The sequence below is a fragment of the Streptomonospora wellingtoniae genome, from assembly GCF_031845375.1.
GTDB classification, from domain to species: domain Bacteria; phylum Actinomycetota; class Actinomycetes; order Streptosporangiales; family Streptosporangiaceae; genus Streptomonospora; species Streptomonospora wellingtoniae.
The window spans coordinates 1-179,691 of sequence record NZ_JAVREK010000011.1 but is presented as its reverse complement, the minus strand read 5'-3'; the positions used below and the strand labels follow the sequence as shown (position 1 = coordinate 179,691).

General features: G+C 72.6%; 204 protein-coding genes, 1 other RNA gene and 1 pseudogene. 139 read left to right on the top strand and 67 right to left on the bottom strand.

Features of this window, described 5'->3' with window-relative positions; translation table 11 throughout:
- From RM446_RS12960 to RM446_RS12950, 3 genes and pseudogenes are all read left to right on the top strand, one after another.
- A pseudogene (locus RM446_RS12960) lies at positions 1-533 on the top strand (Crp/Fnr family transcriptional regulator); the annotation flags it as partial.
- 36 nt (positions 534-569) lie between these two features.
- On the top strand, positions 570-1,610 hold the full coding sequence (locus tag RM446_RS12955; protein WP_311545505.1) for a polyprenyl synthetase family protein: 1,041 nt from the start codon (positions 570-572) through the stop codon (positions 1,608-1,610).
- A 27-nt stretch (positions 1,611-1,637) separates the two neighbouring features.
- Positions 1,638-2,972 carry a 4-hydroxy-3-methylbut-2-enyl diphosphate reductase gene (locus RM446_RS12950; RefSeq protein ID WP_311545504.1) on the top strand — a complete coding sequence of 445 codons (1,335 nt, stop codon included), beginning with the start codon at positions 1,638-1,640 and terminating at the stop codon, positions 2,970-2,972.
- Positions 2,973-3,107: 135 nt separating this feature from the next.
- On the opposite strand, the gene RM446_RS12945 is transcribed toward RM446_RS12950, so the two are convergent.
- On the bottom strand, positions 3,108-3,479 hold the full coding sequence (locus RM446_RS12945; RefSeq protein WP_311545503.1) for a nuclear transport factor 2 family protein: 372 nt from the start codon (positions 3,477-3,479) through the stop codon (positions 3,108-3,110).
- Between the two features lie 248 nt (positions 3,480-3,727).
- On the opposite strand from RM446_RS12945, the gene RM446_RS12940 reads away from it, so the two are divergent.
- The 7 genes from RM446_RS12940 to RM446_RS12910 all read left to right on the top strand — a co-directional run bounded on the left by RM446_RS12940 (position 3,728) and on the right by RM446_RS12910 (position 12,186).
- Entirely contained in the window at positions 3,728-4,558 is an 831-nt protein-coding gene (locus RM446_RS12940; protein ID WP_311545516.1) for a helix-turn-helix domain-containing protein, read from the top strand.
- A gap of 262 nt (positions 4,559-4,820) precedes the next feature.
- Entirely contained in the window at positions 4,821-5,606 is a 786-nt protein-coding gene (locus tag RM446_RS12935) for a DeoR/GlpR family DNA-binding transcription regulator (RefSeq protein ID WP_311545502.1), read from the top strand.
- A 19-nt stretch (positions 5,607-5,625) separates the two neighbouring features.
- On the top strand, positions 5,626-7,035 hold the full coding sequence (locus RM446_RS12930; protein ID WP_311545501.1) for a GntP family permease: 1,410 nt from the start codon (positions 5,626-5,628) through the stop codon (positions 7,033-7,035).
- 11 nt (positions 7,036-7,046) lie between these two features.
- Positions 7,047-8,435, top strand: a complete 1,389-nt coding sequence (locus tag RM446_RS12925; RefSeq protein WP_311545500.1) for a four-carbon acid sugar kinase family protein — start codon at positions 7,047-7,049, stop codon at positions 8,433-8,435.
- A gap of 93 nt (positions 8,436-8,528) precedes the next feature.
- The gene (gene pdxA / locus RM446_RS12920) at positions 8,529-9,572 is read left to right on the top strand and encodes a 4-hydroxythreonine-4-phosphate dehydrogenase PdxA (RefSeq protein WP_311545499.1); all 1,044 of its coding nucleotides are present in this window, start codon (positions 8,529-8,531) and stop codon (positions 9,570-9,572) included.
- Positions 9,573-9,867: 295 nt separating this feature from the next.
- Positions 9,868-10,959, top strand: a complete 1,092-nt coding sequence (locus RM446_RS12915; RefSeq protein WP_398695090.1) for a fatty acid desaturase family protein — start codon at positions 9,868-9,870, stop codon at positions 10,957-10,959.
- A 156-nt stretch (positions 10,960-11,115) separates the two neighbouring features.
- Complete coding sequence (locus RM446_RS12910; RefSeq protein WP_311545498.1) at positions 11,116-12,186, top strand: DUF2157 domain-containing protein; 1,071 nt, start codon at positions 11,116-11,118, stop codon at positions 12,184-12,186.
- 83 nt (positions 12,187-12,269) lie between these two features.
- Here RM446_RS12910 and RM446_RS12905 read toward each other — a convergent pair whose 3' ends face one another.
- On the bottom strand, positions 12,270-14,654 hold the full coding sequence (locus tag RM446_RS12905) for a Tex family protein (RefSeq protein WP_311545497.1): 2,385 nt from the start codon (positions 14,652-14,654) through the stop codon (positions 12,270-12,272).
- A gap of 228 nt (positions 14,655-14,882) precedes the next feature.
- On the opposite strand from RM446_RS12905, the gene RM446_RS12900 reads away from it, so the two are divergent.
- The 3 genes from RM446_RS12900 to RM446_RS12890 all read left to right on the top strand — a co-directional run bounded on the left by RM446_RS12900 (position 14,883) and on the right by RM446_RS12890 (position 17,879).
- Positions 14,883-15,857 carry a pirin family protein gene (locus RM446_RS12900; protein ID WP_311545496.1) on the top strand — a complete coding sequence of 325 codons (975 nt, stop codon included), beginning with the start codon at positions 14,883-14,885 and terminating at the stop codon, positions 15,855-15,857.
- A 175-nt stretch (positions 15,858-16,032) separates the two neighbouring features.
- Positions 16,033-17,223 (top strand): VLRF1 family aeRF1-type release factor, encoded by a 1,191-nt coding sequence (locus RM446_RS12895; RefSeq protein ID WP_311545495.1) that lies wholly within the window; start codon positions 16,033-16,035, stop codon positions 17,221-17,223.
- Positions 17,224-17,285: 62 nt separating this feature from the next.
- A complete protein-coding gene (locus tag RM446_RS12890) occupies positions 17,286-17,879 on the top strand; it encodes a hypothetical protein (RefSeq protein WP_311545514.1) in 594 nt (197 codons plus the stop codon).
- Between the two features lie 266 nt (positions 17,880-18,145).
- Here the strand turns inward: RM446_RS12890 and RM446_RS12885 are convergent, their stop codons facing one another.
- Both RM446_RS12885 and RM446_RS12880 read right to left on the bottom strand, forming a co-directional pair.
- Positions 18,146-18,691: an AAA family ATPase gene (locus tag RM446_RS12885; RefSeq protein ID WP_311545494.1), complete on the bottom strand. Its 546-nt coding sequence runs from the start codon at positions 18,689-18,691 to the stop codon at positions 18,146-18,148.
- Between the two features lie 29 nt (positions 18,692-18,720).
- Entirely contained in the window at positions 18,721-19,056 is a 336-nt protein-coding gene (locus tag RM446_RS12880) for a hypothetical protein (protein WP_311545513.1), read from the bottom strand.
- A 340-nt stretch (positions 19,057-19,396) separates the two neighbouring features.
- On the opposite strand from RM446_RS12880, the gene RM446_RS12875 reads away from it, so the two are divergent.
- Entirely contained in the window at positions 19,397-19,987 is a 591-nt protein-coding gene (locus RM446_RS12875; protein WP_311545493.1) for a DUF7144 family membrane protein, read from the top strand.
- Positions 19,988-20,253: 266 nt separating this feature from the next.
- Here the strand turns inward: RM446_RS12875 and RM446_RS12870 are convergent, their stop codons facing one another.
- Positions 20,254-21,117: a deoxyribonuclease IV gene (locus RM446_RS12870; protein ID WP_311545492.1), complete on the bottom strand. Its 864-nt coding sequence runs from the start codon at positions 21,115-21,117 to the stop codon at positions 20,254-20,256.
- Between the two features lie 48 nt (positions 21,118-21,165).
- On the opposite strand from RM446_RS12870, the gene RM446_RS12865 reads away from it, so the two are divergent.
- Positions 21,166-21,585, top strand: a complete 420-nt coding sequence (locus tag RM446_RS12865; RefSeq protein WP_311545491.1) for a hypothetical protein — start codon at positions 21,166-21,168, stop codon at positions 21,583-21,585.
- Positions 21,586-21,617: 32 nt separating this feature from the next.
- Here the strand turns inward: RM446_RS12865 and RM446_RS12860 are convergent, their stop codons facing one another.
- A complete protein-coding gene (locus RM446_RS12860) occupies positions 21,618-22,589 on the bottom strand; it encodes a 2-dehydropantoate 2-reductase (RefSeq protein WP_311545490.1) in 972 nt (323 codons plus the stop codon).
- Between the two features lie 180 nt (positions 22,590-22,769).
- Here RM446_RS12860 and RM446_RS12855 point away from each other — a divergent pair, with 180 nt between their 5' ends.
- The 5 genes from RM446_RS12855 (at position 22,770) to RM446_RS12835 (ending at position 26,550) form a co-directional block, all read left to right on the top strand.
- Positions 22,770-23,609 carry a Nif3-like dinuclear metal center hexameric protein gene (locus tag RM446_RS12855; RefSeq protein ID WP_311545489.1) on the top strand — a complete coding sequence of 280 codons (840 nt, stop codon included), beginning with the start codon at positions 22,770-22,772 and terminating at the stop codon, positions 23,607-23,609.
- A gap of 82 nt (positions 23,610-23,691) precedes the next feature.
- Complete coding sequence (locus RM446_RS12850) at positions 23,692-24,435, top strand: zinc ribbon domain-containing protein (protein WP_311545488.1); 744 nt, start codon at positions 23,692-23,694, stop codon at positions 24,433-24,435.
- A gap of 77 nt (positions 24,436-24,512) precedes the next feature.
- On the top strand, positions 24,513-25,691 hold the full coding sequence (locus RM446_RS12845) for a bifunctional RNase H/acid phosphatase (RefSeq protein ID WP_311545487.1): 1,179 nt from the start codon (positions 24,513-24,515) through the stop codon (positions 25,689-25,691).
- Positions 25,692-25,748: 57 nt separating this feature from the next.
- Positions 25,749-26,132: RNase P RNA component class A (gene rnpB, locus RM446_RS12840), an RNA gene on the top strand.
- Positions 26,133-26,406: 274 nt separating this feature from the next.
- Positions 26,407-26,550, top strand: coding sequence for a hypothetical protein (locus RM446_RS12835; RefSeq protein ID WP_311545486.1), 144 nt, complete (start codon positions 26,407-26,409; stop codon positions 26,548-26,550).
- A 139-nt stretch (positions 26,551-26,689) separates the two neighbouring features.
- Here the strand turns inward: RM446_RS12835 and RM446_RS12830 are convergent, their stop codons facing one another.
- The 3 genes from RM446_RS12830 to RM446_RS12820 form a co-directional block, all read right to left on the bottom strand.
- Positions 26,690-29,059, bottom strand: coding sequence for a SulP family inorganic anion transporter (locus RM446_RS12830; protein WP_311545485.1), 2,370 nt, complete (start codon positions 29,057-29,059; stop codon positions 26,690-26,692).
- A gap of 242 nt (positions 29,060-29,301) precedes the next feature.
- Positions 29,302-31,596, bottom strand: a complete 2,295-nt coding sequence (locus RM446_RS12825) for a hypothetical protein (RefSeq protein WP_311545484.1) — start codon at positions 31,594-31,596, stop codon at positions 29,302-29,304.
- Between the two features lie 453 nt (positions 31,597-32,049).
- Positions 32,050-32,625, bottom strand: coding sequence for a YbhB/YbcL family Raf kinase inhibitor-like protein (locus tag RM446_RS12820; RefSeq protein WP_311545483.1), 576 nt, complete (start codon positions 32,623-32,625; stop codon positions 32,050-32,052).
- 248 nt (positions 32,626-32,873) lie between these two features.
- Here RM446_RS12820 and RM446_RS12815 point away from each other — a divergent pair, with 248 nt between their 5' ends.
- Positions 32,874-36,197, top strand: coding sequence for a BTAD domain-containing putative transcriptional regulator (locus tag RM446_RS12815; RefSeq protein ID WP_311545482.1), 3,324 nt, complete (start codon positions 32,874-32,876; stop codon positions 36,195-36,197).
- Positions 36,198-36,305: 108 nt separating this feature from the next.
- On the opposite strand, the gene RM446_RS12810 is transcribed toward RM446_RS12815, so the two are convergent.
- The 3 genes from RM446_RS12810 to RM446_RS12800 form a co-directional block, all read right to left on the bottom strand.
- Positions 36,306-37,097, bottom strand: a complete 792-nt coding sequence (locus RM446_RS12810) for a sporulation protein (protein ID WP_311545481.1) — start codon at positions 37,095-37,097, stop codon at positions 36,306-36,308.
- A gap of 237 nt (positions 37,098-37,334) precedes the next feature.
- Positions 37,335-38,165 carry an ABC transporter permease gene (locus tag RM446_RS12805; RefSeq protein ID WP_311545480.1) on the bottom strand — a complete coding sequence of 277 codons (831 nt, stop codon included), beginning with the start codon at positions 38,163-38,165 and terminating at the stop codon, positions 37,335-37,337.
- The gene (locus tag RM446_RS12800) at positions 38,162-39,151 is read right to left on the bottom strand and encodes an ATP-binding cassette domain-containing protein (protein WP_311545479.1); all 990 of its coding nucleotides are present in this window, start codon (positions 39,149-39,151) and stop codon (positions 38,162-38,164) included. Before RM446_RS12800 ends, RM446_RS12805 begins: the two co-directional genes overlap by 4 nt.
- A gap of 232 nt (positions 39,152-39,383) precedes the next feature.
- Here RM446_RS12800 and RM446_RS12795 point away from each other — a divergent pair, with 232 nt between their 5' ends.
- Both RM446_RS12795 and RM446_RS12790 read left to right on the top strand, forming a co-directional pair.
- The gene (locus RM446_RS12795) at positions 39,384-39,905 is read left to right on the top strand and encodes a PH domain-containing protein (RefSeq protein WP_398695077.1); all 522 of its coding nucleotides are present in this window, start codon (positions 39,384-39,386) and stop codon (positions 39,903-39,905) included.
- A gap of 64 nt (positions 39,906-39,969) precedes the next feature.
- Complete coding sequence (locus RM446_RS12790; protein ID WP_311545478.1) at positions 39,970-41,760, top strand: PH domain-containing protein; 1,791 nt, start codon at positions 39,970-39,972, stop codon at positions 41,758-41,760.
- Between the two features lie 71 nt (positions 41,761-41,831).
- On the opposite strand, the gene sepH is transcribed toward RM446_RS12790, so the two are convergent.
- Together sepH and RM446_RS12780 are read right to left on the bottom strand one after the other, a co-directional pair.
- Complete coding sequence (gene sepH / locus RM446_RS12785) at positions 41,832-43,100, bottom strand: septation protein SepH (protein WP_311545477.1); 1,269 nt, start codon at positions 43,098-43,100, stop codon at positions 41,832-41,834.
- 421 nt (positions 43,101-43,521) lie between these two features.
- Complete coding sequence (locus RM446_RS12780; protein WP_311545476.1) at positions 43,522-44,820, bottom strand: D-arabinono-1,4-lactone oxidase; 1,299 nt, start codon at positions 44,818-44,820, stop codon at positions 43,522-43,524.
- A 127-nt stretch (positions 44,821-44,947) separates the two neighbouring features.
- Here RM446_RS12780 and RM446_RS12775 point away from each other — a divergent pair, with 127 nt between their 5' ends.
- From RM446_RS12775 to RM446_RS12765, 3 genes are all read left to right on the top strand, one after another.
- Complete coding sequence (locus tag RM446_RS12775) at positions 44,948-45,985, top strand: ferrochelatase (protein WP_311545475.1); 1,038 nt, start codon at positions 44,948-44,950, stop codon at positions 45,983-45,985.
- Positions 45,986-46,174: 189 nt separating this feature from the next.
- Positions 46,175-48,208 carry a S9 family peptidase gene (locus tag RM446_RS12770; RefSeq protein WP_311545474.1) on the top strand — a complete coding sequence of 678 codons (2,034 nt, stop codon included), beginning with the start codon at positions 46,175-46,177 and terminating at the stop codon, positions 48,206-48,208.
- 74 nt (positions 48,209-48,282) lie between these two features.
- Positions 48,283-49,104, top strand: coding sequence for an inositol monophosphatase family protein (locus RM446_RS12765; protein ID WP_311545473.1), 822 nt, complete (start codon positions 48,283-48,285; stop codon positions 49,102-49,104).
- A gap of 205 nt (positions 49,105-49,309) precedes the next feature.
- On the opposite strand, the gene RM446_RS12760 is transcribed toward RM446_RS12765, so the two are convergent.
- On the bottom strand, positions 49,310-49,477 hold the full coding sequence (locus tag RM446_RS12760) for a hypothetical protein (RefSeq protein ID WP_311545472.1): 168 nt from the start codon (positions 49,475-49,477) through the stop codon (positions 49,310-49,312).
- 701 nt (positions 49,478-50,178) lie between these two features.
- Between RM446_RS12760 and RM446_RS12755 the strand changes: the two genes are divergently transcribed.
- The 4 genes from RM446_RS12755 to RM446_RS12740 all read left to right on the top strand — a co-directional run bounded on the left by RM446_RS12755 (position 50,179) and on the right by RM446_RS12740 (position 54,043).
- Positions 50,179-50,832 (top strand): response regulator transcription factor, encoded by a 654-nt coding sequence (locus tag RM446_RS12755; RefSeq protein WP_311545471.1) that lies wholly within the window; start codon positions 50,179-50,181, stop codon positions 50,830-50,832.
- The gene (locus RM446_RS12750) at positions 50,829-52,121 is read left to right on the top strand and encodes a sensor histidine kinase (RefSeq protein WP_311545470.1); all 1,293 of its coding nucleotides are present in this window, start codon (positions 50,829-50,831) and stop codon (positions 52,119-52,121) included. The genes RM446_RS12755 and RM446_RS12750 overlap by 4 nt, the downstream gene beginning before the upstream one ends.
- 479 nt (positions 52,122-52,600) lie before the next feature.
- Entirely contained in the window at positions 52,601-52,900 is a 300-nt protein-coding gene (locus RM446_RS12745; RefSeq protein ID WP_040270202.1) for a DUF4193 domain-containing protein, read from the top strand.
- 234 nt (positions 52,901-53,134) lie between these two features.
- Positions 53,135-54,043 (top strand): hypothetical protein, encoded by a 909-nt coding sequence (locus tag RM446_RS12740; protein ID WP_311545469.1) that lies wholly within the window; start codon positions 53,135-53,137, stop codon positions 54,041-54,043.
- A 60-nt stretch (positions 54,044-54,103) separates the two neighbouring features.
- Here the strand turns inward: RM446_RS12740 and RM446_RS12735 are convergent, their stop codons facing one another.
- Positions 54,104-54,397 (bottom strand): DUF4235 domain-containing protein, encoded by a 294-nt coding sequence (locus RM446_RS12735; RefSeq protein WP_311545468.1) that lies wholly within the window; start codon positions 54,395-54,397, stop codon positions 54,104-54,106.
- Positions 54,398-54,700: 303 nt separating this feature from the next.
- Here RM446_RS12735 and valS point away from each other — a divergent pair, with 303 nt between their 5' ends.
- From valS to RM446_RS12715, 4 genes are all read left to right on the top strand, one after another.
- Entirely contained in the window at positions 54,701-57,271 is a 2,571-nt protein-coding gene (gene valS / locus RM446_RS12730; RefSeq protein WP_311545467.1) for a valine--tRNA ligase, read from the top strand.
- Positions 57,272-57,388: 117 nt separating this feature from the next.
- Positions 57,389-57,862: a dUTP diphosphatase gene (gene dut / locus RM446_RS12725; RefSeq protein ID WP_311545466.1), complete on the top strand. Its 474-nt coding sequence runs from the start codon at positions 57,389-57,391 to the stop codon at positions 57,860-57,862.
- Positions 57,863-57,924: 62 nt separating this feature from the next.
- Complete coding sequence (locus RM446_RS12720) at positions 57,925-58,713, top strand: DUF3710 domain-containing protein (protein WP_311545465.1); 789 nt, start codon at positions 57,925-57,927, stop codon at positions 58,711-58,713.
- 205 nt (positions 58,714-58,918) lie between these two features.
- On the top strand, positions 58,919-59,491 hold the full coding sequence (locus RM446_RS12715) for a GNAT family N-acetyltransferase (protein ID WP_311545464.1): 573 nt from the start codon (positions 58,919-58,921) through the stop codon (positions 59,489-59,491).
- Positions 59,492-59,510: 19 nt separating this feature from the next.
- Here RM446_RS12715 and RM446_RS12710 read toward each other — a convergent pair whose 3' ends face one another.
- Positions 59,511-60,605, bottom strand: a complete 1,095-nt coding sequence (locus tag RM446_RS12710; protein WP_311545463.1) for a serpin family protein — start codon at positions 60,603-60,605, stop codon at positions 59,511-59,513.
- 262 nt (positions 60,606-60,867) lie between these two features.
- Between RM446_RS12710 and RM446_RS12705 the strand changes: the two genes are divergently transcribed.
- From RM446_RS12705 to RM446_RS12685, 5 genes are all read left to right on the top strand, one after another.
- Positions 60,868-62,133, top strand: a complete 1,266-nt coding sequence (locus tag RM446_RS12705) for an ABC transporter substrate-binding protein (RefSeq protein WP_311545462.1) — start codon at positions 60,868-60,870, stop codon at positions 62,131-62,133.
- A gap of 22 nt (positions 62,134-62,155) precedes the next feature.
- Positions 62,156-63,142: a carbohydrate ABC transporter permease gene (locus RM446_RS12700; RefSeq protein ID WP_311545461.1), complete on the top strand. Its 987-nt coding sequence runs from the start codon at positions 62,156-62,158 to the stop codon at positions 63,140-63,142.
- Positions 63,139-63,993 carry a carbohydrate ABC transporter permease gene (locus RM446_RS12695; RefSeq protein WP_311545460.1) on the top strand — a complete coding sequence of 285 codons (855 nt, stop codon included), beginning with the start codon at positions 63,139-63,141 and terminating at the stop codon, positions 63,991-63,993. The genes RM446_RS12700 and RM446_RS12695 overlap by 4 nt, the downstream gene beginning before the upstream one ends.
- A 5-nt stretch (positions 63,994-63,998) precedes the next feature.
- Positions 63,999-64,586, top strand: a complete 588-nt coding sequence (locus RM446_RS12690) for a hypothetical protein (protein WP_311545459.1) — start codon at positions 63,999-64,001, stop codon at positions 64,584-64,586.
- A gap of 171 nt (positions 64,587-64,757) precedes the next feature.
- On the top strand, positions 64,758-65,696 hold the full coding sequence (locus RM446_RS12685) for a DUF3159 domain-containing protein (RefSeq protein WP_311545458.1): 939 nt from the start codon (positions 64,758-64,760) through the stop codon (positions 65,694-65,696).
- A gap of 118 nt (positions 65,697-65,814) precedes the next feature.
- Here RM446_RS12685 and RM446_RS12680 read toward each other — a convergent pair whose 3' ends face one another.
- On the bottom strand, positions 65,815-66,492 hold the full coding sequence (locus tag RM446_RS12680; RefSeq protein ID WP_311545457.1) for a potassium channel family protein: 678 nt from the start codon (positions 66,490-66,492) through the stop codon (positions 65,815-65,817).
- A gap of 1 nt (position 66,493) precedes the next feature.
- Positions 66,494-67,177: a potassium channel family protein gene (locus tag RM446_RS12675; RefSeq protein ID WP_311545456.1), complete on the bottom strand. Its 684-nt coding sequence runs from the start codon at positions 67,175-67,177 to the stop codon at positions 66,494-66,496.
- A 273-nt stretch (positions 67,178-67,450) separates the two neighbouring features.
- Here RM446_RS12675 and RM446_RS12670 point away from each other — a divergent pair, with 273 nt between their 5' ends.
- Entirely contained in the window at positions 67,451-68,725 is a 1,275-nt protein-coding gene (locus tag RM446_RS12670) for a class I SAM-dependent RNA methyltransferase (RefSeq protein WP_311545455.1), read from the top strand.
- Between the two features lie 14 nt (positions 68,726-68,739).
- On the opposite strand, the gene RM446_RS12665 is transcribed toward RM446_RS12670, so the two are convergent.
- The 3 genes from RM446_RS12665 to RM446_RS12655 all read right to left on the bottom strand — a co-directional run bounded on the left by RM446_RS12665 (position 68,740) and on the right by RM446_RS12655 (position 71,152).
- Complete coding sequence (locus tag RM446_RS12665; protein ID WP_311545454.1) at positions 68,740-69,879, bottom strand: tyrosine-type recombinase/integrase; 1,140 nt, start codon at positions 69,877-69,879, stop codon at positions 68,740-68,742.
- A gap of 115 nt (positions 69,880-69,994) precedes the next feature.
- Positions 69,995-70,339 carry a hypothetical protein gene (locus tag RM446_RS12660; protein ID WP_311545453.1) on the bottom strand — a complete coding sequence of 115 codons (345 nt, stop codon included), beginning with the start codon at positions 70,337-70,339 and terminating at the stop codon, positions 69,995-69,997.
- A gap of 252 nt (positions 70,340-70,591) precedes the next feature.
- Positions 70,592-71,152, bottom strand: a complete 561-nt coding sequence (locus tag RM446_RS12655) for a hypothetical protein (protein ID WP_311545452.1) — start codon at positions 71,150-71,152, stop codon at positions 70,592-70,594.
- A 230-nt stretch (positions 71,153-71,382) separates the two neighbouring features.
- Between RM446_RS12655 and RM446_RS12650 the strand changes: the two genes are divergently transcribed.
- From RM446_RS12650 to RM446_RS12565, 18 genes are all read left to right on the top strand, one after another.
- The gene (locus RM446_RS12650; protein WP_311545451.1) at positions 71,383-71,643 is read left to right on the top strand and encodes a helix-turn-helix domain-containing protein; all 261 of its coding nucleotides are present in this window, start codon (positions 71,383-71,385) and stop codon (positions 71,641-71,643) included.
- On the top strand, positions 71,640-71,855 hold the full coding sequence (locus RM446_RS12645; protein ID WP_311545450.1) for a helix-turn-helix domain-containing protein: 216 nt from the start codon (positions 71,640-71,642) through the stop codon (positions 71,853-71,855). Before RM446_RS12650 ends, RM446_RS12645 begins: the two co-directional genes overlap by 4 nt.
- Before the next feature lie 87 nt (positions 71,856-71,942).
- On the top strand, positions 71,943-72,218 hold the full coding sequence (locus tag RM446_RS12640; protein ID WP_311545449.1) for a hypothetical protein: 276 nt from the start codon (positions 71,943-71,945) through the stop codon (positions 72,216-72,218).
- Positions 72,218-72,646 carry a hypothetical protein gene (locus RM446_RS12635; protein WP_311545448.1) on the top strand — a complete coding sequence of 143 codons (429 nt, stop codon included), beginning with the start codon at positions 72,218-72,220 and terminating at the stop codon, positions 72,644-72,646. The genes RM446_RS12640 and RM446_RS12635 overlap by 1 nt, the downstream gene beginning before the upstream one ends.
- Before the next feature lie 144 nt (positions 72,647-72,790).
- Entirely contained in the window at positions 72,791-73,033 is a 243-nt protein-coding gene (locus tag RM446_RS12630; RefSeq protein ID WP_311545447.1) for a hypothetical protein, read from the top strand.
- A complete protein-coding gene (locus RM446_RS12625) occupies positions 73,030-73,362 on the top strand; it encodes a hypothetical protein (protein ID WP_311545446.1) in 333 nt (110 codons plus the stop codon). The genes RM446_RS12630 and RM446_RS12625 overlap by 4 nt, the downstream gene beginning before the upstream one ends.
- The gene (locus RM446_RS12620; protein ID WP_311545445.1) at positions 73,359-73,634 is read left to right on the top strand and encodes a hypothetical protein; all 276 of its coding nucleotides are present in this window, start codon (positions 73,359-73,361) and stop codon (positions 73,632-73,634) included. Before RM446_RS12625 ends, RM446_RS12620 begins: the two co-directional genes overlap by 4 nt.
- Entirely contained in the window at positions 73,631-74,494 is an 864-nt protein-coding gene (locus RM446_RS12615) for a hypothetical protein (protein ID WP_311545444.1), read from the top strand. Before RM446_RS12620 ends, RM446_RS12615 begins: the two co-directional genes overlap by 4 nt.
- Positions 74,494-75,726, top strand: a complete 1,233-nt coding sequence (locus tag RM446_RS12610; protein ID WP_311545442.1) for a recombination directionality factor — start codon at positions 74,494-74,496, stop codon at positions 75,724-75,726. The genes RM446_RS12615 and RM446_RS12610 overlap by 1 nt, the downstream gene beginning before the upstream one ends.
- Positions 75,723-76,007 carry a hypothetical protein gene (locus RM446_RS12605; protein ID WP_311545441.1) on the top strand — a complete coding sequence of 95 codons (285 nt, stop codon included), beginning with the start codon at positions 75,723-75,725 and terminating at the stop codon, positions 76,005-76,007. The genes RM446_RS12610 and RM446_RS12605 overlap by 4 nt, the downstream gene beginning before the upstream one ends.
- Complete coding sequence (locus RM446_RS12600; RefSeq protein WP_311545440.1) at positions 76,004-76,255, top strand: hypothetical protein; 252 nt, start codon at positions 76,004-76,006, stop codon at positions 76,253-76,255. Before RM446_RS12605 ends, RM446_RS12600 begins: the two co-directional genes overlap by 4 nt.
- Positions 76,255-76,656 (top strand): DUF6248 family natural product biosynthesis protein, encoded by a 402-nt coding sequence (locus RM446_RS12595; RefSeq protein ID WP_311545439.1) that lies wholly within the window; start codon positions 76,255-76,257, stop codon positions 76,654-76,656. The genes RM446_RS12600 and RM446_RS12595 overlap by 1 nt, the downstream gene beginning before the upstream one ends.
- A gap of 87 nt (positions 76,657-76,743) precedes the next feature.
- Positions 76,744-77,088 (top strand): hypothetical protein, encoded by a 345-nt coding sequence (locus tag RM446_RS12590; RefSeq protein WP_311545438.1) that lies wholly within the window; start codon positions 76,744-76,746, stop codon positions 77,086-77,088.
- Entirely contained in the window at positions 77,085-77,465 is a 381-nt protein-coding gene (locus tag RM446_RS12585; protein ID WP_311545437.1) for a hypothetical protein, read from the top strand. The genes RM446_RS12590 and RM446_RS12585 overlap by 4 nt, the downstream gene beginning before the upstream one ends.
- Positions 77,465-77,749 (top strand): hypothetical protein, encoded by a 285-nt coding sequence (locus RM446_RS12580; protein ID WP_311545436.1) that lies wholly within the window; start codon positions 77,465-77,467, stop codon positions 77,747-77,749. Before RM446_RS12585 ends, RM446_RS12580 begins: the two co-directional genes overlap by 1 nt.
- Positions 77,746-78,195, top strand: coding sequence for a WhiB family transcriptional regulator (locus RM446_RS12575; protein WP_311545435.1), 450 nt, complete (start codon positions 77,746-77,748; stop codon positions 78,193-78,195). The genes RM446_RS12580 and RM446_RS12575 overlap by 4 nt, the downstream gene beginning before the upstream one ends.
- Complete coding sequence (locus RM446_RS12570; protein WP_311545434.1) at positions 78,192-78,977, top strand: hypothetical protein; 786 nt, start codon at positions 78,192-78,194, stop codon at positions 78,975-78,977. Before RM446_RS12575 ends, RM446_RS12570 begins: the two co-directional genes overlap by 4 nt.
- A gap of 59 nt (positions 78,978-79,036) precedes the next feature.
- Positions 79,037-79,342: a hypothetical protein gene (locus RM446_RS12565; protein WP_311545433.1), complete on the top strand. Its 306-nt coding sequence runs from the start codon at positions 79,037-79,039 to the stop codon at positions 79,340-79,342.
- A gap of 100 nt (positions 79,343-79,442) precedes the next feature.
- Here RM446_RS12565 and RM446_RS12560 read toward each other — a convergent pair whose 3' ends face one another.
- Entirely contained in the window at positions 79,443-79,655 is a 213-nt protein-coding gene (locus RM446_RS12560) for a hypothetical protein (RefSeq protein ID WP_311545432.1), read from the bottom strand.
- A 106-nt stretch (positions 79,656-79,761) separates the two neighbouring features.
- Here RM446_RS12560 and RM446_RS12555 point away from each other — a divergent pair, with 106 nt between their 5' ends.
- From RM446_RS12555 to RM446_RS12515, 9 genes are all read left to right on the top strand, one after another.
- Entirely contained in the window at positions 79,762-80,124 is a 363-nt protein-coding gene (locus RM446_RS12555) for a hypothetical protein (RefSeq protein WP_311545431.1), read from the top strand.
- Between the two features lie 9 nt (positions 80,125-80,133).
- A complete protein-coding gene (locus tag RM446_RS12550; protein ID WP_311545430.1) occupies positions 80,134-80,373 on the top strand; it encodes a hypothetical protein in 240 nt (79 codons plus the stop codon).
- Positions 80,374-80,437: 64 nt separating this feature from the next.
- Entirely contained in the window at positions 80,438-80,572 is a 135-nt protein-coding gene (locus tag RM446_RS12545; RefSeq protein WP_311545429.1) for a hypothetical protein, read from the top strand.
- Complete coding sequence (locus tag RM446_RS12540; protein WP_311545428.1) at positions 80,569-81,135, top strand: hypothetical protein; 567 nt, start codon at positions 80,569-80,571, stop codon at positions 81,133-81,135. The genes RM446_RS12545 and RM446_RS12540 overlap by 4 nt, the downstream gene beginning before the upstream one ends.
- Positions 81,135-81,431, top strand: coding sequence for a hypothetical protein (locus tag RM446_RS12535; protein WP_311545427.1), 297 nt, complete (start codon positions 81,135-81,137; stop codon positions 81,429-81,431). The genes RM446_RS12540 and RM446_RS12535 overlap by 1 nt, the downstream gene beginning before the upstream one ends.
- 82 nt (positions 81,432-81,513) lie before the next feature.
- Positions 81,514-81,909, top strand: a complete 396-nt coding sequence (locus RM446_RS12530; protein WP_311545426.1) for a hypothetical protein — start codon at positions 81,514-81,516, stop codon at positions 81,907-81,909.
- Between the two features lie 59 nt (positions 81,910-81,968).
- Positions 81,969-82,457, top strand: coding sequence for a hypothetical protein (locus RM446_RS12525; protein WP_311545425.1), 489 nt, complete (start codon positions 81,969-81,971; stop codon positions 82,455-82,457).
- Positions 82,454-82,600, top strand: a complete 147-nt coding sequence (locus RM446_RS12520; RefSeq protein WP_311545424.1) for a hypothetical protein — start codon at positions 82,454-82,456, stop codon at positions 82,598-82,600. Before RM446_RS12525 ends, RM446_RS12520 begins: the two co-directional genes overlap by 4 nt.
- A complete protein-coding gene (locus RM446_RS12515) occupies positions 82,597-82,914 on the top strand; it encodes a hypothetical protein (protein ID WP_311545422.1) in 318 nt (105 codons plus the stop codon). The genes RM446_RS12520 and RM446_RS12515 overlap by 4 nt, the downstream gene beginning before the upstream one ends.
- Before the next feature lie 99 nt (positions 82,915-83,013).
- Here the strand turns inward: RM446_RS12515 and RM446_RS12510 are convergent, their stop codons facing one another.
- The gene (locus RM446_RS12510) at positions 83,014-83,223 is read right to left on the bottom strand and encodes a hypothetical protein (protein ID WP_311545421.1); all 210 of its coding nucleotides are present in this window, start codon (positions 83,221-83,223) and stop codon (positions 83,014-83,016) included.
- A gap of 111 nt (positions 83,224-83,334) precedes the next feature.
- On the opposite strand from RM446_RS12510, the gene RM446_RS12505 reads away from it, so the two are divergent.
- The 19 genes from RM446_RS12505 (at position 83,335) to RM446_RS12415 (ending at position 92,933) form a co-directional block, all read left to right on the top strand.
- Complete coding sequence (locus tag RM446_RS12505; RefSeq protein ID WP_311545420.1) at positions 83,335-84,210, top strand: GIY-YIG nuclease family protein; 876 nt, start codon at positions 83,335-83,337, stop codon at positions 84,208-84,210.
- Between the two features lie 24 nt (positions 84,211-84,234).
- Entirely contained in the window at positions 84,235-85,185 is a 951-nt protein-coding gene (locus RM446_RS12500) for a hypothetical protein (RefSeq protein WP_311545419.1), read from the top strand.
- Between the two features lie 2 nt (positions 85,186-85,187).
- Positions 85,188-85,832: an ATP-binding protein gene (locus tag RM446_RS12495; protein WP_311545418.1), complete on the top strand. Its 645-nt coding sequence runs from the start codon at positions 85,188-85,190 to the stop codon at positions 85,830-85,832.
- Positions 85,829-86,152: a hypothetical protein gene (locus RM446_RS12490; protein ID WP_311545417.1), complete on the top strand. Its 324-nt coding sequence runs from the start codon at positions 85,829-85,831 to the stop codon at positions 86,150-86,152. Before RM446_RS12495 ends, RM446_RS12490 begins: the two co-directional genes overlap by 4 nt.
- The gene (locus RM446_RS12485) at positions 86,149-86,307 is read left to right on the top strand and encodes a hypothetical protein (protein ID WP_311545416.1); all 159 of its coding nucleotides are present in this window, start codon (positions 86,149-86,151) and stop codon (positions 86,305-86,307) included. The genes RM446_RS12490 and RM446_RS12485 overlap by 4 nt, the downstream gene beginning before the upstream one ends.
- A 178-nt stretch (positions 86,308-86,485) precedes the next feature.
- A complete protein-coding gene (locus RM446_RS12480; RefSeq protein WP_311545415.1) occupies positions 86,486-87,292 on the top strand; it encodes a hypothetical protein in 807 nt (268 codons plus the stop codon).
- Entirely contained in the window at positions 87,289-87,633 is a 345-nt protein-coding gene (locus tag RM446_RS12475) for a hypothetical protein (RefSeq protein WP_311545414.1), read from the top strand. The genes RM446_RS12480 and RM446_RS12475 overlap by 4 nt, the downstream gene beginning before the upstream one ends.
- A gap of 23 nt (positions 87,634-87,656) precedes the next feature.
- Positions 87,657-88,070: a MazG nucleotide pyrophosphohydrolase domain-containing protein gene (locus RM446_RS12470; protein WP_311545413.1), complete on the top strand. Its 414-nt coding sequence runs from the start codon at positions 87,657-87,659 to the stop codon at positions 88,068-88,070.
- Positions 88,067-88,300: a hypothetical protein gene (locus RM446_RS12465; RefSeq protein ID WP_311545412.1), complete on the top strand. Its 234-nt coding sequence runs from the start codon at positions 88,067-88,069 to the stop codon at positions 88,298-88,300. Before RM446_RS12470 ends, RM446_RS12465 begins: the two co-directional genes overlap by 4 nt.
- Before the next feature lie 63 nt (positions 88,301-88,363).
- Complete coding sequence (locus RM446_RS12460; protein ID WP_311545411.1) at positions 88,364-88,600, top strand: hypothetical protein; 237 nt, start codon at positions 88,364-88,366, stop codon at positions 88,598-88,600.
- On the top strand, positions 88,593-88,796 hold the full coding sequence (locus RM446_RS12455; protein WP_311545410.1) for a hypothetical protein: 204 nt from the start codon (positions 88,593-88,595) through the stop codon (positions 88,794-88,796). Before RM446_RS12460 ends, RM446_RS12455 begins: the two co-directional genes overlap by 8 nt.
- Positions 88,789-89,040, top strand: a complete 252-nt coding sequence (locus RM446_RS12450) for a hypothetical protein (RefSeq protein ID WP_311545409.1) — start codon at positions 88,789-88,791, stop codon at positions 89,038-89,040. The genes RM446_RS12455 and RM446_RS12450 overlap by 8 nt, the downstream gene beginning before the upstream one ends.
- Positions 89,037-89,423: a hypothetical protein gene (locus RM446_RS12445; RefSeq protein ID WP_311545408.1), complete on the top strand. Its 387-nt coding sequence runs from the start codon at positions 89,037-89,039 to the stop codon at positions 89,421-89,423. The genes RM446_RS12450 and RM446_RS12445 overlap by 4 nt, the downstream gene beginning before the upstream one ends.
- Positions 89,416-90,084, top strand: coding sequence for a DUF433 domain-containing protein (locus RM446_RS12440; protein ID WP_311545407.1), 669 nt, complete (start codon positions 89,416-89,418; stop codon positions 90,082-90,084). The genes RM446_RS12445 and RM446_RS12440 overlap by 8 nt, the downstream gene beginning before the upstream one ends.
- A gap of 213 nt (positions 90,085-90,297) precedes the next feature.
- Positions 90,298-90,543 carry a hypothetical protein gene (locus RM446_RS12435; protein WP_311545406.1) on the top strand — a complete coding sequence of 82 codons (246 nt, stop codon included), beginning with the start codon at positions 90,298-90,300 and terminating at the stop codon, positions 90,541-90,543.
- A complete protein-coding gene (locus RM446_RS12430; protein ID WP_311545405.1) occupies positions 90,540-90,785 on the top strand; it encodes a hypothetical protein in 246 nt (81 codons plus the stop codon). The genes RM446_RS12435 and RM446_RS12430 overlap by 4 nt, the downstream gene beginning before the upstream one ends.
- Positions 90,782-91,123, top strand: a complete 342-nt coding sequence (locus RM446_RS12425) for a hypothetical protein (RefSeq protein WP_311545404.1) — start codon at positions 90,782-90,784, stop codon at positions 91,121-91,123. Before RM446_RS12430 ends, RM446_RS12425 begins: the two co-directional genes overlap by 4 nt.
- A 223-nt stretch (positions 91,124-91,346) precedes the next feature.
- Positions 91,347-92,096, top strand: a complete 750-nt coding sequence (locus RM446_RS12420) for a hypothetical protein (RefSeq protein WP_311545403.1) — start codon at positions 91,347-91,349, stop codon at positions 92,094-92,096.
- A 204-nt stretch (positions 92,097-92,300) separates the two neighbouring features.
- Entirely contained in the window at positions 92,301-92,933 is a 633-nt protein-coding gene (locus RM446_RS12415; RefSeq protein ID WP_311545402.1) for a GIY-YIG nuclease family protein, read from the top strand.
- A gap of 61 nt (positions 92,934-92,994) precedes the next feature.
- On the opposite strand, the gene RM446_RS12410 is transcribed toward RM446_RS12415, so the two are convergent.
- Both RM446_RS12410 and RM446_RS12405 read right to left on the bottom strand, forming a co-directional pair.
- Complete coding sequence (locus tag RM446_RS12410) at positions 92,995-93,237, bottom strand: hypothetical protein (RefSeq protein ID WP_311545401.1); 243 nt, start codon at positions 93,235-93,237, stop codon at positions 92,995-92,997.
- A complete protein-coding gene (locus tag RM446_RS12405; protein WP_311545400.1) occupies positions 93,234-93,479 on the bottom strand; it encodes a DUF4177 domain-containing protein in 246 nt (81 codons plus the stop codon). The genes RM446_RS12410 and RM446_RS12405 overlap by 4 nt, the downstream gene beginning before the upstream one ends.
- 65 nt (positions 93,480-93,544) lie before the next feature.
- Between RM446_RS12405 and RM446_RS12400 the strand changes: the two genes are divergently transcribed.
- The 30 genes from RM446_RS12400 (at position 93,545) to RM446_RS12260 (ending at position 116,531) form a co-directional block, all read left to right on the top strand.
- Complete coding sequence (locus RM446_RS12400; RefSeq protein WP_311545399.1) at positions 93,545-93,745, top strand: hypothetical protein; 201 nt, start codon at positions 93,545-93,547, stop codon at positions 93,743-93,745.
- On the top strand, positions 93,745-94,038 hold the full coding sequence (locus tag RM446_RS12395) for an HNH endonuclease (protein WP_311545398.1): 294 nt from the start codon (positions 93,745-93,747) through the stop codon (positions 94,036-94,038). The genes RM446_RS12400 and RM446_RS12395 overlap by 1 nt, the downstream gene beginning before the upstream one ends.
- Positions 94,039-94,387: 349 nt before the next feature.
- Positions 94,388-94,882 carry a bifunctional DNA primase/polymerase gene (locus tag RM446_RS12390; protein WP_311545397.1) on the top strand — a complete coding sequence of 165 codons (495 nt, stop codon included), beginning with the start codon at positions 94,388-94,390 and terminating at the stop codon, positions 94,880-94,882.
- A gap of 45 nt (positions 94,883-94,927) precedes the next feature.
- On the top strand, positions 94,928-95,383 hold the full coding sequence (locus RM446_RS12385) for a phage terminase small subunit (protein ID WP_311545396.1): 456 nt from the start codon (positions 94,928-94,930) through the stop codon (positions 95,381-95,383).
- Positions 95,384-95,385: 2 nt separating this feature from the next.
- Complete coding sequence (locus tag RM446_RS12380; protein WP_311545395.1) at positions 95,386-97,107, top strand: hypothetical protein; 1,722 nt, start codon at positions 95,386-95,388, stop codon at positions 97,105-97,107.
- Between the two features lie 15 nt (positions 97,108-97,122).
- On the top strand, positions 97,123-98,565 hold the full coding sequence (locus RM446_RS12375) for a phage portal protein (RefSeq protein ID WP_311545394.1): 1,443 nt from the start codon (positions 97,123-97,125) through the stop codon (positions 98,563-98,565).
- Complete coding sequence (locus tag RM446_RS12370) at positions 98,562-99,365, top strand: VG15 protein (protein WP_311545393.1); 804 nt, start codon at positions 98,562-98,564, stop codon at positions 99,363-99,365. Before RM446_RS12375 ends, RM446_RS12370 begins: the two co-directional genes overlap by 4 nt.
- 49 nt (positions 99,366-99,414) lie before the next feature.
- Complete coding sequence (locus RM446_RS12365) at positions 99,415-99,996, top strand: hypothetical protein (RefSeq protein ID WP_311545392.1); 582 nt, start codon at positions 99,415-99,417, stop codon at positions 99,994-99,996.
- A gap of 56 nt (positions 99,997-100,052) precedes the next feature.
- Positions 100,053-101,009, top strand: coding sequence for a phage major capsid protein (locus RM446_RS12360; RefSeq protein ID WP_311545391.1), 957 nt, complete (start codon positions 100,053-100,055; stop codon positions 101,007-101,009).
- Between the two features lie 14 nt (positions 101,010-101,023).
- Positions 101,024-101,431: a hypothetical protein gene (locus RM446_RS12355; protein WP_311545390.1), complete on the top strand. Its 408-nt coding sequence runs from the start codon at positions 101,024-101,026 to the stop codon at positions 101,429-101,431.
- A 9-nt stretch (positions 101,432-101,440) separates the two neighbouring features.
- Complete coding sequence (locus tag RM446_RS12350) at positions 101,441-101,629, top strand: hypothetical protein (protein WP_311545389.1); 189 nt, start codon at positions 101,441-101,443, stop codon at positions 101,627-101,629.
- A 13-nt stretch (positions 101,630-101,642) separates the two neighbouring features.
- Complete coding sequence (locus RM446_RS12345; RefSeq protein ID WP_311545388.1) at positions 101,643-102,071, top strand: Gp19/Gp15/Gp42 family protein; 429 nt, start codon at positions 101,643-101,645, stop codon at positions 102,069-102,071.
- On the top strand, positions 102,068-102,403 hold the full coding sequence (locus RM446_RS12340; RefSeq protein ID WP_311545387.1) for a hypothetical protein: 336 nt from the start codon (positions 102,068-102,070) through the stop codon (positions 102,401-102,403). Before RM446_RS12345 ends, RM446_RS12340 begins: the two co-directional genes overlap by 4 nt.
- Entirely contained in the window at positions 102,403-102,699 is a 297-nt protein-coding gene (locus tag RM446_RS12335; RefSeq protein ID WP_311545386.1) for a hypothetical protein, read from the top strand. Before RM446_RS12340 ends, RM446_RS12335 begins: the two co-directional genes overlap by 1 nt.
- Positions 102,692-103,069, top strand: a complete 378-nt coding sequence (locus tag RM446_RS12330) for a hypothetical protein (protein ID WP_311545385.1) — start codon at positions 102,692-102,694, stop codon at positions 103,067-103,069. The genes RM446_RS12335 and RM446_RS12330 overlap by 8 nt, the downstream gene beginning before the upstream one ends.
- A gap of 63 nt (positions 103,070-103,132) precedes the next feature.
- Positions 103,133-103,804: a phage tail tube protein gene (locus RM446_RS12325; RefSeq protein WP_311545384.1), complete on the top strand. Its 672-nt coding sequence runs from the start codon at positions 103,133-103,135 to the stop codon at positions 103,802-103,804.
- A gap of 11 nt (positions 103,805-103,815) precedes the next feature.
- On the top strand, positions 103,816-103,989 hold the full coding sequence (locus RM446_RS12320; RefSeq protein ID WP_311545382.1) for a hypothetical protein: 174 nt from the start codon (positions 103,816-103,818) through the stop codon (positions 103,987-103,989).
- The gene (locus RM446_RS12315; protein ID WP_311545381.1) at positions 103,986-104,279 is read left to right on the top strand and encodes a hypothetical protein; all 294 of its coding nucleotides are present in this window, start codon (positions 103,986-103,988) and stop codon (positions 104,277-104,279) included. The genes RM446_RS12320 and RM446_RS12315 overlap by 4 nt, the downstream gene beginning before the upstream one ends.
- A gap of 77 nt (positions 104,280-104,356) precedes the next feature.
- Positions 104,357-104,746: a hypothetical protein gene (locus RM446_RS12310; RefSeq protein ID WP_311545380.1), complete on the top strand. Its 390-nt coding sequence runs from the start codon at positions 104,357-104,359 to the stop codon at positions 104,744-104,746.
- Between the two features lie 6 nt (positions 104,747-104,752).
- The gene (locus tag RM446_RS12305; protein WP_311545379.1) at positions 104,753-108,577 is read left to right on the top strand and encodes a phage tail protein; all 3,825 of its coding nucleotides are present in this window, start codon (positions 104,753-104,755) and stop codon (positions 108,575-108,577) included.
- A gap of 2 nt (positions 108,578-108,579) precedes the next feature.
- Positions 108,580-109,461, top strand: a complete 882-nt coding sequence (locus RM446_RS12300) for a phage tail family protein (RefSeq protein ID WP_311545378.1) — start codon at positions 108,580-108,582, stop codon at positions 109,459-109,461.
- 9 nt (positions 109,462-109,470) lie between these two features.
- A complete protein-coding gene (locus tag RM446_RS12295; protein ID WP_311545377.1) occupies positions 109,471-110,460 on the top strand; it encodes a hypothetical protein in 990 nt (329 codons plus the stop codon).
- The gene (locus tag RM446_RS12290; protein WP_311545376.1) at positions 110,460-112,343 is read left to right on the top strand and encodes a hypothetical protein; all 1,884 of its coding nucleotides are present in this window, start codon (positions 110,460-110,462) and stop codon (positions 112,341-112,343) included. Before RM446_RS12295 ends, RM446_RS12290 begins: the two co-directional genes overlap by 1 nt.
- Positions 112,344-114,272 carry a hypothetical protein gene (locus RM446_RS12285; protein ID WP_311545375.1) on the top strand — a complete coding sequence of 643 codons (1,929 nt, stop codon included), beginning with the start codon at positions 112,344-112,346 and terminating at the stop codon, positions 114,270-114,272.
- 101 nt (positions 114,273-114,373) lie between these two features.
- On the top strand, positions 114,374-114,508 hold the full coding sequence (locus tag RM446_RS12280) for a hypothetical protein (RefSeq protein ID WP_311545374.1): 135 nt from the start codon (positions 114,374-114,376) through the stop codon (positions 114,506-114,508).
- Positions 114,505-114,810 carry a hypothetical protein gene (locus RM446_RS12275; protein ID WP_311545373.1) on the top strand — a complete coding sequence of 102 codons (306 nt, stop codon included), beginning with the start codon at positions 114,505-114,507 and terminating at the stop codon, positions 114,808-114,810. The genes RM446_RS12280 and RM446_RS12275 overlap by 4 nt, the downstream gene beginning before the upstream one ends.
- Entirely contained in the window at positions 114,807-115,025 is a 219-nt protein-coding gene (locus tag RM446_RS24910; RefSeq protein ID WP_449657178.1) for a DUF7620 family protein, read from the top strand. Before RM446_RS12275 ends, RM446_RS24910 begins: the two co-directional genes overlap by 4 nt.
- Positions 115,018-115,332: a putative phage holin gene (locus RM446_RS12270; RefSeq protein WP_311545372.1), complete on the top strand. Its 315-nt coding sequence runs from the start codon at positions 115,018-115,020 to the stop codon at positions 115,330-115,332. The genes RM446_RS24910 and RM446_RS12270 overlap by 8 nt, the downstream gene beginning before the upstream one ends.
- Before the next feature lie 58 nt (positions 115,333-115,390).
- On the top strand, positions 115,391-115,717 hold the full coding sequence (locus RM446_RS12265) for a hypothetical protein (RefSeq protein ID WP_311545371.1): 327 nt from the start codon (positions 115,391-115,393) through the stop codon (positions 115,715-115,717).
- 1 nt (position 115,718) lies between these two features.
- Positions 115,719-116,531, top strand: coding sequence for a peptidoglycan recognition protein family protein (locus RM446_RS12260; RefSeq protein ID WP_311545370.1), 813 nt, complete (start codon positions 115,719-115,721; stop codon positions 116,529-116,531).
- Between the two features lie 69 nt (positions 116,532-116,600).
- Here the strand turns inward: RM446_RS12260 and RM446_RS12255 are convergent, their stop codons facing one another.
- From RM446_RS12255 to RM446_RS12245, 3 genes are read right to left on the bottom strand one after another with little or no spacing between them, the layout of a single operon-like run.
- Entirely contained in the window at positions 116,601-116,885 is a 285-nt protein-coding gene (locus RM446_RS12255; RefSeq protein WP_311545369.1) for a hypothetical protein, read from the bottom strand.
- A complete protein-coding gene (locus RM446_RS12250; protein ID WP_311545511.1) occupies positions 116,882-117,823 on the bottom strand; it encodes an ATP-dependent DNA ligase in 942 nt (313 codons plus the stop codon). Before RM446_RS12250 ends, RM446_RS12255 begins: the two co-directional genes overlap by 4 nt.
- A 58-nt stretch (positions 117,824-117,881) precedes the next feature.
- The gene (locus RM446_RS12245) at positions 117,882-118,025 is read right to left on the bottom strand and encodes a hypothetical protein (RefSeq protein WP_311545368.1); all 144 of its coding nucleotides are present in this window, start codon (positions 118,023-118,025) and stop codon (positions 117,882-117,884) included.
- 72 nt (positions 118,026-118,097) lie between these two features.
- On the opposite strand from RM446_RS12245, the gene RM446_RS12240 reads away from it, so the two are divergent.
- Complete coding sequence (locus tag RM446_RS12240) at positions 118,098-118,322, top strand: hypothetical protein (RefSeq protein ID WP_311545367.1); 225 nt, start codon at positions 118,098-118,100, stop codon at positions 118,320-118,322.
- 3 nt (positions 118,323-118,325) lie between these two features.
- Here the strand turns inward: RM446_RS12240 and hemC are convergent, their stop codons facing one another.
- The 4 genes from hemC to RM446_RS12220 all read right to left on the bottom strand — a co-directional run bounded on the left by hemC (position 118,326) and on the right by RM446_RS12220 (position 121,277).
- The gene (hemC, locus tag RM446_RS12235; RefSeq protein WP_311545366.1) at positions 118,326-119,273 is read right to left on the bottom strand and encodes a hydroxymethylbilane synthase; all 948 of its coding nucleotides are present in this window, start codon (positions 119,271-119,273) and stop codon (positions 118,326-118,328) included.
- Between the two features lie 293 nt (positions 119,274-119,566).
- The gene (locus RM446_RS12230; RefSeq protein ID WP_311545365.1) at positions 119,567-119,851 is read right to left on the bottom strand and encodes a hypothetical protein; all 285 of its coding nucleotides are present in this window, start codon (positions 119,849-119,851) and stop codon (positions 119,567-119,569) included.
- On the bottom strand, positions 119,848-120,075 hold the full coding sequence (locus tag RM446_RS12225) for a hypothetical protein (RefSeq protein WP_311545364.1): 228 nt from the start codon (positions 120,073-120,075) through the stop codon (positions 119,848-119,850). Before RM446_RS12225 ends, RM446_RS12230 begins: the two co-directional genes overlap by 4 nt.
- Positions 120,076-120,134: 59 nt before the next feature.
- On the bottom strand, positions 120,135-121,277 hold the full coding sequence (locus RM446_RS12220) for a helix-turn-helix domain-containing protein (RefSeq protein WP_311545363.1): 1,143 nt from the start codon (positions 121,275-121,277) through the stop codon (positions 120,135-120,137).
- A 279-nt stretch (positions 121,278-121,556) separates the two neighbouring features.
- Between RM446_RS12220 and RM446_RS12215 the strand changes: the two genes are divergently transcribed.
- Together RM446_RS12215 and RM446_RS12210 are read left to right on the top strand one after the other, a co-directional pair.
- Entirely contained in the window at positions 121,557-122,426 is an 870-nt protein-coding gene (locus RM446_RS12215; RefSeq protein WP_311545362.1) for a hypothetical protein, read from the top strand.
- A 31-nt stretch (positions 122,427-122,457) separates the two neighbouring features.
- On the top strand, positions 122,458-122,754 hold the full coding sequence (locus RM446_RS12210; protein WP_311545361.1) for a hypothetical protein: 297 nt from the start codon (positions 122,458-122,460) through the stop codon (positions 122,752-122,754).
- Between the two features lie 166 nt (positions 122,755-122,920).
- Here the strand turns inward: RM446_RS12210 and RM446_RS12205 are convergent, their stop codons facing one another.
- Genes RM446_RS12205 through RM446_RS12175 form a run of 7 tightly spaced genes read right to left on the bottom strand, consistent with a single transcriptional unit; the run spans position 122,921 to position 125,097 of the window.
- Positions 122,921-123,172: a DUF6221 family protein gene (locus RM446_RS12205; RefSeq protein WP_311545360.1), complete on the bottom strand. Its 252-nt coding sequence runs from the start codon at positions 123,170-123,172 to the stop codon at positions 122,921-122,923.
- Positions 123,169-123,606: a DUF6221 family protein gene (locus RM446_RS12200; RefSeq protein WP_311545359.1), complete on the bottom strand. Its 438-nt coding sequence runs from the start codon at positions 123,604-123,606 to the stop codon at positions 123,169-123,171. Before RM446_RS12200 ends, RM446_RS12205 begins: the two co-directional genes overlap by 4 nt.
- Positions 123,599-123,760: a hypothetical protein gene (locus RM446_RS12195; RefSeq protein WP_311545358.1), complete on the bottom strand. Its 162-nt coding sequence runs from the start codon at positions 123,758-123,760 to the stop codon at positions 123,599-123,601. The genes RM446_RS12200 and RM446_RS12195 overlap by 8 nt, the downstream gene beginning before the upstream one ends.
- Positions 123,757-123,969: a hypothetical protein gene (locus RM446_RS12190; RefSeq protein WP_311545357.1), complete on the bottom strand. Its 213-nt coding sequence runs from the start codon at positions 123,967-123,969 to the stop codon at positions 123,757-123,759. The genes RM446_RS12195 and RM446_RS12190 overlap by 4 nt, the downstream gene beginning before the upstream one ends.
- The gene (locus RM446_RS12185; protein WP_311545356.1) at positions 123,966-124,118 is read right to left on the bottom strand and encodes a hypothetical protein; all 153 of its coding nucleotides are present in this window, start codon (positions 124,116-124,118) and stop codon (positions 123,966-123,968) included. The genes RM446_RS12190 and RM446_RS12185 overlap by 4 nt, the downstream gene beginning before the upstream one ends.
- Positions 124,119-124,133: 15 nt before the next feature.
- Positions 124,134-124,877 (bottom strand): metal-dependent hydrolase, encoded by a 744-nt coding sequence (locus RM446_RS12180; RefSeq protein ID WP_311545355.1) that lies wholly within the window; start codon positions 124,875-124,877, stop codon positions 124,134-124,136.
- 22 nt (positions 124,878-124,899) lie between these two features.
- On the bottom strand, positions 124,900-125,097 hold the full coding sequence (locus RM446_RS12175) for a hypothetical protein (protein WP_311545354.1): 198 nt from the start codon (positions 125,095-125,097) through the stop codon (positions 124,900-124,902).
- Between the two features lie 101 nt (positions 125,098-125,198).
- Between RM446_RS12175 and RM446_RS12170 the strand changes: the two genes are divergently transcribed.
- Positions 125,199-125,363: a hypothetical protein gene (locus tag RM446_RS12170; RefSeq protein WP_311545353.1), complete on the top strand. Its 165-nt coding sequence runs from the start codon at positions 125,199-125,201 to the stop codon at positions 125,361-125,363.
- A 198-nt stretch (positions 125,364-125,561) separates the two neighbouring features.
- Here RM446_RS12170 and RM446_RS12165 read toward each other — a convergent pair whose 3' ends face one another.
- The 7 genes from RM446_RS12165 to RM446_RS12135 all read right to left on the bottom strand — a co-directional run bounded on the left by RM446_RS12165 (position 125,562) and on the right by RM446_RS12135 (position 130,374).
- Complete coding sequence (locus RM446_RS12165) at positions 125,562-127,652, bottom strand: FtsK/SpoIIIE domain-containing protein (protein ID WP_311545352.1); 2,091 nt, start codon at positions 127,650-127,652, stop codon at positions 125,562-125,564.
- Positions 127,653-127,710: 58 nt separating this feature from the next.
- The gene (locus RM446_RS12160; protein WP_311545351.1) at positions 127,711-128,157 is read right to left on the bottom strand and encodes a hypothetical protein; all 447 of its coding nucleotides are present in this window, start codon (positions 128,155-128,157) and stop codon (positions 127,711-127,713) included.
- A 3-nt stretch (positions 128,158-128,160) separates the two neighbouring features.
- Complete coding sequence (locus tag RM446_RS12155) at positions 128,161-128,337, bottom strand: hypothetical protein (RefSeq protein WP_311545350.1); 177 nt, start codon at positions 128,335-128,337, stop codon at positions 128,161-128,163.
- A 179-nt stretch (positions 128,338-128,516) separates the two neighbouring features.
- A complete protein-coding gene (locus RM446_RS12150) occupies positions 128,517-129,653 on the bottom strand; it encodes a hypothetical protein (RefSeq protein WP_311545349.1) in 1,137 nt (378 codons plus the stop codon).
- A gap of 64 nt (positions 129,654-129,717) precedes the next feature.
- Positions 129,718-129,903 carry a hypothetical protein gene (locus tag RM446_RS12145; RefSeq protein WP_311545348.1) on the bottom strand — a complete coding sequence of 62 codons (186 nt, stop codon included), beginning with the start codon at positions 129,901-129,903 and terminating at the stop codon, positions 129,718-129,720.
- An 88-nt stretch (positions 129,904-129,991) separates the two neighbouring features.
- Positions 129,992-130,165 (bottom strand): hypothetical protein, encoded by a 174-nt coding sequence (locus tag RM446_RS12140; protein ID WP_311545347.1) that lies wholly within the window; start codon positions 130,163-130,165, stop codon positions 129,992-129,994.
- Positions 130,165-130,374, bottom strand: coding sequence for a hypothetical protein (locus RM446_RS12135; RefSeq protein ID WP_311545346.1), 210 nt, complete (start codon positions 130,372-130,374; stop codon positions 130,165-130,167). Before RM446_RS12135 ends, RM446_RS12140 begins: the two co-directional genes overlap by 1 nt.
- A 503-nt stretch (positions 130,375-130,877) precedes the next feature.
- Between RM446_RS12135 and RM446_RS12130 the strand changes: the two genes are divergently transcribed.
- Complete coding sequence (locus tag RM446_RS12130; RefSeq protein ID WP_311545345.1) at positions 130,878-131,810, top strand: LLM class F420-dependent oxidoreductase; 933 nt, start codon at positions 130,878-130,880, stop codon at positions 131,808-131,810.
- Between the two features lie 21 nt (positions 131,811-131,831).
- On the opposite strand, the gene RM446_RS12125 is transcribed toward RM446_RS12130, so the two are convergent.
- Positions 131,832-132,140 (bottom strand): hypothetical protein, encoded by a 309-nt coding sequence (locus RM446_RS12125; protein ID WP_311545344.1) that lies wholly within the window; start codon positions 132,138-132,140, stop codon positions 131,832-131,834.
- A gap of 465 nt (positions 132,141-132,605) precedes the next feature.
- On the opposite strand from RM446_RS12125, the gene acnA reads away from it, so the two are divergent.
- Positions 132,606-135,341, top strand: coding sequence for an aconitate hydratase AcnA (acnA, locus tag RM446_RS12120; RefSeq protein WP_311545343.1), 2,736 nt, complete (start codon positions 132,606-132,608; stop codon positions 135,339-135,341).
- A 337-nt stretch (positions 135,342-135,678) separates the two neighbouring features.
- Entirely contained in the window at positions 135,679-138,219 is a 2,541-nt protein-coding gene (locus RM446_RS12115; RefSeq protein ID WP_311545342.1) for a serine/threonine-protein kinase, read from the top strand.
- A 384-nt stretch (positions 138,220-138,603) separates the two neighbouring features.
- Here the strand turns inward: RM446_RS12115 and RM446_RS12110 are convergent, their stop codons facing one another.
- Positions 138,604-139,536, bottom strand: a complete 933-nt coding sequence (locus RM446_RS12110; protein ID WP_311545341.1) for an anti-sigma factor — start codon at positions 139,534-139,536, stop codon at positions 138,604-138,606.
- On the bottom strand, positions 139,533-140,165 hold the full coding sequence (gene sigK / locus RM446_RS12105) for an ECF RNA polymerase sigma factor SigK (protein ID WP_398695031.1): 633 nt from the start codon (positions 140,163-140,165) through the stop codon (positions 139,533-139,535). Before sigK ends, RM446_RS12110 begins: the two co-directional genes overlap by 4 nt.
- A 163-nt stretch (positions 140,166-140,328) precedes the next feature.
- On the opposite strand from sigK, the gene RM446_RS12100 reads away from it, so the two are divergent.
- From RM446_RS12100 to RM446_RS12090, 3 genes are all read left to right on the top strand, one after another.
- The gene (locus RM446_RS12100; protein WP_311545340.1) at positions 140,329-142,104 is read left to right on the top strand and encodes a molybdopterin-dependent oxidoreductase; all 1,776 of its coding nucleotides are present in this window, start codon (positions 140,329-140,331) and stop codon (positions 142,102-142,104) included.
- Between the two features lie 106 nt (positions 142,105-142,210).
- Positions 142,211-142,561 (top strand): hypothetical protein, encoded by a 351-nt coding sequence (locus tag RM446_RS12095; RefSeq protein ID WP_311545339.1) that lies wholly within the window; start codon positions 142,211-142,213, stop codon positions 142,559-142,561.
- A 158-nt stretch (positions 142,562-142,719) separates the two neighbouring features.
- Entirely contained in the window at positions 142,720-142,902 is a 183-nt protein-coding gene (locus RM446_RS12090; protein ID WP_311545338.1) for a hypothetical protein, read from the top strand.
- 157 nt (positions 142,903-143,059) lie between these two features.
- Here RM446_RS12090 and RM446_RS12085 read toward each other — a convergent pair whose 3' ends face one another.
- Complete coding sequence (locus tag RM446_RS12085) at positions 143,060-143,671, bottom strand: nucleoside/nucleotide kinase family protein (protein ID WP_311545337.1); 612 nt, start codon at positions 143,669-143,671, stop codon at positions 143,060-143,062.
- Between the two features lie 57 nt (positions 143,672-143,728).
- Between RM446_RS12085 and RM446_RS12080 the strand changes: the two genes are divergently transcribed.
- The 8 genes from RM446_RS12080 to RM446_RS12045 all read left to right on the top strand — a co-directional run bounded on the left by RM446_RS12080 (position 143,729) and on the right by RM446_RS12045 (position 153,598).
- Entirely contained in the window at positions 143,729-144,898 is a 1,170-nt protein-coding gene (locus RM446_RS12080; RefSeq protein WP_311545336.1) for an ROK family transcriptional regulator, read from the top strand.
- A gap of 266 nt (positions 144,899-145,164) precedes the next feature.
- Positions 145,165-146,277, top strand: coding sequence for an ABC transporter substrate-binding protein (locus tag RM446_RS12075; protein WP_311545509.1), 1,113 nt, complete (start codon positions 145,165-145,167; stop codon positions 146,275-146,277).
- 113 nt (positions 146,278-146,390) lie between these two features.
- On the top strand, positions 146,391-147,167 hold the full coding sequence (locus RM446_RS12070; protein WP_311545335.1) for an ATP-binding cassette domain-containing protein: 777 nt from the start codon (positions 146,391-146,393) through the stop codon (positions 147,165-147,167).
- Positions 147,167-148,438 (top strand): sugar ABC transporter permease, encoded by a 1,272-nt coding sequence (locus tag RM446_RS12065; protein WP_311545334.1) that lies wholly within the window; start codon positions 147,167-147,169, stop codon positions 148,436-148,438. The genes RM446_RS12070 and RM446_RS12065 overlap by 1 nt, the downstream gene beginning before the upstream one ends.
- 210 nt (positions 148,439-148,648) lie before the next feature.
- Complete coding sequence (locus RM446_RS12060) at positions 148,649-149,371, top strand: sulfite exporter TauE/SafE family protein (protein WP_311545333.1); 723 nt, start codon at positions 148,649-148,651, stop codon at positions 149,369-149,371.
- A gap of 11 nt (positions 149,372-149,382) precedes the next feature.
- Positions 149,383-150,018, top strand: coding sequence for a G/U mismatch-specific DNA glycosylase (gene mug / locus RM446_RS12055; RefSeq protein ID WP_311545332.1), 636 nt, complete (start codon positions 149,383-149,385; stop codon positions 150,016-150,018).
- A 111-nt stretch (positions 150,019-150,129) separates the two neighbouring features.
- Positions 150,130-152,052, top strand: coding sequence for a 1-deoxy-D-xylulose-5-phosphate synthase (gene dxs, locus RM446_RS12050; RefSeq protein WP_311545508.1), 1,923 nt, complete (start codon positions 150,130-150,132; stop codon positions 152,050-152,052).
- Between the two features lie 184 nt (positions 152,053-152,236).
- Positions 152,237-153,598, top strand: a complete 1,362-nt coding sequence (locus RM446_RS12045; RefSeq protein ID WP_311545331.1) for an FAD-dependent oxidoreductase — start codon at positions 152,237-152,239, stop codon at positions 153,596-153,598.
- Positions 153,599-153,635: 37 nt separating this feature from the next.
- Here RM446_RS12045 and RM446_RS12040 read toward each other — a convergent pair whose 3' ends face one another.
- Both RM446_RS12040 and RM446_RS12035 read right to left on the bottom strand, forming a co-directional pair.
- Positions 153,636-154,664, bottom strand: coding sequence for a neutral zinc metallopeptidase (locus tag RM446_RS12040; protein ID WP_311545330.1), 1,029 nt, complete (start codon positions 154,662-154,664; stop codon positions 153,636-153,638).
- A 196-nt stretch (positions 154,665-154,860) separates the two neighbouring features.
- A complete protein-coding gene (locus tag RM446_RS12035) occupies positions 154,861-155,628 on the bottom strand; it encodes a TetR/AcrR family transcriptional regulator (protein ID WP_311545329.1) in 768 nt (255 codons plus the stop codon).
- Between the two features lie 166 nt (positions 155,629-155,794).
- Between RM446_RS12035 and RM446_RS12030 the strand changes: the two genes are divergently transcribed.
- Positions 155,795-158,020, top strand: a complete 2,226-nt coding sequence (locus RM446_RS12030) for an MMPL family transporter (protein ID WP_311545328.1) — start codon at positions 155,795-155,797, stop codon at positions 158,018-158,020.
- A gap of 39 nt (positions 158,021-158,059) precedes the next feature.
- Here the strand turns inward: RM446_RS12030 and RM446_RS12025 are convergent, their stop codons facing one another.
- The 6 genes from RM446_RS12025 to RM446_RS12000 all read right to left on the bottom strand — a co-directional run bounded on the left by RM446_RS12025 (position 158,060) and on the right by RM446_RS12000 (position 165,659).
- Positions 158,060-158,617, bottom strand: a complete 558-nt coding sequence (locus RM446_RS12025; protein WP_311545327.1) for a hypothetical protein — start codon at positions 158,615-158,617, stop codon at positions 158,060-158,062.
- Positions 158,618-158,818: 201 nt separating this feature from the next.
- Positions 158,819-160,948: a 3-hydroxyacyl-CoA dehydrogenase NAD-binding domain-containing protein gene (locus tag RM446_RS12020; RefSeq protein ID WP_311545326.1), complete on the bottom strand. Its 2,130-nt coding sequence runs from the start codon at positions 160,946-160,948 to the stop codon at positions 158,819-158,821.
- Positions 160,945-162,147, bottom strand: coding sequence for a thiolase family protein (locus RM446_RS12015; protein WP_311545325.1), 1,203 nt, complete (start codon positions 162,145-162,147; stop codon positions 160,945-160,947). Before RM446_RS12015 ends, RM446_RS12020 begins: the two co-directional genes overlap by 4 nt.
- A gap of 360 nt (positions 162,148-162,507) precedes the next feature.
- Positions 162,508-163,377, bottom strand: coding sequence for a tetratricopeptide repeat protein (locus RM446_RS12010; protein ID WP_311545324.1), 870 nt, complete (start codon positions 163,375-163,377; stop codon positions 162,508-162,510).
- Positions 163,378-163,645: 268 nt separating this feature from the next.
- Positions 163,646-164,926: an HRDC domain-containing protein gene (locus RM446_RS12005; protein WP_311545323.1), complete on the bottom strand. Its 1,281-nt coding sequence runs from the start codon at positions 164,924-164,926 to the stop codon at positions 163,646-163,648.
- Between the two features lie 151 nt (positions 164,927-165,077).
- Positions 165,078-165,659, bottom strand: coding sequence for a DUF3000 domain-containing protein (locus RM446_RS12000; protein WP_311545322.1), 582 nt, complete (start codon positions 165,657-165,659; stop codon positions 165,078-165,080).
- Between the two features lie 213 nt (positions 165,660-165,872).
- Here RM446_RS12000 and hemE point away from each other — a divergent pair, with 213 nt between their 5' ends.
- Positions 165,873-166,991: a uroporphyrinogen decarboxylase gene (gene hemE, locus RM446_RS11995; protein ID WP_398695023.1), complete on the top strand. Its 1,119-nt coding sequence runs from the start codon at positions 165,873-165,875 to the stop codon at positions 166,989-166,991.
- A 102-nt stretch (positions 166,992-167,093) separates the two neighbouring features.
- Here the strand turns inward: hemE and RM446_RS11990 are convergent, their stop codons facing one another.
- Complete coding sequence (locus RM446_RS11990) at positions 167,094-168,038, bottom strand: DUF4349 domain-containing protein (RefSeq protein WP_311545320.1); 945 nt, start codon at positions 168,036-168,038, stop codon at positions 167,094-167,096.
- Positions 168,039-168,252: 214 nt separating this feature from the next.
- On the opposite strand from RM446_RS11990, the gene hemG reads away from it, so the two are divergent.
- Positions 168,253-169,749, top strand: a complete 1,497-nt coding sequence (gene hemG / locus RM446_RS11985; protein WP_311545319.1) for a protoporphyrinogen oxidase — start codon at positions 168,253-168,255, stop codon at positions 169,747-169,749.
- Between the two features lie 65 nt (positions 169,750-169,814).
- Complete coding sequence (gene hemQ, locus RM446_RS11980) at positions 169,815-170,456, top strand: hydrogen peroxide-dependent heme synthase (RefSeq protein ID WP_311545507.1); 642 nt, start codon at positions 169,815-169,817, stop codon at positions 170,454-170,456.
- 87 nt (positions 170,457-170,543) lie between these two features.
- Here the strand turns inward: hemQ and RM446_RS11975 are convergent, their stop codons facing one another.
- The 3 genes from RM446_RS11975 to msrB all read right to left on the bottom strand — a co-directional run bounded on the left by RM446_RS11975 (position 170,544) and on the right by msrB (position 172,616).
- Positions 170,544-171,317 (bottom strand): CDP-alcohol phosphatidyltransferase family protein, encoded by a 774-nt coding sequence (locus tag RM446_RS11975; protein ID WP_311545506.1) that lies wholly within the window; start codon positions 171,315-171,317, stop codon positions 170,544-170,546.
- Between the two features lie 79 nt (positions 171,318-171,396).
- Entirely contained in the window at positions 171,397-172,065 is a 669-nt protein-coding gene (locus RM446_RS11970; RefSeq protein WP_311545318.1) for a phosphatidylserine decarboxylase, read from the bottom strand.
- Between the two features lie 128 nt (positions 172,066-172,193).
- Positions 172,194-172,616: a peptide-methionine (R)-S-oxide reductase MsrB gene (gene msrB, locus RM446_RS11965; RefSeq protein ID WP_311545317.1), complete on the bottom strand. Its 423-nt coding sequence runs from the start codon at positions 172,614-172,616 to the stop codon at positions 172,194-172,196.
- A gap of 202 nt (positions 172,617-172,818) precedes the next feature.
- Between msrB and RM446_RS11960 the strand changes: the two genes are divergently transcribed.
- On the top strand, positions 172,819-173,253 hold the full coding sequence (locus RM446_RS11960; RefSeq protein ID WP_311545316.1) for a hypothetical protein: 435 nt from the start codon (positions 172,819-172,821) through the stop codon (positions 173,251-173,253).
- A gap of 210 nt (positions 173,254-173,463) precedes the next feature.
- On the opposite strand, the gene RM446_RS11955 is transcribed toward RM446_RS11960, so the two are convergent.
- The 4 genes from RM446_RS11955 to RM446_RS11940 all read right to left on the bottom strand — a co-directional run bounded on the left by RM446_RS11955 (position 173,464) and on the right by RM446_RS11940 (position 179,370).
- On the bottom strand, positions 173,464-174,222 hold the full coding sequence (locus RM446_RS11955) for a GntR family transcriptional regulator (RefSeq protein ID WP_311545315.1): 759 nt from the start codon (positions 174,220-174,222) through the stop codon (positions 173,464-173,466).
- Positions 174,223-174,510: 288 nt separating this feature from the next.
- The gene (locus tag RM446_RS11950) at positions 174,511-175,281 is read right to left on the bottom strand and encodes a pyrimidine reductase family protein (protein WP_311545314.1); all 771 of its coding nucleotides are present in this window, start codon (positions 175,279-175,281) and stop codon (positions 174,511-174,513) included.
- Between the two features lie 73 nt (positions 175,282-175,354).
- Positions 175,355-177,466, bottom strand: coding sequence for a glycogen debranching protein GlgX (gene glgX, locus RM446_RS11945; protein ID WP_311545313.1), 2,112 nt, complete (start codon positions 177,464-177,466; stop codon positions 175,355-175,357).
- A 269-nt stretch (positions 177,467-177,735) separates the two neighbouring features.
- A complete protein-coding gene (locus RM446_RS11940) occupies positions 177,736-179,370 on the bottom strand; it encodes an acyl-CoA dehydrogenase family protein (RefSeq protein ID WP_311545312.1) in 1,635 nt (544 codons plus the stop codon).
- Positions 179,371-179,691: the final 321 nt, after the last annotated feature.

Here is a 179,691-nt window from a genome sequence, read left to right as displayed (position 1 = left end):
CGCTTCGGGAGCGCCAGGAGCACGAGATGGTGAACAACCGCGATTTCGGGTTGCTGCACAATGCGGACCTGAGGCAGCGGATTCCCACGCGCGGAGGTCCGCCCACCCCCGACGACCTCGACGAGCTCGTGTCACGGCGGCGCAAGACGCGCGTCATCCTGGCGCACCCCCGCGCGATCGCCGCGTTCGGCCGCGAGTGCAGCCGCCGCGGCGTATACCCCGACATCATCGACCACCAGGGCCGCACGGTCGTCGGCTGGCGGGGGATCCCGATCCTGCCGTGCGACAAGATCCCCGTCACGGGGGCCGGGACGACCTCCGTCCTCGCGATGCGCACCGGCGAGGACGACCAGGGGGTCGTCGGCCTCCACCACATCGGCCTGCCCGACGAGTACCAGCCGGGGCTGTCGGTGCGGTTCATGGGCATCGACGACAAGGCCCTGATGTCCTACCTGGTCAGCACCTACTACTCGGCCGCAGTGCTGGTCCCCGACGCCCTCGGGATCCTGGAGAACGTCGAGACCGGACGCTGACCCGACCGGCGCTAAGCACAGAAGGGATTCCCCACCATGGTGGCAATCGAGGAGACGACGGGCGGCCGGCCGGCGGCCGAGGTCCTCGCCGGTGTCCGCGATGTCGTCGACCCCGCCCTGCGGGCGGCGGTCGCGACCCTTCCCTCCGCGCCGCGCGCGATCGCCGAGTACCACTTCGGCTGGTGCGACGAGCACGGGAACCCGGCGGGCGGCGCGGGCGGCAAGCTGTTCCGTGCCGCTCTGGCGCTGCTCACCGCCCGGGCCACCGGCGGTTCCGGCGAAGACGCGATCCCGGCGGCGGTGGCCGTCGAACTGGTGCACAACTTCTCACTTCTGCACGACGACGTGATGGACGGCGACGCCACCCGCAGGCACCGGGCCACCGCCTGGCGCGTCTTCGGCACCGGCGGCGCCGTCCTCGCCGGCGATGCACTGCTGTCGCTGGCGTTCGACACCCTGGCTGTCGGCGGCGACCCCGCCGGCAGCGACACGGCGCGGCGACTCAATGCCACGGTCCAGCGGCTCATCGCCGGCCAGAGCGCCGACATGGACTTCGAGCGGCGCGTCGGCATCGCCCCCGCGGAATGCCGCGCGATGGCCGAGGCCAAGACCGGGGCCCTGCTCGGCTGCGCCTGCGGCCTCGGCGCCGCTCTCGGCGGGGCCGCGCCGGAGCGGGCCGAGGAGATGTACCGCTTCGGCGAGCTGCTCGGCCTCGCCTTCCAGATCGCCGACGACCTGCTGGGCATCTGGGGCGATCCCGCGACCACCGGCAAACCCGTCCACTCCGACCTGCGCAACCGCAAGAAGTCGCTCCCCGTCGTGGCCGCGCTGGCTGCCGACACCGCGGAGTCGGGGGAGCTGGCGGCCCTGTTCGCCCGCGGCCGGCCACTCGAGGGCCCCGACCTCGTCCGCGCCGCCGAGCTGGTGGAGCTCGCGGGAGGGCGCTCCTGGGCCGAGCGCGAGACCGCCGCCCTGCTGGAGAGCGCGCTGGAGCGCCTGCGCTCCGCGGCCGCGGCGGCTGCCCCCGCCGCCGAACTCGCGGAGCTGGCCCGTCTGGCCATCCGACGCGACCACTGAGCCACCCCGAGCCGAGGAGGCACCGCCATGTCCTGGACCCCGCAGACCGCAGCACCGGCCACCGCACCCGGCGACGGGGACCTGCCCTTGGGCGACGTCCTGGTCGCCGACCGCCTCGTCCCTGCACAGGGCCCTGATGTCCCCTGCCCCGCGGCCGCCCTGGTCGCCGGCGAACTGAGCCGCCGCGGCGCCCGTCCGGTCCGGGGTGCGCTGCGGCTGCCCGCGCCCCCCGGCGCAGGCGCGGGGGAAGGAGGGGCGCATCGTAGCGGCGCCGAGGGCGCGGTACACGACGGCGGGTACACCGCCGTAGTCGCGGGGTCCGACCCGCCGCGCGGGCTCGGCGCGGCCCGCACCGCGGCGGCGGCGCCGGGGGAGAAGGGCGAGCGTGCCGTCCGTGAGGCGGTCGACTCCTGGCTCGCCGTCGCAGGGACGGCGCGCACCGTCCTGCTCGCCGCCCCCCGGTCCTTCTGCGCTGGGGTCGAGCGCGCCATCGAGGTGGTGGAGCGGGTGCTCGAGCAGCGCGGCAGCCCTGTCTACGTGCGCAAGCAGATCGTGCACAACACCCACGTCGTCTCCGGCCTCGAAGCGCGCGGGGCCGTCTTCGTGGACGAGCTCGACGAGGTTCCCGAGGGGGCCACCGTGGTCTTCTCCGCACACGGTGTCGCGCCGCAGGTGCACCGGCAGGCCGCCGAACGCGGCCTGCGCGTCGTCGACGCCGCGTGCCCGCTCGTCACCAAGGTGCACGCCGAGGCCCGCCGGTTCGCGTCCCGCGGCGACACCGTCGTCCTCATCGGCCACGACGGGCACGAGGAGGTGGAGGGGACCCTCGGGGAGGCCCCCGAGAGCACGGTCCTGGTCGAGACACCCGAGGACGTCGCGGCCTTGGAGGTCGCCGACCCCGACCGGGTCGCCTACCTCACCCAGACCACTCTGGCCGTCGACGAGACCGCCGCGGTCGTCGACGCGCTGCGCGCCCGATTCCCGGCGGTGCGCGGGCCCGCCTCCGACGACATCTGCTACGCCACCACCAACCGCCAGGACGCGCTGGACGCGATCGCTGGGGAGTCCGACGTCGTGCTGGTGGTCGGCTCTGCCAACTCCTCCAACTCGGTGCGGCTGGTGGAGCTGGCGGAGCGCCGCGGCACTCCGGCCCACCTGGTCGACGACACGGGTGAGATCCGTCCGGAGTGGCTCGCGGGCGTGTACACGGTCGGCTTGACCGCCGGCGCCTCGGCGCCGCCCGGGCTGGTCGAGGAGGTGATCACCGCGCTGGGCGGGCTGGGGCCGGTCACCGTGCACGAGCGCGAGGTCGCCCGCGAGACCGTCCACTTCGCGCTGCCCTCGGCTGCACTGCGGTCCTGACGGCCGCGTCCGCCGCCGGCGCGGCCCGGTCGAATCGGGCGACCGGACCGCGGACGCCCCTTCGCGGTGCGCCGGCCGGCTCCGCCCGCGCGGACGCCCCCTGCCGGGCCCGAGCTGCCGGCAGGCAGGGGGCGGTCACCCCAGCGCGGGCGCCTTGTCGAGGAAGCCGTAGACCGCGCTGATCCGCCCGTCGTCGGCCGCTTCGGCCACGTCGAAGCCCACCGCGACCGGCTCGCTCCCGCCGTCGGGCACGAGCTCCCAGCCGAACCGGGCGACGCGGTGGTGGGAATCCACTCCCGGCAGGGCGCGGAAGACGTGGTCGGGGAAGAGCCCGTGCGCCTGGGCGATGACCGCAGCGATCCCCTCGTGTCCGGAAGCCTCGGCCAGCGGGTCGGTGTAGCGGCCGTCCTCGGTCCACAGGCGGGCGACCGCGTCGGCCCGTGCGGCGGGGTCGGCCTCGTTCCATGCGGCGATGTAGCGCTTCACCAGTTCGTCGAAGTCCAGCATGGTGCGTCCTCCTGCGTCGGTTTCGATCGTGCGGGGACGGGGGGCTCTCCGCGGTCGCCCCGCCCGGTGCCGAGAAAGCTCCCATGGGGCGGCGGGAGCGTCGATTACGCGCGGGGTAACGGTGAGTCCGGAGCCCGCGGGCGTTACCCGGCGGGTAATGGACACGGCCGCACGGGGCGGGCATCGTAGCGGAGCAGGCGAGGCGCGGTAGCGCCCGCTCCGACCCTGGAGGAGGCGGCGCGGTGGTGATGGTGTCGGCGCGTACCGAAGAGCCCGTCGGCGTCCTGCTGCGGCACTGGCGCGCGCGGCGCGGTCTCAGCCAGCTCGCGCTGTCCGGCCTGACGGGGGTGTCCACCCGGCACCTGAGCTTCGTCGAAACCGGGCGCTCGGCGCCCAGCCGCGGCCTCGTCCTGCGCCTGTGCGACCACCTGGATCTGGGGCTGCGCGAGCGCAACCGGGTGCTGCTCGCCGCCGGCTACGCGCCCGCCTACCCGGAGACCCCGCTGGACGATCCGCAGATGGCCGCAGTACGCACGGCCGTGGGCAGGATGCTCACCGGCCACGAGCCCTACCCCGCGGTGGTCGTGGACCGGCGGTGGGACATGCTGGAGGCCAACGCCGGCATCGCCCTGTTCACCGGCCTCGTCGCCGACCACCTGCTGAGTCCGCCCGTCAACGTGCTGCGGGCCAGCCTCCACCCCGAGGGGATGGCGCCGCGGATCGCCAACCTGGGTGAATGGCGAGCGCACCTGCTCGGGCGCCTCCAGCGCCAGGCGGAGATCACCGACGCGGCCGACCTGCGCGAGCTCTACGCCGAGCTGCGCTCCTATCCCGGCGGCGACGGCTCCGCGGCCGAGAGAGCACCGGGCGGCCCCGGCGACTTCGTCGTACCGCTGCGCCTCCGCCACGGCGACCGCGAGCTCTCCTTCTTCAGCGCGGTGGCCACGCTCGGCACCCCCGTGGACGTCACCCTCGCCGAGCTCGTCGTCGAGTCCTTCTTCCCGGCCGACGCCGACACCGCCGACTTCCTGGTCGCCCGCGGCCGCGCGGACGCCGGGGCCGCCCCGCCCGCAGGCTAGGGCCCATCGGGCGGTCGTCCGCAGGAGCCGCGCACGCATGTCCACGCCGGGCCCGATGCCTGCGGCGCCTCCGCGGCGTGTGTGCTCCGCAGGAGGGACGCCCGCAGAGCAGCGCGATCTCGCCAGGTTCGACCGAACCCGGCACGGGAGGTTGCGCGAATCAGTCACGATTCGGTCTATCTATTGCTTAGGTTGCTCATTTGGGTCATTCTTGTGCTGTTCATTTGCGTGAAATGAGCAAGCAATCAGGCGGGAGTGCCGGGTGCGCCATCAGGAGCTCATGGACGCGGTCGTCGACGGCGTTCAGCGGGTCGAGGACCTCGCCCGTGCGCTGGGGATCAGCCCGTCGACGGTCCGGCGCGGCCTGACCGAGCTGGAGCAGGCGGGCAAGGTCGTGCGCACGCACGGCGGCGCCGTGCCCTCGCCCGGAGGCGGGGAGCTGTCCTGGGCGCAGAAGAGCCAGCGCAACGCCGCCGCCAAGCGGCGGATCGCGGCCTTCGCGGCCGACCTCGTCGAGGACGACCACGTCGTACTGCTCGATGCGGGCAGCACCACGACCTTCATCGCCGAGCGGCTGGCCGACCGCTGGGGCCCCACCGTGGTCACCAACGGACTGGGGCCGATGACCGCGCTGCACGACGCTGAAGGCGTCGAGCTGATCGTCATCGGCGGGCGGGTGCGGCGGCGGCGCGGCTCCATCGTCGGCGACTACGCGCGCGGCGTCCTCGACCGGATCACCGCCGACATCGCCTTCATCGGCGCCGACGGGCTGCGCCCCGGCCGCGGCGTCAACTGCCCCAGCCCTGAACTGGCGGCGGTCAAGGAGCTGCAGATGCGCAGCGCCCGCGAGGTCGTCGTGGTCGCCGACGCAAGCAAGCTCCACTCGTGCGAACACCACTACTGGGCGGTCCTGCCCGGCCCCCACGTCCTCGTCACCGACGACGGCATCAGCGACGAGGACGCCCGCACGTTCGACGCGGACCCCTCCTGCCGGCTCCGCGTCGCAGCGACCGCAGGCGGCCCCGACACGCCTGCGGCAACCGATTGACCCCACGAAAGGGGCGGACATGGATGTACAGCTGCTCGCAGCGCTGGTCCTCGGCGTCGCCGCTGTCGTCGCGATCATCGTATGGTCGCGACTGGACGCGTTCGTCGGCCTCCTGGCCGGCGCGCTGGTCACCGGCGTGGTCGCCGGAGTCCCCATCACCGACCTGATCGGCTACATCACCTCAGGGTTCGGTGACACCCTCGCCGGCATCGGCATCGTCATCGCGCTCGGCGTCATGATCGGCAAGGTGCTGGAGGAGAGCGGGGGCGCCGACGCCCTGGCCCGGATGTTCGTCCGCGCCTTCGGCAAGGGCCGCGAGGACGTGGCGATGACGGCCACCGGCGCGGTCGTGTCGGTCCCGGTCTTCTGCGACTCCGGGTTCGTCATCCTGCACCCGCTCGCCCGTTCGCTGGCCCGGCGCTACGGCAAGCCGCTCGTGGGCGTCTCCCTCGCGCTCGCCGGCGGCCTGGCGGTCACCCACCACCTGGTCCCGCCCACGCCCGGGCCGCTGGCCGCGGTTGGCCTGCTGGGCGCCGACCTGGGTGCCGTGATCGTGGCCGGCCTGGTCATGGCCGTGATCCTGATTCCGGTCGTCGTCGCCTACGCCCGCATCATGGGTCCGCGCCTGGAGCGCCACCTCGACCCCGAGCTGCTGCCCGAGCCGGCGGCCGCCGGCGCCGGGGGCTCCGGCGGGGCGGCGGGCGGCTCCGCGGCGGCGGACGACCCCGCGGACGCGGCCGCCGAAGGGCTCGGTCACGACGCCAAGCCGCGGGTGCACCCGGCGCTGGCGGGGATCCCGCTGCTCCTGCCGCTGCTGCTCATCGTCGGCAACACCGTCAGCGGCGCCGCGGCCGAAGGAAGCCGCGTCGCCGAGGTGTTCGCCTTCATCGGAGAACCCGCCGTCGCACTGCTGATCGGCCTGGTCATCGCCGTCTACCTGCTTCCGCGCATCGACATCGGACGCACGACCGTCGTCGGCTGGCTCACCTCCGCGGCCGCCTCCGCCGGCATGATCGTCTTCATCACCGGTGCGGGCGGCGCCTTCGGCGAGGTGCTGCGCCAATCGCGCGTGGGCGACGCCCTGGCCGAGGAGGTCTCGACCTGGCCGGTCCCGCTCTTCCTGATGCCCTTCCTCATCGCCACGTTCGTGCGCATCGCCCAGGGGTCGGGCACCGTCGCCATCATCACCGCCGCCACCCTCAGTGCGCCGCTGGTGCAGTCGGCGGGGGTGGACCCCACGCTCGCCGTGCTCTCGGCGTGTTCCGGCTCCTTCGTCTTCTCCTACGTCAGCGACTCCTTCTTCTGGGTCGTCACCCGTTTCACCGGGCTCTCCGGCGCTCCGGCGATGAAGATGTGGACCGGCGCCACCACGACGCTGTGGCTGGCCAGTCTCCCGCTGCTGGGTATCGCCGCCCTGATTCTGGGATAGGAGTGACCACCGTGGCCCAGGTACTCGTCGTCGCCGACGACCTCACCGGCGCCAACGCCACCGGCGCCCGGTTCGCGCGCGCCGGGATGCGCGTGGCCACGGTGACACCCGAGCAGGCCCCGCGCGCGGCCCGCGACTACGACGCCGTCGTGGTCAACCTCGACAGCCGCCATGTGCCCTCCGGCCGGGCCGCCGAAGCGGTCGCCGCCGCGATCGCCGCGGTCTGGCCGGTGGCGCTGGTGGTCAAGCGGACCGACACCACCCTGCGGGGCAACGTCGGCGCGGAGCTGGAGGCGGCGTGGCGCGAGGTGCGCGCGCGGGTTCCCGAGCCGGCCCCGGTGCGGGTCCTGCTCGCACCGGCCTTCCCGTCCTCCGGGCGGGTCACGGTCGACGGGGTGCAGCTGCTCGACGGCGTCCCGCTGGAGCGTACGGAGCTCGCCCTGGACCCGCTCGACCCGATGCGCACCAGCGTCGTGGCCGACATCCTCGCCGAGCAGACGGCCCTGCCGCTGCGCCACGTCCCGCTGCGCAGCGTCGCCCAGGGGCCGCTCGATGCCGAACTGGCTGCGGGCGCGGAACCGGTCGTGCTCTGCGACGCGCTCACCGAGCAGCATCTGGCCGACATCGCCCGGGCCGCCGCCCGTGCGCACCGCGAAACGGGCACGGTGTGGGTGGCCGTCGACCCGGGGCCCGCCGGAGCGCTGCTGGCCGAGGCGCTCGGTCTGCGCGGCCGCGCGGCCGCGGCCGGCCCCCTGCTGGGCGTCGTCGGCAGCGCAACCGAACTCACCCGCCGACAGCTCGACGCGGCCGCCCGCAGCGGCCGCGTGCGGTTCGTCGACGCCGACGCCGCCCGCCTGGCCCGCGACGAGCCCGGCTACCGTGCGCGGCTCGCCGGCGAGCTCGCCGACGGCCTCGCTGCGGCCGCCTTCCCCGAACCCGTGGTCTTGCGGACGGCACAGGAGGCCCGCGACGTCGTCGAGCTTCCCGAAGCCGCCAAGCGCGCCCTGCCCGGGCTGCTCGCCGGCCTGGTCGCCGAGGCGGTGCGGGCGGCGGGCGGCTCGTTGCCCAGCGGCCTCTACACCAGCGGCGGCGAGGTCACCTCGGCCGTCCTCGACGCGTTGGACGTGCGCGCCTTCGAGGTCGGCGGGGAGGTGGTTCCGCTGGCCGTGCACGGCAGGCTCAGCGGGGGAGTGCTCGACGGCGTTCCGGTGGTGACGAAGGGCGGCCTGGTGGGCGACGACTCCACCCTGGTCGCGTGCCTGGGCGAGCTGCGCCGCGCGGTGCAGGCCCGCATGCGCACGGTCCCCGCCGAGGTGCCCGAGCACCACGCCCCGCACGCGCCCGGCGCGCCGCAGGCGCCCGATCCCCCCGGCCCGCTGCGCACACCGCCGCGGGTGTGACCGCGCGCCGGGGTCCCCGGCGCCGCGGCAGACCAATCCGAACACTCCGGCCGCGCCTCCGCGGCGGCCGGCGCATCCTGGGAGGGAAGCCAATTGTCCGAGACCGCCCGCACCACGAACAGCCGTCCGGCCCTTGCGGTCACCGTCGGCGACCCCGTGGGTATCGGCCCCGAGATCACCGTGCGCACGCTCAGCGAGGTGGGCGCCGGCGCCTCCGCGCGGGGCGTCGTCGTCGCCGACCCCGCCGTCCTGCGGCGCGCGGCCGCCGTGTGCGGCCTGGACGTGGAGATCCGCGCCCTGGACTCCTGGGACCTGCCCGCCGAGCGCGCGGGGGTCGTCGACTGCTTCGACATCGGTGAGCTGGGCGAGGCCGAGCTGCCCTGGGGCCGAGTGGACGAGCGCGCCGGCGCGGCCGCCGTGCGCGCCGTCGAGGTCGCCGCCCGAGCCGCGATGGACCGCAGCGTGGCGGGCATCGTCACCGGCCCCATCAACAAGGAGGCCATCTGGGCCGCCGGAAGCGAGCACCTGGGCCACACCGAGATGCTGGGCGCGCTCACCGGCGTCACCCGGCAGAACACCATGTTCGTGGTGCGCGGCAAGAAGATCTTCTTCGCGACCCGCCATGTCTCGCTGCGCACGGCGCTGGACCGGGTCGGCGCCGACCACCAGGTCGCCGCGATCGAGGAGGCGCTCACGGCGCTGCGGGTGTTCGGCCACGACGAGCCGCGCCTGGCCGTGGCGGCCATCAACCCGCACGGCGGAGAGAACGGCGCGTTCGGCACCGAGGAGATCGACCATCTGGCCCCCGCCGTCGAGCGGGTGCGGGCCTCCGGCGCCGACGTGGCCGGCCCCGTGCCCGCCGACTCCGTGTTCCACCAGCTGCTGCAGGACCGCTACGACGGCGTCCTCTCGCAGTACCACGACCAGGGGCACATCGCCGCGAAGACGTTCGACTTCGACGGAACGATCTCGGTGACAGTGGGGCTGCCGATCCTGCGCACCTCGGTCGACCACGGAACGGCCTTCGACATCGCCGGCACCGGCGCCGCCGACCCGGGCACCATGCGGTCGGCGTTCCTGCACGGATGCGAGTTTTCCCACTTCGCGGACCGCATCCGAGCCGAGTACGCCGCATGAGGGCGCGTCGCCGGACGCCGCGCATGGGCCCCGCTTCCCGGGCGCGGGCACTCTGTGGTAGTGCGGGCTCCACCATTCGCAAGCGGGCCCGCACCATCGTGGCGGCTTCCGGTATCACCTAAGTTGAAGGCACCGGTTCGGCAGCGGTCCCGACCTCCGCCGCAACCGGGCGGAGCGCGGTGCGCGGCGTATCCCCCGGTCGACGTGTAGGCGAACGGTCAGCCCTGCATCACGCTGAGCCCTGTCGGGCGAAGGTTCCGGCAGCGGATCGATGCGTGGAGGAGCCAGCATGGCCATGACAGGATCGAGCGCGGAGCCCGGAGCGCCGCGCGGAGGCCGGCGCAGGGGCGCGTCCCGCGCCCCCAGCGACTTCGCCGCGCTGTCGCGGCGGATCGAGCAGGCGGGCCTGATGCGCCGCCGCCCCGTGTACTACGTGGTGCGGCTGAGTGCGCTAGCCGTGCTCTTCGTCGCCGGATGGGCGGCGTTCCTACTGCTCGGGGACTCCTGGTGGCAGATGGCGGTGGCGGTCTACCTCGCCGCCGTCTTCGGCCAGGTGGCCCTGGCCGCGCATGACCTCGCCCACCGGCAGGTGTTCCGCACACGCGGCCCCAGCGAGGCCGCCGGGCGGATCGTCGGCAACCTCGGGATCGGCATGGGCTACGGCTGGTGGCAGGACAAGCACACCAGGCACCACGCCAACCCCAACCACGAGGACCTCGACCCCGACGTCGCCCCCGACCTGCTGGTCTGGTCGCACGACCAGGCCGAGCGCGCGTCGGGACCGGCCCGGCTCATCGGCGGGTGGCAGGCGGTGCTCTTCTACCCGCTGCTCACGCTGGAGGGCCTGAACCTGCACGTGCAGAGCGTCCGCTCGCTGCTGCGCCCCCGCCTGCGCCTGCGGTGGCTGGAGGCGGCACTGCTGGCCGCGCACTTCGCCCTCTATCTCGGCGCCCTGTTCACCGTCCTCTCCCCGGGCATGGCGCTGCTGTTCCTGGCCGTCCACCAAGGGCTGTTCGGCGTGTACCTGGGCAGCGTCTTCGCGCCCAACCACAAGGGCATGCCCACCCTCACCGGCGGCGACAAGCCCGACTTCCTCCGCAAGCAGGTGCTGACCTCGCGCAACGTCACCGGCGGCGTGTTCACCGACCTCGCCTTGGGCGGGCTCAACTACCAGATCGAGCACCACCTCTTCCCGAGCATGCCCTCGCCCCATCTGCGCCGCGCCCGCCCCATCGTGCAGGGCTACTGCGCCGAGATCGGGCTGTCCTACCACGAGACCGGATTCGTGCGCTCCCACGTCGAGGCGCTGACCCACATGCACCGCGCCGGAGCGTCGCTGCGCCGCGGCGGACGGAGCGCGGAGGCCTCCGCTCCCGGGGGCCGGTGACGGCGGTCCCCCTCGCGCCCCGCGGCCGACTGCGCCACGGCCGCGGACCACGCGCAGTGAGTACCGGTACTCAGGTCCTCCCGGCCCCGGCACGATGGGATGGAGGCGTCCGGTGAAGTCCGCCGGCGGCTCCGCGAATGCGGGAGGAGGACACAGGTGAGCGAGTCGAAGCCGTCCCGCGACAGGGCCTTGAGCGGTCTGGTCGAGCGCGGCGTCATCTCGGTATGGCAGGCCGACCAGGTCCGGGCGGCGCTGGCGGCGGCCGAACCCGCGCCCGGGCGCGTGCGCTGGATGGAGATCGCCGGCTACATCGGCGGCGGCCTGGTGCTGGCCGGAGCGGTCGCGTTGGCGGCCGCCTCCTGGCAGGAACTCGGCGACGACGCCCGCATCACCCTCCTGGCGGTGCTGGCGGCCGCGGCCGCGGCCGGCGCGGTGCTCATGACCGGCGGCCCGCAGGAGATGCGCGGGCGCCGCAACCGGGTCTCCGACGTCCGGCGCCGGATCGCCGGGGTGCTGCTGGCGCTGGCCGCCGTCCTGGCGGCCTTCGCGGTGGCGGTGGCGGTCGGCGCCGTCGAGGACGGTAGCCCCGCCTACGTGCCGCCGCTGGTCGGGCTGGCCGTCGCCGCCGCCGGCTATGCCGCGCTGCCCTCGGCCGTAGGCCAGGTGGCGGTGTGGGGGATGAGCATCGGCCTGGTCGGCGCGTTCGTCGAGGAGTTCGCTTCCGGCGACGACACCCTCTTGCTGGGAGGCGGTTGGCTGGGTCTGGGCGTGGTGTGGGCGGTGCTGTCGGCCCTGGGCGCGGCCGCCGAGCGCCGGCTGGGCCTGGGCCTGGGTGCCGGACTGGCACTGGCGGCCGCCCAGACCCTGCTGTCCTGGAGCGACCAGAACGCATGGGGATACGGCGCCACCCTGCTGGTGGCGGCGGCCTGCATCGCCTACTACTTCCTCGACCGCACGGCCGTGCTGCTGGTCGTGGGCGTGACCGGGGTCACCGTCGGCGTGCCGGAGATGGTCTGGGACCTGACCGACGGGGCGATCGGCACGGCGACGGTACTGCTGATCGCGGGGGTGGTCCTGCTGGCGGCCAGCTGGACCGGGCTGCTCGTGCACCGGCGCCGAAACGAGGCCGAGGGAGGGAGCGGGCCGGCGAGCGGGGGAGCGCCCGGCCACGGTCCCGTACCGGCGGATCCGCCCGACGCCGGGCCTCCCCCCTCCGCCCGGCCCTGAACGGGCCCGGGCCGGGGAGGGGGAAGACGGCGGCGCCGCCTCGCGGGTGCGGGGCGGCGCCGCCGCGCGCCGGTCGGAGCGCCCTAGCCGATCCCCTTGTCCAGCCCGGCCTTCCGCAGCGCCTCGGCCATGGCGCCGTCGGCGCTCCCGCCGGCCGAGCCGCCGCGGTCCTCGCGCCGGCCGCCGCCCTTGCGGCTGCGGGAGCCGTCCTTGCGGCCGCCGCCTCCGCCGCCGCGGGCACCGCCGTTCCCGGATCCGCCGCGTGCGCCGCGCTCGCCGCCCTCGGGATCGTCCTCCAGCCGCATGCTCAGCGAGATCCGCTTGCGTTCGGTGTCGACGTCCATCACCTTCACCCGCACGACGTCGCCGGGCTTGGCGACGTCGCGGGGATCGCTGACGAAGCTCTTGGACATCGCGGACACGTGGACCAGGCCGTCCTGGTGAACACCCACGTCGACGAAGGCGCCGAAGGCCGCCACGTTGGTGATCACGCCCTCCAGGATCATGCCGCGCTGCAGGTCGGCCAGTTTCTCGACGCCCTCCTTGAACGAGGCGGTGGCGAACTCCGGGCGCGGGTCGCGCCCGGGCTTCTCCAGTTCGGCGATGATGTCGGTGACGGTAGGCAGCCCGAACCCGTCGTCGACGAATTCCGCAGGCCGCAGCGAGCGCAGCCTGCCGGTGTCGCCGATGAGCGAGGAGACGTCGCCGCCGGTGGCCGCCACGATGCGGTGCACCACCGGGTAGGACTCCGGGTGCACGCTGGAGGCGTCCAGCGGGTCGCCGCCGCGGATGCGCAGGAACCCGGCGGCCTGCTCGAAGGCCTTGGGGCCCAGCCGCGGCACGCGGCTCAACGTCGAGCGCGCGGTGAACGGCCCGTTGGCGTCGCGGTGGTCGACGATGTTCTGCGCAACGGCCGAGCTGATGCCCGACACCCGCGAAAGCAGCGGAACGGAAGCGGTGTTGGCGTCGACCCCGACGCCGTTCACGCAGTCCTCGACGACCGTGTCGAGCATGCGCGAGAGCTTCGTCTCCGAGAGGTCGTGCTGGTACTGGCCCACGCCGATGGACTTCGGGTCGATCTTGACGAGTTCGGCAAGCGGGTCCTGCAGCCGCCGGGCGATGGACACGGCGCCCCGCAGCGACACGTCCAGCTCCGGCAGCTCCCGGGAAGCGTAGGCCGAGGCGGAGTAGACCGACGCGCCGGCCTCGGAGACCATGACCTTCGTGAGCTTTCCCGCGCCGATGAGCTTCACCAGTTCACCGGCGAGCTTGTCGGTCTCGCGGGAGGCGGTGCCGTTGCCGATCGCGACCAGTTCGACTCCGTGCTCGCGCACCAGGCGGCCCAGCGCGGCCAGGGCCTCGTCCCAGCGCCGCTGGGGCGCATGCGGGTAGACGGTGTCGGTGGCCACCACCTTGCCGGTGGCGTCGACCACGGCGACCTTGACGCCGGTGCGCAGACCCGGGTCGAGGCCGAGCGTGGGACGGGTGCCGGCGGGCGCGGCCAGCAGGAGGTCGCGCAGGTTGGCGGCGAACACCCCCACGGCGGCGTCCTCGGCCTGCTGCCACAGCCGCATGCGCAGATCGATGTCCAGGCGCACGAACACCCGCGTGCGCCAGGCCCAGCGCACGGTCTCGCCCAGCCACCGGTCGGCGGGGCGGCCGCGGTCGGCGATGCCGTAGCGTGCCGCGATCGCGCGCTCATAGGGGCCGGGCGCGGCAGGGGCGGCGGCGGAATTCTCGTCGTCCTCGGGCTGCAGCGTGAGGGAGAGCACCTCCTCCTTCTCGCCGCGGAACATCGCCAGTACCCGGTGGGAGGGCAGTTCGGTCAGCGCCTCGGAGTAGTCGAAGTAGTCGGAGAACTTGGCCCCGTCCTGCTCACGGCCCTCGCGGACGGCGGCCACCAGGCGGCCGCGCGACCACAGCCGCTCGCGCAGCTCGCCGACCAGGTCGGCGTCCTCGGTGAAGCGCTCCACCAGAATCGCGCGGGCGCCCTCCAGCGCCGCGGCGGCGTCGGCGACGCCTGCGTCGGGGGCGGCGTACTCGGCGGCGGCGGTCTGCGGGTCCCGATCGGGCTCGCCCAGCAGCAGCTCGGCCAGCGGCTCTAGGCCGGCCTCGCGGGCGATCTGGGCCTTGGTGCGGCGCTTGGGCTTGTAGGGGAGGTAGATGTCCTCCAGCCGCGCCTTGGAGTCGGCCGCGTTGATGCGCGCTTCCAGTTCGTCGTCGAGCTTGCCCTGGGAGCGGATGGAGTCCAGGACGACGGCGCGGCGCTCCTCCAGCTCCCGCAGGTAGCGCAGGCGCTCCTCGAGATGGCGCAGCTGGGTGTCGTCGAGCCCGTCGGTCGCCTCCTTGCGGTAGCGGGCGACGAAGGGGACGGTGGCCCCGTCGTCGAGCAGCCCGACGGCCGCGGTCACCTGGTGCTGGCTGACGCCGATCTCCTCGGCGATGCGCTGGTCGATACTGATCGTCACGTTGGCTGGTCCACCTTCTCGGTCTTGTTCACGCGCTGCATTGTCCTGGCCCTGAGGGCGGTTGTCACGCCGAAGCTGCGGCGCCTGCGCGTGCCGCGGCGGGCCGGGCGGGCGGCGGGAAGGCGAGTGCGCCGCGGAAGGGGGCGTGGAATGATGCAAACGCATGGATTGTTCGTGCGGAGTGCCATCGGCAGAGCGCCGAGGCCCCGGAGCTTAGGAGGCCCCGCAATGCCCGCAGTGACGGTCGACGACATCCTGGTCCTGCCGCGCGCGCCCGAACCGGCGGCCACCGCCGCCGAGCGCTCCGTCGCCTCGGTGACCGACGCTCCCACCGGCTACGAGGGCGAGGGGTTCCCGGTCCGGCGCGCGTTCGCGGGTGTGGGCATGCGCGCGCTCGACCCCTTCATCCACCTGGACCAGATGGGCGAGGTCGAGTACGCACCGGGCGAGCCCAAGGGCACCCCCTGGCATCCGCACCGCGGTTTCGAGACGGTCACCTACATGATCGACGGGGTACTCGACCACAGCGACTCCCACGGCGGCGGCGGGTCCATCACCGACGGCGACACCCAGTGGATGACCGCCGGCGGCGGCATCCTGCACATCGAGGCCCCGCCCGAGGAGGTCGTCGTGAGCGGCGGGCTCTTCCACGGGCTCCAGCTGTGGGTGAACCTGCCCTCCCGGCTCAAGATGAGCGACCCCCGCTACCAGGACATCGGACGCGGCGAGGTCAAGCTGATCAGCTCGTCCGACGGCGGGGCGCTGCTGCGGGTCATCGCCGGCGACGTCGCCGGCCACAGCGGGCCGGGCGCCACGCACACGCCCATCTCGCTCGTGCACGCCACACTGGCTCCGGGGGCGCAGCTGCGCCTTCCCTGGCGGCCCGACTTCAACGCGCTCGTCTACACGCTGGCGGGCTCCGGCGCCGCCGGCGCGGACCGCCATCCGCTCGAAACCGGTCGGCTCGCGGTCTTCGGGCCCGGCGACGTGGTCACCGTGCGCGCCGACGAGCGCCAGGAGAGCCGTTCACCGCAGCTGGACGTGCTGATCCTGGGCGGGCAGCCGATCCGCGAGCCCGTCGCCGCCTACGGTCCCTTCGTCATGAACACCCGCCAAGAGCTGCTGCAGGCGGTCGAGGACTTCCAGTCCGGACGGTTCGGCAGCATCCCCGTTGAGCCCCGCCCCGGCCACGGAGCTCTCTGACAGCCGGGCCGCCGCCCGCCGGCGCGGACGGGCGGCGGCCCGGACCCCCTGATGCCGCATCTTGGGCCCGCGCTGACCGACCGGGGACCGACCGTTGAACCCCGCCCTGATCTCCTGTTAGAGAAGACGGTAGGCGCCCTCCGCCGGACCGGAAGGCGCATCGACGATGGGCGGGATGACCGTGATCATTGATCCGACGTCGGTTCGCGACCTGGCCGCCATGAACGACGAGATGGGCGTACTGTCCGTGTACGCCACCGCTGACCCGCGCGACACGTCGGCCTCTCCGGCCTGGCGCCTGGCCGTGGGCAACGCCATCGGCGCGGTGCGCAGCGGTGCGGCCGACGACGGCGACAGGGAGCGCCGGGCGGCGGTTCTGGAACGGCTCGACGGGCTCCAGCCCGAGATCGAGTCGGTGCTCGACGCCGGCGAGTCGGGGGTGGGCCGGGCCCTCTTCGCCCCCGTCAGCCGCGACGAGGTGCACACGCTGAACGTGCAGATGCCGCTCGACGACTGCGCGGTGCTGGAGCGCCGCCCCTATCTGCGGCCGCTGGCCGGCGCCCTCACCCTCGGCGCGCCCGCGGGCGCGCTGGCCGTGTCCCACGAAGGGGTGCGCGTGATCGACCTGCGGTTCGGGGTCGCCCGCGAGGTCACCCGGCTGGCATTCGACCTCGACACCGACGACTGGCGCTCCATGCGCGGGTCGGCTTCGCTCGCCCAGTCCGGCAACCCGTCCCGCGGCGCCGGCCGACTCGACCGGTTCGATCGCCGCGTCGAGGACAACCTCCAGCGCTACCTCGCGTCGGTGCGTCCGCGTATCGCCTCCATCGCCGACGAGCACGGCTGGCAGTCCGTCGCCGTCACCGGCGACCGTCGGCTGATCGACGTCGTCCGCAAGGGCCTGTCCGCCTCGCCCGCCCGACGCGACGTCGTCCTGCTGGACCGCGTCGTGGAGTCGCTGTCGACCAACGAGATCGCCGCGCTTGTGCGACCGGAGCTGGAGGAGGGGCGCCGGCGCCGCTGCCGGGCACTCGCCGAGCAGGCGCGCGACGCCGCGCGCTCGGGCGGGCCGGGTACGACCGGGCTCGGCGACACACTCGGCGCGTTCCGCGAGAACCGGGTCGCGCACCTCGTCCTGGACGGCACCCGCAAGCTGCGCGGCCAGCGCACCCGCGACGGGCGGTACTACCCTCATGGTGAACGGCCGCCCGGGGAGTCCGACGCCGCCATGGCCGAGGAGTCCGACCTGGGCGAGCGCATGATCGAGATGGGCTACACCTCCGGCGCCGCCGTCACCGTGCTGCCGCCCGAGGCCGCCGGCGTGCTGGCCGAGGAGGACGGCGTGGCCGCGCTGCTGCGCTGGTAGGCGCCGGCCTCCGCGGCGCCCGCCGGAAGCGTGCCCGACGAAGGGGGCCAGCGGTGGAGTCGATGGGGCCGCGGGAGTTCCAGTTGGTGCTGCTGCGGCGCATGGCCGACTACCGGCCCCTGTTGGTCGACGACGCCCGCCGGGGGCTCGGCGCCACCCGTGCCGAGATGCGCGAGGCGAACCGGCGCTGGCAGGCGATGCTGCGCTCGGCCCGCGCGCCCTCGGGTGCGGGCCGCTACCGGCTGCTGCTGGGCCCCGCAGAGACGACCGCGCGGCGGCCGGTGGGCGACCTGGACTGCGAGGTGCACCGCTGGCCGGTGCCGCTGTGGCCGGACCTGCGCTACGAGGTCGTCACCCTCGACGGCGGGCCCGTGCTGCACGAGTGGCTCGTGCGCGCCGAGGACGCTGCCGTCCCTCGGCCCCGCCGCGTCGGCGACCTCGCTCCCTGGTCGTGCGTCGTCGAGGACGTGGCGCGCGCGTTCGCGCCTGCGGTGCCGATGGAGGGCACCGCACCCTCCCGTTGGCGCCTGGCCTTCACCGCCCCCGACGCCTCCGGCACGAGCGGGCGCCACGTCGCCGAGTTCACCTGGGGGCTACTGCAGTGCGTCGTGCCCGCGGCGGAGCCGGGGCGAGCGCGCGGGGAGGCGGGCGGCTGAGAGCGGAGCGGCGTGCGTCCCGGATGCCGAGGCCGGTTCGGCCGCTTCGCCGGGCGGCGCCGCACGCGGAGTGCGGCGCCGCCGGCGGGAGCCGTTGCGGGTGGCGGCGCCACTCAGCGCCGCGACCGCAGGTAGCGGTGCCGCATGAGCGCCGCGACCGTCACGAAGATGGCCGGAATGCCGATGATCAGCACCGCCATGATGACGAGTTCGACGGTTCCGATTTCCATACCGGTCCTCTACCCCTCGCAGGCGTCCGCGAAAGGTCAGCCGACGTCCGCGAGCGCCGCGACCTGGTCGGACAGCGGTGCGGCCCCCAGTCGGTTATCGATCGCGATGTGCTCGACGGGCGGCGGCCGGTCCGGGCGCACCCGTGCGACGAACGCGTCGAACCCGTCGAGTTTGCCCGTGTCGCGGGAGCGCCCCCGGCCGCCGATGCGGGCACGCAGTGTCGCCCCGTCGCTGGCCACCCACACCAGGCGCACCGGGTCGCCGCCGAGCTCGCCGACCCACTCCCGCCATCGGCCGGGGTCGCGGATCTGCCCGGTGAAGGGGGCCACGGGCATCACCGGGCACCCCGCCGCGCGGATCTGCGCAGCCGCCGCCGTCATCCCGCCGTACTCGTGCGCCTTGACGTGCCCGTCGTACCAGTCGCCCTCGCGCTCGCCGTAGGACCGGCCGTGCGCGGCCAGCACCTCGGCGACGAACCCGCTGAACAGCGTGTCCTTGTCCAGGAGGGCGGGCACGGGGTCCAGCCGGCCCAGCAGCAGGCCGGCCACCGTCGACTTGCCCGCGCCGGGAGCGCCCGCCACGACCCACACGGTCCCCCGCGGCGTGCCGCTCAGTTGTCGCCGCCCAGGATGTCGGGGGCGTAGTACTCGTCCACCGGGACCGGACCGCGGTAGCCCTGGCACTTGCACGGCCGGTACGTCCCGCCGCTCTGGCCCACCCAGCGGCCGGGAATGACGACCTGTGCCTGGCACATCTTGGTCTCCTGGTCGTGGAATACCAGGTGGTGGCCGCAGCCGCAGATGGGCTGGGGCGTGGCGGGCCTCGCCGAGACCGCGGGGCGCTGCGGCGGCGGAGCGGGGGGCGGGGGCCGGCGCGGAATCATGCGGCCGATCATCACCCCGCCGAGAGCGATGGCCGCCCCCACTACAAGGCTCACCGGCTCCATGCTGTGCACCGCCCTCCGAGGTCCTTCACGCTCCATTGTGGCCGAGGCCGCAGGGGTTCAATCCCTCGGGACCGCGTTCCGAGATCCATTGTGCGGCCGCATCCGGCCGTGCGCCACGCCACGATGCCGGTGCCGCGCAGACGCCCGCTCGTTCGGTCCGCGCCCCCTCCGGGGCAAGGACCGGGCATCTGATCTTTGTGCTGTTTTACCCGCACATGGTGGGCTGGGTATGGAGCCGCCGCATACGTGTCGGGCATGGTGAGTCCAGGTCATGTCTGACTAGGCGGACGGGCGGCGCACGCGGCCACTCGCGCGCCCCGTCCCGGGGGAGGAGCACGACATGAAGCGATCGCGCGCGCACGGCTGGGGAGTCTTCGCAGCAACCCTGCTGTTCGTCGTCGGCGCGGTGAACATCGTGCAGAGCCTGGTCGCGATGTTCATGCCCGCCTACTTCGTCGGGGCCGAAGACGAGATCCTCGTCTGGGACTTCGCGGTATGGGGACTGCTCCTGGGCGTCTGGGGGGTGGTCCTGGTAGTCGCGGGCTTCGCCCTGCTCACCGGGCATACCTGGGCACGGGTCTTCACTGTCGTCGTCGCGGCGGTGAACGCGTTCGCCCAATTGGCCTTCATCGGGTCCTACCCGGTGTGGTCGCTGGTGGCCATCGCCGTCGACGTGTTGGTCATCTACGCGGTCACCGCCGGCTGGCCCGACCGGCTGACGGCGGACGACGGCGCCTATGCGGCCGGCCGTGCCGATGCCGAGAGGGCTCGCGCGGGCGCCGACCAGGGAGCCGGCGGCGGCGGGCACGGCGCCGACGCCGACGCCGACGAGCGCTCGTACGGCGGCGCCAGCAGCCAGGAGGCGCGCGAGGGCACGGCGGAACGCCCGCCGGGAACCCGTCCCGGCAAGCACGAGCAGCCGATGAGCTGACAGGGGGCGGGGGTTCGCGCGTCCGCGGGCGAGCGCCCGCCGCCCGAGCGGGCCGCCCGGCCGCGCCCGTCCGTCCCCTACGATCGGACGGCGGCGCACCGCCGGGCGGCCCGCGCCTGCCCGCTCCGGGTAAGCGCGTCGGCGCGCTCCCGGTGCAGCGGCGCCCGCGCCGCTCGATATGCGAGGACGGCGGGGCGCCGGGCGGGAGCCCGCCTGCCGGGCGGTCGGGAGCCCGAAGCGGTCGCCGCGGCTGCGGGGGACGGCGGTCAGCCGGCGGAAGAGCCGCCGCGCAGGTCCTTCAGCCTCGCCACGTCGGCGGCGTGCGGCTTGACCGGGCCCGGCGTCTCGCAGACGACCGGCACACCGGCGCTCACCGGGTGCTCGAACAGTGTGCCGAAGGGCGCGGCGCCGATGTGGCCCGCGCCGATGTTCTCGTGGCGGTCCTTGTTGCTGCCGCACGGCTCCTTCGAGTCGTTGGCGTGCACCAGGCCCAGCCGCTCGGCGCCCACGACCTCGCCGAACCGGTCCAGCATCGCGGACATCCCCTCCGGGGTGGAGACGTCGTGGCCCGCCGCGAACACGTGCGCGGTGTCCAGGCAGACCCCGGCGCGCGGGTGCCAGTCCAGCGCGGCCAGGTAGCCCTGCAGGTCGTCCACCGTCGCGCAGAGCACCTGCCCCTGCCCGGCCATCGGCTCCAGCAGGGCGGGCGGAACCTCCTCGCCCAGTTCCTCCAGGACCGGCAGCAGCAGCGCGCGCATTCGGGCCAACCCTTCGTCGCGGCCGCCGCGCACCGCCGACCCCGTGTGCACGACCACGCCGCGCGCGCCGATCTCGGCACCCCGTCGCAGCGCGTGCCGCAGGGCGGCCGCCGACCGATCCGAGATGGTGTCGTCGGGCGAACCCAGGTTGATCAGGTAGTTGGCGTGCACGAACACCGGAAGGTCGGAGCGTTCGCGCAGCTTGGCGTCCTCGTCGGGGCTGCCGGGCGTCGTGGCCCAGCCGCGCGGATTGGAGACGAAGACCTGGACGGTTTCGGCGGAGATGTCGGCGGCGTAGGAGAGACCACGGGTGGCCAGCCCCCCGGCGACCGGTACGTGCGCCCCGATGGGCGAAGCGGCGAGTTCAGTCATGGTTGGCATCCAGCTTAGAGCGTCACGGTACCGGGCATCATGGAAGCCATGACCCCGAGTCGCCTCGCGCCCGACTGGCGCCGCATCTGCCTCGGCGCCGCTCTGGGCGCCGCCGGCACCGCGGCCGTCGGACTTGCGGTCCACGGTGCGGCGGCGCTGGTCGCCCCGCTCACCGCCGACCAGGTCGTGGGCGCCAACATCGGCCTGGGCCTGGTGGCCTTCGCGCTTCGGCTGGCCGCGACGCCGCTCGTGTGCTGGTGGCTGCTGCGCCTGGTCAGGGTGCCCCGGGCGGGTGCGGCGACCCTGTTCGGCCTCGTCTGCTACCTGCTGCTCGCGCTCGCCGGCTGGGGCGACCCCGCGCTGCCCGGCGTCGCCGCGGTCTGGGTGGTGCTGGGCGCGGTCTCCGGCGCGGTCGGGGTCTACGCGGCGGGCTGCACCGCACCGCGCACCCCGGCCGCCCGGGCCTGAGCCCGCGCCCGGCGCGCGGCGTCCGCAGGGCCTTAGCTCGGCCGGGGCTGGAGGCCCAGCAGCGCGTCCCGTGAAGCGCCGCCGCCCTGGGCGCGCAGGAGCGCCAGCACCGCCCGGCTGAGCGGAACCGGGACCCCGTGCCGGTCACCGGCCCGCACCACGGCTCCGGTGATCAGATCGTACTCCAGCGGGCGCCCGGCCAGCCGGTCCGCCAGCATCGACGTGCCGGTCTGCGGGTTGAGCCCGTCGTAGAGGTCCAGGGTCTGGCGGGCGTCGGCCCCGGAGAGCGCCGCTCCCTCGGCCCGGCCCGCCGCCACCGCCTCGGTGAGCAGCCCGTGGGCGAGTTCGCGCATGTCCGACTGGTGGAGGACGTGCATGCGCTGCTGGGTCAGCGCGGTCAGCGGGTTGGCGGCCGCGTTGGTGAGCAGCTTGCCCCAGGCCGCGGTGGTGAAGTCGGCATGGCGCACCACCTCGATCGACGAGCGCCCCAGCAGTTCGGCGAAGTCCGCGCCGTCGGCGTCGCGCGGCACGACCAGCCGGCGGCCCCAGCGGTGCAGCACGTGCGAGCGCGAGAGGCGCTCGGCCGAGATGTAGACGAGGGCGGGCACCAGGCGGCCGGAGGCCAGAAGCGGGGCGAACCGGTCGTGGTGGTCGATGCCGTTCTGCAGCGCCACTACACGGGTGCTCGGTCCCGCCAGGTGCCGGATCCAACCCACGGTGTGCGGAGTGTCCTGCGCCTTCGTCGCGACCAGGACCCAGTCGGCGCCCGGATCGACCTCGGCCGCGCGGGTCGCCACCGGCACGTCGAGCCGGCTCCGGACGCCGTCCCGCTCCACGGTGGGGCTCTCCAGTGGCCGGCGGGCGCACAGGGTCACGCGGTGCCCGGCGGCGTGGACGGCCTCGGCGACCACGGTGCCCACGGCGCCTGCACCCACGACGGCCGCACGCTGGGGTCGCTCCAGCGGGAGGGCCGCCGCCGACGGGGATCTCGTCGACCTCGTCAACGTTCCTCCAAACGACGGTGCCGGCGGGTCTCGCCGACCACACCGCCGATGCTCGGTCGCCGGTGTTGCGCAGCCGTCACGCCGCGCGGACGGCGGTGTTAAGCCCTCTCGCGCCGGACGCGGCGGTCGCCCCATCGCCGCACCCGCCGAACGGCCGGCCGGGGCGCTAAGGTGCGGTGCGTGAGCGAAACGCCTGCCGCCCCGGCCCTGCACGACGTGACCCGCGCCTTCGAGAGCGTCTACGATCCGGCGTGGGCGGCGCCCTGGGACGCCGTGGGGCTGGTGTGCGGCGACCCCGCACAGCCGGTGCGCCGCGTGCTCTTCGCCGTCGACCCGGTCGCCGAGGTCGTCGAGGAGGCCCGCGAATGGGGCGCCGACCTCCTCATCACCCACCATCCGCTGCTCCTGCGCGGCGTGACCGGTGTCGCCGCCACAACGCCCAAGGGCCGTCTCGTGCACCGGCTGATCTCGCAGGGAACCGCCCTCTACACCGCGCACACCAACGCCGACACCGCCGATCCCGGCGTCTCCGACGCGCTGGCCGCCGCCGTGGGCCTGCCCGGCCCCCTCACCCCCCTGGACCCTGATCCCGCCGACCCCGCCGGCGGGCGCGGCATCGGCCGCATCGGATCGCTGCCCGAACCCCTGCCACTGCGCGACTTCGCGGCGCGCGCCGCCGCCGGGCTGCCGCGCACCGCCGGAGGTGTCCGCGTCAGCGGCGACCCCGACCGCCCGGTCCAGCGCATCGCCGTCTCCGGCGGGGCGGGCGACGCCCTGCTCGACCGCGCCCGCGCCGCCCACGTGGACGTCTACCTGACCTCCGACCTGCGCCACCATCCGGCCTCGGAGTTCGCCGAACACGGCGATACCGCGCTCATCGACACCGCTCACTGGGCCAGCGAGTGGCCCTGGCTCGCCGAGGGCGCCGCCCGGCTCGCGAGCGCGCTCGGGCCCCGAAGGGCTACCGTGGAGACCCGCGTATCCGAGATCGTCACCGACGCCTGGTCCCTGGCGCTGTGAGCCGATCGACCCCAGGCCGCGGCCGGTGGCCCGCGCTGCGCCGCGAACGCTTCCGACGTCGGCAAAGGAGCCTTGAACACAAGTGAAAGCAGAATCGGCCCACCAGCTGCGCCTGCTCGATCTCCAGGAGATCGACAGCCGACTCGCCCAGCTCGCCCACCGCCTGCGCCACCTGCCCGAGCACGAGGAGGTCGAGCGCCTCGACAGCCGGATCAGCGAACTCCGCGACCGGCGCACGGTGCTGGCCACGGCGCTGTCCGACCTCGACCGCGAGCAGCGCAAGGCCGAGTCCGACGTCGACCAGGTACGCACGCGCTCCGAACGCGACTCCAAGCGCCTCGACGCCGGCCAGGTCTCCTCGCCCAAGGACCTGGAGCACCTGCAGTCAGAGATCGCGTCCCTGCAGCGGCGGCAGACCGAGCTGGAGGAGATCGTGCTCGAGGTGATGGAGCGCCGCGAGGGCCTGGAAGCCGAGGAGGCCGAGCTGCGCAAGGAGCTGGAGGCCGCCGAGACGGAGCGCGACGCCGCCGACGAGCGGCGCGGCACCGCCCGGGCCGAGATCGAGTCCGACCGCGCCGCCGAGTTCGCCCGCCGCGAGCGCATCGCCGAGGAGGTGCCCGGCGACCTCGCCGCCTTCTACACCAAGCTGCGCGACCAGCACGACGGTGTGGGTGCGGCGGCACTGCGCTACGGCCGCTGCGAGGGCTGCAAGCTCGCACTGAGCACCGCCGAGCTCTCCGAGATCCGCCAGGCTCCCGAAGACGAGGTGCTGCGCTGCGACCAGTGCCGGCGCATCCTGGTACGCACCGGCGACTCGGGGCTGTAGGCCCCCTCGGCGATCGACGCGGGACACCGGCGGATGCGCGGGACGGGCAGGCCCGGCACAGGCACAAGGAGCGAGTGATGAGCAGGCGACTGGTGATCGAGGCCGACGGCGGATCCCGCGGGAACCCCGGCCCCGCCGGGTTCGGCGCACTGGTGCGCGACGCGGCCACCGGCGCAGTGCTGGCGGAGGTCGCCGAGGCCATCGGAAGGGCCACCAACAACGTCGCCGAGTACCGCGGCCTGATCGCCGGGCTCGCCGCGGCCCAGGGCATCGCGCCCGACGCCTCTGTCGAGGCGCGCATGGACTCCAAGCTGGTGGTCGAGCAGATGTCGGGCCGCTGGCGGATCAAGCACGCCGACCTGCGGCCGCTCGCCGAGGAGGCCCGTGCCGCCTCCGCCGGGTTCGCCGAGGTCACCTACGTGTGGGTGCCCCGGGCCGACAACGCCCACGCCGACGCGCTGGCCAACGAGGCGATGGACGCGGCCGCCGAAGGACGGCCCGTGCGGCTGGACGCCCCACCCGGCGGCGCGGCGGATTCCGCCGCCGGAGCCGCCGCCGAGCCGTCGGCCGAACCCGCGGGCGGCGCCGCCCGGGCGCCGCGGCCCCCCGCCACCGGGTGGTCGGCGCCCGACACGGCGCCGACGCGCCTGGTGCTTCTGCGCCACGGCGAGACCACGATGTCGGCGGAGCAGCGCTTCGCCGGAACCGGCGATATCGACCTCACCGGGACCGGGCACGACCAGGCCCGCGCCGCCGCCCGGCACCTGGCCGGGTCAGGAATCGACGTGGTGGTCTCCTCGCCGCTGCGCCGCGCCCGCGATACCGCCGAGCCGGTCGCGGCCGAGCTGTCGCTGCCGGTCGAGGTGGAGGAGGACCTGCGCGAGACCGACTTCGGCGCCTGGGAGGGGATGACGTTCAGCGAGGTGCGGCGCAGTCGCCCCGACGAGCTGCAGCGCTGGCTTGCCGACACCGCCGCGGCCCCCGAGGGCGGCGAGAGCTTCGCCGCGGTGGCCGAGCGCGTGGCCGAGGCGCGCGACAAGCTGCTGGCGCGCTACACCGGCCGCACGGTGCTGGTCGTCAGCCACGTCACGCCGATCAAGGTGCTGCTTCAGCAGGCCCTGCTGGCTCCGCCGGAGGCGCTGTTCCGCATGCACTTGGACGTGGGCTGCCTGTCGCTTATCGACTGCTTCAGCGACGGTCCGACGCTGGTGCGCTCCCTCAACGACACCGGCCACCTCGGACCGGCCGCCGGCTGAGCGGCGCCGCGCAGACGCGCCGAGCAGGCGCGCGGCGCGATATCATCGCGGTGAGGGAGAGTCGGCCAGGCGGTCGCGGCACCTGAAGCGGTGTCGAGGAAAGTCCGGACTCCACAGGGCAGGGTGGTCGGTAACACCGACCCGGGGCGACCCGCGGGAAAGTGCCACAGAAAACAGACCGCCACCGCTGCGTGCGGCGGTAAGGGTGAAACGGTGGTGTAAGAGACCACCAGCGGCCGGAGTGATCCGGTCGGCTTGGTAAACCCCACCCGGAGCAAGGTCAAAAGGGGGACCGCAGGTCCCCTGCGCGGACGTTCGAGGGCGGCCCGCCCGATGTCCGCGGGTAGACCGCACCGAGGCTGTCGGCAACGGCAGTCCCAGACGGATGGCCGTCCGGTCCGCAAGGACCGACAGAATCCGGCTTACCGGCCGACTCTCCCCCTGCCTTCTTTTCCGCGCTCGTCCGAGTGCGGATGCGCATCCCGGACGCCGAGCCCCGCGTACGGCGGAGCGGCGGTCGGCCGGGCCGCGCCGCCGGGGGCGTGCGGCGGTGTGTTCGTCCGGGCGCGGAAAGTCCCGCACATACGGGGATGCGTGCACCGGCGCGGTGTCCGGCGGGATAGATTGGTGAGGGTCCAGTCGGTCTCCGCGGGGTGCCGCGCGGGGCTCATCGCGGTGCGCATGCGCGCCCGCGCCGTTTGCGAGCCGGGTTTCGGTGAGAGCTGCCTTGTCCACGTTCTGGGTGATCCTGTTCGCCCTGCCGATCATCGCGATCGTCGTCATCGTCCTGTTCGCCTCCTACCACTCCTCTGAAGTGCGAAAAGACGTGCGCGACGACGACCACACCGAAGAAGACTGAGGGCGGCGGGCGCTCGCGCGGCGCGCGCCCGGTGCGTGAAGCGCCGCTCCCCGGCTCGGAACGCGCTGGGCGGGCGATGCCCGGCCCCGCGGGGCGCGGTCCCGTCCGTGGAAGGAAGGCGCGCCCCGCAGGGGGTGGCTTACGGCGAGTGCGACGGCGAGGCTCCGGCGCTTTCGGGGCCGGGCGCTCCGGCGGCCGCCGCGGTGCTTTCTGGGTCGCTCGCGCCCACCCGGTCGGCGGATCCGGGCCCGGCCTCGGCCGACACCGCGGCGAAGGACCCGTCGGCCCCGAGCACGTGCACCCCGGCCGACTCCAGGTCGTAGTACATCCCCGAAAGCTCCAGGTCGCCGCACTCGAACCGGCGGCGCACCGCCGGGTAGGTGAGCAGGTTCTCCATCTGCTGCACCACGTTGGCCTGGGACAGCCTGCGCATCGCCTCGGGGGCCGGAGCCTCCCGCAGCCGGGCGCCGCCCGTGCGCTCCAGGCTCTCGCCGCCGTGGGCCAGCCAGCGCCGCAGATGGTCCAGCTCGGCGTCGGGCTCGCCCGGCCCCTCCAGGAGCGCCTTCATCGCACCGCAGTTCGAGTGGCCGCACACCACAACCGAGGGCACCTCCAGCACCGTGACGGCGTACTCGATCGCCGCGCCCACGGAGTCGTCGCCGCGCGCGCTGCCGCGCCGGGGCACCAGGTTGCCGATGTTGCGCAGCGTGAACAGGTCGCCGGGACCGCTCGCGGTGATCAGGTTGGGCACCACCCGGGAGTCGGCGCAGGTGATGAACAGCGCCTTGGGGCGCTGGCGGTGCGCCAGCCGGCTCATCAGCGACCGCATCCGCCCGGCCGTGCTGGCGTGGTACTCCCGCGCTCCGCTGAGTAGCAGGCCCGAAGGCGGGGCGGCGGGGTCGAAGCCGCCGCGCATGCCCCAGGGGGCCCACGATCGGGCGAGGCCGCCGGGCGAGGTCTTGTCGGCGGGCGGGGCCTGCCGGGACCGGCGCTCGTACCAGTTCTCGTGCACCTCGTCGATGTCGACGCTGCCGCCGGTGCGCTCGTGGTCCAGGCGCCAGGCGTGGATCGACTCGAACGCGGCGTGGTCCATGAAGTCCACATGCAGGTCCAAGTCGACGTGGGCCCCGCTGGGCACGGTCCGCAGCACGTGGGCGACCCGGGGGACGCCCAGGAACGTCAGCGAGCCTTGGACGACGATGTGCCAGCGCCCCTCGCGCTCCTCCGTGAGGACGCTCACGCGGGTCAGCCGCCGCAGGGAGACCAGCACCGATAGCGCGAACCCGATGAGGACGCCCTCCAGCAGTCCGAATAGGACCACGGCCAGCAGCGCCGCGACGTAGATGCTGGCCTCGCGGTGACGGCGCAGGTCGCGCAGGTGGGCGAGGTTGACCATCTGCAGGCCGATCACCACCAGCAGCCCGGCCAGAGCCGCCAGCGGGATCAGCTCGACTGCGTGCGCGAACAGGCCGATGAACGCCAGGATCCACACGCCGTGCAGCATGGCCGACAGCGGCGTGCGCGCGCCCGCTCGGGCGTTGGTCGTGCTGCGCACGATGACACCGGCGATGGGCAGGCCGCCCAGGGCCCCGCTGGCGGTGTTGGCGGCGCCCTGCCCGACGAGCTCGCGGTTGAGGTTGGCGCGCGGACCCTCGTGCAGGCGGTCGGCGGCGATGGCACACAGCAGGGACTCCACGCTGGCCACCAGGGCGACGGCCGCCACGCCCATGGCCACACCCCGCAAGTCGCCCGAATCCGGGAGCACGGGCCCGGTCCAGGCGGCCGCGGGGGAGTCGGGCAGGGATACGCGCTCGACCCGCCAGCCTGCCGCCGTGGAGACGGCAGTGGCTGCGGCCACGGCGACGAGCGCGCCGGGCAGGCGGCGCAGGCGGCGCAGGCCGGGCAGGCGCGGCCACACCAGCAGCGCGGCGATGGTCAGCATGCCGACGACGACGGCCGGCGTGTGGTTGTCGGCCAGCTGGCGGGGAAGCTCGGCGACATTGGCGGTCGCCGAGCTCTGGGGGGCGCCCCCCAGCAGCACGTGCAGTTGTGCGAGGGCGATCGTGACGCCGACGCCGGCCAGCATGCCGTGGATGACCGCAGGCGAGATCGCCAGTGCCGCGCGCGCGATGCGGCAGGCGCCCAGCGCGATCTGCACCAGGCCGGCCAGCAGCGTGATCAGGCAGGTCACGCGCCAGCCGTAGGCGGTGACCAGGTCGGCGACGATGATGGTGAGTCCGGCGGCGGGTCCGCTGACCTGCACCGCCGAACCTCCGGCGAGCGCGGCCACGATGCCGCCGACCACGGCGGCGATGATGCCCGCGATCAGCGGCGCCCCAGAGGCCACGGCGATGCCCAGCGACAGCGGCACCGCGACGAGGAAGACGACGAGCGAGGCGGCGACGTCGCCGGGGACGTTGCCGAGTAACGGGAGGGATCGGACGCGGAAGCGCGGGCTCTGGGCCCCCTCCCGGGGCGGGGTCGGTGTTCCCTGGGCGTCTGGACGCATGTATACCCCCGGTGGGTGCGAACGGAATGGCGCTCTGGGACAGCGGCCTCGCGGCGGGGCCGGGCGAAGCAGCCCATGACCCAACGAACCTTGGCCGTCACTTACTGTAGCCATTCGGGGGTGTCGTCGGAGCCGGATTCCCTTGATGTCGACAACCGCAGCGCCGTCGATCTTGTAGCTATCGCAAATGGAAATCGATTTCCTTCACGATGGCTACAAGATCGACGGGGTCCGGGCGCGGGCTAGCGGCTCCCGTAGCCGTAGCCGCCTTGGCCGTACGGCGGCGGGGGCGGGTTGTCCGGGTCCTGCTCCGGCCGGCCCGGGTAGGGCGGCCATTCGCCGGGGGCGGGCTCGTAGCGGGACGGGCCGGCCGGCGGGTAGCCGCCGTACTGGTCCCCCGGCGGGTAGCCGCCGTACTGGTCCGCCGGCGGGTAGCCGCCGTACTGGTCCGCCGGCGGGTAGTCGCCGAGCACGTCGGCGTATCCGGGGTAGGGCTGCGGGGCGCCGGGCGCCTGCTGGGAGGCGCCGATACCCGGATAGCCGTTCGCGGGTGCCGGGCCGGGGGCTGGGGGCGGGGCGCCGTAGGGCCCGCTGTCGTAGCCCTCGGGCGCGTGCGGGCCGCCGGGACCGCCGTAGGGTGGCTGGGCCTCGTAGCCCGGCCGCGGGTGCATGCCGGGCGGTTCCCCCGTGGCGCCGCCCCACGGCTGCTGCTGGTCCCAGGGCCCCTGCTGCCGGCCGGTGTAGCCGTAGCCGGGCTCCGGGCCGCTCGGGAGCGGGCCGTTCGGCGACGGGCCGTTCGGGGACGGGCCGGCCTGGCGGCCGTGGTGGGGCGGGGCGCCGTAGCCGCCGCTGTCGTAGGGGCCGGTGTCGTAGGGCTCGCGTGCGAATGAGCCGGTGCCGTACGACGGCGGCGCCGCCTCGAAGCCGCTCGTCGGCGTCGGGGGGTTCGGCGGCGCGGCGGGCCGCTGGTGCGCACCGGTGTCCAAGCTCGACCAGATCGGCGATCCGGCCTCGGGGCCCGCGGGACCGGCCCCCGGGGCGGGGTTGAACGCGGGGTCGGTGAGGGGGTCGCCGCCGCCCGGACCGCCGCGCCCGCCGGTGTCGTAGGAGCTGCGGGAGGGCCGGCTGTAGGACCCCGTGTCATAGGGCGACGCGGGCCCCGGGTCGTAGGCGGCCCGGTTGTAGGAGCCGGTGTCGTAGGCCGAGGAGCCCGCGGGCGCCTCGTAGCCCGGACGGCTGTGCGTACCGGTGTCGTAGGAGGAGCGGCCCGGCGGCCCGGTTTCGTAGGAGGGCCGGTTGAGCGAGCCCGTGTCGTAGGCCGAAGGGCCTCCCGCGGAGCCGACGGGGTCGGGGCGGCCGCGGGCGCCGGTGTCGTAGGAGGAGCGGCTCGGCGGTCCGGTGTCGTAGGAGGGCCGGTTGAGCGAGCCCGTGTCGTAGGACCCGCTGTCGTAGGAGGAGGGAGCGGGTGAGGAGCCCGCGTAGCCCGGGCCGCCGCGGGTTAGGGGCCCCGAATCGTAAGTGGGCGAGGGGCCCGGAGCCGGCGCCGAAGCGCCGCGGCTCAGCCGTGAGGGGCCGCTGAGGGGGTCGTGCGCGAAGGGGCCGGTGTCGCGGGGCGAGGGCCGGGACTGGTCGGCGCCGCCCGGCGACGGGGAGCCCGCCAGCGGGTCGGGGGAGGTCCCCTGGGCCCACGGCCGGGCGGGAGAGGAGGGCGCGGGGCCGCCGAGGGGGTCGTCGAGGGTGTCGCGGGTCTCCGGGCGGCTGCGGCCGCCCGCCGGCCCGCGTTCACCGGCCGGCGCCCCCGGGCGTTCGGGGGCCTGCGGCGCGGGGGTACTCGGGCGTTCCGGCTCCCGTGCGGCGGGGCTGTCCCGGCCGGGGTCGCGTCCGGGTTCCTCGCCGGCAGCCGCGCCCTGGCCCAGGCTCGCCAGCATCCGCAGGCCGGAGTCGTCGCCCGCGGGCTCCTGCCCCTGACCTGCCGGGGGCAGCGCCTCGGGGGCTTCGCGGCCGCGTCGGTCGCGGGCGGCGCCCTCGACCGCCGGCGCGCGGCCGGGCCCGGTGTCGGCGGAGCGTGCCGGTGCGGGGGGCTCGTCGTCGACGACCGCTGCCATCGCCTCGGTCGACTCCGCCCGGGTGTCGCGGCGGCCGGGTCCGGAGGCCGATCCGGAGAAGGGCCGCTCTTCGTCGGCGAAATCGGGGTCGTCGCCGGAGAGGCTGGACCAGAAGTCGTTGTCCGCGAAGTCGTCGCTGTCGTCGCGGGCCGAGGAGCGGCCTCGGCGCGAGCGGGAAGACCGGGCGGGTTCCGGATCGGGTCGCGGGCGGCGCTCGCGCGAGCGCCCGCGCCCGCGACCGCGCCCCCGAGGCTCGGGTTCGTCCGCGGGCTCCTCGCGGTCGTCGCCCTCCGCGTAGCCGTCGTCGTACTCGGGCTCGTCATAGCCGTCGTCGGCGTTGCTGACGTTGAGCGCCCGCATGCCCAGAAGGATCAGCATCAGGACGATGAGGACCACGATTACGGCGATGATCGCGATTAGCGCAATGGTCACGGTGAATGCACCACCCTAGGGCCCGCGGCCTGGTAGACGTCATGGCTGCCGCCAGCGGGGGCGACCGGGTCGGCCGGTGGCCAAGCGCGCGGAGAGGGCGCTCGGCGCACCGCCGCCGGGCCTGCGCCTCGCGGGCGTCGGCGGTGCGGGTGAACCGCGGTCCGTCGGGGGACCCCCGTTGCCATGGGCTGCTCGGCGCGGACCGCGGGACGTCCGGGGGCGCCGCCGCGAGCGCGGCCGGGCGCGGGCGCCGCGCCCGTGCGCGGGTCTCGGCCGCGCCGGTTACACGATTCGGTCATGAGGTAATCAACGGGGGGCACGGTCCCACTTTATGCATAGATGCGGCATGAGTGCAGAGGGCGACGGACGTTGCTGTCGCGTACATGCGGTGCGCACGCAGGATGCAGCGCCTGTTTCCCGGCCGCGCGCCCTGAACGGGTTCTGTGTCGGCGCTCACTGGCCGCTGGAGACGGTGAGGGAACCGCGCGACACCGCGCGTGCGGCGATCGCGCCCAGCGCCTCCTCCAGAGAGGCGTCCTCCGCCAGGTCCAGCTCGCTGTCGAGGGCGTAGAGGGTGAAGCGGACCTCGTCGGCGCCGTCCTCGGAGCGGCACGGCGGGTCGTAGGCGGTCTCGCCCTCGGTGTTGCGGCCCTGCTCTCCCGGGTGGGGAACCGTGTTCTGGCGCAGCTCGGCGGTCTGCGGGTCGAGGCCGAAGAGCACCCAGAAGACGGTGGCCTCCTCAGGGGCGTCCACGACCAGCGCCAAGGACTCGGTGACGCCCTCGTCGGGCAGCCCCGACCACTGGAGCGCGGGTGAGACCCCTTCGCCCCGGCAGGTGTAGAGATTGGGCATGGGCTCGCCCGCCTGCATCATCGTGCTGGTCAGGTTGATGTTGTCGTCGAGCTCCGTCTCGGTGCCCGAGGCCAGGTTCCCGCACCCCGCTGTCGCGGCCAGCACGGCACCGCCAGCGGCGGCGAGCCGCACTCCGGCGCGGCGCGGTCGTGGTGAACGGCGGTCGTCCGAGAACATGGGGCTCCTGCGAAACTCTTCCGACGGGACTCTCCCGGTGCCGGGCGCCACTGCCAACGGGGCGGAGCCGAACTGTGGCCGCACGGCACGGCATACCCGAACCATACTGCGGACGGAGCGGCGATTGGTTCGCCGGGCGCGGCGGCGGGGCACGCCGTGCACGGGATCCTCCGACGGCGAACGCGCGGATTCCACAGAATCGGTAAACCTGTTGAAGTCCTGCTGCGGGAATCGGCAATCATGGAGCCGTGCGGTTCTGCATCCTCGGTCCACTCGCGGTGTACAGCGCTGACGGCGCGGCACTGCCCATCGGCGGCGCGCGTCTGCGCCGCCTGCTCGTGCTGCTCCTGCTCACACCCGGCCGCACCGTTGCCGGCGAGCGCCTCGTTCGCGGCGTGTGGGGCGGCGAACCCGCACCCGAGAACGCGGGCAACGCGCTTCAGGCGCTGGCCTCCCGGCTGCGCCGCGCCCTGGGCGACTCGGCGCCGCTGCACGGCGACCCTGCGGGCTACCGCCTCGACGTCGACCCCGCCTGCGTCGACCTGCACCGCTTCGACGAGCTGGCCCGGCGCGCCCGCGGCGCCCGCGCCGATGGCGACCCGCAGACCGCCGAAGCCCTGCTGGGCGAGGCGCTGGCGCTGTGGCGCGGCCCGGCGCTGTCGGACCTGTCCGGGAGCGGCGGCGCCGACGACGTCGCCGTACGCTTGGCCGAGTCGCGCCGCAGCGTCCTGCTGGAGCGCCTGACCCTGCTGCTGAACGCCGGCCGCCACGACGACGCGCTGCCTGAAATCGAGGAGCTGGCCGCGCGCGAGCCCCACGACGAGCGACCCGTCGAACTGCTCGTCCGCGCCCTGTCCGCGGCGGGCCGCCAGGCCGACGCGCTGGCGGCCTACGACCGGTTGCGCCACGCGCTCGCCGAGGATCTGGGCATGGACCCGTCACCGCACATGCAGCGGCTGCACGTCCGACTGCTGCGCGGCGAGCTCCACGCAGGCGAGCCCGCTCCGGCGCGCGCCGGGCGGCCCGTGCCCCCGCCGCCCGCCCGCGCGCAGCCCTCGCCACCCGCCCCGCGCCCGGTCAAGCGGCTCCCGCACACCCTGACCAGCTTCGTCGCCCGCGAGGACGAGGTCGACCGCGTCGGCGCGCTGCTCGCCGGTGAGCGCCTGGTCACCCTCATCGGCCCCGGCGGCGCCGGAAAGACCCGACTGTCCATCGAGGCCGGCTCCCGTTTCGTCGAAGAGCGCACCGCCTCGTCCGCGGGCGGTGTCTGGTTCGTCGGGCTCGCGCCCCTGCGCGACGGAGCCGACATCCCCCACGCGCTGGTGAGCGCTCTCGGGCTGAACGAGAACGCGGCCATGTCGCTCTCGGGCGCCCCCACCGGCACCGGGGACCTCCTCGACCGCGTGGTCGACTTCGTCGGCGAACGCGAGATCCTGCTGATCCTGGACAACTGCGAGCATCTGGTCGCCGAGACCGCGGAGGCCGCCGAACAGCTGCTCGCCAGGTGCGCCCGGCTGCGCCTGCTCGCCACCAGCCGCGAACCGCTGGGGATCGCGGGCGAGCGGCTGCTGGCCGTCCCCTCCCTCGCCCTCCCACCCGAGACCACCGGGGCCGCCGACGCAGGCGACTACGCCTCGGTGCGGCTGTTCTCCGAACGCGCCCGCGCCGTCGACCCCGCGTTCACCGTCGACGAGAACAACGCCGAGCACGTCGTGCGCATCTGCCGCGAGCTCGACGGCCTGCCGCTGGCCCTGGAACTGGCCGCGGCCCGGCTGCGAGCGATGCCGCCGGCGCACCTGGCGGCGAGGCTGTCCGACCGTTTCCGGCTGCTCACCAACGGCAACCGCTTCGCGCTGCCGCAGCACCAGACCCTGCAGGCGGTCGTCGACTGGAGCTGGGAGCTGCTCGATGGCGCCGAGCGCACCCTGCTGCGGCGCCTGTCGGTCTTCGCTGGCGGAGCCGCCCTCGAGGCCGTCGAGCACGTCTGCTCCAACGGCCTCGACGACGGCCGCGACGTATGGTCGGTGCTGTTCGCCTTGGTCGACAAGTCCCTGGTCACCGCCGAGGTCGGCGAGGACGGCGAGGGCCAGCCGCGCTACCGGATGCTGGAGACCGTGCGCGCTTACGGGGCCCAGCGCCTCGCCGAAAGCGGCGAGGAACCCGCGGTGCGCCGTGCGCACGCCGATTACACCCTCGGCCTGTGGAGCCGCGCCGACCCCTACCTGCGCCGCACCGAGCAGCTGCTGTGGCTTTCCCAGCTGCGCCTGGAGCACGACAACCTCACCGCCGCTCTGCGCTGGGCGATCGACGTCGGCGACCCTGCCCGTGCACTCGACCTGCTGCTCGCGTCCTGCTGGTACTGGCAGATGGGCAACGCCTGGAGTGACCTGGTGCGCTGGTGCGGCGAGCTGCTGCGGGCCGTCGGCGAGCACCCGCCCGAGGGCCGCACCCTCGCCTACGCCCACTGCTTGGCCATCCACTCGCTGGGTGCCGACTTCACCGGGCCGGGGACCTCCACCAAGGGACTGCTGCGCGCCGAGGAGGTCATGGTCGAGCTGGGCGACCCGCCCGAGAACCACCCCGGGCTGCTGCTGGTCCTGATGCTGCTGGGCATGCTCGGCTACGACCGCGAGGAGCGCATCGCCCGCCTGAGCGCCACCGCCGCCGACCACCCCGACCCGTGGATGCGGGCCGGCGCGCAGCTGTTCGGCGGACTGCTGTGCCTGCACGACGGCCGCGGCTGCGACGGCCGCGGCCGCGTCCTCGCCGCCCTGGAGAGGTTCCGCGCGATCGGGGACCGGTGGGGCACCGCGCACGCGCTGACCGTGGCCGCGGGCCTCTACCACCTCACCGACCTCGACCGCGAGATGGAGTTGCTGTCCGAGGGCGAAGGGCTGGCCGTCGAGATCGGCCTGAACGGGCTGCGTGCCCAGTTCAAGATCCGCCAGGCGCTGTGTCTGGCCGGACGCGGGCGGATCGAGTCCGCGCGCCGCGAGCTCGACGCGACCCGCCCGCTGGCGGAGGAGAGCGACACACGGCTGTTCCGCAGGATGGGCGAGGCCGAGGTCGACCACGCCGCCGGCGACCCGGCCGCGGCCTACGAGAAAGCCCTGTCGCTGACCGGCGAGATCGCCGCGATGAACGCGGTGGTGCGCGGACACATCGAACCGGCGTGGCTGGCACTGCGCAGCCGCACGGCGATGGCCCTCGGCGACCGCGCCGCCGCGCTCGCCGACGCCGCGGCCGCCTGGCAGGCGATCGCGCCCCACGCGGCCGGGATGCCCTGCGCCGACATTCTGGAGCAGCTGACCGAGGTGCTGGTCGCGGAGTGGCCAGAGCGTGCCGCCGTCGCGCTCGGCCGGGCCCGGTCGGTGCGCGGCCTGCCAAACGAGGCCGACCCCGCGATCGTGCGCGTCCGCGCCTACGCCCGCCGCCGCCTGGGCCACGCCGGGTTCGAGCGCGCCTTCGCCTCGGGCGCCGAATCCCACCCGGCCGTGGTGACCGCGTGGATCGACGACTGGCTGGGTGCGCAGGGCGGGGGGCGCCCCGGCGGCGGCACCGCGCCCGAGTGACCGCCGCCCGGCGGTGCCGCACCGTCCGTCCTACGGCGCCGCGACCGGCCGAGCAGCGGTCGGTCTCGCGGTTGCGGCCGCGGTCGGCCGGCCGCGGTACCGGCAGCCTCAGCCGAACAGGCCGCGGCGCTTGAGCATCGACTCCACGGTCTCGGCCAGCATCGGCGCCCAGTCGCCGGGCTGATCGGCCTGGGCGTGCTCGATCCGGAACTTGGCGAAGCGGTCCTGGCTCTCGGTGAACAGGCCGCCGCGCTTGTCGACCTCGATGACGACGTCGACGCCCTGCTCGTCGGCGACGAACGACAGCTCCATCTCGTTCATCCGGCCGCGGAACTGCGGAGCCGCCTTGAACTCCAGCTCCTGGTACATCGGGAACTCCTGGCGGGTGCCCGCCAGGCGGCCCTGCTCGATGTCGGTCTTGGCCAGCCTGAAACCGAGCCGGTGCGCCGCCTCCAGCACCCGGTCCTGTGCCGGCAGCGGGTGGATCCGCACCGGGTCGAGGTCGCCCTTGTCGGGCTGGCCGCCGATCACCACGTCGGTGCTCAGGCCGAGCGTGGCACGGGGAAGAGGGCCTCCGCCCGCGTCGGTCAGCGGGCTCTGCAAGGAGACCGGATAGGTGAAGGGGATCCGCCTGTTCTCGCCCGCACCCAGGCGGAAGGCGCCGCTGACGACGACGCGGGAGAACTCCCGCGTGACCTCGCCCTCGGAGTCGCCGATCTCCACCTGCACCCGAGCGGCGAGCGACACCGCGATCTCGTCGATGTCGGCGTCGACCTCGCCGCCCGCCAGGTCGATGTGGCCTTCAAGCTGCCGGCCGGGCCGAGCCTGCGCCTGCGTGACGACGGTGTCGATGCTCGGGCCGCCGATGCCGATCGCGGCGAGAATGCGCTTGAAGCCCATGGTGTCCTTCCGTTCAGGGGTGGAGCCGCCACCGTGCAGCGGGCGACAGGGGAATCGAGATCGTTCCTCCAGGGGCTTCGATGCGCGTTCGCGGTCGGCGGTTCCCGTCCTGCTGTCTGGATCCCGCAGCTGCCGACCGGGCGGCCCCCGGGCGCGGCCCCGCCGGTCGATGCGCGTCGGCCCCGACCGTGCGGACGAGCGCGTGCGCCCCGCGCGGGGCGCACGCGCAGGCGGGCCTCAGGCCCGGCGCCGGTAGGCGCGGGTGGCAAGCGGGAAGAACACGGCGGTGATCGCGGCGATCCACCCCAGGACCCACAGCAGCGACTCCCCGGCGGGCTGGCCGCCGAGCAGCTCGCGCATCGCGTCGATGACGTGGGTGACCGGGTTGACCTCGGCGAAGGTCTGCATAAACCCGGGCATCCGGTCGGTGGGCACGAACGCCGAGCTGCCGAAGGTCAGCGGGAACATCCAAACGGACCCGAAGATGTTCACTGCCATGGGCGTGCGCAGCAGCATTCCCATGAACGCCGACAGCCAGCACAGCGCGAACGCGAAGGCCATGACCACCGCGGTGGCCGCCAGTACGCCCAGCACGCCGCCCTCGGGGCGGTAGCCGATCGCCACCGCCACCAGTAGCACCATGACCACGGTGAGCAGGTAGCGGACCAGGTCGCCCAGGATGGCGCCGATCAGCGGCGCCGAGCGCGCCACGGGCAGCGACCGGAACCGGTCGAAGATCCCCTTCTCGATGTCGGTGTTCAGCGCCACGCCCGTGCCGATCGTGGCGAAGATGACCGACTGGGCGATGATCCCCGGCGTGATCAGGTCGCGGTAGGCCTGCCAGTCGCCCATCATCGCTTCGCCGAAGACGAAGACGAACAGTGCGACGAACATCAGCGGCATGAACGTCAGCCCGAGGACCTCCTCGGGGTTGCGCTTGATCTTCAGCAGGCTGCGCCAGGTCAGCAGCGCGCCGTGCTGAGCCGCCGACAGCGGCGTGATCCGCAGCGTGACGACGGGCGCGGCGGTCGTGCCCCCGGCCGGCTCGGCCGTGTCCACGGCGCTCATGCGTGCGTCCTCTCGGTCTGCTCGACGCCGGCGGCGCCGTCGTCGGTGGGAGCGGTCTCGGCGGTGCGCCCGGTCAGCGCCAGGAACACCTCGTCCAGGCTGGGCCTGCGCAGGGTCAGCTCGGAGACCGCGATGCCCTGGTCGTCGAGGCGGCGCACCACCTCGGGCATGACGGCGGTGTCGGTGACCGACGCGTTGGCCGCGCCCTCGCTGGTGCGGATCTCCGAGCCGGTGACGGCCTCGACGATGCGCCCGACCTGCTCCACGCGGTCCGCCTCCAGCGGCCGCACCTGCAGCACCTGGGCGCCCGCCCGCGCCTTCAGCTCGTCGGGGGTCCCCCTGCTGATGACCTGTCCGCGGTCCAGCACCGCGATGTCGTCGGCGAGCCGGTCGGCCTCCTCCAGATACTGGGTGGTCAGCAGCACGGTGACGCCCTCGCCGACCAGTGAGCGAACCACGTCCCACAGCTCGTTGCGGCTGTGGGGGTCGAGCCCGGTCGTGGGCTCGTCCAGGTAGAGCAGCGACGGGCGCCCCACGAGGCTCGCGGCGAGGTCGAGGCGGCGCCGCATTCCCCCGGAGTAGGTCTTGGTCGGGCGGTCGGCGGCGAAGGCGAGGGCGAAGCGCTCCATCAGCTCGGCGGCGCGCGCCCGGGCCGCGGCGCGCGAAAAGCCCAGCAGCCGGGCGATCAGAACGAGGTTCTGGGTCCCGGTCAGGTCCTCGTCGACCGCCGCGTACTGGCCGGTGAGCCCGATCTGGCGGCGTACCTGGTGCGGTTCGCGGACGACGTCGTAGCCGCCGACGAGGGCGTGCCCGGAGTCGGGACGCAGAAGTGTCGACAGGATGCGCACGGTCGTCGTCTTGCCGGAGCCGTTGGGCCCCAGCACACCGAGCACGGCTCCGGTGCGCGCGGTCAGGTCGACCCCGTCGAGGGCGGTCTGCCCCTTGAACGTCTTGACCAGACCTTCCGCCCGGATGGCGTCAGTCATCGTTCCTCCCCGTTTCCGTCCATGCCGCCAGTCTCGGGCCGGGTACTGACAAACCGCTGACAAGTGCCCGCACCTGCTGACAAGCGGCCGACAGGCCGGCCCGACGCGACCGTGCCCGTTCCAACACCGCAACAGCCCCGAGGGTTCCCGGTCGGCCGGAGGCGGTCGGCACTCGAACGCGTGCCGCGGGGCGTGTGACCGGCGCAACGCCCCGCCCCCTAGACTCGGTGCCGTGGCGACGACGACGCGGTTGAGACCTCCGACCCACCGGGTGTCCCGGCGATCGGTGCGGATGTGGACGCTGGAGGGCGCGATCTCCGCCGCGGTGCTGTTGATCCTGCTGAGCGCCGCCGCGTGGGGCCTGAGGTTCGCGGCATGGGACTGGGTGCCGGAATGGCTTCTGCGCTACGCCTGGTGGCTGCCCGTCGTCTACGCCGCCTACTCCGCCGTCCGCGTCCCGCTCGTGCCCCAGTGGCGCTACCGCGTGCACCGCTGGGAGATCACCGCCGACGTCGTCTACACCCGCACCGGCTGGTTCAGCCGCAAGTGGCAACTGGTCCCGGTCAGCCGCATCCAGACCGTCGACCACCGCCAGCGCTGGATGGAGCGGATGTTCCGCGTGGCGACACTGGAGGTGCAGACCGCCTCGCACGCCGGATCCTCCACCATCGAAGGGCTCGACGCCGACGAGACCCGGCGCATCTCCGAGGAGCTGGCCGCGCGCGCCGCCGAGCTGCGCGACGACGCCACGTGAGCCCGCGTCCGCAGCGGGGCGGCTCCGCGGCTCGCCGCCCTCGCGGGGCTGCCCGAGGAGGCAGATGAGCGAGAACGGCAGGTCCGACCGGCAGTCGCCGAGCCCCGGCGGCCCCGACCGCGCCGGCGCCGACGATCGGCCCGGGGCGGACGCCCGAGCCGGCACCGGCGCAGGCGGTGGGTGGGCCGCGGCCCCGGAGGCGCCGGAGATCCCCGAGGGCTCCGCAGCGGGCCCGGACGCAGCCGCGCCCGAGGCCGAGCCCGCCTACCGCCTCAGCCCGCTGACCCTGGTCACCGCGCCGCTGAACTACCTGCGCAACTACCTGGTCCCCGTCCTGGTCGCGCTGATCGCCGGTACCTACAGCTTCAACCCCTGGATGCTGGGCGGCGCCGCCGCGGCGGTCGCCACGATGCTCCTCAGCGGACTTTTCACCTGGTACACGGTGCGCTACCAGGTCGGCGCCGAACGGCTGGAGATCCGGCGCGGCCTGATCGGCCGCTCGCACCGCTCCATACCGCTCGAGCGCATCCGCGGCGTCGACATCAGCGCCCACCTCCTCCACCGCGCGCTCGGACTGGCCGTCGTCAAGATCGAGGCCGCCGCCGGGGGAGAGGGCAGCGAGGAGGGCAAGCTCGACGCCGTCACAGCGCCGGAGGCGGAGCGGCTGCGCCGCGTCCTGCTGCGCCGTCGCGCCTACCTGCGCGGCGACTCCGGCGTGCAGCGGGCCGAAGGCGCCGACGACGCCCCGGCCCGGGTAGCGGCCGAGGGCGAGGAGCCCGACACCGAGGTCTACTTCACCGTCCCGGCGAGCTGGTACCTCTACTCCGTACTCAGCCTGGGCTACCTGCTGACGCCGTTCGTCGCCCTGGCCACGCTGGTCGGAGTCCTCGGCCAAGGGCTGGGCGGGGGGGCCGCGGAGCGGGCCGGCGATCTCGCCGTCGGGATCTACGAGCGCGCAAGCGAGATGGCCGTGTCCCTGCTGGTCGCCGGGGCTGTGCTGGCGGCCCTGTTGCTGCTGCTGGCCATGCCGCTGTTCGCGGTGGTCTCCTACACGGTGACGCACTGGCGGTTCACCCTGCGCCGGCGCGGCGACGCGCTCATCGCCGAGCGCGGGATGCTGACCCGGCAGAGCGTGACCCTGGAGAGGCGCCGCATCCGCGGCCATGAGTTGGCGGACAACCCGCTTGAGCGGACGCGATCGGCGGTGCGCCTGCGCGCCATCGTCACCGGACTGGGCCAGGCCGCCACCCGTGCCATGCTGATGCCGATCGGTCCGCGCAGCCGGGTCGAGGAGGTCGTCGAGCGCGCGCTCTCACCCTTCCGCGGCCGGCTCGCACGCCACCCGCGCGCGGCGCTGGGACGGCGGCTGTTCCGGGCGGTGACACCCTTCGCGGTCGCGGCCGCCGCGTCCGCGCTGCTGGCACCGCCGTGGGTCGCCGGGGTGTTCGCGCTGCTGGCGCTGCTGGGCGTACCGCTGGGGATCGACCGCTACCGCTCGCTGGGCCACGGCGACGACGGCCGCCAGGTGAGCGTGCGGTCGGGGTCGCTGAGGCGTGTGCAGGCCGTCGTGGTGCGCGACGCCATCATCGGCTGGACCTGGAAGCAGACGCTGTTTCAGCGCCGGGTCGGATTGGCGGACCTGGAGCTGTCGGTGGGCGCGGGCAGCGGCGGCTACTCCGCGATCGACGTCGGCTTCGCGGAGTCGGCGGGCTTCGCACACGTAGTCACTCCGGAGATGGTGCGGCCGTTCCTCGAAGGAGCCGGTCCGGTCGCACCGGCGGTCGGAGACGGCGCGGGGCCGGACGCGGGTGAAGCGGACGGCGGCGGGGAGCGGAGCGCGGAGGAACAGAGCTGACCGCGGTCGGCGCGCGGCACTCGCAGGCGCTGCCGGGTGCCCGCCGGGGGCGGACACCGGCAGGCGCTCGCTCAATCCGACTTCTTGGACCCGAACATGATCTCGTCCCACGAGGGCACCGATGCGCGGCGGCCGCGGCCCTTGCGGCGCGGCGAAGAGCCGCCGCCGGGACTCCCCGTCCCGGCGGCCGCGGCCGAGACCGGCGGCTCCTGGTGGCGGGCCGGCGCATGGTCCTGGCGTTCGTCCTGTTCGGCGGAGGGAGCGGGTTCGGCAGCGCGCGCGGGTCCCGACGCCTGGCCCTGCGCCGCGGGGGGCTCGGCGTCGAGCACCGACGCGCGCCCGGCGGCTGGGCGCTCAGCGCGCTCGGGCCGACCGGGGTGTTCGGGCTCGCCGGCCGAGGCCGCAGTGGTCTCGGCGGGCGGCTCCGGTGCGGGTGCGCGACGCTCTTCGCGCCGCTGCGGCGCAGTGGGCTCGGGCGGGGCGGCACGCTCCCCGGGGATCACATCGTCGGTCGTGATGCGGGCGCGGCCCGCCGCGGGCCGCCGCGGTGCGGCCGGAGGCGCCGGTGCGGGCGGGTCCTCCTCGCGCGGCGGGTCGGTGGGCAGAGGGGCTTCCCGACGGCCGGGTTCGGGCTGCGCAGGTTCGGGACGCGCGGGCTCGGACCGCAGCGGCTCGGGACGCACGGGCTCGGGCGCGTGCCCCTGGCGCCGCGGCACGAACGGCGTCACGTTCGCGCTGCCGGGCCCCAGGTCCAGGGGCTCGTCCGCCTCGCGGGTGAGGAAGCGCATCGCCTCGTCGTCGGCCGGGGTGACCGAGCGGCGGCGCGGCTCGTAGACCCAGTGGGCCACGCGCTCTTCGCCGGTCACCAGGAAGACGAGCTTGAGCTGCCAGGTGTTGTCCTCGCGCTTCCAGGAGTCCCACGCCGCGTCGCCGGTCTCCAACTGATGGGCGCCGATGCGATCGGTGATCAGGTCGCCCAGGGTCGGCCCGGGCGCGGTCTCGCCTTGGCGGCGGACCGATGCCCGCTGCGCCTGCTGGGCCACGTACTCGCGCTCCTGGAGCACGGGGCTCTCGAACCAGCGGACACGCTCGATCGGGATCCCGGAGAGGTCCGAGATCGCCTCGGCTGTCTCACCCGAGCGGATCCGGGCCTGGATTTCCTTGGGGCGCAACGGATTCTCCACTTCGATCTCGTACTGGCCGAGCCGGGAGAACTGGCCGCGCACGGCAGCGCGGAGACGGTCGTCGACGGGCAGCATGAAACGGGTCCCACGACCGGCACTCGCCAATACCAGGTAAGTGCCGTCCTCGCTGACGGCGGCGAGGCGAAGCTCTTGCATCGCCCTCCCTTTCGCGTCCGTCGAGGGCAGGTCCTCGGCCATCCCCCACGATCCCAGTCTCATCGGCATCCACGTGTTCGGCCACTACCACGACTGGCATGTCCGAACTGCGTGCCTTCCGGAACGGTCGGGGACCGTCCGCCGAGCGCCGGCGTGCTCCTGAACGCCATCGTGGCGCGCAGGCGGTCCGGGCTCTGTAGGCGGTGAGCGCTCCGGCCGGACCGCGCGCCGCCTCTGGCCGATGGTATCCCGGGCCGTCCATACCGGGCTGGTGGGACAAGGGGGACTTTTCCCGGATCCTGCGTGCGGCGGCGCCCGCCTCGGAGGCGTCCCGGTGCCGTCCCGGAGGCGGCGGCGATCCGGCCCGCGGGGACGGGGCGCTGCGAGTGCGGCGGCACAGCGCCCAGGTCGGACGAGAAGCTCAGACGCCCAGGACCGTGTCCAGGTAGTCGTTGGCGAACCGCCGCTCCGGGTCCACCCGGTCGCGGACCGCCTCCGCCTCCGCGAATCGGGGGTAGAGGGCGGCGAGGTCGCCGCGGCCGAGCGAATGCACCTTGCCCCAGTGCGGGCGGCCCCGGGCGGCGGTGAAGACCGCCTCGATCTCGCGGAAGTAGTCGGCGTAGGGCATGCCCCGGTAGACGTGCGCGGCGACATAGGCGGTGTCGCGGCCGTAGGCCGTCGACAGCCACACCGCGTCGGCCGGCGCGAAGCGCACCTCGATCGGGAACCCGATCCGGTGCCGACCGGAGTCGACGATCCCGCGGATCTCGCCGAGCACGTCGGCCAGCGTCGCGGCCGGGACGGCGTACTCCATCTCGACGAAGCGCACCCGGCGAGTGCTGGCGAAGACGCGATGGGAGGCGTCGGTGTAGGTCCGCGCCGACAGCGCCCGCGCCGAGACCTGGTTGATCGCCGGGATGGCCGCCGGCACGCGCCGCCCCAGCCGGTTGACCGCACCGAAGACGGTGTTGGACAGGAACTCGTCGTCCAGCCAGGCCCGCAGCGGGGCGAGCGGCTCGGCCGGGCCGTCCGCGCGGTTGTTCTGCTTGGTGTTGGTGCGGCCGGTGTGCGGGAACCAGAAGAATTCGAAGTGGTCGTTGCTGCGCAGCTCGGGCAGGCGCTCCAGCACCTCCGCCAGGCGCATCGGCTCCTCGCGAGCCCGCAGCAGGAACGCCGGGCGCACCCGCAGCGTCAGCGCGGTCACCACGCCGAAGGCGCCCAGCCCGACCCGCGCGGCTTCGAAGAGGTCGGGTTCGCGCTCGGGCGAGCACTCCACCACCGAGCCGTCGGCCAGCACCAGCTCCATGGCGCACACCTGCTCGGCGAGCCCGCCGCTGTCGCGGCCGGTGCCGTGGGTGCCCGTCTGGATCGCGCCCGCCGCCGTCTGCACGGCGATGTCGCCCATGTTGGCCAGGGCCAGCCCGCGCGCCTGTAGCGCCTCGTTGAGGTCGCAGAGCGGCATGCCCGCCTCGACGGTGACCGTGCCCGCCTCGGCGTCGACGCCGCGCAGCCGCGCCATGCCGGTGGGCGCGAGGAGCAGGCCGTCGGTGACCGCCGCTCCGGTGAAGGAGTGGCCCGAGCCCACCATCCGCACCCGCATGCCCCGCTCCGCGGCGCCGCGCACCGCCGCGGACACGGCCCCAGTGCTGGAGGGCGCCGCGATCCGGCGCGGGCGGGCCTGTTGTGTACCGGACCATGTGTGCCACACCACACTGCTCATAGCGCGGCAGACTACCGGGCCGGTGCCCGGACCGCCCCCAACAGCCCGCGCCGGCGGGGGCCGCCCCGTGACACGCGCAACGCGCGGCCGGAGGAGAGCGGCTGCGGGGAGCTGGTTTGATGGAGACATGCCCTACGAGCCCTACGACGCGTTCCTGCTCGTCTCCTTCGGCGGCCCCGAGGCGAACGAGGACGTCATCCCCTTCCTGGAGAACGTCACCCGCGGACGGAACATCCCGCGGGAGCGCCTGGCCGAAGTCGGACAGCACTACTACCTCTACGACGGTGTCAGCCCGATCAACCAGCAGTGCCGCGACCTGATATCCGCCGTCCGCGCCGACTTCGGGGGAGCGGGGCTGGACCTGCCGGTCTACTGGGGCAACCGCTTCTGGCCCCCCATGCTGGCCGACGCCGTCGCGCAGATGGCCCGGGACGGGGTGCGCCGCGCCGTCGCCATGGCGACCTCGGCCTACAGCAACTACTCCAGCCACCGGGCCTACCTCGACGACATCGCCGCCGCCCGCGAGGCCGCCGGGCCCGACGCGCCCGAGATCGAGCTGATCCGCCCGTTCTTCGACCATCCCGGGTTCATCGAGCCGCTGGTCGAGCACACCCGCGACGCGCTCGACCAGCTGCCCGAGGACCAGCGCGCCGGCGCGCACCTGCTGTTCTCGGCCCACTCCATCCCCACCCCCATGGCGGACGCCAGCGGCGCTGCGGACCACGACCACGGCCCCGGCGGCGCCTACGTCACCCAGCTGAGCGAGGTCGCGCGGCTCGTCGGCGAGCGGCTGGGCGAGGACCACCCCTACGACCTCGTGTACCAGAGCCGCAGCGGCCCTCCCTCCCAGCCGTGGCTGGAGCCCGATGTCAACGACCGGCTGGCGGAGCTGGCGGAGGCGGGCGCCACCGCGGTCGTCGTGGTGCCCTACGGTTTCGTGTCCGACCACATGGAGGTCAAGTACGACCTGGACAACGAGGCCCGCGAGACCGCCCGGAAGCTGGGGCTGCACTTCGTGCGCGCGCTGAGCCCCGGCACCCACCCGCGCTTCGTGGCGATGGTGCGCGAACTGGTCGCCGAGCGCGCCTCCGGCGCCGAGCCCTTCGGCCTGACCTCGCTGCCGGCCTGCCACGTCTGCCCCGAGGGGTGCTGCCGACAGCGCTGACCGCTCGGCCGGCCCGGCGCCGACGGACACGTCCCGATAAGGTCGATTGGACAGGGATCTCCACGGATGTCCCGAGCGGGATGCCGCAGAACGTCCCCAGCCGGCGAGCGGACGCGGCCGCGCGGCCGTCGGTGCCGGATGAGGGAGGGCGGCCGAAGGAAGCCGACGGCAGAGGGGAAGTCGCACGACGTGGTTCGCACCTGGTATGACCCCGAGGAGTACGCCGGACTGCGCCGTGTCAGCGGCCTGGTCCTGTCGCCGGACGGGACGCGGCTGATCGCGCCGGTGAGCGAGCTCAAGCCCGACGGGACGGCCTTCACGACCGCCCTGTGGGAGATCGATCCGGCCGGAGAGGCCGAGCCGCGCCGGCTGACCCGCTCGGCGGCGGGGGAGGGCAACCCCGCCTTCCTGCCCGACGGCTCGCTTCTGTTCACCTCGGCTCGTCCCGACCCCGACAGCACGGAGTCCGCCGATGCGCCCGCCCTGTGGCTGCTGCCCGCGGACGGCGGCGAGGCCCGCTGCGTGGCCCGGCACCCCGGCGGGTTCGGCGCTCTGGCCGTCGCGCGCGATGCAGGCACGGTCGCCTATACCTCCGAGGTGCTGCCCGGCGCCGCCGACGCCGATGCCGACACCCGGGCGCGCAAGGCCCGCAAGGACGCCGGCGTCAGCGCCATCCTGCACGAGTCCTCCCCGGTGCGCAGCTGGGACCGTGATTTGGGACCCGCGCTTCCGCGCCTGTTCACCGCCGCCCCGCCGACCGGCGACGGCGCCGGACTCGGCGAGCCCGCCGACCTCACGCCCGAGCCGGGCGCGGCGCTGTTCGGCCAGGCGCCCGACATCACGCCTGACGGCGGCACGGTGGTCACCGGCTGGACGGTGCCCGCGGGCCGGGGCGTCCAGCGCGAGCAGCTGGTGGCTCTGGACGCCGTCGGCGGGGAGCGCCGGGTCCTGGCGGCCGAACCCGGCTACGACTTCGGCGCGCCCGCGGTCTCGCCCGACGGCCGCCATGTCGCCGCGGTCCGCGACTACGACGGCGAGCCCGGTCCTCACGGCGCCACCCGCGAGAGCACTCTGTGGCTGGTGGACCTGGCGACCGGCGAGGGCCGCGACCTGCTGGTCGGCCACGACCTGTGGCCGCGCGAGCACGTGTGGGCCCCCGACTCCTCGGCCGTGCTGTTCACAGCCGACCACCAGGGCCGCTGCCCGGTGTTCCGCGTCGAGACCGCGACCGGCGAGCTGACCCGCCTCACCTCCGACGACGGCACCTACACCCGGCTCAACCCCGCGCGCGCCGGCGGGGCGCTCTACGCTCTGCGCGACTCGTGGGACGAACCGCCCACACCCGTGCGCATCGGCGGCGCCTCGGACGCGGGCGGCGGCCGCCCGGTGCGGCTGCGCTCCCCCGAAGCGCCGCTGGAGGTCCCGGGCACTCTCACCGAGGTCGAGTCCGAGGCCGACGACGGCACCCGCGTGCGCGCCTGGCTCGTGCTGCCCGCCGGCGCCTCGTCCGCGTCGCCCGCACCCTTGGTCCTGTGGGTGCACGGCGGCCCCTACATGAGCTTCAACGGGTGGTCCTGGCGGTGGAACCCGTGGCTGCTGGCGGCCCGCGGCTACGCGGTGCTGCTGCCCGACCCGGCCCTGTCCACCGGCTACGGTCCCGAAATGCGCCGCCGGGCACGGGCCTCCTGGGGCGAGCGCACCTTCGCCGACCTTATGGCGATCACCGACGCGGCAGCGGCCCGGGCCGACGTCGACGGCACCCGCACCGCCGCGATGGGCGGCTCCTTCGGCGGCTACATGGCCAACTGGATCGCCGGGCACACCGACCGGTTCGCGGCCGTGGTCACGCACGCCTCCCTGTGGTCGCTGGACTCCTTCGCCGGCACGACGGACTACCCGGCGGCCTGGACCGCCGAGTTCGGCGACCCCATGGAGCACCCCGAGCGCTACCGCGCCGCCTCGCCGCACTCCTCCGCCGACCGCATCCGCACGCCCATGCTGGTCATCCACGGCGACAAGGACTACCGGGTGCCCATCGGGGAAGGCCTGCGGCTGTGGTGGGACCTGGTCAGCCGCGAGGTCGACGCCAAGTTCCTCTACTTCCCCGACGAGAACCACTGGGTGCTGACCCCCGGCAACTCCAGAATCTGGTATCAGACCGTCCTCGCCTTCCTCGACCACCACGTGCTGGGCAAGGAATGGGAGCGGCCGGCGCTGCTCTGAGCGCGCGGCCGAGTTCGCACGGCTGCGGGCGCGCGCCGCGCTCGGCAGCGACCGACTGCAGGAACGGGGAAGACATGACTGCGAGTCCGGCACCGGATCGCGCCGCGCTGCTGGCCCTGGCCGTCGAGGCGGCCCAGGAAGGCGGACGGGCGGCGGCCGATGGCCAGGCGGGCATCGGCGTGCTCGACACCAAGTCCTCGCCCACCGACGTGGTCACCGAGATGGACCGGTCGGTGGAGGAGCTGATCCGCAAACGCATCCGCGAGACCCGCCCCGGCGACCCCGTGCTGGGCGAGGAAGGCGGGGACGTGGCCGGCGAGGGCGCGGTGCGCTGGATCGTCGACCCCATCGACGGCACCGTCAACTACCTCTACGGGCGGGGCGAATGGTCGGTCTCCATCGCCGCCGAGATCGCCGGCGAGGTGGTGGCCGGCGCTGTGGCCGTGCCCGCCCGGGGCGATGTGTACACCGCCGTTCTCGGCGGGGGAGCGTTTCTCAACGGCGAGCCCCTGCGGTCGGCGACCGCGGTGCCGCTGGAGCTGGCGCTGGTGGCCACAGGGTTCGGCTACGACTCCCGTCGGCGGGCGCAGCAGGCGGAGGTGCTGCGCACGGTGCTTCCGCGGGTGCGCGACATCCGCCGCGGCGGATCGGCTTCGGTGGAGCTGTGTGAACTCGCGCACGGTCGCGTCGACGCCTACTACGAGCGCGGACTCAACCCGTGGGATTGGGCAGCGGCGGCGCTGGTCGCGCAGGAAGCGGGTGCCCGGATCGGCGGCCTGCACGGCGCGCCGCCCAACCCCGACCTTGTCATCGGGGCGGCGCCGGAGCTCTTCGTCCAGCTGCACGACCTGCTCGCTCCGCTGGGGGCCGACACCGACGGCCCCGCCGCAGACTGAGTCCGGGGGCGGCCGCTACCGGCCCGCCCGAAACGCAGGAAGCGCCTCCGAAGTGCCCGGCACTCCGGAGGCGCTCCTCACGGCTCCCGCGGGGTGCGGCGTGCACACCCCGTCAGCTCTCTCCGCTGCGCGGCCGGTTCCCACCGACCGGCCACACGCGCGCCGCTCCGAAGGCGTCGGGGCCGGAGCGGCGCCCTTGGGGAACTCACACGCAGCCGGTGTCGACTCCGTTGCGAGCGGCGATGCGGTGGAGGTCCTCCAGCTCCGACGTGTGCACGTCGGCGAGGTCTTCGTCTCCCGCGGCCTGCGCCGCCTGAAGCGACTGGCGGATCTCCTTGATGCGGCCCTTGATCTCCGCGCGGAACTCGCCCATTTCACCTCACTTTTCATCGCGTCATTGCAGCACAGCGCCTCAGTGGCGCAGTGCGGCGTGACAGGGGACAGCGTTGCCGGGACCGGCGCGACCCGCGAGTGACGGCCATACCCACCGGGCGCGCGCCGCCAAACCTCCGTGACGGACCTGTGATCCCGGTTCGGCCGCCCCATGGCCGGGATCGCGCGCGCATCGTGCGCCGTGCGATACTCGATCATGGAGTCGGCTTCAACGCGAGCCGCAGCGACGGTGCCCTACACCACATTTCGCCGAGTGCGCCAGGGCTTACTTCTTTCTTATCCTGGATGTGTCAGATTCGAGATGTGCGGGGTGATCGTCGCTGCCGGCGGTTGGGGGATACGCCGGCAGCGACACCCGTGCACAATCAGGGAGTCGCGCAAGGGGCTGCGACCCGGCCCGGCCGGGATCGCGCGCGCCGACTCCCCAGTGGCTACCCCGGGTTGCCGCGCACCCGCCGCCGGCCTTCGGTCGGACAGGGGATGGGTCCGCCCTTCCGCCGCTCTTCCGGCGGGCAGGCGGACGCCGAGTCCACCGCTCAGGGGGCTTACTCCATCCTTATCGACCGGGTGCGATAACGGATGGTGCAGCCGGGGGTCACAAGCGCCGCTGCCGGTGTGTTGGGGGATGCGCCGGCAGCGGCCCACTCCTGCCGCAGGAAAGCTAAGGACGACGAACTCACAGTGCGCGTACTCGTGGTCGAAGACGAGCAGGTCCTGGCGGACACGGTCGCCGTGGGGCTCCGCCGCGAGTCCATGGCCGTCGACGTCGTCTACGACGGCGACAGCGCGCTGGAGCACGTGGGCGTCAACGACTACGACGTCATCGTCCTCGACCGCGACCTCCCCGGCGTCCACGGCGACGACGTCGCCCGCGACCTGGTCGCTCGCAGCTACACCGGCCGCATCCTGATGCTCACCGCCTCGGGAGAGCTGGAGGACAAAGTCGAGGGTCTGACCCTGGGCGCCGACGACTACATCACCAAGCCCTTCGCCTTCGCCGAGCTCATCGCGCGTGTGCGCGCACTGGGCCGCCGCGCCGTCCCGCCGCTGCCGCCGGTGCTGCAGCGCAACGGCATCGAACTGGACCCGGCCAACCACACCGTCGAGCGTGAGGGGCGCAGGGTCTCGCTGACGCCCAAGGAGTTCGCAGTCCTGGAGGTGCTCATGCGCGCCAACGGCACCGTCGTCAGCGCCGAGGGGCTGCTGGAGAAGGCCTGGGACGAGAACGCCGACCCCTTCACCAACGTCGTGCGGGTCACCGTGATGACCCTGCGCAAGAAGCTCGGCGAGCCCCCGGTCATCCAGACGGTGCCCGGTGCGGGGTACCGGATTTGACGGCGCAGGGCCCTGATTCGGGTCCCGAGTACGCGGCCGGCCCGGGCGAGGTGGCGCCCACCCCGCCGGGCGACACCGGTACGTGGCGGCGGCTGTCGGCCGAGCCCGCGACCGCCTCGGCGAAGCCTCCGGGACCGGTCACCGGCGGCGTGCACCGCTTCGCCGACAACATCAGCCTGCGCGCGCGGCTCACCCTGATCTACGGGATGCTGTTCTTCGCGGCGGGCTCGCTGCTGGTGCTGCTCAACTACATCATCGTCGCGGGCCTGCTGGACAACCTCAACTTCACGATGCCCAACGCCGACCCGGTCGAGCTGCAGATGCGCAAGACCGAGTTCATCGAGTCGGTGCTGGCCGAGATGACCCGCTACTCGGTGATCGCGCTGGTGATCGTCGGCCTGCTGGCGGTCGGCCTGGGCTACTTCGTGGCCGGGCGGGCCCTGTCGCCGCTGCACAAGATCACGCGCATCGCCCGCCGGCTCTCCGAGCGGTCCCTGCACGAGCGCATCGCCCTCAGCGGCCCCGACGACGAGATCCGCGAACTGGCCGACACCTTCGATGGCATGCTGGAACGCCTCGACCGCGCCTTCGACGGCCAGCGCCGCTTCGTCGCCAACGCGTCCCACGAGCTGCGTACGCCGCTGGCCATCAACCGCACGCTGCTGGAGGTCGCTCTCAGCGACCCCGAGGCCTCGGCCGATCTGAAGACCGTGGGCCGCACCCTGCTGGAGACCAATTCCCGCCACGAGCGGCTCATCGACGGCCTGCTGTTCCTGGCCAAGAGCGACCGCGAGCTCGACGTGCGCACCGCCGTGGACATGGCCGAGGTGGTCGGATCCGTGCTCAGCCAGCTCTCCGAGGAGCTGGCGAAGGCCGACCTGACCCCGCGCACCGACCTGCGCCCGGCCGCCGTCGTGGGCGACCCCGTCCTGCTGGAGCGCCTGGTCGCCAACCTGGTCGAGAACGCCTTGCGCTACAACGCCGCCGACGGCGAGATCACCGTGCGCTCGGGCATCTACGAGGGGTCCCCGGCCATCCAGGTGGAGAATGCGGGCCCGGTCATCGCCGGCTACGAGATCGAGGGACTGTTCGAACCGTTCCGCCGTGCCTCGGGAGACCGCGTCAAGTCCGGGCGCAGCGCCGGGTTGGGCCTGTCCATCGTCCGCTCGGTGGTTCGCGCTCACGGTGCCTCGGTCAGCGTGTGGCCGCGCCAGGGCGGCGGCCTGGTCGTCACCGTTCGCTTTCCCGCCGCCGAGACCGGTGACACGACCGCCCCCGCCGGCAGGTAGCATACGGCCGTCCGAACGCCCGGTGCTGATCACGAGGTGGGCGAAGATCCTGCGGGACGCGGCTCTCGCGTGATACTCATACGTGTTCCACGACACGACGGCCCCGGGATCGTGGGCGCGCCGAGGGTGGGTATGCTCTCCCGGGCGCGAACGCTGCGGGAATATCTCCCGGAGTAAGCGTGTATGTTCTTACCTCGCCTCACGGGCGGCATCGTGCCCGCGCGGCGTGGGGAAAGACGAGGAAATAGGTCGGAATCCCGCGGGCGTTGGGTAGCACATGAGGGCGAGTGGATCGACGGCGCGACGAAGCGCGACCGGTTCTATTCGAAGGGTGCTGCTGTGCGGTGCGACTGCACCCGGGAGGGGTCATAGTCCACTTACGCCGGCGGAAGATTCCAGGCGGCTCGGGCACAAAACGAGGCCCTCAAGCGTTGGTAGCGCGCAACGAGGCATAGAACGAGGGGGATGGAGTTAGCAGAATGGCCACCGATTACGACAGCCCGCGTAAGGCCGACGAAGACATCAACGAGGACAGCCTGCAGGAGCTGCAGGCGCGCCGTGTCGACAAGGGCACCAGCACCATAGACGTCGACCCCGACGAGGTCGCCGAAGGCATGGAGCTGCCCGGGGCCGATCTGTCCGGCGAAGAGCTGGCGGTCCGGGTCCTGCCGCGCCAGGCCGACGAGTTCACCTGCTCGCGCTGCTTCCTGGTGCACCACCGCAGCCAGCTGGCCGAGCAGCGGAAGGGGCAGCTGGTCTGTAAGGAGTGCGCCGCCTGAGCCCGGCGGACTCTTTTCCTCGATTGCCTCGAACGGCCTCCGCCGCGGCATGTGATGCGTCTCCGGGTGGGCTTCCGGGGGCGCATCGTCCTTTGCGCCCGGAGCCCCCGGCATATTTCCGCCTTCCCTTAGCTTTGTAAGCGCCGGGGCTTGCGGCCCCGCGAACCCCGGGACCGATCCCGGGGAAAGCCGGGCACCCCGGCAATCCGGGGACACCGTGAATGGGAGAGCGACGTGGCGGAGGACACAGGAGACCGCGAGGAGACCGGGCCCCGCCCGCGCGAGGGCGGCGGCACCGGAGAGGGCGCGGGCGATCCCGGCTCGGCCGGGCCCGGGCAAGAGCTCGCCGTCGTCGCCGACGACGACATCGGAGTGCTGGTGGGTGAGCTCCTCGACGAGGAGGGCGCCGACCCCAGGCGCCGGGCCGGACTGGTGGGCAGGCTCGCCGCGGCACTCACCGCCCGCGCGCGCTCGGCGCGCGCCGGAGGCGCCGCGAGCGGCCGGTGGCTGGCCGACGTGTTCGCCAACGAGATCGCGCCGCGCATCCCCGTGCGCGACCGCGAGACCCTGGTTCGCCACCACTCCGGCCTCGACGGCGAAGAGCTCGCCGACGCGCTCGTGCGCAACGCCGCCCACGCCACGACCGGCGTCGGAGCGGCAGGAGGGGCGCTGGCCGCCGTGCAGTTCACCGCGCCGCCGCTGCTGCTGACGGCGCCCGCCCAGATCGTGGCCGAGACCGTCGTCGTCGCCTCGGTCGAGGTCAAGCTCATCGCCGAGCTGCACGAGGCCTACGGTGCGCCGGTGCCGGGAACGAGCCTGCAGCGCACCACCGGCTACCTCGCGTCGTGGGCGCGCAAGCGCGGGATCGACCCCCTCAGCGCCGCTCAGTCGCTGTCGGCGACCCTGGGAGTCGCCGCCAAGGCCGCGCTGCGCCGGAGGCTGCTGCGGACGCTCGGCCGCCACCTGTCGACACTGGGGCCCTACCTGACCGGGGCCGTCGCCGGAGGAACCCTCAACCGCGCCGCCACGCGGGCGCTGGCCAAGTCGGTGCGCGCCGACCTGCGCGCGCAGGGCCTGCCCGCGGCGTCCGGGCCCGGCGGCATCGGCGCCGGCGGTTACGCGGGCGAGCTGCCCGGCGGCTGACACAAGCGCCCGCCGGAGGCCGCGACGGCCCGCCGGCGGGCGCCCGCCCGCGGTTTGCGCTCAGTCCACGTCGATCCCCACGACGCCGCTCTGGTCGGCGGCGTCGAAGAACCGGCGGTGGGCGGCGCGCACCGCGAGCACGCGGGTGACCTCCATACCGATGCCGGTGACCACGGCCCAGCCCAGCGCCTCGCTGAGGCTGACGTCGGGGGACTCCGGCTCTGTGGGCGGCGCCTTGCCGGTGGCCTGGGTCCAGGCGAACGTCAGCGCCTTGCGGGCGACGTAGCCCGCCGCCAGAGCGGTGACGCTGCCGACGACCTGCGCCGCGAACTCACCGTTCCTCTTCTTAGCCATCTGTCGGATCGCTTCCCTTCTAGCCTTCGTGGCCGCGTTGCCGCACGCGGCTGACCGCGCGGCCGTGCGCGGCGCTGTGGCCGACCGCCTCCGGCGCGGCGCGATCCGGCGCCTTGCGGATGCGCCTACCGGAATCCTTTCACGACCGGCGCCGGCGCCGCGGCCTGCACGGGGCGCGCCGCCCCGCCGCCACGGTCCGGGCCGCCGGGCGGCCGCGAGACCGCGCGAGGCGCTGCAGGGGCGCCATCGCGGGCCGTGCGGATCCGGAGCGATCAGGGCCGCCGAACCAATACCATTGGGCCCATGACCAACCGCTCTCGTTCTTTCCGCGTGCCCGACAAGCCTTCGCTCGACGGTATCGAGGCGAAATGGGTCGACGTATGGGACGAGTCCGGCGTCTACCACTTCGACCGCACCAAGAGCCGCTCCGAGATCTACTCGATCGACACCCCGCCGCCCACGGTCTCCGGCTCGCTGCACATCGGGCACGTCTTCTCCTACACCCACACCGACACCGTCGCCCGCTTCCAGCGCATGCGCGGAAAGTCGGTCTTCTACCCGATGGGCTGGGACGACAACGGCCTGCCCACCGAGCGCCGGGTGCAGAACTACTACGGCGTGCGCTGCGACCCCAGCGTCGCCTACGACCCCGGCTTCACACCGCCGGCCAAGCCCGACCCCAAGCGGCAGGTGCCCATCTCGCGGCGCAACTTCATCGAGCTGTGCGACAGGCTGACCGCCGAGGACGAAAAGGTCTTCGAGGGCATCTGGCGCCGCCTGGGCCTCAGCGTCGACTGGCGCTACTCCTACGCCACCATCGACGACGGCGCCCGCGCCACGTCCCAGCGCGCGTTCCTGCGCAACCTCGCGCGCGGCGAGGCCTACATGGCCGAGGCGCCCACGCTGTGGGACGTCACCTTCCGTACGGCCGTCGCCCAGGCCGAGCTGGAGGACCGCGAGCGCACCGGCGCCTTCCACAAGGTCGCCTTCCACCGCGACGGCGGCGACCCGGTCGTCATCGAGACCACCCGGCCCGAGCTGATCCCCGCCTGCGTCGCTCTGGTCGCCCACCCCGACGACACCCGCTACCGCGACCTGTTCGGCGGCACGGTGCGCACGCCGGTCTTCGGCGTCGAGGTCCCCGTCATGGCGCACCGCCTCGCCGAGCCCGACAAGGGCTCCGGCATCGCGATGATCTGCACCTTCGGCGACCTCACCGATGTCACCTGGTGGCGCGAGCTGCAGCTGCCCACCCGCCCCGTCGTGGGCTGGGACGGCCGCATCGTCTCCGAACCGCCCGAGGCCGTCGCCGCGGCAGGCGGCGGCGAGGCCTATGCCCGCCTGGCCGGAGCCACCGTGCACACCGCCCGCGAGCGCATGGTCGAGCTGCTGGGCGAGTCCGGCGACCTGCTCGCCGAGCCCGCGCCCACCACCCGCCCGGTGAAGTTCTACGAGAAGGGCGACAAGCCGCTTGAGATCGTCACCACCCGCCAGTGGTACATCCGCAACGGCGGGCGCGACACCTCCGTCCGCGAGGAGCTGCTTTCACGCGGGCGCGCGCTGAACTGGTACCCCGACCACATGCGCTCGCGCTACGAGCACTGGGTCGAGGGCCTCAACGGCGACTGGCTGATCAGCCGCCAGCGCTTCTTCGGCGTGCCGTTCCCCGTGTGGTATCCGCTCGACGCCGAGGGCAATCCCGACTACGACGCCCCGCTGCTGCCGGACGAGTCGCAGCTGCCGGTCGACCCCAGCTCCGACTCTCCGGCGGGCTACGCCGAGGATCAGCGCGGCGAGCCCGGCGGCTTCACCGGCGACCCCGACATCATGGACACCTGGGCCACCTCGTCGCTCAGCCCGCAGGTGGCCGGCGGTTGGGAGCGCGACCCCGACCTCTTCGAGCGCGTCTTCCCGATGGACCTGCGGCCCCAGGGCCAGGACATCATCCGTACCTGGCTGTTCGCCACGGTCGTGCGCTCCCACTTCGAGCACGGCAGCCTGCCCTGGCAGGGCGCGGCCATCTCGGGGTGGATCCTCGACCCCGACCGCAAGAAGATGTCCAAGTCGAAGGGCAACGTCGTCACGCCCATCGACCTGCTGGAGAGGTACAGCTCCGACGCCATCCGCTACTGGGCCGCCAGCGGGCGGCTGGGCGCCGACACCGCGCTGGACGAGGGCCAGATGAAGGTCGGCCGCCGATTGGGCATCAAGATCCTCAACGCGAGCAAGTTCGCGCTGTCGGTCGCCGGCGAGGACACCGCGGCGGAGCCGTCCGCGGTCACCGAGCCGCTGGACCGCTCGATGCTCGCCACGCTCGCCGACGTCGTCGAGGACGCCACCGCAGCCTTCCAGGCCTACGACCACACCCGTGCGCTGGAGCGCGTCGAGCGGTTCTTCTGGGAGCTCTGCGACGACTACCTGGAGCTGGTCAAGGCCCGCGCCTACGACGCCGCCTCGCCCGCCGCCGCCTCGGCCCGCGCGGCCCTGCTGCTCGCCCTTTCGGCGCTGCAGCGGCTGTTCGCACCGTTCCTTCCGTTCGTCGCCGACGAGGTGTGGAGCTGGTGGCACGAGGGGTCGGTGCACGCCGAGTCCTGGCCCGAGGCCGAGGAGTTGCGCGCCGCCGCACGCGAGGGCGACCCCGCCGTGCTGGCAGCGGCCTCGGAGGTGCTGCGCACGATCCGCAAGGCCAAGTCCGAGGCCAAGCTCTCCATGCGGGCCGAGATCGAGCGGGTGTCGGTGCGCGGAAAGAGCGTCAACCACGTGCGTCTGGCCGGCGACGACCTCGCCGCGGCCGGGCGCGCCGCCCGGCTTGACTTCGAGGCCTCCGACGACACCGAGCTGCAGGTCGAGGTCAGCCTGCCCGCCGCCGGGTAGCCGGAGGGCCGCCGCGGCGCCGAGCAACGGGCGTGCGGGGCGGTTTCGGCCGTCCCGCCCACCGTCGCTCCACGCGGCGTCCGACACAGGCCCCGCACCGCGATAAGCTCGCTCAGTGTGAGTAACGGAAGCCCCAGCCGCGGGGTCGAGGTCCTCATCCGCCGCATCGACCCCGACCTTCCCCTGCCGGTCTACGCCCGCCCCGGCGACGCCGGCGCGGACCTGGTCACCGCCGAGGACGTGGTCGTGCCACCGGGCCGGCGGGCGGTGGTCGGTACCGGAATCGCCATCGCGCTGCCCGAGGGCTATGCCGCCTTCGTGCATCCCCGTTCGGGACTGGCCGCCCGGTGCGGACTGACCCTCGTCAACGCGCCCGGCACTGTCGACGCCGGCTACCGCGGCGAGGTGCGGGTGACCCTGCTCAACACGGACGCGGAGACCGCGGTCGAGCTCACCCGCGGGGACCGCGTCGCCCAGCTGGTCGTCCAGCGCGTGGAGCGGGCGGTGTTCCGCGAGGCCGATGCTCTCCCGGACTCCGTGCGCGGCGCGGACGGGTTCGGTTCGACGGGCGGCCACGCGGCGCGCACGTGACGACGACGAGGACCCCCGGCGCCAGATCCGCCGGGGACGACGAAGCGGGAGAGGTGTAAGGCGTGTTCGGACGCCGACGCAAGAAGAAGGACGGCGAGGGCGCTGACGGCACCGCCGCGACCGCCGGCGCGGCCGGCTCCGAGGCCGACTTCGCGGGTCGGCCCGAGGACCCTCCGGAGCCGGACAAGGAGGCCGACCGCCACCGGAGCGGCGGTCCGTGGGACTCGGCCGAGGAGGCACCAGGGGCCCAGCGCATGGACCTGGGCGCGGTGCGGATCCCGGTGCGCCCGGGGATCGAGGTCCAGGTGAACGTCGCTCCCCAGCAGAACCGCATCATCGGCGTGACGCTGCGCACGCAGAGTTCGGCGCTACAGGTGCAGCCCTTTGCCGCGCCCAAGTCCAGCGGCGTCTGGGCGGACATGCGCGAGGAGCTGCGCTCGCAGGTGACCTCCCAGGGCGGCAAGGTCGAGGACTTCGACGGCACCTTCGGCCCGGAGTTGCGGGCGGTCGTGCCGGTCGCCGGCAAGAAGAACGAGCAGGGCCAGCAGATGGGCGAGCGGGTGCGCTTCATCGGCGTCGACGGGCCCCGGTGGGTACTGCACGGCGTCATCCGCGGCGAGGGCGCCTCCAAGCCCCAGGCGATGGCCGAGGTCGAAGAGCTGTTCCAGCAGATCGTAGTCATGCGCGGCGACAGCCCGGCGCCACCGCGCGAGATGCTTCCGATCGTCGTGCCCCAGGAGATCCAGCAGTCCATGGCCGAAGCGGCGGCCCAGCGCAACCGCACCGCCGGCAACGGCCAGGCCGCTGAGGGCAGCGGGGGCGGCGCGGGCGGCGGAGCGGACGAATCCTAGGCCGGTGCTAGAGAGGCGCCTCGGCGCCCCGCGCCCCTGAGGGTGCGGTGCCGGACCGGTCCCAGCCGCTCAGGCGGCTCCCGCGGCCGGCCGGAGCCGCGCCCGTGTGCGTCCCCCGGCCCGGGCGCGCGCACAGAACCGGGCCTCCGGCGCGGACGCCGGAAATTCGCGTGCCGCGGCGGGTGCGCGCTTCTAGGGTGTGCTGATGCTGATCAGACGGGAGACCGCCGCGGACGAGGCGGCGGTGCATTCGGTGATCGCCTCGGCCTTCGCCGCGAACGTCCCCGCCGGTGCGCCGGACGGCACCGATCCGATCGAGGCGACCCTGCTGGGGTGGCTGCGCCGGGACGCCGGCTGGCTGCCGGAGTACTCGCTCGTGGCCGTGGAGGCGATCGGTTCGGGCGACCCGGCGGCTCCCGCCGCCGGGGGGACGGTGGTCGGCCATGTCGTGTGCACCCGCGGTCACGTGGGCACGGCCGCGGCGCTGGGGCTGGGGCCGATCGGCGTGGTGCCCGGCAGCCAGGGCCGCGGCATCGGATCGGCCCTGATGCACGCCGTGCTGGGCGCGGCCGAATCCCGGTCGGAGGCGCTCGTCGCACTCCTCGGCGCCCCGGGCTACTACCAGCGCTTCGGCTTCCGCCCGGCTGCGGAGCTCGGCGTGGCCGCACCCGATCCGGCCTGGGGCGAGTACTTCCAGGTGCGCCCACTGAGCGCCCGCGCCCCCGCGCACCGCGGCGCGTTCCGCTACGCCGCCCCCTTCGACCGGCTGGCCGCGTAGGCGCCTCCCGGCGCAGCCGTCACGCCCGGGCCGGTCCCGGGTCGGCAGGTGCGGCGACCGCCCCCAGGAACAGCACCGCCTGTCGGCGGCGCAGGACGAAGGCGAACGGGCGGTCTGCGGCGAAGCGGACCGGCCTGTCCGTCACGGCGGCGACGGTGCGCATCACGACCGCTGTCGCAGCCGCCCCTTCGGCGCCCTCCTCGTCGACCCGCAGCACCGCCTCGTGCACCGCCTCGTCGATGCGTAGCGGGCGCGGTGAGATCCCGGAGAGGTCCGCCCGGTCGCTGAACGCCGTGGCGACGCCGGCCTCGGCCAGGGGCGCCGACAGCGCCGTGCGCGTGCGCGCCTCGAATCGCGGCAGCCAGAGGTCGACCTCGGTGGGGGAGGCCGCGCGGTAGAGCGCCGAGAGCGCTTCGGGTGCCGGTACGGTGTCCCGCGCCGGGTCCTCGGGCAGCAGCACATCCAGCGCGAGATCGTCGGCCGCGGGCAGGCTCGCCATCCGCCAGCCTGCGGCCTCGGCGTAGGGATGGCGCCCGCGGCGGCGCATCATGGGCACGCGGCGCTCGCCTGACGGCGTGTGGAAGGGCGCGGACTCCGTCGCGGCCGGATCGAAGGGCTCGGACCAGCGCATCCGCACCCACAGGGCGTTGAGCAGCAGCGCCTGGGCGGAAGCGCGCACGTCGCCGGGCAGCAGCAGTTCCGCGATCATGCCGCGGGTGGTCTTCGCGGCCTCGGCGTTGGCCTCGCGGCGCACGCGCTCGGGGTCGCCCGCGAAGTCGGCCCTGCGCATCGCCGAGTCGGGCCGCGCGCGCACGGCGCTCTCGAACTCCGCGTGCAACTCCAGGTCGCTGCGCATCCACAGCGAGGTGGCGGAGGCCAGATCCGGGCTGTCGGAGGCCGCGTCGTCGAGGGCGGCGAGGTGGCCTCCGATGTCGCGGCCGAGCAGTCCCTCGAACTCGCGCCGCGTGGCGCCGCGCGCACCGGTGGCCACAAGCCCCAGCGCGCCGGCCACCGACAGCGGCGACCAGGCGTGCTCGCGCGTTCCGGGGCCGGCCAGTGCGGCGTTGAGCCGCAGCGCGAAGTCGAGGTGGTCGGGGCGCAGGGACACGGTCATGGTGCACGCTCCAGTTCCCCGGCGGGCACGCCGCCGGTCGGCTCTGCGGCCAGGCTAGCGTTCGCGGGAACGCCCGCACCGCGGCGAGCGGTGCGCCGCGGGGGCCGCGGTGCACGCGGTCGATCGTTGCAACGGATCGCGCAGCAGTATTGACGGGAGGTTTCAGGGAGCCTAATCTGAGCCTCCAATTGGACGGGAAGCGCTTTCCGTAAATCGTTTCAATTCCGGGTGAGTCGAGCGGCGAAGAAGGGCGGTCACCACCATGGTGCAGCGGACGGGCGGTGCGGCGAGATCTGCCGCCGCGGTAGCGATGGTCCTCGGGCTGGCGGCGACCGGCTGCGGGGGAGGCGAGGGCAGCGGGTCGCCGGAGATCCGCTACTCGTGGTGGGGCAACGCCGAGCGGGCCGAGCTGATGCGCGAGGCCATCGCGCTGTTCGAGGAAGAGCATCCCGACATCGCGGTCACGCCGACCTTCTCCGAGTACGACACTTACTGGGAGAAGCTCTCCACGCAGGTGGCCGGCGGCGGCATGCCCGACGTGCTGCAGATGGACAACGCCTACCTGCGCGAGTACAGCGACCGCGGCGTGCTGCTCGACCTTGAGGCGCACGAGCAGAACCTCGACACGAGCGGGCTGCTGGAGGGCCTGAGCACGGCCGGAGTCGTCGACGGCGCCCGCTACGGCGTGCCCGTCGGCGGCAACACCTTCTCCCTCGTCTACGCCCCCGAGCTGTTCGAGGAGGCGGGAGCGCCCATGCCTGAGGACGGCTGGACCTGGGAGGACTACGACGAGGCGCTGACCGCGGTCAGCGAGCACACCGGAGGCGACCCCTACGGAGCCTCCGACTACACCGGGCTGATCTGGGTGCTGGAGGCCAAGCTCCGCCAGGAGGGCGACGCGCTGTTCACCGACGGCGGCAAGCTCGGGTTCGGCGAGGACCGGCTCGCCGAGTTCTGGGAGAGCGCCGCCGGGCTGCGCGAGGACGGCGCCGTGGTGCCCGCCGACGAGGCCGAGCAGGTCAAGCCGCTCGCCCCGCTGGGCGCCAACCTGTCGGCGTCGGAGTTCACCTGGGACAACATGCTCACTCGCTATGTCGAGGAGTCCGACCTGGACCTCGAACTGGCGCCGCTGCCCACCGACTCCGGCGACTCCGGGCAGTACCTCAAGCCCTCGATGCTGCTGTCGGCGTCGGCCCAGACCAGCAACCCCGGCGCGGCGGCCAAGCTGGTCGACTTCATGATCAACGACCCGCGCGTCGCCGAGATCTTCGGGGGCAACCGCGGCATCCCGGCCACCGAGGCCCAGCGCGAGGCGATCGACTACACCGAGGTCGACCAGGCCATCGTGGACTACGAGGAAGACCGCATGTCCGACCTGCAGGAGGCTCCGCCCGCACCGCCGGCAGGCGCCGGCGCCCTGGAGACCGAGTTCATCCGCCTCTCCGAAGAGGTGCACCACGGGCAGATGAGCCCGGATGAGGCCGCGGGCGAGTTCGCGGACTTCGCCGAGCGCACCCTGAGCTCCTGACGCGGCGAGAAGGAGACCGCTGATGGTCCGGACGGCCCAGGGCCCCCCGAGCTCCAGGAGCTCCGGCGACCCCGCCGCGCCTTCCGCACCCCCGTCCCCCGGTAAACGGGCCAGGCGGCTGCGCCGCGGGCGGGAGGGCGTCGCGGGCTACGCCTTCCTCTCCCCGTGGATCCTCGGGTTCCTCGGGCTGACGCTGGGGCCGATGGCGGCCTCGCTCTATTTGTCCTTCACCGACTACAACCTCTTCACCGCGCCCTCCTGGGTGGGGCTGGACAACTACCGGCGGCTGTTCGGCGACGACCAGTGGCTCCAGTCGATCAGGGTCACCGCCGCCTACGTGGTGCTGGCGGTACCGCTGAAACTGGCCCTGGCGCTGGCCGTGGCCATGCTGCTCGCATCGCCGCACCGCGGCCAGGGACTGTACCGCTCGGCGTTCTACGCGCCCTCGCTGCTGGGGGCCAGCGTGAGCGTGGCGCTGGTGTGGCGGGCGCTGTTCTCCGACGACGCGGTGGTGGACCGGCTCCTGCGCTCGGTGGGGGTCGAGACGGGCGGCTGGGTCGGCAACCCCGACTTCGCGCTGCTGCTGCTGGTGCTGCTGGCGGTGTGGCAGTTCGGGGCGCCGATGGTGATCTTCCTGGCCGGGCTCAAGCAGGTGCCGAGCCAGTACTACGAGGCAGCCGAGGTGGACGGCGCCGGCTGGTGGCGCCGGTTCCGCACCATCACCCTGCCGATGATCTCGCCCGTGCTGTTCTTCAACCTGCTGCTGGAGACGGTCAACTCCTTCCAGGTGTTCACCGCATCGTTCGTGATCAGCGGCGGCACCGGCGGTCCCGCCGGGTCCACCCTGATCTACACGCTCTACCTGTACCAGCAGGGCTTCACCCATTATCAGATGGGCTACGCATCAGCGATGGCCTGGATGCTGATCCTCGGGGCGGGGCTCGTGGTCGCGGCCCTGTTCCGGATGTCGCGGACGATGGTGTTCTACTCCGGAGACGAGGGCCGTTGACTTCCTCCCCACGACTGGCCGCCTGGCCCCGGCGCGTGCTCTGGCACGCCCTGGCACTGGCACTGCTGGGGCTGATCATGTACCCGCTGGTGTGGGTGGCGGGCGCGTCGGCCACCCCCACCAACGACATCGTCGGCAACACGCAGCTGCTGCCGTCTCGGCCGGTCGCGGACAACTTCGCCCGCGCACTGGAGGGCATGGCCGGCATCCCGGTATGGCGGTTCCTGGGCAACTCGGTGCTGCTGGCGGTGTTCACGGTCGCGGGCACGGTGGCGTCCTCGGCGCTGGCCGCCTACGCATTCGCCCGGCTGCGGTTCCGCGGGCGCAACGCGATGTTCGTGCTGATGATCGGCACTCTGCTGATGCCCTTCCACGCGGTCATCATCCCGCAGTACATCATCTTCCAGCAGCTGGGCCTGGTCGACACCTACGTTCCGCTGCTGCTGGGCAAGTTCCTGGCCACCGAGGCGTTCTTCGTCTTCCTCATGGTGCAGTTCATGCGCCAGCTTCCCCGAGAGCTGGACCAGGCCGCCCGGATCGACGGCTGCGGGTACTGGGGGATCTTCTGGCACGTCATCGCCCCCCTGTCGCGGCCGGCGTTCGGCACGGCGGCGATCTTCGCGTTCATCTGGAGCTGGAACGACCTGTTCGCTCCGTTGATCTACCTCAACACCCCCGAGAAGTTCCCGATCCCGCTTGCGCTGCGGATGTACGCCGACCAGACGAGCACCTCCGACTTCGGAGCGATGATCGCGATGTCGGTGATCGCGCTGGTCCCGGTCGTGCTGTTCTTCCTGGCCTTCCAGCGCCTGCTCGTCCAGGGCATGGCCACGACCGGACTGAAGGGGTGACGGCGATGGCGGGCGGCAGGGTGGCCGGTGCGGCACCGGCGGTCTCGCGGGCGGTCCTGTTCGGCGAGTGCCTGCTGACCGGGGTGCTCACGCTGGCCGCGGGCCTGGCGCTGGTCACCCTTCCCGCGGCGCTGGCGGCCGGGAGCGCGCATGTGCGCGCCCACACCGACGGGGAAGGCGGCACCGGCGTCGCCGACTTCGGCGGCCGACTGCGCGCGGCCTGGGCCGGCTCCTGGACGACGGGGCTGGCGGGTACCGCGCTGGCGGCCGTGCTCGCGGCCGACACGCTGATCGTGGCCGCCTTCGCCCCGCCCGGGGGAGCGGCGGTTCTGGCCGGCTGCGCCGGCGCGGGCACCGGAGCCGGGGTGCTCCTCCTGCGCATGGCGGCGGCGTGGCGGCCCGGTGGCGCCTGGCGCGGCGCGCTGCGCGCGGCACTGGCGCGGTCGGCGGCCGATCCGGCGGGATCGGCCCTGCTCGTGGCGGCGCTGGCCGTCGCAGCGGCGGTGACCTGGGCGGTGCCGCCGGCGCTGGTGCCGCTAGCGGGCTGCCTCCTGCTCGCCGCGGTGGTCGTGGACAAGCGCGGACGAGGGTGACCTCCGCGCGCCCGCTGCGGCCGAGGGGCCGCCTCCGGGGCCGCCGCGCGCGGCCGCGCCGTATCCGTTCGACATAGGGGGCGTATGCGGGCGTACCGCTGCGGAGCGCTGAAGACCCGCGACGCGTTGTCCTAGGGTGGAGGGCGTAGCCGACGCCGGAATGTGGAGCTTATGACCGACCAGCAGCGAGCCGCCGAGACCGCCGATTCCAGCGGCGGCCGGCCCGAAACCGCGGCGGACGCCGAAAGCGCTCCGCGGCCCCCGTCGGCGCGCCGCGAGCGGGCCTCTGAAGAGGAGGGGCCCGCAGCACCGTCCGGGCCCGAGGACGGCCGGGCCGACCCCGGCGACGACGGCGGCGGCTCGCGCAAAGAGGTCTCCGAGCAGACCGTCGAGGCCGTGGTCCGCGCGCAGCTGTCCAAGGCGCTGGGCGGAAAGCGCGGCATGGTCGAGACCGCCGTGCCCACGCTCGCCTTCACCCTGTCGTATCTGGCCGTCGAGGACCTGCGGCTGGCCCTCGGGCTCGGCTTCGCCCTGGCGATCGGCCTGGGGGCCGTCCGCCTGGCGCAGCGGTCCTCGGTGCAGTTCGTGGTCAACAGCCTCTTCGGGATGGGCATCGCCGCCTTCTTCGCGCTGCGCAGCGGCGAAGCCGAGGACTTCGCGCTGCCCGGCATCATCTACAACGCCGTCTACGCGGTTGTGCTCACCCTGACGATCCTGGTCCGCTGGCCGGCCATGGGCCTGCTGATCGGCGCGGTCACCGGCGACGTCGGCGCCTGGCGCGCCAACCCCGCCGTCGTCCGGCTCAGCTCGCGGCTGACCTGGCTGCTAGTGGCGCCGTGCTTGGTGCGCGTGGCCGTGCAGCTGCCGCTGTGGGCCTCCGAGCACTACGGGGTGGCCAGCACGTTCGCGCTGCTGGGCATCGCCAAGGTCGCCATGGGCTGGCCGCTGCAGGTGGCCGCGTTTGGGGCCATGGTGTGGCTGCTGGCGCGCGGACGCACCCCGGTCGACACCGGTACCGGGACCGCCGACGCCGGGACCGCTGAGACGCCCGCAGCCGGCGACACCGGCTCCCCGGCGACACCGCCGAGCGGCCCCCGCCCCGCCGACTAGCCGGATCGCTGCTGGGAAGTCAGGCACAGCACCGTCGATCTTGTAGCCATCGCAAATGGAAATCGCTTCCTTCTCGATGGCGACAAGATCGACGGGTTCGGGCGCTGTGGCCCGGCGATCAGCCGGTTCCCCCGGACTCCAGCAGGGCGCCCAGCTCCTCGACCGACGCGGCGCTGCTGAGGAAGACGAGCTCGTCGCCGCCGCGCAGCGGCGTCTGCGGGTCGGGCGTGTGCACCCGTCCCTCGCGCACCATGGCCACCAGCACGATGCCCTCCGGCAGAGCGGGCGCCAGCCCGCCCAGCGGCCTCCCGGCGTGCGGGGAGTCCTGGGGCAGCGTGAACTCCAGCAGGTCGGTCTCGGGCAGCGACAGCGCGCTCAGCGCCTCCGCGGGGTCCTCGCCGTCCTCGGCCTCCTCCACCAGCGCCGCCATCATCCGCGGGGGTGAAACGGCGACGTCGACCCCCCACGCCTCGGTGAACAGCCACTCGTTGCGCGGGTCGTTGATGCGCGCGATGACCCGACCGACGCCGAACTCGGTCTTGGCCAGCAGCGACACCACCAGGTTGACCTTGTCGTCGCCGCTGGCCGCCACCACGGCGTCGAAGTCGTCCAGCCGTGCGTCCTCCAGCGAGGCCAGCTCGCAGGCGTCGGCCAGCAGCCACTCGGCCCGCGGCAGCTCGTCCACCCCGATGGAGCGGGAGTCGCGGTCGATGAGCAGCACCTCGTGTCCGCTCTCGCTCAGCTCGGCGGCGATGGAGCGCCCGACGCTGCCCGCACCCGCGATGGCGACGCGCATCCTAGTCTCCCTGCCTGTCGTCGGCGCCCTCGCCGAGGCGCGCCTGGATCCGGTCGATGTCGGCGGAGCGGGTCAGCACGTGCAGTACGTCGCCCGCCTGCAGCGTCTCGTCGCCCCGGGGCAGCAGGATGTGCCCGGCTCGCACCAGGTAGGCCACACGCAGCGGGAACGCGCCCTCCAACTGCTCGACCCGGCGGCCCACCCACGACGGCGCCAGCGGCGCCTCGGTCATCACCAGGCTGCCCGAAGGGTCGCGCCACAGGGGACCGACGTCCAGGCCGGGGGATCCGGGCACCAGGCGGCGCAGGATGGTGCCGGCGGTCCAGTGCACGGTGCCCACCGTGGGGATGCCGAGCCGCTGGTAGACGGCGGCGCGGCGGGGGTCGTAGATGCGGGCCACGACGTTCTCGACGCCGAACGTCTCGCGCGCGACCCGCGCGGTGATGATGTTGGAGTTGTCGCCGCTGCTGACCGCCGCGAAGGCGGAGGCATTCTCGATGCCGGCCGCCACGAGCACGTCGCGGTCCTGGCCGGCGCCGCGCACGGCGGCCTTGGCGGTGGCCGACCGCAGTCTGCGGAACGCGTCGGCGGCCTGGTCGATCACGGCGACCGTGTGGCCCATGTCCTCCAGTGTGTGCGCGAGCGTGGACCCCACCCGCCCGCATCCCAAGATCACGATGTGCACTGCCAACTCGCTCCTGCTCTAGCTCACGGGTCGGGCACGGCCGCCGCCCGGCCCCTGGGCGACGGTATACCCATCGCGCGGCCCGCGGGCGCCGCGGCCGCGCGCGTCCTGCGGCTGCTGAGGCCCCGTGCGGTGCGCACGCTCGGCTAGAGTGTCCCGAAGATGGGCGGTGGCGTGGGGGGTCACCCGCGCGAAGCCCGAACTCACCCGTCATCCACCCGTCTCTCCCGGAGGTCGTCTGCGTTGAGCCCTGCCCGAAATCAGAACGCCGCCATGCGCGCCTCCGCGTCCGGCCTCGCCGGAACCGAACTGGAGCTGCGCGTCGACGGCGTCGCCCACGGCGGGTGGTGCGTGGCGCGCCACGACGAGCGCGTCGTCTTCGTACGCCACACTCTGCCCGGCGAGCTGGTGCGCGCGCGGATCACCGAGGAGACCTCGCGGTTCCTGCGCGCCGACGCCGTCGAGGTGCTTGAGGCCTCGCCCGACCGCGTCGAGGCGCCCTGCCCGTTCGCCGGGCCCGGCAGGTGCGGCGGCTGCGACTGGCAGCACGCGTCGCTGGAGGCCCAGCGCAGGCTCAAGGGGCGGGTCGTCTCCGAGCAGCTGAGCCGCATCGCCAAGATCGACCGCGACGTCGAGGTGGAGGAGCTGCCCGGCGCCCCCGACGGCCTGGGCTGGCGGACCCGGGTGCGCTTCGCCGTCGACTCCTCGGGCCGGGCGGGGCTGCGCCGCCACCGCTCCCACGAGATCGAGCCGATCGACCGCTGCCGCATCGCCCACCCCCGCGTCGACGCGCTCGGTGTCGCCGAGCTGGAGTGGCCCAAGGTGCGCGAGGTCGAGGCGGTGGCCTCGGCCGGCACGCGCGACACCGCGCTGGTGGTCACCCCCGAGGGCGCCAAGCTGCCCCCGCTGCCCGAGCCCAAGGCGTCCGCGGCGCTGCTGCGGCGGTTCCGCAACGGCCGCGTGCAGCAGGTGCGCGGGCGCCGCCACATCCGCGAGAACGCGGGCGGGCGCGAGTTCCGCGTCAGCGCCGCCGGGTTCTGGCAGGTGCACACGTCGGCGGCGGAGGTGCTTTCCGGCGCGGTCGCCGAGGCGCTGGAGCCCCAGCCGGGAGAGACCGGGCTGGACCTCTACTGCGGCGCTGGACTGTTCACCGCCGCGCTGGCCGAGTCGGTGGGGCCCGAGGGGCGCGTCATGGGTGTCGAGAGCGACGCCGAGGCCGTGCGCGACGCCCGGCACAACTTGCGCGACATGCCCTGGGCCCGCGTCGAGCACGCCGACACCGCAGCGCAGCTGCGCGAGTGGGTGGACATGCGTGTGGATTTCGCCGTGCTGGACCCGCCGCGCACCGGCGCGGGACCGGTCGTCGCGCGGCAGCTCTCGGAGCTGCGCAACCGCAGGGTGGCCTATGTCTCCTGCGACCCGGCGACGCTGGCCCGCGACCTGGCGGCGTTCGTGGAGGAGGGCTACGAGCTGACCGAGCTGCGCGCGTTCGACTCGTTCCCCATGACCCACCACGTGGAGATCCTTGCGATGCTGGTCAGAGACTAGATTCAAGCCTCTATTCACATGTCGTGCGTCAATCGTGCGTCACGGAGTCTATCCCACCCGGCCTCGATGGCGCCATGGGCGTCCGGGGCCAGGTGGGCGTAGCGCTGCGTCGTCTGCGCGTTCTCATGGCCCAGCAGCTTCTGGACGTCATACAGCGGCACCCCGTTCTGCACCAGCCAGGACGCACACGTGTGGCGGCAGTCGTGAGGGTGATAGTAGGGGACCGCGCCGATCTGGTCGTCCGCCGGGCGCGTCGCGTTCTCCTCGGCGATCCGGGTGTTGGCCGCGTCGATCGCCTGGTACCACCTCACCCGCCAGTTCGCCCCCGACAGCGGGCGCGCCCCCCGCACGGTCACGAACACGTAGTCGTCCGGAGAGCGGCCGACCATCAGGGGCGCCATGTCGTCGAGCACGTACCGCTCCACCGGAACCTCCCGGCGCGACCGCTTCGATTTCGGGTGGTCCTTCCACTTGCCCTGCTGCGTCAAAGTGCCATGGATTGTGGCCCGCCCCCGCAGCCAGTCCACCGCCGTGCCCCGCAGCCCGGCCGCCTCGCCCCACCGCAGCCCGGACATCACCATCAGCTCCGTCATGACCGCATGCCCCTGCGGAAGCTCGGCCTGGATGCGGTCGATCTGATCGCGGGTGAACCACGCCGGCGCCTTCGGGGACGTGTCCGGCAGGTCGATGTCACGTACCGGGGTCGCGGCGATGATGCCCTCGGTGACCGCGTCGCCCATCACTGACACGAACAGGTTGAACGAGCGGCGGATCGCGTAGGCACCCACGCCCCGCTGCTCCATGTCGCGCACCCACGCCTGCACGTCGAGGCGGCGGATCTTGCGCAGGGGCCAGTTCCCCCATTGGGGGAGGATGTGGTTGCGGAAGCAGCCGCCGTCTCCACGCTCGGTCTCCTCGGAGTCCACGACGCGGGCGTCCCACCACTTCTCCTGCCATTCGCGGAACAAAATCTTCTGAGTGGCAGGGTCGATCCACTCGTCGCGGGAGAGTTCGTTCTCCTTGGCCGTGGCCCACTTCTTCACAACGGACTTGAGCGGGTCGGTCTTGGTGTAGCGGGGGCGGTCGTGCCCGTGCCCGGGCCCCCAGACGGTGGCCTGCCACTTCCCGGAGGGGAGTTTGCGGATGTAGGCCACGGCGGCTCCTCGGGGTCGGGGTCTCCTATTGTGCCCGGATCTGGTGTCAGCGGGGGAGAGGCCGCGCACATGACTGGGCCCCCTGTCCCTCCCAGGCAGGGGGCCCGCGGTGTCGTCAGGCTCCGGGCCAGCGGAGCCGTGGCGGGATGATCCGCCGCTGTACGGGCAGCCACAGCCACGGCTGGAGGGCGCCGAGCGGGTCGCGGCGGACGTGGTCGAGGGTGACGTGCCAGGCTCCGTAGCCGTCGAGCCATGCCCTCAGGTGCGGGTCGGGCAGTACGGCGACGACATGGCGGCAGATGTCGGCGGCGTAGAGCCCGGTATGACCGGTGATACAGACACCGGATGATCCGATCCAGTCGATGCGGACTGGGTCGCGGTCGGGGTCGGTCAGGTGGTCGGCGTCGACCCAGAGGTCGACGTGCTGGTCGGATTCAGGGAAGCGCGGCTGCGCATGCACGCCGGTGTGCAATGTTTTCCCCCTCGGTCGGGTTTCGGCTGAGCCCTTGCCCCCGGGGGGAGTTCGGGGGATTGGGGCACTCAGAGTAACCCTGCGGCAAAGGTGGCATCTAGTGGGGCTTGGGGGATTTTCGCGGGTAACCGGCATACGCGCAGGTCGCGGCGCCCACATCCGGCACATAGAAAACCGCTGGTGACGGGCGTCCCCAGCGGTCCACGGGCGGTGACTCTATGTGTCTGTCGGGTGGGTGGTCTAGGGGTTTCGCGCGTCCTCCGGGGTGTCCAGAATCCGGCCCCCGTAGGCCTTCGCGAGCTGATCCCGGAAGATCTTGGCGACCTCCAGCGGATCACGCTCCGGATCCATGCCCTTAGAGGACTCGATGTAGTCCGCCGGGTCCTCGGGTGAGGTCCACCGGTAGGTGTAGCGGATCGCCGGCGACCCCGGGAGGGATGGGTCCTGCGGCTCCCACCTCAACTCCTCATTCGGGCGCAGCATCGGAGCGCCCTTGATGTGACCCCTGCTGTCCTCGGCGGCAGTACCTGCGAAGTCGGCCGTGCCGCTGTCGGGCTCCAGCGTCTCGGCGCGGCCCTCAAGTAGGTCGGTGATGGCGCCGGCGCGCAGCCGGTAGGCGTGCTCGATCTCAGCGAGCTTGGCCGGCCGAAAGTTGGTGCGCCGCGCGTGCTCGATGTCGTAGATGAGCCGGTAGTTGAGGCGGGTGGAGTCGGCGAAGCGCCGGGCGTTTGAGTCGATCCGCCCGCGCTGCTGCACGAGCAGTTCGGCGAGCCTCTCCCACACCTGTTGTGTCGGGGACATCGGTCGCTCCTTGGTTACCGAGTGCTGTCGTGCCATTACCTGAGTCTGATGGAGACACACAGAGACTGCAAGCACAGTGTAGACCCCGGCAAGGTAAGCCTTTTGTGGCACCCCGGACAGTATGTCCGTCTCTGAGACAGCCCTGCACAGTACTCCGCTTCGCTCAATTCCTCTCAACTGCAACCGCATACAGCCTTGCGCCAACTCACGTTGTCTCATACTGTCTCTATATGCCCAAGACCACGACAGTCCGCGCGAACGGCGCCGCGATCCAGGCGCTGCGAGAGAAGGACGGCTACAGCCTCGCCGAGCTGTCGCGGCGCGCCGGACTCCGATCGCACACACACCTGATGTACATCGAGCGCGGCGAGAAGCCGGTGTCGGTGCGCACCCTCAACCGGATCGCCCAGGCGCTGGCCGTGCCCGCCGCGGCGATCCTCCTCGACCCCATCGGCGACGAAGCTCCCGACGCCGAGGAGGTGGCGTCATGACCCCCGCGCAGGCGCACCGGGAGCTGTACACGATCGCTGAGGCCGCCGCCGAGCTGCGGGTCTCCAAGCGCACCGTCTACCGCATGGTCGCGGCCGGCGAGTTCCCGCGCCTGGTGAACGTGGCGCGCAAGGGGGCGAAGAAGACGCGGACGCGCATCCGCCACGAGGACTTGGTCCGCCACATCGACCGCAACACGCGGTCCATCGCCTGACCGCATGAAGACGGCGCCCTGCCGGAGGCCACCGACAGGACGCCAGAGGCCCCAATCAGGAATCCACGAAGGAGAGATGAGGCCCCAATGAGTATTGTCCACGATCTCGGACCGCTCGGCGCCACCAAGGCGACCAAGCTGGTGACGACCCCCGGCGACTGCTACGTCGACGACGAGAACGGCGACCACGGCTACCCGATCATCGTGATCCGCGACCGGCGCGGCGACGTGCTGCAGGTCAACGAGCTGGGTGACGCGGACCCCGCGGATCAGCGCGAGGTGGCGATGGCCATGTCGGCCGCGTGGGAGAAGGTCGCGGAGCGCTACGCCGAGCTGGAGGTTCGCGCGGGGGGTGGCCGGTGATGGCTACCCCGACCCGCCCGGATTTCGCCGCCCGCATCCGCGACGCCATCTCCCAGGTGCCCGCCGACGCGCTCTCCGCCCACGACGACAAGATCCTCTCCTGGCTCGCCGGGTGGGACGACGACGTGGTCGACGGGGTGTGCTCGCTGCTGCGGCTCGCGTCGATCTACACCAACCCCGCGCCCGCACCCCGCCAGGGGCTGCGCAGTGCGCACTTCTCGTACCACGTGGCCGCCCCCGCCGGCGTGGACGCGCGCGCCTCCGAAGGGCTGCCGTCGTACATGGCGGTCGGCGAGAACCCCCAGGACGGCCCGTTCTGGCATTGCCGCCGCCACTGCCACACCCATCACGGGCTGGTGGATGTGGCGCTGGAGCGGCGCGGCGCCGACGACCACGTGGCCACGTTCCACGGGGGTGACGCGCGATGACCCCGACCGTGTTCCTCGCACTCGCCGCGCTGTCCGCGTCGGCTGACTGCCCGCGCTGTATCGGCGGTACCCGCGTGGACGGCTCACCGTGCCCGACGTGTGTCGGCACCGGCACGGTCCACGCCCCGGACCTGGGGGTGCGCCATGGGTGACCTGTACGCCTACACCGCGATGGCGGGGATCGGTGTGATCGGCCTGATCCTGCCGACGCTCACCTTCCTGCTGACCCGCGCCTGGTACGTGGGCTCGCTGGAGGACCGCGACGCCCAGATCAAGCGCCTGGACCAGCACCTCAAGGCCGCCGACCAGATCATCGCGGCGGCCGAGCGCAAGGGCTTCATCCGCGGCGACCACGGCACCCGCGAGGGGAGGCACGAGCCCCGATGATCCGCACCCTGCTCAACCTGATCAAACTCTGGCTCGGTGGCCTGACCGGCCGCACCACCCACGACGCCACCCCCAACGACCTGGCCCGCCTGGTCGCCACGCTCCGCCAGGCCTGCGACGACGCCGACACGGCCCTGGCCGAGGCCGACGCCGCCGGGTGGGTGCCGCGCCGCTCCGCCCGGGTGCTGGCCGCGGTGGGGATCTGCCGGCAGACGTCGGAGTCGCTGGTGCTGGCCGCCCGCGCGGTGGACCGCCGCGCCGTGGCGATGGACGCCCTGGCCAAGCGGCTGCGCGACGCGAGCCCCGCCGACTTCATGGAGGAGCGATGAGCCACGACGGGTACCGCCGCGACTCCGACCCCGCCGACCCCCTCGATCTGTTCGAGCAGGCCCGCCGGCTGGAGGTCGAGGCCCGCCAGCACTACGTCGAGATGACCGACGGCGAGGCCACCTACCGGGCGGCGCTGGCCCGCACGGAGGCGCTGATCGGGACCGCGGAGCTGATCCAGCAGCGCATCAGCGAGGTCTACGGCGAGCTGCGGGCGCACGCCGCGGCCTGCGAAGCCGCCTCGCCCACCGACTTCATGGAGGACCACCAGTGACCACCCCGAAGCATGCGAACGACGACGGCGAGAACGGCCGCTACTACACCGACCCGCGCTCGGGCGACCTGCTCATCAGTGTCACGAACGCGCTGCAGCAGCTCGCGAAGCCCGCGCTGGCGCCGGCCGCCGCGACGGAGACGGTCAAGTACATGATGGCCAACCTCGACCAGGCGGCCGGCGCCATGGCCGACCCGTTCGAGCGCGCCCAGTTCGAGAAGGCCGCGCGCGCCGCCTACCGGGACCTGTGGGACACCAAGGCGCACCTGGGCACTCGGGTGCACCACCTGGCCGAGTCCCACGTGCTGGACCGGCCCGCGGCTCCGGACCCCGAGGCCGAGCCGTTCGTCGACCAGTACCGGCGGTTCCTGGCCGAGGCCGGGATCGACATCCTCCGCGACGTGGAGGCCGCCGAGGTCACCGTCCTCAACCGCACCCTGGGCTACGGCGGCACCGCGGACCTGTGGGTGCACCTGCGCCAACCCCCCGAATCGTGGGGGGTCGAGCCGGGGCTGTGGCTGATCGACGCCAAGACCAGCCTGACCAAGCTCCCCTCGGTGGTCTACGCCGAGTATCCGCTGCAGCTGGCCGCGCTGCGCTACGCCGAGACCGCGCTGGACGCCCTCGACGGCGAGCACCCGGTGCCGGAGTTCGTCGGCACCGCGGTGCTGAACCTGCGGGCGGACCGGTACGGGTTCGTGCCGCTGCCCGGCGACGAGCAGGCGTTCGAGGCGTTCACGCACATCACCGCAACGTCCCGCTACGTCCACGCCCTCGACCTCAAGCCCTACAAGCCGGTCAACGACTGGAAGTACAAGCCCGGCCAGAAGAAGGCCAAGGCCTCGGAGGTGGCCGCCTGATGAAGATCCTCACCATCGACCGGCAGGTCCGCGAGCTGGGCCGGTTGCGCACCGGCTACACCGAACGCAACCGCCCCGTGAAGTCCAAGACGTGGATCTTCACCAGCCCGTCCGAGGAGTTCGTTGCCGCCGCGGCGGAGCTGTGGGGCGGCACCCCCGAGCGGTGGAAGCCGCTGGGTAACGGCGGCGAGCAGTACCGGGTCATCACCACGGCCTCGGCGATCGACTGCCTGCTGCCCGAGGGCGACAACGTCCTGTCGTCGGCTTATGAGATGTGGTCGCGGGGCGGCGCGCAGCGCCGCTGCGACGGCGTCCAGGACAAGCTCTCCGGGAAGCCGTGCCTGTGCACCCAGGAGTTCGGCGAGGAGTTCTACAACACGGCTCCCAAGGAGCAGGTGTGCAAGGCCACCACCCGCCTCAAGGTGATCTTGCCGGGGATGCCCGACATCGGGACCTACCGGGTGGAGACCCACTCCTACTACGCCACCTCCGAGATCGGCGGCACCTACGACCTGCTGCGCAATGCGCAGCCGACCGGTGTGCTGCCGGTGCGGGTCTCCATCGAGCAGCGCTCGCGGGTGGCGGCCGGGCAGACGAAGCACTTCCCGGTCGTGACGATGGGCCTGATCGGCGCCACCTCCGGTGAGGTGCTGCGGGGGTCCATCCCGAACTTCACCCCGGCCGGTCAGGTGTCGCCGGGCTCCGGGGCGCAGGTGGGTTCGGGGGAGAAGGCCGCGGCGATCGGGGCCGGCCGGACCGAGCCCGATGAGGACGTCCCGCCGATCGGCCAGGAGCAGTTGAAGGCGTTGGCGATCGCGTCCAAGCGGGCGGGGTTCGGCGACGAGCAGCACGACGAGCTGATGGCGGGCATCTCCCACATCATCGGCCGCGAGGTGTCCTCTCGCACGGAGCTGACGGCCGCGGAGGCGGGGCCGGTCATCGAGGTGCTGAAGCAGCGCGCCGCGGCCGCCCGCCAGCAGGCCGCGACACCCGCCCCGGAGGAGGGCGAGCCGATGGTCACTGATCAGCAGCGGCAGCGCATCGCCGACCTCGCGCAGCAGATGGGCCTGTCGCTGCCGAAGGGCGCGCTGGAGTACGCCTCCCGGGTGCTGGGGCGGCCGGTGGGCGACCCACGCGAGCTGGCGGTGACCGAGGCTGACGCGGTCATCGCGTCCATGGTCTCCGACTGCGACGCCGCTGAGGCGGCCCGCGACGGAGAGGACGCGTCGTGATCGCCCGCCTGTTTGGCCGCCGCCCCGTGCGGGCGGCGGCCCCCGCCGAGGTGCCGCTGTCTCCGGGCGAGATCCACGCCGCGATCTCCGAGGCGTCGCTCCACCTCGACCAGGCCGGCGGTGACCTGTACAGGGCCGCGCACGCGGCGCTGGACACCTACTGGGACACCTTCGACCCCGCCGACCGCACGGCCGCGCACGAGCGGATCAGCGACCTCATCAAGGAGCTGGGGCGCACCCAGTCCGCGCTCGCACGCACCCGCCGGGGAGGTGCCTCATGAGGCGCATCCTGCAGCCGCTGCTTACCGCACGGGACTGGGTGCTGCCGGAGGCCGCGGCCCCGCCGCAGCCGGAAGACCGGCCGGCCGGTGTGATCCACATGCGCGGGCGCCCGACCCGCACCGCCAGCCCCGAACCCGAGGTCCGCCCGTGCGGCGCATGCGGCACCTCCCAGGCAGGCCACGGCGTCCGCTACGCCGACCAGATCGGCCACCACGAATGGATGCCCCGGAAATGGGGGTGGCGGTGATGGACGACACCACGGCCGAGTGGGTGCGCGCCACCGCGTGGACACCGCGGATGCGGCGCCAACACGACGCCCTGCCCGGCCCAACGCACCTGTGCGGGTGCCAGCTCGGGCAGACGGGGCACTGCGAGGCGGGGCGCCACGACCGCTGCCAGGGCGGAAGCGGTGATCTGAAACCCGAGGCGTATGTGACCGACGCGAACGCTGACGTCCTGTACTGGCCTACCCCCCGCCGGGCGCCGGTGGAGCTGTGGTTGGCGCCGGTCAGGTGCCGGTGGCTGTGCCCGTGCGACTGCCACCAGCGCCCCGCGACCGAGCCGGTGCGCAAACCCGAGCGGGCGCGGCTACCGCGCCGCAGCCCCGTGCGCGCCCCGGTGTGCGCGGAGCAGCCCGCCCTTTTCTGAGGCCACCCCTGGAACGCGCCGCCCGGGACTGCGGGGGCCCGGGCGGCGCACACCCGCCAACCCCCGCCGCACACGAAAGGACACCTGATGCCCGAGATCAAGCTCAACTCCAAGCTCCCAAAGGACTCCGCCGAAGCCGTCGCGCTCTACGCCAACCAGATGTTCGAGAAGTTCGGCGCCTCCGACGACGGCGACGAGCACCCCGGCGAATGGGTCGCTGTCGTCCGCTTCACGTCCGGCAAGCGGTCCGAGGAGATCAAGACCGAGGACGACATGGACTACGTCGCCCGCGAGGTCCGCCTGAACATCGCCGACCTGGAGATCGTCACCGGCCCCCACAAGAAGCTCGCCGAGCAGGCGCTGACCGAGGCCCGCCGCCAGCGGTTGACCGCCGGGACGCTGATCGACGGCGCGTTCGGGGGTGGCCAGTGACCGCCACCGAGACTGGCCGCACGGTGACCGTGGCCTTGCCGCGGCTGCCGCGGCTGAACTCCAACCAGCGGATGCACTGGTCGGTGTGGCGCCGCCGCACCCGCCTGATCCGCGAAACCGCCGCCTGGGTCACCACGTCGCTGCGCGAGGCCCCGATGGAGCGCGCCCAGATCACCGCGGTCATCCACCCCAAGACCAACGCGCGCTTCGACCCGCACAACCTCCAGCCGACGGTGAAGGCCGCGATCGACGGGATCGTCGACGCCCGGCTGCTGGCCGATGACGACTCGAAGCGGGTCGTGTCCGTGGCGTTCGTCGCCGGCGAGAAGGACCCCGCCGGGCCGCGCATCGACCTGATCGTGACGGAGGTCGTGTGATGGCCCGCCTGATCGTGTGCGTGCGCTGCGGACACGCCCGCCCTCACGCCTGCCGGCAGCTGTGCGCGACCTGCGAAACCCACGAGCGCGCCCGCCGGCGGGTGCACCGGTGGCCCGCCGCGCTCACCGAGGCCGAGCTGTACGCCCTGGCGATCGGCCCGAAGGAGGACCGGGTCCGCGCCTACGCCTCGGCGCGCGCAGCCGGCATGACCCCGCCTGAGGCGGCGCGCCGCATCGGCGTGTCACCGGCCACGGCGACTGATTACGAGAGGAGTGCAGCATGACCGGCTACCGCGCCCACGAGCCCGGCACCGCGAACCTGGCCGCTCGGTCCCGGTGGGACTGGGCACAGCACGCCGCCTGCCAGGGCGAGTCCCTGGAGCTGTTCTTCGGCCCCGACGGGGAGCGGCTGCCTCAGCGTGAGGTCCGCGAGGAGAAGGCCAAGGCCATCTGCCAGCAGCAGTGCCCGGTCCGCACCGAGTGCCTCGAATACGCCATCGCCAAGCCGGAGAAGTACGGGACCTGGGCTGGCCTCAACGAGGACGAGCGCGCGTCCCTCCGCCGCTCCCGCATGCGCCGCGGCGAGTTGGCGTCCCGGCCGCAGACGTGCGCCTACGGGCACCCCCGCACCGAGGCCAATACCCGCACCGACAAGCACGGGTACCGCCGCTGCCTGCCCTGCTACCAGCAGGGGTCCCGCCGCACCGGGCACCGGGGGGCCGCCGCATGAGCGCCCCCGACTGCCGCCACCGCGACTGCGCGGAGCCCGTCCAAACCCGCGGCTACTGCGAATCCCACTACCGCAAACGCCTGCGCATGGGCCTGTGCGGGTGGCGCGACGCCGCCCCCGCCCGCGCCCACATACGGCGGCTGCGCGACCTCGGCTGGACCTGGCAGCAAATCGGTGAGGCCGCCGGCCTGTCCACGTGGGTGCCGCTGCGCGTGGCCACCGACGGGCCAGGACGCCACGTCCGCGCCGACACCGAGAAAGCGCTGCTGAGCGTGCCGCCGGAGCCGCGCGGATCGCACCGCGGCACCGATTCCGCGGGCACCCGCCGCCGCGTGCAGGCGCTGGCGTGGATGGGCTGGCCCGCCGCGGAGGTGGCGCGGCGGGCCGGGGTGAATCCGCGGTCGTTGCAGGCCCTCATGCAGCCGTCGCGGCGCTTGAGCTTCGACTTGGCCGCCCGCGTCGCCCGGGCCTATGAGGAGTTGTGCATGGCCCCCGGCCCCTCGAAGGTCGCCGCGGGGAAGGCGCGGCAGCTCGGGTTCCTGCCGCCGCTGGCTTGGGACGCCGACCTCATCGACCTGCCCGAGGACGAGTTGTCTGCCGAGCTGGATCGGCGGGTGAAGGCGATGGGCGACGCGGAGTTGGGCCGGTGCGCCCGCGCGCGGGCCGAGGGTGACCCGTCGCCGCTGATCGTCGCTGGGGCGCGGGAGCACAAGCGCCGCCGCTACGCGAGGGAGCGGGCACGGTCGCAGAGCCGCATGTCCGCGCACGAGCGGGCGGCTTGAGGACGCCCCGCCGGGGTCTGGCCGGCGGGGCGCACACCCACACAACCACAGGAGGACACATGGAACTCACGCCCGATCAGCGCCAGCAGCTCATCGACCAGGGATGGACCCCGCCCGTCGACGTCGCCGGGATGCTCGCCGCCGAGCAGGCCGACTACGCCCGCACCGGCCGCGCGCTGGGACACGGCGAGGGCGACACCACCCCGGTCTACCTGCTGGTGCAGGAGCGCACGGACGTCGTGTTCGCGATCGAGCGCGGCACCTACGAGGGCGCCGTGGGCGAGGACGGCGACGGCGAGGCCGAGCTGCTGGACGACCGCCCCGACGACTACCGGACCACCACCTACACGGTGCTGGACGCCTGACCCGACGAGCCGCCCGGGGCCAACCGCCCCGGGCGCAGGAGGTGCCTGTGGGCACACGAAACGCCCGGCGCGCAGGCCGGGGGAGAGGGCGGGGGCCGAACTACCGGCCCTCGCCTCGCGGCGCCTTCGGGCCTTCTCGGCGCAGCTTCGCGATGTACTCGCGCGACCAGTCCACCGACCGGGCGATCCGTGAATTCGGCTCGCCGCGCTCGATGGCTTCGGTGATCGCCCGCATGAGGCGCTCGCGGACCTGGTCGTATTCGTCGCGGAGTTCCCGCAGCTCGCGGATCTCGTCTCGTGCCATGACTGCCATGCTGTCACGTCCTTTGTGCGGACCTCTAAGCGGAACTAAGTTGACAGTCGCACGAGGGCGGGCTAATGTCAACTTAGAGCGCAACAGAGTTGACAAGGAGCACCACATGTCCCACGACCAGCCGCCCGCCGAGGTCGACGCCTACATCCACCAGGTCGCCCGCCACCTCCGCGAGCTGGGCCTGCACGGCGACGTCCGCGTCGACTCCCCCGAAGAGGCCGCCGACCTCGGCCGCCAATGGGGCCAGGTCGTCATCCCCAGCCGCCACGGCATGTCCGGGAACGTGTGGCTCGTCTGGTCCGACGGGCCCGGCGGCCCCGACCACCAGTGCGGCCCCGGGTGGTGCGTGTGGACGTTCACCTGGTGCGTCGCCGCGCTGCGCCCCGCCGGGCTGCGCCACCCCGACCCGCGGGCGGTGGCTGAGGCCGCCTACCCCCACATCGTCCCCCGCGTCCCCCCGCGCCCCTGAGGAGTCCTGATGCCCGAGCCCACCCCGGTGCCGCTGCTGGACGCGCTGACGCCGCACCTGTGCCCCGACTGCGACCACTACTGCGACCCCGACTTCCCCCCTGCCCCGGGGACGGTCGAGCTGCCGCTGTCCCACGCCCAGCGCGAGCTGATCCTGGGCGCGCTGCGGGACCGCATCGCGGCGGGCGGCACGCACGGGGAGCTGCTGGATCTCGCCGAGACCTTTGAGGCCTTCCAAGGCCTGACCTGACCGGTGGTTGCCGCTGCCGCCCGCGGGGCGGTGGCGGGAGCACCCGACACACCTGGAGGAGCACATGGACACCAGCGACGCCTACGAGCACGGCCTCTCCGACGGCCAGTGGGGCGGACAGTCCCTCTACCCCGAGTCCCTGCCCCCCGAGCAGCGCGCCGCCTACGAGAGCGGCCTGACGGACGGAGCGCAGAAGTGACCGCCGCCCGCCCCGACCTCGACGCCATAGCCGCCCGCGAACAGGCCGCCACCCCCGGGCCGTGGGCCTACGACGGCCGAACCCTGTGGGGTCGCGACGAATACGGTCCGATCAAGGCCGAGACCCCTGCCGACCGCACGTTCATCAGCCACGCCCGCGCCGACGTGCCCGCCCTGCTGGCCGAGAACGCGGACACCTGCCGCACCCTGCGCACCCTGCTCGCCGATCCGGGCGATGACCTCAGCGGGGCCGACCTCGGCGAACTCCTGGAGATCGCGCAGGCCACCATCGGCGGCCTCCAGGTGCGCGCGGACACCAACCGGGCGTGGGCGGAGGACTATCGCGCTCAGCGGGACCAGCTCCGGGAGCAGCTCGAAGCGGGCTCGGACTACGACGCGCTGCTCCGCGACGAGACGGACGCCCGCATCGCCGCCGCCCGCCGCGAAGAGCGCGAGAGGTGCGCGAAGGCAGTGGCCGAAGCCGATCAGCTTCGGCCGTCAACGTTCCCCGCGATCATCCGCGCCCTGCCCGACGAGGACACCCCCACCACCGAGGAGGGCTGATGGCCACCTACAACCTCACGTTCGTCCTCCCCGCCGACCTGGTCGTCACCGTCACCGCCGACGACGTCACCACCGCCGCCGAAACCGTCGAGATCCCCCGCCTCTGCCACCAGTGCGCCGGGTGGGGACAGCGCCACGAACTCGAACTCGGCGAAGAAATGCACCTGGTGTCCGCTCTCGACCTGGACACCGATACCGACCTGGAGATCGAGCCCGAAGGCCCCTCCGCTGAGGTTCAGCGGCTCCGCGCCCGCGTGGCCGAACTCGAAGCCCAGCTCTCCCAGAACACCGCCTGACAGCCCGCCCGGACCCAGCCGGCGCCCCGCGAGCAACGCGCGGGGCGGGCACGCAGAAACACCCGACCAAGAGGAGACCCGCATGCAGCCCAGCGACGACCCCTACGTCCCCCACCTCGGCGACGACGTCACCCTCACCCACACCGACGGAACCACCACCAGCGGCCACCTGTGGACCGTCCGCCCCGGATACGTCCGCATCATCACCCCCGACGGCGACATGGTCCACGTCGACCGCGACCACATCGCCGACATGGAGCCCGTGCGCTACGGCGTCGGCGACCGCATCCGCATCGACGCCTACGACGGCGTCCACGACGTCACCATCCGCACGATCCTGCCCGGCGCCGTGGGGGTGGCCACCGACGACGGCCGCACCGCCACGCTCCACCTGCCGCCCGCGCCCGGGGTCACCATCACCCACCTGCGCCGCGCCACCCAGGACGAAGTCGACGCGCTCATGGCCAACGCCCGCTGACCCGACCCGCGCCGGGCGGGCCCGCCACCGCCCGGCCACCCACGCACCAGGAGCACCACATGCACGACTACACCCGCATCCCCGCCACCGACCTCACCCCCGGCGACACCATCGCCATCCTCACACCCCCCTACGGCATCGACGCAGGCACCCCCCACCGCACCCACGCCCAACCCACCCCCGACACACCCACCACCACCCTCATCCACCTCGGCCGCAGCTACGGCAACACCGACCTCACCATCGTCAGCCGCGGCAGCGCATCCCGCACCGTCGGACTCACCCTCGGCCCCCGCACCCACGTGTGGCGCCGCCCCGGCACACCCATCGACGTCGACACCCTGCCCGCCCCCTACGTGGAGCACTACCCCCACGGCGACGGCCGCCCCGCAGGCCCGCGGGTGTGCGCCACCTGCTCAGCACCCGCCGACACCGGCCCGTGTGCTGTCCACGGCGCCCACATCACCCCCGACGGGTGGCGGCCCGTGGACCGGTGGGCGGCCCGCGCCTACCGCACCTACGAACGCACCACGAAGGACCGCGCATGAGCACGCACCCCGACCACGACGACTACGACGAGCCCACCTGGCCCGAGGAAGGCGCCGTCGACGAACTCCGCGCCGACGCCGACACCCGAGACCGCACCCGCGCCGAACGATCCGGCCGCTTCACCGAGGACGACGACGGATGAGCGCCGTCGCCGCGGAACTCGCCCGCCTCGCCGCCGCAGCCAACCAACACGCCTGGGACTACGAGCGCACCCAAGCCATCGGCCAAGCGCTCGCCCACGCCGGCGCCACGGGCCAGCCCCGCAACGGATGCAGCTGCCCCCTCGCCCGCCACCTCAGCGCCATCAGCCACCAACGGGTCTACGTCAACGCCATGGAAGTGATCGTCGACGACACCGACGAGATCGACCTCACTGGCGACCTGCGCGCCATCAGCGAATTCGTCCGCGACATCGACGCCCACCCCGACCGGTTCGCCGCGCTGCGCGCCGCCTGACCCTGCGGCCCTGCCCCCGCCGCACCGCTCAAAGGAGAGCCGTTGACCGAGCACACGAAAGAGCCGACCCCCACGGGGGTCGGCTCGTGCTGCCTCGCATCAGGAATCGGCCTCCTGTTTCGCCTGGCGGTGCTCCCGGATCAGCCGCGCGACGTAGTCCGCCGTATAGGCGTGGTCGATCGCACGTGTGATCGCGGCAGGCTTCATGCCCTGCTCTGCGGCCTCCAGGATCGTCGCCTTCAGGTTGTCGGGGGCTTCGCGGTAGGTCCGTGCAGCTTCCGCCAGCTTGACGCTCATCGGGTCACTCATGCCTTTCAGGATGTCACATCACGTACCGGGTTCCCTATTATGACGAACTCAGTTCGTGATCTGGTAACGTGTACTCAGTTCGTACTATACACGCCTACCCCGGAGAGGCACGTGGCCAAGCACGCCTTGTACCGCTTCTACAGCGACAGCGGTCAGCTCCTCTACACCGGGATCACCAACGACCCCGGGCGCCGCTTCACCGAACACGCCAAGGAAAAGCACTGGTGGACCAAGATCCGCGGAATCACCGTCGACTGGTACGACGACCGCGACAGCGTTCTGTCCGCTGAGAAGCGCGCCATTCGCATCGAGAGCCCGCTCCACAACGTCCGCGACAAGCACACTCCCGCGAGCGACGAAGACGAGTTCAGCTACGAGGACCACGTCCACATGAACGCGGCCATCGCCGCCACAGGTGGCCGGCGAGTCGATCAGACCTTCTTCAAGGAAGTCGCCGACCGGGTCGATGAAGCCCTGGGGTTGGGCTACAGCTACCGCGAGATCACCAACGCGGCCGAGGGGTTCAGCTGGGTTGAAGACTCAGTGCTCACCGAGCATCTCCCCGCCTATCCGGGACAACTCGACTCGTCCGAGATCGAGAACCTGAACGACGCGCACACCTACCTCGCGGCGTTCATCCCCTCCGAGATCGAACAGTTCAGCTCGCAGGCCCGCGCCGAGCCGGAGATGGCTCGCGCGCATGCACACGAGTTCACTATCCGCGCCTTCGAGATCGCACAAGACGTCGTGGACGCCGAAGGGCGCGACCTCGAAGCCCTCTCCGGGTTTCTGTCGTCGGTCCGCGACGGTCGCGAGTGCCTCGAATGGGCCCAGCAAGCCACCGGCCGCGACGCAATCTTCCCGCTCCCGATCGACTGCCGCGCAGTTATCGAACTGGCGGTGGCTCGGCGACTTGGCACATGGACACCCCAGAACGCTCCGACGAGCGAGTTCCGCTGGCGCGAACTCGTCCGCCACAACCACTGACCATCCACTACCGGGGGAGACCGAATGGCCTGGGTTCGTCTCAGTGACGACTTCTACGACCACCCGAAGTTCGACAAGGCGGGGTCGCTTGGGATCGCGCTGTTCGCGGCCGGGCTCGCGTGGTGCAACCGCAATCTGACCGACGGCTTCATCCCGCGCAAGACCGCGCTGCGGCTGTTGGATTTCGAGGACGTGGTGGAGGCGGTCCGCAACGCGGACCGTAACGCCGTTACTAACGTTACGGATAACGCGGCCCTAACGCCCGCGATCGCGCGCAACACCGTCCAACTGCTCGTCGACACCGGCCTCTGGCACGAAGTCGAGGGCGGTTACGAGGTCCACGACTACCTGGACTATCAGGGTTCGCGCGAGCAGATCGAAGCGGGTCGCGAGAACAACGCCGCACGTCAGAAGGCATGGCGGGAGCGCCGCAAGGCCGAGCGCGAAGCCAAGAAAAAGGCCGGGGATAACGGGAACCGTAACGCCGTTACTAACGCGTCACGTAACGGCACCGTAACGGGTGCCCCCAACCCCAACCCCAACCCCACGGAAGAAGTACTTCGTACTTCTTCAGACGACGTCGGGGATTCCACGGGTGAGAGTAACGGCGTTACGGACAAAACCGCGGTCCGCGACGACGTCGAGCGCCTCTGCGCACACCTCCAGAAACGCGTCACCGACAACGGCAAACCCGCCCACCTGGTGACCATCACCAAGCGCTGGCGCGACGCCGCCCGCCTGATGCTCGACCGCGACGGCCGCACCGAGGACCAGATCCACACCGCCATCGACTGGTGCCAAGACGACACCTTCTGGATGGCCAACGTGCAGGCCATGCCGACCCTGCGCGAGAAGTACGACACCTTGCGGCTCCAAGCCCAGCGCGACCAGGGACGCCACCTCCAAGCCGTTTCCGGTGGCTACCAGCCGTTCCAGAACCCGACCGACCCCAACGCCTACACCGAGGAGTGGTAACCGTGCCCGACCCGATCATCCGCGTCGAAGACCTCACCGACGACTACGACCCCTACCTGGTCGATGAGTCCCGCGAGCAGGCCGCCAAGCGCATCACCAAGCAGATCCCCCTGCGCTACAAGGACGCCACCGCCGACCACCCCGACATCGCACAGTGGGTCCGCGACATCGTCACCCACGCCGTCACCGAGCAGCGCGGCGTGTGCGTGGCCGTGGAGTCCGGGCCCTCGCTCACCCTGCTCGGGCCCACCGGCACCGGCAAGACCCACCTCGCCTACGGGGCGATGAACGCGCTGGCGGCCTCCGGGGTGCGGCTGCGGTGGGAGATGTCCACCGCCGCCGACATCTACGCGCGGCTGCGGCCGCGCCACCAGGTGGACTCCGAGGCGGAGTTCCGCGAGATCGCGGGCGCCCCGCTGCTGGTGATCGACGACCTGGGGGCAGCGAAAGACAGCGAGTGGACCGAGGAGATCAACTACCGGCTGATCAACCACCGCTACGAGCGGGTCATGCCCACGCTGATCACGTCGAACGTGCCGGTCAACGAGCTGAAGACGAAGCTCGGCGAGCGGGTGAACTCGCGGCTGCGGGAGATGACCTCGCGGGTGGTGCTGGAGGGCCAGGACCGGCGGGGGAGGGCCGCATGAGCGTGAAGCCTGTGGGGATGCCCGCCGACCTGGCGCTGATGCGGGAGCTGGCGGTGCGCGCGAACCGCCGCGGCGTGGAGATCGACACCACCACCAACGAGGAGCGGCGCCGGCTGGTGCTGCGCCACCCGGACTTGGCTGCACGGCTGTGCGAGCAGCCGCTCGCCTTCGCCCGCCCGGAGCAGTGGACGGGCTACATCGCGCCGGCGCTGGATCAGATCGGCGAGAGCATGCTGGCTCGCCGCAACGAGTCCCCGTTTCGGGCGCAGGCCGCGGCGCTCTACGAGGAGGCGCTGCGCCGCGAGGGGGGTGCGCCGTGAGCCCGGCGAAGGAGGCGCTGCTGGAGCGGCTGGAGTGTGAGCGGTTCGCGCCGCCTCCTCCGCCGCCGACCCCGGTGGATGGGCCGTCGGCGTGGATGGTGCGGCAGCGGGAGTTGCTGGCCGCGCTGGAGGGCGACGGGGAGGCGGACGAGTGACCGCGCCGCTGCCTGTCGCCCTGGTGCTCCCGGTCCCGCCGGCTGCGTTGGAGCGCAAGCGCCGCAGCCTCACGTGCCGTGAGTGCGACCGCCCGGTGGGTGCGGGCCGTGTCCGCCACCCCGCCTGTTTGACCGCCGCCTCCGCCCGACGCCGGGCCGAAACCGAAGGAGCCGCACGATGAGCACCCACGTGGTCATGTGGTCCGGCGGGATCACCTCCTGGGCCGCCGCCCGCCGCATCGCCGACACCCACGGCACCGATGGTCTGGTGCTGCTGTTCGCCGACACCAAGGCCGAGGACCCCGACCTGTACCGGTGGAACCGCGACGCGTCCGCGGACATCGGCGTGGAGCTGACCGTGGTCTCCGACGGCCGCACCCCCACCCAGGTGAACGCCGACGAGAAGTGGCTCGGCAACAGCCGGATCGCCCCGTGCTCGAAGCTGCTGAAGCAGCGCCCGTGCCGCCGGTGGCTCCAGGAGCACACCAACCCGGCCACCACCACCGTGCACGTCGGCATCGACTGGACCGAGATGCACCGCATCGCCGCCATCGAACGCGCCTACCAGCCCTGGACCGCATCGGCGCCGCTGTGCGAACCCCCGTATGTCGACAAGCGCGGGTGGATGGATGAGGCCCGCCGCCGCGGCCTCACCCCGCCCCGCATGTACGACCTGGGCTACCCGCACAACAACTGCGGCGGTGTGTGCGTGCGTGCGGGGCAGGCCCAGTGGGCGCTGACCCTGCGCCAGTTCCCCGACCGCTACGCCAAGGCGGAGCAGGCCGAGGAGGAGTTCCGCGGCGAGCACGGGGACGTCGCCCACCTCACCGAGATCCGCGGCGGCATCAAGCATCCGCTGCCGCTGGCGGTGCTGCGCCGCCGCATCGAGGACCGCGACCACGCCCAGCCGCGCATCGACTTCGACGACTGGGGCGGCTGCGGATGCCTGCCCACCGAAACCGAACTGGAAGGAGCCACCCCGTGAGGATCGACCGCATCACCGGCGACGAACTGCGCGCCGCCGCCACCACCGAAGGCGTCACCGGGCTCTACAACTCCGCCCATGTGGCCCGGCGGCTGCCGCCGCCCTACGACCGCGAGCTCGACGCCGCGATCGTCAACGCCTTCGACTGCTACGGCGTGACCGCCACCACCGATCAGGCCGCCCGGATCGCCAGCCACTTCCAGGAGGACACCGAAGACCTCGCACGGTGCGAGGACTGCGACGGGCTCGGCGAGCACGAGCGTCACGACTCCCCGGACACCGTGGAATGCGGATCCTGCCTAGGCCGCGGCGTCCTCTGGCTCAACGGGCGGCCGCTATGACCCACCCCGAAAGGAATCACCCGATGACGGACCGCGCCGCCGAGCTGGAGGCCAAGGTCAGGAGCCTCGCTCACTTCAACCGCATGTATCACCAGGACCGGACCGACGCCTGGGCGCGCATCGAGGAACTGGAGCACGAACTGGAGCAGGCGCGTGAGTCGTCTACGGCCACGGTGGTCGCCCGCTTGTTCGAGGCGATGGGCATCGACGGCCAGTCGCCGCGGGAGTGCGTGGCGCACCTGTGCGAAGAGGTCGGGGAGCTGGCGAAGGCCACCCGCACCGGCGACCGCGCCAACCTCGCCGAGGAGGTGGGCGACGTCGGGATCCTGCTGCACCGCATCGCCGCCCTGTACGGCGTCGACGTCGACCAGGCCATCAGGGAGAAGGCCGCGTCCCGGTTGGAACGGCACCACAACACCGAAGGAGCGGACCGATGACCCCGCGGGAGTCGTTCGCCGCCGTGCAAGAGCTGGCCACCCTCGCCGACGACCACACCGAAGGACTCGACCGCATCCGCGCCCGACTGGACGACCTCGACCGGGCCGAACTCGAAGAGGCGCTGCTGTCGGCCGTCGGGGCGCTGCGTTCCCACTACCGGACCGATGCCGAGTGGCAGGCCGCCGCTCTGCGTGTCGCCGAGTACATGGCCGACACCGACGACGCATGAGGGGCGCACCGGACCGCTGGACCCGGCCCGGTGCGCCGACACCACGAAACCACGGAGGACACCTTGAGCGAGAACCCGACCCGCACCCAGTGGCCGCAAGCCCGACTACTCCAAGACGCCGTCGACAAGGCCCGCGCCGACGACGACCCCCGCATCCGCGCACTCGCCGACCACCTGGACGCGGTCGCGGACACGATGGCGTGGCTCGCCCCCTACCGCGACCACGAAGGCGGACACGGCATGTGGACCACCGCCGAGACGGTCGCCCGCGCGCTGCTGGGAGGAACCACCGATGAGTGAGATCGGCACCTACGACATCACCGGCCTCGTCACCTGCGCCCTGTGCGACTGGAGGGGGCACACCCGCATCGGCGGCGCGTCTGCCGCCGGGCTGCTGACCCTGCACCGCATGGACGCGCACCGCGCCGAGTACCTCGCAGCGCACCCCGAAGCCGCGCCCTACCTGCCCGAGATCGAGGAGACCACCGATGAGTGACCCCAAGACGTGTACCCGCTGCCGGAACCCCATCCCCAAGGCTCCCGATGAGGGCTGGGTGAACAAGGCCCTGCTCCGCAAGCAGGCCATCCGCTACGGGCTGCGATTCAACATGTGGCGGTTCCGCTGGATGCCGGAGGACCCCGGAGACCAGGCGCGCCTCTCGTACACCGAACTCGACCTGTGCAGCCCGTGCGCGGGTGCCGTCTTCCTGTTCGCGCAGGGCAAGGAGGCCGACCGATGAGTGACCTGCGCGACCGCATCGCCGACGCGCTCGCTTCCGCCGCCATGCACCCGGACCCTGACGCGGACTGGACCGACGCGGTGATGGGCGTCGTCGGCCCCGAGATCGCCGCGCGGGAGAACTCCCTCGCAGACATGCGAGCCCTGGAGGCCAAGGCCCGCCGTGAACGCGACGAATCCCGCGCCGCGCTCGCCCGCGCCCGGACCGACCTGGCCGCCGAGATCGACGACATGGACCCCGACCACACCATGCGCAACGGGATCACCGAGCACACCCCGGACCAGGGCCACCCCGGCAACAGCTGGTGGCGGGCCTACTGCGAGGTCGGCGGCATGATGCGCGCACTCGCCGCCATCGACGAAGCGAGGAGCAGCAATGAGTGAGCACCGCCTGCGGGCTGGCAGGAAGGTCCACAGGACCCTCTACGAACAGGCTGGCGACACCGCGTCCGACACGGACACGTTCATCGGGTCGGTCGACACCCCCGAGCTGGCCGCGGAGATCGTGGCCGGCGTCAACGCCGCCAGGGAAGCCGACGCCGGACGCCCGGACCCCGAACTGGAACGGCTGAGCGCCCAGGCCGCGGACCTCTCCGGCGCGGTGTGGGTCCACCCCGGCATCCGCTCCGGCACTCCATGTGTGGGCGGCACCCGCGTCCCGGTGGAGCAGGTGGTGTCCCTGATGGTCAACGTGCCCGCCGATGAGGTCTGCGAGGACTACCCGACCGTCACCGAGGAGGGCGCGCGGGCCGCGCTGGCGTTCGCCAACCGGTTCGTTGACCGCCGCGCCCGCCCCGCCACCGAGACCGACCCGCGCACCGAGGTCGAGGCGCACGCCGGCGGGGACCCCGAGCGGATCGTGCAGGCGTGGGAGTCCGACCGGGCGGAGCTGCGCGCCCTGGTGCGCGACCTCGCCGACCCCGACCCGTGCTGGCACGACCACCACGGCTACTGCCAGGCGCACGGCTGGTTCGAGACCGATCCGCCGTGTCCGCACGGGCGCGCACAGAGGCTCGCGGGGGAGGGCCCCGTGGACGACGAGTAGGAGGCACCCATGACCCCCAGCTACACCCGCGAGGAGATCCGCTCCGGTGCGGGCACACCCGACCCGCGCTGACACAGGCCGCCCCATGACCCAGGGCGGCCCCGCGGCGCGACACAGACGCCACAACACCCCCAACCCACCCAGGGACACCCGGCACCCCCCGAAAGGCCCGCAAATCTCAGTCCCTCAACCCGCAACAGCGAAAGGAAAGCCATGACCCATCGGCCAACACCGCCCGGCACCTCCGGGTGCATCTGCCCCAAGTGCCACCGCGTCTTCACCCGCCCGTCCACCTTCGACAAGCACCAGGACCAAGGCGGCCGCGAAACCGTCTGCCACGACCCCGCCGACCGCGGCATGGAGATCGTCCGCCGCACCATCGACGGACACCCCGTGTGGGGTCACCCCGTCAGCGACGCCGACCGTGACCGGCTCGCCCGCATCAGGAAGGCCGCGTGATGTCGCCGTGGGACACCGCGGCCCCCATCGCCGGCCACCTCTACCGGCGGCTGCCCGACACGCCGCTGTGGGAGTGCTGGACCTGCCGGGCCACCACGCCGAGCCCCATCGAGCACGGGCGGTGGCACGCCTTTGAGTGCCACAGCCTGCCGCGCACACTCCCGCTCGGATGGCGGCGCACCTACCAGACCGACCCCATCACCGGACTCAAGGCAGACACCCTCACCAAGGAGACGACGTGACCAGCTACCGCATGCCCGAGAGCTTTCTCCACGACGAACGCTGCACCGGACCCAGTCCCCTCATGAACGACGGCCCCTGCGGCGCACCACTCGCCACCGGAGCCATCACCCAGGACAGCGACGACGCCTACGCCGCCTGCCACTTCGGCCACGAGAACCGCATCGATATCGACGCGATGCTCGCCAAGTACGCCACCCCGATCGATACCGAGCGCGACAAGCTCACCCGCGTCCGCGTCGTCCTCGACCAGTGGGGCGACGCGGACGGCGACACCAGGCGCCTCGCGCAGGAGATCCGCGCCGCACTCGTGGCGCCGGAAGGGGTCGAGGAGGCATGAGCAGGGGCCGCCCGGTTCCACCCGGACGGCCCCCATGTCTGGCCCCGCAAACCTGATGCCCCCGAACGGGGACACGATCAGCGTAAACCGGCCCGCAGACAAAAACGGGGCCCGCGCCCCCCAGCGCAGGCCCCACCCGAATAACCCCCCACTCACCTGCAGAAAGGAGAAAGCGGTAGGCGCAGACCAGTATAAACGGCAAAAGCCGATCATGGGGGGCGCTGTGAACAGCAACAACACCGTGGAACCCGTCGTCACCGCCGCATGGGCACGCCGACTCGGCGAAACCCGAGCCGACCTCCTCCACATCGCAGACCGGTGGCCCGACCTCTACCAACTCCGCCTCCCCGGCACCGCAACCCGCCACACCACCGGGTACGCCTCGCTGGCCGCACGCCGCGCCCGCGACGCACAGGCCCGCGCCGAACGACGGGACCGCACCACCGACACCCTCGGCTACTCCGCCGCCCCCCTCGACGTCGAAGTCCTCGACACCCTCACCGACATCCTCGTCGGCGCCGACGAGCTCGCCGGCCGCATCGCCGCAACCGCCGGCGCCCCCGTGCTCGACCCGCCGTCCACGGCCTACGACTACGCGGCGATCCGCGGCTACCTGATCCACGCAGGCGACCACCTCGCCGACGCCGCCGACGTCGACCCCGAAGCGCTCGACGACGCACAGGACACCGCCCGGTCCATGCGGCGCAAGCTCGACAAGGCCCTCAACGAGATCGCCGACGGGCACCGGCTCGACACCGTGTGCGCGTTCTGCGGCGGCGCCACGCCCGAGGCTCCCGCTGGCGGGGAGCGCACCCTGGTGGTGCGGGTCGTGGTCGACCAGCTCGTCATCGTGTGCGCCAACGCGCTGTGCAGCCCGACCTCGGCGGACTGCGGGACGTGGGTGCGCGGCCGCCCGGCATGGCCCGAGGCCGAATGGGAGTGGCTGAACAAGAGACTTGACATGCCCGCTTGAGCTGGAGTTGCGCGAGTTATCCACAGGCCTTATCTTGATCGCAGGAGAGGTGTCTCCAGATGACCGTGCATGGCCCGGCTTATCCGCCGGGCCTTTCGCGTGTCGGGGCCTGTCCTCGGCTGCAGCTAAGCTCCGGCGAAACAAAGCCCCCGCGGGTGCAGTAACACCCCGGAGGCGCGGCCGATCTGGCAAGGAGACCGACAAGTGCACGGTACCCCGCGCGGCTCTCGCGAAGAAGACCAGTTCCATACCTGCGAAGCCCGCCACTGCCACGAGCCCATCTGGAAGCCCCTCAGAGTTCCCTTCTGCCATGAGCACGTACTCGCTTGCTGGGCGCTGATCGAAGAAGAGCGCGAACTCACCGACCGCAGCGCTGAATACCTGAGGAAGCAGCACCGGGCTGCGGAGGCACGGGACCGCAAGAAGCGGGACCAGAAGATGCGAGCCGAGAACCCGGCCGCGGCCAAGATGCTGGATGACTTCTTCGAAGACCTGCAGCGCGGCTACATCTACTACCTGCAGATTGGCGACTACCTGAAGATCGGGTACACGCAGAGCCTCCATGAACGGCTCCGCTCATATCCGCCCAATGCCGAACTGCTGGCCGTCAATCGCGGGACCGAGGACGACGAGAAGAAGGTCCACGAGAAGTTCGCCGCCTACTGCGAGTCCGGACGCGAGTGGTACCGCGACGTCGAGGAGATTCGCAAGCACATCGCCAAGGTCAAGGCGAAGCGGCGCGACGTGAAGCAGCACGAGATCCCGAAGGCGCGCCGAGGGAACAGCAAGGAGCGGCAGGCCATTCGCCCGCGCAACTCGGGTTCGCACGCCATCTGATCAGAACAACTGGAGGTGGCCCGGTGAGCACCTGCTCCCGGGCCTTTCGTAGCGCGAAGGCTCAACCGAATCCGTTGAGATCACGGCGCAGCTTGCTGACCGCTTCCTTCACCGTTGCGGCCGACTCCGACAGGGACTCCCAGCCGGCCTCCCACGACGACTGCAGATCCTTCGCGGCGCGCGCCTGGGCCAGCTGCGAGTAGACCTGAGCCCGCGCCACGTCGCCCGCATCCAGCGCCGCTAGGGCGAGGTCGCCCAGCTTGGCCGCGCTGTGATGGGCGAACCGCTTCTGCTCGCCGCTCACCCGGCGATCCGCTTCAAGATGTAGCGCGACGCCCGCCCCGTCACCGACGTGTGCGGATCCGGGTCGATCGCCACCAACTCCCACCCCTCACGCCCGAGCTGGTTCAGCTCGCTCTCGGGATTGCGCAGCTTCGTCACCACCTTGTACTCCCACGCCGGACGGTGCGGCTTCGGCGGCTGCTGCGGGTAGGGCTGCTGCCACTGCCCCTGAGGCGGGGGCGGCTGCTGGTTGCCGAACATCATCACGACCTCCCTTGGCTATTGGCAGAAGCCTAGGCCCGCCACAGGAACCCGAGGGGTGATGGCCGATGGCGGACACCAACCAGCTGGAGCAGTACTGGAAGTACGGCCAAGGCGCACTCCGTATCAGGTGGGGCACGAGCGGCGACTTCACCCGCTGCGAGCGCGCCCTCGACAAGCACGTGGGTTCAGCCAGGGCCAAGCGCATATGCGCGCAGTGGCACAAGGACGTCAACGGGTTCTGGCCCGGATCCAAGAAGAACGTGTGATGGCCCGCGCATGGCAGGGTTCGACCCGCAATCAGGAATGGGTGCCGCGCGCCACACGCGCAGCCGTCATGCTCCGCGACGAAGGACTGTGCCGCATCCAATACGAGGGCTGCACGGTGGAGGCGGCCGAGGTCGACCACGTCACACCCGTCGCCCGAGGCGGCACCCACGACATGGGCAACCTGCAGGCCGCCTGCGCATGGTGCAACCAGCAGAAGAACCGGCACGAGAACCCTGGCTGGAAGCGCCCTCCGACACGCAGGCCGAAGGAGCAGCATCCCGGTCTGGCGTGATCCGGCACGGAGGTGGGGGTGCCTCCCTCCCCGGGGGGCCCTGCTCGCCGGAGAAGTGCTGGTCCTCGCGGTGTGTGTGACTCTGGCGGAATCGCAGGCAGGCGGCCTCAGGGTGCCCGCGAGGCTTGGCGGCGGTGCCGTCCCGGTGTGGTTTCGACCCCCGGTGGCGTCAGGGCGTTCTGACGGCTCCACTCAACCGTGACTATCGCATAAGAGCAGGTCATAGCGAGAAACCGTAACATTTGCCTAGACTGTGAGTATGACTCGGACCTGCGCGAACCCCCGGTGCGGCGCCCCGCTGGGCGGGTTCCGCCGTGCGCAGACGAAGACGTGCTCGAACAGGTGCCGCATGGCCGTCTCCCGCGCCCGCGCCCAGGCCGCGTTCCCCGCACAACTGCGCGAGGCCGACCGGTGGGTGACCCACGACGAGGCGAAGCGGCCGCTGACCCCCGACGGTGGCCCGGCATCCGCCACCGACCCGGCCACATGGTCGCCCTATGCCAGGGTTCGCTCGCGCGCCCGCAGGGGATTCGTCCTGGCGGGCGACGGGATCGTGTGCATCGACCTGGACCACTGCATCGGCGCCGGCGGGGAACTGTCGCCGCTCGCGCAGGCGCTGCTGGAGCGGTGCCCGCCCACCTACATCGAGGTTTCGCCCTCGGGCGACGGCTTGCACGTGTGGGGCCGCGGCGAGGTGGTGCGCGGCCGGCGCATGCGCCGCCGCGGCGGTCCGGTCGAGCTGTACGGCTCGGGCCGCTACATCACGGTGACCGGAAAGCCCCACGGCGGGGCCCCTGCGGTGCTCGGCGACCTCTCCGGCGCCATTCGCTGGCTGACGACCTAGCGCACCCCGCAACGGGGGCGCTGACCCCCGGAACGGGAGTGGATCATGGCTGGGAAGGGCTTCGCGCCCAAGGAGACGCTGTCGCGGCCCAACGACGCGCGGCGGCGCGAGAGGGAGACGCGGTCGGTGACCGCCGACGGGCGGGCCCGCGGCCCGAAGCTGCCCGAGGATGTGCTGCCGGGCGGCGAGGAGTGGCACCCGCGCACGGCCGCGTGGTGGGAGACCTGGCGCAAGAGTGCGCAGGCGACCACGTTCGGCCCCACCGACTGGGACTTCCTGCTCGACACCGCCCTGCTGCACCACGTCATGTGGACCAAGGGCAAGTGGGAGTTCGCCTCCGAGGTGCGGCTGCGCGCCGCGAAGTTCGGAGCGACCCCTGAGGACCGGATGCGGCTGAAGATGACCGTGGACGACCCGCAAGGCGCCGGCGGCAAGAAGCCGGCCGCCCCGGCGGGCACGGTCACCGAGATCGCGTCGCGGCGCGCCCGCCTGTCGGAGTAGCGGTGCCGCGCACACTGGCGCGGGCCCCCGACCACGACCGGTCGCGGTCGCTGGGATGGTTGGCGCTGGCGTGGATGGAGGCGCTCGTTGTCCACGGGCCCGGGGACGTGCAAGGCGAGCCGGTCCGCCACGGCGACGAGTACTCGGGGTTCGTGGCCGACTGCTACGCCCTCGATGAGCGCGGCCGGCTGCTCTACGACTCGGCGTTCTTCTCTCGCCCCAAGGGCGCGGACAAGTCCGGGCTGGGTGCCCGCCTGGCGCTGTTCGAGGCGTTGGGTCCGTGCCGCTTCGCCGGGTTCGCCCAGGGCGGGGAGGTCTACACCGACCCGTGGGGGCTGGGATTCACCTACGCCTACGAGCCGGGCGAGCCGATGGGCCGCCACGTCGTCACCCCCTACATCCGGATCATGGCCACCGAGGAGGGCCAGACCGGCAACGTCTACGACAGCGTGCACTTCAACCTCGACACCGACGAGGACAACCCGCTGTCGGTGGTGTGCTCGCGCCACGAGGTGGGGCTGACGCGGATCCTGCTGCCGGGCGGCGGCGAGATCATGCCCTCCACCGCGTCCTCGGCGTCGAAGGACGGCGGGAAGGAGACGTTCGTCGTCTTCGACGAGACGCACCTGTACAACACGCCGGAGTTGCGGCGGATGTACAACACCGTCACCCGCAACCTGCGCAAGCGCAAGAAGGGCGCGGGGACGTGGTTCCTGGAGACCACGACGATGTTCGCGCCGGGCGAGGAGTCGGTGGCCGAGTCCACGTTCGAGTTCGCCGAGAAGCTCGCCGAGCGCAACGAGGACGGGACGCCGAAGTACAAGCGGCTGCGGCACCGCCTGGTCTATGACCACCGGTGGGGCGAGTGCGACGACCTGACCGCCGAGGAGGCGCTGCGCACCGCCGTGCTGGAGGCGTTCGGCGAGGCCATCGAGTGGAACGACGTGGAGGGGATCGTGGACGAGTTCCACGACCCCCGCAAGGACGTCGACGACTCCCGCCGCTACTTCTTCAACGCCCGCACCAGCGCGTCGGACGCCTGGGTCAACGCGGATGCGTGGCGGGCCTGCTTCGACGCAACCAAGGTGGTCGCCGACGGCGAGCGGGTGTGCCTGGGCTTCGACGGGTCCGTCAAGGACGACTCGACGGCGCTGGTGGCGTGCCGGGTCTCCGACGGGCACCTGTGGCTGCTGGGGTGCTGGGAGAAGCCGCCCGGGCCTTCGGGGGAGGGGTGGCAAGTGGACCGCGAGGAGGTCCACGACACCGTCATGGCGGCGGTACAGCGCTACGAGGTCATCGGGATGTATGCGGACCCGGCGCACTGGCAGGACTACCTGGACCGGTGGCAGGCGGCTTTCGGGCGGCGGATGCGGATCAAGGCGACGCAGGCGCGGCCCCTGGAGTGGTGGACGAACCGGCCCACCGCGATGGTGAAGGCCACCGAGCGGCTGTTCGACGCGATCGTGGACCGCGATGAGACGCAGCGGTGCTCGCACGGGCCCGATGAGAGCGGCGGGGACGTGCTGAGCCGCCACGTGCTGAACGCGCGCCGACGCATGGCCGGGAAGGTCGGTCTCACGATCGCGAAGGAGCACGCCAAGTCCCGGCGGAAGATCGACGCGGCGATGGCGGCGATCCTGGCCTATGAGTGTCGCTCGGACGCGGTCGCGCGCGGGCTCGCACGATCCAAGCACCGGTCGCGGCGCCGCGCCGGCGGATTCTAATCGAGGGGGTGGAGCGTGGCGGAGCCCACTGACCTGTCCCCGTTCGAGTGGCTGGCCCGGTTGGGGCCCAAGCTGGTGGAGCGCAGACCGAAGATCGACTACTGGCGGCGCTACTACGAGGGCCACCACGACCTTCCGGCGGGGCCCTCCCAGCACAAGGAAGCGTTCATGCGCTTCCAGAAGAAGGCGCGGACGAACCTGTGCAAGCTGGCCGCCGAGAGCATGGTGCACCGGATGCGGGTGGTGGGCTACCGCGACGCCGGATCCCGCTCCCAGACCGACAACCCCGTCTGGCGGTTGTGGCAGCAGGCGCGGATGGACGCCCGCCAGTTCGGGTTGTGGCGCAAGGCCTCCCACCTGGGGTCGTCGTATCTGATCGTGGGGGTGGACCCGCGGGATTCGTCGCGGCCGCTGGTGACGATCGAGGGCCCGGACACGGTGATCGTGGAGTGCGACCCGGCTGATCCGATGCGGCGCCTGGCGGCGCTGCGGCTGTGGCACGACTCGATCGCGAACCGGTGGATGGCCACCGTCTACCTGCCCGGGCAGCGCCACCACTGGCAGTCGGCGAAGGAGACGAAGAAGGCCTCGGGCCGGATCTCCTGGCGCCCTGAGGCGTGGCGCAAGCGCGACCTGCCCACCCGGTCGCTGCCGGAGGTCCCGGTCATCCCCTTCGTCAACGCCGACGAGGGCGAGGAGGGGGCCGCGGAGTTCGACGTCGGCATCGACGTGCAGGACCGGCTGAACCTGACCCTGCTGAACCGGCTTTCAGCGGAGCGCTACGCCGCCTACCGGCAGAACGCGCTGCTGAACTACGTGCCCGACGAGGACCCGGTGACCGGGGAGAAACTGGCGCCGTGGAAGCCGGGCACCGACCAGATCTGGACAGTGCCGCCGGGCGAGCCGGGCGACCCCGAACCGAAGATGGTGTCGCTGCCGCAGACCGACACCTCGCAGATGCTGCAGGCCGTCGAGGCGGACATGCGGGCGTTCGCCGCGGTCACGCTGACGCCCGTGTACTACCTGCCGGGCGATCTGATCAACATCTCGGCGGACTCGGTGGCCGCACTGGACGCCGGCCATGTCTCCAAGATCGAGCAGCGCCACGCCCAGTACGGGGAGGGGCTGGAGGAGGCCCTGTCGCTGATGGCGCACGTGGCCGGACTCGACTTGGACCTGTCATCCTCGGAGGTGGTGTGGGCGCGGCCGGAGAACTTCAACCCCGCGCAGATGGCCGACTACGCCACGAAGCTGCGCGGGGCCGGGTATCCGCTGCCGATCGTGGCCGAGCGCATCGGCGACACCCCGCAGCAGGTGGCGCAGCTGCGCAGCGAGATGGCGGCGGACTCGATCCGCACCCGACTGTCCGGTGCCGGGCAGCGGCAGGCCGCGCCCGGGGGCGCCTCTGCGGACACCCGGGGCGAGCAGTTGGAGCTCGGCTCGGGTGAGCAGGAGTGACACCCGAGGAGTTCGCGGCCGCGCGCCGCAGCCTCACCGACGAGCTGATCGCCGCCCTGGTGGAGCTGTTCCAGGCGCTGGGCGCCTGGCGCGAGCCGGACATGGAGGCGTTTCGCGCCCAGGCGGTCCCGGCGGTGCAGGCGGGCCAGCGCGAGCTCGGCGCGCTCGCCGCGGCGTTCATGGCCGACCAGGCGACCCAGGCACTGGGTTATGGGGTGGCGCCGCCGCCGATCCCCGATGCGGCCCTGGTGGGCCTGCGGCGCGGCGCCACCCCGGAGGAGGTGTACCGGCGCCCGTTCGCCACCATCTACGCCCACCTCGCCGGGGGCGAGGCCCTCACCGAGGCGGTGGAGCGCGGCCAGACGCGGCTGGAGGAGGTCGTCGAGGCCGACCTGCAGCAGACCTACGCCCATGCGGTGCAGGCGGCCATGGAGGCCCTGGAGGTCGCCGAGGACGACCAGCCGCAATTCTGGCGGCGCGTGCTCATGGGCGAGGAGAGCTGCGCCCTGTGCGTGATCGCCTCCACCCAGCGCTACCGGGTCGAAGACCTGAACCCGGTCCACCCCGGCTGCGACTGCGAGGTCCGCCCCCTGTTCGGCGGCGACCCCGGCCAGGTGATCGACCCTGACCTGCTGGATCGGGTGCACGCCTCGGTGGAGGAGCTGACCGGCGAATCCGACCGGGGCGGCCGCGCCACCGACTACCGGCAGCTGATGGTGCGAATGACCCGCGAGCACGGCGAACTAGGGCCGATGCTCGTGCGCCCGCGCGACAACTTCACCAGCGCGGACGACCTGTAAGCGCCCGGCCCCGCAACGGGGCGGGCGGATCCCGGAACGGGAGAACCCTTTGAGTGAAAACGAGTCCGCCGGCGCACCCGAAACGGGGGCCGAGGGCGGCGAAACCACCACGACAACCTCGACCGAGGCGCCTGCCCAGCAGCGGGAGTCCGAGGGCGGGTTCGACGCCACCCCGTGGCAGGAGCTCGCCGAGGAGACCGGGCTGTCTCCGACGCAGATCCGCAAACGGCTGGAGCACGCCCGCACGTGGGAGCAGCGCGCCAAGGACAACAAGTCGGCGGCTGACGAGAAGCAGACGCTGCAGCAGCAGGTCGACGAGCTGCGCGATCAGATGACCCAGCGCGACCTGGCCGATGTCGAACGCAACGGCAAGCTGGCGATGACGCAGGTCGAGAGTCAGCTCGCTGAGCGCGGGATCAAGCCCGAGGACGCCAAGGATCTGCTCTCCCAGATCGACCCGACGCGGCTGCTGGCTGACGGCGACGTCGACACCAAGGCCGTGAAGAAGCTCGCCGAGTCGCTGACGAAGGTCGCGGGCCGGGCCACACCCGACCTCGACCAGGGCCAGCGCGGAGGCGACGGCCCCACTGACATGAACAACTGGATCCGGCGCAAGTCCGGACGCCCCTGACTGACAACCACGCCAGCGGCACGGAGCCCGCTGCGCTGGGCAAATGGAGGTAAACCGTGCCGTATGACAACGTGACCAGCCGCTCGGATGCCGAGTCGCTCATCCCTGAAGAGGTCTCCCGGGAGATGCTGGGCAAGGCCGTGGAGGACTCCGCGGTGCTGCAGCTGTTCCGGTCGATCCCGGTCTCCCGTAAGAGTGTGCGGTTCCCGATCCTCTCGGCGCTGCCGGTGGCCTACTGGGTCAACGGCGACACCGGTCTCAAGCAGACCACCGAGATGGCGTGGACGAACAAGCACCTGCAGATCGAGGAGATCGCCACGATCATGCCGGTGCCCGAGAACGTGTTCGAGGACATCGAGGTCAACGTCTGGGACCAGGCCGAGCCCTACATCCGCGAGGCGTTCGCCCGGGCCCTGGACGACGCCGTGTTCTTCGGGTCCAACGCGCCCGCCAGCTTCCCCACCAACGTGGTGGCCGCGGCCACTGCGGCCGGCAACACGGTGGCCGAGGGGACCGCGACCGCGGCCGAGGGCGGGTTCATGGGCGACCTGGACAACCTCCTCGCCGAGGTGGAGGAGGACGGGTTCGACGTCTCCGGGTACGTCGCCGCCCGGTCGGTGCGCCGCAACCTGCGGGCAGCCCGCGACACCAGCGGGCAGCGGACCGACGTGGGGCGCGTCAACGGGGACCTGTCCTCGATCGACGGCGCCCCCGTGTACTACCCGATGCGCGGCCTGTGGCCGACCGGCGGCGCCGCGGGCTCCAATGTCCGCATGATCGCCGGCGACTGGATGGGCCAGTACGTGGTCGGGGTCCGCCAGGACATCACGTTCAAGCAGCTCGACCAGGCAGTCATCCAGGACAACACCGGCGCGATCGTCTACAACCTGGCACAGCAGGACATGATCGCGCTGCGGGTGAAGTTCCGGGTGGGCTGGCAGGTCGCCAACACCATCAACAACGACCAGCCGGCCGAGGCCAGCCGCTACCCGGCTGCGGTCCTGACCTACTGACAGGAGGTGTGACCATGGCAGACACCGCACCGCTGCAGCGGGTCCTGACCGCCGGGGTTCCAGCCGTGTCCACCGCCGGCGACGACGAGGACACCGTGATCGCCCAGGCCCCGTTCGATTGCACCGTCGTGGCGGTGGAATACGTGCCCGAGGCCGCGATAACGGGGGCCGACGGCAACAGCCGGGCCGTGAGCGTGGTGAACAAGGGGGCCGACGGGGCCGGGGCGACCGAGGTCGCCGCGCTGGAGTTCGCGTCGGGCACTGACGCCTCCGCCAACGACGAAACCGCGCTGGCCCTGTCGGGGACCGCGGCCGATGCGGACCTGGACGGGGGCGACACGCTGCAGTGGCGGTCGCTCGCCGTCGGGACCGGGATGGCCGACCCGGGCGGGCTGGTGCGCGTGACCGTGGAACGCCGATAGGAGGACGCTGTGACGGAGAAGAGCAAGGTCGTCCCGATCGCCGACGGGGTCGAGCACGGGTTCTACGGGGACGCGCGCGAGGACGACCCCAACCACCAGTACACCGTGGCCGGGCAGGCGGGGGCCACCGCGAAGGTCACCGACGCGCCCGCCGCGACCAAACCCAAGGAGACCAAGCGCTCCGAGGGCAAGCAGTAGCAGGGGGTGCGCGGTGGCCGACTTCGCCGACGTGCAGGACGTGCGCGACCGGTGGGAGGGCGACATCCCCTCGGGCTCGGATCTGGAGGCGCGGGTCCAGGTGCGCCTGGACGACGCCGAGGCGATCCTGATCCAGCACGCCGGCGATGTTCAGGCCCGCATCGACGCAGGGAAGACCACTGCGCACCTGGTCAAGGTCGTGCTGTGCGACATGATCCTGCGGCTGCTGCGCAACGCGAGCGGCATCACCCAGGAATCCGCGGGCCCGTTCAGCCGCAGTTTCGACGCGGCCGTGGCCTCGGGCAAGCTCTTCCTGATCCGGGAGGACCGGCGCCGGCTGGGAATGAAGGGGCAGGCGGGGTCGGTGTCGCTGTCGGAGGCCGACGACGCCCTGGCGTGCCCGCTGCGCCCCAACGGCGACCAGGTGGGGTGGATCGCGTGAGCGCCTTCACCCACCCGGTCGCGGTCACGGTGAAGCGGTCGGGTGGCAAGGACCGCTACGGCGATCCGCTGCCGGGGCCGCCGCCGCACACCGTGGAGGGCTGCGCCGTCTACCCGCGCACCTCCACGGAGACCGCGACCGGAGGGACCACGGTCATCACCGGCCGCACCCTGCTCGCGCCGATCGGCGCCGACATCCTCCCCGAGGACCAGATCACGCTGCCCGACGGCACCGTGTGGTCGGTGGAGGGCGACGTTGGGCCGTGGTCGTCCCCGTTCACGGGGTGGTCGCCGGGCCTGGAAGTCAACCTGGAGCGCGTGAAGGGGGCCTGATGTCGTTTCGTCCGCGCTACAGCCAGGACATCCGCAAGACCCGCAAGCTCATGAAGTCCAAGGAGCTGCAGGCGCTGCTGGTGCGCGTTACTGAGTCGGTCGGCCGCCCCTACGCCGAGTCGATTTCGCCACATGAGAGCGGAGAGTACCGGTCGGCGTTTCGGGTGAGCGGCGAAGTGGAGGCCGACCGCGCCCAGGCCCGGCTGGAGAACACCTCCGACCACGCCGTCCCGGTGGAGATCAAGCACCGGGTGCTGGCGCGCACCGTCGACCGGTTGGAGGGCACCGGTGGCTGACCTGCCGGTGTTCGTCGATGCCGAGGACGCGGTCATGGACGCCGTCACCGACATCGCTCCAGCGGAGTCCTGGACGGGAACCACCCTGCAGGGGAGTCTGCCGCGGATCCGGGTGCGGCGGGTGGGTGGCGACGACGACGGCCACACCGACCGGGCGCGGGTGGTGGTGTCGGTCTATGCCGCCACCACCTCCCAAGCCAAGATGCTGGCCGCGCGCGTGCGCCAGCGGCTGACCTCCGGGCCGTCGTCGGTGGCCGCGGGGGTGCTCGACAAGGCCGCCACCGAAGCCGGCCCGCAGGACGCGCCGACGGCCGATTCCGACAACGTCCGCTGCCGCGAGGCGATCTACCGCGTGTACCTGCGGCGCTAACAACCATCGACCAAACCATCCGGCCCCGGCTTCGTCGGGGCTTTTGCATGCCTGGAGGCTGCCATGGCCGGGACCGTCTACGACGACCTGAAGTCCAAGAAGACCGAGCTGGTCAGGAAGGCGCTGGACGGGTCCGCGTTCCTCGCCCCGATCAGCTCCGACCCCATCGACGTGCTGACCGACCCGACGGACATGCTGCTGGCGGCGCTGCCGGAGGGATACGACGACCTGGGCTACGTCTCCACCGACGGGTTCAGCTTCGGGCGGGAGGTGGAGCAGGCCGACATCCGCGCGCACGGCGCCACCGACGCGGTGCGCTCCGACATCACCGCCGACTCCTCCACGCTGACGGTGCAGTGCATCGAGACCAAGCTCAACACGATCGGTCTGTACACCGGCGCCGACGTCAGTGCGCTGGAGGCCGACGCCACCAGCGGCGAGCTGGTCATCGACAAGCCGTCCCGGCCGCGCGGGCAGTACTACCGGCTGCTGAAGGTGTCGGTGGACCTGGGCGACGACGGTGAGATCTACATTGCCCGGTTCTTCCCGCGGGCCAAGGTCACCAACTTCGACGAGCAGGCGTTCACCTCCGATGGTGAGACGCCGATCACCTGGCCGGTCACCCTGACCGCGTTCACCGACTCCACCCTCGGCTTCTCCGAGCGCTGGCTGTTCGGCGGGCCCGGGTGGACCGCGCTGCTGACCGACATGGGCATCACCCAGGCCACCCCGTAAGGAGAGCAGGCATGGCACCAAGCAAGAAGTACACGGTCTTCGTGTCGCCGGACGGCCGCCACGAGCAGGTCGTGGGCTCCAAGCACCGTGAGAAGCAGCTGCGGTTCGAGGGCTGGAAGCCCAAGCAGGAGCCGGCACCCAAGACCGCACCCAAGACCGAGCCCCCCAAGGAGCCGACCAAGTGAGCAAGAAGGGCGCGCCGCGCCGATACTCCATCGCCCGCTACGTCAGCGAGGCCACCCGCGAGCCGTTCGACCTGGAGCTCAGCGACGAGACCGTGGTGAAGATCCCCCAGCCCACCACCGCGGAGATGGACGGGATCGCGTCGGTCGCCTCGACGCGGGAGGTTCTGGACCGGCTCGCCGAGACCCCCGAGGACGCCGAGAAGGTCTATGCCGAACTGGCTGACGCCCCCGCCGGCGCGGTGATGGCCCTGGTGAAGGACATTCGAGAGCACTTCGGCCTGGGGGGATAGAGCGCCTCGTCTACCTCCTGGAGAGGTATGGCGGGGCGATCAGGGCGTCGCTGGCCCACCACTACCCGGGTGTGGACATGCTGGCCTTCTTTCGGGGGGATTTGGCCTGCGACGCCCTGCTGGACTACATCGACCATCTGCCCTCTGATTCGGCGTTTCACGCGGCTATCGCCGAGGACGAGGAGTACGCGGAGATGGTGCTCGCCGAGTACGGCGACACCCCGCCGGGCCCGCCCCGGCTGACCGAGTTCGGCCCGGAGGTGCGGGCGCTGGCGACGGTGGTCGACAAGCTGTCGCACCTGATCTCGATCCAGATCGCGCGGGCGGGCAAGTCGCCGCCGCGCATGGACAACTACCCGCGCCCGGTGACCGCCCTGGAGAAGGTGCGCCGCCGGCGCCGGTTTGAAGCCCACGAGAATTTGACGGCCCGGCTGCTGCGGGGTCGCGGAGCGAACGCGAGGGGGTGACCTCGCGTGGCCGACTATCAGTCCGGGTCCGCCTGGATCCCGGTGAAGCCGGACTTCAAGGGCTTCCACAAGTCGATTGCCGCCGAGTTCGGCAAGCTCACGCCGGTCGTGCGCAAGCTCGGGCAGGATATGGGCGCCCGTTTCGCCGACGGGGTGCGCGGCGGGCTGGGTGCGCCCGTCCAGGACGCGGTCCGGGAGGACACGGCGGCCCAGCGGCGTCAGGCGCCTCGTGACGCCGCGCAGGTGGCGTCGGCCTTCGCTGGCGGCCTCAAGCGGACGCTGCGCGGCGAGTTGCAGGCCATGCCGCGCGCGACGGTCACGGTCGAGGCCGACACGGCGGCGGCCCGCACATCCCTCGCCAGCACGCGGGCGCAGGTGGACCGGCTGGACGGGCGCACCGCCCGGGTGAATGTCGACGCCGCCCCGGCCATCGCCGGGTTCGGGGCGCTGGCGATCGCTGCGGGTGCGGCCGCCGCAGTGCCTGTCGGGGCGACTCTGGCGGCGGGCCTGGGGGCGTTGTCGGCGCCGCTGGCGGCGGCCGGCGCCGGGTTCGGGGCGCTGGGTCTGGTGGCGGTGCCCGCGATCACCGGCATCTCCGAGGCGCTGAAGCTGCAGGAGCAGGCCGCCAACGGATCCGCGGCCGCCGCCGAGCAGTACGCCGCAGCGTTGGCGGAAATGTCGCCGGCCGCCCGCACGCTGATGGGCGACTGGCAGGGCCTGACCCGGGAGTTCACTGCGTGGCGCAAGTCGGTGGAGGCCCCGGTTCTGGGAATCTTCTCCGACGGGATCAACCTGCTGTCGGGGCGGTTCGAGTCGCTGACGCCGCTGGTGCGGTCGTCGGCGGGTGCGGTGCGCGGCCTGATCTCCGACATGGACGCCGCCCTCTCCAGCCCGTTCTGGGAGCAGTTGGGGCGCGATGTCACGGCCGCGGCGCCCGGGGCGATCACCAGTTTCGGGCGCATCGGCGGGTCGGTGGCCACCGGCCTGGCGGGCATCGTGTCGGCGTTCCTGCCTTATGCGCCCACGATCCTGGGGTTCGTCGAGGACATCGCCGCCGGCTTCGCGTCCTGGGGCAAGGGGCTGGGCGGTTCGCCGGCGTTCGCCGCGTTCCTGGAGTATGTGCGCGAGGTCGCCCCCTCGGTCCGCGACCTCTTCAAGTCGCTGGGGCCCGCAGTGGCCAACGTGCTGACCGCGCTCGCACCCTTGGGCCCCGTCGTACTGAAGGTCGCCACAGCTTTCGCCGACATGATCGCGGCCGTGCCCCCCGGGGTGATCACCGCCCTGGCGGGGGCGCTGCTCGCGGTCGGTGTCGCGATCAAGGTGGTCGCGGCCGGGTCGGCACTGGCCGCCATCGCCAACCCGGTCGGGCTGATCGTCGTCGGTATCGTCGCGCTGGTCGCGGCCCTGGTGTGGGCCTACCACCGGTTCGACGCGTTCCGCGAGATCGTGCAGAGCGCGTTCGCGGCGATCTCGCGCGCCGCCCAGTGGGTGTGGGCCAACTTCCTCCAGCCGATCTTCGCCAGCCTCGTCGAGGCCATCCAGACCCACATCATCCCCGCGGTCATGAAGATGTGGCGCGACGTCTTCCTGCCGGCGTTCCGCGAGATCGGCGCCGTCGTGCAGTGGGCGTGGCAAAACGTCATCCAGCCCGCACTGCTGCTCTACGTCCAGTACGTGCAGAAAATCCTGATTCCGGCGGTCCTCTTCCTCTGGAAATGGGTGATCGTCCCCGCGTTCTACGCGATCGCGACGGTCATCGGGTTCGTGTGGACGACCATCATCAAGCCCGTTTTCAAGGTGCTGTGGTGGACGATCAAGAACGTTCTGATCCCGGTTGTGCTGTTCCTTTGGCGGAACGTGATCGTCCCCGCGTGGAAGGGCATCGCCGCGGCGGTCAAATTCGCGTGGAACACCATCATCAAGCCCATCTGGGCGGGGATCCGCGCCTACATCAACAAGGTGCTGCGCCCCGTGTTCATGTTCCTGTGGCGCAAGGTCATCATGCCGGTCTGGAAGGGCATCCGCCTGGCGATCTCGGTTGCCTGGGCGCTGATCAAGAAGATCTGGGCGGGGATCCGCGCCTACATCCGCGGAGTACTCGCCCCCGTGTTCCGGTGGATCTGGAACAACGTGATCAAACCCGCGTGGCGCGGCATCGGAAACACCATCAAATGGGTGTGGAACAAAGTCATTCGGCCCGCATTCAACTCCCTGAAATCCGGAGTCCAGGCCGTGCGCAAGGCCTTCGGGTCGGCAGTCGACGGAATCAAGAAGGCGTGGGCGCGCATCAAAGCCGCCACCAAGGGCCCCATCAACTTCGTAATCCAGACCGTGTACATGGACGGCATCCGATCCCTGGCCGGCAAGGTGCTGGGCGCGGTCGGAGTGAAGAAGAACCCGCTGCCCAGCTTCTCCAAGATCGCCACCGGCGGTGTGTGGGAGGGCCCGGGCCAGGTGGCCCGCTACGCCGGCGGCGGGGTCATGCCCGGCTACACCCCGGGCCGCGACGTGCACCGGTTCGTCTCGCCCACCGGCGGAGGACTGGAGCTCTCCGGCGGGGAGGCGATCCTGCGCCCGGAGGTGACCCGGGTGCTGGGCGCCTCCATGATCCACGACGTCAACGCCCTCGCGCGCCAGGGCGGCACCACCGCGGTCAAGCGGCGCTTCGAGCAGTCGCAGGGATTCGCCCGCGGCGGGGTGTGGCAGGCCCCCACCCAGTCGTTCGCGCGCGGCGGCATCATGTCGGCGCTGAGCAACTCCTGGGACTGGGTCGAGGGCAAAGCCGACCAGATCTCAGGGGCCGCCAAGAAGTGGTTCCTGGACAAGCTCGGCCTGGACTCGCTGCTGGGCGCGATCCCCGACGGCGGGTTCATGACCCGCTTCGCCAAGGGCCTGTTCCGCGAGCTCCTGGTCCCCAAGATCGGCGACCTGGTCAACAAGAAGGACGAGGAGTTCGGGGGCTCCTCCGACGCCGTGGTCCGGGTGGCGATGAAATACGCCAAGAACCCGGGCCTGGTCGGCGGAGACTTCAACAACAAGTTCCAGCGGGCGTTCGGAATGGCCGGCCAGCCCTGGTGCGCCATGTTCGTCAGCGAGGTCATCAAAGAAGCGAAGGCGTCGAAGAAGTACAACAACATCTGGGGGGCGCACTCGCGGTCCTTCCGCGACGGGCTGCCGCACGGGTCGGCGTCCAACGCCAAGCCGGGGTGGATCGCGACATATGGGTCCGAGCCCAGCCACATCAACATCATCGCCAAGCGCAAGGGCGGACAGAACTACACCATCGGCGGAAACGAGTCCAACGCGGTTCGGGGGCCGCGGGTGTACGGGCCGGCGACCGACATCATGAAGCCGAAGTTCGCGCGCGGCGGTGTGGTGGACCCGCGGGTGCTGCGCCAGGACTACGGCACCAACCGGCGCACGACCACCCCGGTGCAGACCCAGTTCCTGCGTTCGGCGTTCGGACTGCCGGCCTACGCCGCGGGCGGGTGGGTGCGCGGATGGGGCGGCCTCGACCGCAACCTGATCGCCGCGACGGCCGGCGAGTTCGTGGTGCGCGAGCCGGTCGCCCGCGACAACGCCGCGCTGCTGGAGGCGCTGAACTCCGGCCAGCAGCTCTCCGACATCCTCGCCGCGACCGGCGGGCCGCGGGGCATGTCCGCAACGCAGCAGCAGGCGCTGGCCGCAGTGGCGCGCCGCGCCTCCGAGAGCGGCGGCGGGGTCTCGGCGGAGCTGCACCTGCACAACGGCGAAGCCACCGTCAGGGAGGCGTTCCGCCAGCTCAACTACGAGTCGTCGAAGCTGCAACTCGGCGGGAAGTACCGGAGGTGAGCGTGGCCGAACTCCTGGAAGGCCAGTGGGAGCTCGGCGGGCTGGTGTTCGGCCGCGCCCAACCCGTCGAGGTCACCCGCTTCGAGATCCCCGGGGCCGACATCAGCTCCGCCGACCTGGAGATCCCGGGGGAGGACGGGCGCCGATTCGGCTACGACTACCGCGGCGGCCTGTCCCTGCAGTTCGAGATGGCCGTCAACGCCGAAGACGGCTCCACCGCCCGGGCGGCCTGGAACGCGCTGGCGAACCGGTGGCGCAACCCGGCCGTCCGCCACACCCCCCGAGCGGTCGAACCGCTGCGGATCCGCGACTACGGCATGGACACCGTCGTGGTCTATGGCCGCCCCCGGGAGTTCGACGCCGCCGACACATCCCTTCTGGACCGGGGCACCGCGGCACTGACGGGCGCGTTCGTCACCGCCGACGACCGGTTCTACTCCGACATCGAGCACACCATCACCCTGGACCTGCTGCCACTGATCGGCGACGGCCTGATCCTCCCCTTCACCCTCCCGGCCGTCCTGACCCCGCTGGGCGACTCCGACTCCGCCCAGGTAGACAACGCGGGCGACGTGGACACTTGGCCGGTCATCACCTTCTCGGGCCCGGTGACCAACCCCGGGGTGCGGCTGGCCGCGACAGGCGCGGAGTTGCGACTCCTCACCACGCTCGCGTTCGACCAGACCGCCACCCTCGACACCCGGCCGTGGGCGCGCACCGCCCGCCGCTCTGACGGGGCATCGCTCGCCGGCGCCCTGTCGGGGCCGCGGATGGGCGAGTTCTCGATGCCGCCCGGCGCCACCGAGGTGGCGTTCCGGGGCCAGGACCCCACCGGGGCCGCCCGGTGCACGATCCGCTGGCGCGACGCCAGATCAACCCCCTGAGGAGGGCGTGTGACGTTTCAGGAGGCGGCGTTCGTCGACGGCGGCCCCATCAACGGGACGCTGCTGCGGCGCCAGTACGAGTCCTCGACCCGCTCCGGACAGGGGGTGGTGGAGTCCACCGACCTTCGGGTACTGGAGCTGGCGGTGCCCGCCGACGGGTTCCGCATCACCTCCGGGGCCGCGGCGATCCCCGGCACAGTCACCGCGTTCGACGGTTCCTACTACGCGCTGAACATCGGCGACCACACCGTCCCCGGTGTGGCGGGCACCGGTTCGGAGGGGCCCCGATCGGACATGGTCGTCGCCTCCTTCAACCCCTCGACCATGTTCATCGAGCCCGACATCATCACCGACGTCGACCCCGACGCGACCGCCGTCCCGCCGTCTTACCTGGCCGGGACCGCGGCGATCCCGCTCGCCCGCATCGACTGGCCGGTCTCGACCGGCACCATCACCCAGGACATGATCGTCGACCTGCGGCAGATGCTGCAGGAGCGCAGCGAGCGGGTGCTGCGGGTGCAGCGGGGCATCGACCCGGTCGAGTACCTCGGCAACATCCAGGACCCCGACTGGGAGAACGCCCCGGACGTCGTGTGGCCCGACGTGGTCATCCCCGCCTGGGCGACCCAGGTGCAGGTGGTGGCTCACTGGATGAACATGGGCCAGTTCTCCGCCGACCTGGCGGGTGGCGGCGGGTCCACTGACGCGCGCGGCCGCGGCCGCGTCGCCCTGGGGTATGGAACCGGAGGCGGCCCTACCGACATCCAGACCGACTACATCGCCTACAACTTCAACCTCAACACCTCCAACGGCGAGAGGCGCAGCTTCGGCCTGGCCGACCAGCAGATGATCCCCGCGGAGATGCGCGGACAGCTGTGCAACCTGCGGCTGCAGGTTTCGGGCACCGTCGGCGTCCGCGGCCGCCTGGCGTGCGACGAGTGGTCGACCTTCTACGTCGACCTGAACTTCCTCGAGCGCCCGGCGATGGACGTGACCTGATGCTCGTCGGAGCATCCTCGGCAGGCGACTGGACCGACACGGTCACGGTCGGCGTGCCCGCCGGCGTGGCCGACGGCGACCGCCTCATCCTGATGGCGACCGCCAACGACTTCCGGGCCATCACCCCGCCGCCCGGGTGGGCCCTGGTGCTGGAGTCTCTGTTCGAGGGCAACGGGGTCGGGAACTGGGTGTATGAGCGCGAAGCCTCCAGCGAGCCCGCGGACTACACGGTGTCCTTCGACGGCGTGCACTGGCATTTCGCCGCGATCGCCGCGTTCCGCGATGTCGGCGCGGTCGCCGGCTCAGCGCACACCAACACCTCCGACGTCACCACGATCGACCTTCCCAGTGTGGAGGCCGACCCCGGCGACACGCTGCTGGCGTTCGGGTTCCACTGGGACACAGCAACGACCGCCTGGGACGCGGCGCTGGAGGAGGTGGTGGCGCTGCCGCGGGCGATCGTCGCCGCCATGACGCCGACCTCGGTGAGCCCGACCCCCTCCTACACGCTGACCTCCGACACCCTCGGTGTGATGGGTGCGACCGCGATCGTGCTGCCCTCCACCGCGGAACCGGAGCCCGAACCCGAGGCCGCGACGCCGAGCGCGCGCGCCGAGGTCCAGGCCCGCAAACCGCCGCAGTGGCGCTACCACGCGATGAACCTCCCCACCCGGGAATGGATCCACCGGGACCTGCCGCTGAGCGACGTCCGGCTGTCGCCGGCCATCAGCGGGCCCTACGCGTTGTCCGCGAGCATCGAGCCGGACTGGCCCGACCTCAAGGACGCGTCCGGGAACCTGGTGCTGCAGGAATGGCAGACGCTGATCCTCGTCGAGCACGGCGACATCCTCCGCGGCGGCGGCATCATCACCTCCACCGACACCACGGGCCCGAACCTGCAGATCGAAGCAGCCGGATTCAGCTCCTACCCGGAGTCGCAACCGCTCGTTGAGACCCTCTCCTGGGGCGGGCCCTCCGCGGGATCCAGCGGCCACGGCGTGGAGGTGCTCGACGTCGTGCGCGCCCTGTGGGCACACGCCCAGTCGCTTCCGGGCGGCAACCTCAGCGTGGCCCTTGACGGCACCACCACCCCCTACTACCTGGGGTACTGGCGAAATGCCCGCAAGCAGCCCACCGCTGACGAGCCGGACCCGCCGGCGTCGGAGGTCGAGGACGAGATCCCGATCAACCGGGTGTGGACGGTCGCCGACCGGAAGCCGTCCGCGGCCACCGGCAAGAGCGTGCACTGGGACTACGAGGTCCCGCACTACGAGAACGTCGAGATCGGATCCCAGATCGGCGAGTACGCCTCCGAGGTCCCCTTCGACTACCGCGAGGTCTACGCCTGGTCGGATTCCGGCAAGTCGGACGTGGAACTGCGCATCGAGTTCGGGTACCCGCGCCTGGGCGGGCGCCGGCCGAACCTGGCGTTCATCGAGGGCGACAACATCACCGATGTGGTGGCTGTGCGCCGCGACGGCGGCGAATACGCCAACGTGGTGATCGCCCGCGGCGCCGGTGAGGGTTCCAAGCAGCTGCGCGCGACCGCGAGCATCCCCGACGGCCGATTGCGGCGGGCGGTGTCGATCGAGCATTCCGACGTCACCAGCAAGGCGGCGCTGAAGGCGCTGGCGAACGCTGAGCTCGCCCGGTCCACTCGCTTGGACGACATCGCGGGCTTCGTGGTGGATGCGACCCACTCGAACGCTCCGGCCGGCAGCTTCTCCCCGGGAGACGACGTGTTCGTGCAGACCCACGTGGGCTGGCGGGAGCTGGCCCTGTGGGTGCGAATCACAAGCTTCGACTACGAGCCGGGCAGCGGGCTGATCAGCGTGACGTGCGCCCGATCGGATTCCTTCGACTACACGGGCGGGGGCTACTGAGTGGTGGACAGCCAGACCAAGCAGCAGATCCAGCGGCTGTCGCGGATGATGCTGGAGCAGCAGCGCCAGATCGAGTCGCTGAAGGCGGGGGCGCGCACACCCCAGCTGTCGCGGTCGTCGATCGACCGTGGTGCGCTGGAGGTGCGCGACGGTGCGGGGGCGACGCGTGCGCGCATCGGGTGGCTGCCGGATGGCACGGTGGGCATGGTCACCGAGGGCGGCGACCCCGTGTCCGCGCCGACCGCCCCGTCGGTGGTCCCGGTCATCGGGGGGCTGCGCGTCACCTGGGACGGCGCCCTGGCCAACGACGTGGCGCTGCCGGGGGATTTCGACCACCTCGCCGTCCACGTCAGCACCAGCTCGGGTTTCACCCCGAGCGCGGCCACCTACCAGGGCACGATCCGGCGTGCGGGCGACGGCGGCATGCTGCCCGTGATCCCGCTGCCCTACGTCGAGCACTATGTGGTGCTGGTGCCGGTCACGACCGGCGGCATCCAGGGCGACCCCAGTCCGGAGGTGGCGGCGACACCCCTGCAGGTGGAGGGGCCGGACCTGGTCGCGGGCAGTGTGACGGCGCCGATCATCGCCGGCGGGGCGGTCACCGCCGACAAGCTTGAGGCGATCCTGGTGCTGGCGTCCACGATCGTGGGCGGCATCCCGGGCGGCGCCCGGGTGGAGCTGGACCAGGACGGGCTGCGCGGCTACGACGACACCAACACGCTGATCTTCGCGATCGACTCCGCGGGTAACGCCGTGTTCTCCGGCGACATCACCGGCTCCACCATCTCCGGATCCGTCATCGAGATCGGTGAGGACGCGCCGGGCTCGAACTACGGTGTCATCGAGGAGACCGTAGACGGCGTGGTGCGCACCCGCGTGTCGTCGATGTCGGGGGCGCGCGCGCAGATCGCGGCGTTCGACGATCAGGCGGAGTTCTCGGCGTGGGGCGACGACGCGGACCCCAGCACGCCCGCCGGCGGGGTCCTCGCCGACCCCAATGAGGCCAGTTTCGCGCTGTACTCGGACTCGTCGCTGGCTGCCGGCGCGCCGTATGTCTCGATGAGCGCCACCAGCGGGGAGGCGTTCTCCCGGCATCAGGCGCCGAACGGGTCGCGGGTGCAGATCAGCGCCTCCGACGCCCACACGGAGGTGTCGGTGACCCCGCAGGATTCTGTGGCGGAGCCCGCGATCACCGTGCCCGGGTCCTTGTATTCGTTCCGCAGCTCCACCGGGGAGATTCCGCGGGTGACGGTGCAGTCGCCGCGGGTGGACACCGGGCCGGGTGCCGGGCTGCGGTCGCTTTTCTTCCTCGACGGCACCACGTCGACACGCGACTACGCCCGCGCGGAGCTGTATGCCCGCCGGATCGTGCTGTCCTCCGACTACGACGGGATCACCGAGGCGACGTCGACCGAGCCCGGGGTGCTGTTCCTGGACCCCACCCACTCGGTGGCCTCGGAGCGGCACGCCCCGAAGACCACGGCGATGGTGTCGCAACCGACCGCGACCGGCACCGGCGACTGGGTGGATTTCACGTCGGGCCAGTTCCCGTCCCTGGCGTTCACCGCCCCCTGGTCGGGCCGCGTCAAAGTGGTGATTCAGATGTGCGGCTACAACTACGGCAGCACCAACGCCACGCTCGCGACCGGATTCCGCCTGTCCGGTGCGGGGACGCTCGCCGCGGACCTCAAACGCTCGGCGATGGTCCGCTGCGTGATGTCGGACGTGTCCTCCCGCGGGTCGGCGGGCCGCACCGCCACCGCCACCGCCTACCTGCAACTCGCGGGCAACGCGAACTACACGCTCACCCCCACGTGGCGCACGAGCACCACCTACGACTGGTCCCGCACGGACGCCTCCGGAGGCGACCTGTCGCAGGCCTACGACCTGCTGTATCCCAATGACATCACCGTCGAGCCCATGATGTGAGGACGGCCATGGCCAAGAGCGAGCACGGGCGGCGGCTGCCCAGCCCGATAGGGGCCGTCCGGCGCGGCGGGCGGCCGCGTCCGCCGAGGATGCCCGAAGTCGTGAGTAGTGACACCGCCCCCGGGGTGCCGCTGGATTACGCCGCGCTGGATGCGGCGCACCGCAAGAAGCACGGCACCGAGGAGTTGCCGCGCCGCGACGACACCGCCGACTACATGGCGCGAAGAGTGGTGTGACGATCGAAGGGGTGGGCGTGGGTGGTCTCGTCGAGCTGGTGCCGGTCCTGGAGTTGGGGGCGACGGGGCTGGTGTCGCTGGGGGTCGTGCTGATCGCCACCGGCCGTCTGGTGCCTGCCCGCACGGTGGACCGGATCGTGGCGGCCCGCGACGAGATCATCGTCCAGCAGCGGGCGACGATAGAGCGCCAGCAGTCGGTGATCCAGGTCCGCGACGAGCAGGTGGGGGCGCTGGTGGAGCAGGGCCAGACGTCCGCGCGGGCTCTGGAGGCTTTGCGGCGGGCGGGGGAGGGGGCCGGATGAGGTGGCTGGGCTGGTGCCGCCATCGTGCCCCGGACCCGCCGGTAAGTGAGGAGGAGGCGCGTGCGGCGCGGGTGCGCGCCGAGGGTGATATGGCTGCTGCGGTTGGCCGGGACCCGGTTGTGCGTGATGTGGTGCGGCGCCTGGCGGCGCAGCGGGAGCAGAACCATTTCGGGCCGGTGATCTGGCGCGCGTTGCGGGGTGAGAGTGATGGGTGAGGTGGCCAACGTGCTCGCAGGGCTGACGGCGCTGCTGCTGTGGGTTTTCGCGGCGGACTACTGCCGGGTGCGGCCGTGGCGCAATCCCGGCGGCCGGCTGGTGCTGGTCGTGACCCTCACCCTCGCGGTGGTCATGTCGTTCATATCGGCGCGGCTGTGTTTCGGCGCGTTCGCGTTCCACGAGGTGGTGCGGATCGTCGTGTACGGCGCCGCGATGGCCGCTGTCGTCTGCGTGTGGGTGGCGTTCCGCCGCGCCCAGTCCCGCGCCCGCGCCCGCGCGCGTGAGCGGGGCCGCCACCGCCCCTGACCCGATTTCTCCACGTATGCCCGCCATGTGCGGGCTTTTCTTATGCCAGGAGGCAACTGTGTCGTTCATCTCCGATCTCTACTCGCGCGTGCGCTACCTGCTGCGGTACCGCCGCAACCCGGCCATGTACGTCGCCGTCGGCGTCGTGGTCCTGCTGACTGCGTGGCGCGTCGCGAACGGCATGCCCATCGAGGACGCGCTCACCGAGAACTACGTCGAGAAGATGCTGATCCTCGCCGGCGGCGTCCTCACCCGCCTGCAGGTGTTCAGCCCGGAGGCGGTGGAGGACCTGTTCGCATCCCGCGAGGCCGACGCGGTCGCCGGCCACGGCGATGCCGAGGACTTCGAGGACTTCGACGACTCCGAGGACGCGGGGGTCGTCTGACATGGCGCCGGTGATCGAGTCGGCCGCGACGGTCGGCATCCCCTCCTCGATCGGGTCGTATGGGCGGCCGCGGTCGGGGGTCGTGGTGCACTACGTGGGTTCGTCGCACGTGTCCCGCGGGTCGCACGCGTCCTGCCGCGCGCAGGTGCGGGGCTGGCACTCCTACCACCGCAACGGCAACGGGTGGGCCGGGCTGGGTTACCACTTCTGCGTCTGCCACCACGGCATCGTGATGACCGGCCGCGGCCTCAACCGTGTGGGTGCGCACGCGCCGGGCGCCAACGCGAGCCACGTCGGTGTGCTCATCATGCTCGGCGGGTCGCAGCGGCCCACGGCCAACCAGCTCAAGGGGTTCCGGGAGTTCCGGTCCTGGCTCGGCCGCAAGGGCGTCCGCTCCAGCAACGTCACCCCTCACTCCCGGTGGATCAGCACCAGCTGCCCCGGCAACCACCTGCGGTCCCGCGTCTCCTCCAACTCGTGGGGGGCGGGCGGCACCATTCCCAGCACCGGAGGATCCTCCGGCGGCGGAGCGAGCACGGAGGACGATGAGATGTCTCTGATCAACCTGCGCAAGGGCGACGGAAAGAAGAACGGCCGCAGGGAGCACGTCATCGCGCTCCAGGGCCTGATCCTCAAGGCGGGCGGCAGCCTCCCCGAGTATGGGACCGACGGCGACTACGGCGACGAGACCGCCGAAGGGCTGCGGAAGGTCCGCAAGTCCGTCGGCAGTGCGGCGAAGAAGGGGTGGGGCAACCGGGTCAGCGGCCACGCCTACGCCCAGCTGATGCAGGCCGTCGCCAAGCGGCAGGACTGACGCGCCACCTCGCACGCGAGCGCGCCCCGCTCTCCTTCGGGAGGGCGGGGCTTTTTCGTGTGTCCGGCCTCAGCGCTTCCGCCACGATTGGGGCTGCTCGGGGGAGTAGTACTCGGTCTCGCCTTGGGCGATGACGGGCACCTGCACGTACACCTGCCCTTCGACGCGGGTGATCTGGGAGACGGGCGCGTCGGTGACCTGCCACCGGTAGTCGGTGCTGGCCTCGTAGGTCTCGCACCAGGTGACGCGGGCGAGCATCCCGGCGGGGGTTCGCACCCACGCGAGGAGGTACACCTGCCCGCCGGCTCCGCGGTAGGTGACCCGGGGCGGCAGCGCTGCGATGGGGTGGGTCATGCGGTGTCCAGCCCGGTGGGCACATCGGTCGGGGTGAGGTCGGGTCTGGGTCGCCGGTACCTCACTGCGTGGCGCCAGGTGTGCCCGGTGGTGGCGGTGTCGGGCTCCACCTCCACCACGATGGTGGGTTCGACGCGGGTGTAGGCGATGCGGTCCCGGGACCCCCACCGGGGTGCGAGGGTGGCCGGCCACGGGTGCCCCGCCGCGGCCTTCTGCAGCCCGGCGTTGGCGATCGCCTCCTGCTGCGCGCGGGTGAGGTCGGTGGTGCGTCCGGCGATGCGCAGCCGCCCGTCTGGGTCGTACCGCCCGAGGATGAGCGTGCGTGGGCTGTGGGTTTTGCCGATGATCCCGCCGATGATGGCGTCCGTGGTGGTTCGCCGCTTGTACTTCAGCCACCCGCGGTTCCCGGGCCGGTAGCGGCTCCGCCCGTCCTTGGCGACCAGGCCCTCCACGCCGACGTCGGCCAGGCCCGACCACCAGTCCATCGCCTCGTCCACATCAGGGGTCTGCCAGGACAGCATGAGGGTGGGATCGTCGATGCCGTCGAGGAGGTCGGCCAGGGCGGCGCGGCGCTGGTCGAGGGGCCGCCGGGTCAGGTCGCGGCCGTTGTGCCGGAGCAGGTCGAACACGATGAAGTGGCACGGCTCGGCGCGCGCCAACCCGGGGGCGGTGCGCGCGCTGGCGCGGTTGCGGCGCAGCAGCGCGTCGAAGTCGAGCCGGCCGCCCCACCGGACGATCTCACCGTCGAGGGTGGCGCCGCCGGGGATCGCGGCGAGTGCGTCGGCGATCTCTGGGAATTTCCGGTCGAGCCGCGCGCCGCTGCGCGAGCTGATCGCCACCCGCCCGTTGATCTCGGCTATGGCGCGGAACCCGTCCCACTTGGGCTCGTACCGCCAGTGCGGGCCTTCGGGGAGCGTGTCGGTGGCGCGGGCGAGCATGCAGTCCACACTGCGGTCGTGCCCGCCCCGCGCCTTGGCCGGTCGGGGCTTTGCCTGATCACGACCAGGATTTTCGCCACTCCTCCACCAGCGCGGCCCGCTCCTCCCGGGTGGCGGGCTCGGCGCTGAGCCCGAGCGCGGCGCGCACGGCCTCCCACTCCTCGTCGGTGACGTGTTGGCCGTCGTCGGGGGGTAGCTCCATGCCTGCCTGGTACCCGTGTCCGGGCACGGCCACCCCGCGCGCGCGGACCTGGCGGCCGGGCACCATGGACGCATGGATGACGGCATGGTGCGGGTGGAGCTGGTGGGCGGGCCGCTCGACGGCGAGACGCAGGAGCACGCACTCGCGGACCTCGGGCCGGACACGGACGCGTGGGGCACGCACATGGTGGTCGACGGCCCCCGCTGCCACCCGCACGACCCGGCCGCCCGCGCGGTGTACGAGCCCGAGGACGGCGGAGACCCGCACCGGTGGACCTGGCGCGGCTGGAGCCCCTGAGCGTCAGTGCGGGATGCCGTCGATGATGCCCCGCGCCCCTTTGCGCAGCAGGTCAGCAGCCACATAGGCGCCCAGCTCCCCGGGCCGCTCGCACGAATCCCACTCCTGCGAGTAGGCGAACCGGCCGCCCTCACGCGTGAACACCATCCCCAGCAGGGACAACTGCCCGTCCGGGGTGGTGTGAGCGTGCCCGGCGATCGGAGAGTTGCAGTGGCCCTGGAGCATGTGCAGCATCGTGCGCTCCGCCGAGACGTGGGTGCGGGTGACCGGGTCGTCCACCATGCGCAGCAGCTCGCAGATCGCCGTGTCCGCGGTCCGGCACTGGACACCGACCACCCCGGCGCCCACGGGCGGGCACATCACCTCGGTGGGCAGTACCTCGCTGGCGCGGTGGGCCAGGCCGACGTGGTCGAGCCCGGACCGGTTGAGCACGAGGGCCTCGAACTCGCCTTTCTCGTCGAGGCGGGCGATGCGCGCGTCGGCGTTGCCGCGGATCCGGTCGACGTGCAGATCCGGCCGGTGCTTGAGGAGTTGGGCTTTGCGCCGCACCGAGGACGTGCCGATGCGGGTGCCGGGCGGCATCTCATCCAGCGACGCATACGGCGAGCCCTTCCGGGCCACGAGCACGTCACGCACGTCGGTGCGGGCCGTGTAGGCGGCGAACGCGGTGCCCTCGGGCATCGGAACGTCGCCCGGCACGTCCTTCATGGCGTGAATCGCCACGTCGATCTCGCCCATGAGCAGGGCACGCTCGATCTGCTTGAGGAACGCGCCCTTCCCGCCGAGCTTGGACAGGTCGCCCATCCACTGGTCGCCGGTGGTTCGGATGCCGACGTGCTCGACGGCCACGTCGGCGAACTTGGCGACCTGGTCGGCGACGGTCCGGGCCATGGACATGGCCATCGGGGAGGTGCGGGAGCCGATGCGCAGGGCGGGGCGGTCGGAGAGCATGCGACCAAGGTAGTTCGCCGGCGACGGTGCTACGGACGGTTTCTGCAGGTCATGACGGGTTGTCGCGATCATTGACACGGTGGTCTCCACTCTGAGGGCAAGAGAAGGCCCCCTGCCCGAGGGGACGGGGCAGGGGGCCAGGGGAGCGGACTAGGGTGCCCGCCCGGCAGCCCCCGCAGGGGCGAAGCATCGGACACCGGGCGGGCGGAGCCGCACACGCCATATCGGTGCGACACCAGGTCCGCGCGCCGGCCTCCCCCGGGGATGTGGACCCGCACCGGCGCGCGGAAGACTCAGGGGTGCGCGTCCTCCCACGCGGCCCACGCCTGCTCCTGCTCGACGATCCACTGCCGGATCCGGTCCGCGGTGGACGGGCCGCGGCGGGACTGCTCGATGCCCCACGCCTCGGCGTCGGCCGGGGCCGGGCGGCGGCAGGTCACGTAGTAGTACTCCGCGCCGCCCCACAGGTAGCAGACGATGTCCCAGCCCTCGCCGTGGTCCTCGCACAGCCGGCCGGGCACCTCGATGCGCCCGGTCCCGTCGGGGATGTAGCGGTAGGGCTCCGTCGCCGCGCTCACCGGGGCGCCTGCAGGTCCGAGACGGCGGTGCGCACACGCCGCGGCGGGTCCGCCATCAGCCGCTCCAACGCGGGCAAGGTATCCGCGGCCAGGGTCGGCGCCCACTCCGCGGGGGCGCCCGCCTTCTTGGAGGCGTACCAGGCGGCGCCGGGGCCGCGGGAGCGCCACACGTGCCAGTACTCGGCGAGGTCATCGACCTGCGGGGAAGGCGTCGCGGTGTCCATGCTCCCGACCATGGCCCCGATCACACCTGGTGGGGAGTGGCCAGGCTAGTGGCCACTGCTCAGGCGGCGTCGATCTCCTCCATCAGCATCCGCAGGGTGAGGCTGTGCTTCTCCGGCGGCAGCTCCTCCAGGGCGGCGCGCGCGTGCGCGGCCCCGCCCGCCCGGTCACCGACCCGGGTCAGCATCAGCCCCCGGTGCATCTCCAGGTGCGTCTTGAACCGCGGCAGGCTCGCCGGAAGGTTCGCGGCCGCCTCCGCCTGCACTTCCTCGGCGAGCCGCTCGTCGCCCATCCGCGCGGCCAGCAGGCTCGCGAACACGTTGAAGCGCCACCACGGCACCGCATAGTCGGACTCGGCGTCGTCGGACCCGGCCACGTCGAACACCCGCCGGCCCTCTTCGACGAGCGTGCGGGCGCCGTCGTGGTCGCCGCGCTGGGCTGCGACGTGCGCTTTGCCCATGACCGCGTTCACCCGGCCCAAGCTGGGCCGGTCGTCCATGGCGATGGCTTGCTCGGCGAGCGTGTCCGCCACACCGAGCGCCGCGCCCTCGTAGCCCAGGGCGATCGCGGCCCTCCCGCGCACCCACACCCGCACCGGCTCGTCGCCGGAGCGGTCGGCGAACGCGGCGGCGTGCCGGTACCAGGTGACGGCCTTCGCCCCGTCGCTACCGGGGAACGTCTTCGCGTACAAGGTCGCCAGCCGCGCGGCGGTCGCCCACATGCACGGCGCGTCCAACTGCTGCTGCAACACCACCAGGTCCGCGGACAGCCGCTTCTGGATCTCGGCGGCGCCCTGGGTCATGTAGTCGCGCCCGTAGGTTTCCACCGCCTGCTCCCAGTCCTCCACGGACGGGGCGCGGCCGCGCAGGGCCTCGGCGAACCCGCGTTCGATGAGGTCGGAGGCGACCATGGGGGCGATGGCGGTGCCCGCGGCGGTGGTCAGGAACGAACGTCGGTCCACGCGTGCCTTCTCCAGGAGTTCGATGGGGACCTGCAGCACGGTAGCGAGGTGGCGCAGCCAGAACGCGGCGGGGGTGCGTCTGCCGTGTTCCCATCGGGACACCTGTTCGCGGGTGACGGTGTCGTGGCCTGCGGTCTGCCCGAGTTCCGAAGCGAGGCGGGATTGGGACCAGCCGAGGGAGGTGCGGAGATCGGCGATGAGCGCCCCGAGGTCGGGGGGCGGGGGGGTACCATTCGGGGACATAGGCCCTGCCTTCCTGGTGCGTGACAACTCCAGGGTAGGCGGGGCTTTCTTGTGTGCGCGGGCCCGTGGCCGTGCTGTGACGTGCGGGGCGCCCGTTATGCACGTGCACGGGTAGACTGGCAGGACAACCAAAAAGCGACGAGCCCGACCGGTGCTACCAACACCGAGCCGGGCTCTGACCCACCTACCTGGTCGAAGCAGGAGGCAGGCTATGCGTAACCCTAATGGTAGCCCGTGCGCGCACCCCTCAGGGGGCTCGCGGTGCTGAAAATCCACCAGATGCGCCACGAGGACCACTTCTCAATCTTCGCCAATCAGGCGATCCGCGACGGCCGACTCTCCGGCCTCGCCCGCTCCGTCCTCTTCGAGCTTCTTTCGCGCCCGCCGGGGTGGCAGTCCAACGCCGACCGGATGTGGCGCCAGGCCCGCAAGGACCGGGGCGACCGCGCCGAAGGGCGCCGCGCATTCCGTGCGGCCTTCGCCGAGCTGGAAGAGTTCGGCTACCTCGTGCGCGACCTTGACCGCAGCGGCAACCGCGTTGAGACGGTCATGCACCTGTACCACATCCCCCAGGAAGGGTCCGGGAAGGGTTCGCGCAACCCTTCGGGTAACGGCTCCCGTAACGGCGTGACAGGCGAGGCGGACGGCCAGCAGGCGGGAGAGGGCGACGGCACAGCCTGGGGTACCGGTTCCGGTACGCCTCAAAGCGGTACGTCAGAATCCGGTACGTCAGAATCCGGTACGTCTGAGACCGGTACGTCTTTAAGAAGTACCGACCACGGAAGTACCGATGTAGGAAGTACTGAGGATGAAGAGTCCTTCCGAGCTCGCTCCGCTCGCTCGGGCTCGATCGCAAGCGATCAAGCGAGCGATGACGAGCAAGCGCGCCAAGCCGAACTCGAACGGCGGTGGAATCTCGTGCGGGCACTGTCCCCAGACGAGATCCACGAGGCCATGCACGCCCTGGAGAAGCGGCGCCCCCAGATCTACCGGGACTGCCGCCAGCGGGCCATAGCCCAGTACGAGCGGGAGAAGCCCGGCGCCCCCGCGATCCTGGTGGACCAGCTCTCCTACATGTACGCGCTGATGCACTACTTCAACGGGGTGACCCCGATGTGCCTCGCGAAACCCATCGGCATCGCATCCTGACCGAAGCCAGCCCACCGAAAGGAAGACCCCCATGCGCCGACACCGGACCGGACCCACACCCGAGCACTACCCGAACGCCACCCTGCAGGACACGAACATCGACCTCGGCTCGAAGGGCCTACTCCTCAACCTGCTCGCCCGCGAGGACGCGCCATCCCTCAACATCCTCGTCGCCGAGAGCAAACAGCACGGCCACAACGTGCCCCGCAGCGAGTTCGAGGAGATGCTCGACCAGCTCGCCTCTCACGGCTACGTTGACCGCGACCCGTTCGCGGAAGACGACGACCCCGTAGCGACCGACGTGTACGACGTGCGCCAGAGGCCGTGACCCCCGGGCGTGCGGAAGGCCCGGCGCCGTGTGGTGCCGGGCCTTGCTCGAAGGGCCAGCTATCCCGAGGGAAGAGATCCCGTGGACTTCTTGTCGCTGGCCGGGAATGTGCCTACCCCGCCCATGCGGGCGGGTCAGCGCATGAGACCAGTCTACCGGGGCGCGGTCACGGCGCCCATCTCTCGGCGTCGTAGTCGGGGTGGTCGTGGTAAGTGGCGGCGATGAGACGCAGGGGGTAGCACGGGTGCAGCATGGTCTCGCACTTCGGGCACCACTGCCCGTCGAGTACCCCGTCTCCGTGCTCCGCGACGTACCTCCGAGACGAAGCCCGAGCCGTGAGAATCAGCGGGTTCTGCGTGCGAGGTTTCGCGGATTCTTCTTCGTCGAGCCGCGCTCGCAGGAACTCAACGATGGTCATGGTTGCACCCATCCTTCCTGCCAGCCGGCGCGGTGCCGGTACCCGGACGCCAGCGCGCGGAGGGCGTGCTCCAGGGTGCTGACGATCGCGTCGTGCTCGTGCATCATCGTGAGCAGGAGCGAACTTGTGTCGCCGGACGAGCCCCGGTGCTGGAGCCAATGGTCCGATGCGGCCTTGCGCGCCTGCTCGTACTGCTCCAGGATGGCCCGCTCCGCTTCGATGCGGGCGAGGGTGTCGGCCGGGTCATGGCGGGCGACGTGGGCGGCGTCGCGGCGCGGGATGTCGGCGAACTCGATGTCCTCGACCATGTCCTCAGCAGTAATGAGGCTGTGCCCGCTCGCAGCCCACGGCCCGGGCGTCGCTGCCCGTGCCGCCTTCTCGTCGGCGTCCCACTGCTCGCGCAACCACGCGACCATCGCGTCCACATCACTCACCGGGCGCCTCCTCCGGTCGCGGCGGCATCAGCGCGAACTCGTCGGGCGATGCGTCCATGGCCTCCCGCACGCTGTCGCGGGCGACCTCGAACGCGGCGGCCACGGACCTATGCGCCGTGTCGATCGCGGCCACCACACCAACCACGCCGCTCACCGGAACACCCGCCGCTGGACTCGTGCCACGGCAGCGGCCCCGTGCCGTAGCGGTACGGCGATCGCGTCCCAGGCGGCGATGACGGACCGCGCGGGCAGCGACTGCTGCGACGGCGGGCGGGCGGCCTCGTCCTGCATCCACCACCGCCCAGCCGCCAGCAGACCGGCGTACAGCACGAACCCGAGTATCACCAGCAGCTCCCCGGTCACGCCGTCACCTCCACGACGATCGCGGTGATGGCCACCGCGAGCCCGAACCCCCACAACCCCAGCAGCACCGGCAGGGCGCCGGGCCGCTGCCGGATGTACCGCCAGATCCGAGCTGTGCTTGCGCGCTGCTGCCTAATGAACGAAACCATGCCTCTCACCTCTCCTCACATGATGGCCCACGCGCCCAGCGCGGGCACCCCGACCGCGCACGCCCACCGGACGGCGCGTTCCTGCCACACGTCCCCGGCCGCGAAGCTCAGCGGCGACCGGAACGCCCACCACCGCTTGCCGCGCACCCGCACCGGCCACGCGAGCGGCACACCCTGGCGGGTCAGCCAGTCCCCGAGCACATGCACCCACGCCCCCACGGCCACCACGGCGCCGAGCAGTACCGGGTTGGGCGGGGCGACGCCCACCACCACCCCGGTGATGAGCAGCGCGCCCAGGGACACGGTCGGCCAGGACGACAGTTCGGCCTTGTCCTTGCCCGTGAGGCACTGGCCGAGGCCGCGCAGGCCCAGCGACACGAGCAGCCACAGCACGACCGCCGCGCCGGCCGGGTGCACCGCCACGGCCCCGCACATGAGCCCTGCGGCCACGCAGGCGGGCGCCGTGTGCGTCAGATGCCGGTGCGCCCCCGACCCGTCCCGGTAACCCCCGTCGTCGGCCGGGGTGCGGGTCGCAGCCCACACCGCCGACGACAGCGCCCGCACACCGCGGCACGCCGCACGCGAGACGGGACCCTGGCTACGGGTGGCCGTCGCCTCAGGGTGGTCCAGGTCCGGCAGCAGGCCCGCGCCCGCACCCACCGCCGCGCACCACACGAGCTCCACCAGGCCGCCCCCGGCCGCAGCGCCCAGGACGGCGCCGGCCAGCGCCGCGGTGGATGCGTGTGAGCCCGCCATCATGACGGCCACCGCCCCGCAGGGCTCAGGCCACGAGCGCGAGCAGCCGCCCCACCGCGCGAGCATCCGGCTCCGCCAACAGGTCCGCCTGCGACAGCACCACCCGGTCGCCCGCCTCCGGCACCGCCACCAGCAGGCGCCCGCCGCGCTCCACCAGCGCGCTGCCCGCCGGCGCATACAACAGCGCCAACACGGGCGGCGGGGCATCGGCGGGGCGGGACATGACTCTCCACAACTCTCAACAAGGGGGACTCCCATTCTCCCAGGGGCGCCGGGGGAGGCGCCCGCTTACAATCGACCCAGCAGCCACAGAGGAGGGGCGTCGTGCAGCGCTGGGAGTACCGCATCGAGGAGACCGACCACGGCCTCCACAACGGCCAGCTCAACTCGCTCGGCGCGAACGGGTGGGAGCTGGTCTCCGAGGTCGTGCTCGTCGACGGCCGCGGCGACCGCACGGTCCGCTCCGTACTCAAGCGCCCCCGCGACTGAGCGTTACGGGACGGTCTTCGCGCCCTCCGGGACGCTCAAGCAGGACACCCCCGCCCACCTGCGAAAACAAACGAGGTCGCCGCCCGGCCGTTTCAGGCGTCCCCCCGTCCCACAGCGTCGTCACGGCACGTCACAATGGGGGTGCCGGGGTGTCCCGGGGGTGACCACCACCGGGCCGGCGGGACACCCCCGGGACACTCACGATTCGTAACGGGACGCCGCCTCCTCCAGCGCCGAACGCGGATACCCGCGCACCCGCGTCCCGTTCTGGTAGTACCGATCGCCCTTCACCCCGGCCTCGCGCAGCGCCTCCTGCGCGGCCAGCAGGTCCATGTCGCACGCGCGGGCGACGTCCTGGCCCTGCAGCCCGTTGGCGTCGGGGTCCATCTCCAGCAGCGCCAGCGCGGCCGCGAGCACCGGCGGGATACCGTCCGCCTCCTTGCCCGCCTCACGGGGCGCCTCGGGGGCGCCTCCCCGCGGCACGTGCCGCCACGGCTGCGCCTCGGGCAGCCCCAGCACCGCGGAGTCGTCGGACAGGTCCCACACCTGGATCGGCGCCTGTCCCGGACCGCGGCCGTGCACGTTGGCCAGCGCGAACCCGCCCAACTCCAGCTCATGGCTCGACCAGTCGGGCCCGAGAACGAGGTTGTTCTCCTTGCGGCCCGCGGTCTTCAGCGCGAGACGGTCCTGCATCACCCCCGCCAGCTGCGATGGGATCCCCTCGCCTACCGTCGGCTTCTGTGTGGCCCACTTCAGGTCGATGCCGCGGCTTCGGCCCATGGTGGCCAGCGGGCGCAGCCGCTTGATCAGGTCGATCTCCTCGTCGGGGTTGTCCATGCTGACGATCTCGGCGCCCTCGTCGACCACCACCACGATCCGGGGCCGCTCCTCGGTCGGCACCCAGGTGGCGACCCCCTGCTCCTGCATGGCCTGCGACCGGGCCGCGGACTCCCTTCCCAGGTCAGCGAGCACGCTCAGGATTTCGTGGGGGGTGTTGGCGATGCGGACCTTCCCCTTCCACAGCGCCGACTCCTCGCCCTTGCCGTCGAGGTAGACCACCACGGTCGGCTCGTCGGCGCACAGCGCCTCGGCCATGACCACGCGCAGCAGCACCGACTTGCCCGCGCCCGAGGTGCCCGCGATGAGCATGCGGCCCTTCGGCAGTACCACCGGGGCGCCGGTGTCGGTGTCCACGCCGATCCCCTGCCGGTCGGGTCGCCAGGTCATGTCCCGCTCCGGGGTGCGGGTGCGGATCCGCAGCACCGCCTGATCGCCCACCTCGCCCGGCGACAGGTCGGTGCGCACGCCCGTGGGCACCGACAGGGCGGCGCGGATCGCGTCGATCTTCTTGCCCAGCGCCTCGGGGGTGATGCGCCCCGTGGTGGTGAGCACGACCCTGATGCCTAGCGCGTCGATCGTGGGGGAGGCGGGCGCCACCCCGGCCAGACCGCGCCCCGAGGCGCGCTTGGCCCATTCGGCGATGCAGCCCAGGATGCGGTTCTCCGCCTCCGAGGCGCCCACCACCGGAGCCCCCGGGGCGGGAGGCGAGGCGGGGGAGGCGCCCCCCTGAGGCGCGGCCAGCACCGGCGCCTGGGCCGGCGTCTCGGTCACTGCTGTGGAGCCCTCGGCCACGGCGATGGCGTGCCCCTGGACCGCCAGCCACCCCCACGCCACCGGGTAGGCCAGCAGCGGCCACCACATGCCCGCGCCGAACAGCGCCACCAGCGGCCCGAACGCGACCGCGGCGGGCACCGCGGCCTGACGGGCGAGGCGCCCCCCGCGGGCCTTCAGTGTGAGCGCGTCCATCTTCATCGCCGAGGGGGCGCGTCGCTCCAGCAGCGCCAACTCCTCCGACAACAGCTTCACCTGCGCCTCGTCCTTGCGGATGCGGGCCTTGTCGAGCTTTTTCGCCGCGGCGGCGCGCTGGCGCCAGATCTCCGCGCGCGCCTCCTCCGCGATCTCCTCGTACAGCTGCGGGTCCTGGATGTAGGCCTCGGCGGTCTGCCAGCGGCGCGCCCACGCGATCATGGCGTAGGTGTGCCACGCCGCGAACGCGGCCTGGAGCCGGGCGTTGACGTCCTCCAGCAGGGCGCGCTTGGGCGAGGCGGCCTCGCCCGCCTCGGGAGCGGGAACGACGGTGCCCCGCGCCGCCTCAGGGGGCGCCTCCCGCGCCTCGTAATCGTCGGGGCGGGGCGCCTCCGGGGCGTCGGCGGGCTCGCCCCCTTCCCACACCAGCCCCATGGGGATCTCGTCCGTCGCCGGCGGCTTCTGATCGTGTGTCATCATCATCCACGTCCTTCCATAGGTGGGACGGGGACGCCGGGCACAGCCCGCCCGGCGTCCCGCATCACGAACCGACCGCGCCGCCGACGATCCCCGCCACCAACTCCGCGCCGAAGGTGTGGATGCCGTCGATCATCGAGGGCAGGGCCCCCGAGGACGCACCGTGCGCCGCGATGGGGGTGATGATCAGCGCGACGATCGCCAGCGTGTTGTAGGTGTGGTCCTTGTAGAGGTCCATGCAGGTAACGGCGAACCCGCCGATGCACAGCACCCCCCAGACCACCGTGGTCGGCAGCGGCTCACCGAACGCCGACGCGACGAAGCTGGCCAGGCCGCCGACGAGGTTGTCGTTGCACCAGCCGAGGATCGTCTGGGAGGCCTGCGACCGGTACAGCAGCATCGACGCCCCGAGTCCCACGACCAGCGCGGAGATCCCGGCGGTGCGGCCCTTCAGCTTCTTGTTCAGCCAGAACGCCGTGTAGAACAGGACCAGGGACAGGAAGAAGTACAACGCTCAGCGCTCCTTGCGCAGGTAGTGGCGGGCGATGACCGCGCCGACAACGATCACGGTGATCACCGCGATGGGGATCAGGATCAGGTCGGGCGCGCCCAGGAACACCAGGGCGGCCACCACGAGGGCGGCGAACACGACGGGGTAGACCAGGCGGGTCGGTATCGGGCGGTTGGGCATCTGCTTCTCCTTCGGTTGGTGGTGCGGTGGTGGAGGGCGCCGGCCGCGCTCACCCGCGGGTGCTCGTCGGCGTGGCCCGTCCTCGGCTGGTGTGCGCACCCACCCCGCCGTGGCGGGGGAGGCGGGCACACCCCCCGAAGGGGGCGCACCCCGGGGCGCCCCGTGAGGCGCCCCGGGGGTCACTGCGTCTTGCGAGGCAGCGGGGACACGTCAAAGCCCTGCTCGGCGAGCGCGTCGCGGCGCCGCCGCACCGTGGCCGCGTCGCACCCGAGCGCGCGGGCCGCGCCCCGCACCGAGGCCGCCTCCCCGGCCTCGGCGATGTAGTCCACGAGCACCTGCAACCGGGGCTCCAACCCCTGGGCGGCGCGCGCCCGCGGGGCCGGTGCGGGGGAGGCGCCCCGAGGCGCGCCCTGGTCAGAGCCCATCGCCTGCCCGAACCCCATCAGCGCCGCGCCCGGGGAGGCGGCCAGCGACGACAGGTCGTCCGGGGCCGCCTCACTAGAGCCCAGGGCGAGCCCGCGCCCGGCCTGGATCTCGCGGGTGAGCTGCACGCGCTGCTTGATGACCGCGGCGTCTTCGCGGTCCATCTCCATCTGCTGCGCTGCGGCCCGCCGGATCCGCTCCAGCTCCGCCTCGTGGGCGGCCTGAGCCTGAGCCCGCTCCAGCTCCAACTCAGCGTCGGACAGCTCCCGGGCGTAGGCGGCGTCGCGGCGGCGGCGGGCGACCTTGGCCTGCTGCTCGTGCGTCAGGCCGGTGTCCAACTCTGCGGCGCGGCGCGCCGCTTCGGCGTCGGCGGCGGCGCGCTGCTCGGCCGCCTGGCGTTCACGCTCGACCTCGGCGGCGCGCTGCTGCTCCGCCTCCTCGCGGGCGGCGGCATGCTGGGCCAGGCGCGCGTGCAGCGCCAGCGACCACAGCGCCTTCGCGGCCAGCGGGATCGCGCCCAGGGCAGCCAGCGGCCAGTCGATCAGCCACGAGTGCCACCCCACGAGCCCGGCCGCCAGTAGGGCGATTGCCCACCCGGCGGACTGTGCAGGCCGGGCCACCGCCGGGGCGACCCACGCGATCGCGACCGAGGACACCAGCGCGACATCCAGGACACCGCCAGCGGCCAGACCCACACCCCACGGCGCGGCCTCAGGCAGGCTGTCCATCAGCGACCACACGGTCAGCACCAGCGACGCGACCGAGGGGATCGCGGCGGCGGTGATGAGGACGCGCACCGGGTACCCGGCCGCGCCCGCGTCGGCGCCCGGCATCACCAGGCGGCGGAAAAGCCCCTGCTTGCCGGGGGTATCGGACTTCTGTAGCGTCTTCAACGGGTCTCCTTTCGAGCCCAGGCGGCCCGCCTGGTCCTGGCAGACAGGGACGGGCCGCGTCGTGTCAGGATGCGGAGTGGCGGTGAAGGGTGGCCGCGTGATCCGCCTCGTGCGCCTCGGTGGCCTCGGCGGACCACCCGCACGAGCAGACGGCCCGCGTCCCACCGCTCTCGAACCGGACCATGTGCGACCTCTTGGGGTTGCCGGGGTTGGTGACGGTGGCGGGCTGGCGCTTCTTGAAGGGCGGCATGTCATCTCCTCTTGTGTGGACGGTGGTGTCCCGGAGCCCGCCCCCGAGGACGGATGCGGATGATCGGGGGCAGGCCCCGGCACACCACCTACGAGGCGGCGCGCCAGTCCAGGGCGATAGCGGCCACCGGGCACAGGACCGCGACCGCCACAGCCAGCAGCCGCACTCCCGGGGCAGGTGCCACATAGGCGGCCCCGGCCGCGGCGATCGCGACAACGAGTAGGGCAGCGAACACGGCGGGGACCACGTCGGCGGCGGCCATCACCAGTCACCGCCCCACCGGGCGCGGCGCGCCTCGGCCTCGTCGATCTGGCGGGACACCATCTCGCGGCGCGGGCGCGACGCAGTCCAGCCGACGATGAAGATCACGACGGGGACCACGCCGAAGGCCAGCAGCCACAGCAGGCCGGGGGAGAGATACGAAGAGGCGGAGATCAGAGTCTCGACGCCCGCGTCAGGGGAGATCGTCAAGTGCGTCCAACACGTTGACGGGCCGCTGTGCAGTGCGGATAGGGTTTCCATCGGGTTCAACTCCTGGTGTTGTCAGGCGGTTGGATCAAGGCCCCGGTCCGGTGTTCGCCCACCGGTCGGGGCCGTTTGCGTTCGTGCGTCACACGTGCGTCACAGGTGCGTCATGCACTGGCATTTGTTGGCACGTTCCGACACCAACGCTTGGGCTGAAAATGCAGGTCAGCCCGCAAATCCTGCCTCTGACCAGGTGCGACGCCGAGCGCCGATTTTCCCCATGACCCACCACGTGGAGTGCTTGGCGGTCCTGCGCCGCGACTGAGCACCGCAGGTCGGCGCTTCGAAAGAGGCGGCCCGGTGCGGTGGGCGCGCGGCGCTTGTGCGGTTCGCGCCGGGCACGGGTCACGCGGGCGTGCGCGCGGCGCGTCCGCATGCGGCCGGAGCTGCGCGGGTGCTGAGTGTGTTCCGGTTCGGTCATCGCCGCCGACGGTACGAGAATGGTCCCCATGCGCTTGAGGATCTTCACCGAACCGCAGCAGGGTGCGACGTACGACACGCAGCTGGCGGTCGCAAAGGCAACCGAGGACCTGGGGTTCGACGCCTTCTTCCGGTCCGACCACTACCTGAGGATGGGTGACGGGGACGGCTTGCCCGGGCCGACCGACTCCTGGGTCACCCTCGCCGGACTGGCGCGCGAGACCTCCCGCGTGCGCCTGGGAACGCTGATGAGCGCGGCGACCTTCCGCCACCCCGGCCCCCTCGCCATCTCGGTGGCACAGGTCGACCGGATGAGCAACGGCCGCGTGGAGTTCGGCTTCGGCGCCGGATGGTTCGAGGAGGAGCACTCGGCCTACGGAATCCCCTTCCCCGCGTCGGCGCGGGAGCGGTTCGACCGCTATGAGGAGCAGCTGGACGTCATCACCGGCCTGTGGGCCACCCCGGTGGGCGAGACCTTCCGCTACGAAGGGCGGCACTACCGCTTCGGCGAAGGGCCCGCGCTGCCCAAGCCCCAGCAGGCCCCGCGCCCGCCGGTGCTCATCGGCGGCGTCGGGCCCACCCGCACCCCCCGGCTGGCGGCGGCGCACGCCGGCGAGTACAACGTCCCCTTCGCGTCGATCGAGGACACCGCGGCGGCCTTCGACCGCGTGCGCTCGGCGGTGAAGGCAAGCGGGCGCACCGAGCCGATGACCTACTCCGCGGCGCAGGTCGTCTGCTGCGGCCGCGACGAGGCGGAGGTGGAGCACCGGGCGGCGGCGATCGGGCGCGCGCCCGACGAGCTGCGCCGAAACGGGCTCGCGGGCAGCCCGGCCGAGATCGTCGAGAAGCTCGGCCGGTTCACCGAGATCGGCGCCGAGCGGATGTACTTGCAGGTGCTCGACCTGTCCGACCTCGACCACCTTGAGCTGCTCGCTTCGCAGGTCTCCCGGCAGCTGCAGTAGTCCGGCCGGGTCGATCCGTCCTCAGCCCGCAGGAGGAGCGGTGCCTTCGGGACCCCGGGGCCCCTCCTCGGCGGGCGCCGCCGCGCCGGACCCGGACTGCGCCGACGGCACCGGCCTCCGCGTCCCAACCGCGGCCGAGCGGCGGCGCCGGGCCCGGGCGTCCAGCGCGATCCCGGCCGCGAGCATCGCCACACCCAGCGGGATGGTCCAGTAGGGCGATCCGGCGGAGGCGACCTCGACGGCGCCGGGGGAGAGCAGCGTGATGATTCCCCAGACGATCAGCGCGATGCCGCAGAGGACGAAGATGACCAGGTCGCGCAGTGAGCGCATCGCGGGGGCTCCTCGGGTGGGACGGGGTGGTAGCGCGCACGGTGCGGACTCCGCTCGCGGCGGCCGGTGTCGGACCCGCGCACCGGTCCGGTGTTGAACTGCTCCTACGACGCGCCGCACCCGGCGCGGGGTTCCCGCTCCGGCCGCGGGCGTTGCGCACCACGGTAACTTGATGTCGAGATACCTGTGGGATACCTTGATATCGAGATAAAAATGAGGCGGTAGGAATCAGGGACGGACCGGCCGTCCTCCGCGCGCAGCCGTGCCGCGTGCCGGTCCCCGAACGCGCGCGGCGCGGGGGACCGGGCCGACATCGCTGGTAGAACGGGATGAACCGGCGTGCCGTGGGGTGGGTGCCGCAGACGCACTCAGGGCCATCTCGATTAGGGCAGCCTCAGTGATGTCCCGGTGCCTGCATTGCGGCAGGATGCCGGGAGAAAGTGGCGAGATCAGGAGGCAAACACCGTGTCCGCGAACAGCTTCGGCAGCCGTGACACGCTCCGCGTTGGCGAAGAGTCGTATGAAATCTTCCGTTTGGACGCCGTCGACGGCGCCGAGCGGCTTCCCTACAGCCTGAAGGTGCTGCTGGAGAACCTCCTGCGCACCGAGGACGGCGCGAACGTCACCGCCGAGCACATCCGGGCCGTGGGCCAGTGGGACCCGCAGGCCCAGCCCACCCAGGAGATCCAGTTCACCCCCGCGCGGGTGATCATGCAGGACTTCACCGGTGTGCCCTGCGTGGTGGACCTGGCGACGATGCGCGAGGCCGTCGGCGACCTCGGCGGCGACCCCGGCAAGATCAACCCGCTGGCTCCGGCCGAGCTGGTCATCGACCACTCCGTGGTGGTCGACATCTTCGGCCGCCCCGACGCCTTCGAGCGCAACGTCGAGATCGAGTACCAGCGCAACCGCGAGCGCTACCAGTTCCTGCGCTGGGGCCAGACCGCCTTCGACGAGTTCAAGGTCGTCCCGCCCGGCACCGGCATCGTGCACCAGGCCAACATCGAGCACCTGGCCCGCGTGGCCATGGTTCGCAACGGCCAGGTCTACCCCGACACCTGTGTGGGCACCGACTCCCACACCACCATGCAGAACGGCCTGGGCATCCTCGGCTGGGGCGTGGGCGGCATCGAGGCCGAGGCCGCCATGCTCGGCCAGCCGATCTCCATGCTCGTCCCGCGGGTCGTCGGCTTCAAGCTGACCGGCACCCTGCGGCCCGGCACCACGGCCACCGACCTGGTGCTCACCGTCACCGAGATGCTGCGCGAGCACGGCGTGGTCGGCAAGTTCGTGGAGTTCTACGGCGACGGCGTGGCCTCGGTCCCCCTGGCCAACCGCGCGACCATCGGCAACATGAGCCCGGAGTTCGGCTCGACCGCGGCGATGTTCCCGATCGACGACGAGACCATCCGGTACATGACGCTGACCGGGCGCCCGGCGTCGCAGACCCGCCTGGTCGAGGCCTACGCCAAGGAGCAGGGCCTCTGGCACGACCCCTCCCACGAGCCGGTCTACTCCGAGTACCTGGAGCTGGACCTGGGCGACGTCGTTCCCTCCATCGCGGGCCCGAAGCGGCCGCAGGACCGCATCGCGCTGTCGGCGGCCAAGCCCACCTGGCGACACGACGTGCAGAACTACGTCATCAGCCCGGTCGACGAGGCCTCCGACGAGTCCTTCCCGGCCTCCGACGCCCCGGCCCGGCCCGTCAACGGCCAGCGCCCCAGCGACCCGGTGTCGGTCACCCTGGCCGACGGCACCCGGACCGAGCTGGACCACGGCAGCGTGGTGATCGCCGCGATCACCTCCTGCACCAACACCTCCAACCCGTCGGTGATGCTCGGCGCCGCCCTGCTGGCCAAGAACGCGGTGGAGAAGGGCCTGACCCGCAAGCCGTGGGTCAAGACCTCGCTGGCGCCCGGATCCAAGGTCGTGACCGACTACTACGAGCGCTCGGGCCTGACGCCCTACCTGGACAAGCTCGGTTTCAACCTGGTCGGATACGGGTGCACCACCTGCATCGGCAACTCCGGCCCGCTGCCCGAGGAGATCTCCAAGGCGGTCCAGGACAACGACCTCGCGGTCACCTCGGTGCTCTCCGGCAACCGCAACTTCGAGGGCCGTATCAACCCCGACGTCAAGATGAACTATCTGGCCTCGCCGCCGCTGGTGGTGGCCTACGCCCTGGCCGGCTCATTGGACGTCGACATCACCACCGAGCCGCTGGGCACCGGGTCCGACGGCGAGCCGGTCTACCTGGCCGACGTCTGGCCGGCGCCCGAAGAGATCGAGGAGGTCATGCGCTCGGCGATCGCCTCGGACATGTACGAGAGCGCCTACTCCGACGTGTTCGCCGGCGACGAGCGGTGGCGGTCGCTGCCCACGCCCACCGGCGACACCTTCGAGTGGGACAGTGAGTCCACCTACGTGCGCAAGCCGCCGTACTTCGACGGCATGGGCGCCACTCCGGAGGCGGTCACCGACATCGCCGGCGCCCGGGTGCTGGCCAAGCTCGGCGACTCGGTCACCACCGACCACATCTCGCCGGCCGGCGCGATCAAGCCCGACAGCCCGGCGGGCCAGTACCTCAAGGACCACGGCGTCCAGCGCAAGGACTTCAACTCCTACGGTTCCCGGCGCGGCAACCATGAGGTGATGATCCGCGGGACGTTCGCCAACATCCGCCTGCGCAACCTGATCGCGCCCGGCACCGAGGGCGGCTACACCCGCGACTTCACCCAGGCCGACGACCCCGCCGACGCGCCCGTCACCTTCATCTACGACGCGGCGCAGAACTACGCCGCCCAGGGCACCCCGCTGGTGGTGCTGGGCGGCAAGGAGTACGGTTCGGGCTCCTCACGCGACTGGGCGGCCAAGGGCACGAGCCTGCTGGGCGTGCGCGCGGTCGTCGCCCGGTCCTACGAGCGCATCCACCGCTCCAACCTGATCGGGATGGGCGTGCTGCCCCTGCAGTTCCCGCAGGGGCAGTCGGCCGACTCGCTCGGGCTCACCGGCGAGGAGACCTTCTCCATCACCGGTGTCACCGAGCTGAACGAGGGCCGGGTGCCGTCGACGGTCAAGGTCGCCACCGACACCGGGATCGAGTTCGACGCCGACGTGCGCATCGACACGCCCGGCGAGGCCGACTACTACCGCAACGGCGGCATCCTGCAGTACGTGCTGCGCCAGCTCATCGGCGCGTAAAAGCTGCCGAGCGAGAAGGAGCCCGCAAGGGCCGGTCGGGGCGAGCCGGAGGGCACTCCGCTCGGCGGCAGCCGGGCGCGGGCGCAACGGAACGCCCGCAGGGCCGCCGTCCGTCGCAGACGGGCGGCGGCTCCGCGCGTTAGGGGGGAGAGGCGCGGGTGTCCGGCGTTCTGGCGCTGCGGGGCCGACGGGCTCGTGGCGGGGGTCCGCGCGGGTCAGGGATGCGGTTGGGCTCCGGCCGGTGCTCCTGCAGTGCGATCCGGCGCATCCGTCTTGCGCAATCCGGAGGCACCGATAATGTCGTTCCAGCAGCGGAGAAGTCGGCGGAAAGGACGGCATGAGCGAGGGCGGCACCGGGAACAGCGAGCGCTACGCCGGTCGGTACCGGCTCATCGAACCGCTGGGGCGAGGCGGGTTCGGTGAGGTCTTCCTCGCCGAGGGGCCCGACGGCACCCGGGCGGCGGTCAAGCTGCTGCACGCGACGTGGGCCGGCGACGGGGACATGCGCCGCCGCTTCGCCGCCGAGGTGGAGCAGGCGCGCCGGGTGAGCGGCTTCTGTGTGGCCGCGATCCTCGACGCCGACCCTGGCGCCGAGCAGCCCTGGATCGCCGCGGAGTACATCGACGGACCCACCCTGGAAGCCGACGTGCGCGCGAACGGCCCGCGGCGCGGCGCCGACCTGCACCGGCTGGCCGTGGCCACCGCGACCGCCCTTGCCGCCATCCACGGCGCGGGCGTCGTGCACCGCGACCTCAAGCCCGACAACATCCTGCTGGCCGGCGACGGCCCGCGCGTCATCGACTTCGGTATCGCCCGCGCGATCGAGGCCACGTCGATGACCGCCAGCGGCATCGTCGGAACCATCGGCTATATGGCCCCCGAGCAGCTCGAAGGGGCCAGGCTCACCCCCGCGGTGGACGTGTTCGCCTGGGGTGCGGCCATGGTCTACGCGGCGACCGGGCGCGAGGCGTTCGCCGCGCCCACCCAGGCGGCCCGCACCACGCGCGTGCTGACCGGCGAGCCCGACACCGGCGACCTCGGCGAACCGCTGCTGCCCGCCGTGCTCGCATGCCTGGACAAGGACCCCGCCCGCCGCCCCGAGGCGCGCGCGCTGCTGGACGTGCTGCTGGGCACCTCCACGCCGGAGGCGCCGGGGGAGCGGGTCGGCGCCGGGCGCGCGCCGGCGCAGCGCGAGGAGTCCGCCCGGGTGGCGGCGGAGGCCGCGACACGGGTCGGAAGCGAGGAGCGCACGCGGGTCGAGGACGCCCGGGACGGAGCGACCCGGGTGGAGACCGCCCGGGCCGATGCCGCGCACGCAAGCCCCGCGCAGGATGCGGATCGTCGGAGTGCAGGTCGGACGGAAGACCTGGAAGAGCGGGGAGAGGGGGGAGGGCCGGCTTACGGCTCGGGCACGCTGCTCTACACCAGCCTCGGGCCGGGCGGCACGCGCGCGGCGCCCCGCAGCGCCCCGCAGGCACCCGGTCCGCCTCCGCAGGCCGTGCCGCAGGGCCCGGCGGGTCCGACGGGCGCCTCGTACTCTCCGGCCCCCCCGGGTTCCGCCTCCCCGGGTTCCGCCTCCCCGGGTTCCGCCTCCCCGGGTTCCGCCTCCCCGGGTTCCGCCTCCCCGGGTTCCGCCTCCCCGGCTCCCGCCTCCGATGAGTTCCGGGCCCGGAACTCGGAACCTCCGGCCCCTCCGCCCGGCCGTACCGGCGCTCCCGCCGACGTCGACCGCGGCGGGTTCGAGGGCGTGCCGCCGTACTGGTTCGCCGGGCACCGCTGCACCGGCCCGGGAGCGCTGGCCGCCGCAATGCAGGCCGACTGGACGGCCGCCGTCGGCGTCTTCAGCGACGAGCAGGAGCGCGCCGCGCTGCAGGCCTGGATGGTCGACGACGTCGGCGACACGTCCACCGACCGCTCGATCTTCCGCCGCCGCCCCGACGACGCCAATCGCGCTGTCGCCTGGTTCGTCGCCCAGCAGCGTCCGGACCTGCCGCCGGTGTTCCGCGGCCGCCCCGCCGGCCTCGCCGATCTGCGCGAGCGTTCCGCCCAAGTCCGGCCGGCGTTCACCGGCGCGCCGCCGGACAACGAACTGCTGCTGCTGGCCCGCCCGGAGGTGCTGCGCCTGCTGGCCCTGCACGACGATCCGGGATCGGCCGACCTGCGCCGACTGGCCGACGACCTCGCGGCGGCCGAGCGGGCCGCGAGCGCGTTCCGCCGACAACTGGAGGACGCGGTGCCCCGCCTGGCGCAGCACGCCGCCGTCGACTCCGCGCTCATCCTGTCGCTACTGATGGCCCCCGACCGCCCGATGCGCCCGGACGCGGGCGGCCACGCGGAGGCGGAGGAGTGGTACGCCGCCCTGTGGGGCGCCGTCGAGCGCGAGCCAGATCCGGCCGCCCGCGCGGGCATCGCCGCGACCGTGGCCTCGCTGACGGGCGCGGCGCGCGAAAGCGGCGTGCGCACCGCCGAGTGGAGGTCGGCGCTGGCCGAGGCCGACCGGGAGCGCGAGGCGGCCGCGGCGCGCTGGACCCGCGAGTCCCGGCTGCAGCGCGCCAAGGTGTGGGTCGGCCGCAGCCCACTGGTGGTACTGGTGCTGGCCGCCGCGGTCGTCGCCCTGGGGGCCGCCGCCGGGTCGGACGTTCCCGACTCCTACGACGCGGTCCGCTTGGGCATCATCGTGTTGGGAACCTGGCTGCTGTCGCGGGTCGTCGCCTGGGGTGTCGGGCTGTTCAGCGGTCCCCGTGACGGCTTCCCCAGTGCGGTCCAGGCGGCCCAGGCGCGCTATCACCAGCTGCGCGATCACGCCGAACGGCTCGGCCACGGCCTCGAACACATCCGCGCCGAACTTCAGGCCGTGCGCAGCGCCTGCGACCTGTGACAGCCGGGGCGGCCGGTTTGCGGCGAGCGCGGCGGGCGGTTCGGCCCGAACCCCGTTGATCTATTCCCAAAACAGCGGAGCTAGCACCTCTGAGCTGGGCAAACGCACTCCATCGCGAGGCGCCCACGAAATCCCGTTATCGTTCCGTGACATTCCCTGAAGTGGGTCTGGAGCGGGCCGGTTCACCCTCGTTTTGTTCCTCCGGTACGGCCGACCAGAGGGAGGCCCCACACAGCTTGTAGCCATCGCAAACGGAAATCGTTTTCCTTCACGATAGCTACAAGATCGACGGGGATGTGCCGGGTGCAGTCGCGGGGCGGCGCCGAACGGCGCCGAGCCGCAGTGTCCGGCCCGGCGCCATCCGGCACGGCCGTGCCGTCGCCGCTAGAGCTCCACCTTCATCGGCTCGCCGCTGGGCTCGGGCATGCCGCCGGCCGGCTCCAGGCTGATGCCCAGTTGCTCGGCCGGGCCCACGTCGCCGGCCATCCCTGAGTACATGCCGTCTCCCGAGCGCTCCAGCATCCCGGCCGAGCGCATGCCGGAGTCGTCGACGTACCACATCTGGTAGCCCATGCCGTCGGGGGTGGGCGGCAGGCCCTTGACCATGATCATCACCATGTCGCTGCTCTCGGAGGTGAACACCGTCGCCTCCGCGCCGCTCTGGGTGACCGGCTGCTCGTCCATGTGGGTGTCGGATGCGGCCAGCAGCGCCTCGACCTTGGCGGTGTGCTCGTTCATCTCTTGCATGCGCTGGCTCATCACCAGCATCGTGCCTCCCAGAACCAGGGCGATCACCGCGCACGCGGCCGTCATCAGCCACGGCAACCGCTGCCGCAGGCGCCGGCGGTCGGCGATGTCGGCCACCCGCGCGCCCGCGCCCTCCCGGTTTCCTCGGTCGGCTCGGCCCACGCGACCTTCGCCGTCCCCGCGGCCGGCCGCCGCCGTGCCCTCAGCACCCTCTCGACCCGCGGAACCCCCCATACCGCTTGCGGCCTCCCGGGCCCCGGCGGCTCCGGTGCCCGCGTATGTTCCGGGACCGGCCCCGGGGTGCGCGGTCGGCCGGGAGTCCTCCGTCTCCGGCGGAAGCCGGCGCACGTTCGGCACCGACGCGCGCAGCCGCTCCCAGACGGCTTCGGGAGGACGCTCGGCCTGGGCGTAGGCCAGGCGCACCGTCGTGGCGTGGAACTCGGCGAGGTCGCGGCGGCAGTCGGCGCACTCGCCGATATGGGTCCGCGCGCGCTCGCGCTCGTCACCGCTCAGGGCGTCGACCGCGTACGCCGCGGTCAGCCCGTGCACGTCGCGCTCCGGCAGGCTCACACCATCACCCCCAGGCAGTCGCGCAGCCGGATGAGCCCGTCGCGCAGTCGGCCTTTCACCGTCGTCAGCGGCACTCCCAGCAGCTCGGCCGCTTCGCGCTGGGTGTAGCCGGTGTAGTAGGTCAGCCGCACCGTCTCGCGCTGCATGTCGGTCAACCGGCGCAGGCACCGGCGGACCTTCTCCCGCTCCAGGCGGTGCTCGACCTGCTCGGCGACATCGTCGGTAGGGGAGGACTCCGGCACCATGCGCCCGGCGACCTCCATGCGGGCCGTGGCCGACTGCTCGGAGCGCACCCGGTCCACGGCGCGGCGGTGGGCCAGCGTCAGCACCCACGCGCGTACTCCTCCCCGCACGGGGTCGAAGCGCGCGGACAGCCGCCACAGCTCGGTGAACACCTCCTGGGTGACCTCCTCCGCCTGGGCGCGGTCCAGCATGACGCGGCGGACGAGACCGAAGACGGGTCCGGCAAGCTCGCGGTAGACCGCCTCGAAGGCGTCGAGTTCGCCCAACGCCGTGCGCTGCAGCAGTCCGACCAGCCGGTGCTCGCCGTCGGGACCGTCCTGGCCGCTCACCTCGCCTTCGGGTCCCTGCGCGCGGCGCGGCGGTTGCGCCGGTATCGCCTGCTCCACCCGTGTCACCGTCCTCGGTTCCGGCACCTGTCGTCGCTGTTCCGTCCTGCATTCGGAGTCGCGGCGGCAGAGGCGACCCCGATGTCCGCGCCGCGCGATCGGTGTTATCTCTTCGTTATCGTGAAGGTCGTCTCCCTGCCGGAAGCAGCTCCGAAGCAGGAGCGTGTCCGATCATCAAAACACTTCGGCAGCAGAACCGGCAGACGCGCAGCGGCCGCCGGCACGCCCCCGCCCGCTCGTCGGCGCGCTGTGCGGCCTGATCGCCGCAGGCGCGGCCCTGGGTACGGCCGAGATCGCCGGTGCCCTGATCCGCCCCCAGGCGACCCCGCTCATCGCGGTCGGCCAGGCCGTCATCGACCTCACCCCGCGGTCGCTGCGGGAATTCGCGATCGCTGCGGTGGGTGAGGCCGACCGGCCGCTGCTCGTCGCCGGCACCGCGGTACTGCTCGCGCTCTTCGCGGCCGCGATCGGCGTCGGCGCCCTGCGGCGCGCGTGGGTCGGCGATACCGGGATCGCCGCGCTGGCCGTGATCGCCGGGGCCGCCGCCCTGACCCGGCCGGAGGCGGACGCGGTCTATGCGCTGCCCTCGGTGGCCGGGGGAGCGGTGGCGCTGGTCCTGCTGCGCGTGCTGGTGCGCGCCGCTCCTTCCCGCGCCCCGTCCGCGGCCGGGTCCGCACAGCCGGGCGGACAGGACGCCGCCGCCGCTATGGCGCCCGATCCCGATGCGGCCGGCGTGCGGGACGCCGACGAGGTCGCGGAGCCCGCGGACTCCGACGCCGCCGTTGATGCCGGCGCCGACGCGCCATCCGCCGCGGGTGCCCCCACGTCCCCGACGAGCCCGGCACCGGGCGGGTTCGACCGCCGCAGATTCGTGCTGCTGGCCGGTTCGGCCGCCGTGCTCTCGGCGGGCTCCGGGATCGGCGGCCGGTGGTACGCCACCGCGCAGGCCGGAGTCGAGGCGAGCCGCCAGGCGGTCCGGCTGCCCCGCCCCGACTCGCCGGCACCGCCGCTCCCCGACGGGGCCGAACTCGACGTCGACGGGCTCAGCTCCTTCTTCACGCCCAACGGCGACTTCTACCGCGTCGACACCGCACTGTCGGTCCCGCGCATCGACGCCACGAGCTGGCGGCTGCGCATCCACGGCCGCGGCGCGAGCGGGCGCGAGTACACCTATGCCGACCTGCTGGAGCGCACCGACCTGGTCGAGCGCGACATCACCCTGGCATGCGTCTCCAACCCGGTAGGCGGCTCCTACGTGGGCAACGCGCGCTGGATCGGCGTGCCGCTGGCCGCACTGCTCCGCGAGGCGGGCGTCCGCCCGCCCGGCAAGGGCGGACGGGCCGACCAGCTCGTCTCCCGCTCATCGGACGGCATGACGATCGGCACACCCGTCGAGGCGGTGATGGACGGCCGCGACGCCATGCTGGCCCTCGGCATGAACGGCCGACCGCTGCCCGCCGACCACGGTTTCCCCGCGCGGGTCGTGGTTCCCGGCCTCTACGGCTACGTCTCGGCCTGCAAGTGGGTGGAGGAGATGGAGTTGACCACCTTCGACGCCTTCGACGCGTACTGGGTGCCGCGCGGCTGGGCGCAGCGGGCGCCGATCAAGACCCAGTCGCGCATCGACACCCCGCGTGCGGGCGCCGAGGTCACCGCCGGAACGGTGCCCGTCGCCGGCGTGGCCTGGGCGCAGAACGTCGGTGTGGACCAGGTCGAGGTCCGCGTCGACGACGGACCGTGGCAGGCGGCACGCCTGTCGGCGGAGGACACCGCCGACACCTGGCGCCAGTGGGTCCTGGAGTGGGACGCCGACCCCGGCGAGCACCGGATCAGCGTGCGCGCCTCCGACAGGTCGGGCCGCACGCAGACCGCCGAGGAGGCGCGGCCCGCTCCCGACGGCGCCACCGGCCACCACACCGTCGACGTGACCGTCTCCTAGGACGGTCTCCCCGCGAACCCCGCTGGGCCGCCCGGCCCTGCGGTCCGGCATCGCCGTGCCCTGCGGTGGCGCCGCCACGTGATCGAACGAGTACGAGGAGACACGCATGTCCACCGGATCCCTCAGCACCCTGCGCCGCCTGGTCGCCGCCGGAGTCATCGGCCTGGCCGCGATGCTCTCCCTGACCGCCTGCAACGGCGACGCCGGCGGCGACGAGGTCGGCGCCGAGCAGGACGGGGGCGGCGGGGAGAGCATGCAGGAAGGGGGCGGCGAGGAGAGCATGCAGGACGGCGGTGAGGAGTCCATGGACGAGAGCTCCGGGGACGGAATGGGAGGAGAAGAAGAGGACCCCATGGACGAGGGTTCCGGCGACGGCATGGACGACGAGGGGGACACGGGCGACGGCGACGGCGAGGGTATGCAGGACGAAGGCGGGGACATGGAGGACGGCCGGTAGCGCCGCACGGGCCCGCGCCCCCTGCGCGGGCCCGCCGCCGCGGTTCCTGGTCGACGCCGCTACGCAGGGTTAGACTCGCCGCGTCGCCGACGTGCGCCGATCGGCCGGTTTGCGGCCGACGGCATCGGCGGGGGTGTCCCACTTCGAGGAGGAGCCGGATGCAGACGCGAACCGTGGGTAGGCTGCGGCGCTTGGTCGCCGCGGGAGCCATCGGCCTGGCGGCCGTCTTCTCGCTCGCCGCCTGCAACGACGACTCGGGAGGCGACGGGGAGGACTCCCAGGAGGAGGGCGAGATCGGAGAGGAAGAGAGCGGGGAAGGCGAGGACGACGGCGGGTACTGAGGTGTCCCGCGTCGAGCGGCGGTGACCCGCTGCCGCCGCTGCCGTCCCTGTGGCCGCCCGCCGGTGTGCGGACGTCCGGCCTGTGCTGTGCGGTCCAGGGCTCGGCCGCCCGCGCCGCGGTGACGCGGATACGGGCGCCCAGCGGCGCCGTGCCGGGTCAGGGGTTGTGCACGACCACGTCGGCGTTTTCCCGGGGCCGGTGGCCGGCGTAGAAGGCGTCCTCCTGGCGTGCCCACATCGATCGGTAGGGGGCGTATCCGGCGGCGTCGGCGCGCCGGTCCAGCCGCGCCTCCCGCACGGCGTCCGGAGCGTGCACCCAGGCCAGCAGCGACAGGAACGGGCGCAGCTCCCGGCCGCCGGATCCGCAGCCCTCGACGATCAGCAGTTCCTCGACGGGCGTCCGCTGCCACGGACCCGGCGCGCCGCGCTCCCAGTCGTAGCGCCGCCAGCGCGGATCCTCCCCGCAGGCCAGCGGCTCCAGAATCCACCGGCGCACCAGCGGCACCGACGCCTCCAGGCCTTCCCAGCCTGGATAGACGTCGTCCATGTGCACCAGCGGGCAGTCGGCCTCGGCGGCGGCGCGTCCGGCGAGTTCGGTCTTGCCTGCTCCCGATCTGCCTTCCACGGCCATCACCCGGCAGCGTCCGGCCCGCGCGGGCGAGTCGCGCAGCATCGCGGACAGCCTGCGGACCCAGTCGTCTCCGGCTGTGCTCAGCGCGGCCGCGGCGGGCGCGCACCGGCCGGAGCCCGACTCCCGCGCTGAATTCAAGTCTTGTAAGCTCCCTTTCACCAGCAGCGCCTGCGTTCAGCACCGAGGAGAGGGCCAGTGACCGACGTCGAGGTGACACCCGGCTCCCAGGCGGCGCTGCGGCGGGCCAACCAGCAGCGCGTCGTGGACGCGCTGCGCAGCGGCGGGACCCTGACCCAGGCCGAACTCGCCCGGGGCACCGGTCTCTCACCGGCCAGCGTCTCCAACATCGTACGCAACCTGCGGGCGGCGGGAACCGTCTCGGTGCGCGAAACCTCCTCCAACGGCCGCCGGGCGCGGGCGGTCACGCTGATCCGCCCGCCCGGCGCCGTCGTGGCGCTGGACTTCACCCCGGACCGCCTCACCGCCGCCCTGGGCGACAGCCAGGGGGCGGTGCTGGCGCGCGAAAGCATCGCCTACGACACGGGCGCCGAGCCCGAGCGCGCCGTGCGGCGGGCGGTGTGGCTGGTCGAGACTCTGCTGACGCGCCTGCGGGTGGACCACGCGACCATCGCCGCGGTCACCGCCTCCGTACCCGGCCCCGTCGATCTCAGGACCGGCGAGATCGGCGCCGTCACCTGCATGCCGCGGTGGGCCGGGTTCCGCCCGGCCGAGGCGCTGTCGGCGCGGCTGCGTGTTCCGGTCCAGGCCGAGAACGACGCCAACCTGTGCGCGCTGGCCGAGATGCGCGACGGCGCCGCCGCGGGCTGCGAGCACCTGATCTACGTGCACATCAGCGAGGGCGTGGGCGCCGGCATCGTCGTCGACGGCAGGATCTTCCGCGGCGCCGGCGGCACGGCCGGCGAGATCGGGCACATCGGGCTGGACGAGCGCGGCCAGGTGTGCCGCTGCGGAAACCGCGGGTGCCTGGAGACCCTGCTGGGCTCGGTCTACCTGCTGGGGATGCTGCCCCAGCAGGGCGAGCAGACGCCTGCGAACGTCGCGCAGCTGGTCGCCGCCGCCGAGGAGGGCGACCCGGGGTGCCGCAGGGTGGTGGCCGAGGCCGGCGCCGCGCTCGGCCGCGGGCTCGGCGTTCTGGCCAACACCTTCAACCCGGAGCTGGTGGTGCTGGGCGGCGAGCTGATGGAGGCGGGCGAGGCGCTGCTGGAACCGGTGCGCCGTTCGCTGGAGCTGGGCACGCTGGGAAGCGCGCTATCGCAGATGGGCATCGTGCGCGGTGGCCTGGGCGACGACGCGGCCCTGCGCGGGGCGTTGCTGCTGGCAGCCGCGGCGGCTCCGGAAACGTGACCGTAAAATCGCAGCACGGTTCACAGACCTTCACATTTCGGGCATCATGGCTCTGACCTGCTGTTCTTCTGTATTTAGTGGTTGAATGAACTGTCTGTGACATTTCAGTTATGTGTTCAAGGCTTGACGTCAACCGGCGAAGGGGCTTGACTTCACCGCATTGGTCCACCGAGTGATCCGGCGCACAACTGCGTCGGATGTCCCCCACGCATCCTGCTCGGGGACCGCAAGAGGAGGTCAACCCGTTGAATAAGCGAAGCGGATTCATGTTCCGCGCCGCGGTCGGGGCGGCAGCGGCACTGTCCCTGCTCGCGACCGGCTGCGGCGCCACCACCACCGGCGCCTCGGACGAGGGCGGCACGGCGAGCGTGGAGGAGGGCTTCAAGGTCGGACTGCTCCTGCCGGAGACCAAGACGGCACGGTACGAGGAGTTCGACAAGCCGTACTTCCAGGAGTCGCTCAAGGAGATCTGCGAGAAGTGCGAGCTTCTCTACCAGAACGCCGATCAGGAGACCTCCAAGCAGCAGTCCCAGGCTGAGGCGATGCTGACCTCGGGCGTGGACGTGCTCGTGCTCGACGCGGTCGACGCGGAGTCCGCCTCCGGGATCGTCAAGAACGCCAAGAGCCAGGGTGTTCCGGTCGTCGCCTACGACCGCCTGGCCCAGGGCGGCGTGGACTACTACGTCTCCTTCGACAACCGCCGCGTGGGCGAGGTGCAGGGCCAGTCGCTGCTCCAGGCGCTCGACGAGGAGGGCTCCGGCAAGGACGCCAAGATCGTGATGATCAACGGCTCCCCGACCGACCCCAACGCCGCCCTGTTCAAGAAGGGCGCGCACGACGTACTGGACGGCCAGGTCGAGGTCGCCGCCGAGTACGACACCCCGGAGTGGAACCCCGACGAGGCGCAGACGGAGATGGAGCAGGCCATCACCTCCGTCGGCGCTGACGAGATCGACGGCGTCTACGTCGCCAACGACGGCATGGCCGCGGGCGTCGTGGCCGCGCTGAAGAGCGCCGGCGTCGACGACCTGCCCCCCATCACCGGTCAGGACGCCGAGATCGCCGGCATCCAGCGCCTCGTCAGCGGCGAGCAGTACATGACCGTCTACAAGGCCATCCGGCCCGAGGCCCGTGTGGCCGCCGAGATGGCCGTGGCCGCGGCGACGGGCGAGAAGTACGAGGGCGGCGACGACTACGGCCTGACCAAGGTCGAGGACGGCGACGGCAAGGAGATCGAGTCGGTGCTGATCGAGCCGGTGCCGGTGACCGTCGACGAGATCGAGGACACCGTGGTCTCCGACGGCTTCTACACCGTCGACGAGATCTGCACGCAGCGGTTCGCCGACAGCGACTTCTGCAAGAGCATCGACGAGCAGTAGCGCGTACGCCGCGTGAAGGACGGGCGCCGGTCCGCTAACCGGCGCCCGTCTTGAGAACGGGACCACACGAGACACGCGACTCCCGTCGTGGGCGCAGCCTAAAGGACGCGACATTGAGTAGACCAGTCCTGGAACTGTCCGGGATATCCAAGAGCTTCGGCGCTGTGCAGGCGCTCAACCAGGTCGACCTGACGGTCGCCCCGGGTGAGGTCGTCGCCCTCCTGGGCGACAACGGTGCGGGCAAATCCACCCTCGTCAAAGTGATCGCCGGTGTGAACCCGGCCGACAGCGGCGACATCCTCTGGGAGGGCAAGCCGGTCGAGATCGGCCGGCCCGCCGACGCCCAGCGCCTGGGGATCGCGACGATCTACCAGGACCTTGCGTTGTGCGACAACCTGGACATCGTCGCCAACCTGTTCCTGGGCGTAGAGAAGACCGCCTTCGGTGCCCTCGACGAGGTCGAGATGGAGCGGCGGGCGCTGAAGCTGCTCGACTCCCTCTCGGTCAAGATGCCCAGCCTCCGGGTGCCCGTCGCCTCCCTCTCCGGCGGGCAGCGGCAGATCATCGCGATCGCCCGCTCCCTGCTGGGCGAGCCGAAGGTCGTGCTGCTGGACGAGCCCACCGCCGCGCTGGGCGTGGCTCAGACCGCCCAGGTCCTCGACCTGATCGAGCGCCTGCGCGATCGGGGACTCGGCGTCCTCATCATCAGCCACAACATGGCCGACGTCCGCGCCGTCGCCGACCGGGCCGCAGTGCTGCGCCTGGGACGCAACGCCGGCGACTTCGGTGTCGAGGACACCAGCTACGAGGAGATCGTGGCGGCCATCACCGGCGCGTCCGACAACCCGGTCGCCCGCCGCGCTTCGGCGACCCGGACGGAGGAAGCGTGATGGCACAGCAAGCACCCGCCTCCAGCGACGCCGGGACCGGCAAGGACCCCGCATTCGAGCAGGACCCGCGGCTGATCGTCACCCGCACCAGCCCTGCGAGCCTGCTGGCCGCGATCAAGCGGCGGATCCGCGGCGGCGAGCTGGGGCCGCTGCCGGTGATCGTCGGCCTCGTCCTCATCTGCGTCGTCTTCCAGCTCCTGCACGAGCGGTTCCTCTCGCCGCAGAACCTGTCCAACCTCACGGTTCAGATCGCCGGTGTGGGCCTGATGACCACCGGCGTCATCATGGTGCTGCTCCTGGGCGAGATCGACCTGTCCATCGGCTCGGTGGCCGGCGCCTCGGCGGCGGTTCTGGCCGTTCTGGCGGTGCGGATGGGCGTGTCCGAATGGCTCGCCATCGCCGCCGCGGCCGCCACCGGCCTGGTCATCGGCATCCTGCACGGCACCATGTTCGCGAAAGTCGGCGTGCCGGCGTTCGTCGTCACCCTGGCGGGCCTGTTGGGCTGGCAAGGCGTGCAGCTGCAGCTGCTGGGCAGCGACGGCACGATCAACATCAGCGACAGCGGTCCCATTGCCGCTCTCACCCACACGTTCTTCGTGCCGGCCTTCGGCTGGGGCATCGCGGCGGTGGCGGTGTGCGGGTTCGTGGCCTTCACGCTCTACGGAGAGCGCCGCCGCGCGACCGCCGGGCTCGTCGCCATGTCGCCGCTGGAGATCGCGGTGCGCAGCCTCGCCCTGGCCGTCCCGGTCTTCGGCGCGGTCTACGTGCTCAACCAGTACAAGGGCGTGCCGCTGGCGTTCCTGATCTTCGTGGGGTTCGTGGTCGCCTTCGACCTGATGCTGCGCAAGACGCGCTACGGGCGCATGGTCTTCGCGGTCGGCGGCGGAGCCGAAGCGGCCCGCCGCGCCGGAATCAACGTCGACCGGGTGCGGATCTCGGTGTTCGCGCTGGCCTCGATGCTCTCGGCCCTGGGCGGCATCATGCTGGTCTCGCGTTCCTTCTCGGCCAGCCTGGACACCGCTGCCGGCGAGGAGCTGATGATGGGCATCGCCGCCGCGGTCATCGGCGGAACCAGCCTCTTCGGCGGTCGCGGCAACGCCTACTCCGCGCTGCTCGGCGGACTGGTGCTGGGCGCGATCACCTCGGGCCTGTACCTGCTGCAGATGGGCACTCCGGTGCGGTTCATGATCACAGCCCTGGTGCTGCTGGTCGCCGTCACCCTCGACGCGATGTCGCGCCGCAGCCGCCGCGCGCACGCACGAGGAGGCTGACCGACCCTCGCGTGCGCACTCCCGGCGCACGCGTCCCCGGCCGCCCCGTCCCTCTCCCACCCCGGTGCGGTGCGGCCCTCCCGGCGCCCCCAGAGCCCTCCCCTCTGGGGGCGCCGACCTGTGCACGGGGGAGCCGGAGGCGGGAGATACATCCCATGGCCCTACCCCTGAGTTCCGACCGGACAAAGGGGGATATAGCGTCAGCCTTCTATGCCCGAACTCTCCTTCATTCTGGTGGCGGGCACGGCCGTGCTGCTGGGCGCCGTCGTGCAGACCAGCGTCGGCCTGGGACTGGGGCTGCTGGCCGCGCCCGTGGTGGCGCTGCTGGAGCCCTCCCTGATGCCGGGGGCGATGCTGATCGCCACATGCGTGCTGCCCGCGTTCACGGTCGCGGTGGAGTGGCGCGGCATCGACCGCCACGGACTGCTCTGGGCGCTCGTCGGGCGCACACCGGGAGCCGTGGCCGGGGTCTGGCTCGTGGCCACCGCGGCCCCCGAGGCGATCGCAGGCGGGGTGGGTGCGATGGTGCTGGTCGCGGTAGTCCTGTCGGTGCGCGAGGTGCGGGTGCGCATCCGCCGCCGGTCGCTGCTGGCCGCCGGCCTGGTGTCCGGGTTCACCGGTACCGCGACCTCCATCGGCGGGCCGCCCGTCGCCCTCCTCTACCAGCACGAGAGCGCCGACCGCATCCGCGGCACCCTGGGCGCCTACTTCCTCGTCAGCACCCTGATGTCCCTGTGCATGCTGGCCGTCGGCGGCGAACTGCACGCCGAGGAGGTCGCCGCCGGACTGTGGCTCATGCCCTTCGTGGTGGCCGGGTTCCTGGCCGGGCGCCCGCTGTGCCGCGTCATCGACGCGGGCCGCATGCGGGCCGCCCTGCTCATCGTGGTCACCGTCTCCGGCGCCGTCCTGCTGGCGCAGTCGGTGCTGGGGTAGGTTCGATGGCGATGAGCGCCCCACGCCGCACTGCGGACGCACAAGGGCCCGAGGAGGCCGAGGAGGCCGGTCCCGGCGGACGGCCCGCCCGGCGCCCCGGCAAGGAGGAGCTCGCGGCCGCCCGCGGAGCCGTGATCCCCGACATCCTCGCGCCCGGCCTGGACGTCCTCTTCTGCGGCATCAACCCCGGCCTCTACTCCGGCTGGAGCGGCCACCACTTCGCCCGCCCCGGCAACCGGTTCTGGCCCGCTCTGCACCTGGCCGGCCTCACCCCCCGGCGGCTGCGCCCCGAGGAGCAGCACCTGCTCCCGCAGTGGGGGCTGGGGGTCACCAACCTGGCCGCGCGGACCACCGCGCGCGCCGACGAGTTGGATGCCGAGGAACTGCGGGCGGGCGCCGCGGCCCTGGAGCGCACGCTGCGCCGCCACCGGCCCGCGGCGCTGGCGGTGCTGGGAGTGACGGCATTCCGCCAGGCGTTCGGCGACCCGGCGGCCAGGATCGGTCCGCGCCCGGAGCCGGTCGCCGGCACGCCGGTGTGGGTGCTGCCCAACCCCAGCGGCCTCAACGCCCATTGGAGCACGGACGGCATCGCGTCCGAGATGCGCCGGGTGGCCGAGGCGGCGCGGGCGAGGGGCGGACTCGGTTAACGCGCGCTTCGGGCGGCTCATAGACTCGGTGCAACCGAGCAGGATGGGCGTGCCGGGCGCGCAGGAGGCACCGCTGTGCCGGACACGCCGGACGAGGGGACTGACGAGACGTTGACGCAACTCGACTCGCTGCGCAATCCGGAGGACCTGAAACGGCTTCCGGTGGAGAACCTGCCGCGGCTTGCCGCCGAGATCCGGGAGTTCCTCATCACCGAGGTCACCCGCACCGGAGGCCACCTGGGTCCCAACCTGGGCGTCGTCGAGCTCACCCTGGCGCTGCACCGGGTCTTCGACTCGCCGCGCGACCCGATCCTCTTCGACACCGGCCACCAGTCCTACGTGCACAAGATCCTCACCGGCCGCCGGGACTTCTCCAAGCTGCGCAGCCAGGGCGGGATGTCGGGCTACCCCTCGCGCGAGGAGTCCGAGCACGACTTCATCGAGAACTCCCACGCCTCCACCGTCCTCTCCTACGCCGACGGACTGGCCAAGGCCAACGTCATCCAGCGCCGCTCCGACCGCACCGTGGCGGCCGTGGTCGGCGACGGCGCCCTCACCGGCGGCATGGCCTGGGAGGCGCTGAACAACATCGCCTCCGCCCCCGACCGCCGGGTGGTGGTCGTCGTCAACGACAACGGCCGCTCCTACTCGCCGACCACCGGCGGACTGGCCGACCACCTCGCGTCGCTGCGCATGACCCAGGGCTACGAGCAGGCCCTCGATCTGGCCAAGACCGCGCTGAACCGCGCACCGGTGGTGGGCCAGCCGCTGTACGAGGCGTTGCACGGGTTGAAGAAGGGCCTCAAGGACGCCATCCAGCCGCAGATGATGTTCGAGGACCTCGGCATCAAGTACCTCGGCCCCATCGACGGCCACGACGAGCAAGCGGTGGAGAAGGCGCTGCGCCGCGCGCGCGCCTTCGGCGGCCCGGTGATCGTGCACTGCCTGACCCAGAAGGGCAAGGGCTACGCACCCGCCGAGAACCACGAGGAGGACCAGTTCCACGCCATCGGCGCGGCCAAGCCCGCGCCGGCGTCGGCGGAGCAGCCCGCGCCCGCCCCGCAGAAGTGGACCAAGGTCTTCAGCCAGGAGATGGTCGCCCTCGGCGCCGAACGCTCCGACATCGTGGGCATCACCGCCGCGATGCTGCACCCCACAGGCCTGGCGCCGTTCGCCGAGGCCTACCCCGACCGCTGCTTCGACGTTGGCATCGCCGAGCAGCACGCCGCCACCTCGGCCACCGCGCTGGCCATGGGCGGGCTGCACCCCGTCGTCGCGGTCTACGCCACCTTCCTCAACCGCTGCTTCGACCAGGTCCTGATGGACGCCGCCCTGCACCGCCAGGGCGTCACCTTCTGCCTGGACCGCTCCGGAGTCACCGGCCCCGACGGCGCCAGCCACCACGGCATGTGGGACCTGTCCATCCTCCAGGTGGTGCCCGGACTGCGCCTGGCCGTGCCGCGCGACGCGCCCCGGTTGCGCGAGCAGCTCCGCGAGGCCGTCGACGTGGACGACGCGCCGACCGCCCTGCGCTACCCCACCGGCGCGGTGGCGCCCGAGATCGAGGCGGTGAGCCGCCTCGGCTCGATGGACGTGCTGCGCCGGGCCACCCGCGGCGGCCAGAGCGAGGACCTGCTGCTCGTCGCCGTGGGGCCGATGGCCCAGACCTGCTGCGAGGTCGCCGACCGCATGGCCGACCAGGGCATCGGCGTCACCGTGGTCGACCCGCGCTGGGTGAAGCCGCTCGACCCGGTGCTCGTCGAGGAGGCCGCCCGCCACCGGGTGGTCGCGGTGGTCGAGGACAACGGCCGCGTGGGCGCCGTGGGCGACGCCGTGGCACGCGCGCTGCGCGACGCCGACCTGGACATGCCGGTGCGAACCTTCGGAATCGAGCAGGAGTTCCTGCACCACGCCAAGCGCGACGACATCCTCGCCGAGCTGGGGCTGTCCCCTCAGAGCCTGGCCCGCAAGCTCACCGAGACCGTCTCGCGCCACTCCGAGCGCCGGGCCGCCGAGGAGGCAGCCAGCAAGTAAGAATCCCCGTTCCGCGCCAGAAAGGCGTGCCGCCTCCCGTGCTCTTCCCGGATCCCGGATCCCGGATCCCGGGAACCCGCCCGGTCCCGGGCGCCGTCCGGCGGCCGAACAGGCGACGGCGGCGCCGGAACCGGTCGTGCCGGCAGTGCAGCGCGATGCCGGGGTCATGGGTCAGAATGGGGCCATGACGACTCCCGACCCCCTGCGGGTGGCGGTGATCGGCTCCGGCCCCGCCGGCGTCTACACCGCCGACGCGCTCACCAGGCAGGGCCGTGAAGAGGTGGCCGTCGACATCGTCGACCGGCTGCCCACCCCTTACGGCTTGGTGCGCTACGGCGTCGCTCCCGACCACTTCAAGATCAAGGGTGTGGCGCGGTCCCTGCGCGAGGTGCTGGAGCGTCCCGGCGTGCGCTTCGTCGGCGGCGTCGAGTTCGGGCGCCACCTCACCCGCGAGAGCCTGGCGCGCGCCTACCACGCGGTCGTCTACGCCACCGGCGCCAGCGTCGACCGCCGGATGGGTGTTCCCGGGGAGGACCTACCGGGCAGTGTTGCGGCGACCGACTTCGTCAACTGGTACTGCGGCCACCCCGACTCCGAAGTCGAGTCCTTCCTGCTCGACTCCGAGGAGGTCGCCGTGGTCGGGGCGGGCAACGTCGCCATCGACGTCGTGCGCATCCTGGCCAAGAGCGCCGACGAGCTCCGCCGAACCGACGTTCCCCAGCCCATGCTCGACGTGCTGGCCGCCAGCAAGATCCGGCGCATCGCCCTGGTGGCCCGGCGCGGCCCTCTGCAGGCCAAGTTCACCGCGCCCGAGCTGCGGGACCTCGGCAGGCTCGACAACGCCGAGGTGCTGGTGCGGCCCGAGCAGGTCGACGTTGATCCCGACGGCGCTGCCGTGCTCGGTGCCGCGCGCGCGGCGCGCACCAACCTGAAGATCCTGTCCGAGTGGGCCGCGCGGCCCGCCCGCGACCTCCCGCGCACGATCGAGCTGCGGTTCTGGGCGCGCCCGGCCGAGGTCCTGGGCGCCGAGCGCACCGCGGGCCTGCGGGTGGAGGAGACCGAGCTGGACGGCGAAGGGCGCCTGCGCGGTACCGGCGCCTTCGACACGGTCGACGCCGGCATGGTCTTCCGGTCGATCGGCTACGCGGGGATCCCGCTGCCGGGGGTGCCCTTCGACGAGGACTCGCGCACCGTCCCGCACAGCGAGGGCCGGGTGCTGGGCACCGACGGCGGGGTGCGCTCGGGCGACTACGTCGCCGGGTGGATCAAGCGGGGCGCCACCGGCGTGATCGGCACCAACAAGTCGGACGCGGCCGCCACGGTGCGCAGCCTCCTCGACGACGCCGGCGAGCTGCGCGCCGCGGCCCCCTCAGGCGGACTGCAGCCGGTCGAGGACGTGCTGCAGGGCAGCGGCGCCGAGGTCGCCTACTACGGCGACTGGCTGAGCATCGACGCCGCCGAGGCCGAGCTCGGCGCCTCGCTGGGTCGCGGCGAGCGCGTCAAGCTGCGCAGCTGGTCGGACATGTACGGCGCCATCGGCCGGTGAGGAGCCCGAGGCGCGTCGCGCGGCGGCCCGGCCCCACTCAGCGGATTTCGGAGTCGGGCGCGGCGTAGGTGTTGCAGGCGCCGAGGGTGTCCTGGTGGGCACCGCTGTCGAACCAGTGGCGGCGGTTGCCGCCCGAGCCGTGGGTGTCCAGGTCGTTGCCGCTGCCGATGAAGCCGCCGACCCGGTCGATCTCGGCGTCGCCGACGTCCAGACCCCGCATGGCCACCCCGGACAGGCACTCGGCCTGCAGCTCCGTGCGGCGCAGGGCCTCCATCCGCGCCTCCTCGTCGGGCGCCTCGTGCTCCAAGGCATAGCTGACGTCCAGGATTCCGGCGAGCTGCTGCACGTGGTGCCCGTATTCGTGGGCCAGCAGTTGGCTCCACACGCCGCGCTGGTCGGCCCGGGGCACCTGACCGGACAGCTCGGTGACATTGGGGAGTACGACGGTGACGGCCATCGGCTCGCCCTCGTAGTAGGCCAGGGTCATCCCCTCCTCGCCGGACCCGGCGTCGGGGTTGGTGCGGGTGACCCGGAACTCCGGCTCGACGGCACGAAGGCCCAGCTCCTCCAGCCGCGGCCGCCACAGCTCGCCCAGGCACTCCGAGAGCGTGCCGTTGAAGGCGCGCCAGGAGTCGGCCGAATCCGGGTCGAGCTCGGGCGGGGAGCACTCCACCGGCTCGGGGGCCGGCAGTTCGTAGGCCGGGTGGTCGGTCACGTCCACCTCGACCGCGGCGGGGCGGGCGGAGAACCCGTCGCTGGTGTGCCGGGCGGGGTCGGCGGCCGCCGGTGCGGGCTGCGGCTGCTCCGGCGGGGGAGCGAGAACCACCAGCAGCACGCACACTGTGAAGGTGGCCACCGAGGTGAGCGCGGCGGCGGCCACGGCCACCCACACCGCCGGTGTGCGGTCCGGGCGCGGCGGCGGGCCGTACGCGACCCGCTCGGCGACGGGCCACGCGGCCGCGCCCGGCGCCCCGGCGAACGGCGCGGCCTGCGGCGCTCGGGGGACGGTCGGCGCAGAAGGGCTGCCGGGCCCCGGCGGGAGGTCGCCGTCAGGGGAGGGCTCCACAGGGGACTCTTCTCGGTCGTGCGGCTATGCGGCTGTGCGAGGGGGCAAGCGTGACCAACAACCCTAATCGGGCGCACAGCGGAGCGTAGCGCACGGGGCCGTGGTCCCGGCCCCCGGGGGGAGGGGCGCCGCGGGCGGGGTGGAGGAAGCGTGCGCGGGTCGGGCGGGGAGCGGCGGCGGGCGGGCTCGTCGCGGCTCAGCGAGCGTCTGGCGGGCGGTAGGCCACTCCCAGGTCGGCGGCAAGGTCGCGCAACTCGGCCTCGAAGAGGGTCTCCATGTCGTCGGAGACGAAACCCAGGTGCTGGAAGACCTCCATGCACACGATCCCGTAGAAGCGCACCCAGCAGCCCAGCAGCACGCGTATGGCGCCGGCGGAGGCGCGGTCGCCGCTGAAGCCGGTGAGGCTGGCGAAGGCGTCCAACTGTGCGCACAGGGCGGGCGAGGCCTCCGGCTCGTCGGGGACCGTGAAGCGCCCCTCGGCGATCAGCCGGTCGAACAGGGCGACGAAGGTCGACGCGAAGCGCTGGCCCGCCTCGGCGGCAGGACTGTCCTCGGGTGAGGAGGCCGGCGGCGTGCCGGCCGGGCCGAACAGAAGCGCGAACTCGGGCCGGTTGGCCAGTCCCCACGCGCGCACGGCGCGCAGCGCGGCCAGCAGGCGGCCGTCGGTGTCGGAATCGGGCTGCGAGGCCTCCGCTGCGTCCACGGCGGCACCGAGCTCGGCGAAGAGTTCGGCTTGCAGCGCCTCCAGCAGATGGTTGAGACTCGCGAAGTAGCGGTACAGCCCGGGCGCGGTCATGCCCATCTCGCGGGCGATGGCCCGCAGAGACACGCCCGACGCCCCGTGGGCGGTCAGGTGCCGCCGCGCGATCTCCTTGATCTCACGCGATGTGGCCTGGCGCACCCGTTCGCGCCGAGTGCCCGAGGGTGCGGCCTCTACCTGGTGAAATGTGGGCTGTCTGGTCAAACCCCGTCCTTCTCGGCCCCCGCGGGGCGTCCTGGGAGGCCGTGTAGGAGATTAGTGTGGCGGATCAGGCGAACCGTGAACAGCGTGTTCTCCGGTGAACGTCGTAATCCGCTAACGGTGTTCACGTTTCTCCCACTCTACGTTGCCCGACGATGGGGAATAGAACATGTTCGCAGCTCTGGGTCGCTTCGGCTACCGGTGGCGAATCGCGGTACTCGCCGCCACGGCGCTGTTCGCCGCGTTCTCCGCATTCTGGGGGACCGGCCTCTTCGGCGCAGTCAGCGACGGCGGGTTCGAGGCGCCCGACGCCGAGTCCTCCCGCGCGGGCGAGGTGCTGGCGGAGGAACTCGGCCACGACGCCGTCGACGTCGTGGCCGTCTACCGCAGCGACGAGATCCGCATCGACAACCCCTCGTTCGCCGCCCAGATCGAGAAGCTGCGCTCGGACCTGCCCGACGACCGCATCAAGTCGATGCAGACCTATCTCGACGACGGCCTCGGCAGGACCGAGCGCGGCATCCTGGTCTCCGAGGACCGGCACGCGACGTATGTGCCCATCACGCTGGCCGGCGGCTCCGACGCCGAGCGCATGCACAACTACGAAGTGGTCAAGGAGGAGCTTGACGCCGGGCCGCTGGAGACGAGGCTCGGCGGCAAGGTCGCCGTCCAGCAGGAGCTCTCCGCCAAGGCCGAGAGCGACGTCGTGCGCGCCGAGCTGATCTCTCTGCCGGTACTGCTCGTGCTGCTCGTGACGATCTTCGGGGGCGTGGTCGCTGCGCTGATGCCGCTGGCCGTCGGCGGATTGGCGATCCTGGGCTCGCTGACCCTGCTGCGCGCGCTCACCCACGTCACCGAGGTCTCGGTGTTCGCCGTCAACGTCGCCACGATCCTGGGGCTGGGCCTGGCCATCGACTACGGGCTGTTCATGGTCAGCCGGTTCCGCGAGGAGTTGGCGCGCGGCGCCGAGGTCCGGGAGGCGGTGCCGCGCACCCTCTCCACCGCCGGACGCACCGTCGCCTTCTCCGGGATCACGGTGATGATCGCCTTCGCCGGCCTGCTGTTCTTCCCCCAGCCGATCCTGCGCTCCATCGGCCTGGGCGGCATCGCAGTGGTGCTGTTCGACGTGCTGGCGGCCCTGGTCGCCCTTCCTGCACTGCTGTCGGTCGCCGGCCGGCGCATCGACGCGCTGCGCCTCTTCGGGCGCCGCCGGCGCCGCGCAGCGCTGCGAGAAGCCGGCGCGCAGGGCGCGCCCGAGGCCCGCCACCGCCAGGGCGGCTGGGCGCGTCTGGCCCACAGCGTGATGCGCCGTCCGACGCTCTACCTGGTCACCGTCGGCGCGGTGCTGCTGGTCTTCGCGTCGTCGCTGGCCTACACCGAGCTGGGCTCCACCGACCAGCGCTACCTGCCCCAGGAGTCCGGCAGCCGCCAGGCCATGGAGTCGCTGCGCGAGGACTTCCCGGCCGGAGGGATCGGGCGCATCGACGTCGCCGTCACCGGCGGCCCGGGCAAAGAGGCGCTGTCCGGCTTCGCCGACCGGCTGGGCCGCCTGGAGGGAGCACAGGCCGCCGAGGTCGCCCGCACCGGGGACGGCGTGACGCACATCACCGTCGCCTACAAGGGTGCGGCCGACGACCCGGCCACCTCCGAACTGGTGCGCGACGTCCGCGGCGCCGCACCGCCGAAGGGCGCCGACGAGGTCCTCGTGGGCGGAGCCGCCGCCATGCAGATCGACAACGTCGCCGCGATCGTCGACGCCCTGCCCGCCACCCTGGTGTTCGTGGCGGCGGTGACGCTGGTGCTGCTGTTCCTGGCCTTCGGCTCGGTGGTGCTGCCCGTCAAGGCCGTGGTGATGGGCGCCCTCTCGCTGGGCGCCTCGCTGGGCGTGGTCGTGTGGGGCTTCCAGGAGGGGCACCTGTCGGGTCTGCTGGACTTCACCACCGTCGGCACCATCGACCCGACCTTCATCGTGCTGATCGTCATCATGGCGTTCGGCCTGGCTATGGACTACGAGCTGTTCCTGCTCAGCCGCGTCCGCGAGGAGTTCGCGCGCACCGGCGGCAACGCCCACTCGGTCGCCACCGGCCTGCAGCGCACCGGCGGCATCATCACCAGCGCCGCCGTGCTGCTGGTCGTCGTGCTCGCCGCGATGGGCACCTCCGACCTGCTCTTCCTCAAGATCATGGGAATCGGGTTGGCACTGGCCGTGGTCGTCGACGCCACGCTGGTGCGCGCACTGCTGGTGCCGGCGACCATGCGTCTGCTGGGCCGGTCCAACTGGTGGCTGCCCGCGCCGCTGCGCCGTCTGCACGACCGGATCGGCATCACCGAGGGCGAGGCGGCCGTCGAGGAGGAGCCGCGCGAACGCGAGCGCGAGCCGGTGCGGGTGGGCTGATCCGGCGGGCGCCGCCGGCGCGCGGGAGGCCTGCGGCGCTCAGACGTGGTCGCCGCGGTGGTCGCGGAGGTCCTCGAAGCGCAGCCCGGGCCGGTGGGCGTGCGCGGCCTCGACGATCTCGTCGAGGCTGTGGTCCCAGGTGGGCCGCACCCGCACGGCGTGGTCGGTGCGCCAGGGAGGCGGTGTGCGGAAGGGCCGGTCGGCCTCGTCGGTGGGAACGAAGTCCAGGTAGTGCATGCTCACCGTGCCGCCGCGGTGCGGCACCACCTGGGTGCAGGCCCGCAGCAGCGCCACGTCGCGCCAGGGCAGGACGATGTCCTCCCGGGCCGAGCGCGGCCAGGGCGCCGGGAAGCGCGCCCCCGCGCCGTCGACCACCAGGACGGGGCGCGGCGAGAGCAGGCGGGCTACCGAGACGATGCCCGCTCCGCCGAACACGAGGACGGCCAGCAGGCCCATCGCGACGTCGACCAGACCGCCGCGCAGCATCAGGGCGATGCCGGTGCCGGTGAACACGGTGCAGGCGACAGCCAGCCACGCCCCCTCCCACGTCACGCGGAAGCGGTTGGTGAGGACGAAGTCTGCCGTCGCGCCCGCCATGCCCACCAGCATAGGTCCCCGAGCGCCGTGCGTCTCGGCTGCGTGCGGGGGCGCCGCGGTAGGGAGCAGCGGGGGAGGGGCGGGAGAGAACCCGCGGGGGCGCTGCGCTTTGGGGGCTGCGGTCCGCGGTGGGCGGCGCCCTCCCGGCGGTGCCGGTCCCGCGCCGGGGCGCGGGACCGGCCGATGCCCGGGCGAGCGGTGTCAGACCGCCTTCGGGCCGTCCGGGTGGAACCTCGCCCCGTTGACCTTCTCCGAGATGCCGGAGCGGTCCAGGTAGGGAGTGATCCCGCCCAGATGGAAGGGCCAGCCCGCCCCGGTGATCAGGCAGAGGTCGATGTCGGCCGGCTCGGCAACCACGCCCTCGTCGAGCATGGTGCGGATCTCGCGGGCCAGCGCCTCCAGCGCCCGCTGCTTGATCTCCTCCTCGCCGGAGGCGCCGTCGCCTCCGCCGGCGAACATCTCCCGCACCTCGGGATCGATCTGGAGGTCGGACCCGAAGATCTCCGTCCGGCCCGACTCGACGAGCCGACGCAGCTGGCCGGAGACGCCGAAGCGGTCCGGGAACGCCTCGCGCAGCGTCTCCGACACGTGCAGGGCGACGGCGGGGCCCACCAGCTGCAGCAGCATCAGCGGCGACATCGGCAGGCCCAGCGGCGCCACCGCGCGGTCGGCCACCTCGGGCTCGGTGCCCTCCTCCACGGCGCCGAGCACCTCGCCCATGAACAGGGTGAGCAGCCGGTTGACGACGAAGGCGGGCGCGTCCTTGCACAGCACGGCCGTCTTCTTCAGCTGCTTGGCGGTGGCGAAGGCGGTCGCCAGCGCCGCGTCGCCGGTGTGCTCGCCGCGGACGACCTCCAGCAGCGGCAGCACCGCGACCGGGTTGAAGAAGTGGAAGCCGACGACCCGCTCGGGGTGGCGCAGCTTCGCGGCCATCTCGGTGACCGACAGCGAGGAAGTGTTCGTGGCCAGCACCGCCTCCGGCGAGACCACCGCCTCCACCTGGGCGAATACGTCCTGCTTGACCTGCATGCGCTCGAAGACGGCCTCGACGACGAAGTCGGCGTCGGCGAAGGCGTCCATAGTCAGCGAACCGGTGACCTGGGACTTGAGCCGGTTGGCCTTGTCGGCGCTGACGCGGCCCTTGGCCAGCAGCTTGTCCACTTCGCCGTGCACGTAGCCCACGCCGCGGTCCAGTCGATCCTGGTCCAGGTCGGTCAGCACCACCGGCACGTCCAGGCGCCGGGCGAACAGCAGGGCGAGCTGGCCGGCCATCAGGCCGGCGCCGACGACGCCGACCTTGGCGACCGGGCGGGCCAGCGACGTGTCCGGCGCGCCCGCGGGGCGCCGCGCACGCTTCTGGTTGAGGTCGAAGGCGTAGAGGCCGGCGGTGAGCTCCTCGCTCATGATCAGGTCGGCCAGTGCCTCGTCCTCGGCGGCGAAGCCCTCGTCGCGTGTGCGGTCCTTGGCGGCGGCGACCAGCTCCAGAGCCCGCACCGGTGCCGGCGCCGCGCCGCGCAGCTTGCCCTCCAGCATGAAGCGGGCGTTGTCGATCGCCTGGTCCCAGGCCTGGCCGGTGTCGACCGCAGGCCGCTCGACCGCGATCTCGCCCTTGACGACCTGGGCGGCCCAGCGCAGCGACTCCTCGACGAAGTCGGCGGGCTCGAACATCGCGTCGGCGATGCCCATCGAGCGCACCTGGGGGCCCTTGATCGTCTTGTTCTGGGCCAGCGGGTTGTCGACGACGATCTTCAGCGCCTGCTCGGCACCGATGAGCCTGGGCAGCAGGTAAGTGCCGCCCCAGCCCGGGACCAGGCCCAAGAACGCCTCCGGCAGTGCGAAGGCCGGCACGCCCGAGGACACGGTGCGGTACCGGCAGTGCAGCGCCGCCTCGACGCCGCCGCCCATGGCCGCGCCGTTGACGAAGGCGAAGGTGGGCACGTCCAGTTCGCCGAGCTTGCGGAAGACGTCGTGGCCCAGCTTGGCGACCGCGAGAGCCTGCTCGCGGTTCTGCACCTGCGGCACGCCGGTCAGGTCGGCGCCAACGGCGAAGATGAACGGCTTGCCGGTGACGGCCACGGCGGCGATGTCGGTGCGGGCGCGCGCCGCCTCGATCGCGTCGTCGAGGCTGAGCAGCCCGGCCGGGCCGAAGGTGTTGGGCTTGGTGTGGTCGTGCCCGTTGTCCAGAGTGATCAGCACCGCCTTGCCGGCGCCGTACGGAAGCTGGACGTCGCGGGAAAGCGCGCGGGTGACCACCTCGTCGGCGAAGACCTCGCGCAGGGACTCGCGGGAGACGGGGGCGCCGGCCGCGCCCCGCTCGTCGGTGCCGCTCACTTGGCGCTCCCTTCCCAGTTGGTGTTCTCCCAGAGCACGGTCCCGCCCATGCCCATGCCCACGCACATGGTCGTGAGGCCGTAGCGGACGTCGGGCCGCTCGGCGAACAGGCGCGAGAGCTGCATCATCAACCGCACGCCCGAGGACGCCAGCGGGTGGCCCAGCGCGATCGCACCGCCCCACGGGTTCACGCGGGTGTCGTCGTCGGCGAGGCCGAAGTGATCCAGGAAGGCCAGAACCTGCACGGCGAAGGCCTCGTTGATCTCGATAAGGCCGATCTCGTCCATGCTCATGCCCTGCCGCCGCAGCAGGCGCTCGGTCGCCGGCACCGGTCCTTCGCCCATCACCTCGGGATCGACCCCGGCGAAGGAGAAGTCCACGAGGCGCATGCGGGCGTCCAGGCCCAGGTCGGCGGCGACGTCCTCGGCGGCGATGATCGCGCCGGTGGCCCCGTCGTTGAGTCCGGCGGCGTTGCCCGGCGTGACGTTGCCGTGGGCGCGGAAGGGCGTCTTCAGTCCGGCCAGGCCCTCCAGGGTCGTCTCGGGGCGCGGCGGCTCGTCGGCGGTGGCCAGGCCGTAGCCCTGCTCGGCCGAGCGGACGAGCACCTCGACCAGGTCCTGCTGGATCCTGCCGTCCGCGTAGGCCTTGGCGACCTTCTCCTGGCTGCGCAGGGCGTAGGCGTCGGCCCGCTCCTTGGTGATGGAGGGGTAGCGGTCGTGCAGGTTCTCCGCGGTGTTGCCCATGACCAGGGCCGAGGGGTCCACCAGCTTCTCGGAGAGGAAGCGCGGGTTGGGGTCGACGCCCTCACCCATCGGATGGCGGCCCATGTGCTCGACGCCGCCGGCGATGGCCACGTCGTAGGCGCCGAAGGAGATGCCCGCTCCGCTGGTCGTGACGGCCGTCATCGCGCCCGCGCACATGCGGTCGATGGCGTAGCCGGGCACGCTGCGGGGCAACCCGGCCAGGAGTGCGGCGCTGCGGCCGATGGTCAGGCCCTGGTCGCCGATCTGGGTGGTGGCGGCGATGGCCACCTCGTCCACACGCTCCGGCGGCAGGCCGGGGTTGCGGCGCAGTAGTTCGCGGATGACGCGCACGACGAGATCGTCGGCGCGTGTCTCGGCGTAGAGGCCCTTGCCGGCCTTGCCGAACGGAGTCCTCGCTCCATCGACAAAAACGACATCACGGGCAGTTCGCGGCACGATTTGCCCTCCTGGTTCCAACGGACGGGTGACCGGTACGAGCACATGCTACTCGCCGGTAACTAGTGCGGCGAGCAGCCCCCGCGAGCACCGCCGAATCCCGCGTTGAGGCCGCTTCCCGAGGGGAGGAGCGCCCCGTGTCCTCGTCCGGCCGACGCCTGCCACCCAGCGCAGCGGCCCGCGGGAACCGCTGATCGCGGCCGACCGCCGGGCACCGCCCGACCCGCGCGCCCCTGCGAGGACCGGGCCGCCCGGGCCTGACCGGACGGCCGCACCGGGACGCCGCACGCGTTGCGAGCCTGAAACCGAACGGCTCCCGGAGAGGCGAAGCCGAGAACCCGGGCAAGGCGTGCCAGGGGGTCAGAAGAGGGCGGCGGCCTCGCGGTGGCGGCCCAGGGCGCTGAGGGCGCCGGCCAGGTCGCGGCGCATGCGCAGGGTCAGCATGCGGATGTCGGGGTCGCCCGCCGCCGAGAGGCCGTTGAAGTAGGCCGTGTGCAGCGTCTCGACCGCGTCTTCCAGACGACCCGCCTGTGTGTAGGCGCGGCCCAGCCGGTGCTGGACGAGGAGGTGGTCCAGGTGGCGCGCGCCCAGGCGGCGGCGCCGCTGGGCGAGGACCATGCGCAGCTGCTGGATGCCGTCCTCGTCGCGGCTCGCGGAGGCGCACGCCAGGCTCAGGCCCAGGCGCAGATCCTCGCGCGCCTCGGGGACGCCCGCATCCTCGATGGCCTTCTCATAATGCGCGATCGCCGCGTCGTAGCGTCCGCTCTTGCGGTAGTTGATCGCCAGCCGGCTGCGCGCCGCCACGGTGTCGCCCGCCACCGGGCCCAAGTGCTCGTCGCGGCGCTTGAGCAGCGTCTCCCACTGCTCGGCGGCTTCGGCGTGGCGGCCGGAGTCCTCGTAGCTCCAGGCCAGGTTCTCCCGGACGACGTCGGTCTGGCCGTGGTCCTCACCGTAGTGCGCAGCGGCGTCCCGCAGCGCCTGCTCGAACTGGGCGACGGCCGCCTCGCGCCGGCCGATCTGGGCGTACTTGCTCGCCAGGTTGTTTCGCGAGGTGATGGTGCGCGGGTGGTCGGAGCCCAGTGCGGCGACGTGCTCCTGCAGGATCTGCTCCAGCGCCGCGGCGCGCAGCGCCGGGGTGCGCCCGTGCTCCCGCTGGTCTGAGCGGGTGGCGGTCCCCGGCTCAGCGGGAGCGAAGCCGGCCCGGTCCAGCAGTGTGCGCCAGAACGCCATGAGCCTCACCCCCCAATCGGTAACATCGGTCGACCGCCACGGAACCTCGCCACTTCGCATCAAGAACAGCACGATTCCATAACATAATCCGCCCTCCGGTTGGTGCGAGATAAAGGTGCGGGGTCCATTGGCGTGATCTAAGTCACAATTCGCCTCAGGAGTGCAAAAGGAGGTTTAACAACGTAATCATCGGACAAGCAAGACTACCCTGCGTGCCCATCTGGATACGAGGAGGCGCGCGCATGCGCGGGGAGGGGCCGCGGGCGGCTCAGTCGGCCGCCCGGTGCAGCGCCTCCGCGAGGCGCTCCGCCGTCAGACCCACCTGCCATTCGCGGGCATGGTGCTGGCGCAGGTGCTCGGCCACCGACCCGGCGTCGGTGTGCTGCGGCGGCGACCAGGCCAGTCGGCGGACGGCGTCGGGCTGCAGCAGATTCTCCGCCGGCATCGCGATCCGCTCGGCGACGGCCGAGAGATCCGCGCGCACCGCCTCCAGGCGCCGCGCCGCGGCGGGATCGCGGTCGGCCCATCGGTTGGTGGCAGGCGGACCGTCGCCCGGGGCGCTGGGCTGGGGCAGCTCGGCCGCCGGCATGCCGCGTACGCGGTTGATCGCCTTGAGCCAGTTGGGGACGTACCGGCGCGCCAACCGCACGCTGAACTGCTTGATCGCGGTGAGCTGCGGAGCGGTGGCGGGCATCGCCGTCGCGGCCTCGACGATCGCGGCGTCGGGCAGCACCCGGCCCGGCGAGATGTCGCGCTCGCGGGCGATGCGGTCGCGCTCCAGCCACAGTTCGCGCACGACGCCCAGCCCGCGCTGGTTGCGCACCCGGTGGATGCCCGAGGTGCGGCGCCAGGGGTCGGGCCGGGGCTCCTTGGGCGGAGCCTGGAGCATCCAGGCGAACTCCTCGCGCGCCCACTCCAGCTTCCCGGCCTCCTCCAGCTCGCCCTGCAGCGCGTCGCGCAGATCCACCAGGACCTCCACGTCCAGCGCGGCATAGGTCAGCCAGTCCTCCGGCAGCGGGCGCACCGACCAGTCCACCGCCGAGTGCTCCTTGGCCAGGCGCAACCCCAGGACGCGCTCCACCATGGAGCCCAGGCCCACCTTCTGGTAGCCCAGCAGCCGCCCTGCCAGCTCGGTGTCGAACAGCAGGGCGGGCTTCAGCCCGACCTCGCCGAGGCAGGGCAGGTCCTGGTGTGCGGCGTGCAGCACGGTCTCCGCGCCGGACAGCGCGGAGTCCAGGCCCGACAGGTCCGGGCAGGCCACCGGATCGATCAGCGCGGAGCCGGCGTCGGCACGGCGCAGCTGGACGAGGTAGGCGCGCTGGCCGTAGCGGTAGCCCGACGCCCGCTCGGCGTCGATGGCCACCGGCCCCGTGCCCGCGGCGAAGGCCTCGGCGACCCGGTCCAGGTGCGCGGAGTCGGAGACCACCGGCGGCAGCCCCTCGCGCGGTTCGCGAAGCAGCGGCGCCTCGGGTTCGGCCTCCTCGCGCGCATCGCCCTGCCCGTTGTCCGGATCGGGGGTACCTGTCTTCGAGTTCAGCACGTTCGCCACCCCTCCACGGTATGCGCTCGCCGCGCCGCGGGCGCGTCCGGAGCGCGCTTGCGCGGATGCGGCGGTCAGACCCGCGCCGCGGCGGCCGGCCGGTGCGCACGGCTCGCCGCCGCCGCGGTGGGGTCCGCGCCGGATCAGAGCGCCGGTGGGCTCACCCTTCGGCGCGCCCGCGCCGCTGGGCGATGTCGGCGACGTCGACCGGCGGAAGACCCGCGGCGGCCGACAGCAGGTCCAGCCACACCTCCATGTCGGCCGACAGTTCGTCCGCATCGGGCGACCACGAGGCGCGCAGCTCCAGTTCGGTGGTCACCGGCTGGTCGGCCTTGTCGGCGAAGCCCTCGGTCGTGGCGCGCGTGACGGTGCCGCTGAGCCCGCAGTGCGAGGTCCCGCGCCCCTCCAGGGCCTCGGTCAGCCAGCTCCATGCGACCTGGCCGAGCAGGGGATCGGCGGCGATCTCGGTCTCCAGGTCGGCGCTGACCCACACCACGATGCGGAAGGGGGTGGGCCAGTCGCGGGTGCCTTCCGGGTCGTAGAGGACGATCAGTCGGCCGAACGCGGCGTCCTCGTCGTCGGAGCGGACGGTGGCCGACATGGCCACGGCGTGCGGGGCGAGGCGCTTGGGGGCGGGGATGTCCTCGACCGCGATCTCCGATCGGACCGCGGGTGCGCGCAGACTCTCGACCGCTCGTCGGAACGCGGGTGGCGCGTCATCGACCCTACCGAGAGGGGGCATGATGGAAACGACAGCCTTAATCTTGTTTGCGGGGCACTGGCAGCACCGGAGACCGCGACCCGTGCGACAGGGAAGCTGACGGACGCACGTCCGCGGCCCGCCGCCGAAGCGGAGCGCACCGGCGATTGCGGCGCGTGACGGCGGGTACCCCATGACGGTGGCACGAGTCACGGGCCATCACGCGGAGTTTTCCCGGCGTGTCGGCCATTTGTAATGATCTTGGGACCGGGCGCGCGGTGCGGGCCCACGCATGGCCGCGTAGCGGACACAGGCGCTCCGCGCGCATGGCACGATCGAGTTGTGACGCTGCACGACTCTCCATTCCTCCGCGCCTGCCGGCGCCTGCCGGTGCCGCACACGCCGGTGTGGTTCATGCGCCAGGCGGGACGCTCACTGCCCGAATACCGCAGGGTACGCGCCGACGTGCCCATGCTCGACGCCTGCGCGCGCCCCGACATGATCGTCGAGATCACGATGCAGCCGGTGCGCCGCTACGACGTCGACGCCGCCATCTACTTCAGCGACATCGTCGTGCCGCTCAAGGCGATCGGCATCGACCTGGACATCAAGACCGGCGTGGGGCCCGTCGTGGCCGAGCCCATCCGCGACGCCGAGGGAGTCAAGCGGCTGCGCCCGCTGGAACCCGGCGACGTCCCCTTCGTCTCCGAGGCGGTGGGCGAGCTGGTCGGGGAACTCGGCGAGCGCCCGCTGATCGGCTTCGCGGGCGGTCCCTTCACTCTCGCCTCGTACCTGATCGAGGGCGGGCCCTCCAAGAACCACGAGCACACCAAGGCGCTGATGTACGGCGACCCGCAGCTGTGGGCCGACCTGATGCAGCGCCTGGCCGCCATCACCGTGGAGTTCCTCCGCGTCCAGGCGCGCGCCGGAGCCGGCGCGGTGCAGCTGTTCGACTCCTGGGTGGGTGCGCTCAGCGCCGACGACTACCGCGAGTCCGTGCTGCCCTACACCTCCTGGATCTTCGAGCGCCTGGCCGAGCTGGACGTGCCGCGCATCCACTTCGGCGTGGGCACCGGCGAGCTGCTCAGCCTGCTCAGCGAGGCCGGCGCCGACGTGGTCGGCGTGGACTGGCGGGTTCCGCTGGACAAGGCCGCCCAGCGGGTCCAGCCGGGTACGGCGCTGCAGGGCAACCTCGACCCCGCGACACTGTTCGCCCCCTGGGACGCGGTCGCCCGCCGGACCTCCGACGTCCTCTCCGCCGGCTCGGCGGCGGAGGGCCACGTGTTCAACCTGGGCCACGGTGTGCTTCCCGACACCGACCCGGACGTCCTCGCCCGGCTGACGGAGTACGTGCACACCGAAACGGCCCGCTAGCACGGACCCCCGCCCCCGGAACCGGCGCGCGCACCGCCCCAGCAGCGCCGATCTTGTAGCTATCGTGAAGGAAAACGATTTCCGTTTGCGATAGCTACAAGATCAACGGAGTTCGGGCCGGGTGCCGCCGGTCTCGGCGCCTTCGCCGGTCTCGCTGTCGCCGTCGGCCGGGCCCCGCGCGGCGCGGCGGCGGCGCCACAGCAGCCACGCCGGCGCGCCGACCGCCGCGGCGAGCGCGAGGAACGGCAGCAGCCAGCCGACCGCGACGGCGGCCGCCTGCGCGACGTCCACCAGCGCGCGCCAGCCGCGCTGCAGGCCGCCGAGGAAGCCGATCGAGTCGTCCGCCGGCTCCTCCACGTAGGTCTCCGGCGGCGCCAGGTCCAGGTGCACGGTCCCGTAGGACGTCTGCTGGGCGAGGGACTCCTGGCGGGCCTGCAGCGCCTCCAGGTCCTCCTGGCGCGTGCTGATCTGCTCCTCGACCGCCAGCACGTCCTCCACGGACTCGGCCTCGTCGAGCAGTTCGCGCAGCCGCTCCAGCGACGCCTCGGCCGACTCCACCCGGCTGTCGACGTCGGCGACCTGCTCGGTGACGTCCTCGACCCGGCGGTCCAGGCTGGAGCGGGTACCCAGAGCGGCCAGCTCCTCCAGCGCGTCCTCGTAGCGCTTCTGCGGCACGTGCAGCGTGAGTGAGGCGTGCGGGGGGCTGCCGTCGGCGGTCCGGACCTTCTCCGCGGCGACGTAGCCCCCGGCCGACTCCGTCCAGTCGGCGGCCTCCTCGGCTGCGCTGCGCACGTTCTCGACCTCGACCGAGAGGTCGGCGGTGTGGACCAGGTCGCGTTCGGCGACGGGCACATCGGCCGCGAGCTGCGCACCGGAACCGCCGGATACGTCCTCCTGCTCCTGGGCGCCGGGCTGGGCGGGGGCGGCCCTCCCGCCTTCCTGCCCGTCGGCGGAGCCGACGGACGGCGATTCGCCGGCGGATCCGTCCGAGGCCGTGCATCCGGCCAGGGCCGCGATCAAGGCCAGCAGGAGGGCTGCGGCCGCCACGGCGGCGCGCGCGGTTCGGCTGCGGTGCGGCGGTGGAGCATGTGCGTGTATTTGAGACATGGCCGTTGGACGCCCGCCCCCGGAGGGCGCGTTTCGGCGGCCGGGTTGCGGCTTGGTCACGTCAGGCCCCGCCCGCACCCCCAGCCGCCGCGGTCGCCGGAGTCACACGCCGACCCCGAGCACACCGCCGCGCGATATCTGGAAAGCTGGGAGCATGCAGCGCAGACAGCACGTCGTCGTCGTGGGTGCCGGGGTCTCGGGACTCACCGCCGCCTACCGCCTGGGTCGGGCCGGGGCCGAGGTCACCGTGCTGGAGGCGGCCCCGCGCGCGGGCGGCAAGCTGTACGCCTCGCCGGTGGCCGGCGTCCCGGTCGACGCCGGCGCGGAGTCGGTGCTGGCGCGCCGTCCCGAAGCGCTGGACCTGATCGAGGAGCTGGGGCTGGCCGACCGCGTCGAACACCCGGCGCCGCTGCCCGCCGCCGTCTACAGCCGCGGCCGCCTGCGCGCCTTCCCCAAGGGCCAGGTGATGGGCGTTCCCGGCGACATGGCCGCGCTCGCCCGCAGCGGCGTGCTGTCGGTCCCGGGTGTGCTGCGCGCCGGCCTCGACCGCGTCCTGCCCCGCACGCGCCTGGAAGGCGACCCCTCGGTGGCCGGCTACATCGGCGCCCGGATGGGCGGTGAGGTCGTCGATCGCCTTGTCGAGCCGATGCTGGGCGGCGTCTACGCCGGGCGCGCCGAGCGGCTGTCGCTGGACTCGACGCTGCCCCAACTCGCGCCGCTGGCCCGCGAGGAGCGTTCACTGGCCCGCGCCGTGCGCCGCGCGGCCCGGCAGCAGCGCGCGCAGGCCCGTCCCGGCGCCCCCGCATTCGCCACCCTGCGCGGCGGGATCGCGACACTGGCCGACGCTCTGGCCGCCGGAAGCGGCGCGCGCGTCGAGACCTCGGCGACCGTGCGCAAGCTGGAACGCGCCTCTTCCGGCGGCTGGACGCTCACCGTCGGGGCCGCGGCGCCCGACGCGCCCTCGTCCGCTCCCCGCGAGGTCGCCGCCGACGCCGTCGTGCTGGCGTGCCCCGCACCGGCGGCCGCCCGGCTGCTGCGTCCGCTCGCCCCGGCCGCCGCGGACGATCTGTCGGGCATCGAGTACGCCGGAATGGCCGTCGTGACCCTGGCCTACCCCCGGTCCGCGTTCTCCCGCCCGCCCTCCGGCAGCGGCTTCCTGGTGTCGGCCCGCGAAGGACTGAGCATCAAGGCCGCCACGTTCAGCAGCCTGAAGTGGCCGTGGCTGGCCGAGGAGCTGGAGCGGTCCGGGCCCGGTGCGCGCACGCTGCTCGTGCGCTGCTCGATCGGGCGCGCGGGCGAGGCGGAGCGGTTGCAGCGCGGCGACGACGAGCTCGCCGCGGCGGCCGCGGCCGACCTCGCCGCGGTCTGCGGGATCGCCGGCGCCCCCGCCGAGCAGCGGGTCACCCGCTGGGGCGGCGGGATCCCCCAGTACGACACCGGCCACGCGGCCCGGGTGGAGCGCATCCGGGCCGCGGCGGCCGGCCTCGGCGGCGTCGCCGTATGCGGCGCCGCCTACGACGGGGTGGGAATCCCTGCCTGCATCGCCGGCGCGTCCCGCGCCGCCGAGGACGTCCTGGCGCCCGCGCACGGCCCCGCCGGCGGCGCGGCGACGGCGCCCACGAGAACCGACCCGACAAGGAGCCATCCGTGACCACGGGGCAGCACAGCCAAGGCGCGGACGACGCGCAGGACCTCAACCAGCTCATCCGCTACACCATGTGGTCGGTGTTCAAGGCCGGCGACCTGTCCGTCGCCGACCGCGGCGCCGCGGGGGAGGAGCTGGCGGCACTGTTCGACGGCGCGGCGGAGAAGGGCGTGACCACGCGCGGCTGCTACGACGTGCAAGGCTTCCGCGCCGACGCCGACATGATGTTCTGGTGGGTCGGCGAGACCAGCGAAGCGGTCCAGGAGATGTACGCGTCGTTCCGCCGCACCCGGCTGGGCCGGCTGAGCACGCCCGTGTGGTCGGTGGTGGGCCTGCACCGCCCCGCCGAGTTCAACCGCAGCCACGTACCGGCCTTCCTCGCCGGCGAGGAGCCGCGCGAGCACCTGTGCATCTACCCGTTCGTGCGCTCCTACGAGTGGTACCTGCTGCCCGACGAGGAGCGCCGCGCGATGCTGGCCGAGCACGGCAAGATGGCCGCGCCCTACCCGGACGTGCGGGCCAACACGGTTTCGACCTTCGCGCTGAGCGACTACGAGTGGATGCTGGCCTTCGAGGCCGACGAGCTGCACCGCATCGTCGACCTCATGCGCCACCTGCGCGCCGCGGAGGCCCGCCGCCACACGCGGCTGGAGGTGCCGTTCTACACCGGCCGCCGCAAGAGCCCGGCCGAGCTGGTCGAGGCGCTGGCCTGAGACCGGTCCCGGGCGGGCGGCGCCGATCGTCCCCCGCCCGGTCGGCAAGCGGCCGGCAGTCCCGGCCGCCCGCCGCCCGGGCGGTCCTCAGTCCGCGGGGCCGCTCGGCGGCGGCAGGGGGGGCCGAGGCGTGCTCACACGCGCGTGGCGGCGCGCGGTGAGCAGATAGGCCGGTACCGCCGCCAGGAGGACCAGTACGAGGCTGGAGCCGGAGTACAGCAGCGCCGTGCCGGCGGGCGCGTCCATCGCCCAGGCGGTCAGGCACGCGACGCTGCCCGCGATCCAGACCAGTACCGCGTAGGCCATGCGTCCGCGGGGCTTGGGGTACTCGACGCGGCTGACCATCAGCCAGGCCACCGCCAGGACCGCCGCCGAGCCCACGAGCACGGGCGGGTCCAGAAGCACGACGGTGATCACGGCCATGGCGCCGAAGGGGCTGGGCAGCCCGGTGAAGTTGCCGCAGCCGGGGCTTTGGCAGGAGAACCGCGCCAGGCGCACCACCACCGCCAGCAGCACCGCGGCGGCCGCCGCGACGGGCAGCGCCCCTCCGCCGCCGGCGAGCGTCCCCCAGGCCACGACGAAGAACGCGGGTGCGAAACCGAAGCTGATCACGTCGGCGAGGTTGTCCAGCTCGGCGCCCATACCGCTGCCGCCGAGCCGGCGCGCCACCCGTCCGTCGAACAGGTCGAAGCCCGCGGCGACCAGCAGAAGCACCACGGCCGCGGCGACGGCTCCGCGGTCCAGGGGCCCGGAGCCCCCGCCGGCCAGGTGGGCGGACTGCGCCGCGGCCAGCTGCCAGACCGCCATGAAGCCGCACAGGGCGTTGCCCAGGGTCAGGTAGTCGGCGACGGCAAGGCGCAGCCGGGGCGCGGGCGCACCGGCCGCGGCGGCGTCGCCGGCGGCGGCCGCATGGAGCCCGTCCGCGTCCGTGGCGGCGGGATCAGTCGCGGTCGAGGCGGGTTTCTCCGGCTCGGACCTTCTGCCCGACCTCCACCGCCGGGGCGACCCCGGCCGGAAGGTAGACGTCGACGCGTGAGCCGAAGCGGATGAGGCCGATCCTCTGCCCCTTCTCCACCTGCTTCCCTTCAGTGAGATACGGGACGATACGCCGGACCATCGCGCCGGCGATTTGAACGACCGTGACCTCACCGATCTCGGTTTGGAAGGTCCAGATGACGCGCTCATTACGCTCGCTGTCCTTGTCGAATGCGGGTCGGAAGCCGCCGGGCCGGTGCTCGATCCGGGTGACCGCCCCCTCCAACGGAGCACGGTTCACGTGCACGTTCAAGGGGTTCATGAACACGGCGACGCGGGTGCGGCCGTCGCTCTGGTCGTCGATGGACTGCACGACGCCGTCGGCGGCGCAAGCGAACCCGGCGCCGGCGGCGACGCGGTCGGGATCGCGGAAGAACCACACCAGGGCCAGCGCCAGCGCGCCCGCCGCAACGGCCGCGAACAGCAGTGCGGGGACAGCCGCCGATGCGGCTGCCAGGACGAGGACCAGGGCGAACGCGGGCAGCAGCCACGGCGCCGAGCCGCGGGCCATGCGGACCCGCAGGAGTCCGGGAGCGCGGGCGGGGGCCGGGGTCTGCCGGTCGTGTTCGGTCATTGCCAACTTCCATCGGAGGCGGGGCCGGGCCCGCGCCGTGCGCTGCCGCGCGCGCATATGCGGGCGCAGCGATCGTAACGGCTGGAGGAACGGGGATCACCAGCCGAGTGAATCCATGAAGCAGGATGCTATTGCACTGAGTCGTCTGCCTCCAGCGTGAGAGCCACGGAGTTGATGCAGTATCTGGCGTCGGTGGGGGTGTCATACCCCTCGCCGTAGAAGACGTGGCCGAGGTGGGACTCGCAGGCGGCGCAGCGCACCTCGGTGCGCACCATGCCCAGGGAGCCGTCCTCGTGCAGGGTCACCGCCTCGCTCTGGGCGGGGTCGAAGAAGCTCGGCCAGCCGCAGTGGGACTCGAATTTCTCGCCGGAGCGGAACAGCTCGGCGCCGCAGGCGCGGCAGCGGTAGACGCCGGTGGCCGAGGCCGAGACGTACTCCCCGCTCCAGGGGCGCTCTGTGGCGCCCTGGCGCAGCACGGCGAAGGCCTGCGGGTCGAGGACCGCCCGCCACTCCTCCTCGGACTTGTGTACGGATCCGGTCGTGTCATCCATACCGGTGACGGTACCGCCCCTCCCGCTTCTTCGCCTGTTTGAGGAGGCTATGGCCTGTCGCTCCCGGGTCGACCCCCGATGGGCCGATGAAAGGTCATTTCTTCACCGCTGGGAAGTTCGCCGGAAAGGTCGCCGGGTACGGAACGTGGTGAGGCTACTGGCAGCCGGGAGTGTGACAATGCTGGTTTCGTATCGACAGCCATTGATCCACCGACAGCCGCTCCATGTGGGGTGGCCCCGCTACTACCGCCTCTGGATCGATCACCAGCTCGTCCGGATCCGCCACGGACTCCGGCCGGGATGGACGGCACTAGCCGCAGCCGCCTCCGAGGTCGTCTGGGTCACCCGGCTCACCGCCGGGGCCGTGGCCCTGCGCGCGGCCCGGATGCGTCCGGGCCCGTGGACCGACGGGAAGCTGCTGGCGCTGCTCACGGTGGTCGCATTGGGATCGTTGGCCGTCGCCGGCGTGGTGGGCTATGCCCTCAGCCGGTGGGTGGCGAGCGGTCCGGGCGACGTCTTCCCCGCTGCGGGCGGGGCGGTCGCCGTCGGAGGAGTCCTCTTGGTCCTGGTCTTCGTGGTCTTCGCGTCGGTCGACGGAGACCGCTCCAGGGCCGGTCCGACAGAGGGCGGGCGGTAGTTTCCGGTCCCGGTTCGCCCAGCGGGCCGGGGCCGTCCTCTCCCGGCCCGCCGAGCGGCACGGCACCGCGCCGGCCGGCGGGCCCGCCGGCGGGAGCCGCAGGTTCTCTAGCGAACCCGTCGCCTCCATACGCGCATGAAAGCGCTGCTGCGTCAACAGCCGAAAGCCCGGCCGCGCGGGCAATCGCGCGAACCGTTACGGCTGTGGCGGTCAGGCGTCGAAGTCGTACTGCAGGACGTAGGCCGAGCCGTCCAGGGTCATCTCGTTGAACTCCACCGCCGTGTGATCGTCGGTCAGGGCGGTGCGCAGCACGTCCAGCACCGGGGTCCCCGCGCTCAGGTGCAGCGCGGCCGTCTCCTCGGGTGTGGGCATGCGCACCCGGATCTCCTCGGTGAAGTGGGCGGGAGCGCGCCCCTGCTCGGCCAGGCGGGCGTAGATGCCGCCGGGGCCGGTCTCGGGCCGGGCGATGGCCGTTCCCGCGGCGAATTCGGCGGGAAGGTAGGAGGTGGCCAGCTGCATCGGCCGATCCTCCAGCCGATAGCGACGGTGCCGGCGCACCACCGCGGCTTCGTCGGTCAGCCCGAGGGCGCGGGCCACGTAGGCGGGCGCCGCGACCTCGGCCACCTCGACGCTGTCGGTCTCGAACGAGCCGCCCGGGGAGTCGGCCTGCCAGATCGCCCGCCCAGCCCCCCACAGCTCCCGTGACAGGCGCCGCGGGCCGTGCCGCCGCAGCGGCCGGAAGGCGCGGACGTAGACGCCCGATCCCCGAATCGCCACCACGATGCCTTCGTTGATCAGCACCGACAGGGCTTGGCGGGCCGTGGCCCGAGCGACGCCGTACTGCTTCATCAGGTCGTTCTCGCCCGGAACGCGGTCGCCGTCGGAGAGCCGGCCCGAGGCGATGGCGGCTCGCACATCCTCGGCGATCTCGCGGTAGACCGGCGGTGAGTCGTTTTCGGACGTCGGCACTGCGTTCATCCTCTCGCCCGGAATGCACTGCGACGGCGGATCGGGGGCAGCGGCGCCACCGGAGGGCCGCGCCGTGTTCGCTAGGGAAGCCGGCTCGGGTCGGAGCGAATATTCGATTGTCTCAGTTTTTACCCGCAATTGGCGGAGTGTGACTGCGGACCACACTCCGGGTATGTCCGGTTGAAGGTTGATTTATGCGTGATTGGGGGCGGGCCGGAACCGGCCGCGGCGCCTGCAAGGGCCCGCGGCGCAGCCGCCGCGGGCGGCGGACCCCGGCGAGCTTCGCGCTCAGGGCCGCCGGTACCGGGCGAACAGCGAGCCCTCGGATTCCAGCAGGCCCGCCAGGCGCAGGTCCTGGGTGCGGGAGGGTGCGTCCCCGGCGACGATGCGCGCGGCCGCGGGCCCCAGCAGGCGGGGGCTCAACGTCAGGCACAGCTCGTCCAGCAGCCCCGCCGCGGTGAACTCGGCCAGCAGGTGCGGTCCGCCTTCGGTCAGCACCCGGTACAGGCCGCGCTCGGCCAGGGCCTCCAGAACCGCCTCAGGGCGCACCGAGTCCGTCCCGGCCACGACCACGTCGGCGGTCTCCTCGGCCTCGCGGCGCCGCTCGGCGGGCGCCGCCTCAGTGGTGATCACGATGGTGCGCGCCTGGGGCGGCGCCGCCCTGAGCACGTCGGGGTGCACGTCCAAGGAGCGCGTGACCACCGCCAGGGGAGGGGTGGCCGGGCGCCCTTCGCGCAGCCCGGCCCACACTTCGCGCGGCCGCACCGGCCGGTAGCCCTCGATGCGCGCGGTGGCCGCGCCGGCCAGCACGACGTCGGCCTGCCCGCGCAGCACGCCCATCACGGCCCGGTCGGGCGGCGAGGACAGGTCGGCGGTGCGGCCCGACGGGCCCCAGGCCCCGCCGTCGGCACTGGAGACCATGTTGGCGCGCAGCCACGGCCGAGACAGCCCCTCAGGGTAGGCGTAGACGGCGGCGAGATCGGCGCCGTCCTGGGCCGACGGCACCAGCGCGCGGAAGCGGGGCCCCTGACCTGCGGAGCCCGTGGAAGCGGAAGTCATGACTCCCGAGACTAGACAACGGAGGCGACCGCGGCCCGCCGGGCCCGCCGCCTGAGCCGTGCGCGGCCCGCCGCTACTGCCGGTGCGAGACGCGCTTGAGCAGCAGCAGCGCCCGGTCGATCACCCGCACCGTGCCCGCCGCCGGCACCAGTGGCCGGTCGGCGGTGTCGGGTTCGGCGGTGTCCAGAGCGGTCTCCCAGGCGATGCCGTACTCCTGGCCGGGCAGGGTGAAGTCGACGGCCTCGGTGCCGCTGTTGAGCAGCAGCAGGAACGAGTCGTCGCGCACCGGGCGGCCCCGCGGGTCGGGCTCTCCGATGGCGTCGCCGTTGAGGAATACGCCCAGCTCGCGCCCGCCCGAGTTCCAGTCGTCGTCGGCCATCGGCCGCCCGTCGGCGCGCAGCCAGGCGATGTCGGGCAGGCCGCCCTGGCCGGCTTCGCGGCCCTGGAAGAACCGGCGCCGCCGGAACACCGGGTGCTCGCGGCGCAGCCGCGCCAGCTCATGCACGTACTCCAGCAGGTCGGACTCCTCGTCGGCGTGCTTCCAGTCGACCCAGGAGATCTCGTTGTCCTGGCAGTAGGCGTTGTTGTTGCCGCCCTGGGTGCGGCCGATCTCGTCGCCGTGCGAGAGCATCGCCACCCCCTGGGAGCAGAACAGGGTGGCCAGGAAGTTGCGCACCTGGCGACGGCGCAGGGTGACGACCTCGGGGCGCTCACTGGGGCCCTCGACACCGTGGTTGCGGGAGCGGTTGTCGTCGGTGCCGTCGCGGTTGTCCTCGCCGTTGGCCTCGTTGTGCTTGTGCTCATAGGAGACCAGGTCGGCCAATGTGAAGCCGTCGTGGCAGGTCACGAAGTTGATGGAGGCGACGGGGCGGCGGCCGTCGTCCTGGTATAGGTCGCTGGAGCCCGACAGTCGCGAGGCGAGTTCGGGCACCACCGGCTCACCGCGCCAGAAGTCGCGTACGATGTCGCGGTACTTGCCGTTCCACTCGGTCCACAGCGGCGGAAAGTTGCCCACCTGGTAGCCGCCCGGTCCCACGTCCCACGGTTCGGCGATCAGCTTGACCTGGGAGATGACCGGGTCCTGCTGGACGATGTCGAAGAACGTGCTCAGCCGGTCCACGTCGTGGAACTCCCGCGCCAGCGCCGAGGCGAGGTCGAAGCGGAAGCCGTCGACGTGCATCTCGGTGACCCAGTAGCGCAGGGAGTCCATGATCAGCTGCAGCGCGTGGGGGTGGCGCACGTTGAGGCTGTTGCCGCAGCCGGTGTAGTCGAGGTAGTAGCGCAGGTCGTCGTCGGCCACCCGGTAGTAGCTGAGGTTGTCGATGCCGCGCAGCGACAGCGTGGGACCCATGTGGTCGCCCTCGACGGTGTGGTTGTAGACGACGTCGAGCAGCACCTCGATCCCGGCCTCGTGCAGCGACTTGACCATCGCCTTGAACTCCTGCACCTGCTCCCCGCGGGCGCCGTTGGCCGCGTACCTGCTGTGCGGCGCGAGGTAGGCCAGGGTGTTGTAGCCCCAGTAGTTGGTCAGGTCGCGCGCCACCAGGGCGTGCTCGGGCACGAAGTGGTGCACCGGCATCAGCTCGACCGCCGTGGCGCCCAGCGAGGACAGGTAGTCGATCATCGCCGGGTGGGCCAGCCCGGCGTAGGTGCCGCGCTGGTGCTCGGGGATCTCGGGGTGGCGCATCGTCAGGCCGCGCACGTGGGCCTCGTAGATCACCGTCTGGTGATAGGGGATGCGCGGCCGCGCGGAGTTGCCCCAGTCGAAGTAGGGGCTGACGACCACGCACTTGGGTACATACGGCGCGCTGTCGCGGTTGTTGCGCCGGCTGGGGTCTTTGAAGTGGTAGCCGAAGAGCGACTCGTGCCAGTGCACGTCTCCCTCGATGGCCTTGGTGTAGGGGTCGACCAGCAGCTTGTTGGAGTTGCAGCGGTGGCCCCGGTCAGGGGCGTAGGGCCCGTGCACGCGGTAGCCGTAGCGCTGGCCCGGGCCGACACCGGGCAGGTAGCCGTGCCAGACGAAGCCGTCGTTCTCGGTGAGCGCCACCCGGGTCTCGCCGCCCCGCTCGCCGAAGAGGCACAGCTCCACCCCCTCCGCGACCTCGGAGAACAGCGAGAAGTTCGTTCCCGACCCGTCGTAGGTGGCACCGAGGGGGTAGGGGGAACCAGGCCAGACTTCCACCATGGCAAGCAATCTCGTTTCTCATTCGTCCGTTGACGAGATGGTTGTTCCGTCCTGGCCGCCCGAGTATTCCTCGACTTGCCGAATCTTGCAGGTCACCCCGGGTGCAATGTCTGTTTTCGGATTACTTGCGGCTTTAGGTGTGCGGTTTCGGTCGGCTGTGCAGAACCCCGATCCGAATTGCGGTCGCCCGCGCCGCAGCCGGGCGGTACCCGCCCGCCCCGGCCCCTTCCCCGTCCCCGCCCTCCCAACGCCCTCGGGGACCGCGCGTCCTAAGCCGGGCGCGGCCGGGCGCGCTCGATGATCGCGCCGGTTTCGGTGGCGCGCGGCAGGCCGCCGAAGACGCGGCCCCAGTCGCCGCCCAGGCGCGAGGCCGTGAACGCGTCGGCGACCGGCGCCGGAGCGTGCCGGATCAGCAGCGACGCCTGCAGGAGCAGCGCCATCGACTCCACCAGGCGGCGCGCCCGGAACTCGGCGTCCTCGGTGTCGTGCAGCAGCGCCAGCAGCTCCTTCAGAGCGCCGTCGTAGGCGGCGTCGGCGCCCTCGGCCCGCCGCAGCTCCGCGACGAACGCCTCGGCCCCCTCCGGGTGGCGCGCCAGCGCCCGCAGCACGTCGAGGGCCGCGACGTTGCCCGAGCCCTCCCAGATCGAGTTCAGCGGCGACTCCCGGAAGAGCCGCGGCATGCCCGACTCCTCGACGTAGCCGTTGCCGCCCAGGCACTCCAGCGCCTCGGCGGCGTGCGCGGCCAGGCGCTTGGTCACCCAGAACTTGCCCACCGCGACCGCGATCCGGCGGAACGCGGCCTCGGCCTCGTCGCCGCGGACCGCACGGTCGGCGGCGCCGGCCAGGCGCATCATCAGCGCCGTCGCGGCCTCGGACTCCAGTGCGAGGTCGGCCAGCACGTTGCGCATCAGCGGCTGATCGATCAGTGCGCGCCCGAACGCCCGGCGCTGGGAAGCGTGGTGAACGGCCTGCACCAACCCGGCGCGCATCCCGGCGGCCGAGCCGATCACGCAGTCCAGCCGGGTGCCGTTGACCATCTCGATGATGGTCCGCACCCCGCGGCCCGGCTCACCCACCGGCCGGGCGAAGGCGCCGTCGTACTCCAGCTCCGCCGAGGCGTTGGACCGGTTGCCCAGCTTGTCCTTGAGCCGCTGGATCAGCAGCGCGTTGCGGGTGCCGTCCTCCAGCACCCGCGGCACCAGGAAGCACGTCAGCCCCTCCGGCGCCTGGGCGAGGGTGAGGAAGACGTCGCCCATCGGAGCCGAGGTGAACCACTTGTGCCCGGTCAGGCGGTAGCCGCCGCTGTCGGCCGCAACGGCGCGGGTGGTGTTGGCCCGCACGTCCGAGCCGCCCTGCTTCTCGGTCATCGACATCCCGGCGAGGATGCCGGTCTTGGACTCCGGCGGGCGCAACCCGAAGTCGTAGCTGCGCGCGGTCAGCAGCGGCTCCAGACGCGCCGCCAGTTCGGGCGCGTGGCGCAGGGCGGGCACCGCCGCGTAGGTCATCGAGACCGGGCAGGCGTGCCCGTTCTCCACCTGCGACCAGAGGTAGAACTTGGCGGCGCGGGCGACGTGGGCGCCGGGGCGCTCGTCGGCCCACGGGGCGGCGTGCAGGCCGCGGGAGACGGCCGTGTCCATCAGCACGTGCCAGGCCGGGTGGAAGTCGACCTCGTCGACGCGGTGGCCGTAGCGGTCGTGAGTGCGCAGCACCGGCTCGGCGGTGTTGGCCTGCTCGCCCCAGGCCCGTGCGCGGGCGGTGCCTGCCAGGACGCCCAACTCGCGCACCTCCGCGTCGGCCCAGCCGGCCTCCTCGCGCTCCAGAGCCGACAGCAGCGCGGGATCGGCTCCGGCGTCGTAGTCATCCAGGGGCTCGGGCTGGTTGAGTACCTCGTGCGTGGGGGGCATGGGGCGGCCTTCCCTTCGACGACTCCCGAACGGGATTCGGGTCACGTTGGGACAACCCTAGACGAGCGGGCCCCAGCGCCCCGTCCCGCCTGCGGCGCCGGCATGGCATCGTCGATCTTGTAGCTATCGTGAAGGGAAATCGTTTTCCTTCACGATAGCTACAAGATCAACGGGGTTCGGGCCCTGGAATCGGCGCCTAGATCGTTGATGGGGGTTGTTGGGTGTCCCGGGTCAGTGGTCGTAGGCGATCAGAGACCGTTTGACCGGGGCGTCGATGAGCCAGTTGTGCCAGATCGCGGCGTTGAGGGCGCAGATGCGCTG

What these genes read in the sequence shown, in the direction of transcription:
- sepH (WP_311545477.1), bottom strand. Translation starts at nt 43,100, where the DNA reads ATGCAAGAGCTTCGCCTCGCCGCCGTCAGCGAGGACGGCACTTACCTG.
- RM446_RS12185 (WP_311545356.1), bottom strand. Translation starts at nt 124,118, where the DNA reads ATGGTTTCGTTCATTAGGCAGCAGCGCGCAAGCACAGCTCGGATCTGG.
- RM446_RS12915 (WP_398695090.1), top strand. Translation starts at nt 9,868, where the DNA reads ATGACAGGATCGAGCGCGGAGCCCGGAGCGCCGCGCGGAGGCCGGCGC.
- RM446_RS12455 (WP_311545410.1), top strand. Translation starts at nt 88,593, where the DNA reads ATGAGTGAGATCGGCACCTACGACATCACCGGCCTCGTCACCTGCGCC.
- RM446_RS12125 (WP_311545344.1), bottom strand. Translation starts at nt 132,140, where the DNA reads ATGCGCTCACTGCGCGACCTGGTCATCTTCGTCCTCTGCGGCATCGCG.
- RM446_RS12810 (WP_311545481.1), bottom strand. Translation starts at nt 37,097, where the DNA reads ATGGGCTTCAAGCGCATTCTCGCCGCGATCGGCATCGGCGGCCCGAGC.
- RM446_RS12500 (WP_311545419.1), top strand. Translation starts at nt 84,235, where the DNA reads ATGGCCTGGGTTCGTCTCAGTGACGACTTCTACGACCACCCGAAGTTC.
- RM446_RS12090 (WP_311545338.1), top strand. Translation starts at nt 142,720, where the DNA reads ATGCAGACGCGAACCGTGGGTAGGCTGCGGCGCTTGGTCGCCGCGGGA.
- RM446_RS12700 (WP_311545461.1), top strand. Translation starts at nt 62,156, where the DNA reads ATGGTCCGGACGGCCCAGGGCCCCCCGAGCTCCAGGAGCTCCGGCGAC.
- RM446_RS24910 (WP_449657178.1), top strand. Translation starts at nt 114,807, where the DNA reads ATGAGGTGGCTGGGCTGGTGCCGCCATCGTGCCCCGGACCCGCCGGTA.
- glgX (WP_311545313.1), bottom strand. Translation starts at nt 177,466, where the DNA reads ATGGTGGAAGTCTGGCCTGGTTCCCCCTACCCCCTCGGTGCCACCTAC.
- msrB (WP_311545317.1), bottom strand. Translation starts at nt 172,616, where the DNA reads ATGGATGACACGACCGGATCCGTACACAAGTCCGAGGAGGAGTGGCGG.
- hemG (WP_311545319.1), top strand. Translation starts at nt 168,253, where the DNA reads ATGCAGCGCAGACAGCACGTCGTCGTCGTGGGTGCCGGGGTCTCGGGA.
- RM446_RS12610 (WP_311545442.1), top strand. Translation starts at nt 74,494, where the DNA reads ATGAAGATCCTCACCATCGACCGGCAGGTCCGCGAGCTGGGCCGGTTG.
- RM446_RS12565 (WP_311545433.1), top strand. Translation starts at nt 79,037, where the DNA reads ATGGAACTCACGCCCGATCAGCGCCAGCAGCTCATCGACCAGGGATGG.
- RM446_RS12405 (WP_311545400.1), bottom strand. Translation starts at nt 93,479, where the DNA reads ATGATGTTCGGCAACCAGCAGCCGCCCCCGCCTCAGGGGCAGTGGCAG.
- RM446_RS12600 (WP_311545440.1), top strand. Translation starts at nt 76,004, where the DNA reads ATGAGGCGCATCCTGCAGCCGCTGCTTACCGCACGGGACTGGGTGCTG.
- RM446_RS12130 (WP_311545345.1), top strand. Translation starts at nt 130,878, where the DNA reads ATGCGCTTGAGGATCTTCACCGAACCGCAGCAGGGTGCGACGTACGAC.
- RM446_RS12670 (WP_311545455.1), top strand. Translation starts at nt 67,451, where the DNA reads ATGCGCGCCTCCGCGTCCGGCCTCGCCGGAACCGAACTGGAGCTGCGC.
- RM446_RS12535 (WP_311545427.1), top strand. Translation starts at nt 81,135, where the DNA reads ATGGCCACCTACAACCTCACGTTCGTCCTCCCCGCCGACCTGGTCGTC.
- valS (WP_311545467.1), top strand. Translation starts at nt 54,701, where the DNA reads ATGACCAACCGCTCTCGTTCTTTCCGCGTGCCCGACAAGCCTTCGCTC.
- RM446_RS12465 (WP_311545412.1), top strand. Translation starts at nt 88,067, where the DNA reads ATGACCCCGCGGGAGTCGTTCGCCGCCGTGCAAGAGCTGGCCACCCTC.
- RM446_RS12680 (WP_311545457.1), bottom strand. Translation starts at nt 66,492, where the DNA reads ATGCGCGTCGCCATCGCGGGTGCGGGCAGCGTCGGGCGCTCCATCGCC.
- RM446_RS12940 (WP_311545516.1), top strand. Translation starts at nt 3,728, where the DNA reads ATGGTGTCGGCGCGTACCGAAGAGCCCGTCGGCGTCCTGCTGCGGCAC.
- RM446_RS12480 (WP_311545415.1), top strand. Translation starts at nt 86,486, where the DNA reads ATGAGCACCCACGTGGTCATGTGGTCCGGCGGGATCACCTCCTGGGCC.
- RM446_RS12435 (WP_311545406.1), top strand. Translation starts at nt 90,298, where the DNA reads ATGACCCATCGGCCAACACCGCCCGGCACCTCCGGGTGCATCTGCCCC.
- RM446_RS12635 (WP_311545448.1), top strand. Translation starts at nt 72,218, where the DNA reads ATGGCTACCCCGACCCGCCCGGATTTCGCCGCCCGCATCCGCGACGCC.
- RM446_RS11950 (WP_311545314.1), bottom strand. Translation starts at nt 175,281, where the DNA reads ATGACTTCCGCTTCCACGGGCTCCGCAGGTCAGGGGCCCCGCTTCCGC.
- RM446_RS12175 (WP_311545354.1), bottom strand. Translation starts at nt 125,097, where the DNA reads ATGTCCCGCCCCGCCGATGCCCCGCCGCCCGTGTTGGCGCTGTTGTAT.
- RM446_RS12625 (WP_311545446.1), top strand. Translation starts at nt 73,030, where the DNA reads ATGATCCGCACCCTGCTCAACCTGATCAAACTCTGGCTCGGTGGCCTG.
- RM446_RS12645 (WP_311545450.1), top strand. Translation starts at nt 71,640, where the DNA reads ATGACCCCCGCGCAGGCGCACCGGGAGCTGTACACGATCGCTGAGGCC.
- RM446_RS12400 (WP_311545399.1), top strand. Translation starts at nt 93,545, where the DNA reads ATGGCGGACACCAACCAGCTGGAGCAGTACTGGAAGTACGGCCAAGGC.
- RM446_RS12830 (WP_311545485.1), bottom strand. Translation starts at nt 29,059, where the DNA reads ATGCGTCCAGACGCCCAGGGAACACCGACCCCGCCCCGGGAGGGGGCC.
- RM446_RS12010 (WP_311545324.1), bottom strand. Translation starts at nt 163,377, where the DNA reads ATGGCGTTCTGGCGCACACTGCTGGACCGGGCCGGCTTCGCTCCCGCT.
- RM446_RS12510 (WP_311545421.1), bottom strand. Translation starts at nt 83,223, where the DNA reads ATGAGTGACCCGATGAGCGTCAAGCTGGCGGAAGCTGCACGGACCTAC.
- RM446_RS12545 (WP_311545429.1), top strand. Translation starts at nt 80,438, where the DNA reads ATGGACACCAGCGACGCCTACGAGCACGGCCTCTCCGACGGCCAGTGG.
- RM446_RS12000 (WP_311545322.1), bottom strand. Translation starts at nt 165,659, where the DNA reads ATGCCCCCTCTCGGTAGGGTCGATGACGCGCCACCCGCGTTCCGACGA.
- RM446_RS12255 (WP_311545369.1), bottom strand. Translation starts at nt 116,885, where the DNA reads ATGACCCACCCCATCGCAGCGCTGCCGCCCCGGGTCACCTACCGCGGA.
- RM446_RS12930 (WP_311545501.1), top strand. Translation starts at nt 5,626, where the DNA reads ATGGATGTACAGCTGCTCGCAGCGCTGGTCCTCGGCGTCGCCGCTGTC.
- RM446_RS12095 (WP_311545339.1), top strand. Translation starts at nt 142,211, where the DNA reads ATGTCCACCGGATCCCTCAGCACCCTGCGCCGCCTGGTCGCCGCCGGA.
- RM446_RS12900 (WP_311545496.1), top strand. Translation starts at nt 14,883, where the DNA reads ATGCCCGCAGTGACGGTCGACGACATCCTGGTCCTGCCGCGCGCGCCC.
- RM446_RS12450 (WP_311545409.1), top strand. Translation starts at nt 88,789, where the DNA reads ATGAGTGACCCCAAGACGTGTACCCGCTGCCGGAACCCCATCCCCAAG.
- RM446_RS12790 (WP_311545478.1), top strand. Translation starts at nt 39,970, where the DNA reads ATGAGCGAGAACGGCAGGTCCGACCGGCAGTCGCCGAGCCCCGGCGGC.
- RM446_RS12385 (WP_311545396.1), top strand. Translation starts at nt 94,928, where the DNA reads ATGGCTGGGAAGGGCTTCGCGCCCAAGGAGACGCTGTCGCGGCCCAAC.
- RM446_RS12310 (WP_311545380.1), top strand. Translation starts at nt 104,357, where the DNA reads ATGCTGGCCTTCTTTCGGGGGGATTTGGCCTGCGACGCCCTGCTGGAC.
- RM446_RS12320 (WP_311545382.1), top strand. Translation starts at nt 103,816, where the DNA reads ATGGCACCAAGCAAGAAGTACACGGTCTTCGTGTCGCCGGACGGCCGC.
- RM446_RS12630 (WP_311545447.1), top strand. Translation starts at nt 72,791, where the DNA reads ATGGGTGACCTGTACGCCTACACCGCGATGGCGGGGATCGGTGTGATC.
- RM446_RS12355 (WP_311545390.1), top strand. Translation starts at nt 101,024, where the DNA reads ATGGCAGACACCGCACCGCTGCAGCGGGTCCTGACCGCCGGGGTTCCA.
- RM446_RS12775 (WP_311545475.1), top strand. Translation starts at nt 44,948, where the DNA reads ATGCCCTACGAGCCCTACGACGCGTTCCTGCTCGTCTCCTTCGGCGGC.
- RM446_RS11940 (WP_311545312.1), bottom strand. Translation starts at nt 179,370, where the DNA reads ATGCCCCCCACGCACGAGGTACTCAACCAGCCCGAGCCCCTGGATGAC.
- RM446_RS12780 (WP_311545476.1), bottom strand. Translation starts at nt 44,820, where the DNA reads ATGAGCAGTGTGGTGTGGCACACATGGTCCGGTACACAACAGGCCCGC.
- RM446_RS12220 (WP_311545363.1), bottom strand. Translation starts at nt 121,277, where the DNA reads ATGTCCCCGAATGGTACCCCCCCGCCCCCCGACCTCGGGGCGCTCATC.
- RM446_RS12575 (WP_311545435.1), top strand. Translation starts at nt 77,746, where the DNA reads ATGACCGGCTACCGCGCCCACGAGCCCGGCACCGCGAACCTGGCCGCT.
- RM446_RS12650 (WP_311545451.1), top strand. Translation starts at nt 71,383, where the DNA reads ATGCCCAAGACCACGACAGTCCGCGCGAACGGCGCCGCGATCCAGGCG.
- RM446_RS12290 (WP_311545376.1), top strand. Translation starts at nt 110,460, where the DNA reads ATGCTCGTCGGAGCATCCTCGGCAGGCGACTGGACCGACACGGTCACG.
- RM446_RS12325 (WP_311545384.1), top strand. Translation starts at nt 103,133, where the DNA reads ATGGCCGGGACCGTCTACGACGACCTGAAGTCCAAGAAGACCGAGCTG.
- RM446_RS12030 (WP_311545328.1), top strand. Translation starts at nt 155,795, where the DNA reads ATGTTCGCAGCTCTGGGTCGCTTCGGCTACCGGTGGCGAATCGCGGTA.
- RM446_RS12555 (WP_311545431.1), top strand. Translation starts at nt 79,762, where the DNA reads ATGTCCCACGACCAGCCGCCCGCCGAGGTCGACGCCTACATCCACCAG.
- RM446_RS12595 (WP_311545439.1), top strand. Translation starts at nt 76,255, where the DNA reads ATGGACGACACCACGGCCGAGTGGGTGCGCGCCACCGCGTGGACACCG.
- RM446_RS11970 (WP_311545318.1), bottom strand. Translation starts at nt 172,065, where the DNA reads ATGACCGAACACGACCGGCAGACCCCGGCCCCCGCCCGCGCTCCCGGA.
- RM446_RS12180 (WP_311545355.1), bottom strand. Translation starts at nt 124,877, where the DNA reads ATGATGGCGGGCTCACACGCATCCACCGCGGCGCTGGCCGGCGCCGTC.
- RM446_RS12045 (WP_311545331.1), top strand. Translation starts at nt 152,237, where the DNA reads ATGACGACTCCCGACCCCCTGCGGGTGGCGGTGATCGGCTCCGGCCCC.
- RM446_RS12690 (WP_311545459.1), top strand. Translation starts at nt 63,999, where the DNA reads ATGGCGGGCGGCAGGGTGGCCGGTGCGGCACCGGCGGTCTCGCGGGCG.
- RM446_RS12145 (WP_311545348.1), bottom strand. Translation starts at nt 129,903, where the DNA reads ATGCCGCCCTTCAAGAAGCGCCAGCCCGCCACCGTCACCAACCCCGGC.
- RM446_RS12845 (WP_311545487.1), top strand. Translation starts at nt 24,513, where the DNA reads ATGAGCAGGCGACTGGTGATCGAGGCCGACGGCGGATCCCGCGGGAAC.
- RM446_RS12870 (WP_311545492.1), bottom strand. Translation starts at nt 21,117, where the DNA reads ATGACTGAACTCGCCGCTTCGCCCATCGGGGCGCACGTACCGGTCGCC.
- RM446_RS12440 (WP_311545407.1), top strand. Translation starts at nt 89,416, where the DNA reads ATGAGTGAGCACCGCCTGCGGGCTGGCAGGAAGGTCCACAGGACCCTC.
- RM446_RS12155 (WP_311545350.1), bottom strand. Translation starts at nt 128,337, where the DNA reads ATGCCCAACCGCCCGATACCGACCCGCCTGGTCTACCCCGTCGTGTTC.
- RM446_RS12875 (WP_311545493.1), top strand. Translation starts at nt 19,397, where the DNA reads ATGAAGCGATCGCGCGCGCACGGCTGGGGAGTCTTCGCAGCAACCCTG.
- RM446_RS12250 (WP_311545511.1), bottom strand. Translation starts at nt 117,823, where the DNA reads ATGCTCGCCCGCGCCACCGACACGCTCCCCGAAGGCCCGCACTGGCGG.
- RM446_RS12335 (WP_311545386.1), top strand. Translation starts at nt 102,403, where the DNA reads ATGTCGTTTCGTCCGCGCTACAGCCAGGACATCCGCAAGACCCGCAAG.
- RM446_RS12260 (WP_311545370.1), top strand. Translation starts at nt 115,719, where the DNA reads ATGGCGCCGGTGATCGAGTCGGCCGCGACGGTCGGCATCCCCTCCTCG.
- RM446_RS12580 (WP_311545436.1), top strand. Translation starts at nt 77,465, where the DNA reads ATGGCCCGCCTGATCGTGTGCGTGCGCTGCGGACACGCCCGCCCTCAC.
- hemE (WP_398695023.1), top strand. Translation starts at nt 165,873, where the DNA reads ATGATCTTGGGACCGGGCGCGCGGTGCGGGCCCACGCATGGCCGCGTA.
- RM446_RS12445 (WP_311545408.1), top strand. Translation starts at nt 89,037, where the DNA reads ATGAGTGACCTGCGCGACCGCATCGCCGACGCGCTCGCTTCCGCCGCC.
- RM446_RS12210 (WP_311545361.1), top strand. Translation starts at nt 122,458, where the DNA reads ATGCGCCGACACCGGACCGGACCCACACCCGAGCACTACCCGAACGCC.
- RM446_RS12060 (WP_311545333.1), top strand. Translation starts at nt 148,649, where the DNA reads ATGCCCGAACTCTCCTTCATTCTGGTGGCGGGCACGGCCGTGCTGCTG.
- RM446_RS12025 (WP_311545327.1), bottom strand. Translation starts at nt 158,617, where the DNA reads ATGGCGGGCGCGACGGCAGACTTCGTCCTCACCAACCGCTTCCGCGTG.
- hemQ (WP_311545507.1), top strand. Translation starts at nt 169,815, where the DNA reads ATGTGGTCGGTGTTCAAGGCCGGCGACCTGTCCGTCGCCGACCGCGGC.
- RM446_RS12655 (WP_311545452.1), bottom strand. Translation starts at nt 71,152, where the DNA reads ATGTCCCCGACACAACAGGTGTGGGAGAGGCTCGCCGAACTGCTCGTG.
- RM446_RS12165 (WP_311545352.1), bottom strand. Translation starts at nt 127,652, where the DNA reads ATGATGATGACACACGATCAGAAGCCGCCGGCGACGGACGAGATCCCC.
- RM446_RS12490 (WP_311545417.1), top strand. Translation starts at nt 85,829, where the DNA reads ATGAGCGTGAAGCCTGTGGGGATGCCCGCCGACCTGGCGCTGATGCGG.
- RM446_RS12570 (WP_311545434.1), top strand. Translation starts at nt 78,192, where the DNA reads ATGAGCGCCCCCGACTGCCGCCACCGCGACTGCGCGGAGCCCGTCCAA.
- RM446_RS12640 (WP_311545449.1), top strand. Translation starts at nt 71,943, where the DNA reads ATGAGTATTGTCCACGATCTCGGACCGCTCGGCGCCACCAAGGCGACC.
- RM446_RS12800 (WP_311545479.1), bottom strand. Translation starts at nt 39,151, where the DNA reads ATGACTGACGCCATCCGGGCGGAAGGTCTGGTCAAGACGTTCAAGGGG.
- RM446_RS12245 (WP_311545368.1), bottom strand. Translation starts at nt 118,025, where the DNA reads ATGGAGCTACCCCCCGACGACGGCCAACACGTCACCGACGAGGAGTGG.
- RM446_RS12240 (WP_311545367.1), top strand. Translation starts at nt 118,098, where the DNA reads ATGGATGACGGCATGGTGCGGGTGGAGCTGGTGGGCGGGCCGCTCGAC.
- RM446_RS12530 (WP_311545426.1), top strand. Translation starts at nt 81,514, where the DNA reads ATGCAGCCCAGCGACGACCCCTACGTCCCCCACCTCGGCGACGACGTC.
- RM446_RS12865 (WP_311545491.1), top strand. Translation starts at nt 21,166, where the DNA reads ATGACCCCGAGTCGCCTCGCGCCCGACTGGCGCCGCATCTGCCTCGGC.
- RM446_RS12515 (WP_311545422.1), top strand. Translation starts at nt 82,597, where the DNA reads ATGAGCGCCGTCGCCGCGGAACTCGCCCGCCTCGCCGCCGCAGCCAAC.
- RM446_RS12950 (WP_311545504.1), top strand. Translation starts at nt 1,638, where the DNA reads ATGTCCTGGACCCCGCAGACCGCAGCACCGGCCACCGCACCCGGCGAC.
- RM446_RS12115 (WP_311545342.1), top strand. Translation starts at nt 135,679, where the DNA reads ATGAGCGAGGGCGGCACCGGGAACAGCGAGCGCTACGCCGGTCGGTAC.
- RM446_RS12765 (WP_311545473.1), top strand. Translation starts at nt 48,283, where the DNA reads ATGACTGCGAGTCCGGCACCGGATCGCGCCGCGCTGCTGGCCCTGGCC.
- RM446_RS12890 (WP_311545514.1), top strand. Translation starts at nt 17,286, where the DNA reads ATGGGGCCGCGGGAGTTCCAGTTGGTGCTGCTGCGGCGCATGGCCGAC.
- RM446_RS12225 (WP_311545364.1), bottom strand. Translation starts at nt 120,075, where the DNA reads ATGGACACCGCGACGCCTTCCCCGCAGGTCGATGACCTCGCCGAGTAC.
- RM446_RS12470 (WP_311545413.1), top strand. Translation starts at nt 87,657, where the DNA reads ATGACGGACCGCGCCGCCGAGCTGGAGGCCAAGGTCAGGAGCCTCGCT.
- RM446_RS12705 (WP_311545462.1), top strand. Translation starts at nt 60,868, where the DNA reads ATGGTGCAGCGGACGGGCGGTGCGGCGAGATCTGCCGCCGCGGTAGCG.
- RM446_RS12760 (WP_311545472.1), bottom strand. Translation starts at nt 49,477, where the DNA reads ATGGGCGAGTTCCGCGCGGAGATCAAGGGCCGCATCAAGGAGATCCGC.
- RM446_RS12560 (WP_311545432.1), bottom strand. Translation starts at nt 79,655, where the DNA reads ATGGCAGTCATGGCACGAGACGAGATCCGCGAGCTGCGGGAACTCCGC.
- RM446_RS12525 (WP_311545425.1), top strand. Translation starts at nt 81,969, where the DNA reads ATGCACGACTACACCCGCATCCCCGCCACCGACCTCACCCCCGGCGAC.
- RM446_RS12955 (WP_311545505.1), top strand. Translation starts at nt 570, where the DNA reads ATGGTGGCAATCGAGGAGACGACGGGCGGCCGGCCGGCGGCCGAGGTC.
- RM446_RS12590 (WP_311545438.1), top strand. Translation starts at nt 76,744, where the DNA reads ATGCCCGAGATCAAGCTCAACTCCAAGCTCCCAAAGGACTCCGCCGAA.
- RM446_RS12895 (WP_311545495.1), top strand. Translation starts at nt 16,033, where the DNA reads ATGACCGTGATCATTGATCCGACGTCGGTTCGCGACCTGGCCGCCATG.
- RM446_RS12390 (WP_311545397.1), top strand. Translation starts at nt 94,388, where the DNA reads ATGGCCGTCTCCCGCGCCCGCGCCCAGGCCGCGTTCCCCGCACAACTG.
- RM446_RS12075 (WP_311545509.1), top strand. Translation starts at nt 145,165, where the DNA reads ATGTTCCGCGCCGCGGTCGGGGCGGCAGCGGCACTGTCCCTGCTCGCG.
- RM446_RS12140 (WP_311545347.1), bottom strand. Translation starts at nt 130,165, where the DNA reads ATGGCCGCCGCCGACGTGGTCCCCGCCGTGTTCGCTGCCCTACTCGTT.
- RM446_RS12745 (WP_040270202.1), top strand. Translation starts at nt 52,601, where the DNA reads ATGGCCACCGATTACGACAGCCCGCGTAAGGCCGACGAAGACATCAAC.
- RM446_RS12205 (WP_311545360.1), bottom strand. Translation starts at nt 123,172, where the DNA reads ATGACCATCGTTGAGTTCCTGCGAGCGCGGCTCGACGAAGAAGAATCC.
- RM446_RS12550 (WP_311545430.1), top strand. Translation starts at nt 80,134, where the DNA reads ATGCCCGAGCCCACCCCGGTGCCGCTGCTGGACGCGCTGACGCCGCAC.
- RM446_RS12395 (WP_311545398.1), top strand. Translation starts at nt 93,745, where the DNA reads ATGGCCCGCGCATGGCAGGGTTCGACCCGCAATCAGGAATGGGTGCCG.
- RM446_RS12685 (WP_311545458.1), top strand. Translation starts at nt 64,758, where the DNA reads ATGACCGACCAGCAGCGAGCCGCCGAGACCGCCGATTCCAGCGGCGGC.
- RM446_RS12520 (WP_311545424.1), top strand. Translation starts at nt 82,454, where the DNA reads ATGAGCACGCACCCCGACCACGACGACTACGACGAGCCCACCTGGCCC.
- RM446_RS12715 (WP_311545464.1), top strand. Translation starts at nt 58,919, where the DNA reads ATGCTGATCAGACGGGAGACCGCCGCGGACGAGGCGGCGGTGCATTCG.
- RM446_RS12270 (WP_311545372.1), top strand. Translation starts at nt 115,018, where the DNA reads ATGGGTGAGGTGGCCAACGTGCTCGCAGGGCTGACGGCGCTGCTGCTG.
- hemC (WP_311545366.1), bottom strand. Translation starts at nt 119,273, where the DNA reads ATGCTCTCCGACCGCCCCGCCCTGCGCATCGGCTCCCGCACCTCCCCG.
- RM446_RS12620 (WP_311545445.1), top strand. Translation starts at nt 73,359, where the DNA reads ATGAGCCACGACGGGTACCGCCGCGACTCCGACCCCGCCGACCCCCTC.
- RM446_RS12710 (WP_311545463.1), bottom strand. Translation starts at nt 60,605, where the DNA reads ATGACCGTGTCCCTGCGCCCCGACCACCTCGACTTCGCGCTGCGGCTC.
- RM446_RS12880 (WP_311545513.1), bottom strand. Translation starts at nt 19,056, where the DNA reads ATGGAGCCGGTGAGCCTTGTAGTGGGGGCGGCCATCGCTCTCGGCGGG.
- RM446_RS12065 (WP_311545334.1), top strand. Translation starts at nt 147,167, where the DNA reads ATGGCACAGCAAGCACCCGCCTCCAGCGACGCCGGGACCGGCAAGGAC.
- RM446_RS12945 (WP_311545503.1), bottom strand. Translation starts at nt 3,479, where the DNA reads ATGCTGGACTTCGACGAACTGGTGAAGCGCTACATCGCCGCATGGAAC.
- RM446_RS12820 (WP_311545483.1), bottom strand. Translation starts at nt 32,625, where the DNA reads ATGTTCTCGGACGACCGCCGTTCACCACGACCGCGCCGCGCCGGAGTG.
- RM446_RS12805 (WP_311545480.1), bottom strand. Translation starts at nt 38,165, where the DNA reads ATGAGCGCCGTGGACACGGCCGAGCCGGCCGGGGGCACGACCGCCGCG.
- RM446_RS12735 (WP_311545468.1), bottom strand. Translation starts at nt 54,397, where the DNA reads ATGGCTAAGAAGAGGAACGGTGAGTTCGCGGCGCAGGTCGTCGGCAGC.
- RM446_RS12215 (WP_311545362.1), top strand. Translation starts at nt 121,557, where the DNA reads ATGCGCCACGAGGACCACTTCTCAATCTTCGCCAATCAGGCGATCCGC.
- mug (WP_311545332.1), top strand. Translation starts at nt 149,383, where the DNA reads ATGAGCGCCCCACGCCGCACTGCGGACGCACAAGGGCCCGAGGAGGCC.